This is a genomic window from Alphaproteobacteria bacterium (assembly GCA_040905865.1).
Lineage (GTDB): Bacteria > Pseudomonadota > Alphaproteobacteria > UBA8366.
On the sequence record JBBDQU010000074.1, the window covers coordinates 1 to 225,808 of the forward strand.

The 225,808-nt window shown below is 60.4% G+C and carries 203 protein-coding genes, 2 tRNA genes, 1 rRNA gene, 1 pseudogene and 1 riboswitch; of the genes and pseudogenes, 105 read left to right on the top strand and 102 right to left on the bottom strand.

The annotated features are described in order from the left end of the window. The 3 genes from WD767_16595 to WD767_16605 form a co-directional block, all read right to left on the bottom strand. A partial coding sequence (locus WD767_16595) for a transketolase (GenBank protein MEX2617710.1) occupies positions 1 to 489 on the bottom strand: 489 nt, incomplete at its 3' end. A 279-nt stretch (positions 490 to 768) separates the two neighbouring features. Next, positions 769 to 1,947, bottom strand: coding sequence for an iron-containing alcohol dehydrogenase (locus WD767_16600; GenBank protein MEX2617711.1), 1,179 nt, complete (start codon positions 1,945 to 1,947; stop codon positions 769 to 771). A gap of 200 nt (positions 1,948 to 2,147) precedes the next feature. After that, positions 2,148 to 3,002 (bottom strand): class I SAM-dependent methyltransferase, encoded by an 855-nt coding sequence (locus tag WD767_16605; protein ID MEX2617712.1) that lies wholly within the window; start codon positions 3,000 to 3,002, stop codon positions 2,148 to 2,150. Between the two features lie 410 nt (positions 3,003 to 3,412). Between WD767_16605 and WD767_16610 the strand changes: the two genes are divergently transcribed. Then, positions 3,413 to 4,255, top strand: a complete 843-nt coding sequence (locus WD767_16610) for a class I SAM-dependent methyltransferase (protein MEX2617713.1) — start codon at positions 3,413 to 3,415, stop codon at positions 4,253 to 4,255. Positions 4,256 to 4,357: 102 nt separating this feature from the next. Here WD767_16610 and WD767_16615 read toward each other — a convergent pair whose 3' ends face one another. Then, positions 4,358 to 5,140 carry an SDR family oxidoreductase gene (locus WD767_16615; GenBank protein MEX2617714.1) on the bottom strand — a complete coding sequence of 261 codons (783 nt, stop codon included), beginning with the start codon at positions 5,138 to 5,140 and terminating at the stop codon, positions 4,358 to 4,360. A 142-nt stretch (positions 5,141 to 5,282) separates the two neighbouring features. On the opposite strand from WD767_16615, the gene WD767_16620 reads away from it, so the two are divergent. The 3 genes from WD767_16620 to WD767_16630 all read left to right on the top strand — a co-directional run bounded on the left by WD767_16620 (position 5,283) and on the right by WD767_16630 (position 7,794). Further along, on the top strand, positions 5,283 to 6,155 hold the full coding sequence (locus WD767_16620) for a TauD/TfdA family dioxygenase (protein ID MEX2617715.1): 873 nt from the start codon (positions 5,283 to 5,285) through the stop codon (positions 6,153 to 6,155). Positions 6,156 to 6,161: 6 nt separating this feature from the next. Next, positions 6,162 to 7,055, top strand: coding sequence for a TauD/TfdA family dioxygenase (locus tag WD767_16625; GenBank protein ID MEX2617716.1), 894 nt, complete (start codon positions 6,162 to 6,164; stop codon positions 7,053 to 7,055). 304 nt (positions 7,056 to 7,359) lie between these two features. Then, positions 7,360 to 7,794 carry a CBS domain-containing protein gene (locus tag WD767_16630; protein ID MEX2617717.1) on the top strand — a complete coding sequence of 145 codons (435 nt, stop codon included), beginning with the start codon at positions 7,360 to 7,362 and terminating at the stop codon, positions 7,792 to 7,794. Between the two features lie 67 nt (positions 7,795 to 7,861). On the opposite strand, the gene WD767_16635 is transcribed toward WD767_16630, so the two are convergent. After that, positions 7,862 to 9,388, bottom strand: coding sequence for a DUF2264 domain-containing protein (locus WD767_16635; GenBank protein MEX2617718.1), 1,527 nt, complete (start codon positions 9,386 to 9,388; stop codon positions 7,862 to 7,864). 237 nt (positions 9,389 to 9,625) lie between these two features. Between WD767_16635 and WD767_16640 the strand changes: the two genes are divergently transcribed. From WD767_16640 to WD767_16665, 6 genes are all read left to right on the top strand, one after another. Beyond that, a complete protein-coding gene (locus WD767_16640) occupies positions 9,626 to 11,425 on the top strand; it encodes an ABC transporter ATP-binding protein (GenBank protein MEX2617719.1) in 1,800 nt (599 codons plus the stop codon). Positions 11,426 to 11,456: 31 nt separating this feature from the next. After that, entirely contained in the window at positions 11,457 to 12,713 is a 1,257-nt protein-coding gene (locus WD767_16645) for a glycosyltransferase family 61 protein (protein MEX2617720.1), read from the top strand. Next, positions 12,710 to 14,683 carry a glycosyltransferase family A protein gene (locus WD767_16650; protein ID MEX2617721.1) on the top strand — a complete coding sequence of 658 codons (1,974 nt, stop codon included), beginning with the start codon at positions 12,710 to 12,712 and terminating at the stop codon, positions 14,681 to 14,683. The genes WD767_16645 and WD767_16650 overlap by 4 nt, the downstream gene beginning before the upstream one ends. A 70-nt stretch (positions 14,684 to 14,753) precedes the next feature. Beyond that, a complete protein-coding gene (locus WD767_16655) occupies positions 14,754 to 15,641 on the top strand; it encodes an FkbM family methyltransferase (GenBank protein MEX2617722.1) in 888 nt (295 codons plus the stop codon). Position 15,642: 1 nt separating this feature from the next. Then, positions 15,643 to 16,419 carry a class I SAM-dependent methyltransferase gene (locus WD767_16660; protein MEX2617723.1) on the top strand — a complete coding sequence of 259 codons (777 nt, stop codon included), beginning with the start codon at positions 15,643 to 15,645 and terminating at the stop codon, positions 16,417 to 16,419. Positions 16,420 to 16,937: 518 nt separating this feature from the next. Then, the gene (locus WD767_16665) at positions 16,938 to 18,038 is read left to right on the top strand and encodes a hypothetical protein (protein MEX2617724.1); all 1,101 of its coding nucleotides are present in this window, start codon (positions 16,938 to 16,940) and stop codon (positions 18,036 to 18,038) included. Positions 18,039 to 18,203: 165 nt separating this feature from the next. Here the strand turns inward: WD767_16665 and WD767_16670 are convergent, their stop codons facing one another. Beyond that, the gene (locus WD767_16670) at positions 18,204 to 19,124 is read right to left on the bottom strand and encodes a TauD/TfdA family dioxygenase (GenBank protein MEX2617725.1); all 921 of its coding nucleotides are present in this window, start codon (positions 19,122 to 19,124) and stop codon (positions 18,204 to 18,206) included. Positions 19,125 to 19,215: 91 nt separating this feature from the next. Further along, positions 19,216 to 19,292 (bottom strand) — tRNA-His (locus WD767_16675). Between the two features lie 138 nt (positions 19,293 to 19,430). On the opposite strand from WD767_16675, the gene WD767_16680 reads away from it, so the two are divergent. From WD767_16680 to glnA, 3 genes are all read left to right on the top strand, one after another. Then, positions 19,431 to 20,603 carry a pyridoxal phosphate-dependent aminotransferase gene (locus tag WD767_16680; GenBank protein ID MEX2617726.1) on the top strand — a complete coding sequence of 391 codons (1,173 nt, stop codon included), beginning with the start codon at positions 19,431 to 19,433 and terminating at the stop codon, positions 20,601 to 20,603. 225 nt (positions 20,604 to 20,828) lie between these two features. Beyond that, positions 20,829 to 21,167, top strand: a complete 339-nt coding sequence (locus WD767_16685; GenBank protein ID MEX2617727.1) for a P-II family nitrogen regulator — start codon at positions 20,829 to 20,831, stop codon at positions 21,165 to 21,167. 83 nt (positions 21,168 to 21,250) lie between these two features. After that, on the top strand, positions 21,251 to 22,660 hold the full coding sequence (gene glnA, locus WD767_16690) for a type I glutamate--ammonia ligase (protein ID MEX2617728.1): 1,410 nt from the start codon (positions 21,251 to 21,253) through the stop codon (positions 22,658 to 22,660). 102 nt (positions 22,661 to 22,762) lie between these two features. Here the strand turns inward: glnA and WD767_16695 are convergent, their stop codons facing one another. Next, positions 22,763 to 23,005, bottom strand: a complete 243-nt coding sequence (locus tag WD767_16695; GenBank protein MEX2617729.1) for a hypothetical protein — start codon at positions 23,003 to 23,005, stop codon at positions 22,763 to 22,765. 284 nt (positions 23,006 to 23,289) lie between these two features. Here WD767_16695 and WD767_16700 point away from each other — a divergent pair, with 284 nt between their 5' ends. The 3 genes from WD767_16700 to WD767_16710 all read left to right on the top strand — a co-directional run bounded on the left by WD767_16700 (position 23,290) and on the right by WD767_16710 (position 27,564). Further along, positions 23,290 to 23,694 carry a hypothetical protein gene (locus WD767_16700; protein ID MEX2617730.1) on the top strand — a complete coding sequence of 135 codons (405 nt, stop codon included), beginning with the start codon at positions 23,290 to 23,292 and terminating at the stop codon, positions 23,692 to 23,694. A gap of 112 nt (positions 23,695 to 23,806) precedes the next feature. Next, complete coding sequence (parE, locus tag WD767_16705) at positions 23,807 to 25,798, top strand: DNA topoisomerase IV subunit B (GenBank protein ID MEX2617731.1); 1,992 nt, start codon at positions 23,807 to 23,809, stop codon at positions 25,796 to 25,798. A 314-nt stretch (positions 25,799 to 26,112) separates the two neighbouring features. After that, positions 26,113 to 27,564 carry a DEAD/DEAH box helicase gene (locus WD767_16710; protein ID MEX2617732.1) on the top strand — a complete coding sequence of 484 codons (1,452 nt, stop codon included), beginning with the start codon at positions 26,113 to 26,115 and terminating at the stop codon, positions 27,562 to 27,564. Between the two features lie 72 nt (positions 27,565 to 27,636). Here the strand turns inward: WD767_16710 and WD767_16715 are convergent, their stop codons facing one another. After that, positions 27,637 to 28,845 (bottom strand): CoA transferase, encoded by a 1,209-nt coding sequence (locus tag WD767_16715; GenBank protein ID MEX2617733.1) that lies wholly within the window; start codon positions 28,843 to 28,845, stop codon positions 27,637 to 27,639. Between the two features lie 580 nt (positions 28,846 to 29,425). Here WD767_16715 and dctP (WD767_16720) point away from each other — a divergent pair. From dctP (WD767_16720) to WD767_16730, 3 genes are read left to right on the top strand one after another with little or no spacing between them, the layout of a single operon-like run. Continuing rightward, a complete protein-coding gene (gene dctP, locus WD767_16720) occupies positions 29,426 to 30,460 on the top strand; it encodes a TRAP transporter substrate-binding protein DctP (GenBank protein MEX2617734.1) in 1,035 nt (344 codons plus the stop codon). 36 nt (positions 30,461 to 30,496) lie between these two features. Next, positions 30,497 to 31,102 (top strand): TRAP transporter small permease, encoded by a 606-nt coding sequence (locus WD767_16725; GenBank protein ID MEX2617735.1) that lies wholly within the window; start codon positions 30,497 to 30,499, stop codon positions 31,100 to 31,102. Positions 31,103 to 31,129: 27 nt separating this feature from the next. Continuing rightward, positions 31,130 to 32,428 carry a TRAP transporter large permease gene (locus WD767_16730; protein MEX2617736.1) on the top strand — a complete coding sequence of 433 codons (1,299 nt, stop codon included), beginning with the start codon at positions 31,130 to 31,132 and terminating at the stop codon, positions 32,426 to 32,428. Between the two features lie 90 nt (positions 32,429 to 32,518). On the opposite strand, the gene WD767_16735 is transcribed toward WD767_16730, so the two are convergent. After that, positions 32,519 to 34,204 carry a thiamine pyrophosphate-binding protein gene (locus WD767_16735; protein MEX2617737.1) on the bottom strand — a complete coding sequence of 562 codons (1,686 nt, stop codon included), beginning with the start codon at positions 34,202 to 34,204 and terminating at the stop codon, positions 32,519 to 32,521. A gap of 122 nt (positions 34,205 to 34,326) precedes the next feature. Here WD767_16735 and WD767_16740 point away from each other — a divergent pair, with 122 nt between their 5' ends. Beyond that, positions 34,327 to 35,214 (top strand): NlpC/P60 family protein, encoded by an 888-nt coding sequence (locus WD767_16740; GenBank protein MEX2617738.1) that lies wholly within the window; start codon positions 34,327 to 34,329, stop codon positions 35,212 to 35,214. A gap of 8 nt (positions 35,215 to 35,222) precedes the next feature. On the opposite strand, the gene WD767_16745 is transcribed toward WD767_16740, so the two are convergent. After that, entirely contained in the window at positions 35,223 to 36,413 is a 1,191-nt protein-coding gene (locus WD767_16745; protein ID MEX2617739.1) for an MFS transporter, read from the bottom strand. A 65-nt stretch (positions 36,414 to 36,478) separates the two neighbouring features. Beyond that, positions 36,479 to 36,970, bottom strand: coding sequence for a DinB family protein (locus tag WD767_16750; GenBank protein MEX2617740.1), 492 nt, complete (start codon positions 36,968 to 36,970; stop codon positions 36,479 to 36,481). Positions 36,971 to 37,147: 177 nt separating this feature from the next. Between WD767_16750 and gcvA the strand changes: the two genes are divergently transcribed. Continuing rightward, positions 37,148 to 38,044 carry a transcriptional regulator GcvA gene (gene gcvA / locus WD767_16755; protein MEX2617741.1) on the top strand — a complete coding sequence of 299 codons (897 nt, stop codon included), beginning with the start codon at positions 37,148 to 37,150 and terminating at the stop codon, positions 38,042 to 38,044. A gap of 81 nt (positions 38,045 to 38,125) precedes the next feature. Here the strand turns inward: gcvA and WD767_16760 are convergent, their stop codons facing one another. From WD767_16760 to thiO, 4 genes are all read right to left on the bottom strand, one after another. Then, the gene (locus WD767_16760; GenBank protein MEX2617742.1) at positions 38,126 to 38,920 is read right to left on the bottom strand and encodes a PhzF family phenazine biosynthesis protein; all 795 of its coding nucleotides are present in this window, start codon (positions 38,918 to 38,920) and stop codon (positions 38,126 to 38,128) included. A gap of 24 nt (positions 38,921 to 38,944) precedes the next feature. After that, positions 38,945 to 39,715 carry a thiazole synthase gene (locus WD767_16765; GenBank protein MEX2617743.1) on the bottom strand — a complete coding sequence of 257 codons (771 nt, stop codon included), beginning with the start codon at positions 39,713 to 39,715 and terminating at the stop codon, positions 38,945 to 38,947. A gap of 61 nt (positions 39,716 to 39,776) precedes the next feature. Beyond that, entirely contained in the window at positions 39,777 to 39,986 is a 210-nt protein-coding gene (gene thiS, locus WD767_16770; GenBank protein MEX2617744.1) for a sulfur carrier protein ThiS, read from the bottom strand. Beyond that, the gene (gene thiO, locus WD767_16775; protein MEX2617745.1) at positions 39,983 to 41,158 is read right to left on the bottom strand and encodes a glycine oxidase ThiO; all 1,176 of its coding nucleotides are present in this window, start codon (positions 41,156 to 41,158) and stop codon (positions 39,983 to 39,985) included. The genes thiS and thiO overlap by 4 nt, the downstream gene beginning before the upstream one ends. Further along, a riboswitch (TPP riboswitch) is annotated at positions 41,152 to 41,247 on the bottom strand. It overlaps the preceding gene by 7 nt. A 421-nt stretch (positions 41,248 to 41,668) precedes the next feature. Here thiO and WD767_16780 point away from each other — a divergent pair. The 5 genes from WD767_16780 (at position 41,669) to WD767_16800 (ending at position 49,032) form a co-directional block, all read left to right on the top strand. After that, positions 41,669 to 44,014 (top strand): xanthine dehydrogenase family protein molybdopterin-binding subunit, encoded by a 2,346-nt coding sequence (locus WD767_16780; protein MEX2617746.1) that lies wholly within the window; start codon positions 41,669 to 41,671, stop codon positions 44,012 to 44,014. Positions 44,015 to 44,160: 146 nt separating this feature from the next. Continuing rightward, positions 44,161 to 45,819, top strand: coding sequence for a thiamine pyrophosphate-dependent enzyme (locus WD767_16785; protein MEX2617747.1), 1,659 nt, complete (start codon positions 44,161 to 44,163; stop codon positions 45,817 to 45,819). Positions 45,820 to 45,830: 11 nt separating this feature from the next. Then, a complete protein-coding gene (locus WD767_16790; protein ID MEX2617748.1) occupies positions 45,831 to 46,769 on the top strand; it encodes a fumarylacetoacetate hydrolase family protein in 939 nt (312 codons plus the stop codon). Positions 46,770 to 46,978: 209 nt separating this feature from the next. Continuing rightward, a complete protein-coding gene (locus tag WD767_16795; protein MEX2617749.1) occupies positions 46,979 to 47,698 on the top strand; it encodes a class I SAM-dependent methyltransferase in 720 nt (239 codons plus the stop codon). Between the two features lie 95 nt (positions 47,699 to 47,793). Then, the gene (locus WD767_16800) at positions 47,794 to 49,032 is read left to right on the top strand and encodes an LLM class flavin-dependent oxidoreductase (protein ID MEX2617750.1); all 1,239 of its coding nucleotides are present in this window, start codon (positions 47,794 to 47,796) and stop codon (positions 49,030 to 49,032) included. Between the two features lie 23 nt (positions 49,033 to 49,055). Here the strand turns inward: WD767_16800 and WD767_16805 are convergent, their stop codons facing one another. The 9 genes from WD767_16805 to WD767_16845 form a co-directional block, all read right to left on the bottom strand. Beyond that, on the bottom strand, positions 49,056 to 50,261 hold the full coding sequence (locus WD767_16805) for a CoA transferase (GenBank protein MEX2617751.1): 1,206 nt from the start codon (positions 50,259 to 50,261) through the stop codon (positions 49,056 to 49,058). Position 50,262: 1 nt separating this feature from the next. Beyond that, a complete protein-coding gene (locus WD767_16810) occupies positions 50,263 to 51,579 on the bottom strand; it encodes a putative O-glycosylation ligase, exosortase A system-associated (protein ID MEX2617752.1) in 1,317 nt (438 codons plus the stop codon). A gap of 251 nt (positions 51,580 to 51,830) precedes the next feature. Further along, the gene (locus WD767_16815; GenBank protein ID MEX2617753.1) at positions 51,831 to 53,537 is read right to left on the bottom strand and encodes a response regulator; all 1,707 of its coding nucleotides are present in this window, start codon (positions 53,535 to 53,537) and stop codon (positions 51,831 to 51,833) included. A 5-nt stretch (positions 53,538 to 53,542) separates the two neighbouring features. Beyond that, positions 53,543 to 54,631 (bottom strand): flagellar biosynthesis protein FlhB, encoded by a 1,089-nt coding sequence (gene flhB / locus WD767_16820; GenBank protein MEX2617754.1) that lies wholly within the window; start codon positions 54,629 to 54,631, stop codon positions 53,543 to 53,545. Between the two features lie 4 nt (positions 54,632 to 54,635). Then, positions 54,636 to 55,400 carry a flagellar biosynthetic protein FliR gene (gene fliR, locus WD767_16825; GenBank protein MEX2617755.1) on the bottom strand — a complete coding sequence of 255 codons (765 nt, stop codon included), beginning with the start codon at positions 55,398 to 55,400 and terminating at the stop codon, positions 54,636 to 54,638. A gap of 7 nt (positions 55,401 to 55,407) precedes the next feature. Then, positions 55,408 to 55,674, bottom strand: a complete 267-nt coding sequence (fliQ, locus tag WD767_16830) for a flagellar biosynthesis protein FliQ (protein MEX2617756.1) — start codon at positions 55,672 to 55,674, stop codon at positions 55,408 to 55,410. Between the two features lie 62 nt (positions 55,675 to 55,736). Then, entirely contained in the window at positions 55,737 to 56,048 is a 312-nt protein-coding gene (locus WD767_16835) for a flagellar hook-basal body complex protein FliE (protein ID MEX2617757.1), read from the bottom strand. Between the two features lie 26 nt (positions 56,049 to 56,074). Beyond that, a complete protein-coding gene (gene flgC / locus WD767_16840; protein MEX2617758.1) occupies positions 56,075 to 56,488 on the bottom strand; it encodes a flagellar basal body rod protein FlgC in 414 nt (137 codons plus the stop codon). An 84-nt stretch (positions 56,489 to 56,572) separates the two neighbouring features. Next, complete coding sequence (locus WD767_16845) at positions 56,573 to 56,986, bottom strand: flagellar basal body protein (GenBank protein MEX2617759.1); 414 nt, start codon at positions 56,984 to 56,986, stop codon at positions 56,573 to 56,575. 425 nt (positions 56,987 to 57,411) lie between these two features. Here WD767_16845 and WD767_16850 point away from each other — a divergent pair, with 425 nt between their 5' ends. Genes WD767_16850 through fliP form a run of 4 tightly spaced genes read left to right on the top strand, consistent with a single transcriptional unit; the run spans position 57,412 to position 59,227 of the window. Continuing rightward, entirely contained in the window at positions 57,412 to 57,768 is a 357-nt protein-coding gene (locus tag WD767_16850) for an EscU/YscU/HrcU family type III secretion system export apparatus switch protein (GenBank protein MEX2617760.1), read from the top strand. A gap of 30 nt (positions 57,769 to 57,798) precedes the next feature. After that, complete coding sequence (locus WD767_16855) at positions 57,799 to 58,110, top strand: hypothetical protein (protein MEX2617761.1); 312 nt, start codon at positions 57,799 to 57,801, stop codon at positions 58,108 to 58,110. A gap of 42 nt (positions 58,111 to 58,152) precedes the next feature. After that, complete coding sequence (locus tag WD767_16860; GenBank protein MEX2617762.1) at positions 58,153 to 58,458, top strand: flagellar biosynthetic protein FliO; 306 nt, start codon at positions 58,153 to 58,155, stop codon at positions 58,456 to 58,458. A 58-nt stretch (positions 58,459 to 58,516) separates the two neighbouring features. Then, entirely contained in the window at positions 58,517 to 59,227 is a 711-nt protein-coding gene (gene fliP, locus WD767_16865; GenBank protein MEX2617763.1) for a flagellar type III secretion system pore protein FliP, read from the top strand. 87 nt (positions 59,228 to 59,314) lie between these two features. Here the strand turns inward: fliP and WD767_16870 are convergent, their stop codons facing one another. From WD767_16870 to WD767_16905, 8 genes are all read right to left on the bottom strand, one after another. Beyond that, on the bottom strand, positions 59,315 to 62,872 hold the full coding sequence (locus tag WD767_16870; protein ID MEX2617764.1) for a hypothetical protein: 3,558 nt from the start codon (positions 62,870 to 62,872) through the stop codon (positions 59,315 to 59,317). Next, positions 62,872 to 63,570 carry a flagellar motor protein MotB gene (locus WD767_16875; GenBank protein ID MEX2617765.1) on the bottom strand — a complete coding sequence of 233 codons (699 nt, stop codon included), beginning with the start codon at positions 63,568 to 63,570 and terminating at the stop codon, positions 62,872 to 62,874. The genes WD767_16870 and WD767_16875 overlap by 1 nt, the downstream gene beginning before the upstream one ends. Next, positions 63,567 to 64,253 carry a hypothetical protein gene (locus WD767_16880; GenBank protein ID MEX2617766.1) on the bottom strand — a complete coding sequence of 229 codons (687 nt, stop codon included), beginning with the start codon at positions 64,251 to 64,253 and terminating at the stop codon, positions 63,567 to 63,569. Before WD767_16880 ends, WD767_16875 begins: the two co-directional genes overlap by 4 nt. A gap of 178 nt (positions 64,254 to 64,431) precedes the next feature. Then, positions 64,432 to 64,818, bottom strand: coding sequence for a response regulator (locus WD767_16885; protein MEX2617767.1), 387 nt, complete (start codon positions 64,816 to 64,818; stop codon positions 64,432 to 64,434). Positions 64,819 to 64,997: 179 nt separating this feature from the next. Further along, entirely contained in the window at positions 64,998 to 65,660 is a 663-nt protein-coding gene (locus WD767_16890; protein MEX2617768.1) for a hypothetical protein, read from the bottom strand. Between the two features lie 4 nt (positions 65,661 to 65,664). Continuing rightward, positions 65,665 to 66,114: a DUF6468 domain-containing protein gene (locus WD767_16895; protein MEX2617769.1), complete on the bottom strand. Its 450-nt coding sequence runs from the start codon at positions 66,112 to 66,114 to the stop codon at positions 65,665 to 65,667. Positions 66,115 to 66,134: 20 nt separating this feature from the next. Next, the gene (fliM, locus tag WD767_16900) at positions 66,135 to 67,229 is read right to left on the bottom strand and encodes a flagellar motor switch protein FliM (protein MEX2617770.1); all 1,095 of its coding nucleotides are present in this window, start codon (positions 67,227 to 67,229) and stop codon (positions 66,135 to 66,137) included. 46 nt (positions 67,230 to 67,275) lie between these two features. Then, positions 67,276 to 67,815: a flagellar basal body-associated FliL family protein gene (locus WD767_16905; protein ID MEX2617771.1), complete on the bottom strand. Its 540-nt coding sequence runs from the start codon at positions 67,813 to 67,815 to the stop codon at positions 67,276 to 67,278. A 299-nt stretch (positions 67,816 to 68,114) separates the two neighbouring features. On the opposite strand from WD767_16905, the gene flgF reads away from it, so the two are divergent. From flgF to WD767_16930, 5 genes are all read left to right on the top strand, one after another. Then, positions 68,115 to 68,843: a flagellar basal-body rod protein FlgF gene (flgF, locus tag WD767_16910; GenBank protein MEX2617772.1), complete on the top strand. Its 729-nt coding sequence runs from the start codon at positions 68,115 to 68,117 to the stop codon at positions 68,841 to 68,843. A 12-nt stretch (positions 68,844 to 68,855) separates the two neighbouring features. Continuing rightward, complete coding sequence (gene flgG / locus WD767_16915; protein MEX2617773.1) at positions 68,856 to 69,641, top strand: flagellar basal-body rod protein FlgG; 786 nt, start codon at positions 68,856 to 68,858, stop codon at positions 69,639 to 69,641. A gap of 15 nt (positions 69,642 to 69,656) precedes the next feature. Further along, positions 69,657 to 70,628 (top strand): flagellar basal body P-ring formation chaperone FlgA, encoded by a 972-nt coding sequence (gene flgA, locus WD767_16920; GenBank protein MEX2617774.1) that lies wholly within the window; start codon positions 69,657 to 69,659, stop codon positions 70,626 to 70,628. Beyond that, the gene (flgH, locus tag WD767_16925) at positions 70,625 to 71,386 is read left to right on the top strand and encodes a flagellar basal body L-ring protein FlgH (GenBank protein ID MEX2617775.1); all 762 of its coding nucleotides are present in this window, start codon (positions 70,625 to 70,627) and stop codon (positions 71,384 to 71,386) included. The genes flgA and flgH overlap by 4 nt, the downstream gene beginning before the upstream one ends. A gap of 124 nt (positions 71,387 to 71,510) precedes the next feature. Beyond that, entirely contained in the window at positions 71,511 to 72,290 is a 780-nt protein-coding gene (locus WD767_16930) for an aldolase/citrate lyase family protein (protein ID MEX2617776.1), read from the top strand. Between the two features lie 101 nt (positions 72,291 to 72,391). Here the strand turns inward: WD767_16930 and dksA are convergent, their stop codons facing one another. Continuing rightward, positions 72,392 to 72,808 carry an RNA polymerase-binding protein DksA gene (gene dksA, locus WD767_16935; GenBank protein MEX2617777.1) on the bottom strand — a complete coding sequence of 139 codons (417 nt, stop codon included), beginning with the start codon at positions 72,806 to 72,808 and terminating at the stop codon, positions 72,392 to 72,394. Positions 72,809 to 72,908: 100 nt separating this feature from the next. Continuing rightward, the gene (locus tag WD767_16940) at positions 72,909 to 73,352 is read right to left on the bottom strand and encodes a flagellar assembly protein FliX (GenBank protein MEX2617778.1); all 444 of its coding nucleotides are present in this window, start codon (positions 73,350 to 73,352) and stop codon (positions 72,909 to 72,911) included. 267 nt (positions 73,353 to 73,619) lie between these two features. Between WD767_16940 and WD767_16945 the strand changes: the two genes are divergently transcribed. The 6 genes from WD767_16945 to WD767_16970 all read left to right on the top strand — a co-directional run bounded on the left by WD767_16945 (position 73,620) and on the right by WD767_16970 (position 80,704). Beyond that, complete coding sequence (locus tag WD767_16945) at positions 73,620 to 74,777, top strand: flagellar basal body P-ring protein FlgI (GenBank protein MEX2617779.1); 1,158 nt, start codon at positions 73,620 to 73,622, stop codon at positions 74,775 to 74,777. Further along, a complete protein-coding gene (locus tag WD767_16950; GenBank protein ID MEX2617780.1) occupies positions 74,777 to 75,124 on the top strand; it encodes a rod-binding protein in 348 nt (115 codons plus the stop codon). The genes WD767_16945 and WD767_16950 overlap by 1 nt, the downstream gene beginning before the upstream one ends. Then, complete coding sequence (locus tag WD767_16955; GenBank protein MEX2617781.1) at positions 75,121 to 75,564, top strand: hypothetical protein; 444 nt, start codon at positions 75,121 to 75,123, stop codon at positions 75,562 to 75,564. The genes WD767_16950 and WD767_16955 overlap by 4 nt, the downstream gene beginning before the upstream one ends. Positions 75,565 to 75,591: 27 nt before the next feature. Next, positions 75,592 to 77,718, top strand: a complete 2,127-nt coding sequence (flgK, locus tag WD767_16960; protein ID MEX2617782.1) for a flagellar hook-associated protein FlgK — start codon at positions 75,592 to 75,594, stop codon at positions 77,716 to 77,718. A gap of 11 nt (positions 77,719 to 77,729) precedes the next feature. Further along, positions 77,730 to 78,683 carry a hypothetical protein gene (locus WD767_16965; protein MEX2617783.1) on the top strand — a complete coding sequence of 318 codons (954 nt, stop codon included), beginning with the start codon at positions 77,730 to 77,732 and terminating at the stop codon, positions 78,681 to 78,683. A gap of 95 nt (positions 78,684 to 78,778) precedes the next feature. After that, positions 78,779 to 80,704, top strand: coding sequence for a tetratricopeptide repeat protein (locus WD767_16970; GenBank protein MEX2617784.1), 1,926 nt, complete (start codon positions 78,779 to 78,781; stop codon positions 80,702 to 80,704). Positions 80,705 to 80,726: 22 nt separating this feature from the next. Here the strand turns inward: WD767_16970 and flaF are convergent, their stop codons facing one another. From flaF to WD767_16990, 4 genes are all read right to left on the bottom strand, one after another. Beyond that, on the bottom strand, positions 80,727 to 81,158 hold the full coding sequence (gene flaF / locus WD767_16975; GenBank protein ID MEX2617785.1) for a flagellar biosynthesis regulator FlaF: 432 nt from the start codon (positions 81,156 to 81,158) through the stop codon (positions 80,727 to 80,729). Then, positions 81,139 to 81,603 (bottom strand): flagellar biosynthesis repressor FlbT, encoded by a 465-nt coding sequence (locus WD767_16980; GenBank protein ID MEX2617786.1) that lies wholly within the window; start codon positions 81,601 to 81,603, stop codon positions 81,139 to 81,141. The genes flaF and WD767_16980 overlap by 20 nt, the downstream gene beginning before the upstream one ends. A 216-nt stretch (positions 81,604 to 81,819) precedes the next feature. Beyond that, complete coding sequence (locus WD767_16985; GenBank protein ID MEX2617787.1) at positions 81,820 to 82,647, bottom strand: flagellin; 828 nt, start codon at positions 82,645 to 82,647, stop codon at positions 81,820 to 81,822. A 340-nt stretch (positions 82,648 to 82,987) separates the two neighbouring features. Continuing rightward, on the bottom strand, positions 82,988 to 83,815 hold the full coding sequence (locus tag WD767_16990) for a flagellin (GenBank protein ID MEX2617788.1): 828 nt from the start codon (positions 83,813 to 83,815) through the stop codon (positions 82,988 to 82,990). Between the two features lie 922 nt (positions 83,816 to 84,737). On the opposite strand from WD767_16990, the gene WD767_16995 reads away from it, so the two are divergent. From WD767_16995 to WD767_17065, 15 genes are all read left to right on the top strand, one after another. Continuing rightward, positions 84,738 to 85,172 (top strand): flagellar protein FlaG, encoded by a 435-nt coding sequence (locus tag WD767_16995; protein ID MEX2617789.1) that lies wholly within the window; start codon positions 84,738 to 84,740, stop codon positions 85,170 to 85,172. Between the two features lie 230 nt (positions 85,173 to 85,402). Then, the gene (locus WD767_17000; protein MEX2617790.1) at positions 85,403 to 86,998 is read left to right on the top strand and encodes a flagellar hook-length control protein FliK; all 1,596 of its coding nucleotides are present in this window, start codon (positions 85,403 to 85,405) and stop codon (positions 86,996 to 86,998) included. Positions 86,999 to 87,003: 5 nt separating this feature from the next. Further along, positions 87,004 to 87,696, top strand: a complete 693-nt coding sequence (locus WD767_17005; GenBank protein ID MEX2617791.1) for a flagellar hook assembly protein FlgD — start codon at positions 87,004 to 87,006, stop codon at positions 87,694 to 87,696. Between the two features lie 50 nt (positions 87,697 to 87,746). Next, positions 87,747 to 89,099 (top strand): flagellar hook protein FlgE, encoded by a 1,353-nt coding sequence (locus tag WD767_17010; protein ID MEX2617792.1) that lies wholly within the window; start codon positions 87,747 to 87,749, stop codon positions 89,097 to 89,099. A gap of 205 nt (positions 89,100 to 89,304) precedes the next feature. Beyond that, positions 89,305 to 89,637, top strand: a complete 333-nt coding sequence (locus WD767_17015; protein MEX2617793.1) for a DUF1153 domain-containing protein — start codon at positions 89,305 to 89,307, stop codon at positions 89,635 to 89,637. A gap of 546 nt (positions 89,638 to 90,183) precedes the next feature. Beyond that, positions 90,184 to 91,848, top strand: a complete 1,665-nt coding sequence (gene fliF, locus WD767_17020; GenBank protein MEX2617794.1) for a flagellar basal-body MS-ring/collar protein FliF — start codon at positions 90,184 to 90,186, stop codon at positions 91,846 to 91,848. A 111-nt stretch (positions 91,849 to 91,959) separates the two neighbouring features. Further along, positions 91,960 to 93,051: a FliH/SctL family protein gene (locus tag WD767_17025; GenBank protein ID MEX2617795.1), complete on the top strand. Its 1,092-nt coding sequence runs from the start codon at positions 91,960 to 91,962 to the stop codon at positions 93,049 to 93,051. A 51-nt stretch (positions 93,052 to 93,102) separates the two neighbouring features. Then, on the top strand, positions 93,103 to 93,486 hold the full coding sequence (gene fliN / locus WD767_17030) for a flagellar motor switch protein FliN (protein ID MEX2617796.1): 384 nt from the start codon (positions 93,103 to 93,105) through the stop codon (positions 93,484 to 93,486). A 17-nt stretch (positions 93,487 to 93,503) separates the two neighbouring features. After that, on the top strand, positions 93,504 to 94,340 hold the full coding sequence (locus WD767_17035) for a MotA/TolQ/ExbB proton channel family protein (protein MEX2617797.1): 837 nt from the start codon (positions 93,504 to 93,506) through the stop codon (positions 94,338 to 94,340). A gap of 23 nt (positions 94,341 to 94,363) precedes the next feature. After that, entirely contained in the window at positions 94,364 to 95,731 is a 1,368-nt protein-coding gene (locus WD767_17040; protein MEX2617798.1) for a sigma-54 dependent transcriptional regulator, read from the top strand. Between the two features lie 54 nt (positions 95,732 to 95,785). Continuing rightward, on the top strand, positions 95,786 to 97,900 hold the full coding sequence (gene flhA, locus WD767_17045) for a flagellar biosynthesis protein FlhA (protein MEX2617799.1): 2,115 nt from the start codon (positions 95,786 to 95,788) through the stop codon (positions 97,898 to 97,900). A gap of 2 nt (positions 97,901 to 97,902) precedes the next feature. Then, positions 97,903 to 98,892, top strand: coding sequence for a hypothetical protein (locus WD767_17050; protein ID MEX2617800.1), 990 nt, complete (start codon positions 97,903 to 97,905; stop codon positions 98,890 to 98,892). Next, positions 98,892 to 99,680 (top strand): MinD/ParA family protein, encoded by a 789-nt coding sequence (locus tag WD767_17055; GenBank protein MEX2617801.1) that lies wholly within the window; start codon positions 98,892 to 98,894, stop codon positions 99,678 to 99,680. Before WD767_17050 ends, WD767_17055 begins: the two co-directional genes overlap by 1 nt. A 2-nt stretch (positions 99,681 to 99,682) precedes the next feature. Continuing rightward, positions 99,683 to 101,275 (top strand): hypothetical protein, encoded by a 1,593-nt coding sequence (locus tag WD767_17060; protein ID MEX2617802.1) that lies wholly within the window; start codon positions 99,683 to 99,685, stop codon positions 101,273 to 101,275. Next, entirely contained in the window at positions 101,272 to 101,667 is a 396-nt protein-coding gene (locus tag WD767_17065) for a hypothetical protein (GenBank protein ID MEX2617803.1), read from the top strand. The genes WD767_17060 and WD767_17065 overlap by 4 nt, the downstream gene beginning before the upstream one ends. 6 nt (positions 101,668 to 101,673) lie before the next feature. Here WD767_17065 and WD767_17070 read toward each other — a convergent pair whose 3' ends face one another. Further along, a complete protein-coding gene (locus WD767_17070) occupies positions 101,674 to 102,093 on the bottom strand; it encodes a flagellar FliJ family protein (GenBank protein ID MEX2617804.1) in 420 nt (139 codons plus the stop codon). Then, a complete protein-coding gene (gene fliI, locus WD767_17075; protein MEX2617805.1) occupies positions 102,090 to 103,427 on the bottom strand; it encodes a flagellar protein export ATPase FliI in 1,338 nt (445 codons plus the stop codon). Before fliI ends, WD767_17070 begins: the two co-directional genes overlap by 4 nt. 180 nt (positions 103,428 to 103,607) lie before the next feature. Between fliI and WD767_17080 the strand changes: the two genes are divergently transcribed. After that, on the top strand, positions 103,608 to 104,312 hold the full coding sequence (locus tag WD767_17080; GenBank protein ID MEX2617806.1) for a response regulator transcription factor: 705 nt from the start codon (positions 103,608 to 103,610) through the stop codon (positions 104,310 to 104,312). A 177-nt stretch (positions 104,313 to 104,489) separates the two neighbouring features. Here the strand turns inward: WD767_17080 and WD767_17085 are convergent, their stop codons facing one another. The 4 genes from WD767_17085 to WD767_17100 form a co-directional block, all read right to left on the bottom strand. Further along, positions 104,490 to 105,326, bottom strand: a complete 837-nt coding sequence (locus WD767_17085) for a protein-glutamate O-methyltransferase (GenBank protein ID MEX2617807.1) — start codon at positions 105,324 to 105,326, stop codon at positions 104,490 to 104,492. Between the two features lie 177 nt (positions 105,327 to 105,503). After that, entirely contained in the window at positions 105,504 to 105,869 is a 366-nt protein-coding gene (locus WD767_17090) for a response regulator (protein MEX2617808.1), read from the bottom strand. Further along, positions 105,866 to 107,353 (bottom strand): chemotaxis protein CheA, encoded by a 1,488-nt coding sequence (locus WD767_17095; GenBank protein ID MEX2617809.1) that lies wholly within the window; start codon positions 107,351 to 107,353, stop codon positions 105,866 to 105,868. Before WD767_17095 ends, WD767_17090 begins: the two co-directional genes overlap by 4 nt. Positions 107,354 to 107,520: 167 nt before the next feature. After that, positions 107,521 to 108,162 carry a histidine phosphotransferase family protein gene (locus WD767_17100; protein MEX2617810.1) on the bottom strand — a complete coding sequence of 214 codons (642 nt, stop codon included), beginning with the start codon at positions 108,160 to 108,162 and terminating at the stop codon, positions 107,521 to 107,523. A 306-nt stretch (positions 108,163 to 108,468) separates the two neighbouring features. On the opposite strand from WD767_17100, the gene WD767_17105 reads away from it, so the two are divergent. Then, positions 108,469 to 109,215: a DUF364 domain-containing protein gene (locus tag WD767_17105; GenBank protein MEX2617811.1), complete on the top strand. Its 747-nt coding sequence runs from the start codon at positions 108,469 to 108,471 to the stop codon at positions 109,213 to 109,215. Here WD767_17105 and mobA read toward each other — a convergent pair. The 3 genes from mobA to WD767_17120 are packed head-to-tail and all read right to left on the bottom strand — an operon-like array spanning position 109,189 to position 111,629. Next, entirely contained in the window at positions 109,189 to 109,818 is a 630-nt protein-coding gene (mobA, locus tag WD767_17110) for a molybdenum cofactor guanylyltransferase MobA (GenBank protein MEX2617812.1), read from the bottom strand. The genes WD767_17105 and mobA overlap by 27 nt on opposite strands. Next, a complete protein-coding gene (locus tag WD767_17115) occupies positions 109,815 to 110,729 on the bottom strand; it encodes a diguanylate cyclase (GenBank protein ID MEX2617813.1) in 915 nt (304 codons plus the stop codon). Before WD767_17115 ends, mobA begins: the two co-directional genes overlap by 4 nt. A gap of 18 nt (positions 110,730 to 110,747) precedes the next feature. Then, positions 110,748 to 111,629 (bottom strand): formate dehydrogenase accessory sulfurtransferase FdhD, encoded by an 882-nt coding sequence (locus tag WD767_17120; protein ID MEX2617814.1) that lies wholly within the window; start codon positions 111,627 to 111,629, stop codon positions 110,748 to 110,750. 309 nt (positions 111,630 to 111,938) lie between these two features. Between WD767_17120 and moaA the strand changes: the two genes are divergently transcribed. The 3 genes from moaA to WD767_17135 all read left to right on the top strand — a co-directional run bounded on the left by moaA (position 111,939) and on the right by WD767_17135 (position 113,668). Beyond that, the gene (gene moaA / locus WD767_17125) at positions 111,939 to 112,931 is read left to right on the top strand and encodes a GTP 3',8-cyclase MoaA (GenBank protein ID MEX2617815.1); all 993 of its coding nucleotides are present in this window, start codon (positions 111,939 to 111,941) and stop codon (positions 112,929 to 112,931) included. Positions 112,932 to 113,086: 155 nt separating this feature from the next. Then, positions 113,087 to 113,389 (top strand): hypothetical protein, encoded by a 303-nt coding sequence (locus WD767_17130; GenBank protein MEX2617816.1) that lies wholly within the window; start codon positions 113,087 to 113,089, stop codon positions 113,387 to 113,389. 15 nt (positions 113,390 to 113,404) lie between these two features. Beyond that, the gene (locus tag WD767_17135) at positions 113,405 to 113,668 is read left to right on the top strand and encodes an RNA-binding protein (GenBank protein ID MEX2617817.1); all 264 of its coding nucleotides are present in this window, start codon (positions 113,405 to 113,407) and stop codon (positions 113,666 to 113,668) included. Here WD767_17135 and WD767_17140 read toward each other — a convergent pair. Beyond that, positions 113,619 to 114,872 carry an AAA family ATPase gene (locus WD767_17140; protein ID MEX2617818.1) on the bottom strand — a complete coding sequence of 418 codons (1,254 nt, stop codon included), beginning with the start codon at positions 114,870 to 114,872 and terminating at the stop codon, positions 113,619 to 113,621. The genes WD767_17135 and WD767_17140 overlap by 50 nt on opposite strands. A gap of 125 nt (positions 114,873 to 114,997) precedes the next feature. Here WD767_17140 and WD767_17145 point away from each other — a divergent pair, with 125 nt between their 5' ends. Further along, entirely contained in the window at positions 114,998 to 115,870 is an 873-nt protein-coding gene (locus WD767_17145) for an IS1 family transposase (protein ID MEX2617819.1), read from the top strand. Positions 115,871 to 116,374: 504 nt separating this feature from the next. Further along, positions 116,375 to 116,761, top strand: a complete 387-nt coding sequence (locus WD767_17150) for a hypothetical protein (protein ID MEX2617820.1) — start codon at positions 116,375 to 116,377, stop codon at positions 116,759 to 116,761. Positions 116,762 to 116,872: 111 nt separating this feature from the next. Here WD767_17150 and WD767_17155 read toward each other — a convergent pair whose 3' ends face one another. Beyond that, positions 116,873 to 117,181, bottom strand: a complete 309-nt coding sequence (locus WD767_17155) for a hypothetical protein (protein ID MEX2617821.1) — start codon at positions 117,179 to 117,181, stop codon at positions 116,873 to 116,875. 147 nt (positions 117,182 to 117,328) lie between these two features. Here WD767_17155 and WD767_17160 point away from each other — a divergent pair, with 147 nt between their 5' ends. Then, entirely contained in the window at positions 117,329 to 118,165 is an 837-nt protein-coding gene (locus WD767_17160; GenBank protein MEX2617822.1) for an LLM class F420-dependent oxidoreductase, read from the top strand. A 21-nt stretch (positions 118,166 to 118,186) separates the two neighbouring features. On the opposite strand, the gene WD767_17165 is transcribed toward WD767_17160, so the two are convergent. Beyond that, positions 118,187 to 118,996, bottom strand: coding sequence for an alpha/beta hydrolase (locus WD767_17165; GenBank protein MEX2617823.1), 810 nt, complete (start codon positions 118,994 to 118,996; stop codon positions 118,187 to 118,189). A 237-nt stretch (positions 118,997 to 119,233) separates the two neighbouring features. Here WD767_17165 and WD767_17170 point away from each other — a divergent pair. Then, positions 119,234 to 119,401: pseudogene (locus WD767_17170) on the top strand (Rdx family protein). 151 nt (positions 119,402 to 119,552) lie between these two features. Next, positions 119,553 to 120,854: a class I SAM-dependent methyltransferase gene (locus WD767_17175; GenBank protein MEX2617824.1), complete on the top strand. Its 1,302-nt coding sequence runs from the start codon at positions 119,553 to 119,555 to the stop codon at positions 120,852 to 120,854. A 143-nt stretch (positions 120,855 to 120,997) separates the two neighbouring features. On the opposite strand, the gene WD767_17180 is transcribed toward WD767_17175, so the two are convergent. Beyond that, a complete protein-coding gene (locus WD767_17180; protein ID MEX2617825.1) occupies positions 120,998 to 121,558 on the bottom strand; it encodes a DUF924 family protein in 561 nt (186 codons plus the stop codon). A gap of 111 nt (positions 121,559 to 121,669) precedes the next feature. Here WD767_17180 and WD767_17185 point away from each other — a divergent pair, with 111 nt between their 5' ends. Beyond that, on the top strand, positions 121,670 to 122,161 hold the full coding sequence (locus WD767_17185) for a PAS domain-containing protein (GenBank protein ID MEX2617826.1): 492 nt from the start codon (positions 121,670 to 121,672) through the stop codon (positions 122,159 to 122,161). Between the two features lie 80 nt (positions 122,162 to 122,241). Here the strand turns inward: WD767_17185 and WD767_17190 are convergent, their stop codons facing one another. The 3 genes from WD767_17190 to WD767_17200 all read right to left on the bottom strand — a co-directional run bounded on the left by WD767_17190 (position 122,242) and on the right by WD767_17200 (position 126,545). Continuing rightward, entirely contained in the window at positions 122,242 to 123,846 is a 1,605-nt protein-coding gene (locus WD767_17190) for a GMC family oxidoreductase N-terminal domain-containing protein (GenBank protein ID MEX2617827.1), read from the bottom strand. 74 nt (positions 123,847 to 123,920) lie between these two features. Then, positions 123,921 to 126,089, bottom strand: a complete 2,169-nt coding sequence (locus WD767_17195; GenBank protein ID MEX2617828.1) for a molybdopterin cofactor-binding domain-containing protein — start codon at positions 126,087 to 126,089, stop codon at positions 123,921 to 123,923. Positions 126,090 to 126,092: 3 nt separating this feature from the next. Continuing rightward, a complete protein-coding gene (locus WD767_17200; GenBank protein ID MEX2617829.1) occupies positions 126,093 to 126,545 on the bottom strand; it encodes a (2Fe-2S)-binding protein in 453 nt (150 codons plus the stop codon). A 172-nt stretch (positions 126,546 to 126,717) separates the two neighbouring features. On the opposite strand from WD767_17200, the gene WD767_17205 reads away from it, so the two are divergent. Continuing rightward, entirely contained in the window at positions 126,718 to 128,109 is a 1,392-nt protein-coding gene (locus WD767_17205; protein ID MEX2617830.1) for an MmgE/PrpD family protein, read from the top strand. A 4-nt stretch (positions 128,110 to 128,113) separates the two neighbouring features. Here the strand turns inward: WD767_17205 and WD767_17210 are convergent, their stop codons facing one another. From WD767_17210 to WD767_17235, 6 genes are all read right to left on the bottom strand, one after another. Continuing rightward, entirely contained in the window at positions 128,114 to 129,307 is a 1,194-nt protein-coding gene (locus tag WD767_17210; GenBank protein MEX2617831.1) for an MFS transporter, read from the bottom strand. 76 nt (positions 129,308 to 129,383) lie between these two features. Continuing rightward, positions 129,384 to 130,262: a transglutaminase family protein gene (locus WD767_17215; protein ID MEX2617832.1), complete on the bottom strand. Its 879-nt coding sequence runs from the start codon at positions 130,260 to 130,262 to the stop codon at positions 129,384 to 129,386. Positions 130,263 to 130,325: 63 nt separating this feature from the next. Continuing rightward, positions 130,326 to 131,282 (bottom strand): alpha-E domain-containing protein, encoded by a 957-nt coding sequence (locus WD767_17220; GenBank protein ID MEX2617833.1) that lies wholly within the window; start codon positions 131,280 to 131,282, stop codon positions 130,326 to 130,328. Next, positions 131,275 to 132,720 carry a circularly permuted type 2 ATP-grasp protein gene (locus tag WD767_17225; protein ID MEX2617834.1) on the bottom strand — a complete coding sequence of 482 codons (1,446 nt, stop codon included), beginning with the start codon at positions 132,718 to 132,720 and terminating at the stop codon, positions 131,275 to 131,277. The genes WD767_17220 and WD767_17225 overlap by 8 nt, the downstream gene beginning before the upstream one ends. A gap of 204 nt (positions 132,721 to 132,924) precedes the next feature. Next, a complete protein-coding gene (locus WD767_17230; GenBank protein ID MEX2617835.1) occupies positions 132,925 to 133,917 on the bottom strand; it encodes an NADPH:quinone oxidoreductase family protein in 993 nt (330 codons plus the stop codon). A gap of 9 nt (positions 133,918 to 133,926) precedes the next feature. After that, positions 133,927 to 135,603, bottom strand: coding sequence for a class I adenylate-forming enzyme family protein (locus WD767_17235; protein MEX2617836.1), 1,677 nt, complete (start codon positions 135,601 to 135,603; stop codon positions 133,927 to 133,929). A gap of 178 nt (positions 135,604 to 135,781) precedes the next feature. Here WD767_17235 and WD767_17240 point away from each other — a divergent pair, with 178 nt between their 5' ends. The 7 genes from WD767_17240 (at position 135,782) to WD767_17270 (ending at position 144,807) form a co-directional block, all read left to right on the top strand. Beyond that, positions 135,782 to 137,026 carry an MFS transporter gene (locus WD767_17240; GenBank protein MEX2617837.1) on the top strand — a complete coding sequence of 415 codons (1,245 nt, stop codon included), beginning with the start codon at positions 135,782 to 135,784 and terminating at the stop codon, positions 137,024 to 137,026. A 430-nt stretch (positions 137,027 to 137,456) separates the two neighbouring features. Beyond that, positions 137,457 to 138,746: a PLP-dependent transferase gene (locus tag WD767_17245; protein ID MEX2617838.1), complete on the top strand. Its 1,290-nt coding sequence runs from the start codon at positions 137,457 to 137,459 to the stop codon at positions 138,744 to 138,746. A 76-nt stretch (positions 138,747 to 138,822) separates the two neighbouring features. Beyond that, positions 138,823 to 140,040, top strand: coding sequence for an MFS transporter (locus WD767_17250; GenBank protein MEX2617839.1), 1,218 nt, complete (start codon positions 138,823 to 138,825; stop codon positions 140,038 to 140,040). A gap of 198 nt (positions 140,041 to 140,238) precedes the next feature. Next, positions 140,239 to 141,216, top strand: a complete 978-nt coding sequence (locus WD767_17255) for a tripartite tricarboxylate transporter substrate binding protein (protein MEX2617840.1) — start codon at positions 140,239 to 140,241, stop codon at positions 141,214 to 141,216. Between the two features lie 176 nt (positions 141,217 to 141,392). Next, a complete protein-coding gene (locus tag WD767_17260) occupies positions 141,393 to 141,833 on the top strand; it encodes a tripartite tricarboxylate transporter TctB family protein (GenBank protein MEX2617841.1) in 441 nt (146 codons plus the stop codon). Between the two features lie 21 nt (positions 141,834 to 141,854). Further along, positions 141,855 to 143,342: a tripartite tricarboxylate transporter permease gene (locus WD767_17265; GenBank protein MEX2617842.1), complete on the top strand. Its 1,488-nt coding sequence runs from the start codon at positions 141,855 to 141,857 to the stop codon at positions 143,340 to 143,342. Positions 143,343 to 143,610: 268 nt separating this feature from the next. Then, positions 143,611 to 144,807, top strand: coding sequence for an LbtU family siderophore porin (locus tag WD767_17270; protein ID MEX2617843.1), 1,197 nt, complete (start codon positions 143,611 to 143,613; stop codon positions 144,805 to 144,807). A gap of 1 nt (position 144,808) precedes the next feature. Here the strand turns inward: WD767_17270 and WD767_17275 are convergent, their stop codons facing one another. The 10 genes from WD767_17275 to WD767_17320 form a co-directional block, all read right to left on the bottom strand. Further along, positions 144,809 to 145,489: a hypothetical protein gene (locus WD767_17275; GenBank protein MEX2617844.1), complete on the bottom strand. Its 681-nt coding sequence runs from the start codon at positions 145,487 to 145,489 to the stop codon at positions 144,809 to 144,811. A 49-nt stretch (positions 145,490 to 145,538) separates the two neighbouring features. Continuing rightward, positions 145,539 to 146,222: a hypothetical protein gene (locus WD767_17280; GenBank protein MEX2617845.1), complete on the bottom strand. Its 684-nt coding sequence runs from the start codon at positions 146,220 to 146,222 to the stop codon at positions 145,539 to 145,541. Positions 146,223 to 146,264: 42 nt separating this feature from the next. Beyond that, a complete protein-coding gene (locus WD767_17285) occupies positions 146,265 to 147,428 on the bottom strand; it encodes an alpha-hydroxy acid oxidase (protein ID MEX2617846.1) in 1,164 nt (387 codons plus the stop codon). A gap of 73 nt (positions 147,429 to 147,501) precedes the next feature. Beyond that, positions 147,502 to 148,377, bottom strand: coding sequence for a transglutaminase family protein (locus WD767_17290; GenBank protein MEX2617847.1), 876 nt, complete (start codon positions 148,375 to 148,377; stop codon positions 147,502 to 147,504). Further along, positions 148,374 to 150,956 (bottom strand): circularly permuted type 2 ATP-grasp protein, encoded by a 2,583-nt coding sequence (locus WD767_17295; protein ID MEX2617848.1) that lies wholly within the window; start codon positions 150,954 to 150,956, stop codon positions 148,374 to 148,376. The genes WD767_17290 and WD767_17295 overlap by 4 nt, the downstream gene beginning before the upstream one ends. Before the next feature lie 2 nt (positions 150,957 to 150,958). Next, positions 150,959 to 154,264: a transglutaminase family protein gene (locus WD767_17300; GenBank protein MEX2617849.1), complete on the bottom strand. Its 3,306-nt coding sequence runs from the start codon at positions 154,262 to 154,264 to the stop codon at positions 150,959 to 150,961. A 143-nt stretch (positions 154,265 to 154,407) separates the two neighbouring features. Beyond that, positions 154,408 to 155,586, bottom strand: a complete 1,179-nt coding sequence (locus WD767_17305; GenBank protein ID MEX2617850.1) for an enolase C-terminal domain-like protein — start codon at positions 155,584 to 155,586, stop codon at positions 154,408 to 154,410. 3 nt (positions 155,587 to 155,589) lie between these two features. Further along, positions 155,590 to 156,072 (bottom strand): (2Fe-2S)-binding protein, encoded by a 483-nt coding sequence (locus WD767_17310; GenBank protein MEX2617851.1) that lies wholly within the window; start codon positions 156,070 to 156,072, stop codon positions 155,590 to 155,592. After that, positions 156,062 to 158,362 carry a xanthine dehydrogenase family protein molybdopterin-binding subunit gene (locus tag WD767_17315; GenBank protein ID MEX2617852.1) on the bottom strand — a complete coding sequence of 767 codons (2,301 nt, stop codon included), beginning with the start codon at positions 158,360 to 158,362 and terminating at the stop codon, positions 156,062 to 156,064. The genes WD767_17310 and WD767_17315 overlap by 11 nt, the downstream gene beginning before the upstream one ends. Continuing rightward, positions 158,362 to 159,231, bottom strand: coding sequence for a xanthine dehydrogenase family protein subunit M (locus tag WD767_17320; protein MEX2617853.1), 870 nt, complete (start codon positions 159,229 to 159,231; stop codon positions 158,362 to 158,364). Before WD767_17320 ends, WD767_17315 begins: the two co-directional genes overlap by 1 nt. 154 nt (positions 159,232 to 159,385) lie before the next feature. Here WD767_17320 and arfB point away from each other — a divergent pair, with 154 nt between their 5' ends. The 3 genes from arfB (at position 159,386) to WD767_17335 (ending at position 162,804) form a co-directional block, all read left to right on the top strand. Next, on the top strand, positions 159,386 to 159,808 hold the full coding sequence (gene arfB, locus WD767_17325) for an alternative ribosome rescue aminoacyl-tRNA hydrolase ArfB (protein ID MEX2617854.1): 423 nt from the start codon (positions 159,386 to 159,388) through the stop codon (positions 159,806 to 159,808). A gap of 123 nt (positions 159,809 to 159,931) precedes the next feature. Further along, positions 159,932 to 162,070: a DEAD/DEAH box helicase gene (locus tag WD767_17330; protein ID MEX2617855.1), complete on the top strand. Its 2,139-nt coding sequence runs from the start codon at positions 159,932 to 159,934 to the stop codon at positions 162,068 to 162,070. A gap of 35 nt (positions 162,071 to 162,105) precedes the next feature. Further along, positions 162,106 to 162,804 carry an alpha/beta fold hydrolase gene (locus WD767_17335; protein MEX2617856.1) on the top strand — a complete coding sequence of 233 codons (699 nt, stop codon included), beginning with the start codon at positions 162,106 to 162,108 and terminating at the stop codon, positions 162,802 to 162,804. Positions 162,805 to 162,817: 13 nt separating this feature from the next. Here WD767_17335 and WD767_17340 read toward each other — a convergent pair whose 3' ends face one another. The 4 genes from WD767_17340 to WD767_17355 all read right to left on the bottom strand — a co-directional run bounded on the left by WD767_17340 (position 162,818) and on the right by WD767_17355 (position 164,854). Then, positions 162,818 to 163,228, bottom strand: coding sequence for a DUF350 domain-containing protein (locus tag WD767_17340; GenBank protein MEX2617857.1), 411 nt, complete (start codon positions 163,226 to 163,228; stop codon positions 162,818 to 162,820). A gap of 121 nt (positions 163,229 to 163,349) precedes the next feature. After that, positions 163,350 to 163,425 (bottom strand) — tRNA-Glu (locus WD767_17345). A gap of 65 nt (positions 163,426 to 163,490) precedes the next feature. Then, positions 163,491 to 164,543 carry a beta-eliminating lyase-related protein gene (locus tag WD767_17350; protein ID MEX2617858.1) on the bottom strand — a complete coding sequence of 351 codons (1,053 nt, stop codon included), beginning with the start codon at positions 164,541 to 164,543 and terminating at the stop codon, positions 163,491 to 163,493. After that, positions 164,540 to 164,854 carry a hypothetical protein gene (locus tag WD767_17355; protein ID MEX2617859.1) on the bottom strand — a complete coding sequence of 105 codons (315 nt, stop codon included), beginning with the start codon at positions 164,852 to 164,854 and terminating at the stop codon, positions 164,540 to 164,542. Before WD767_17355 ends, WD767_17350 begins: the two co-directional genes overlap by 4 nt. A gap of 55 nt (positions 164,855 to 164,909) precedes the next feature. Between WD767_17355 and WD767_17360 the strand changes: the two genes are divergently transcribed. Continuing rightward, complete coding sequence (locus tag WD767_17360) at positions 164,910 to 165,893, top strand: RluA family pseudouridine synthase (GenBank protein ID MEX2617860.1); 984 nt, start codon at positions 164,910 to 164,912, stop codon at positions 165,891 to 165,893. Between the two features lie 129 nt (positions 165,894 to 166,022). Continuing rightward, positions 166,023 to 166,925, top strand: coding sequence for an RNA polymerase sigma factor RpoH (gene rpoH / locus WD767_17365; GenBank protein ID MEX2617861.1), 903 nt, complete (start codon positions 166,023 to 166,025; stop codon positions 166,923 to 166,925). A gap of 69 nt (positions 166,926 to 166,994) precedes the next feature. On the opposite strand, the gene WD767_17370 is transcribed toward rpoH, so the two are convergent. The 7 genes from WD767_17370 to WD767_17400 form a co-directional block, all read right to left on the bottom strand. Then, positions 166,995 to 167,549: a hypothetical protein gene (locus WD767_17370; protein MEX2617862.1), complete on the bottom strand. Its 555-nt coding sequence runs from the start codon at positions 167,547 to 167,549 to the stop codon at positions 166,995 to 166,997. Position 167,550: 1 nt separating this feature from the next. Next, complete coding sequence (locus WD767_17375; GenBank protein MEX2617863.1) at positions 167,551 to 169,554, bottom strand: hypothetical protein; 2,004 nt, start codon at positions 169,552 to 169,554, stop codon at positions 167,551 to 167,553. Between the two features lie 176 nt (positions 169,555 to 169,730). Further along, positions 169,731 to 171,023, bottom strand: coding sequence for an adenylosuccinate synthase (locus WD767_17380; protein MEX2617864.1), 1,293 nt, complete (start codon positions 171,021 to 171,023; stop codon positions 169,731 to 169,733). Then, positions 171,020 to 172,186, bottom strand: coding sequence for an ATP phosphoribosyltransferase regulatory subunit (locus WD767_17385; GenBank protein ID MEX2617865.1), 1,167 nt, complete (start codon positions 172,184 to 172,186; stop codon positions 171,020 to 171,022). Before WD767_17385 ends, WD767_17380 begins: the two co-directional genes overlap by 4 nt. Positions 172,187 to 172,293: 107 nt before the next feature. Continuing rightward, a complete protein-coding gene (locus WD767_17390) occupies positions 172,294 to 173,298 on the bottom strand; it encodes a VCBS repeat-containing protein (protein ID MEX2617866.1) in 1,005 nt (334 codons plus the stop codon). Further along, positions 173,288 to 174,865, bottom strand: a complete 1,578-nt coding sequence (gene serA, locus WD767_17395) for a phosphoglycerate dehydrogenase (GenBank protein MEX2617867.1) — start codon at positions 174,863 to 174,865, stop codon at positions 173,288 to 173,290. The genes WD767_17390 and serA overlap by 11 nt, the downstream gene beginning before the upstream one ends. 16 nt (positions 174,866 to 174,881) lie before the next feature. Beyond that, a complete protein-coding gene (locus WD767_17400) occupies positions 174,882 to 176,039 on the bottom strand; it encodes a phosphoserine transaminase (protein ID MEX2617868.1) in 1,158 nt (385 codons plus the stop codon). A 214-nt stretch (positions 176,040 to 176,253) separates the two neighbouring features. On the opposite strand from WD767_17400, the gene WD767_17405 reads away from it, so the two are divergent. Continuing rightward, complete coding sequence (locus WD767_17405; GenBank protein ID MEX2617869.1) at positions 176,254 to 178,035, top strand: SLC13 family permease; 1,782 nt, start codon at positions 176,254 to 176,256, stop codon at positions 178,033 to 178,035. 6 nt (positions 178,036 to 178,041) lie between these two features. Here the strand turns inward: WD767_17405 and WD767_17410 are convergent, their stop codons facing one another. The 3 genes from WD767_17410 to WD767_17420 form a co-directional block, all read right to left on the bottom strand. Beyond that, entirely contained in the window at positions 178,042 to 179,871 is a 1,830-nt protein-coding gene (locus tag WD767_17410; GenBank protein MEX2617870.1) for an SLC13 family permease, read from the bottom strand. A 51-nt stretch (positions 179,872 to 179,922) separates the two neighbouring features. After that, a complete protein-coding gene (locus WD767_17415; protein MEX2617871.1) occupies positions 179,923 to 180,801 on the bottom strand; it encodes a DMT family transporter in 879 nt (292 codons plus the stop codon). A gap of 79 nt (positions 180,802 to 180,880) precedes the next feature. Next, complete coding sequence (locus WD767_17420; protein MEX2617872.1) at positions 180,881 to 181,945, bottom strand: tartrate dehydrogenase; 1,065 nt, start codon at positions 181,943 to 181,945, stop codon at positions 180,881 to 180,883. 157 nt (positions 181,946 to 182,102) lie between these two features. On the opposite strand from WD767_17420, the gene WD767_17425 reads away from it, so the two are divergent. The 4 genes from WD767_17425 to WD767_17440 all read left to right on the top strand — a co-directional run bounded on the left by WD767_17425 (position 182,103) and on the right by WD767_17440 (position 186,622). Continuing rightward, on the top strand, positions 182,103 to 182,333 hold the full coding sequence (locus WD767_17425) for a DUF3126 family protein (GenBank protein MEX2617873.1): 231 nt from the start codon (positions 182,103 to 182,105) through the stop codon (positions 182,331 to 182,333). A 20-nt stretch (positions 182,334 to 182,353) separates the two neighbouring features. Further along, positions 182,354 to 183,301, top strand: a complete 948-nt coding sequence (locus WD767_17430) for an L-threonylcarbamoyladenylate synthase (protein MEX2617874.1) — start codon at positions 182,354 to 182,356, stop codon at positions 183,299 to 183,301. Positions 183,302 to 183,375: 74 nt separating this feature from the next. Then, the gene (locus WD767_17435; protein ID MEX2617875.1) at positions 183,376 to 184,809 is read left to right on the top strand and encodes an FAD-binding oxidoreductase; all 1,434 of its coding nucleotides are present in this window, start codon (positions 183,376 to 183,378) and stop codon (positions 184,807 to 184,809) included. Between the two features lie 28 nt (positions 184,810 to 184,837). Further along, complete coding sequence (locus WD767_17440) at positions 184,838 to 186,622, top strand: acyl-CoA dehydrogenase (GenBank protein ID MEX2617876.1); 1,785 nt, start codon at positions 184,838 to 184,840, stop codon at positions 186,620 to 186,622. Here WD767_17440 and folK read toward each other — a convergent pair. Further along, on the bottom strand, positions 186,613 to 187,110 hold the full coding sequence (folK, locus tag WD767_17445) for a 2-amino-4-hydroxy-6-hydroxymethyldihydropteridine diphosphokinase (GenBank protein ID MEX2617877.1): 498 nt from the start codon (positions 187,108 to 187,110) through the stop codon (positions 186,613 to 186,615). The genes WD767_17440 and folK overlap by 10 nt on opposite strands. Next, on the bottom strand, positions 187,107 to 187,967 hold the full coding sequence (gene folP / locus WD767_17450) for a dihydropteroate synthase (protein ID MEX2617878.1): 861 nt from the start codon (positions 187,965 to 187,967) through the stop codon (positions 187,107 to 187,109). The genes folK and folP overlap by 4 nt, the downstream gene beginning before the upstream one ends. 100 nt (positions 187,968 to 188,067) lie before the next feature. On the opposite strand from folP, the gene folB reads away from it, so the two are divergent. From folB to WD767_17470, 4 genes are all read left to right on the top strand, one after another. Beyond that, positions 188,068 to 188,529: a dihydroneopterin aldolase gene (gene folB, locus WD767_17455; protein ID MEX2617879.1), complete on the top strand. Its 462-nt coding sequence runs from the start codon at positions 188,068 to 188,070 to the stop codon at positions 188,527 to 188,529. A 319-nt stretch (positions 188,530 to 188,848) separates the two neighbouring features. Further along, positions 188,849 to 189,250 (top strand): hypothetical protein, encoded by a 402-nt coding sequence (locus WD767_17460; protein ID MEX2617880.1) that lies wholly within the window; start codon positions 188,849 to 188,851, stop codon positions 189,248 to 189,250. Between the two features lie 6 nt (positions 189,251 to 189,256). After that, positions 189,257 to 190,099: a hypothetical protein gene (locus WD767_17465; GenBank protein ID MEX2617881.1), complete on the top strand. Its 843-nt coding sequence runs from the start codon at positions 189,257 to 189,259 to the stop codon at positions 190,097 to 190,099. Between the two features lie 80 nt (positions 190,100 to 190,179). After that, positions 190,180 to 191,115 carry a dihydrodipicolinate synthase family protein gene (locus WD767_17470; protein MEX2617882.1) on the top strand — a complete coding sequence of 312 codons (936 nt, stop codon included), beginning with the start codon at positions 190,180 to 190,182 and terminating at the stop codon, positions 191,113 to 191,115. A gap of 53 nt (positions 191,116 to 191,168) precedes the next feature. Here the strand turns inward: WD767_17470 and dctP (WD767_17475) are convergent, their stop codons facing one another. After that, the gene (gene dctP, locus WD767_17475; protein ID MEX2617883.1) at positions 191,169 to 192,185 is read right to left on the bottom strand and encodes a TRAP transporter substrate-binding protein DctP; all 1,017 of its coding nucleotides are present in this window, start codon (positions 192,183 to 192,185) and stop codon (positions 191,169 to 191,171) included. A 133-nt stretch (positions 192,186 to 192,318) separates the two neighbouring features. On the opposite strand from dctP (WD767_17475), the gene pcaB reads away from it, so the two are divergent. From pcaB to WD767_17510, 7 genes are read left to right on the top strand one after another with little or no spacing between them, the layout of a single operon-like run. Then, positions 192,319 to 193,668, top strand: coding sequence for a 3-carboxy-cis,cis-muconate cycloisomerase (pcaB, locus tag WD767_17480; GenBank protein MEX2617884.1), 1,350 nt, complete (start codon positions 192,319 to 192,321; stop codon positions 193,666 to 193,668). A 14-nt stretch (positions 193,669 to 193,682) separates the two neighbouring features. Next, on the top strand, positions 193,683 to 194,573 hold the full coding sequence (locus tag WD767_17485; GenBank protein MEX2617885.1) for an NAD(P)-dependent oxidoreductase: 891 nt from the start codon (positions 193,683 to 193,685) through the stop codon (positions 194,571 to 194,573). A gap of 10 nt (positions 194,574 to 194,583) precedes the next feature. Then, the gene (locus WD767_17490) at positions 194,584 to 195,954 is read left to right on the top strand and encodes an aromatic ring-hydroxylating dioxygenase subunit alpha (protein ID MEX2617886.1); all 1,371 of its coding nucleotides are present in this window, start codon (positions 194,584 to 194,586) and stop codon (positions 195,952 to 195,954) included. Beyond that, complete coding sequence (locus WD767_17495; GenBank protein ID MEX2617887.1) at positions 195,944 to 196,486, top strand: 3-phenylpropionate/cinnamic acid dioxygenase subunit beta; 543 nt, start codon at positions 195,944 to 195,946, stop codon at positions 196,484 to 196,486. The genes WD767_17490 and WD767_17495 overlap by 11 nt, the downstream gene beginning before the upstream one ends. 12 nt (positions 196,487 to 196,498) lie before the next feature. Continuing rightward, entirely contained in the window at positions 196,499 to 197,005 is a 507-nt protein-coding gene (locus WD767_17500) for a MaoC family dehydratase (protein MEX2617888.1), read from the top strand. Positions 197,006 to 197,033: 28 nt separating this feature from the next. Continuing rightward, the gene (locus tag WD767_17505) at positions 197,034 to 198,194 is read left to right on the top strand and encodes an acyl-CoA dehydrogenase family protein (protein MEX2617889.1); all 1,161 of its coding nucleotides are present in this window, start codon (positions 197,034 to 197,036) and stop codon (positions 198,192 to 198,194) included. 9 nt (positions 198,195 to 198,203) lie between these two features. Continuing rightward, a complete protein-coding gene (locus WD767_17510) occupies positions 198,204 to 199,400 on the top strand; it encodes a CoA transferase (protein ID MEX2617890.1) in 1,197 nt (398 codons plus the stop codon). Positions 199,401 to 199,412: 12 nt separating this feature from the next. On the opposite strand, the gene WD767_17515 is transcribed toward WD767_17510, so the two are convergent. The 3 genes from WD767_17515 to aepX are packed head-to-tail and all read right to left on the bottom strand — an operon-like array spanning position 199,413 to position 203,016. Next, positions 199,413 to 200,201, bottom strand: a complete 789-nt coding sequence (locus WD767_17515; protein MEX2617891.1) for an alpha/beta fold hydrolase — start codon at positions 200,199 to 200,201, stop codon at positions 199,413 to 199,415. A gap of 14 nt (positions 200,202 to 200,215) precedes the next feature. Continuing rightward, a complete protein-coding gene (gene aepY, locus WD767_17520; protein ID MEX2617892.1) occupies positions 200,216 to 201,358 on the bottom strand; it encodes a phosphonopyruvate decarboxylase in 1,143 nt (380 codons plus the stop codon). Further along, positions 201,355 to 203,016 (bottom strand): phosphoenolpyruvate mutase, encoded by a 1,662-nt coding sequence (aepX, locus tag WD767_17525; GenBank protein MEX2617893.1) that lies wholly within the window; start codon positions 203,014 to 203,016, stop codon positions 201,355 to 201,357. Before aepX ends, aepY begins: the two co-directional genes overlap by 4 nt. A gap of 110 nt (positions 203,017 to 203,126) precedes the next feature. On the opposite strand from aepX, the gene WD767_17530 reads away from it, so the two are divergent. After that, complete coding sequence (locus tag WD767_17530) at positions 203,127 to 204,278, top strand: CoA transferase (GenBank protein ID MEX2617894.1); 1,152 nt, start codon at positions 203,127 to 203,129, stop codon at positions 204,276 to 204,278. Between the two features lie 114 nt (positions 204,279 to 204,392). Here the strand turns inward: WD767_17530 and WD767_17535 are convergent, their stop codons facing one another. From WD767_17535 to WD767_17555, 5 genes are all read right to left on the bottom strand, one after another. Continuing rightward, the gene (locus WD767_17535) at positions 204,393 to 204,785 is read right to left on the bottom strand and encodes a response regulator (GenBank protein MEX2617895.1); all 393 of its coding nucleotides are present in this window, start codon (positions 204,783 to 204,785) and stop codon (positions 204,393 to 204,395) included. Between the two features lie 441 nt (positions 204,786 to 205,226). Beyond that, positions 205,227 to 206,096 carry a CDP-diacylglycerol--serine O-phosphatidyltransferase gene (gene pssA / locus WD767_17540; GenBank protein ID MEX2617896.1) on the bottom strand — a complete coding sequence of 290 codons (870 nt, stop codon included), beginning with the start codon at positions 206,094 to 206,096 and terminating at the stop codon, positions 205,227 to 205,229. Continuing rightward, on the bottom strand, positions 206,096 to 206,791 hold the full coding sequence (locus WD767_17545; GenBank protein ID MEX2617897.1) for a phosphatidylserine decarboxylase: 696 nt from the start codon (positions 206,789 to 206,791) through the stop codon (positions 206,096 to 206,098). Before WD767_17545 ends, pssA begins: the two co-directional genes overlap by 1 nt. Before the next feature lie 505 nt (positions 206,792 to 207,296). Then, positions 207,297 to 208,157, bottom strand: coding sequence for a LysM peptidoglycan-binding domain-containing protein (locus WD767_17550; protein ID MEX2617898.1), 861 nt, complete (start codon positions 208,155 to 208,157; stop codon positions 207,297 to 207,299). A gap of 442 nt (positions 208,158 to 208,599) precedes the next feature. Further along, the gene (locus WD767_17555) at positions 208,600 to 209,436 is read right to left on the bottom strand and encodes a cytochrome c (GenBank protein MEX2617899.1); all 837 of its coding nucleotides are present in this window, start codon (positions 209,434 to 209,436) and stop codon (positions 208,600 to 208,602) included. 313 nt (positions 209,437 to 209,749) lie between these two features. Between WD767_17555 and WD767_17560 the strand changes: the two genes are divergently transcribed. After that, positions 209,750 to 210,334 (top strand): TIGR00730 family Rossman fold protein, encoded by a 585-nt coding sequence (locus tag WD767_17560; protein MEX2617900.1) that lies wholly within the window; start codon positions 209,750 to 209,752, stop codon positions 210,332 to 210,334. 75 nt (positions 210,335 to 210,409) lie between these two features. Here WD767_17560 and WD767_17565 read toward each other — a convergent pair whose 3' ends face one another. Next, on the bottom strand, positions 210,410 to 211,768 hold the full coding sequence (locus tag WD767_17565) for a hypothetical protein (protein MEX2617901.1): 1,359 nt from the start codon (positions 211,766 to 211,768) through the stop codon (positions 210,410 to 210,412). Positions 211,769 to 211,967: 199 nt separating this feature from the next. On the opposite strand from WD767_17565, the gene WD767_17570 reads away from it, so the two are divergent. Beyond that, on the top strand, positions 211,968 to 213,179 hold the full coding sequence (locus tag WD767_17570) for an NADP-dependent isocitrate dehydrogenase (protein MEX2617902.1): 1,212 nt from the start codon (positions 211,968 to 211,970) through the stop codon (positions 213,177 to 213,179). 72 nt (positions 213,180 to 213,251) lie between these two features. Here the strand turns inward: WD767_17570 and WD767_17575 are convergent, their stop codons facing one another. Further along, on the bottom strand, positions 213,252 to 213,575 hold the full coding sequence (locus WD767_17575) for a hypothetical protein (protein MEX2617903.1): 324 nt from the start codon (positions 213,573 to 213,575) through the stop codon (positions 213,252 to 213,254). Continuing rightward, the gene (locus WD767_17580; protein ID MEX2617904.1) at positions 213,572 to 214,750 is read right to left on the bottom strand and encodes a VWA domain-containing protein; all 1,179 of its coding nucleotides are present in this window, start codon (positions 214,748 to 214,750) and stop codon (positions 213,572 to 213,574) included. The genes WD767_17575 and WD767_17580 overlap by 4 nt, the downstream gene beginning before the upstream one ends. Before the next feature lie 159 nt (positions 214,751 to 214,909). Between WD767_17580 and WD767_17585 the strand changes: the two genes are divergently transcribed. Next, positions 214,910 to 215,986 (top strand): DUF2336 domain-containing protein, encoded by a 1,077-nt coding sequence (locus tag WD767_17585; GenBank protein MEX2617905.1) that lies wholly within the window; start codon positions 214,910 to 214,912, stop codon positions 215,984 to 215,986. A gap of 37 nt (positions 215,987 to 216,023) precedes the next feature. On the opposite strand, the gene WD767_17590 is transcribed toward WD767_17585, so the two are convergent. Beyond that, positions 216,024 to 216,878, bottom strand: coding sequence for a MoxR family ATPase (locus WD767_17590; GenBank protein MEX2617906.1), 855 nt, complete (start codon positions 216,876 to 216,878; stop codon positions 216,024 to 216,026). A gap of 62 nt (positions 216,879 to 216,940) precedes the next feature. Further along, entirely contained in the window at positions 216,941 to 219,595 is a 2,655-nt protein-coding gene (gene alaS, locus WD767_17595) for an alanine--tRNA ligase (protein MEX2617907.1), read from the bottom strand. Between the two features lie 207 nt (positions 219,596 to 219,802). Here alaS and WD767_17600 point away from each other — a divergent pair, with 207 nt between their 5' ends. Then, entirely contained in the window at positions 219,803 to 220,351 is a 549-nt protein-coding gene (locus WD767_17600; protein ID MEX2617908.1) for an invasion associated locus B family protein, read from the top strand. Between the two features lie 160 nt (positions 220,352 to 220,511). On the opposite strand, the gene recA is transcribed toward WD767_17600, so the two are convergent. Further along, positions 220,512 to 221,639 (bottom strand): recombinase RecA, encoded by a 1,128-nt coding sequence (gene recA / locus WD767_17605; protein MEX2617909.1) that lies wholly within the window; start codon positions 221,637 to 221,639, stop codon positions 220,512 to 220,514. A 241-nt stretch (positions 221,640 to 221,880) separates the two neighbouring features. On the opposite strand from recA, the gene WD767_17610 reads away from it, so the two are divergent. The 4 genes from WD767_17610 to WD767_17625 form a co-directional block, all read left to right on the top strand. Further along, a complete protein-coding gene (locus WD767_17610) occupies positions 221,881 to 223,908 on the top strand; it encodes a biotin carboxylase N-terminal domain-containing protein (GenBank protein ID MEX2617910.1) in 2,028 nt (675 codons plus the stop codon). An 18-nt stretch (positions 223,909 to 223,926) separates the two neighbouring features. Continuing rightward, complete coding sequence (locus tag WD767_17615) at positions 223,927 to 224,169, top strand: hypothetical protein (protein MEX2617911.1); 243 nt, start codon at positions 223,927 to 223,929, stop codon at positions 224,167 to 224,169. Between the two features lie 30 nt (positions 224,170 to 224,199). Further along, a complete protein-coding gene (locus WD767_17620) occupies positions 224,200 to 224,634 on the top strand; it encodes a DUF1489 domain-containing protein (GenBank protein ID MEX2617912.1) in 435 nt (144 codons plus the stop codon). A gap of 498 nt (positions 224,635 to 225,132) precedes the next feature. Continuing rightward, positions 225,133 to 225,808 (top strand): 16S ribosomal RNA (locus WD767_17625); the annotation flags it as partial.

The window sequence follows — 225,808 nt, forward strand, 5'->3', positions numbered from 1 at the left end:
GAAGACATAGGTATAATGATCGACGGCGTCGTCGCCGAAGCGGACATTCAGCATCCGTTCGGCAAGCGCCATGCCGACGGCGTTGGCGATACCCTGGCCGAGCGGCCCGGTGGTGGTTTCGATGCCCGGGGCATGGCCGTATTCCGGGTGGCCCGCGGTTCGCGCCCCCATCTGCCGGAAATTCTTCAGCTCCTCGATCGTCATGTTCGGATAGCCGGTCAGATACAGCAGCGCATACAGCAGCATCGAACCGTGGCCGTTCGACAGCACGAAACGGTCGCGGTCCGGCCATTCCGGACGGCTCGCGTCGAACTTCAGAAACCGCGAAAACAGCACCGTCGCCACGTCCGCCATCCCCATCGGCATGCCGGGATGGCCCGAATTCGCCTTTTGAACCGCATCCATGGCAAGAAAGCGGATCGCATTGGCCATTTCATCGTGGCTTACCTGCGATAGTGCCGTTGCCGTCCCCGATTGCGCCGCCGTCATTCAAACTCTCCTTACACCGTCTCGCCCGCTCCCGGTTTGGGAAGCTCAGAACGGCCCGCGCGCGGGCAGGCCGCAAAACCGAATGTCTCCCAGGAATAATTCAAGACTTACAATACTTTACAGAAGGTTCTTGATAAAGAACCGGAAAAAGAAACACGGCCTTCCCGAGCCCTCGCACCCTCCCTTTCGGCGAGGCTATTTCTACCCGCAATGACGGGCCCGATCAACGATTCCAAGCCCCGGCGCCCCGGCTTTTTGCAAACCCGGCGGCGGGAAAAATTACCAAGCCATTTCAAGGATTTCGATCAGGTCATCGACCCCCTTGATCGGCCGCGGGTTGGCCTTGACGGTACCGGTATGCAGGCTGTGCTCGGCGATGTCGTGAAAATCCGCCTTATCGATTCCCACGGCGCGCAACCGGTACGGCAAATTGAGCGCCTTGATCAACCCCTCGATCACGTCGCCGGCGGCGTCGCCAGGGCGCCCCATCGCGGCGCTGATCCGGGCCTGGGCATCGACCGTCACGGCGGCGTTGTAGCGCATCACGCTCGGCAGCACGACACACGACGTCTCGCCGTGGGGAATGCCGTAACCGCCGCCCAAGGTATGGCCGAAGCCGTGGCTGGCGCCGAAGTTGACGCCGGTCAGCGAGCGCGAGCTGCGGGCCAGCCAGATCGCCTGCTGGCAGCTGTTGCGGGCCTCGAGATCGTTCGGATCGGCTTTGCTTTTCGGCAGGTTCTCGGCCAGCAGGCGGGCCGCGATCAACGCCATTTCCGTACACATGGGATCGGGCTTTTTCGTACAGATGACCTCGACGGCATGGTCCAAAGCCTTGATGCCGGTCGCGAGCCAAAGGCGCGGCGGCGTCAGCGCAGCGAGCGACGGATCGTACACCACGGCAATGGGCATCAAGAGCGGATGGCCGTAGCCCTCCTTCACGTTGCGCGCGGGATCGGTGCAGCCGATGTTCTGGCCGATATCGCCGCCGGACAACGTGGACGGCACCGCGATCATGCGGGCCTTGGGCGGCGTCTTTTTCGGGCTGTGGCGGCGGCCCTGCTCGTCGACCGTATCGCGCAACGGGTCCATGTCCGCCATCGTCTTGACGCCGTTGGCGAGGCAAAGACCGACCATCTTGGCGGTATCGACCACGGCGCCGCCGCCGACGGCGATGAAAAGATCGCATTCGCCGGCCGCGCGCACGATCTCCAGGGCTTCCATCACGTTGTCGCGTGGCGTGTGGGACTTGCATCGGTCGAAGAGCCCCAAGAAGCGGTTTCCGAGTGCTTTTTTCAGGGACTCGATCTTGTCGGTTTCGCGGTTCAAGGTGCCGCTGCACATCACGAAGACGCTGTTCGCGCCCAAGCGCTCGACCTCCGCCATGACCGCCTCGACGAACGGCGTGGCGAAGTAAATCCGCTCCATTTTGTTGATTTTATAAACTCTCGGCTCGACCATCCGCCGCCTCCCCCTCGTTTAGCGCGTATTGTTTTTAATGCCGCGATACTAGATCGGATCATGATTTATCGAAAGCACCATTCGGTTCCGATAAATCATGATCCGATCGACATCAATAATTTAGAAATTTAGAGCAGATTCACATGGTTGTCGGATCGCCGAGTGCCCCGGTCTCCGGCGACGGCTCGCGCTCGGCGGAATCACCGCATTTTTCTACACAGGAATATGTCCTCGACGGTCTTGAGGCCGCACCGCGCCACCACGTTACGATCGAGCCGGCGTTGCGGCCGCTCGACGCTGACCGAAAATCTCGCGGCGGCGAGCCTGTCCTTGAAATCGCGGCCGTAGACCCGGACATGGTCGGGCTGACCGAAAAGCCGCCGCCTGAGGTTGGGATTCGTGATCGTCGGATCCTCGAATGTGACGTCCCGTTCGATCGGCACCTGAAGCACGGCCCAGCCGCCGGGACGCAATACGCGATGCAATTCCCGGATAGCCTGTTGATCGTCGGGGATGTGTTCCAACACGTGTATGCAACAGAGTCCATCGAACGTCTGCGAACGAAAGGGCATGCCGGTAATGTCGGCCCGCATCATGGCGCTTTGGCGGATATCCATGGAGACGTATGACTCTTGAGCACATTCCTGAAAAACATTCGCCACGGGCGGCTCCGGCGCCACATGTAAGATCCGCTTCGTCTTCCGCAGCAAGTCGTGCCGATTGCGCAAGAATATCGACACGAGGCGGTGGCGTTCGAGGGAGCCGCAAACCGGACAAAGCGCCTCCGGTCGCATCCGTTCGCCGAACGCGCCAAAACCGCGGACATGACTGTCGCAACACGGGCAATATCGCCGTGTCCCCGCATGGGCCGCGCGCGCAGCCCAAACGCGCAGTTTCCAGCGGTACTGTGGAGGGACTATCGATTTAACGATTCGTTTGGTCGTATTTGTTCGTATCAAAACCACACAACTTGTTATGGCGGGTTGTTTGAAATTGCGCGGAGTCGTCGCCTTGCGGCGTTTACGGAAAAACGCGCCGCTGCTCCACACATTCATGGCCGCTAACTGATGGGCCGTGACCTGAACGGCCGCAAATATAAGAGACCGTAACCTAAACGGCCCAAAGCCCGATCTGTTCGTCTATAGGGTATGACGAACGATCGGGTGTATTATTCCTTAGCCCGTCGAAAAAGAAAGCATACTATTATATGCGTCCCGTATGTGAATCCCGGTGCCGAGCCCGGCCGCCGCACATTGAATATCGCCTTAAATATCGCCCTAGATTTCGATCGTGTCGCCGCTGTCCAACGCCACCCGACGTAGGTTGGTTTTAGCGCTCCGGACAATCTCGGGCCGGCGCGGGCTGTGGAACTCCGACGCCAGTGGCCGCGTTGTTTTTAGGGGTGTTTTAGGGTATCCTAAAGGTATTATTAGGGGGGTATGAGGGGTAACCTTAGGAGGCGGACATGCTACCTGAGAGGAACGAACTGGAATGGACCAGTACCCCAACTACCGAAGTGCCGGCGCTGCCGACATGGAAGAACAATGCTCTCTATCGTTTCCTGCGGCGCTCGAAATTTCTTCGGCGCGTGAAGATCCTCGCCAATTCCCACATCCAGGGCGTGAAGCTGCGCCGCGAGGTGGAGCGTGGTTTCCGGCTGGTCCCCGAAAAGGAATTGGAGGATTGCTACAGGGCGGCCTTCCAGCGCCTGCGCGAGGAGGACCCTCACGAGCCGCGTGGCGACTACCTCGAATTCGGCGTGTGCCACGGTGCCTCCATGGCATGCATGCACCGCGTTATCCGGGAGCTTCGCCTATCCGGTATCCGCTTGATTGGTTTCGATTCCTTCGAGGGGCTTCCCCCGGAAGCGGATCAGCCGGGCCAAGGCACGTGGCGTCCGGGTGAATACAGGTCGTCCGTTAGCTTCACGCGTAATTTCCTCACCAAAGCAGGAATCGACTGGACACGCACCGCCCTAGTCAAGGGATGGTTCCGTGACACGCTCACAGCGGAGACGCGAGCCCGATACGGCATTACGAGGGCAAGCGTGATCATGATTGACTGCGACATCTACTCGTCCGCTCGCGAGGCGCTGGAGTTCTGTGAATCCTTGATCCGGGACCGTGCGGTGATCCTGTTCGACGATTGGCATTCGGGCAATCTGGCGGCCCGAGGCATGGGCGAAAAGCGCGCCTTCGATGAGTTCTTGGCCGACCATCCAGACCTGACGGTCACGCCGCTCCCCAGCTACGCCAAGAATGCCGAGGTGTTTCTGGTTCAGCAGGCCCACCTCCGCGAGGCGGCGTAACCGGGAAAGGCATGGCAGGACGTTTTAGCTGGATGTAAACCCAGCCTTGCGCGAACGCCGGGCCCGGGCCGATGCGAATTGAATATCGTCCTAAATAGCGCCCTAAATATCTATCGTGTCGCCGCCGTCGACGAAGAAGGTCTGGCCGGTGATCCAGGAGCCGGCGTCCGATGCCAACAGCACCGCCATGCCGGCGATGTCCTCGGGCTCGCCGATCCGGCGCAACGGGATTTTCGCGAGACGCTTGTTCAAGGCGTCCGGATTTTCCCACAGCACCCTCGAGAAATGGGTTTTGACCAAGCCGGGCGCGATCGCGTTGACGCGGATGTTGTCGGGTCCGTGCTCGACGGCCAGGTTGCGCACCAACTGGCTGAGCGCCGCCTTGGTGAGCGAATACCCGGTCGTGTTGTTGCCCTTCTTCACCGCAACCGACGACATCATGATGATCGCGCCGTCGCGCCGCGCGGTCATCTCGGGCACCACCAGGCGGCAGAGATGCAGATTGGCGCGCACGTTGGCCCGCATGAACAGATCGAATTTATCGTCGGGCATCTCGATCGCCGGGCCGAAATACGGGCTGATGGCGGCGTTGCCGACCAGGATGTCGACGCGCCCCCAGGCTTCGCGGGTTTTCGCGATCAGGGCATCCAGGTCCGCCGACTCGACGATATTGCACGGCACCGCCATCGCATCGCCGCCCCGGGCCTTGACGTCGAGCTCGCGAATTTTTGCCGCCGCCTCCTCGCAGGCATCGGGCTTGCGGCTCGACACCACGACCCGGGCGCCGCGCTCGGCCAAAGCCCGGGCGATGGCGAAACCGATACCGCGGCTCGAACCGGTGATGACGGCGACTTTTTGGCTAAGATCGAACGGATCGGAAGACATTTTTGATAATTCTCGATAGTTGCACGATTTTTAGGGGTCTTTTGCATGCCCGCGGATTTGCGCTAGACTATAGAAAATCAAAACCTTTCCGACTACATACCTTTTAACCCTTAACTCTTTGCCGGGAATCACCGTTCACGCCATGACGGCCACCAAGATCGAAATCATCCCCCTGAGCGAGCCTATCGGCGCCGAAATCCGCGGCCTGGACGTCAAGAAAATGGACGCGGGGTCCTACAGGATCGTGCGCCGGGCCTGGCTCGATTATGGCGGGATCCTGCTGTTTCGCGACCAGGAGATGGACTGCCCCGCACTCCTCGCATTCAGCGAATGGTTCGGCGACATCGACATGCCGCGCAAAACCCGCGTCGACAACGATCCCTGGATTCCCCAATTCCCGCAGTTCATCCTCGTGACCAACCTCAAGGGCGAAAGCGGCCAACCACTCGGCGCGCTCGGCAACGGCGAAGCCTTCTGGCACGCCGACATGACTTACCTGGACGAGGTGCCGCGCGCGAGCATCCTGTATTCCGTCGAAGTGCCGCCGGAAGGCGGCGACACGGGTTTTCTCAATATTTACGAAGCGATCCGAACCATGCCCCCGGCGTTGCGTAAAAAAATCGAGGGCCGCGTGCAACTGCACGATCATGTCCACAACTCGACCGGCGCCCTCACGCCGAATTGGGACGAGCAGCAAGAGCCGCGCGAAACGCCCGGCGCGCGCCATCCGATGATCATCAAGCATCCGGAAACCGGGCGCGAGGCGCTGATGATCGGGCGCCGCCCGTACGCCTACATCCACGGCTACGACTTGGAGGAAAGCGAGCAAATCCTCAACGACGTCTGGGCCCACGCCACGCAGGAGAAATTCACCTGGCATCACGCATGGCGGCCCGGCGACATCGTAATCTGGGATAACTTCTGCGCCATGCACCACCGCAACCCGTTCGACGACGCCAAGCGGCGCGTAATGTTACGCACGCAAATCAAGGGAGAGCGGCCGCGCGCCGCCTGAAACGCCATGGAATCAGCCATCGAGAAATCGGAGATCAAGACCGCCGGCCTTCAAGTCATCCCCACCGGAGCCGCGCTCGGCGCCGAAGTCATCGTCGACGACCTGCGCTCGATCGATGCCGGGGCCTTCAAGCAAATCGAGGCCGCGTGGTTCAAGCATTCGGTTCTGCTGTTTCGCAATCAGACCCTGAGCGACGACGACCTTCAGGACTTCGCCAAACGGTTCGGCGAACTCGAGTTGCCGGCCCGTTCGCGCATCGGCCAGCCGTGGATTCCCGAGTCGCCCTACCTGACCTGCATCTCGAACGTCAAAACCGACACCGGCAAGCCGACCGGCTCCCTCGGCGACGGCGAAGCGGTCTGGCACGCCGATCTGACGTTTCTCGAACAACCGCCGACGGGCTGTTTCCTCTACGGCATCGAAATCCCCGACCATGGCGGCGACACCGGTTTTTGCAGCCTGTACCGGGCGTACGACACGTTGCCGGCGAACCTGAAGAAGAGAATCGAAGGCCGCACGCTCATTCACGATCACACCCGCAACAGCGCCGGCTTTCTCCGCCCGAACCAGCCCGAAAACCTCGACAACCCGGAAGACAACCCGGGCGCGCGCCATCCGATCATTTGCACCCATCCCAAGTCGGGGCGCAAACTGCTGTTCCTCGGCCGCCGTCCGCACGCCTTCATCATCGGCATGTCCCTCGAGGAAAGCGACGAGGTGCTCGATGCCCTGTGGGACCACACGACGCAAAAGCAGAACACCTGGCATCATTCCTGGCGGCGCGGCGATCTCATTCTGTGGGACAATACGTGCGTGCTGCACCGGCGCGATTCGTTCGACCCGAACGCGCGCCGCGTCCTGCACCGGACTCAAATCAAGGGCTCCCGTCCCCGCGCCTAAAGCAGGTTCACATGATTTAGGCACCTCACCTTGCAAAACGGTTCCGCCCGGGCCTGCCTACTAGTAGATAGGCCCGGGGTCGCGTTCCGGCCCAAAAGCCGGCCCTGACGGATTGCTTCGTCTCGCGGTACGGTCTGTGATATCCTTTCGGGAAAGCGCCAAGACTTGGGGGAGGACACGGCCATGCCGAAACGACTCCCATGGTCCCGTTCCTCCTCTAATCGATCGACACGCAACCGGTTGCCCCGTTTGCAACGCAGCACGCCGGTTGTCCCATCAGGGTATTGGTTTGCAGGAGGGACTCATGCGCGTATCGAACATTCTCAGCCTGAAAGGCCGCGACGTCTTCACGGTCGTTCCGGACACGACCGTCGCCAAGGTCGTGAAAACGCTGCAGCAAAAACGGATCGGCGCGATTCTGGTCGTGGACGCCGGCAAGATCGCGGGCATCGTGTCCGAACGCGACGTCACGCGGGGGCTCGCCGACCACGGCGCCGAGGTTCTGGACATGCCGGTTTCCGCTCTGATGACGCGCGCGGTCACGACATGCTCGCCCGACTCCACCATCGATCATATCATGCACATGATGACGGAAAGCCGCGTCCGCCATCTACCGGTGGTCGAGCGCGACCGTCTCGTCGGCTTCATTTCCATCGGCGACGTGGTGAAAAACCGGCTTCAGGAACTCGAGGCCGAGGAAAATCAACTGCGCGAATACGTGACCGGCAGCAGCTATTGAGACGCACCAGGCGATCCGACGGTGAAAACGGGAATATAGTCCCCCGACACCGACGCGGATTTACGCCCTATACACAAAAAGGTTTGTCGGAACAGTAATAGCGTCGTCCGTATTTGGCTTCGTCGTTCCGTGGCCCAAGCCATTTGCCTTCCGCGATCCGGCGCAAGGTCTGACGTCTCCGTACCGGCTCCAATTCGGGAGCATCATCAATCGGATTGTTGAGCACCTCTACGACAATCCGCCGTTTGCTCTTATATCCCCGCACGCGCCACTGGGCGCCGTCGAGCATCAGTTCGTAATCACCCGATTCGACCGGCAACCGCTCCGCCGACTGTCGCCAAAATGAATTCTCCGGCGGTTGGTAGAATGACGCCACGAGCGAACGCAGAGACCAAAGACTGCTGGCGGGTCCGGAATACGGATCGAGGAGACGCGGATCGGCGTCCCAATACCCTTGCGTGATCCCGCCATGACGGAGCGCCCCATGACGGATAAAATAACGCCAAACCGTGTCGAGCGCGCGGCGCGCTTCCCCCGCAGAGACGATATCCGAATGACGTTCGCACCCGAATACGAGCGGCGCCGGTGCCGCCATTCGGTAACAGAGGCTTCGTCCCATAATGGGGATGCCCTCGGGTCCTATCAGGAACTTGTAACCCGATAGGAACTTTCGCAGGCTGTCTCGGATAAATTCAGGATCCCAATCCGGATCGATTTTGTCGATCCAGTCGAGAGCGTAATGAAAGCCCCAGGCGTTATAAAAATCGACCCTGCCGTTCGGCCCGTCCTTGAACCAACCGTCCCCGAGGTGGAACTCTTTGATGCGCTCATAATGAGCTTTAGCGCTTGAAATGCGGCCCGGATAGCCCAACGTGGCCAACACGCGATCGATTAAGACGAAAAAAAGATGCCAGTTATTATCGAGGCCCGGACACGAGTCCACGAGAGCGAGCCACGATACCACCTGATCGCGGCGGTCGGGGGGCAAGGAATTCCAAACGGTATCGCGGAAAAGCCATAAGGCAAGCGCAATGTCGGCAGCTTCGACAATCCGTTGATTACTCTTCCCGGGCATGTCTCCCCAATAGGAACGCGACCTGGGATCGGTTCCGGCAAGAAGGCCGCGCTCGAACTCTTTGGGAAGAGATATGCTTTTGTTACCCGGCAGGGTTAATTGCGGGTCTCGACCGGAGGCGCACCACGCTCCGAATAGCGGCATGATTCGGGAAAAGCCTTCGAGCTCATCCATTTTTCGACCGCTCCAACTCGGCAGGCCCGGATAAGCAGCACCTGCGCCGGAAGTGCAACGGTACGCCGTCCAGCCGAGCGCAAAGTACCGGAAAAGGTCTTGGTATACTTTTGCATCCGGATGATCCATTGCCGAGAAGTTAGCAAGAAGCGCTTCACCATGACGGGAAAAGCGCAATGGCCGCAAAACCGTTGGAGATCGCAGACAAAGCAGCCAGAGAAGCCTGCTCCGATCCAGAACTTGATTTCGCGCATTTTCCGCCAGCACGTGCAGGGCCCTCCGATTTGGCTGCTTAAAGGCTAAAGCATTCTTTTCATGCATGCAATTCGGCGTCAGATGATTCAATCTTGACACAACCTGATCACACGAAAGCCTTCAAGGCTTCGTTACGATTCAAAAATTAAATGAACAGGCAAAATAAAAGGAGGTCAGCGAGAAAAATAATATGGCATACACCGAAAACCGGTTTAGCCATCTGCAAGAGTCTCTTCTTGTTCGACGCTTGCCGAAAATTCCAAATGCTTCTCTTCCATTGTTCCTAAAAACACGTATCAAGCCGTTATCCAAGAAACGGTCCGGCTGATGCTCGTCTCACTCAAGAAACTCGTCGCTCTTCTAACACGGCACAACCGGCGCACGATCGTGATCTTGTTCGGTTTGATGATCGCGGGCTCGTTGCTTGAGGTGGTTGGCATTGCGGCTATCCCCATCTTCGTGAGCACGATTGTCGACCCTTCGGCGCTAAATAAGTTTCCGGCTTTGCAAGAATTCCTCGCCACATACCAAATGACCGACAAACGAGAATTGGTTTTATGGGGCGCTCTCATTCTGATCGTCGTGTTCGGTATTAAGAACGGCTTTCTTGTTTTCAGTTTCTACTGGCAGATGGTGTTCGTTAAAAATCGACGCATCGAACTTTCACGATCCCTCACCCACGCTTATATGGGAGCGCCGTATACATTCCATCTCACGCACAACACTTCCGAAATCATGAGCAATATCGACCGTGAGGTCACGTTGATCGCCAATCAGGTAATCACGCCGATTCTCGAGATTGCCACACGTTTTCTGATGCTTCTTGGGATTTTAGTTTTCCTGTTCGCGGTTGAACCCTTAATCACTCTTTTTTGGCTGCTGGCTTTCAGTTTGATCGGTGTGCTCGGCATTGTCGCCCTAAGTACAAAGTTGAAGCTTTTCGGCCTCGAGGAACAGCAGAACCGGCGGCGGTTCGTCAAAGCACTCTATCAAGGGTTCGGAATTATCAAGGAGGCACGAATCCTGAATCGCGAATCGTTTTTTTCCAAACAAATCGTGGAAACCGTAAGCCGGATGGCGAAGACGTTGGCGTTCAAGCAATTTGCGACAAAGGCGGTTCCCCCGGTCACCGAATTCGCCGCATTGACCAGTTTGCTGTGTCTCGTGGTGGGTCTGATTCTTCTCGGCCGATCGACCGAGTCGATTCTCATCACGTTATCGCTGTTTATCGTCGGCCTGATCAGAATGCGCGAAACCATCAGCGCCGCCATGGCTCACTTTGCCACATTGCGCTACTCGATCGTCTCGATCGATCCCGTCTACAACGACCTCAAATATTTGGAGTCACGCAGCAAAACCTCGCATTTAGAGTCGGCGGCCACTCCCCAGCCGTATCACATGCATCAACAGATCGAATTGCGCGACGTTTCCTATCGTTATGACGGCGCACCGCACGACGCTCTCAAGGATATTAATCTCGTTATCCCGGCAGGTTCCGCGGTCGGTTTTGTGGGCAGCACCGGAGCCGGCAAGTCGACTATCGTGGACACGATCCTGGGATTGCTCGATCCGGTAAAAGGGGGCGTGTTCGTCGATGGGAGAGACATCCGCGAGCGTGGGATCGATTCGTGGCAGGCGACGATAGGCTATGTGCCCCAGTCCATCTATCTCCTCGACGATACGATCCGTCGTAATATTGCGCTCGGCATTTCCGATGACGAAATAGACGAACGTGCGGTGTGGAATGCGCTAAAAGCGGCACAGCTCGAGAATTTCGTGAATCATCACCCCGCGGGCTTGGATTCCGTAGTCGGCGAACAAGGTGTCAGATTATCGGGCGGAGAACGCCAACGCATCGGGATTGCGCGCGCCCTCTATCACGATCCGGACGTGCTCATCCTCGATGAAGCGACCTCTTCACTCGACGCGGCCACGGAACGCAGCATCGCCGCCTCGGTCGAGGAACTCAAGGGGCGCCGTACCATCATCATGATCGCGCACCGTCTTTCGACGGTGAGAAAGTGCGACATGTTGTACTTCCTTAAGGACGGCAAAATCGAGGCACACGGAGATTACGACGAACTCCAAGTTCGTCATCCAGATTTCAAAGTCATGGCAACGATATAAATCACGTTGAGTTTGCGAATTGAGGCTAGTAATGGCGAACATAACAGATTCCATCGACCGTCACGAACTCTCCGATACCTTCGCATACAAGACCCTGAGAAAGATCGGCGGCCGCATACGCCGCGGCCTGATGCACCTGCCGCCCCGACTGATGGCCGCCGGCCTCCCGCCATCCTGGGTCGGATACCGGTGGATGGCCGAGGAAAAGGTCGCCGCTTACTTTGCGCGCCACCGCAGGACCCTTGCGCCGGCCGAGTCCTACGAAACGATCCACCCGCGTGCCGTCGCCGCGAATCCTCTGCCGCTCAATGTCTTCGACCGGGAAACACTTCCGAAGGAACGAGGCTGGTGGGGATATTCGTTCTACGACGTTCCCGAACGGGTCAGCGATGAGACCTTCATCGCAACGGTAGCCGATTGCCGTATTTACTTCGCTTTCGATTCGAGAAAACAGTTTTATCCTTGCATCGTAACGAAAGACGACCGGGCGCTTTATCTAAGGGAAATCGCCTTCAAGCCGCACCACTTTCCCGTCGTCAGGGAGGCACGCCAACCCATTCGTATCCAACAAGCGACATGGATTCTCGAGCGCGTGTACCATAATCATTCGCATTGGCTGACGGCCCATCTCCCCAAACTGAACTTGCTTAAATCACGCCAGGCTCTCGAAAACGTGCTGCTGCCGCCGAGCCTCGGTGGCGCCATGGACGCGTCGCTGCGGCTGCTCGGCCTCGACCCCGCCGATTTTCAAACGTTCGATCCGACCCGCCCGATCGAAGTAAAAGAACTAACGGTCGTCGGCACGGACCGTTTCCGCCCGGAATTGCTGCGCCCGGTACGCGATACGCTTGCTATCGCGGGGACACGGCCGCCGGAGCGGCGCATCTTCATCAGCCGGGCCCGCTCTCACGGGCGGCAACTCGTCAACGAAGACGAAATTTGGCCGATTTTGCGGAATGCCGGCTTCGAACGTGTGTTCATGGAAGAACTCTCCTTCGAGGAACAGGTCCGTTTAATGGGAGAAACCGCTGTCCTCCTTGCCCCCCATGGCGCGGGCATGACCAATATGATGTTCTGTCCGGCGGGCGCGCAGGTTGTCGAAATCGCGGATCTCGGTTTTCCAAACCCGAACTTTTACGCCCTTGCCTCCGCCATGGGACACGGTTACCGGATCGTGCCGGCCCAGGCCTTGGGGGAGGTCCACCCGTTGCATAAGGACCTCGCGGTCAATCCATCGGCCGTTCGCGAGGCGATCGGACAAATCGAAGCAGCAAAGGCGGCGGAATGAGAGTTTCGGTCGTCATTCCCTGTCGCAACGGCGCGGACTTGATCGCTTCAACACTCGACTCGCTTTTTAACCAGACCCTCCTCCCATCCGAAACGATCCTGGTGGACAACGGTTCTACAGACGAGAGCGTGGCTATTGCCGAGACTTACGGCAAGCGCGTTTCCATTCTCTCCGAGCCTAGACCCGGCGCTTCGGTCACGCGGAATACGGGAGCGGCAGTCGCCACGGGCGATGCGATCATGTTCCTGGATGCCGACGATCTGCTCGGCCCGACGGCGCTTGAAAGCTTGGTTGCCGCTTTGGCCGACAATACCGGCAAGGTGGCCTGCTGTCCTTGGTATCGTTTCGAGCCGCACGGCAACTGTTGGTTCAGCGCGCCGCCGTCCTGCGCACCGCGCTGGCCCTGGCAAGACGACCTCGCCGCCTGGCTCACCGGCTGGTATCACCCGCCCTGCTCCGTGCTGTGGTCCCGCGAGGCCTACGAAAGAACCGACGGTTGGAGCGAGGACGTAAAAGTCAATACCGACGGCGACATCATGATGCGCGGCTTCATTCTCGGGAACCGGCTCGTGCGGACCCGCGCGGGTGCTGCGTACTACCGCCGGTTGCCGGCAGGGCAAGTCTCTCTCAGCGCAACGCGCAATACCGAGAAGGGTCTCGCGTCCCGTCTCCTGGTCCTGAAACGTGTCGGGGAAATGCTCGAAACCAGGAGCCGTCTTAACCGTTACCGCACTCCGCTCGGCATGGCGTTCGACGCCCTGGCTGCGGATAGTTCTGCTTACCCCGAGCTACAGCAAAAATGCCTAGCCGAGGCGAAACGGTGTTGTGGTCCACCCTCGTTGCGGCAGATGCGGCGTGTGCCCGCCGATGTGGCTTCGAAACTACGTTGGCGGGCCATTAGAGCACATGACTCCCTAGAACCCGAAATCGCACCGATTATGCCGGCCCGTGCCGAAGCACCGGCGGCGGACACCGTTTTCTCCACCGAACATACCGGCCCAAAACCGAAAGTCACCGTCATCATTCCAACCTTCGACCGGGCTCACATTTTGCCACGCGCCATCGATAGCGTTCTCGAGCAAAGCTTCGGGGATTTTGAGCTACTGGTAATCGACGACGCCTCACACGACGAGACGAAGGATGTCGTCGCCCAATATTCAGATCCGCGCCTGCAATACATAAAGCTCGAAAAAAATGGCGGTGTCGCGGCAGCCCGGAATTCGGGAATTCGTCGCGCACGCGGTGACTATATCGCCTTTCTCGACTCGGATGATGAATGGTTGTCCGAAAAACTGGCCCTGCAAGTCGGACTTCTCGATCGGCTGCCGAAGTCCACGGGACTCGTTTATTCCGCCATCGAAATTCTCGGCAGAGAAAGCGGCGTGGAGATTCTTGTTCCGGAAACACATGGCTACCCGCATCGCGCCCATCTATCCGGAACATTCATCGGCGCTGGGGGGTCCAACATCATGATACGCAAGGATGTAACCCGAATGATCGGTTTCTTCGACGAATCCTTGCCTGCTATTGAAGATTTCGACTTTTGTCTTCGAGTCGGGCGTTTCTTCCGGATCGAGTTCATAGACCAGCCGCTCGTACGCTATCACGACACCGTGCAGGAAAGCGACTGTCAAGCCGGCGATCAGCGGCGATCACGCAATTTTATGCGGAACTTTCAGGCTCGCCATGAGTTATTTAGAAGGAATCGTCATGAAATGCACGATTTGGGAGTCGAGCATTTATTCAGGCTTGAAACAGCGAAACGGCATTTAAATTGGCCTGAAGGAAACCATGCGATCGCCCGGCGAATGCTTCTACAGGGAATCCTGCGACAACCCGGCGAGCCCTCTCTCTATCCCTGGCTCGGCAAGTCTCTTTTGCCGGCGCGGCTTAGACCGTATGCCGGTGCCTTCGTGCGGCAGTTCCGCAATGCGTTCACGCCGGGCCCGCAGTTGAGCAAGAAATCATAAGCCGCAGCGCGCCGACGACCGGCACGATACTTAGCGGATGAAAAACTTAAATCGGTAACGGAGATATACCATGCACGACCTAACGCTCTCAATGCGAGCCGTGATGACGGCGCGCCGGATGGGTAAAAAATTTGCGAAGCGGATCGGCGGATATGTCGATTACGACTTACACCTTTATGAAGCAATCGAGAGCCTCCGCCAATGGTCCTCAAAGGATATCATTTTCGATGTAGGCGCCAATGACGGGCGGACGGTTTCCCGTCTTATGAACCACCTGCCATCACCGAAAATTTACGCTTTCGAGCCCGTGACCGAGACATACCGGTTGCTGGTTAAGGAAACATCGAAACTATCCAACGTCATCCCGATGAATCTCGCTCTGGGGACCGAGGTCGGCAAACAAATAATGTATCTAAACGATCAAAGCGTGCTCAGTTCCCTCTATCCTGAATGGTCGGATTACGACAAAACCGAAGAGATCGACATAACGACTGTCGATTCAATGGTAGATAAACTCGGCATTGACTCGATAGCCCTTCTGAAAATCGATGCGGAAGGACATGACTTCGATGTCGTGAAAGGCGCCGAGAACTCCATCCGTTCCGGAAGCATCAATATGATCCAGGTTGAAGCCGGTTTCGATGCACCGGGGTGGCGCAAAATGCCGTCCCTCTGGGACTTTCGAGACTACCTAGATTCCTTCGGCTATTACCTGCACGGAGTCTACAACCAATGCAAAGCGCCAATTTCGGCAGTCGATAACGACGGATTCGCCGACGCCGATAAACTAAATAAGAACATTCTTGTGTTTTGCGACGCTCTTTTTGTGCGACATGGAAATCCAAATAAATCGCTAAATCAATTATTAGGACTGTTGCCCGGACGAGAAAACACGCGTCAACAGCTACATAAACACGACGCAAATAAATTATCCGAGAAAGAAATAGAAGGAGGATGAGATGAATTTCGAAAAAATTCACGATCTTATCGGCCACATTCCCTTCATCACCGAGCAAAATGCACGTTACATTTACGAGCTCATCATTGAAAAGAAGATTCAGGACGTTCTTGAATTGGGGATCGGCCACGGGGCCGCCATCTGCTATATCGCAGCCGCCCTTGACGAATTGAAACGAGGCACGGTAACCGGCGTAGATTTGCTCGAGGCCGCGGATATGTTCATGCCTTCGGCTGAAGAACTCGTGCAGCAATTTGGCCTAGAACGTTATGTAGAAATTTACCGCATGGAGTCCGGCTACAACTGGTTCCTGCATGACAAGATCGCAAGTCAAACGAAGGATAATGCCTGCGAAGAGTGCTACGATCTATGCATCATCGACGGGCCGAAGAACTGGACGATCGATGGCGCGGCCTTTTTCATGGTGGACAAGCTTTTGCGCAAGGATGGCCGCCTTATCTTCGATGATTATGATTGGACTTACTCTCAAGCACATGAAACCCGTGACGCCACGGACGGCATAACGCACCGCGGGCTCTCGACAGAGGAGCTTACGACACCCCACATCAAGGAAGTCGTCGACCTTCTCGTTCTCCAACACCCGAACTACGGCAAGCTCACGATGTTGAACGGCACCGAATGGGTCATCGCTGAAAAGGTTGCCGCCCAAAGGAAAGTGGTGGAGTTGACCCGCTCCCTTACGTTGAAGGAATGTGTGCATCGACTCGTGATGCTTCTAAAAGAAACATCGTACCCGAAAGCTGTTCGCAAACCTTAGAATTCCTACCGCTTGCCTCGGCATTTCTCGCACCGACCGGCGAGATCGGCTTTATTTCCATCGGCGACGTGGTGAAAAACCGGCTTCAGGATCAAGGCCGAGGAAAATCAACTGCGCGAATACGTGACCGGCAGCAGCTATTAAAACCGTACACCGGTTCTTTCCGCGCAGACGATGGCTCCGGAGATTATCCTCGGATGCCGATAATCGCGGCCGGGCCATTCAGGGCCGTTCCCGTCGGCATGGTCCCGGATGATCGTCTCGCTCACAAAAACAAAACCGTTTTTCACACCCTCGGGAAGATAAAGAGCGGGCGTCCGACGGACGCTGACCGCTTCTCGTGTTTCGTTCTAAAAATTTTTCAACGGGGCGCGATACGGGAAATAAAACGGCTGGCATTGAAATACAGGCGGCCATAATTTATACATGATAATTCATAAAACGAATGACAACCGTCAAACACATAACAAACAAGGGGTGCTTCAATGTTCTTACCTAAACGGGAGGCAAACACGGCCGTGCGTTGCCTGAAATCGATTGGCGTCGTTGCGATGATCGCTTTTGCCGCAAGCGCGTTCCTCAATTCTTCTTCCGCTTTTGCGGTCGATTTTTCGGGAAAGAAAATCACCGCCCTCGTGCCGTTTAAGGAAGGCGGCGGCATGGATAACTTCACGCGCCTCTTCGCACCGTACTTTTCAAAATACCTTCCCGGCCAACCGACGATCCTCGTGCGCAACATGCCGGGCGGCGGCAGCATTCGCGCGAACAATTGGTTCCAGAGCAACGCCAAGCCCGACGGGTCGATCTATCTGGGCGTCGCGATCTCAAATCAGACGAATTTCGTGATGGGCGGCGACAAGGTCAAATACGATATGCGGCAATGGGAATATATCCTGAACTCACCGCAGGGATGGGTGGTGCTCGCGCGTCCGGAAACCGGGGTCAAAGGTAAGAACATCCACGACGATATTACCGCGCTTCGGAACATCCAAGTCATCGAGGGCACCAAAACGCCGGCCTCGAGCGGCTTGACCGATTTTCTCGCTTTCGAACTGCTCGGCATTAAGAACGTAAAACCGGTGTTCGGCCTGTCGACGGGCGGACGGCGCAAGGCGACCTTGCGCGGCGAGCTCAACGTCAATCACGAAACCGGCCTGGTCTATCAAAAACGCATTACGAAATACGTGAAAGCGGGCAAGCTCGTCCCCCTGATGACTCTGGGCTTCACCGATAAAAGCGGCAATATCGTGCGCGATCCGAGCTACCCCGATATACCGACCATCGTCGACGCCTATAAGGCCGTGAACGGCGGCAAGATGCCCTCGGGAATTCTGTGGGAGGCTTACAAGAACCTCTACACCATGGCGGCCATGGCGACGAACGGCTTCGCCCTGCCCCCGAAGACGCCGAAAGCGATCCTCGACGTTTACGTCGGGGCGGCGAAGAAGATCATGACGGACAAGGATTTCCTGAAAACGGCGGGCAAGACGTTCGGCAACTACCCGGTCTACTTCGGCGAAGACGCCAGGAAAAACTACATGGCCGCGATCGACATCTCGCCCGAGGTCAAGACGTTCCTGAAGGACTTCATTTCCAAGAAATACGGCACGAACATCTAGCAGGCTACTGAAAAACGCCTTGGGTGCCTTGCCTCGCCCTTCGAGACGCTCGCCCTCAGGGTGAGGCAGGCATTGAAACGATTGACCTCATGCTGAGGAGCGCAGCGTCTCGAAGCACGAGGTCAATCATGAAATCTCGTTTTTTAGCAGCCTGTTAGAGCAGAGTCACCGGCCGCGCGGGTGCGCTTCCGCGCGCGATCCCTTCGGATCGTAGAACGGCTTGGTGCCTGCCGTTTGCAGCCGGTGCATGATGCGCCGCGCGTTCGGATCGAACGGATCGCGGTGATGCATGGCGCAGCGGTTGTCCCAGATGACGATGTCGCCGACCCGCCACGCGTGATGCCAGCTGAACCGTTCGTGCTCGGTGTGCTCGAACAGGCGGTCCAACAACTCTTCGGACTCCGCCACCGAATAGCCGTTGATGTAGCCGAGCGGCCGGCGCCCCAGATAGAGCGCATTGTATTTCGTCTCGGGATGGGTGCGGATGATCGGATGGATCGGCCCCGGCGAACACGAAACATCCGTCACCGGCGGTGCATCCGACCGGATTTCCCCGGCGCTGGTACGGGTGTCGTCGCACTTGATGGTGCGGCCCTCGATCTTTTCCCGAAGCGCGCCCGGCAACTCGCCCAGCGCCGCGTACATGTTCAGGAACCCGGTATTGCCGCCCCAGGTATCGGGAATTTCCATCGCCATCAGGATGCTCGCGTCGTAGGGAATGGGCGAGAACGAGGCGTCCGTGTGCCAGATGCATTCACCGTCGCCCAGCACGCCGATCTTCTTGCCGTTCGCGTCCTTGACGTTGGAAACCACGCGAACCTCGGGACATTCCCGATGATCGGCTCCCTCGCGAATTCGTTCTTTGTAATAGGCCGTGGTGGCGCCGATCTGCGGCGTGCCGAAAATCTTGCCAAACTCAACGAACTCGGGATTGGTGAGGTGCTGGCCCCGGAACAACAGCACGATGTTATCGAGCCAGGCCTGGCGAACGGCCTTGCGGTCGTCCTCGTCCAGCAGGCGGACGTCGTCGCACTTGATCTCGGCCCCGAGGGCCCCCTCGATCGGGATAATTTCGAATTTGGTCATCGTTTTGGTCATCGTGAAGCCCGTTATTGTTGGTTGTTGAGCCGATTATAGAACCGGCCCCGGGCAAGATTCAATCGCAGCGCAAGGAAAATGGGGTGGCTGATGGGAATTGAACCCACGACCCCTAGATCCACAATCTAGTGCTCTAACCAACTGAGCTACAGCCACCACGAATGGGGCCTGATTTAGTCCCCTGCCCCCGGCGCGTCAAGCGCCGAGCGCGCCTCGTTTGCACGCGGATACTGGACAAACCGGCGCCGGTCGCGCATGAGTCTGCCCGGTATTTAATCAGCAGGGAAGATCGCCATGTTGCAGATGGCCGAAAGCATGAGCCGCCTCGGTACCGAATCCGCCTTCGAGGTCCTGGCCCGCGCCGCAAAACTGGAAGCCCAGGGCAAAAGCATCATCAATCTGGGCATCGGCCAGCCGGATTTCAAAACGCCGGACCACATTGTCGAGGCCGCCATCAAGGCGTTGCGCGACGGGCATCACGGCTATACGCCCGCCAACGGCATCCTGCCGCTGCGCGAAGCGGTCGCCGCCGATTTCGAGAAACGCAACGGCGTCGCGGTGAACCCGGACAATGTCGTCGTCGTGCCCGGCGGCAAGGTGACCATGTTTTTCAGCATCCTGATGTTCGGCGGGGCCGGGGTCGATATCCTGTACCCGGACCCCGGATTCCCGATCTACCGTTCGGTCATCGAATATTCCGGCGCGCGCGCCATTCCCATTCCGCTGCGCGAGGAAAACGAATTTTCGTTCAGCGCCGACGAACTGCTGTCGCTGATCACGCCGCGCACGAAGATGATCATCCTGAACAGCCCCGCCAATCCGACCGGCGGCGTGCTGGACACGGGCGAACTGGACAAGCTGGTTGCGGGGCTGGAAGCCCATCCGGACATCGTGATCCTGTCCGATGAAATCTACAGCCAGATGCTTTATGACGGCCGGCGGCATGTCAGCCTGATGACGTATGAATCGATCCGCGACCGGGTTATCCTGCTGGACGGCTGGTCGAAAACCTATGCCATGACCGGCTGGCGGCTGGGTTACGCCGTCTGGCCGACGGAGCTGGCAGAATCCGCCACGCGACTGGCGATCAACTGCCATTCCTGCGTCAACGCGCCCACCCAGTTCGCCGGGCTGGCGGCGCTGACCGGGCCGCAGGATGCCGTGCATGACATGGTAAAGGCATTCGACGAACGCCGGAAGATCATTGTCGAGGAACTGAACAACATTCCCGGATTCCATTGCGTGAATCCCGGCGGCGCCTTTTACGCCTTCCCGAATATCGGCGGCACGGGCCTCACGGCGCGCCAGGCGCAGGACGGGTTGCTGACCGAAACCGGCGTCGCCACGGTGGCCGGCACCAGCTTCGGCGAATACGGCGAAGGCTTCCTGAGATTTTCATACGCCAACAGCGTCGAAAATATCCGCGAGGCCCTGCAGCGTATCCGGGTCTGGCTCCAGGCGCGATAGAACGCCTAAAAATTAGGCTCCATAAAGATGAAAAAATAGGCTAATAATGTAGTCAGTCGGCAAAAAATTCGCAGCATGCGCTCCCGATCCCATGTAAACCGATGCAGAACCAAATTTTGGCGCGGTATCGGTCGGGTTGGCACAGGCTGTGCTTTATTAGGCGCGACATCATGCAGCGGGGGGATAGTCGCTGCCGGGAAATTCATTGAAGGAAACGATACGGAAATGAAGAAGATCGAAGCGATCATCAAGCCGTTCAAGCTCGACGAGGTGAAGGAAGCCCTCCAGGAGGTCGGTATCCAGGGTATCACGGTGACCGAGGCCAAGGGCTTTGGTCGGCAAAAGGGGCATACGGAACTGTATCGCGGCGCCGAATATGTCGTCGATTTCCTGCCGAAGGTGAAAATCGAGGTCGTCATCGACGACGCCCTGGCCGAGCGCGCCGTGGAAGCCATCCAGACGGCCGCCAAAACCGGCCGGATCGGCGACGGCAAGATTTTTGTTTCCACCGTAGAGGAAGCAATCCGCATTCGTACCGGCGAACGCGGCACGGACGCCGTCTGAGTCCGCCGCCACCCGGCAGTCAACGATAAAAAAACCCGTCAAGACCCGCAATTTCTGGAACCAAGGGAATAGGAAAGTCAATAATGTCCGATATTAAGAATGCCTTGAAAATGATCGAGGAAAACGACGTCGCTTTTGTGGACCTCCGTTTCACGGACCCGCGCGGCAAGTGGCAGCATCTTGGCATGTGCGCCCATGAAATGACCGAGGAAGCCTTCACCGATGGCGTCATGTTCGACGGTTCCTCCATCGCCGGCTGGCGCGCGATCAACGAGTCCGACATGACGCTGATCCCCGACGCATCCACCGCGGTCATGGATCCGTTCGCGGCGCAGCCGATGCTGATCGTTTATTGCGACATTTTCGAACCGCTCTCCGGCCAGCCCTATGACCGCGACCCGCGTTCCACCGCCCGCCGCGGCGAAGCCTACCTGAAATCCACCGGCATCGGCGACACCATCTATTTCGGCCCGGAAGCCGAATTCTTCATATTCGATGACGTGCGCTACAGCACGCAGCAGCACAGCATGTCCTACGCCATCGATTCCGAAGAAGGCCCCTACAATACGGGGAAAGTTTACGACGAAGGCAATACGGGCCATCGCCCGCGGGCCAAGGGCGGCTATTTCCCGGTACCGCCGGTCGACTCCGCGAACGACCTGCGCGCCGAGATGGTCACCGTGATGGCCGAGATGGGCCTGAAGATGGAAAAGCACCATCACGAAGTGGCGCCGTCGCAGCACGAACTGGGCCTGCGGTTCAACACGATGACGCGCGCTGCGGACGAAATCCAGATCTACAAATATGTCACCCACATGGTCGCGCATTCCTATGGCAAGACCGCAACCTTCATGCCCAAGCCGATCGTCGGCGACAACGGGTCCGGCATGCATTGCCACCAGTCGATCTGGAAGGACGGCAAGAACACGTTCGCCGGGTCGCAGTATGCCGACCTGTCGGAAACCTGTCTGCACTATATCGGCGGCATCATGAAACATGCCCGTGCGATCAACGCCTTCACCAACCCGACGACGAACAGCTACAAGCGCCTCGTCCCGCATTTCGAAGCGCCGGTCCTGCTGGCCTATTCCGCCCGTAACCGCTCCGCGTCCTGCCGTATCCCCTATGTCGCGAGCCCGAACGGCAAGCGCGTCGAGGTTCGGTTCCCGGATCCGTCCGCCAACCCGTATCTCGGCTTCACCGCGATGCTGATGGCCGGCCTCGACGGCATCCAGAACAAGATCAACCCGGGCGATCCGATGGACAAGGATCTGTATGACCTGCCGCCCGAAGAACTGGCCGATATCCCCACCGTCTGCCACTCGCTGCAGATGGCGCTGGAAGCCCTGAGTGCGGATCGCGAATTCCTGAAAAAGGGCGACGTGTTCACGGACGACCAGATCGACTCCTATATCGCCCTGAAGATGGAAGACGTTCAGCGTCTGGACATGACCCCGCATCCGGTCGAATTCGACATGTACTACTCCGTCTGATCGCGGACCGGATACCGTTTCGTAAAATCGGGAACACCCCCGACGGCATCGTCCGTCGGGGGTTTTTTCACGCCGTTCCATCCCGTTCGGTGCAGGGCCGCGTCAGGGTAGCGGCACCAGCATCTCCGCCCCGCCGTAACCATGCACCAGGTCGTGCGCCCGCACGGTCACCCGGTCGACCCCGGCCGGAACGGACACCCCTGGCGGCGACCGGGTAAACGGCTGCTCGTCCTCATGCGGATGCAGCAGGACACGGGTGCCCGGCACCGTGCCGTCCGGCGCCGCCACATCCCACTTGTCCGCATAATGCTTCCGGCGTTCACCGGCAACAGCGCGATCAGGCAACGGCCAGGTTCATGTAACGCGCCAGTCTCCCAAAGTCGCTTTCCACGATTTTACCGCCTCGCAGTCTCGGGAAGAGTTTCTCTTTCTACATCCAGGATAAGTAAATTAATCTCGTAGTATTAATATTTACAGATTAAACATGTGTAATAAATTTCCATTACCGGAGTTTAATTACACTTATGCTCTGTATATTTTTCCTATCTTTAAATAAAAATTTTTCTACGTTTTGTTTTGCTTCATGTATAATTTTTTAATATTATGTTTCTGAAATCAGGAACCATGTAATGCACAAACAAGCCACCGATCTGAAACATGTCATGGAAGACCTGATCGCGACGGAAATCCGCCGTCTCGTCGCGCAGGCCGATGTCTATGTTTTCGCGCTCTACGATCCGCGCGACCCGGACGGGGGTCCCGTCGATTTCCGCTGCTATCAGCGCGAGGAAGGCTCGCGCTCAATCAAGGTCGACGTCCAGTTCGATTTCGACGGCATCGGCGCCTGGTATATCTGCCGGCGGCATGGCGATACCTTCACGGTCCGGCATATCATGGCGCATATCCGCAACGGCCATTTCCGCGGCGGTTCGGTCACCAGTTTCGAAGGATACTGGGAGGAATTCCCGCAATTCGTGACCGAGGACCGCTGGGTCAAGACCTTTTGCCGCAAGGAACTCGCCAATAATCCATGATCCGCGCGGCGGCTTCACGGACTCCGGCGACCATCTACCATATATTGGCCTCATCGGCCGTTCAGCTACCCTATGAGCTTGCCTCCACAGGTTCAGAATCTATAATGGCAACATGGCAGACCTGTTCCAGAATACGGCAAGCAGCCGCAACACATCCTATTCGGCCAAGGATATCGAAGTCCTCGAAGGGCTGGAGCCGGTGCGCCGGCGGCCCGGCATGTATATCGGCGGCACGGATGAATCGGCGCTGCATCACCTCGCCGCCGAAGTCCTCGACAATGCGATGGACGAAGCCGTTGCCGGGCATGCCAGCCGCATCGACGTGACCCTGCTGGACGACGGTTCGCTTGCCGTCACCGATAACGGGCGCGGCATCCCGATCGACCCGCATCCGAAGTTCAGGGACAAATCGGCGCTGGAAGTCATCATGACCACGCTGCATTCCGGCGGCAAGTTTTCCGGCGACGCCTATCAGACGTCGGGCGGGTTGCACGGTGTCGGGATATCGGTGGTCAACGCCCTGTCGGACCGGCTCGATGTGGAAGTCGCGCGCGACCGCAAACTCTATGTCCAGTCCTTTTCACGGGGCGCGCCGACCGGCAGGCTGCGCGACGAAGGCGCCGTCCAGAACCGCCGCGGCACGACCGTCACCTTCCATCCGGACCCCGAAATATTCGGCGAAGCCGCGGGCTTCCGGGCCAGCCGGCTGTACCGCATGGCGCGGTCGAAAGCCTATCTGTTCCGCGGCGTTGAGATCCGCTGGACCTGCGATCCGAAACATTTGCGCGGCGACGACAAGACACCACCGACGGACATACTGCACTTTCCAGGCGGATTGTCTGATTTCCTGACCTCCACCGTCGCCGCGCGGCCGACCATGACCCCCACCGCCTTCACCGGCCGGGTCGCCGCCGATGACGAGGGCGGCAAGGTTGAATGGGCGATCTGCTGGCCGATGGACCAGGACGGCTTCGTTTCCTCGTATTGCAACACGGTTCCCACCCCGCAGGGCGGCAGCCACGAGGCGGGCTTCCGCACGGCGCTGGCCCGCAGCCTTCGCGCCTATGGTGAAATGACCGGCAACAAGAAGGCCGCGCGCATTACCGCCGAGGACATTATCGGCGGCGCCTGCGCCATGCTGTCGGTCTTCGTCCGGAATCCGCAATTCCAGGGCCAGACCAAGGAGAAGCTGTCCTCGCCGGAGGCCGCCCGGCTGGTCGAGGGCGCGGTCAAGGATCATTTCGACCTGTGGCTGGCGAACGATCCGGGCGCCGCAACCGACCTGCTGGAACACGTGCTGGAGCGCGCCGAGGACCGCCAAAGCCGCCGCGCCGCGAAGGACCTTGGCCGCAAATCCGCCACACGCAAATTGCGGCTGCCCGGCAAACTGACCGACTGCACCCGCAGCACGTCGGAAGGCACGGAAATCTTTCTGGTCGAAGGCGATTCCGCCGGCGGCTCGGCCAAACAGGCGCGAATCCGCGAAACCCAGGCGATCCTGCCGCTGCGAGGCAAGATCCTGAATGTCGCCAGCGCGACCGCCGACAAGCTGGCGGGCAATCAGGAACTGCGCGACCTGCTGCAGGCGCTGGGCTGCGGGTCACGGGGCGATTTCGACGTGGAGAAGCTGCGCTATGAGCGCGTGATCATCATGACCGACGCCGATGTCGACGGCGCCCATATCGCCGCCCTGCTGATGACTTTTTTCTACCGCGAACTGCCGGGATTGATCGAGAGCGGCCACCTGTTCCTCGCCCTGCCGCCGCTCTACCGTCTGACACAGGGAGCGACATCGCTCTATGCCCGCGACGACGCACACAAGGACGAGCTGATGGAATCCGGTTTCTCCGGCCGGGGCAAGATCGAGGTCAGCCGTTTCAAGGGGCTGGGCGAAATGCCGCCGGCGCAATTGCGCGAAACGACCATGGACCCGACGAAGCGCACCCTGCTGCAGGTCCAGGTACCGCGCAAACTGGACCCGGAACAGGCTGTCGCCGCCCGCGACACGGCAAAATTCGTCGAAGCCCTGATGGGCCGCAAACCGGAAAGCCGCTTCAACTATATCCAGCAGAATGCGCCTTTCGTGACGGATCTGGACGTTTGACGGTATTGCGTGCGAATGCCGCGGATCAGCCCCGCAGGGTATCGACAACCGTCACATCGGCGATGTCATTGAGATAGCGAATTTGGTGAGACCACAAAATTTCGTTGCATAAAAGTTCCGGGACCAGCAAAAGTGGTAATTGTGACGCCAAATCGGCATATCCCTTTAAATTTCGGCCTTTCGCACCATATTGAACGGAACGAAGCGGCGAATCGAGCGCATTTATGTTGACATGGAGGGGTAACCTCCTACGATCCCCCGCACATTAGACGATCCGGATGGATCGCCCATAACCATTACCAAATAAAGACTGTATGAAATTTTCCGACCTTGGACTTAGTGACGATATCCTGCGTGCGGTTGCGGATGCCGGATATGATACGCCGACGCCGATTCAGGCTCAGGCGATTCCTTATGTGCTGATGAACCGGGACCTGCTGGGCTGCGCCCAGACCGGCACCGGCAAGACGGCCTCCTTTACCCTTCCCATGATCGAGATACTGGCGGAGGGACGCGCCCGGGCGCGGATGCCGCGCTCGCTGATCCTGGAACCCACCCGCGAACTGGCGGCGCAGGTCGCCGAGCAGTTCGTGACCTATGGCAAGTATCACAAGCTGACGATGGCATTGCTGATCGGGGGCGTTTCCTTCGACGAACAGAACAAGGCGCTCGACCGGGGCGTCGATGTCCTTATCGCGACACCGGGCCGCCTGCTGGACCATGCAGAACGCGGCAAGATCCTGTTGCGCGACGTCAAGACCCTGGTGATCGACGAAGCCGACCGCATGCTCGACATGGGCTTCATGCCGGATGTGGAAAAAATCGTCGGGCTGCTGCCCAAGATCCGCCAGACACTGTTCTTCTCGGCAACGATGCCGAATGAAATCCGGCGGCTGTCGTCCAAGTTCCTGATGAATCCGAAGGAAGTATCCGTCGACCCGCCGGCCAGCGCGGCCCAGACCGTGCAACAGTCCGTCATCCGATGCCAGACGAAGGACAAACGCGATGTCCTGCGCAGCCTCATCAAATCCGAAGGCGCGGAAAGCGCCATCATTTTCTGCAATCGCAAACGTGACATCGGCGTGTTGCAGCGCTCGCTGCAGCGCCATGGGCTGAATGCCGGCGCCCTGCATGGCGATATGGACCAGTTCAGCCGCACGAAAACGCTGGCGCAGTTCAAAGGCGGCGAAATCACGTTTCTTGTATGTTCGGATGTCGCCGCCCGGGGACTCGACATTCCCTCCATGGGGCATGTCTTCAATTTCGATGTACCGACCCATGCGGAAGACTACATACACCGGATCGGCCGCACGGGGCGCGCCGGCCGGTCCGGCCGCGCCATCACGCTCGCGACGCGCGAAGACAACCGCTATCTCGATTCAATTCACAAGATGCTCGGCAAACCGATTCCGGTAATGGAACTCGGCAGCCGGGTCGCCGCGGAAACGACGGTCGATACGGCGGACGGGGAAGAAGAACTCCCGGAAATCGAAGAATCCGCAGAAGCCGTGGACACCACGGAAGCTGCGGAAGCAAGCGTCGAGACAAAACACGACGCGGAACTGCCGCCCGTCGGACAGCGCGGCCGTTCGCCGCGCAGACGGTCGCAGCCGCAGCGTAGCGCCCGTGACAGCAAGCCTGCGCAACGTACTCGGCATGGCCATGGCGGATCGGGCGATTACGGTGACGCAATGCCCGACGACAACCAGCCTTTCGGCAAGGGCGAACACGTTCCGGCGTTCCTGTTGCGCGAGCCGCCCCGCTAGATCAGATCAGATTCACGTGATTGCTGGGATCGATGCGTTGCCGCACCGATCCCGCCCGGACGCGGCGCCGCGTTACTTGCGGCGCTTTTCCACCAGAATCCCGTTTTCCGCCAGAGCGGCGATCTCGTCTTCGCTGTACCCGAATTCCGTCAGCACCTCGCGCCCATGTTCGCTGAACTTCGGCGGCGTTGACCGGATCGATCCCGGCGTCCGCGAGAACTTGATGGGAATGCCGGTATTCCGGTACCAGTCCAGCTTGGCGTCCATGCCGCGATGCTGGGTGTGCGGATGGTTCAGCATCTGCTCGGTGTTCAACACCGGCCCCGCGGGAACGCCGGCAGCCATCAGCGTGTTGCAGACATCTTCACCGTCCCAATCGGCAAAAATGCCTTCCAGGGTCTGCCGGAACGCTTCCTTGTTATTGATCCGGTCGGCATTGTTGGCGAAACGCGGATCGGTGGCGAGTTCCGGATGACCCAGCGCCTCGGCGAATTTCGCGAAGGCCCGGTTGTTGCCGCAGCCAACGAAGATATCGACCGTTTTGGTCGAGAACTTGTCATAGGGGCTGAGGTTCGGATGCGCGTTCCCCGTCGACCGGGGCACCTTGCCGGACAGCACATAATTGATGACATAGGGATGCATGAGCGCAACCGCGCTGTCATACAGGGTCATATCGATATACTGGCCCTTGCCGGACGACTCGCGTTCCAGCAGCGCCATCAGGATGCCGATTGCCGCATACAGCCCGGTGCCCATATCGACCATCGGGATACCGACACGGGTCGGCCCCGCCTCACTGCCTCCATTGACGCTGAACCAGCCGGCCATCGCCTGGATAATGGCGTCATACCCCGGCGCACCGCCCATCGGCCCTTCGCCGCCATATCCGCTGACCCGCAGGTGTACGAGGCGCGGAAAGCGCTTGCTCAGATAGTCGTGATAGCCGATCCCCCATTTTTCCAGCGAGCCCGGCTTGTAATTTTCGACGAGGACGTCCGCCCCTTCGAGCAGACGCATCAGCACGTCGCGGCCTTCCTGCTTCGACAGATCCAGGCCGATCGACCGCTTGTTGCGGTTCAGCCCGATGAAATACGAGGCGTCCTCATCATGGAACGGCGGCCCCCAATCGCGAACCTCGTCGCCCTGCGGCGGCTCCACCTTGATGACTTCCGCGCCATGATCGCCCAGGATCTGGGTACAATAGGGGCCGCCAAGGACGCGCGTCAGATCGACAATCCGTTTCCCGGCAAGAGCGCCGGCCGCAATTTTTGTGTCACTCATGAAATTCACTCTTTCCGTTTCCCGCAGGGCACAGCGATATCGCCACCGCAGCGAAGTCGCGGTTTCCTGTCAGGGCGCCAGGCGGGTCGTTACAGATTTACGGCGAAGAAATTCTCCGTTGTTCCTTGTAACAGGGTCGCCGCCACTCCGTCACCAATATCCTCAACGCTTCGGTTCGCCAACGGATAACATCATACCAGCCGTTTACCATTCTGAACGTTTCCCGCCGTGTTTGCCTGCGGACTCGCGCCGGTCATGGCCTCGCAAAACCATGCCCAGTGGTGTTGATTCGTTTATCTCTTCCTTTCAGGGGTAATCTCGGCATAGCATCTCAGCGACAGCACGCGATGGTAGTTTGGTGCGCATCTTATGATAAGCATCGATGCTTCGTTTCACCCCTTTAGCCTTATAAAATCCTGCTGTTAGCCATCGTTGATTGCCCGTTTTTCCGCTTCCCGAGTCCGTATGGTGTTGCCGTTGCGTCGCTTTGACGGCGACAAAAACGCATGATACAAGAATTCTGAAAGCTGCCGCACAAGAGCAGTGAATGAACGATCTAACAAACAGGGAGTGTCAGAATATGGAAATTTTCCGTAAGAATACTGTTGCGTCCATCGCTGCCATAGGGATGGTCGCCGCCGGGATAGGCGCGGCATCCGAAGTATCCGCCCAGACGATCTGGAACCATAATGTGTTCGGCGGCAAGCGTGCATTGACCGTAGGCCTTGAAGTCATGAAGGAGGAACTCGAAAAAGCCGGCGGCGGCGATTTCGAACTCAAGCTTCATTACGCCAGCGCACTTGGCCCGCCAAAGCAAATTCCCGAGAACATCAAGATCGGCGCCGTTGAATCCGGAATGAACTGCGCCGGGTACTATCCCAACAAATTTCCGCTGTTGACTGTCATGGAGCTCCCGTTCCTCGCGCCAGCGGATACTCGCCAGAGCGCCCTCGTCCAGAAAGAGATAATGGAGCACCCGCTGATCGTCGCAGAGCTCAAGGATCGCTGGAACGCGAAGTATTTCTCGCCGAACTTCCTGCCCCCGTACGAATTCATGGGAAACAAGCGGATCGAAACGACCGCCGACATGAAGGGCGTAAAGATGCGTATCTCCGGGCTGAACGCAACGGCGCTAGAGGTATTCGGGGCCGTGCCGACCATGGTGACCGCGCCGGAAGGCTATACCGCCCTTGACCGTGGCACGATCGACAGCTTCGGTTTCCCGTATACATATGCATTCGGGGCATACAAGCTCTACGAAGTGTCAAAATACACGACTGAAGGCCTCGCCTTGAGCGGCTTCATGTGTTTCAACTCAGTTAACCTGGACACTTGGAACGCAACCCCGGAAAAAGTCCGAAACGCCTTGCCGGCAGCGCATGACCTCGCCACCGAAGGAATGATCCAGGCCTATGCGGAAGCGGACAAAAAGTGGCGGCCGGTCTTTAGCGAGAGGCTTGAAATCGTGGCCATCGACCCGAAAGTCCGGGCGGAACTGGCCAAGGGCGCAAATAAAATCTGGGAACAGTGGGTTGCCGACCAGGAAGCGGAGGGTCGTCCGGGCCGAGAAATGCTCGATTTCGCAAAGGCTACCGTCGCCAAACACTCGAAATAATCCACACGACGACACTCAAAAGAAAGCAACCAGACAGTGCAGGAACTGCTGTACGTGCTGGGCGCGGACTTGGTTATCGCGATCATCGTTACGATCGCGGCAGCCAAGTCCGGTTTCGTCCTGGCGAAAATAGAGCGCGGCCTCACAATCGGCTCTACGCTTCTCATCCTTGTCACAATGGCGTTTGTCAGCCTGGAAGTGTTCATGCGCTATATCATGAACGCGCCTATTCCAGGTCACCTTGAGCTGTCATCGCTCTTTGTGCCGGTCATGGTCTTCGGCGCTATTTCCTACGCCCAGTCGCAGGATGCCCATGTGGGCATGTCGCTTATTATCGACAACCTGCCGCCAAGGGTGAAGAACAATGTCGAAATCGTCACCCTGCTGCTGACAGTCTTTACCTGCTCCGTTCTCAGTTACTTCAGTTTCAAGTTCGCCTATGGCGAATGGGAAATTGACAACGTGACCGAAACGCCGCCGTATTTCCTGACCTGGCCGTCGGCAGTGTCGATCCCCATCGGCTATGGCCTGGTTGCCATCCGTTGCTACCTGCAGGCGCTGCATCGAATTGCGCCCGATTACTATGAAGAGAAAGACATTGTCCACGATGTCGATCTTCTGGCGGAAAGCGCCGCTGAATAACCGGCAACTCAGTTACAGGTAGACATCATGGATCCGATCACCCTAGGGATAATCTCGCTTCTCGGCCTGACCGTCCTGCTTTTTTCCGGAATGCGCATTGCATTCGCAACCGCCCTTTGCGGCTTTATCGGCCTGTGGGCCCTGCGCGGGTATGCGCCCGCCGCCGGCCTGGCCTCGATGACCCCCTTCGGGCATCTGGAAAGCTACACCTTCCTGGTCCTGCCCCTGTTCATCATGATGGGCTTTTTCGCCTATTTTGCCGGCATCACCAAGGACCTCTACTTCACGGCGCGGCAGTGGTTCGGGCACCTGCCCGGCGGTCTTGCCATCGCCACGATCTTCGGTTCCGCCGGCTTTGCCGCCGCCTGCGGCGCGTCGACGGCCTCTGCCGCCGTCATGGGCAAGATCGCCCTGCCTGAGCTCAGGAAATACGGTTATGACGACCGGGTTTCGACGGGCTGCGTCGCCGCCGGCGGCACCATGGCGACCATGATACCCCCTTCGGTACTGATGGTCGTTTACGGCTTCATCGCGGAAGAATCAATTGGCGCGCTGCTGCTCGCGGGTATCCTGCCCGGTCTGATGGAAGCTGTCAGCTACAGCCTGATGATCTGGATCCGTTTCAAGATCAACCCGTCGCTCGGCAAGTCGATTCCCAAGGCGAGCATGCAGGCTCGGGTGCACTCCATCGGCGGCGTCGGCGGGATGATGATCCTCGTCGTGCTGGTCATGGGCAGTATCTATACCGGCATTGCGACGCCGACCGAATCCGCCGCTGTCGGCGCGCTGGGCGCCCTGCTGCTGGCCTGGAAACGGCTCACCGTGGCCACCTTCAAGAGCGTGATGCTGGAAACGGCGAAGACCACGGGCATGATTTTCGCCATTGTCGCCGGTATCCTGATCTTCGTGCATTTCCTCGGCTTCACGGGCATGCCCGGCGCAATCGCCGAAAATATCATGGCGCTCGACGCGCCGCCGATGGTGATCCTGATCTGCATCCTGCTTCTCTACCTGTTCCTCGGCATGTTCCTGGACGGTATTGGCATGCTGCTGCTGACGGTGCCGCTGGTCCTGCCGACGATCAAGGAACTCGGCATCGATCCTATCGTGTTCGGCGTGCTGGCCGTTCGCATGGTCGAGATCGGCCTGATCACCCCGCCGGTCGGGTTGAACGTCTATGTCCTGAAGGGCGTCGCCAAGGATGTCAGCATGGGCGACATGTTCCGGGGCTGCGGCTGGTTCGTTTTCGTCGACCTTATCAACGTCGCGATCCTGCTGGCCTTCCCGTCGATCATCCTGCTCATTCCCAGCACGATGATCAAATAGCGAAGCCGTCCGCAAAGCACAAAAAAACCCGGCAGCCATTCCGGTTGCCGGGTTTTTTTCGTGCCTGTTGCACAGATTGTTCGAAACGGGCTAGCGCTTGGCGGAAAGCCCCGCCTGCCGGACCTGGTCCAGTGTCGCGCTAGTTGAAATAACCTGCTGGTCGAGCTTGATTTCGATCAGCGAAATCCGGCCCGCCTTCAATGCGCCGTCAAAGGCCGGTGCGAAGTCCTCGGTCTTTTCCACCAGTGCGCCATAGGCGCCGAAGCTTTCGGCCCATTTGACAAAATCCGGATTGGTCAGCGCCGTCGCGACGATCCGTTCCGGATAGTTGCGTTCCTGATGCGCCCGGATCGTGCCGTACATGCTGTTGTTGACGACGATGATGATCGGGTCGATGCCGTACTGGGCCGCGGTCGCGAATTCCTGCGCCGCCATCATGAATCCGCCATCGCCGGCAAAACCGATGACCGGATGGTCCGGGCTGACCAGACGGGCGCCAATCGCGGAGGGCACGCCATAGCCCATCGATCCGCTGGTCGGCGCGACCTGGGTGCGGAACCGGGAATATTTCCAGAAACGCTGCGCCCAGCCGGAAAAATTGCCGGCGTCGGACGTAATCACCGCATCGGGCGCTTTGGCGGCGATCTCCTGCATGATGGCCCACATATCGACATTGCCCGGATGGGACAGGCTGGGTTTCAGGTTTTCCAGATAGGCCTGACGCCCGCTGTCGCCCCAGTCGCTCCAGTTCGGGGCGGCCACCGGCGTGGATTTGCGCGCCGCCGCGGCGAATTTGTCGACACCGGCCGCAATTGCCAGGTCCGCCTGATATACCCGGCCGATTTCATCCGGATCGGGATAGACATGGACGATCTTCTGCGTCGGGCGGGGCACCTTGACGATGGAATAGCCCTTGGTCGTCATTTCCCCAAGGCGCGCGCCGACCACGAGCAGCAGGTCGGCATCCGCCACCTGCTTCGACAGCGCATTACTGACGCTGGTGCCGAGTTCGCCGACATAGTTGGGATGATTGTTGTCGAACAGGTCCTGACAGCGGAACGAGGCCGCGGTCGGCAGGTTGTTGGCTTCGGCATAGGCGACAATATCGTCGCAGGCCTTCTGGTTCCAGCCGCCGCCGCCGACAATCATCAGCGGCTTCCGGGCCTGGGACAGCATGTCCTGCAGCGCCGCCATCTCGTCGGGGTCGACGCCGGGCCGGACCGTCTTGAAAGGATCCGCATCGGCAACGTCCGTCATGTCGCGCAACATGTCTTCCGGCAGCGCCAGCGCCACCGGACCCGGGCGACCCGACATGGCGTGATAGAACGCCTTGCTGAGCATTTCCGGAATGCGGTCGGCGCTTTCGATCTGTCCCGCCCATTTGCACAACGCGCCATAGAACTTCCGGTAGTCGAGTTCCTGGAAGGCTTCGCGGTATTCCTGATCGCGCGCCACCTGGCCGATCAGGATGACCATCGGGGTCGAATCCTGCATGGCCGTATGAACACCGGCGCTGGCGTGACAGGCGCCCGGACCGCGCGTGACCATAAGGATGCCGGGTTTGCCGGTCATCTTGGCATAGGCCTCCGCCATGTTCGCCGCGCCGCCTTCATGGCGGCAGGTGATGAACCTGATCTCGTTCGATGCATCGTGCATCGCGTCGATCACCGCGAGATAGCTCTCGCCGGGAACGCAGAAGGCCGTATCGACCCCGTGAATCTGCAACTGGTCGACCAAAACCTGTCCGCCGCTCCGCAGGCCTGCGCCTGTGCTCATGTTTACGCTCCTTCATGTCCCAGAATATCGGGCACGGGCCCGCCCTCCCGGAGGGACCCTGCCGCATGCTTGATTGAGAAACCCATATCACGGATGCCGCGATCGGGGAAAGTCATGATGCGTTGACAGCCGCCGGAAAGCGGCCTATTCCGCCAGCCATGGCCGATCCCGATCCCCGCATTCACCCGGTTCGACCCGACCTCGCGGCAGAGCATCTGCGCGATATGGTTGCGGCCCCGCGCTATGTCACGGGGACGGTACGAACCGTCGAGGCGGGTCGCGTCGCCCTGCGCCACTCGCCGGATGATTCCGCCGCCCTGGACACCGAATTGCTCCTTGGCGAAACCGTAACGGTTTATGACGACGACGGCGGATGGTCCTGGCTGCAAAATGAAACCGACGGATATGTCGGCTATGCCCGGTCCGATACGCTTGGCCCGCCGCTCGGCCCGCCAACGCACCGGGTCGCCGTGCTGCGCAGCTTCCTGTTTCCGGAACCGGACCTGAAAACGCCGCCCGGCAAACTGGCGAGCCTCCATGCCGCCCTCCGCGTTACCGGGCAGGAAGGATCCTACAGCCGGCTGAGTGACGGCAACTGGATCTATACCGCCCATCTGGCCGGCGCGGACAGGTTTGAATCTGATCACGCGGCCGTCGCGCTCCGGTTCCTCGGTACGCCCTATCTGTGGGGCGGCCGCAGCAGCATCGGCCTCGACTGTTCCGCGCTGGTGCAGCTTGTCCTGGCGCGCTGCGGCATATCGGCACCTCGCGATACCGACATGCAGTCAGCCGCCATCGGGACCGCCGTCGATTATTCCGGCGACGATGCTGTGCTGCGGCGCGGCGACCTTGTGTTCTGGCGCGGCCATGTCGGCATCTGGATCGACCGGGAAACTTTCGTTCATGCCAACGCGACCGACATGATGGTCGCCACCGGCCCGCTAGCGGACATCGCCGCACGCATCGAAGCCGCTGGCGCCGGCCCGGTCACCGCCGTCCGCCGTCCCTGACCCGAACGCTACTCAAACAGCCTTCCGCCCGGCCAGCGCCGCATCAGCAGGAACGCGGCAAGCCCGCCGGCGAAGGACAGCACTGTCATGGCGTGGAACGCACCGCCGCCATAATTGTCGAACAGTCCGCCCAGGAACGGGGCGATGATGGCCGATGCGATGCTCAGGGCGACGGCGCCATGCAGGCTTTGCGCGGTCGCGGACAGGCGGCCGGGAATCGCTTCGGCAATGAAGGCCATCGCCGCCAGATGCGCCGCGCCGAAGGTCACCCCGTGCAATGTCTGCGTCACGATCAGGACCGGCAGGGTCGTGGCATAGGCCAGCAGCGGCCAGCGGATCATTCCCGCGATGGCGGCCACGATGAACAGCCAGCCCGGCCGCAGGCGCGCCGTCACCCGCGCCCCCACGGCGAACAGCGCCACCTCTGCAATGACCCCCACGGCCCACAGGACGCCGATCATCGTGTCGCCGATCCCCGCGTTGCGCCAGTGCAGTGTCCCGAAGATGTAGACGACCAGGTGGCTGCTCTGCAGCAGGGCGCTTGCCAGCATCAGCAAGGCGAAGGTCGGATGGACGAACAGCCGCCAGATCGCCGACAGGCGCAGCGGCGCCGCGTCGACCCGCGAATCCGGCAGCAGCAGGCAAACCGCGAATACGCCGACGAAACTGGCCAGCAATATCCAGAAGATGACCGATTCCGGATAAAGCTCCAGCGCCTTGCCGCCGGCCAGCGACGCCAGGATAAAGCTGATCGAACCCCAGAGCCGCACCCGGCCATACTGAATCGGGCGCCTGCTCGTATTGACGATGGCCAGGCTGTCGCCCAGCGGCATGATCGTGCCCCAGGCCACGCCGACCAGGATCGCCACGAGGAAATACTGCCAGAATTCGGTACAGACGGCGTAAATCAGGAACCCGGCCGCCGTGATCCCGCTCAGCACCAGCAGCGGCCGCCGCCGGTCGCCGCGGCGGTCGGCGATCTGCGCGATCAGCGGGCTGGACAGGACCCGCGCAAAGCGGCCGACCGAGAACAGCAGGCCGATCTCGACCGGCCCCAGCCCCCGGCTCGCGAGCCAGACCGGCCAATAGGGCAGGTACAGCCCGGCATTGATGAAGACGAACACATAATACAGCGACAGCCGTATCGCGACCGACCGGTCCGACAGGTTGGCGTCATGCTGGTCGCTGGAAATTGCCATGCGCTGCGCAATAAGCGCGAACGCCCGGCGGCGCAACCGGTTTTCGCATCGCCGCGAAACCGGTGTTACCGGCCGCGAAAGAAGTACAGCATGTCCAGCGCCGGCGGGGCGACGTCGGTCTGGCTCAACATGTCATGGGCCTGGCCGCGGTGATGGGTCTGATGGTTGAAGAAATGCGCCAGCAGCGCCGCAAGCGCCATGCGCTGCGGGTCGCCGCTGGTGGTCTTGAACTGCACATCGCCGGCCATCGCTTCCTCGGTACTGTCGGCCATATAGGCGATGATATCCGCATCCATCCTTTCGCGCGCGGCGCGCAGCGCGGCCCGTTCGGCATACATTTCGGAGTCGAGCGCAATCGACGGCGAGGTGCCGTGCAGCCGCGACGTCCAGATCGTATCGCCGACCATCATGTGATTCAGCACGCCGTGGATCGACCCGAAGAATGCCTGCCGGGGCGCGAAATAGGCCTCATCCGCCAGCGTATCGACGGCATCGTACAGCCGGGTATTGGCCCATTTGTTATATGCCGCGAACTGCCTGAAATGCGTCAGCATCATTCTGTCGTTCCTCTCCATCGCCCCCCGCCAGAACCGGATTTAACCCTGTCCCGGTCCGGTTGAAAATCGATAAATTTTCCCCTTAAATTGAATTTTTCTCAATTATTATTGATTCATAAAAAATTGTAAGTTACTTTTATTAAATAATTTTTATGTTTTAAAGCTGAATATTTTTTAATGATGAATTCCGCACGCCTGCCGCCACTGAACGCGTTGCGCGCCTTCGAGGCAACGGCGCGCCTGATGACTTTGGCAGCGGCGGCCGAAGAACTCAACGTCACCCCCTCCGCGATCAGCCACCAGATACGCTCCCTGGAGGATGCGCTGGGCGTTCCGCTGTTCCACCGGGTCAACCGGCGCCTGACCCTGACCCGGGAAGGCCGGCTTCTGCTGCCGGGCCTGTCGGATGCCTTCCGCCGGATGGTGTCGGCCATGTCCGCGCTGGAGTCGAACAAGCGCCAGGGCGTGCTGACGGTGAGCACACTCGAGACCCTGGCCATGCACTGGTTCATGCCACGGCTGCCGTCCTTTCAGGACACCCATCCCGAAATCGAAGTCCGTATTTCGACGACGATCCGCGTGGTCGATTTCGAGCATGACGACATCGATCTGGCCATCCGGCACGGGCGCGGCGCCTGGCCGGGCCTGTCGTCCGACTTCCTGTTTTCGCTGGAGACCATTCCGGTCTGCAGCCCCACCCTGGCAACCGCCAAAGCGCCGCTCGACAATCCGGCGGACCTGTCGCGGCATATCCTGCTGCATACCGATGCCAGCCCGGATGAATGGCCGGACTGGCTGGCCAGCGCGGGGCAGCCCGGACTGACGCCGTTACGCAGCCTGATCTTCGAAAAGACAAACTTTGCCCTTGCGGCGGCCATGAAGGGAATCGGCGTCGCCATCGCGGACCGGCATATCGTGGCCGAAGACATCGATACCGGCCGGCTGATCGCCCCCTTCGCGCATGCTCTCAACCGCGATACCGGATATTATCTGGTGTATCCGTCGAACCGCGCCGAACATCCCAAAATCAGAGTTTTCCGGGACTGGCTGTTGTCCGTCGCACAGGACCATTGAGGGCTCTATTTTCATTAAGGTCGATCAGATTCACGTGATTGTTGGATCGCCATCAGCGATTCCAGCAAACCACGATCTGATCTATAAGCGGATCACGCCTTCCAGGAACGGCGTTACCTGCCCTGTCAGGATAATCCGGTCGCCGGCGACCGTGCATCCGACCGCGCCGCCCCGCGGCGACAGTTGCCGCGCATCGAGCACGGGACGCGCCAGCCGTTCCGACCAGTAGGGCGCCAGCACGCAATGCGCCCGGCCGGTGACGGGGTCTTCGTTCACCCCCTTCGCCGGCGCGAAATAGCGCGAGACGAAATCGCAGTCGCGCCCCGGCGCCGTCACGATCAGTCCGGGCCGATCCAGCGCGCCAATGGCGGCAAAGTCGGGTTTCAACCCCCGGATTTCATCTTCGGACTCGAAGATCGCGACATAATCCGTATCGCCCCGCCGGCACCCCATGGGAACCGCCCCCAGCGCCCGGGCCAGCGCGTCCGGTACCGTATGCTGCCGGGTTCGCAGGGCCGGAAAATCCATCGACAGCCGCTCACCGGACCGGATCACGGTCAGCGGCCCGCTTTTCGTCCGGAATGTCACTGTATCGCCGAAATGCGTCGTCTTGTGGAAAACGACCCAGGCGGTCGCCATGGTCGCATGGCCGCACAGCGGCACCTCGACCCGTGGCGTAAACCAGCGCAATTCATGCGCCGCATCAGTCGCAACGCAGAACGCGGTTTCCGACAGGTTGTTTTCCGCCGCAATCGCCTGCATCACCCCGTCATCCAGCCACGACTGCAGCAGGCATACCGCCGCGGGATTACCGCTGAACGGGTGCTCCGGCCCCAGGGTAAAGGCATCGAGCTGATAGACAGCGTACTCGGCCACGGGTTATCCCGCCGCGGACCGGCTTCAGCCGCCGACCATTCCGGCCTTCGGGCTGGACGCCTCCGCATAGAGCTTGCGGGGGATCCGGCCCGCCTGCCAGGCCAGTCGCCCGGCCTTCACGCCGTAATTCATTGCTGTCGCCATCGCGACCGGATCGCGCGCCTTGGCGATGGCCGTATTCAGCAGAATGGCGTCACAGCCGAGTTCCAGCGCGATGGCCGCATCGGATGCCGTGCCGATCCCCGCATCGACGATAACGGGGACGGAGACCTGATCGCGGATGATCTCGATGTTATACGGGTTGCGCAGCCCCATGCCCGATCCGATCGGCGCGCCCAGCGGCATAACGGCGGCGCAGCCGATATCCGCCAGCTTGCGGCAGGTGATCGGGTCGTCGCTGCAATAGGGCAGGACGATGAACCCGTCCTTCACCAGTTCGTCGGCGGCGGCCAGCAGGTGCTCGACATCGGGATACAGGGTTTCCTCATCGCCGATCACTTCCAGCTTGATCCAGTTCGATTCCACCGCCTCGCGAGCCAGTTGCGCGGTCAGCACCGCGTCTCTCGCCGTATAGCAGCCGGCGGTGTTCGGCAGGATGTGGTATTTGTCGCCGATCATGTCGATGACGCTTTCGCCACCGCCGGTGACATTGATCCGGCGGATCGCCACGGTGACGATTTCCGCGCCGGATGCTTCGATGGCGTCCATCATGACCTGGTTATTGGGATATCCCGACGACCCGATCAGCAACCGGGAGCCGAAGGTCTTGTCCGCAATGGTGAATGTGTCGCTCATGATTTCAATCCGATAGTCCGTATTCTGTTCGATTTTGCCCGATTTTTGATTCCGGTCGCCATCAGCCGCCGGATACCGGTTTGACGATTTCGACATCGTCGCCGGCCGATACGCACTTCTCCGCCCAGTTCCGCCGCGGCACAACCGATCCGTTCAGCGCCACGGCCACAAAGCGGGCGTTTTCATCGACGCCTTCCTCGCGCAGGATTTCGACAATTGTCGAGGCGGCGACGGTTCGCGCCGCGCCATTTATCCTGATATCTAGGCTCATACCTGTCCCCTTGCCACCTGCCGCGATTCGGACAGGTGGAACCTGTCGATCCCGAACGGCTGTATTGCCGTCCGGATATGCCCATCCAGCACAAAGCGGCTGACCGCGTCAATTGTCACGGGCGCCAGCAACACGCCGTTCCGGTGATGCCCGGTCGCGACGACAAGCCCGTCCACGGGGGTTGGCCCCAGAATCGGCGCATCGTCCCGACTGGTCGGGCGGAAGCCCACCCACATCTCCTTCACCGGCAATTCCTCGATCTGCGGCAGGATTTCCCAGGCCGCCTCCAGCAGCCGGAATATGCCGCCCGCCGTCAGGTCGCGGTCGAATCCCTTGTCTTCCACCGTCGCCCCCAGGATCAGCGTGCCGTCGCGGCGCGGGACGATATAGATGCCCGGGCCCCAGAGGACATGGTCGATGACCGGCGCGCGCGGATCCATGCGCAGCGATATCACCTGCCCCTTCAGCGGCCGGACCGGCGGCCGCGCCAGCGGCGGCAAGCCGTCGATATCGTAGGACCAGGCCCCCGCCGCCAGCAGCACGACATCGGCTTCGTGCAGGCGGCCGTCGACGACGACGCCGCGCACCCGGTTGCCCGTGACATCGACCGCATCGACCGTCGCATGTTCGTGCAACGCCCCGCCGGCCGCCAGAAACGCGGCGCGCAATGCGGTGACCAGTTGGCGGTTATCGACCTGATGGTCCTTCTGGCTGAACACGGCGCCGCTGACGCCCGGCGCCAGGTGCGGTTCCATGCGCCGCGCCTGTCCGCCGGTCAGCCAGCTTATCTCCAGTCCAAGGCCGCGCTGGAATTCATAGGTATTCCGCAATTCCGCCACGTCGTCGCGATGCGCCGCGACGACCAGCGTTCCCTCGTCCCGGTAACCGACATCAACGCCGGATACCGCCGCCAGTTCTTCGGCAAAGGCCGGCCAGGCGGCCTGGCTTTCCAGATTGAGAGCGAGCAGCGCCTCCTCGCCGGGTTCGGTTTCCACATGCGCGGCCAGCATGCCGGCGGCGGCCCAGCTTGCTTCCCGACCCGCCTCGCCCCGTTCGAAGATATCGACCCGGCAACCGGCCACCGCCAGCCGCCAGCCGATGCCCAGACCGCAAATGCCGCCGCCAATGACGGCGACGCTTGGCCGGATAGAACTAATGGATTTTTCGCTCATTCGAAACAGCTCCCTACGCTGGCATTATCCAGGTCAGGTTTGTTGGGTATGATCTCAGCCGGAAACATCCGGCACCCCAGCTATCGGCAATAGTAAATCAAGTCCACGAATTTGAAAAGTGGCTCGCGGCTATCGTCCCCGACCGCCCCCGCCGGTCGTGGAGCCTGGCTCCCACCGTCTGGCCATTCTCCAAGGTCACGACATCGCCCTGCTGTAATGCCCTATTCCGTGGATATGGCCTCGCCTACCGAAATCTGCAACCCCACCGCAGAAACTGACCGTAATGTGCAAAATATCCGTAAAATAGAGTTCGTTTTTGCACATCAGGTTTGATTGGAACCTGTCGCGGTTCCAATCAAACCTGATGTGCTATATCTTTAGCAAGATAGATCAGATTCACATGGTTGTCGGATCGCCAGAGGCGCGAATCGTGCAAAGTATGATCGGATCTGACGCCTTGGACCCACCGGTGTATTGTTCAGGCAGATAAACACGTTCGAAGGATTATCCGTGCCCGATAGCCGTCCAGAATCGTCCGACCAGGGTTCCGACCAGGGTATCGGCGCATCTGTCAAACGCGTTGAGGACGCGGCGCTACTGACGGGGCATGGCCGCTTCATCGACGATATCAACCTGCCCGGCCAGGCCCACGCCCATTTCGTCCGCTCCCCCTATCCGCACGCCCGGATCCAGGATATCGACGTAGCGGATGCCGTGGCGGCGCCGGGCGTGATCGCGGTCTTTACCGGCGCGGACATGAAAGCTGACGGTGTCGGGGACATTCGCGCCGCGGCGCCCGTCCGCAACCGTGACGGGTCGGCGCTCGATTTCCCGCCGCGGCACTGTTTCGCTATCGATACCGCACGCTATATCGGCGATGCCGTTGCGGTCGTTATCGCCGAAACCGCCATGCAGGCCGCTGATGCGGCCGAATTACTGGCGATAGATTACGATGGCCTGCCGTCGGTCACCGGAACGATGGCCGCGGCCCAACCGGATTCACCGGTCATCTGGCCGCAATTCGGCTCGAATATCGCGCTGGACTGGGAGCGCGGCGACAAGGCCGCGACCGATTCCGCCTTCGCCCGCGCGGCGCATATCGCCCGGGTCGATCTCGTCAACAACCGGATCATGCTGGCGGCCATGGAAGTTCGCGGCGCCATCGCCGAATTCGACCCCGCCACCAGCCGCTATACGATCCATACGCCGACACAGGGCAGCAATCCGGTCCGCAACGCCATTGCCCGCAGCCTTGGCGTGCCGCTGAACGATGTCCGGCTGATCACGCCGGATGTCGGCGGCGGCTTCGGTATCAAGAACGATATCTATCCCGAGCAGATCGTCATCCCCTGGGCGGCGAAGAAGCTGGGCCGACCCGTCAAATGGTACCCGGACCGCAGCGATTCCTTCCTGACCGACTATCACTGCCGCGACCACGTCACCCATGGCGAACTGGCGCTCGACGCCGATGGCGTTTTCCTGGCCATCCGCTGCAGCACGACCTCCAACATGGGAGCCTATATCACCGGCAATGCGCCGGTCATTCCGACCGCGGGCGGCACGCGGATGCTGGCCAATGTCTACCGGATCCCGACGATTTACGCGGAAACACGATGCGTTGTGACCAATACGACGCCTGTCGCCTCCTTCCGGGGCGCCGGGAAGCCCGAATACTGCTACCTGGTGGAGCGGCTGGTGGACAAGGCGGCGCGCGGCATGGATATCGACCCGGCGGAACTGCGCCGGCGCAATCTGATCGCCGAGCAAGAACTGCCCTGGGAGACCCCGACGGGGCTCGTCTATGACAGCGGCAACTTCGCGGAAAGCCTGAACCAGGCGCTGTCGCTGGCCGATCAGCCCGGCTTTGCCGCCCGCAAGGCGGCGGCCCGCGACAGGGGCAAACTGCTGGGCTTCGGCTATGCGACCTATACGGAACCCGATGGCTTCATGGATAACCGGGTCAGCCTGCAATTCGATCCCTCCGGCATGCTGACCATGACGACGACCGGGCAGACCAACGGACAGGGGCATGTCACCACGTTCAGCCAGATCGTGGCCAGCCGCCTCGGCCTGCCGCTGGACGGTATCCGCGTATTGCAGGGCGATACGGACCGGATCGGTCCCGGATCGGGCACGGGCGGGTCGCGCACCACCACGGTTACCGGCGGCGCCATCGTTGAAAGCGCGGAGGTCATCATCGGCAAGGCCAGACGCATCGCCGCGCAACTGCTGGAAGCCAGCACCGACGACCTGGAATTCGAGTCGGGCCGATTCACCATCGCCGGCACCGACCGCACGATCAGCCTGACCGAAATAGCCAAAGCCTCGTTCAACCGGGACAGCGTGCCTCCCGGCGACGGGCTGGGCCTGGAAGCCAGCGCCCATTATGTCGCCCGCGCCTACAGCTACCCCAGCGGCTGCCACGTCGCCGAGGTCGAAATCGACCGCGACACCGGACACGTGGCGGTAACGCGCTACGCGATGGTCAGCGATTTCGGCACCATCGTGAACCCGATGCTGCTGGAAGGACAGATGCATGGCGGCGTCATCAACGGGTTGGGCCAGGCGCTGTATGAAGAGAGCGCCTACGACCCCGAAAGCGGACAGCTGATCACCGGCTCGTTCATGGATTACTGCATTCCGCGCGCGCGGGAGATCCCATCCTTCGCATGGGGGCTTAATCCGACTGTCTGCAAGACCAATCCGCTGGGCGTGAAAGGCTGCGGCGAATCCGGCCCCACCGCCGGCATGCCCGCCATCGTCAACGCCATCGTCGACGCGCTGGCGGAATTCGGCGTCACGGAAATCGACATGCCGGTCACGCCGGAAAAAATCTGGCGGGCGATGCGCGGCTGACCGGCGCCGGGGCGCGACCTTCCCTTTCGCGGCCGAACCGGCCAGAATACCATCCGGCGTATCCGGACGGCTGGTGGCGATCGGCCGCCGCGATGGATACGTTGCGCGCCAAACCATCGTCACCCTGCAAACGAGGAAGTCCTTTCATGTCCCAATCAGCCGCCCATGTCCTGGCCGCATCGCTCGATGCCCATGGTGTCGACACCGCCTATTGCGTCCCCGGCGAAAGCTATCTGCCGCTGACCGACGCCCTGATCGACTTCCCCAATATCAAGCTGGTTGTCTGCCGGCATGAAGGCGGCGCGGGATACATGGCGGTCGCCCATGCGCGGCTGCGCAACGAACCCGGCGTCTGCGTCATCAGCCGGGGGCCCGGCGCCATGAATGCGGCCATCGCCCTGCATGTCGCCTATCACGATGCGGAGCCGGTCGTGTTCCTGATCGGCCAGGCGGACCGCCCGGAGCTGGGCCGCATGACGGGCCAGGAAATGAATTACGCCAAGACATTTTCGGATACGGCGAAGCTGGTGATCGAAGTCATCGACGAGAACACGATCAGCGAATCCGTCGCGCGCGCCTTCCACATCGCGCAAGCCGGCACGCCCGGTCCTGTCGTGGTCGTCCTGCCGGAAGACGTGCTGTACGGCCAGTCGGAAGAGCCCGTCTTTGGTCCACGGCCGAAAGCCGTCACCGCCCCGACCCCGGACGACGCCGCCCGCGCGCTGGACATGCTGCGCAAGGCCAGGCGCCCGCTGGTCATCGCCGGTGCGCGGCTGCATGGCGCCGCCGCGCTGGGCGACCTGACGGCCTTTGCCGAAGCCTTCGACCTTCCCGTCGCCGCGCCGCAACGGCGTTTCCATGTTTTCGACAGCCGCCATCCGAACTGCGCCGGACGGTTGCCGAACCGCGCCCCGGCCGAACTGGTCAGCCTGATGAAAACATCGGACCTGATCCTGGTCCTCGGCGAACGGCTGGCGCCTTCGATGACGCAGAACTACACGCTGCCGCTCGCCCCGAAACCCGAACAGCCGCTGATCCATGTCTACCCCGACCCCGAAGAAGTCGGCCGGGTTTATGAAACGACGCTGGGCCTGGGCTGCGACCCGCATGAATTCATCAAGGCCATGCTGGCCGCCGGCGCCGGGGACCTGCCGCCCGCCCGGAAGGAATGGGTGAAGGAGCTGAACGGGTTGCACCGGAAAATCATGACCTGGGAACCGAAATCGGCCAATGACGGCGTCGTTTTCGGCCATGTCACCGAAGCCCTCAACAAACATCTCGCCAAAGATGCCGTCATCACGACCGATGCCGGCAATTTCTCCAGCTGGCCGGCCCGCTATCTGCACATGGGGCAGGAAAACATGTTCCTCGGCGCCACGGTTGGCGCGATGGGCCCCGGCGTCCCCTCCGGCGTTGCCGCCGGCATATCGACACCGGGCCGGCAGATCGTGGTGTTCGTGGGCGATGGCGGCGTCATGATGACGGGGAACGAACTGGCGACCGCCGTGCAATACGGCGTGCCGATCAAGATTTTCCTCGCCAACAACAATTCCTTCGGCACGATCCGGATGCATCAGGCGCGGCATTTCCCGGGCCGCGTTGCCTCTACCGCGCTGCAGAACCCGGATTTCGTCGCCTGGGCCGAATCCTTCGGCGCGAAGGGTTTCCGTATCGAAACCGAAGCGGAGGTCGCGCAGGTTGTCGCCGAAGCCATGGCGCATGACGGCCCCGCCGTCATCGAAACGCTGATCAGCCTGAACCATATCTCGCCTGCAACCACGATCGACAAGATCGAATCGCAGTAGGAGGCACGGTCATGAAGCTATTGTATTTCAACGATTTCAGGCTTGGCGTCCTGAAGGGCGACCGGGTCGTCGATGTGACGGATCAGGTCCGGGACATCCCGCATACGGGGCCGCATGACCTGATCAGCGGACTGATCGAACGATTCGACGATTATCGCGCAAAGCTTGAAGGCGCCGCCGCGACAGGCGAGGGTATCGCGGTCGACAGCGTCCGCATCCGCCCGCCCCTGCCCCGCCCGGGCAATATCGACTGCATGGCCGTCAATTACATGGAAGACGGCACGCGCAGCGAACCGGCGGCGATCAACGGCTTTCACAAGGCGTCCAGCGCCGTTATCGGCCATGGCGACACAATGGTGCTGCCGGACGAGCCGGCCACCATCTTCGAGGGCGAGGCGGAACTGGCGCTGGTCATCGGCAGGAAGGCAAGCCACGTATCGCAGGCCGAGGCCATGGATTACGTCTTTGGCTATGTCAATTTCATCGACGGCTCGGCACGCGAAATCCCGCCGCCGGGCAACAGCTTCTTTCAGGTGAAATCGCGCGATACCTTCGCCCCGATCGGCCCTTATCTGGTCACCGCCGACGAAATCGCCGACCCGCAGAAACTGGCGGTGCAGCTCTGGGTCAACGGCAGGCGGATGCAGCATTTCAATACCGACGACATGGCGCACAAAATCCCGCGCGTCATCGAATGGCTTTCCGGCATCCATGCGCTGCAACCGGGTGACCTGGTCGCCACCGGCACGAACCACCGGGGACTGAGCGCCTTCCAGGACGGCGATGTCGTCGAACTCGAGGTCGCGGGCCTGGGCCGGCTGCGCATCAACGTGCAGGACGACCTGAAACGCACCTGGTCGCGGGACACACGGCTGGAACACGCCGAAAAGGGCCTGCCAGGCCGCGCGACACCGCAGCTTACCGGCAAATACGCACCGGGCGGCGGATGAACTGGACAGCGGCGAAAAGCTGTGGCTATCCTGAAAGGCCTCGGAATCCGGGAGGAAGCAGATAATGAAATTCGGCATCTTTACGAATACCAGATTCACGGTCCTGACGCGCAGCCGGATATTTAGCCTTCAAGGTTAACTGGAATGAAACATTTTTCTCATTCGATACTATTTCGTCCAGTCGTTAAACTTTTTCTCCCGGCACTCCCATGAAAAATAATAAAAAAGTTGACGACTTAAGAAACAGGTATTTCCCGGCTGATACACACCCGTTCAGAAAATTGGAGGTCACCCTTCAACAGTACATCGAGCCTTCTTTTACTGTTCTTGAAGTTGGCTGCGGACGCAAAGCCCCACTTCTACATAAATTCAGGCAAAAAGCATCCAGGATAATCGGGATAGATGTAGTCGATTTTACTGAAACAGATAACGATTTAGAACTGTATCAGAATGATATAACAGATATGAAAGATGTTTCAACCAGCTCCGTTGATATCTGTTTTTCACGTAGTGTGATGGAGCATGTTCTCGATACCGATAAAGCATTCTCCGAAATCAACCGGATTTTGAAACCAGGTGGCCGATACATTTTCTTGACTCCAAATTTTTATGATTACGCATCGATTGTCGCGGCAATTGTTCCTAATTTTTTGCACCCGAAAATCGTCAGAATGACCGAAGGGCGCGCCGAAGAAAATACATTCCCGACGCATTTTAACTGCAACACACGACGGAAAATTGAACGTCTTTCTGTAAAGAATGGGTTCGAAATCGATAAATTTGAATATCTTGGACAATATCCGAATTATTTCAATTTCAACGCCACCCTATTCAAGCTTGGCTGTTTGTATGCAAAATTTCTGGAAAGACATCCATCTCTTCATCTGCTACAGGGGTGGATTTTTTGTGTTATCCGGAAGAATAATTGATACCGCCAACTTGATTTACATGGAGGCCCCGTTAAAGCAGAGTCGATAAAGATCCCCGCATTCGTGTTTTTACCAGTATCGGGAGTTAATCGCGCATGAAATTCGGCATCTTTTACGAACACCAGCTTCCCCGCCCCTGGAACGAGCGTTCCGAGTACCAGTTGTTACAGGATTCCCTGACGCAGATCGAACTCGCGGACCGGCTTGGCTACGATTATGCATGGGAGGTGGAACATCACTTCCTGGAGGAATACTCGCATTCCTCCGCGCCGGAAGTCTTTCTGGGCGCGGCCAGCCAGCGGACCAAGAATATCCGGCTCGGCCATGGCGTCATCCAGACGACGACGAACCAGCCGCATCGCGTCGCCGAAAAAATTGCGACACTGGACCTGTTATCTGGCGGACGGGTCGATCTGGGCATGGGCGAAGGCGCCGGACCGGCCGAACTGCATCCGTTCGGGGTTCAGGTCCGCAGCAAGCGCGATCGCTGGGAGGAATCGATCAAGGCGATCATTCCCATGTTTACGAAGGACAGTTGGGAATTCCACGGCGAATACCACGACTTCCCGGCTCGCAACGTCGTGCCCAAACCCTATCAGAAACCGCATCCGCCGTTATGGGTCGCCTGCTCCAATATCCAGACCATCGGTAGCGCGGGGGAATGGGGCATGGGCGCGCTGGGCTTTACCTTCGTTTCGCCGAAAGCGGCCGAGGCCTGGGTCAACAAATACTATAACAACCTGCTGCATCATCCGAACCGGCTGGCCGATTACCCGGCGAACCCGAATATCGCAATGGTCGCGGGATTCATGTGCGCCGAAACCGACGCGGAAGCCTACGCCAAGGCATCGGGCTGGACGTTTTTCATCTTCGCCCTGTCCTATTACGGCCGCAAGGGCGTCGATGCGCCCGGTGAGGGCAATCTGTGGGAGGAATTCCAGGACTGGCGCCATAGCGAGAAGGCGCAGGACGCCTTCAAGGGGGCGCTGATCGGGTCGCCGGCGACCATACGGGAAAAACTGCACCAGTACCAGGAATCGCATGTCGACCAGGTGATCCTGCTGAATCAGGCAGGCAAGACCTCGCACCGGGATATCTGCGACAGCCTGACAATGTTCGCCCGGGAGGTCATGCCGGAATTCCACGCCATGGAGCCCGCGCACGCCGAGTGGAAGGAAGGCGTGCTGTCGGGCCGGATTGTGCTGGAGGATATGGAAACCCGGCCATATGATATTTTCAGCCATCAGAATGCCGATATCGTGCGGCTGACGCCCGAACAGCTCAAGGCGCAGATGGCGGCGAAGGAAGCGGCGAAGAAACAAGCCTCCGACTGACGGCGGACGGTTCCGCGACGAATTCAGATCACGCCGTCTGCCGCAAGCGCGTCCAGGTCAGCGGCTGTCAGGCCAAGCAACGCGCCGTATACTTCCGCGTTATGCGCCCCCAGCGCCGGCCCCAGCGTATCGACCGATCCGGGCGTTCCGGTCAGGTTCGGCACGACATTCGGCACCGCGAGATCGCCGATCCGGTCGTCGGCGACACGCACGATATTATGCCGCGCGGCGTATTGCGGATTGTCGAAAATCTCGTCGATCGATGCGACAATCCCGCAGGGCACCTCCGCGCCTTCGCACAATGCCACGACTTCGGCCTGATCGTGATTCATCGTCCAGTCCGTGACCATACCGTCGACCCCGGCACGGTCGGCTTCACGTTGCCGGATGGTGCCGTATCGTCCGTCCCCGGCCACTTCCGGATATCCCATCAGTTTCGCCAGCCGGCCGTAAATCTTGTCGTTGGTGCAGGCAATGGCGACCCAGCGATTGTCCTTCGTCGGGTAATGGCTGTGGGGGCAGACATTGACCGTCGGCGCCCCCATGCGCTGGCGGATGAAATTGAACTTGTCATAGGCCGGCGCCAGTTCATCCAGGATCCGGAAAATCGGTTCATACAGGCCGATATCGACCTGCTGCCCGATACCGGTTGCGTCCGCGGAGCGCATCGCCATGACAACCCCCAGCGCGCCGTACAGCCCCGCCATATAATCCGCCAGCGTCGCCGACCCCGGCGTTGCCGGCGGCCGGTCGGGGTCCCCGGCGAGGAAGGAAATGCCGCCGAAGGCGTTGCCGATCCGGCCAAAACCCGGCTTGTTCGCATAGGGTCCGGTCTGCCCGTAGCCGGATACCCGCAACATCACCAGTTTCGGGTTCAGCGCATGAATGACATCCCAGCCGAGGTTCCATTTTTCCAGGGTGCCGGGCCGGAAATTCTCGCACAACACGTCCGCCTTGCCGATGAGATCCTTGAGCATTTCCTGCCCCCTTGGATCCTTCAGATTCAGCGTCACGGATTTCTTGTTCCGCGCCTCGCTCAGCCACACCAGCGTGTCGCCGGTATCGCTGACCGTGCCGAGCCGGCGGCAGGGATCGCCGACGCCGGGCATCTCCACCTTGATCACCTCGGCGCCGAATTCAGCCATGATTGTGGCGCAATACGGCGCCGCGATATAGGTCGCGATATCGAGGACCCGCACACCAGCTAACGGTTTCGATGCGACAGGCATCTCAGATGTTCCTCTTGCTGAATACATACTGACCGCTCATCATTGGCAATGTCTCTGGCGTCGTAACGCGATTTTGCTCATTGGCCACAATGGTTCGAAGACGGGCAAGGACCACGATCAGGGCCAATGTGACATCGTAATAGGCCATGCTGAGCGCGGCCCCGGCGACGAGGTATCCGGCCATACTGACCTGGATCATTTTTGATAGGTCTACGGCCCATTCCATGCCTGGAATTTTATTTCCCCCCCGTATGACCGCGACAGAATTAAGCCATCCGGAAAAGAATATCATCAGGAAAACCGCTAACCCGACGAACCCCATATCCCCCAGCACCTGGAAATAGATGCTGTGTGCGGCGCGCAGGACAGATGGATCGTCGGCGGGTTTGTATTTCGCATAGACTGACGGATCCTGGGTTGCACTGAATCCGCCGCCGAGAATTGGATTTGCGACAGCCAGGTTAAACGACGTTTCCCATGATGCCAGACGGCTCTGAAATGAACTATCGTGTTCCGCCGCTGTTTCAATCGTATCCATGCGGTCCCACCATTTCTGGGGCATGAGATGGAATGCCGGGACGGCCAGAACAGCGATGATCACCGCAGAAGCCAGCTTATGCTTGCTTTTCCACCAGAACACGGCTCCCATCGCCGCCAAACCAAGGAACCCGCCCCGTGAATACGTCACAAGAACCGTAATAACCCCAAGCCCCATTGATGCAAGCAAAGCAAGCCTTACGAACTTGTTCTCCGAATACATCCGGATATAATTCATCAGTGGGATCACGATTACGATGGCGAGTGCCAGATGATTATTATCGCCGATATGCGTGCCTGGCGGGCCGGTAAAGCGACTATTGCCGCCTGAGAGAATTCCGACAAGCCCGCCATAGACGGCGAAATAGCCGACCGAAATGACAATGACCAACATAAACGCATGGAGCCGCAAACGATTGTGGACTAGCGCCATAATCATGTACAGAAGAACGAATGTTTTGAGATTACGAACCAACAAATCCTGGGCCAGATACGGGGCCATTGCCGGAATCGTTGAAAGAACCCATAAAATAGCGAATAGGAAAAGCAGAACGATACTGGTGTTCGATGGAATTGATTTTGGCTCACGCGAAAACATGAAGCCGAGAAGTGTTGCCAATGAAACGATCAGATTCAAGCGCAAGTCTGTCGCCAGACCCCAGGTCAGTTGGTGCGGCGACATAAATGAAAGCCAGCTCCACACCAGAACGCCGGCAAAGGGATGAATCCACGAAACCGGGATAAGGCCCATTAGCGTAACAAGAAGCAGGTGACTTCTCATATGTCCGGTCTTCTAAAAGATTACATCAAGTCGATTTTAAGATTTATTCCCCGGATTCTCTTTTATTATCCTTCATCGCAAAGATTCCTGTCGATTTTTCTCCATTTTTTATCGCCTTTTCGTTCTTGATTACCCAATAAACCAGAAGAATAATCGCAAAAACTGCCGCGGCATAAACTAAACTACCCATGTTATTCCTGCCTTTCACGGATCAATGACTGCATCGTCGCCGCGTGGTGACCGATCCAATACTACCGGGACTCCATCGCATCTTTAACCTTTCCCGCAAGCTGTTGCAAACTGAAAGGTTTCGGCAGAAATGTAACATTTTCAATAGCTTCCACTTCCCGGAGGATCGATTCTTCCGTGTAGCCGGAAATACAGATTACCGGAATATTGCCGTGCGTCCGGCGGGCCTCCCGGATAACCTCCGCACCGCCCACCCTGGGCATGACCATGTCCGTGATAAGCAGGTCGAATTTCTCGCTATCCATGAGTTCGAGCGCCGCTTCGCCGTTGCGCGCCTCGATGACCTTGTACCCCTTGCTGCGCAGCGCCCGCGCGCCGAACAACCTGACCGGGTCCTCGTCCTCGACAAGGAACACGGTGCCGCCTCCGGTCACATCCTTCGGCGCATCCAGGCGCTCCGATTCCGCCGCGTTCTCGCGCTCCTGAACATCGTAGCGTTTCAGGAGGACGGTAAAGGTCGTCCCCTGCCCTTCGCCGCCGCTTTCGACGAGAATATATCCGCCGGTCTGCTTGACGATCCCGTAAACGGTCGACAGCCCCAGTCCCGTCCCGGCACCGACTTCCTTTGTGGTAAAAAAGGGATCAAAGATCCGTTCCAGATTTTCCGGCTTGATTCCCGTTCCCGTATCGCGGACCGAAATCGCCACATAATCACCTGGCGCAACCTCCTCGCCATGCGCCCGAATCGGCGATCTTACGGTCACATGATCCGTAGCAATCGTCATCTCGCCGCCGGTCTCCGCCATGGCGTCCCTTGCGTTGACGGCAAGGTTGATCACGACCTGGTCAAGCTGCCCCTGATCCACCTTCACCAGCCCCAGATCCCGTCCATGGGTCATTGTCATCTGCACCCGTTCCCCCAGCAGGCGCTGCAGCAAATTTGTCAGTTCCGCCAGCACATCCGCGACGCTCAGAAATTGGGGCTCCAGCGTCTGCTGACGCGAAAACGCCAGCAACTGGCGCACCAGCCGCGCCGCCCGGTTGGCGTTCTGTTTGATCTGCATGATGTCCGCAAACGACTGGTCGCCGGCCCGGTGGCGTTGCAGCAGCAGGTCGCAGAAACCGATCATCGCCGTCAAAAGATTATTGAAATCATGCGCAATGCCGCCAGCCAGTTGCCCCACCGCCTGCATCTTCTGGGATTGCGCGATCTGCTGTTCCAGCATGCTCAGCCGCGTCGTATCGATCAAGGTCAGAATGACCGACCCGTCATCGACCAGCTGCGCCGCATACACGGAAACCACATAATCGCTGTCATTCGCCAGGGAGACAACCAGCGACGATTCGCTGTCGTTGCCTGCCGCTATTTCCGTCAGGCGCTGGCGCAATACCTCATGATGTTCTTCGGCCACGAATTCTTCGAAGGCGCGCCCGTCGGGCGCGTCATCGCCAAAGAGTCGCCGTAACGCAAGGTTTGACGCCGCGATCCGGTGCGCGCTGTCGATCTGCGCCATTGCCACGGGAGATTGGTTGAACAGTTCCTTGTATCGGTTATCTATATGCCGCGCCGCCGAGCCCGGACCATCCTGCGTTCCCGCTCTCACGACCAGGAGATACCAGCCGGCGGGAAACGCCACTGCCAGTGCGATAACCAGCCAACTAAGCCAGAGAATCCCGCCAAGATACAGCGCGGCGACAAGACCGCCTGCGCCGGAAGCCAGCAACACGGTCACAATGACAGTGTTCTGTCGCTGCAGTGGTACGGACATGCCGGTCACGCAGCCGGCCGGGAGCGGGACGCACGACCGCGAAGGCCCCACACAAAGCTGATCACTTCGGCCACCGCCTTGTAATGTTCGGTCGGGATTTCCTGGTCTAGATCCACTGTCCGGAACAACGCCTGAGCGAGCGGCCGGTTCTCGACAATGGGAACATCGTTCTCTTCTGCGACTTCCCTGATTTTCTGCGCGATAAAATCCTGCCCCTTTGCAACCACCACAGGCGCCTCCGTTTCGTCCTGCTTGTAACGCAGCGCCACGGCAAAATGCGTCGGGTTGGTCACAACGACATCCGCCTCCGGTACGGCCTGCATCATGCGATGCCGCGCCCGGTCCATCCGTATCTGGCGCAGCCGTCCCTTGACATGGGGATCGCCTTCGGACTGTTTCATTTCGTCTTTTACTTCCTGGCGGGTCATGCGCAGCCTCTTCCTGTGTTGCGCCCGCTGGAAAATAAGATCGATGCCGGCAATTACCGCGAGGACGGCGAGCACGTAAATCATCAGTTCGATAACGAGTTCGTACAGGATCGCCAGGATCACGGACAGTTCCATGGTCGGCGTCGTGTCCAGGCTGCGGAATTCCGGCGCCAGAAGCATCACCGCAACCGTCGCCACGATCGAAATCTTGATCAGGCCCTTGACGAATTCGACCATTTGCCGAACCGAGAAAAGCCGCTTCGCGCCTGCGATCGGGGAAATTTTTTCGACCTTCGGTTCCATCGCCTTGGGCGAGAACACCAGGCCGTTCTGGACAATGCCGGTCGCAATCGCCGCGACCACCATGAAGACCGCCGGCAGCAGCAGCGCCCCGCCGACAGCCAGAACAGCGCGCATCAGCAAGCCGACGAGATTATCGAATTCGAGGCTGAATTCATGCGGCCGCTCAACGAAGACCTGTGAGATCGAACGGATATCCGACATAAGCGCCGGCGCGAAAAAGACGATAATGATCGTGCCCGCGAACAGCATGAGCCATGTATTGACTTCCATGCTGCGCGCCACATTCCCCCGCTTACGTGCTTCATCCAGCTTTTTGGGGGTCGGCTCTTCGGTTTTTTGTGCCTCGTCTGTCTGGTCTGACATGTCTCTAGCGTGGCGCTATAAAGCCCGATATACCCGTTTCGAAATACTCCAGAAACCACAACATTATAGAAGAAACCGTTACCATGAACACCGCCAATCCCAGGATTATCTGCAAGGGCAGGCCGACAAAGAAAACCTGGAACTGGGGCATCAGCCGGGCCAGCAGGCCAAGCGAGATGTAAAACAGGGTGGAAACCAGGATGAACGGCGCCGACAGCTGAACGCCGACCCGGAAACTGCCCGACACGAGACGACTGATCGATTCCGCAAAATCCTCAAACGGCGGAACGTTGCCGGGTGCGAAGAGCGTGTAGCTGTCCGCCATGGCGACAAACATGAGGTGGTGGGCATTCGTTACGAAAATCAACAGCGTGCCCAGCAGCGACAAAAACACCGCCGTCAACGCGCCCTGGTCCTGGAGCATCGGGTTGAACAGCACCGCGTTGGCAAAACCGACCAGAAAGGCGATAACTGTCCCCGCCGTAATCAGGGCAGCCACAAGGACCCGCGCCACTGTTCCGATAAAGACCCCTATCAACCCCTCGCCCAGCAGCAGCAGAGCGAGCGCCATCAGCTTGTCCGGCGGTTCGGGCAGCAGCGGGGCAACGACCGGATAGATAATTACCGTGATCAGTATGGCGGCGACCAGCCGTATCCTGACCGGCACATAGGCCTCGCCCAGACCGGGCATCAGCATGATCGTCGCGCCGAGTCGCGTAAACACCAGAAGATAGGAAAAGACTTCAAGTGTGAGCAGGCGCTCCAGCACTGCGGTGCTACCCGAGCCCGGCGATACGGTCCGCAACGCCCTGCATGAACACCTGCATTGTATCGAGGATGAATGGCAGGAAGACCAGAAGCGAAAGAAACACCACAATGATCTTGGGCACGAACGTAAGGGTCATTTCCTGGATCTGGGTGAGCGCCTGAAACAACGCGATTATCAACCCGACCACGAGCGCGATCAGCATGATCGGCATGCCGACTTTCAGTATGGTCCAGATCGCCTCGCTGGCAAAATCAAGTGCCTGGACCTCGGTCATGTTCCCGCTCTTTGGTTACCGCATAACGTCAAGGCGTACCCGATCCATCAGGATGGCCGCCTTTATATCGGCATCCGCAGAATTTCCTGATAAGCGGAAATCATCCGGTCACGGACCGCGACCACCGTCTGCAGCGTGATTTCGGCATTCGCGATCGCGGTGACGACTTCGGTCAACTCCGCCTTTCCCTGAACCGCGCCCGCTGTCATCTGTTCGCCGAGCTTCCCGGCCTCGATCGCTTCTTCCGATACCTGTTTGACCATGTCCGCAAACTGGCCTGCTGGCGGCGCCTCGCGCGCTTCCATGCCGGCGGACTTGCCGAGTTGCGCCGCCCTGTTCAGCGCGTCAGCCGCTCTGGAAAACTCGATCGCCATTGTCTTCTCGTCTCCCTGTTTCCGCGCTACCGAAGCATATCGATTGTCCGCATCATCATCGATCGGGACGATTCAATCAGGTTCAGATTCGCCTCATAACTCCGCTGCGCCTCGCGCATATCGGACATTTCCACCAGCGAGTTCACATTCGGCTTCTGGTAATAACCGTCCGGATCGGCGGCCGGATGGTTCGGATCGAACGCCTTGTCAAACTCACTCTTGTCGCCAACCACCTTGTGCACTTTCACAATATCGGCTTTCAGGGCCCGATCAAAAACATTTTTGAATGTAATTATCTGGCGGCGATACGGGTCGCCGCCTGCCCTGTCAGCGGTGGAGTTCGCATTGGCGACGTTTTCCGCGATTACCTTGACCCGGGCGCCCTGAACCCGAAGCCCCGTCGCCGATATCATGATGCTGGTCTGAAGATCAGATGCCACGTTTTTCTCTCCCGGAATTATAAATCGGGCGCCGATTCCTCACGGCGCCTTGAATATTGCGGAAATACCTCTTTACGCAACGCCTTACCCGCCTGCCTGCCTGCCCAGCGCAATGCGAAACATGCCCAGTTGTTTACGATACAGATTCGTCATAAGCTGGTGCTCTGCAGCGGTATCGGCCACCTTGATCATCTGCTCTTCCAGAATCACCGCATTTCCGGTGGGCGATGTTTCATAATTATTCTTGCTTTTCTGTTCATTCCCGAACGCCGTCTTTTGGATGGTTCCCTGCCTATGCGCCTCGCTGGTCGTCGCGAGTTGCAGCCGGAACGACTCTTTTCTGACCGATTTCGTGTAATCCAGTGCCTTCAGGTCGTGCGGCACGTAGCCGGGCGTATCCGCATTGGCGACATTCTGCGCCAGAACCCGTTGCCGATGTTCCAGCCATAGCATTTTGGCGGCCATCATTTTGAAAACCGGTATTTTCTGAATATCCATCGGCAACCTCTGGAACGCGCAATTTTCATGTTCGTCCCGTAATTGGAATGCAGGTTTCATGCCATAAGAACGGCGTCAGCGTCACCCAACGCACCCGTCATTGGCGGTGGCGCGCCGCCATCCGGACCCTGACCACGATCAGCCTTGAAGGCGAATCGGCAATATAGCGGCGGCAGAAGGACAGAATTTGGACAGGCCGGAAACCGTAATGTCTGTCCTCCCTTTCCGACCACCAAAGGCGTCATGATTTTTATTGTTATAAAACAAGTTATTATCGGTATTTACTGACATTTTTCTTTATGGAACGGATGCTTTGCTTCAATACAGCCATCTATGCCTTGTCCCATGCCGGAAATTCTGTAGTTTCATGAGTGCGGTCCCGCAGGTTCGGGGCTCACGCAGCGCGATATGATCGAACGGACAACATGAAACCGCCCGCGGATGCACAATCAGCAGGGTCAAAGTTTGCCGGTCGAGGTGATGGCGAACCGGCAAAAGATACCGTTGCGGTTGCCCTGCAAACGGCCGCGGGAAACCCGCAGGCAATTCCCCGGGTCGTCGCAACCGGTCGCGGCGAATTTGCCGAGGTCATCCTCGACATCGCATTTCGCAATGGCGTCAAAGTGCGCAAGGATACCAACCTTGCGGAAATTCTCGCGGCAGTCGATCTTGACAGTGAAATTCCCGTGGAAGCCTTTATCGCGGTGGCCGAGATTTTACGATACGTTTACGCAGCAGACACGCCAGACGAAACGAATACGAACCGGCCGGAAATCCCCTAGTCCCGAAATCAATATTCAGGAAATTTCGTTATGACTTCCAAGGATGAAATCGTCACCAAGATTCAAGAAATCGCGAGCGAACTCGCCCATGCGCGCGAAGCGCTACTGAAAGGACAGGTCGTTCCCATCGATAATATCAATGCACGAATAGACGACCAGTGCGCCGCAATCCTGGAAATAGACCCGGACGACGCCATCGCAATCAAGCCGGAACTGGACGAATTATTGCTGAATCTTCAGACCTTCTCGCAGGAAATCAGTTACGTTCAGGACAAGGTGGCTGAAATACTGGCCGGAAAGGGAAACCAGAAGAAGGATGGCGATTCTTCGGAATCGAAGTAACCCTGCGCGCGAATACTGTCTGACACGTCCTGAGAATATTCCATGGAGCTAAGCGGATATATCAAATTCATGGTGGCGCTGGCATTCGTGCTCGGGCTGATACTGCTGCTTTCATACGCTATCCGGCGGTTCGGCATTGGCGGACTTCCGGTCATCGCGCGTCCCCGGGACGGCGCCCGTCGGCTCGCCATTGTCGAAGTGACCGCGATTGATGCGAAACGACGGCTGGTGCTGGTGCGGCGCGACAATACGGAGCACCTGATCCTACTCGGCGCCAATTCGGAACTGCTGATCGAAAACAGTATTCCCGAACGCCCATCGCAGGCCGGCCCTCGTGCTGAATCGTAAAGTGCTGAATCGTATAACCGCATCCGGTCCGCCGCGATGGTGCGTCACGGCAGCCTTTCTGGCATGGTCGCTCTTCCTGACCACCGGTGACGTCACTGCGCAAAGCCTGAGCCTGGACCTGGGCGACGGCGGCTCGTCAACGGGACGTATCCTCCAGATCGTCGTCCTGATGGCGGTTCTGACGCTGGCGCCATCCATCCTCATCATGGTGACGTCTTTCGTGCGCATCGTCGTGGTGCTGTCGTTCCTGCGGACCGCCCTGGGCGCCCAGCAGACTCCACCGAACGCGGTTCTGGTCAGCCTGGCCCTGTTCATGACCTTTTTCATCATGCAGCCCACTCTGGAAACCGCATATCAAAACGGAATCGCACCGCTTATCGCGGAAGAGATCACCGAACAGGAAGCACTGGAACGGACAACGCCGCCATTCCATACCTTCATGATGCAGCAGGTCCGGGAAAAGGACCTGGAACTGTTCATGGACATCGCCCGTGCGGCGCCGGTCGCCACCGCCGAGGAAACGCCATTGCGGGTTCTCATCCCCGCGTTCATGATATCCGAATTGCGGCGCGCGTTCGAAATCGGGTTTCTGCTCTTTGTGCCCTTTCTGATTATCGATCTGGTCGTCGCGTCCGTCCTCATGTCGATGGGTATGATGATGCTGCCGCCTGTCATCATTTCCCTGCCGTTCAAGTTGATTTTCTTCGTTCTCGTGGACGGGTGGTATCTCGTGGCGGGCAGTCTGGCGCGCAGTTTCACGCCCCTATAGCTCATCTGGTGAACAGGCGACCCTGCTGCCAAACACGATCTGACCTGACCCCGCCGCGCGCTGGTCCCAGGCCACGAGGCACATTCGTCAGCCGCTCACCGGCGGCGCGGCAGCCGGGCGGGTGGCCTGCGGCGTTGCCGCGGGCGCCGCGGTGTCGGGGGCAGCAGGGCCAGGCGCTGGTGGCGCCGTATTGGACTTCAGAAGGCGTCTCTTGTTGTCTTCCAGGTATTCCGCCAGGAATGCGTCAAACATGTCCGTTTCCGCTATGCGGCCCGTTACGTTCTCGATATCCAACGGCTCGTCCGCGCCCGACGGGCTCGCGATGAACTGGAACGCGTTTGCCAACGGGCTTGCCTCCATGGCCGAACCGTATAATTCCCGTAACACGGACAGGCCGCTTTCATCCCTGCTCAATCGCAACGCAACGGCCCAGTTCAAAACAACCTGCGCATCGGCCCTGTCATAGGTCGTGCCTTCCGCAGGCGGCTCGCCGGCGAAACGCTGCAGGGCCTTCGCCGCCTCCGGCCAGTTTTCCGATTTCCACTGGATATCCGCCCGCAGCAGATCCGCATTGCGCGACACGTCTCCCGCCAGCAACTCTACCGCTTCCTGTACGCGCCCGGTTTCGAAATAGGCCCGTGCCTGAATCCGGCGACGGTCATCATCCAGTTCTTCGGGGAGACGGGAATATGCCGTCGTCCGCAATGCCTCGATCGCCGCCTTCGGATCCCGGTCGAGCAGCCGGATAAGCGCCAGCTTGGCCCCAACGACCGCGCGTTCCTCACCCTGCAGGCGGAACTTGACCTGATGCTCCAGCAAATCCGCCGCGCGCTTCAGAAGATCGACATCGACCAGGCGCTCCGCCAGTTTCTGAATCATGACATTGCCATCCGGGCCCGCCGGCGTCAGTTCCCGGAATTCGTCATACAGCGCCAGCGCAGTCAGCGGCGGCAGCGTATCCGCCTTTCCTTCAAGGTACAGTTCCTTGAAGGTATCGGTCATGATCTGGGCAATCCGCTTGGTATCGGGATGATCGGGAAAATAGGTCGCGATGACCCGGTATATCCCGAGCCCGTTACGATAATCGTCCTTGTCGAGATACAGCCCGCCCAGACGCCGCAGAACATCCAGTTCGAATTCGTCGCCGCGCCACCGGTACCGAAGATCTTCCAGTCGCGAAATCGCTTCGTCAATCGGCATCGTCTCCTGCAACAGCCCCAGATTGACCAGCGACAGCGCGGCCCGCGCGGCGTTCCATGCATCGCCGCTCTTCTGCAATTCGGTCCACAACTCCATCGCCCGGTTCAGGTCCCGATTGACGAACGCGACCCGGCCCTGCAGGTATTGCATTGTGGCCCGCTGGCCGCGCGTCATGTGGTCGGTCTTCTTGCTGATTTCATTCAGCCAGCGACTCGCGGCGCCCGGATCCCGGGCGTTCAGGGCGGCATCGACGACAATCAGCGCCAGCCGGGATTTCATGGGTTCCGGATAGCCGTGCAGGACGGCTTCGCCGTTCTGAAACAGCAACGATGCCTGCTTGTCATTTCCGACGGCGGCGGCAACAAGGCCGCGCCAGAGCTGGATTTCCTCGTATTTATCAAGCCGGGGGTCGTTCAGGTTCCGGGCCGCTTCATCAACGTCGCCGTGCAGGATGGCGATTGCGCCCTTGAGGGCCTTGAACTCCGGCTGGACCGCGGCGCGTTCGTCGACCGATTCCGCGACCTCCAGAACGCCCTTCGCCTCCGGCGCGAGGGTCCGGGCAAAATAGAACTGCGCCAGTTTCATCCGGCCTGTATTACGGCGTTCGCGCGGCAGTTGCGTTATCTCGTCCTGCAGTTTCTGGCGGAGATTGTAATAATTTTCCGCGTCGCCCTGCATCCATTCCGATATATTGAAGATTCGCCGTGCCCGCTCCCCTGCAGCGTTTCCGGCTTCCTGGCCGCCGTCGGGCGATACACCGGATACATGCAATCCGCCCGCAAGGGACAGGATCAGGCCGTCATCGGCCCTGGCAAGCTCCAGATCGTCGCTCAGCGGCACAACGGCGACGCCTTGTGTCGATGCAAGAATCTGGAATTGCGGGTAGGCCCGCTGTCCCGCAATGCCCTGGCTCGACGCCTGGACAGTCGCGACCATGATCATGTCGCCGACTTCGGGGTCGGGAATCTGATAGATATTGCCGGCTTCTATCGCGGGAAAAAACAGTTCCGGCCCATTGTTACCGCCGGTTCGAACCTCGATAGGGATCTGTATTTCGGGACGGATACGACCTTCCCGGAATTCGATGACCCAGTTCGTACCGTCGCGTCGCGCAAAGGGGCTCAGATTTTCGTTCGCAACCATGCGCAGGACACTGGCGTTGCCGACGGGGAGTTGCTCCAGACGGGAGATCAATCCGCGGCCGGCGGCGCGCAAGGGCGCCAGGTCGAGGGGCGCCCGGCTGTCGAACACAATCCAGACATGGCCCGCCCGCGCGAAGACCGCCGCCCCGACCGGCTCCGGCCATTCAAATACCATGCTGACCGATGCGGCAACGGACGCCCCGATCGGCGCGTCGGATTTGGCGGCGGCGAACGCGTCCTGCACCAACTGCCTTGCTTCGGCTTCGTGCTGCTGCGGCGCCTCCGACGCGGCGACCGCAGGCGTTTCTGCGGCAACGCCGCCGGAAGCCTGCGCCTGCTCCTGAAGCGACTGGTCAGGCGAAGCGGCTTCATGTGGCGCGGCAGCCGCCGTTGCCGTTCCGGATTCACGTCCGGCCGCATGTTCCTTCTCCTGGCTATCCGGCAACAGCCGCCGTGGCCCGACAGCCGCCGTCGGTGCGGGCTGAACCGGTTCGGCTGCCGGTGCTTTCTCCGGCGCGGCGGGCGCATCCGGCGCGGCAGGCACCGGTGCGGGAACAGCCGACGCCTGCGCACGGCGCACGGGTGCCGCCGCCGCAGCGGGCGCCGCAGGCGACGGCTTTTCCGCCGGTTCGGCCAGAATATCGACGACGACCTTTGTGCCGGACCGGAAATGGCGCAGCCGGGAATTGCCGGGAACGTCCAGGGAGAAAGCGACGCCATTTCCCGCATCCTGCGCCGCAGGGTTTACGATACCGGGCGGCAGGTCCCGCCGGATCGCGTCAAGATCGAGCCGTGCCGGGCGGTTGAAACGAACGAGCAGATTGGGGCCACTAAGTTCGGCGCTATAGGTGACGGCGCTGTTCCAGTCGAAAACGAGCCGCGTATAGTTCGGATGCTCGCCGATACGGATGCCCAGCGGCGGTACCGTGCGGCTCTGCCCATCCGGATTGCGCAGGAGATCAACGACAACCGAGTTCCCGTTCTTGAACGTGCGCAGACTGAAATCGCCCGTCAGCGCGAACCGGGCCACCCGCCCGTCCGCGGAAACCGCGACATTGCCGATATAGTCCTGCAGGTATTCCCGAACCTCGTCGAAGCGACCGCTGATCGGCTGGTCGAAGCGGACAGCCAGTTGGCGGTCGGCAATTGCGGCGGAATAGTTCACCGGTGCGGGCCAGTCGAAAACAATTCGGCCGTATTCCGCATGCGCCCAACCGCGAACAGGTACATCCGCCGCCTGGCCTGTTCGTGTCAGAGCCAGCAGCGTCAGAAAAACCAGAACAAATATGCGTGTCGTCGCCACTAATTTTCCGTCACGCCGTGAACGATAAAATCAACCCGCCTGGACAGCGCCTCGCGCTGTTCGGCGCCAATCCGCGGATCCATTCGCTCAAACCGGGAGTCGCCCAGGCCGAGAACGATTATATTACGCTCGTAGCCCGTATCGTGCAGAATTTGCGCAACCGTTTCCGCGCGGCGCAGGGAGAGCCGCTGGTTTTCCTCGAAATCCTCGCCTTCGTCGGCTGAACGGCCCGCGTGGCCGCGAATCTCCAGTTGATTGACGATATTCGAAAAAACGCCGCCCAGTTGCACGATTGACGCCTTCGCCTCCGCCGACGGCTCGTCATCTCCCGGGGCAAACATCGTACCCGATGCAACGGAAAGGGAAACACGATTGTCCTGGAGACGTACCACCGTATCGCGCAGTGTCTCGTGCCCGCCGAGCTGTTCACGCAGGATACCGGAGAGGTATTCGGTCGAAAGCGCCGGCTGCAACTGGGTGATCGGAATCGATACGTCCGATTGGGGGTTCGGCGCCATGCCGGATTGGGAAAACCGAAGGCTTTGCGACAGCGTCCCGACGACCGCGTCCCAGTCTTCCGACGGTATCCGAGCCGTCGCATACAGCATCACAAAAAACGTCAGCAACAACGCTATGACGTCGCCGAACGTCACCAGCCATATCGGCGCCTTGGCATGTTCCGGTTCGAATTCGTTCATGGGGAAGTCCCCTGGGTCGCATATTCTCCAAAATCGACATACGCCTTGCTTTCGTCCCGGACATGGAAGCGCATGCGAATCTGCCGCGCTTCGCCCCATTGCGTTCCCACGGTCACCGTGTCGGGCGGCGCCCCGTTCGCAATCAGTTCGCGCGCGATTGCCGCGGCGCGCACAACCTGCACGGACTCGCCGCTCCTTCGCAGCCCCTTCTCGACGCCGAACACGAATTCCAGTTCATTGACAAAGCCGTCCGACTTGAACGCCAGCGCCCTGGCCGTGTTGACGAAGAGCGTCACCCTGTCAGCCCGAAGACCGGCGCCGGGTCCGACGAAAAATTCGTTTGTCGGCATGTTGACCTCCATCGTTCGCCCCTGCGACAGACGTGTCACCTTCAGCAACGGTATGGAGGCGACCCAGAGCCGTTCGAATTCATCGACGAGGTCTTCCGGTTCCGGAACCGGCGCCAGCGCGGAGATAAACACCTCCTTCGACGGCGTTTCCTGCTCCGGCGCCTGAAAGGTCAGGATCAGGGAATTGATGACCGCGCGGGTCCGGATCTCCTCGCGGGTCGCCAGGGCATTGAGAAGAATAAAGAAGGCAAGCAGCAACAGAAACAGGCCCAGAAACAAGATAGGGCCGGTGTCTTGTACCGGCCCTGGCTTGCTGGGTTCGAAAGCGTCCATAATAAATATCTGGCTTTAAATCATCAAATCAAAACGCGCCAATATACTATCTATGTCATCCTGACTATTTCCGCCACCCTCTATTTGCGGGCCATTCAGCAGGCTGGCTCAACCCTTCCCGCGGCAGCCTTGTTCTGTGCCGATAGTTCCGCCAGATCAGATCATGAACGGATCCTGCTCAGAAGTGGCCGATGACGCTGGCTAATTTAGTCTTGAGCGTCGCCGCGTTGAACGGCTTGACGATGTAAGTGTTCACGCCGGCCTGCTTTGCGGCAATAACGTTTTCCGTATTGCTCTCCGCCGTGATCATGACAAAGGGAGTCGATTTCAGAACTTCGTCGGCGCGCACCTCCTTCAGCAGCTGGAGACCGGTCATCGGTTCCATGTTCCAGTCTGAAATCACAAGGCCGAAATTCGCGCCGCGCATCTTTGTCAACGCTTCGCCGCCATCCGTTGCTTCGTCGACATTCAAGAAGCCCAACTGCTTCAGCAAATTCCGGATAATCCGCAACATCGTCTTGTAATCGTCGACGATGAGAACGGGCATGTTCTTGTCAACGGCCATGCATGCCTCCTTGTATAGGGCAATCAGCACGGCAATCCCGCACCTCAAATTTGGGGTCAATTCAAACCCGATTGCGTTAATTCGGGGTTAAAATTGAAAAATTTTGCTGTCTGGAGAAATCTTTGCCAAACCGGCGCGACAACCTACCCGTGCCATATCTTCAACAAGACAGGTCAGGTTCAATTGGGGACAGCCGGTACGAGCCGGTGCTCCGCCAGTTGTTGCGTCAGCTTGCGGGCGCGTTCGGCGTCCATGGCCGCGATGATCGGCGCCACCTTACGGGCGCTCATCGACTTCATGACATCCAGCAATACAACCATGTCGAGTTCATTGAATATTGTCGCCGCGTCCTTCGGCTTCATGTTGGAGTAGATGCCGACCAGGCGGTTCAACCGTTCCAATTCCTCTTTTTCCTTGATATCGAGCAGGCCTTTTATTTCGATGCGGATCTTCTTGAATTCTTCCTGCTTTTCGACAATCCGCTGTTCCGCCGCCTTCAGGAGCACGCTGCGCTGATCGAGTTCCCGTTCGCGCCTGTCGAGCAGTTCCCGCCGTTCCGCCAGTTCCTGCAACAGGCGTATTTCGGAATGGCTCATTTTTGAAACGTCCTGGATTTCCTGCGGCGCTTCGCTGTCCCCGCCGACGGCTTCCGCCTGCGCCTTTTCCGTTTCATCAGACGCCGTTTGCATTTCCGCAACCGCCGGCTTTTCCTGGGCCGCAACGGAACCGACTTCAATGGCGCGACTGTCATCGCTGACAGCCGACCAGATATTGCCGAGCTTTACCGTCAGCATCAGTGTGGCCACGAAAATCGTTACGGGCACCAGCCGGATACCGAACATAATACTACCTCATCCCCTGCAGGGCCCGCAGAAGTTCGGCTTTCGACTTGCCGCGCTCATCCTGCGACTCATCGGCCTTTGGCGGCTGTTGCGTGCGGGACTGCGACGCAGTCGTCGCGCCGGTCGCGGGCGATACGCCCCGGGCGGCGGCAATCGCGCCTTCCAGACGAGTGGCCAGTTCATCGGCCCGGTCCGTCATGAATGACAGGTCGTCGCGCAGTTCCTGGGCCTTGGTCACATTTGCCTGCAACGCCGTCGCGGTTTCCGTCGCGCTGCTCTTCAATCGCAGCACGCTCGCCTCGGCCCGGTTGGTTGACTCCGTGAACGCGGCAATCAGCGCTTCAAGTTCCGCCTTGCCCGCCTTCAACGTCTTCAGGTTGGCGTTCAGACGAATGACATAGAAAATCACCGCCGCCATCAGCACAGCGCCCAACACGTCGACAATAAGACCCATTTGACCGAGAAAAATAACCGTTACTCCATCAAGCGCTCATTGACCCGCACCGCGACATGGCCGCTTTTTCGCCCCATCGACGCCTTGAACAGCGGAACCGCGCCGCATCGTAGCACAACTTCGCTGTCAGGTTTCGCCTGTAATTGAATCTGTGTTCCGACTTTCCAGTGCATGACTTCGTTGAGCGGCAGGTAAATTTCGTCCAGCACGGCCTCGACCAGCACATCGGTGAACCACAATTCCGTCGCCAGGTGATTTTCCCAGATCGAATCACGGCCGAATTTTTCGCCCATGAACATCTGCAGCAGCAATTCGCGCACCGGCTCCAGCGTCGCATAGGGCAGCATCAGTTCCAGTCGCCCGCCGCGATCTTCCATGTCGATCCGCAACCGGGCCAGAATTGCGGCATTCGCCGGCCGCGCGATCGTGGCGAAGCGCGGGTTGGTTTCGAGGCGGTCGAACCGGAAAGTGACCGAACTCAACGGGTCAAAGGCGGCCGACAGATCCGCCAGGACAACATTGACCATGCGCTCGACCAGACCGCGTTCGATGGTCGTATACGGCCGCCCTTCGATGCGCATCGCCGCCGTTCCTCGGCGGCCGCCGAGCAGGACGTCGACAATCGAGTAGATCAGCGAACTGTCGACGGTGATGAGACCGAAATTATCCCATTCCTCCGCCTTGAAAACCGAAAGCATCGCCGGCAGGGGAATGGAATTCAGGTAATCGCCGAAACGGATCGACGTGATATTGTCGAGGCTGACCTCGACGTTGTCGGACGTAAAATTGCGCAGTGACGTCGTCATCATGCGCACAAGCCGGTCGTATACCACTTCCAGCATCGGCAGGCGCTCATACGACACCATGCCGCTGTCGATGATCGCTTCAATACCCGACCGCTCGCCGCCGCCATCGCCGCCTTCCTGGAAGCCGAGCAGACTGTCGATTTCGTCCTGGTTCAGAACGCGAGCGGATGCCCCGTCATCGGCGTCATCGGCCATCGCGGCCCATTCATCCGCCACGGCGGAATTGTCGCCGTCTTCCCCTTCTTCAGCCATTGCCGCGCCTTCCGCGGCTACGGCGTCGTCATCGACTTCTTCTTCATCGTCAGCCATTGTCATGCGTCCTGATGGTCAAATGCGTACGACTGGGAATGTGCAATTACTGTACCAGAATTTCGCGAAACAGCACGTCCTTTACTTTTGCGGGATGCGTCGCCGTGTTGACCCGCGCCAGCAACTCCTCCTTTACCCGATAGACCCCCTGCGATCCCTGAAGTTCCTCAACCCGCAATTCGCGCAGGAAAACCTGAAAGTTATCGATGATGCGCGGCATGACCGCGGCGACCCTGACTTCGTCTTCCGGGCCGGCGAGTTCCAGGCTGATCCGCATCTTCAGAAAGCTCTGTTTTCGGCCCTTGCCGGCAAGGGTCACCAGCATTTCGTCCAGGTCGACATAATGGCTGGGCATTTCAGCAGCGGCTTCTTCCGCCGGCGGATTTTCTCCGGCTGCCTGTTCCACACCAAGGACAGAATCCAGCATGCCGCTGAAATACACGCCGGCGCCGCCGCCAACGAGCAGCAATAACGGCAGCACAATAAACAATATGAGTTTCTTGCCGCCAAGACCCGACTTGCCGGATCCTTCTTCGCCATCGGCTATTTCGTCGCCAGAGCCGTCATCTGCTTCTTCGTTGCTCATAATTTCCCGATTTTCAGTTGGCGGTTATTTTGCCAATACATCGTACATACTTTGCACTTCGACCATATATTAATGAAAACAGAATAATATTCGAATCTTAAAATTCAACGAACAAATCCGGAAGCGGGCGCCGCATCACGGCAAGAAGTGCCGGGCAAAGCCTTCCGGGAAACGCCCGGAGCGGCATGGCCGACCATGGCTCCAGACCAGCATCTATATGTTTCTGCACATTTTTCGGGATGGCACACCCTGTGCATTCCTGACGGGCAGACCACAGGCAACGAAGAAACGGTGTCCGAATGGAAAACGCAGGTTATATCGCACTCTCCCGGCAATTGGCATTGCGGCGCGAAATGAGCCTCGTCGCGCATAACATCGCCAACATGAATACACCCGCATTCAAAGCGGAAAAAATGATCTTTCGCGAACACATCACGGAACCCGCCAGGGGCGAGGCGCTCTCGTTCGTGCAGGATATCGGCACGGCGCGGGATCTGTCGGCCGGCCCGGTATCGACAACCGGCAACGACCTCGACCTGGCAATATCCGGACAGGCCTATTTCTCGATCGAGACGGCGGAAGGCGTCCGTTACACCCGGCACGGCCGGTTCCAGCTGGATGGGCAGGGCCGAATTGTAGACGGGCTGGGCGATCTCGTGCTGTCCAGTGCCGGCGCCCCGATTATCGTGCCGCCGGATGCCGGAAGCCTGACCATTTCGGATGACGGAACCGTCAGCAGTAACGCCGCCACGATCGGTCGTATCGGCCTGTACGAGTTTGAAAAGGAATCAGAACTGAAACGCGAAGGCAACGGCCTGTTCAGCGCCGAGGGGCAGCAACCCCAGGATGCCGTCAAAAGCCGGATAGTACAGGGGGCGCTGGAACAGTCCAACGTGCAGGCCATCATCGAAATGACGCGCATGATCGACATTCACCGATCCTATGAATCAACCGCGAAGCTCATCAAAGACGAACATGACCAATTCATGCGGTCGGTCGGAAAACTGACGAGCCTGCGGCAGAATTAAAGGTATAACATTATGAGATCATTAAGTATTGGCGCAACGGGCATGCTCGCGCAGCAGCTCAACGTTGAGGTCATTTCCCACAATATCGCCAATATGAACACGACCGCCTACACGAGGCGGCGGGCGGAATTCCAGGATCTCCTGTATCAGAACCTGCGGCGCGTCGGTTCGGAATCCTCCGACACCGGCACCATCGTTCCCGCCGGGGTCCAGATCGGACTCGGGGTCAAGACCGCGGCGGTCTACCGGATTACCGAACAGGGCAATCTCACGCTGACAGAGAACACTTTCGATCTGGCCATCAACGGCAACGGTTACTTTCAGGTGCAATTGCCGAACGGCGACATCGCGTACTCCCGCGCCGGTTCCTTCCAGTTGAGCGCCAATGGCGAACTGGTCACCGCGGACGGCTTTATTGTCGAACCCGCCATCACGATCCCGACCGATGCCGTCGACGTTTCCGTTAACGCCAGCGGACAGGTCCTGGCGCAACAGGACGGTCAGGTCGCGCCGGCCAATGTCGGGCAGCTGGACCTCGCGATTTTCTCCAACGAGGCGGGCCTGCTGGCGATCGGCGACAATCTGTTTCTCGAGACGCCCGCATCCGGGACGCCGACGACCGGAACGCCGGGGTCGACAGGCATCGGTACGATTCAGCAGGGCTTTCTGGAAACCTCGAATGTCAACGTTGTCGAGGAAATCTCCAACCTGATTACCGCCCAGCGCGCCTATGAAATGAATTCCAAGGTCATCGAGACATCGGATCAGATGATGGCCGTTCTCAGCAATCTGCGTTAACGCGGGAGGAACAGCATGAAGGCAATACATATATTCGTGTCGCTGACAGCTGTTGTTGTTTTTCTGGCAGCCAGCGTCCAGGCGGCGCCCCGTACCTACCTTCGCTCCCATGTGGTGGTCGACAGCGATACCGTCAAACTCGGCGACGTGTTCGACGGTGCGGGCGAACTGGCCGAAAGAGTCATCGCCAATGCCCCCCGCGCCGGCCAGACCCTTATCCTGGAAGCGGACTGGCTGTACCGGGTCGCCCGCGCCTACAGGATATCCTGGCGGCCATCCAGCCGGCTGGACAAGGCAATCGTGGAACGGCGCAGTCAGGTCATCGAACCCGACCAGATCCACACGACGGTCACCGAAGCCCTGCGCCGGAAACACGACGACCTGGGCGAAATCGAAGTCGAACTGGACAACCGGACGATGCGGCTGTTTTTGCCGTTCAGCATGCCTGCCCGCGTCGAGGTCCAGTCTATCTCTTACGATTCCCACAACAAGCGCTTCTCGGCCCGGATCATCGCCCCGGATGACCGTCCGGGCGCAGTGCGGACCTCAATTACCGGCTACGCCTACCCGGTCGTCGATATACCGATCCTGTCGCGTCGCATGAACCGCGACGAGATCATTCACGACCGGGATATCGAATGGAAAACCGTCCGGGTCGCGAATATCGACACGCAAACCATAACCGACGTTGAATCGCTCGTGGGCCTCAGCCCGCGCCGGCCGATCACGGCCGACCGCGCCGTCAGGGAAAGCGAGGTGCAGGCTCCTGTCCTTGTTGTCCGCGGCAAACCGGTCACCATTGCGCTCACGACGCCGACGATGCAACTGACCGCCATGGGAAAGGCGCTTCAGAATGGCGCGAGCGGCGATGTTGTCCGGGTTCAGAATATCAATAGCGGAAAGATTATCAGCGCCGTCGTCGTCGGGGACAAGCGCGTCGAAGTCACAACCGTTCACAGCACCTCAGCGCGGCAGGATCTGAAATGACCCCGTCAATCAAAACCGGCACGATCCGGCTCACCTGTCTCGTCGTCACTGTCATGACATTGTCGGGATGCAATGCCCTCTCCCGGCTTGCCGCAGTCGGTGAGGAGCCGAAAATATCAAGTATCCAGAACCCGACGCAGACGCAGGGCTACAGGCCGATCACCATGCCCATGCCGGCCCCCGTCCTGGCGCACCACAATCCGAACTCGCTCTGGCGCACGGGATCGCGGGCGTTCTTCAAGGATCTCCGCGCCAGCCAGGTCGGCGATATCGTGACCGTGGTGATCGCGGTCGACGATCAGGCGGATCTCGAAAACGAAACGGAACGGTCCCGAGCCGCGGCGGAAGACGCCGGCGCCGGCGCGTTGCTGGGCTATCAGGCCGCGTTGAACCGGCTGCTGCCACAGGCCGTCGATCCGGCCAACCTGCTGAACATCAACAGCAACACAACGAATAATGGCAACGGATCCATCGCACGCGAGGAAGAGATTACACTACGGGTCGCGGCGGTCGTCAGCCAGGTACTGCCCAATGGCAACCTTGTGCTGCATGGCAGGCAGGAAATCCGCGTCAATTACGAAGTGCGTGAAATCCAGGTTACCGGCGTGATCCGGCCACAGGACATCACCAATCAAAACCAGATTCCGCATGAACAGATTGCCGAACTTCGCGTATCCTATGGCGGCCGTGGACAGTTGTCCGACCTCCAGCAGCCGCGCTACGGCAACCAGTTGATCGACATTATCTTCCCGTTCTGAAGCACACCATGACCGTCACGCATTCCGGGCGGTGCGAATTGCGCTGCGCGGGACAGTATCGGTATGCTGACGGCCGATCGGCGTTTCTGCCGACATGGCAACCGTTACAGGGAAGACAGGACCAATGCACATCAATCCGATGCGGGCCGGCGTCGAACGCGGCGAAGTACAGATCGGCACCTGGGTCAATATGATCCGCAACCCGGCAATTCTGCCGCTGCTGAAAGCGGCCGGCCTCGACTTCGCACGAATCGACATGGAACATGCCACGCCGTCGATTGAAACCATTGCCAACATGGCGCTCATGGCGCGCGCCATTGACTTTCCAATCGCCGTCCGACCGCCGAAAGCCAATCGCGAGTGGATTACCCGTCTGCTCGACGCCGGTGTATGGAACCTGCACTGCCCGCAGGTGGACACCGCGGAACAGGCGGCCGAGATCGTCGCGGCATCACGCTACACACCAATGGGTTCACGGGGCATGGCGGGGAACACCGCGGCCACGGAGTACGAAATCGGGGTTCCGGTCATGGACCGTCTCGCCTTCGCCAACAAGCAGGTCTTTGTCACCGTCATGCTCGAATCCGACGGCGCATTTGACCATCTCGACGATATCGCCTCCATGGACGGGATCGACGCATTGACGCTGGGGCCGACCGATCTGGCGCAGGATCTCGGCGTTTTCGGGACACCGGATATGGGTCGGATTCTGGATGAAAAGCGCGACCTTGTTCTGGCAGCGGCCCGGAAATACGGCAAGACATGCGCCATGCTGTGCAGCAGCGCGGAACAGGCCCGGCAGTGGAAGGAAGCCGGCGCGCTGTTGCTGGCCTACAAAAGCGAAGTAGAGGTGCTTCAGATCGGCTTCAGCCAGGCCATGGCGGAGATCAAGGGAAAAGCCTGACGCCCTTTTTGGCCGCGCGTAAAACGATACAGGCCAGCATGGCGGCTGGCCTGTATTTTTCATGCCGGATCGTATGACGCATCCGATTGTTGCAGCGTCGCTCAATCGTCGCGATGTGTCCGCTCCATCCGTTCATGCATTTCCTGCGCTTCGATGGTCAGGGTCGCGATGGGTCGTGCTTCGAGCCGACGCAGGGAAATGGGATTCTGGGTTTCCTCGCAATAACCGTATGTCCCGTCTTCAATACGCCGTAGCGCAGAATCGATCTTGTTGATCAGTTTTCTTTGACGATCTCTTGTCCGCAATTCCAGGGAGCGGTCCGTTTCAAGCGTTGCCCTGTCTGCGAGGTCCGGTTCAGCGAGGTTTTCTTCCTTGAGGCTGTTTCTGGTTTCGCCCGTATCCTTCAAAAGCTGCCTGCGCCACTGCAAGAGTTTCTGGCGAAAATACTCGTGCTGCGCAGGATTCATAAACTCTTCGTCTTCCGACGGTCGATAATCAGGCGGAAGCGTTGGGTGCATGCGTCGCTCCACTATTAAGTTCACAAAACCGGCGCGCACTATATATTCGCGCGCGACGATCCTGCAAGCCCCGGAAATAACGCTGTCTTTTTTTCCGATCCTACAGCCGGGCCGCGTTGCGGCGCGGTTCGTATTTCGCCATTTCAACGCGGACACGCAGTTCGACGTCGTCCAGGAGGCTGTTCAGGTAGGGATCCGTGGCGTCCTTGCGTCGTCGCGCGACCATTTGCGCCAGATTGGTCAGCCGGTCCATGGGAATTGCCCCCATGAGCAGGTCCAGCCGTATCTGCTCCAACTGGTCCAGCGCATCGTTGCCCCATTGGCGGGCGCGGGCGTTGGCCGGGCCTTCAGTGGAATCCGGCACGCCCTGGATCGCCACCAGGGCGCCGACGCTTTGTGTCGGGGCGGCAGACCCAACGGCACCGGGCGAATCCGCCTGCGGCGATAGATGGTCGGTAAAACCGCTTCCTTTTACAGACTGGCCAGCCTTGCTTTTCGATCCGCGCGCGGACGACCGTACAGATCCTGTTGAATCGATTTTCATACGCTTAGCCTAGCTTTTTTCGGGTCAGAACGGAAATATATTCCAAACGGGCCCGGCAACGCCCGCCGAAGCACAAATGGCGATGCGGATGGAAAACTTTGCCGGTCATACCGGCACCGCTTGCCGGGACCGCGTTTCGAATGGCCGCAGCCCCTCCTGAAACTAATTTTTCTCATTGTATTTCAATGCTTTGACTTTATCCCCGTCATGGCATGACTTTCGCTACGGACTCAGGGAATTTCAGGAAATACGTGACCGGCGATGGCAATGACATACAGACCCGAGATGGCGCAGCGACCCGCCCCTTTTTCACGGCGGCGTCGGCTGATTCCGGCAATCCTCACGTTGCTGGCCTTGTTCATTCATGCTCCGGCTGTGGGACAGTCGCGGATCAAGGACATCGTCTATTTCGAAGGCGTGCGCTCCAACCAGCTTGTCGGGTACGGGCTGGTGGTCGGGCTGAACGGCACGGGCGACAGCCTGGGCAGCGCCATCTTCACCCGCGAAAGCCTGATCGGCATGCTGGAGCGGCTTGGCGTCAACGCCCGCGACGATGCTCTTACAACCGATAACGTCGCTGCCGTCATGGTTACCGCCACCCTGCCGCCGTTCACCCATCAGGGCTCGAATATCGACGTTACGGTTTCCGCCCTTGGCGACGCGGACAATCTGCTGGGCGGCACCCTGCTGGTTACGCCGCTGGTCGGCGCCGATGGCGAAATCTACGCCGTCGCGCAGGGAACGATTGCCGTTGGCGGCTTCGCCGCAGGCGGCGCCGCAGAAGTCGTGGTCAAGGGCGTACCGACAAGCGGCAGGATCGCCAACGGCGCCATTATCGAGCGCGAAATTCCCTTTCAACTGGCAAACAGGACACAGATCAAGCTTGCCCTGCGCAACCCGGATTTCACGACCGCCCGCCGCATTGCAAGGGCAATCAACGCTTTCGTGGGTTTGCCAACGGCCCAGGCCAGCGACCCGGCGACGGTCGTTATGAAAACGCCTGACAGCTACAAAGGCGAAATCATCGAACTGATTACGGATATCGAGCAGCTTCGGGTGGAGACGGACCAGATTGCGAAAGTGGTCATCGACGAACAGTCCGGCACGATCGTGATGGGCGAAAACGTCCGTATCAATCCGGTTGCCATTGCCCAGGGCGCGCTGACGATCCGGGTCACGGAAACACCCCAGGTGTCGCAACCGCTGCCGTTTTCGAATACGGGCACCACGGAAGTGGTCCCGCGCACGGAAATCACTATCGATGAGGGCGAAGACCGCAAGCTGACCGTCCTGAACACCGGCGTCAGTCTGCAGGAACTCGTCAACAGCCTGAACGCCCTGGGCATCGGCCCCCGTGACATGATCACGATCCTGCAGGCCATCAAGGCTGCGGGCGCCCTCAACGCCGACATCCAGGTGCTTTGATGGATCCCGCAGCGGCACTCGACCTGAGCCGGCAGACCGCGCATTCCGCGCAGGCGCCGACGATCAGGGGGACCTCGAACCCTGACAAGGCCCGGGAGGCGGCGGAATCCTTCGAGGCATTCTTCATCGGTCAGTATATCGAGCACATGTTCGCCGGCATCCGCACAGACGGCATGTTTAACGGCGGGCAGGGCGAAAAGGTATTCCGCTCCCTGCTGATGCAGGAATACGGCACCGCGATTGCAAAATCCGGCGGCATCGGCATTGCCGACACGGTGCAGAAAGCAATCCTCCAGATGCAGGAAAAAGCGCAATCAGGGACGCAACGACAGGAGCCGTCGCAATGAACCCCAATATTCGTGCCCATGAACTTATCAACGTATCGGAATCGCTCATTCATGTGATGACGCGGGAAATCGAGCTATTGAAATCCGGCAGGGTTCCGGAAATCGCCCCGTTACAGGAACAGAAAGAATCCCTGTCCGGGATTTACGCGGCGCACATAAAGCAGGCCGCCGCCGAGCCGGGCACATTTGCGGACATCGAGCCCGATACCCGCGCCGAACTTGAGCAGGTTGCCGTGAAATTCCAGAAGGTGGCCATGGAAAATGCAAATGCCGTCCGCGCCGCACTGGATATGAACGCGAAACTCGTGCAGGTCATCGCCGATGCGGTCATCAAGACCGGCCCGGCGGCAACCGGCTACACGAAAACCGGCTCCGCCCCCGGCGGCTATTCCAAGAACGGAATTCCCCCGCGCCCGGCGTCGCTGAACCGGAGTCTCTAGGCACCCCGAAAACCGGATACCTCTGCCATGTCGATTACCCTCGCCCTTCAGACAGCCCTCACCGGCATCCAGTCGAGCCAGTTGGCCCTGCAGGTCAATGCCAACAATATCGCCAACGCCAATACGGAGGGATTCAGCCGCAAACAGGTTGAACTGTCGCCGCGGCGGCTCGACGGGCTGGGCGCCGGCGTCGATACCGTCGACATTACCCGCACGGTAAACCAGTTCCTGATCAACCAGGTTCGCGACCAGGGCGGCAAACTGGCGGCGATCAGCGCCCGGGAACAGTTCCTGACACAAATTCAGGGTTTCCTGGGCACGCCGGACAGCAACGATACCTTTGCCTCCGGCCTGACCAGAATGAGCAACAATTTCGAGTCGCTTGCGCTCGCGCCGGAATCGGACGCCGCGCGCTTTACCGCCGTCAATGAGGCCCGCAGGCTGATGTCGCAGTTTACGCAGCTGGCGACAGGAATACAGACCCTGCGCGCCGAAGCCGACCAGTCAATTACAGCGGCGGTCAATACCGTCAACCAGCAGCTTGAATTCGTGGATAACCTCAATGCGAAAATCGCACAGGCGGTCGCGACCAGCGAGCCGGATGGCGAATTGCGCGACCAGCGCGACGTGGCCATCGGCAAGATTGCCGAATTACTGGATATCCGGACCTTCGAAGGCGGCAACGGCAAGGTCAGTATCTTTACCGGCGGCGGGCGGACGATCCTGAGCGAAGGCACACTGTTCACACTGACCCATACGTCCGCGGCCCAGACAGATGCCGGCACCGCCTTTGTGCAGCCTGGCGACGCCAATTACCCCGGCGGCATCGACGGTATTTATGTGGGCGCGCCCGACCGCGTCACCGGCGCCAATGACATCACGACGCAGATTACCCAGGGTGAGATCAAGGGCCTGATCGATATTCGCGACAATATCCTGCCGAACCTGCAGAAAGAGCTGGACCGGCTGACCTCGGTACTGGCGGCGCAGATCAACTCGATCCACAACCAGGGCACAGCGTTTCCGCCGCCCGCGACACTTACGGGCACGCATACAATGGCGGCGACGGATGCCTTTTCCGGAACCGGCACGGTCCGTATCGCGGTTCTGGATCAGGCGACGGGCGACATCGTGGAATTTACGGATATCAATCTTGCGGGGCTTGGCGCAACCGCGACTGTCGGCGACGTCGTCAACGCGATTAACGCCGGGCTGACCGGGACACCCGCCTCCATCAACGCCAGCGGCCAGTTCGTCATTCAGGCGCAGGCAGCCAATCAGGGAATATCCATCGGCGCGAGCACCGGCGAAGTAACGGTCGCCGGATCCCTGACCCGTAATTTTTCGCACTTTTTCGGCCTCAATGACTTCCTGACGACCGGCGCCAACGGTACGGATTACGATTCCTATGCAACGGCCCGGCAGGCCAGCAGTACGGCGGCCCTCGGATTGGCCGGAACGCTGACATTCCGCTTCGACGGAACGGCCGGAACGGCTGTCAACTATGCCGCCGGCGAGTCACTCGAAGACATTGCCGCAACGATTAACGGCACCGCGGCACTGACCGCCGCCGGCATAACGGCAACCGTCACGGACGATTCCGGCGAGCGGCGGCTGACGATCACCGATGCAGGCGGCGATAATTTCATCATCGGCGATTCAGGCACATTGCTGACAACGCTCAACGTGATCCCGGACGATACCGGCACGGCCGCCGCGATTGCGGTAAACAGCGCCGTCGCCAGCAATCCCGACCTGTTGTCGCGGGGCCAGCTCGACCTGACCGCCGCCGTCGGCGACACGGGCACCTCCGTCGGCGACGGCGCGATTGCCAACGCACTGGCCGGCCTGTTCGGCACAGGAATCAATTTTCCCGGGTCCGGCGGAATCAGCACCGGTACGACCACCATAATCAGTTTCGCGGCCAAGATCGTGGATCTGCAATCCTCGCTCGCGTCGGATGCACGTTCCGACCAGCAGTTCAACGAAGTCTTTCTGGAAACCCTGATCTTCCGGCAAACCAATGACGCCGGCGTCAACGTCGACGAAGAACTCGCCGAACTCGTCATTCTCCAGAACGCCTTCAGCGCATCGGCGCGGGTTCTCACCGCGGCGTCGGAAATGCTCGATGCCCTGATCGCTTCGGTCCGTTAGGAGGCGGCGCCATGTCCCGAATCGCAACCATCGCCCAGAACCGGTTTTCGGTATTCACAACCCTGAACACGCAGGAACGCCTGTTTGACGCCCAGACCCAGGTGGGCAGCGGGCTGAAATCGCAGGATTTCGCCGGGCTCGGCCGGGAGGCCGGACGGCTCATCAGCGTGAAGAACGAGTTTTCGCGGGTCGAGCAGTTCCGCTCCAACATCGAGGCAACCGATCGGCGGCTCGAGCTGATGCGTTTCAGCCTGGAAGGTGTGGAGCGCATAGCCCATGACTTCCGGACGACCCTGGCGAGCGCCCGGAATGGCGAAACCGCGAATGTCATCGGCCTGCCCGCCCTGGCGCAGGGCCTGCTGGACCAGATCGTCGATCTGCTGAATGTGAAGGATGAAAGCCGGTTCCTGTTCTCCGGCGGCAATATTCAGAACAAACCCGTCGACCTGAACAACGGGACCTATACACCGCCAGCCGTGCCACCCTTTCCCGCCGCCGCCGATACCGACTGGTATGGCGGCGACAACGTCACCCAGCAGGCGCGCATCGACGAGGATTTTGTCGTCGATTACGGCGTGAAGGCGAATAATCCCGCCATCGAGCGGGTCATTCGCGCCTTTGACGCCATCTCCGAAATCACATTTTCGTCGCCACCCAGCGCTGCGGAAGTCGCCGTTATTTCGGACGCCATCGAGCTGCTGACCGTGGCGATCGACACCCCGCCGGTCGGTGAAGCCACGCTGAACCAGTTGTTCGCCGGCGTGGAACTGAACCGCGTCCTGCTGCGGGATGTCGACAAGAAGCACGAAAACTTCGCCGCGTTCGCGGAACGGACGATCATCGATATCGAACAGGTCGATACAGCGGAAGCCATTACGCGGCTGAATATCGAGCAGGTCACGCTGGAAGCCTCATTCGCCACGATTTCGCGCGTGCAGAACCTGTCACTGGTCAATTTCCTGTAGCCCGCCGGTATCTGCGCCATTGACAGCGCACCGTTCAGTCCGTCGAATCGCCGCCATGCCGGAACCTGAACACATGCCCCGGAAGGGAATCATCGGTGGCCACGGAGCCTGAGCACGGCGACGGCGAGCCGGTTGTGGGCACGCCGGGCGAATTGCTGCGGCTTGCCGCCCGCCACGTGAACGATGGCCGCTTTCCCGCCGCCGCAGCCATTTGCGAAGCCGTCATCGCCAACGATCCCGAAAACGCCACGGCATTCCACATACTGGGGCATGTCCGGGCCCGGGCCCGGAATGACGACGCCGCCATCGGTTATTTCATGCGTGCGGTAACCCTGGCGCCGACCAATGTCGCCTTCAGCCGCAGCTTCGCCGAAGCCCTGGAAAAATCCGGCCGAAATGCGCAGGCGGTCCACGCCTGGGAACAGTATATCACCCTGGCGCCCGAGGACGCCCTGGCGCGCTATGCCTTCGGCGTCGCCCTGTATCGCGCCGGGCGGTATCGGGACGCCGCCGAACAGTTCCAATACGCCCTGAGCTGCGAACCGGCCCGCAAGGACTGGGCGGAATGCCATAACGCCCTGTCGGCGACCCTGCGCGAATGCCGCCGGTTCGGTGACGCCGTCCGCCATGCGCGCCGAGCCGTCGCCATTTCGCCAAAGCTGGCGTCGGCGCATAACAACCTCGGACTGGCCCTGCTGGACAGCAACGACGAGCCGGGCGCGCTGGCGGCCCTCGAAACCGCGGTGCGGCTCAGACCCGACGACCCCGAAACGATCAACAATCTGGGCGTTGTACTGGCGGGAACCGGCCGGTTTCCCGCAGCGGAAACGCAGTTCCGGCGCGCCCTCGCACTGCGCCCTGGCTGGGCCGACGCGCATCTGAACCTGGCCAATGCATTGCGGCAGGCGGAGCAGCCAGAATCCGCCATGAAACACTACAACGCCGCGCTGGCTTCCGCGCCGGATGATTTTCGTGTCCACGGCAGCATGGCGCTTGCCTGGCAAAACCTGGACCAGCCGGAAAACGCCCTCGCGTCCTACCAACGGGCGCTGGCGCTGGCGCCGGAAAACCTGGAACTACTGAAAGGCCTCGGAATCGTGCAGTTATGGCGCGGCGATTTCCGGAACGGCTGGCGTAATTACGAGCAGCGCCTGCAATGCCGCGATTTTCCCCGCCGCGATTTAGCGTCACGACAATGGACCGGTGAACCGCTGGATGGCGGCGCATTGCTGGTGCATGCGGAACAGGGATTCGGCGATACGCTGCAGTTCTGCCGGTATCTGCCCCTGCTCTCCGACCGCTCGGGCGCCGGCAGTATCGTGTTCGAATGCCAGCGCCCGCTGGTCGATCTGATGCGGTCTCTTGACGGGCGCCACACACTCGTCGCCCGCGGCGATCCGTTGCCGCATGTCGATTCGCATGTGGCGCTGATGAGCCTGCCCCTGCATTTCAATACGGATCAGGATACAATCCCCGCCAAAATCCCCTATCTCGCAGCAACGCCTGAAAAGATCGCCCAATGGCGCAGCCGCCTGAGGGATCCGGCCAGACCGAATATCGGCCTGGTTTGGTTCGGCAATCCGTTGCGGCAGGATGATAATATGCGGTCCTGCCCGCTGGAGGCGTTAACCCCGGTTCTGAAACGCCGTGATTTGAACCTTTACAGCCTGCAAATGGATGCCGTACACGGCGACACCGTGCGGCTCGAACAGCATGGGGTAACGGACTGGTCCCGGCATATTGCCGGTTTTTTGGATACGGCCGCCGCCCTTTGCGCCCTGGACCTCGTCATTACGGTGGATACAGCGACCGCGCATCTGGCCGGCGCCCTTGGAAAACCTGTCTGGGTGTTGCTCGGGAAAGCCGCCGACTGGCGATACCTGCGGAACCGCGGCGACAGTCCGTGGTATCCAAGCATGACGCTGTACCGGCAACACCGGCGCGGCGACTGGGAGGAACTTGCCAGCCGCGTCAGCGACCGCCTGCCGGGCGACAGCCCATCGCGAAGCAATTCGCGTTGAATCAGAACCGCGCAAGAATGCGTCAGGCGACGATGTTTTCCGTACCCGACGACGAGCCCGCCGGGGGAACAGCGGCCTGACCCGCTTCCTGGTTTGTCATCAGGCCACTGGCGATATTGCGGTTGATGTCGATCAGCACGCCCAGCTTCCGCGTATCCGGCTCGGCCAGCGCGCCGACCGTATGTTTGTCGATGAAGATGCTGAGGCTCATGATATTCGCCTTGATCTCCGAGGGCAGCGGGTTTTCATCGGAGGCGATATCCGACTGGATGATCGTCCACAAACGCCAGTTCAGCCGCAGGGACGACCGGTACTCTTCATTTTTTTCGCCATCGACCGGCACTTCGGCAAGTCGGCGCGCCGCTTCCAGAAGGGCTCGGGATTCAGTCTGGCGGGCATTCGCGCCAAGCTTTTGAGAAGACTTGTACGCCTGGCTACTCTGCAACTGTGACATTTTTCAGCACCTCGCCTTCATATTTCATAAGCTTGCGGCACTTTTTCAAAGCACCGTAGAGATCGCCCCGAATGACCCCTTCGCCAATTTCCAGAATGATCGGGGTGGCGCTTGGCACGGCTTCCACGAAATCTCGCGTGAAATTGTTAAATTTTTCTTGATAGAGCGAGGTATTGGACGGGAACATGTAAATCATCTGGACTGCGAAATAGACCCGCTTGGCGGGCGAATCCGCCTGTTCTTCCGTCATGATATCGCGTTCCCGCAATACGCTGGCCTTGTTTTCCAGGACCAATTCGGTCTTCTGGCCGCCATTCACAATCACGGCCTGATTGATCACAATTTTTTCGCCGGGTCGAAGCGCTAGTTTGAGCGGCATTATCGTAGTCTCGCCTGTCTCTAGTTCATTTCCTGTCGCGGCACATTTTACCGCAATTTCGGTCATCTTCAATTCTTGCAGGCGGCGCCGGCAAGCCGACATTTTTTACCTGATCGAACGCCACAAGGATCGAAAATCGATACACACGCAAGTAACGTGCCATCGATGACGGCTTCAGAAAAAAGGGCGACGAAAAATCGCCGCCCTCTATGTCAGTTTTCTGACCGAAATTCGTGAATAATCTGAACAGACTGAGGCGATCCAGATTAAAGACGAACTGCTTTAGCCGAACAGGGCCAGGATCGATCGCTCACTCTGACTCGCCAGAGACAGTGAGTTGATGCCGAGCTGCTGGCGTGTCTGCAGGGCCAGCAGGTTCGCGCTTTCAAGGTTCAGGTCCGCCTGTGTCAGCTTGCCGGCGCCGCCTTCGAGCGTATTCGCCAGATCGGTGGTGAAGGTCAGCCGCGTCTGAAGCACCGAAGCATTCGAACCCAGCGTGGACGCGGACGTACGAAGTGTTGTCAAGGCGTTGTTGATCGCCGTAATCGCGAGATCGATATCGGAATTCGCGACGAAATCGTTGGCGCCTGCCGCAATATTGAGACCGGTGGCAGCCGTCGTCGAATCGATACCCGCGATTGTCAGGGCGCTGCTGCCGTCTTCGTTGAAGTTGACGGTCAGGTTATCCGGTGTCGCCTGCAACAGGTTCGTACCGGCAAAGCTGGCATCGGTCGTAATACTGTCGACCTGATCCAGCAACGCATTGAACTGCACACTTAATGAAGACCGTTCATTGGTGTCACTCGTTGCCTTCGCCGTGATCGCCAGACCCTTGGCCTGTTCAATCAGATCGGTGATTGCCTCGATACCGTTGATCGCTGCTTCGAGCGAGCTGATGCTCTGATCGATGTCCGACTTCAGATTGTTCAGATCATCGGCGCGGTTCGTCAGACTTGCCGATGCAAAGAACGCGGATGCATCGTCAAGTGCCGAACTAACGCGCAAGCCGGTCGCCAGCTTGCCCTGGGTTGTATCGATAAGGGATTGGGTCCGTTGCAGCGTCAACAGGTTAGAGCGCACCGCACTGGATAGGGTAATATTATCAGCCATGTCATTTCCTTCTTCTAGGATTATTTCGATTGCATTCTACAATCAGTTATGTGGCTGCACTGTCCATCGGAGCACCACAGCCACGCCGAACGCACGCAATTACCGTGCCATATAATACGGTCCCGCCAATCCGGCGCTAACGCAGGTTTAGTGTTACAATGATGACATTAAGAAACGGTTTATGCGGGCAAAAACCGCCAAAACGGCCCGGCAATAATTGCCGGGTCCGGGCAATATCTGCCCGGTTGGCCTGGCATCAGGATCAGGCCACGCCTTGCTTTTGCTGTATTCCGTGTCGAAATTCGCCGCTATCGAAGCGACTGATTTCGACACGGTCCTATTAGCCGAAGAGGTTCAGAATCGCTCGCTCGCTCTGCGCCGCCAACGACAGGGAATTCAGCCCAAGCTGCTGGCGGGTCTGCAAGGAGAGCAGATTGGCGCTTTCTTCGTTCAGATCCGCCAGCGTCAGTTTTCCTGCGCCTTCCTCCAGCGTATTGACGAGGTCTTCGGTGAAGTTCAGGCGGGTTTGCAGCACCGTATTGTTCGATCCGAGGACCGCGGCGGAAGTCCGCAAGGTTGTCAGCGCGCTCCGCGTCGCCGTCAGCGCCAGATCAATATCCGAATCGGCGACAAAGTCGTTGGACGCCGCGGCAACGTTCAGACCGGTCGCCGCCGTGGAGGTATCGATACCGGCCACCGTCAACTGGCTGGTGCTGTCTTCGTTGAAATCGACGACCATGTTGTCCGGCGTCCCCTGAATCAGGTTCTGGCCCTGGTAACTGGAGTCGTTGGCCAGATCGTCGATATTCTGCAGCAGTGAATTAAACTGCGCCGCCAGGGAAGAGCGTTCGTTCGTATCGGAAGTCGACTTGGCGGTAATCGCGATACCCTGCGCCTGCTCGACGAGGCTCGTAATCGCCTCGATACCGTTGATCGCGGCCTGAATCGTACTGATCGACTGGTCGATATTGTCTTTCAGACCGTTCAGATCGTCGGCCCGGAAGGTCAGGGCGCGCGCAGCGAAGAAGGCGGCGGCATCGTCAAGCGCCGATGCGACCTTCAGGCCAGACGCCAGCCTGCCCTGGGTCCGGTCAGCAAGATCGTTGGTCCGGTTCAATGTCAGCAGATTGCTTCGGATTGCCGCCGAAAGCTGAATTTTCTCTGCCATGTTCGTTCTCCTGTTCTGGGCCTCCGCGGCCTGGCACACCCTTTTCCCTCTGAACACAAGTGATCATCAGGGCCGAGAGCGACGCGGCGAATACTCTCCAGAACCGAATGGCAATGGTTGTGCCAACCTGAAAATTCCACTAGCACATTGTTTTAACTAATATTTATTTCTCTCGAAAAACCCGGTTCCGGCGCGATCGCCGCGAATTGCCGGGTAAGTCTTGCCCCGATCCGGCAGTTCTTACCGGTTCGGTTTCATTTGAAAACCACGGTACGGCATCCCGTGATACCTGGAGCCGCCTGTTCCGCAGACCATGCGGAGCGGACCCGGGGGGCGACTGGGCCAGATGGTCGTAACAATAGCCGGGCTGCAAATCGCACGGACTCAAATCTGTTTTGAAAATTAACCGTTTAACCAATTCACGGCGGCAATTTCTGCCGTTTCGGCGCAGGCAACCCGGCAAAATTTGCCCGCCCCTTGGCGGAAGCCGGAACAAAGTGCCGAGTCGGTTCATCGCCGGCGCGCAACCGGCCCCGATAAAAACGGTCCCATTCGGATGCCCGGATAAAAGGCGGCCTTCCGCCCCGGAAGCCGTCGCTCCCGTTAACATTTTCTTTAATATTCAATGAAGTAAATTGAGCATTTAATGCAATAGTACCACTCGAGGACGACAGAAAAAGCCCTGAAATGACCCCCAGCGCTCATGATTATGGACGATTCATTCTGCATTTTCGCAAAATGGCACGCCAATTGCACCGTATCTTTATGGCGATCACCAGCCGTTAACGTTAAACGCTCGCTAAAAGCCGGGAATAAAGTCAGGTACAGTATAATCCCGAAAATCGGGACATGCTGATTGAAGTGCAAAACGCACCTGTTACCCGTCGTTGAATTGACAGAATGCCAATCGCGGGAGGGAAAAATGGAGTTCGGCTCACTCGGTTTCGGGACTCAGTCTCAAACCGCGATCAATCAGAGTATCACGACGGCGCCGCCGCAGAGCGCGACGCTTGCATTGAATCCCGAATATGTCGTCACATCGGCCGCCGCTTCCGGCAAGCCTGAAAATGAACTGCGCCGCGACAATTCGAACCAGCGCAGGGGAGACGCACCGTCGGCCAGTGACGAGAAACGGGCGCCGGAAGAACTGCAATTGAGTAGCCGTCGCACTACCCTCAATTTCGATAGCGAGCAGAACCGGGTTTTCCTGGAAGTCATCGACAGGGAGACGGAGAAAGTTATCGAACGTTTGCCGTCCGACACGATGGTCGCCCTCATCAGGGAAGCCATACAACCGCTCGAGTCCAGCAGCCCCGATAATGCGGACAAAACCGGACGGACCGATACGTCGGTCTAGCCGTTACTCCGGTACCACATTTTCCATTATTCCCGCACTGCGCAGTTTTGCACCATCACGGCAATTTATGCCGTTCCGCGGTGGAACTATTTTTCCTGAATTGCCGAAGCGCGCGCTTCGTGCGCCGTGCCAAATCCCTAACATCATATAATTTCAACAAGTTGCGATAGCCGAAATGCTTGGCCCGCTGATTGCTGTGTTTGTGCCGCACACATTAGCAAGGAACGACCATGCAGGTATCTTCCGTAGAAACGGCGCCGGGCGCAGGTATTGGCAAGGAAGCCGCCAAGCCGTCTCAAGCCGCATCCGATGCCTTTGCTATCCTGTTGCAGAACGCCCTGACGCAAAACCCCACTATCTCGAAACTCAGGAGCCCTGGGGAAAGCGCGCTGGCGGATCATTTGTCGGCGGATCGCCCGACGGGCGCGGACAGGCCGTTACGCGATGAGGGCGGCGCTTACGTTTCAGATACGCTGACAGCCCAGGCAGACACTTACGTTTCAGATACTCCGGCAGCCCAGGCAGACAAGGACATTGCGACCGACGCAGCCGGAGCGCAGCAACAGTCGGCGCCTGATCACGATAAGGCTGCCGAAGGTGAAGCGGATAATCCCGCGGCGCTGACAAATGCGACCGAAGCCCGGATATCGTCAGGCCGGACGCAAGCCGATTCAGCCACGGCCGCACAACAGAACAAGTCCGCATCGCCGGTCGGGGCCGCATACAAACCGCTTGTGACCGAAGGAAACCCGGCCGCTGGCGCCACACAGGACGCGAAAATCCCGGTCAATAGCGCCTTGCGACCCGAAGGCGATACCGGCGCGACCGCCAGCCGGGCGACGGCGCAGGTGATCGACGGGGGTCGCTCTTTCGTTTCCCGACCGGCGAATACCCTGTCCGCCGCCGCGACACTTTCCGCCCAGACGGGCGCCCCGGAAAAACACGCCCAGGCCCCGGCTGCGCAGGCCGGTGTCGCGGACGCCGCCAAAGATGCACAAAAGCCATCGTCGCTGGCGAATGGCGAAACCGGCCGATATTCCGGAACCCCGCGCCAGGCGGAAGCCGGCGGCAATCTGCTGCTGAATGCCGGCCGCGCGAAACCTGCATCCGCCAATGCCGGCCGCACCGGCCAGCAGACGTCGCAATACGCCCAAACGACCCCGAATGGCGCCGCAGGCAACCCCGCGGCCCAGCAGCAGGCCGCGGCGCCGGTGCAGCCCGCTCCGCCGCAGCCGCTTCCGCCCACAGCAAATAGCCGGCCGACGCCCGTCATGGATCGGGCCGGTTCCCTCCCCGTCACAGAATCCACTCCAACGGTCGGCGCCGGCCAGGCGGGGACCCCGGCATCAGCCTCAACTGCGCGGGTAGCCGCGCCCGTCCCGGCACGACCCGCCTCGCCGCCATCCGACCTGAAAGAGCAGATTTCCGTTCAGGTTCAGAAAGCGGTCGAGCAGGGAATCGATAGGATCCGTATACAGCTGAAACCGGCGGATCTGGGCCGTCTTGAAATTCAGCTTGACGTCGCGCAGGACGGCAAGGTCGCCATAGTCGTCAACGCGGACCGGCCGGAAACCCTGGAAATGCTCCGGCGCGACGCCCGGGGATTGCAGCAAGCCCTGCTGGATGCAGGCCTCCAGACGGATTCCGGCGGCCTTAGCTTCAATCTCGGCGGCGGCAACGCTTCATTCGGCGAGCAACTCGCAGACGGAGCCCGACCGGATGGCAGCAATGGCGCCAGTACCGACAAGAACGATGAGAGCGGTGCAGCCACTGATACCAACCCCCATCGGCGTTCCAGCAACAGCCAGATAGACGTGGAGGTTTAGGCAAAATGGAAGTCAATGCATCAACTGCGGCATCCCAGGCCCAGGCCGGCAGCACGACAAAGTCCCTCTCCGGCCTCGCCGACAATTTCGACAATTTTTTGACCATTCTGACGACGCAATTGCAGCATCAGGACCCCCTGTCCCCCCTGGACTCCAACGAATTCACCAGCCAGCTGGTGCAGTTCACCGGCGTCGAACAGCAGGTTCTGCAGAACAAGAACCTGGAGCAACTGATCGCCCTGCAGGGTACCAACCAGCAACTGGGCGCTGTTTCCTTCCTCGGCAAGGTGGTCGAGGCGGTCGGCAACACCAACATGCTGACCGATGGCGAGGCCACATTCTCCTATATCCTGCCACAGGCTGCGAAGACAGCGGTCATACAGGTATTCAACAATTCCGGCGACCTCGTATTCCAGGAACCCGTCGACAAGGACGCCGGGCTGCACGATTACGAGTGGGATGGCAGCACAACGAATGGCGGGACCGCGCCAGAAGGAATCTACAGGTTTGCGGTTACGGCCCTGGATGACGCCGAAGAACCGATTGCTGTCGTGCACCGCGTGCTCGGCCTCGTGACCGGCGTGTCGATCGAAAACGGAGAAACCGTCCTTGGCATCGGCGATGTCGGCGTACCGCTGGATTCCGTAACGGGGATCCAGACCGCGCCGGACAAGTCGAACACAGAAGAACAGAGCTAATAATCGATCCGCGGCGCCAGTCGCACGCGGGTCAAGAAGGAGGTTGATCTATGAGTATCTTCGGTGCGTTGCGATCAGGCGTCAGCGGATTATTCTCGCAAAGTCAGGCGCTGGCGATGGTCGCGGACAATATCGCGAACATGAACACGACAGGCTACAAGGGCGTTTCGCCAAGGTTTTCCACGCTGGTCACGACGCAGGCTTCGGCCAACAGCTTTACCCCCGGCGGCGTCCGGATCAACACCCTGTCGTCGATCGATCAGCAGGGCCTGCTGGAATCCTCCGCATCGGCAACGGATCTCGCCATTTCCGGCGACGGGTTCTTCGTCGTTTCGGACAATGCGACCGCCGGCCAGGGCAACATTGCCTTTACCCGCGCCGGGTCTTTCCGACCCGACTCCAACGGCAATCTCGCAAATACGGCGGGGCAGTTCCTGACCGGCTGGCCGATCGTCGATGGTGTCGTACAGCAGACCAGCATTCTGAGCGCCTTGACGACCGTCAATGTATCCAATCTGGCGTCGTCTCCAATTCCGACGTCGGAGGTCGAACTCGGGGCAAACCTACCGGCCAGCGCGGCAACCGGGGATACTTTCGATCTCTCCGTAGAGGCGCTGGACAAACAGGGCGGCAGCCATACGCTGGTTCTCACCTATACGAAGACCGCAACCACAGACCAGTGGGACGTGACCGCCACCGTAACGGGCTCTTCTTTCGTCGATATCGATTCCAATGACGACGGCACCGCCGGCGACAATGCGCTGATTGCCGGCGCGACCAGCACCCGGCTCGGCACAGTCACCTTCAGCGCCGATGGCACGCTGGCGTCGGTCACGGCCAATACAGCGGCCGGCGACATTGCAACCATCAGCGCCTCAAACCAGTTCGTATTCGACCTGGACCATGACAACACGCTGGCGACCGGTACGGCCGACGACCGTGTCCAGGTTGTGCTGGATCTCGGCACGGTCGGGGCGACAGACGGCATGACCCAGTTCTCCGGAACGTTCATCCCCAACTTCATCAACCAGAACGGACGCCAGTTCAGTTCCATCACCGGCGTGAACGTGTCGGAGGACGGGACGGTGACCGCATTGTTTGAAAATGGCGAAACGCGGGACATCTTCCAGGTCCCCGTCGCCGCGTTCCCCAACCCGAACGGGCTGACGGCGCTGACCGGCAATATCTTCAGTTCGTCGGCTGAAGCCGGAACCCCCGTCGCCCTTGCCGCCGGGACCGGCGGCGCGGGTTCAATCGTTGCCAATGCCCTGGAGGCGTCAACGGTCGATCTGGCGGACGAATTCACGCGGATGATCGTCACGCAGCGCGCCTTCTCGGCCAATACCAAAATCATTACGACAGCCGATGAAATGCTCGAAGAACTGACACGGGTCATCCGCTAACGCGCAGCTTCCCCGATAATACTCCTTACCTGCGGCCCGGCATCCCTGCCGGGCCGCTTTTATTGCTGCGGCCAGTATGTTCGCCAACACGAATCCCGTCGCCGCTTTTACCCTTTGTTTAAGATATTCGCGTCTAATCCCTTTTACGGCACGCAACCGAACTGCATCGCCCGGGTCACGCCGGCATTCGGAGTTGCCGGGAAATATGGGTACGAAGGATAAAACGGTGAACGATTCCGCCACCGCACGTTTTGAAAAGGCAAGCAGTCCATCGGTCATCGGACCCGATGGCAAGGTGATGACCTTCGCCGACCTGCCGCCGGCGAACACGAAGCGTTGGGTCGTTCGCCGCAAGGCTATCGTCGTATTCGCCGTTCGCGCCGGTCTGCTGACGCTCGAGGAAGCCTGTGAACGCTACAGCCTTTCGGTGGAAGAATTCATTTCGTGGCAAAGGCTTATTGAAAGTCACGGCATGCGCGGACTGCGTACCACACGCCTGCAGCAATACAGGAAATCGCGCCTGCGCCGCAGAATATAGGCCGCCGAAGCGCCTGTATTGGCGCGCGATCGGTACCGCCGCCAGAAGGGCAGCATTTTCTTTCTGAAAAACTGCCTGTTTCAATTGTTTCAATGCGGGCATCATCCCCGTCCATTTGGCGCGAACGTAGTTGCCTGCTGAAAGCATAAAAATATTTACGAACTTTAACTTTATTTAAATAAAATTTTAAGTACATTGTTTATAAATTGGAGCATCAAAAAAATGTCTTTCGATCCGGAGGATACAATGCACCTTGCGCAACCGGCAGCAGTTACCTGCCTTGGCCCGGACGAATCTGCCGACTGCTGTATTGAATCAGTAAAACCTGAAACTGAGCAGCCCCATTGCATTATTTCTGCTTTCAAGTTCTTAGTATCCGTCCGGTTTCATCATTCGGGTATTAGCCGAAACACTATTTTAATGATTGGACTGGGCAAAAATTGCCGCCTTTTGACTTCACCTTTACTGAAACGTCGTGTAGATTCGGTTCCCGGGTTCCCTTCGGCGCCCCGGTAAATCGAGTCGTAGCCTGCGAGGAACACTGCCGTGGATGCATTTCTTCAGATAATACGCAATATCGGCACATTGCGGTTGGGCATGATGGCAAGTGTCGCCATAGGACTTGTTGCGTTTTTCGTATTTCTTACAACACGCCTCACGACACCGAATATGTCGCTTTTGTATGGCGACCTTAGTCCTTCGGATTCAGGCCAGATAGTTGCGATCCTGCAGAACCAGAATATTCCAGTGGAGGCCCGGAACAAGGGCGCAGAAATCTACGTCCCCCTGACACGTGTCGGTCAGGCCCGACTGCTCGTCGCCGAAGAAGGCCTGCCCGGCAGCGGGACACTGGGCTACTCTGAAATTTTCGACAAGGATAACGCGCTTGGCTCGTCTAGTTTTGACAATGAAATCAAGAAATTACGGGCTCTGGAGGGCGAAATTGCCCGTACGATAGCGTCGCTGGACATGGTCAAGGGCGCCAAGGTTCTGCTTGTCATGCCGCGCCGGGAACTGTTCACACGCGAACGGCAGGTCCCCAGCGCCTCCATTGCGTTGCGGATGCGCGGATCCACTCGGTTGGATCGCGGCCAGGTCCTCGCCATTCAGCACCTGGTCGCCGCCGCCGTGCCCGGCCTGCAGCCCGCGCGGATATCCATCGTCGACGATCGTGGCACGCTGCTGGCGCGGCTGGGCGACGCGGATAATCCGCAACTCGGCAGCATGACGCCGGATGAACAGCGGATTGCATACGAAAACCGCATGGCCGCCCGTCTGACCGAACTGCTGGAACGGTCGCTTGGTTTCGGTAAGGTCCGTGTTTCCGTAACCGCCGAACTCGATCTGGAACGCATCGAAACAAACGAGGAAATCTACGACCCCGAAGGCCAGGTTGTCCGGTCGACCCAGACGATTGAAGATTCCAGCCAGAGCCAGGATGCCGGACCCGATGCCGTTACCGTCGGCCAGAACCTGCCGGATGCGCAGCAGCTTGGCGGCGAAGCCGGCAGCACGGACCAGTCAAACCGCATTGAAGAAGCAACCAATTTCGAAATTTCAAAGACCGTAAAGCGGGGCGTTCGCGAAGCCGGATCCGTCACACGCGTTGCCGCCGCCGTGCTGGTCGACGGCACATTGACCACGGGCCCGAACGGCGAACAGGCCTATACGCCGCGCACACCGGAGGAAATGGAGCAGATCGAGAAGCTGGTCCGCAGCACGATCGGATTCGACGCCAATCGCGGCGATGCGGTTGAAGTCGTGAACATGCGGTTCAGTGAACCGGCGGTCAGCGACGCCGATATCGGGCCGCAGGACATTTTCGGGTTCCGGCATAGCGAACTGATCGGGCTCGTCGAAAAGCTTGTCCTTCTGGTGGTTGGCTTCCTCGTCATCCTGCTGGTCGTCCGTCCCGTGATCAGCAAATTCTTCGAGGCTTCCGCTGCGGCGACGGAGGCCATTGTCCACACGGCGGAACAGCAGATGCTTACCGATCAGTCCGGCAATACGCCGGCGCTGGCCGGCCCGGGAGGATCCATGGCCATGGCCGGCGCCGGCGCGGTGCCAGAAGAGGAGGATCCCATGATAAATCTGAGCAATATCGACGGCCGCGTGAAAGCGTCGTCATTGCGCAAGATCGGTGAAGTCATCGATAAACACCCGGAAGAGGCCGTTTCGATCATGCGATCCTGGATGTATCAGGATGCCTGAAATCCTGCATGCCCATAGTATTGCCGTGTCCGGGTATCGCGGCGACAGGGGTCGAAACTTGTGTATGGCGCGTTACGGGACGTCCGGCAAATGAAACCGGCTTTGGAAACAATGAAATATCCTCGCTATCTGTTCGATGTCGATTTCGACGCCATCCCGAAAAAGCCGGCGAGGCCAAGCGAGGCGGAGTTGCAGGCGAAGGCGGCCCCGACATTTTCCGAAGAAGACCTGAAGCGGGAATGCAGCAAAGCCCGCGAAGAAGGCCGCCAGGAGGGACTCGCGCAATCCAACGCCGGTTTCGAACACCGGATAGCGGAAACCCTGACAAGCATCGACGCCAGGTTTTCCACGCTGGACGCGGCACAACGGAAAACCAATGAACGGATTGCGCAGTCGGCGATCAGCCTCGCGGCCGCGATTGCCGGCAGGATCGCGCCGGAATATGCCCGGGAAAACGGACTGGCGGAGATCGAGGCATTCGTCACGCAATGCATGTCAAATCTGTTCGGCGATATCGAAATCGCAATCCGGGTTCCTGACGCCCTGGCGGAGGCACTTGGCGAACGGTTACCGCCGGTGGCGAAACGGCACGGGCTGGATAATGGCATCAGGATTATCGCCGACCCCGATATGCCCCCTGCCGATTGCCAGGTAGACTGGACCGATGGCGGCGCCGAACGTAATGGCGCCAGGCTGCTGGCCAGCATCGACGCCATCGTCGAAAAGTTCCTCGAACACTCCCGCGAACTGGGCGCTGACGCCACCGATGAACTGCAACCAGCAGATTCCGCCGAAACGCCGGCGTCGTCGTCTGTGGCCGCGGAAGAGACGCCCGCAGCGGCGGCACAGGCTACGCCGAGGATCAGCGCAACATCCGCCGCCGTTTCGCCTGAACCCCCGTTACCGGCCGAATCCACTGAGCGTCCGGCCGGCGACGATCGGACCTCACCTGACCAGGTGGCCACAGCGCCCGAAACAGAGGTCGCCCCCGCAGCGGCGCCGGCAGAGCCGGTCGGTGAAACGCCCGAGACCGTGCACCATGAGACGGCATCCGATATTCGGGCGCAGGAACCGGCAACAGCCGCCGGCCATGACGCGCCGCCGGCCCTGCCGGGCGCCGTCGGCCACGCACCGACATCAGCGACCGCCGAGGGCCCGGCACTTCCCGGGGCCATCGCACCGGGCGCGCCCGCCAGGAAATAACCGCGGCAAGCGCCCGCAACAAAGGATACGGATATGGCAGAAAATACAGATATGGCAGAAAATACAGATACGGCAGGCGAAGAAGACGCGGCACCGGAACTGAAAGACCTGGATACTGATCCGGCGGAACCGCAGGACAGTGGTGTCGATCCGCACATTGCCGGCCTGGACACGCCGACCGGCGCCCGCGACCTGGAAGCGGTTTATCAGATTCCGGTCCAGGTTTCCGCCGTGCTCGGAAAGTCCACGATGCAGGTCAGCAACCTGTTAAAAATGGGTCGCGGCGCGGTGGTGGAACTCGACCGCAAGGTCGGCGAAGCGATCGATATTTATGTCAACAACCGCCTCGTCGCGCGCGGCGAAGTCGTCGTTGTCGAAGACAAGCTTGGTGTTACCATGACGGAAATCATCAAGACCGACCGACCGGGCAGCTAGTGGACAGAGTCTGACAGATGGCAACGGATACCAACACAGGCGGCGCCCCGATACGACCGATATCACCGCCAGCGGCCCGGAACGCGGTAGACATTGCCACGATCGTCGGCATACCCGGCGCCTTTGCACTTATCTTTGCGGCTATTTACCTTGGGGGGACCCCCGGCGCGTTCATTAATCTGCCGTCTATATTCATCGTCCTCGGCGGGACGTTCGGCGTTACGACCGCGTGCTACTCGCTGGCGGATATGGTCAACTCCGTGCGTATCGTCGCACAAACGGTTTTTCACCGGTCGCGCGATTCTTCGGCGGCCGCGGTACATGTCCTGCAACTCGCCCAGATTGCCCGGTATAGGGGCGTACTGGCGCTACAGCCCCATGTCGATCAGACCGTATCGGAACGCATGCTGCACCGTGGCCTGACAATGGTCATGGACGGCACGCCGGGCGACGAAATCGAACGGATCATGCAACAGGAATTGCAGGCCATTGCGCAGCGCCACACGCGCAGCGCCAGCGTATTGCGCAAGGCGGCGGATATTTCACCCGCGATGGGATTAATCGGCACCCTGGTCGGGTTGATCCAGATGCTGGGCAACCTGGAAGACCCGAGCACGATCGGGCCATCCATGGCCGTTGCCCTGCTAACCACTTTTTATGGCGCGATTCTCGCCAACATGGTTTTCATGCCGCTGGCTTCGAAGCTGGAACGCAATTCCAGCGAAGAAACCCTCATCAACCATCTTTACGTCATGGCCTCCGCCTCCATCGGGCGGCAGGAAAACCCCCGGCGGCTGGAAATGCTTCTGAACACTATCCTGCCGCCCGGTAACCGGGTCGAATATTTCAACTAGGCCATACAGGAACGAGATCGACAATGAGACTACTGATCGTTGGAAGCCTTGAAGGACACATCAGCACGGCCGGGAAAATTGCCATTTCCCGAGGCGCCAAGGTCGCGCATGTCCATTCGATCGACGAAGCCCTGAACGCGCTGAGATCGGGACAGGGTGCGGAACTGCTGATGGTGGACGTCAAACTGAATGTAGGCGACCTTGTGTCGAGACTTCTGCAGGAACGGATCAACGTTCCGGTCGTATCCTGCGGCATCGGCACCGATGCGGACGCCGCTGTCGAGGCGATCCGCCAGGGCGCCAGGGAATACATCCCCCTGCCCCCGGATCCGGAACTTATCGCCGCGGTGCTTGAAGCGGTAGCCGCGGAAAGCAATACCATCATTCACCGGGACCCGGCGATGAAGGCCGTCATCAGCCTCGCCGACCAGATCGCGCCGTCGGAAGCATCGGTGCTGATCACCGGGGAGTCGGGTACGGGCAAGGAACTGATGGCGCGCCACGTTCACATGAAAAGCAAACGCGCAACGAAAAGTTTTGTCGCCGTCAATTGTGCGGCCATTCCGGAAAACCTGCTGGAATCGGAGTTGTTCGGCCATGAAAAAGGGTCGTTTACCGGCGCCATCGCGCGCCGGGTCGGAAAGTTCGAGGAGGCGGATGGCGGGACGCTCCTGCTCGACGAAATCAGCGAATTGCATCCGCGCCTGCAGGCCAAGCTGCTACGGGCAGTGCAGGAACGCGAAATAGACCGTGTCGGCGGCGTCAAGGCGATCAAGGTCGATGTCCGCCTGCTGGCCACTTCCAACCGGAACCTGGAACAGTCGGTCCGGGACGGTGATTTTCGCGAGGACCTCTTTTTCCGTCTGAACGTGGTGAACCTGCGGGTGCCGTCGTTGCGCGACCGGCCGCAGGATATCGAACTGCTGGCGAATTATTTCGCCGACAAGTATTCCGAGGCGAACGGAGTCGCCCGCAAGGAAATCGGTGCGGATGCCCTGCATCAACTGCAAATGCATCAATGGCCGGGGAACGTCCGGGAACTGGAGAACACCATGCACCGCTCGGTTCTGCTGTCCCAGGGGCCGGAACTTGCCATCGATGCGGTAATGCTGAGCCTTGCCGGATCCACCATGCAGACGCCGCCTGCCGCATCGGAAACGCCGCCCGCCGCGCCGCCGCAACAGACGGATATGGGCAGCTTCGTTGGCCGGACGGTTGCGGAAGTGGAACGCGACCTCATTATCGACACGTTGCAGCATTGTCTTGGCAACCGGACCCATGCCGCCAACATCCTCGGCATTTCGATCCGCACCCTGCGCAACAAGCTGAAACTCTACACCGAAGACGGCAGGGCGGTTCCAGTGCCCGGCGAAACCGAAGCGCATTTCTAGAATATTCTGTGCACGGCTGCATTTTGACGTGTGCGTGACGGGAGCTGATAGTAAATGACCGACGCGTCGCCTGGAATTGGGGGTAAGGGCGGCCCACCCGACATCGGGGACATCCTTTCCCGTATCGGCAAGCACGGCGATGTCGCGCTGGCGCTGGGCATCGTCGCGATTCTGGTCGTTTTGCTGTTGCCGATGCCGACATGGATGCTCGACTTTTCCCTGGCGGTATCGATCACCTTCTCCGTCCTGATCCTGATGACCGTACTGTTCATCAAGGAGCCGCTGGAGATCAATTCGTTTCCGACGATCCTGCTGATCGCGACCATGCTGCGCCTGGCGCTGAACCTGGCGTCCACACGCCTGATCCTATCCGAAGGACATACGGGCCCCGCGGCCGCCGGCAAGGTTATTGAGGCCTTCGGCAATTTTGTCGTCGCCGGCAATTACGTGATCGGCATCATCGTGTTCGGAATCCTGGTGCTCGTCAATTTCGTCGTCATTACCAAAGGTGCCGGCCGGATCGCCGAAGTGGCCGCCCGTTTCAGCCTGGACGCCATGCCCGGCAAGCAGATGGCCATCGACTCCGACCTGTCCTCGGGCCTGATAAACGAAGATGACGCGCGCGCGCGCCGCAGCATGCTGGAAGCGGAAAATTCCTTTTTCGGCGCCATGGACGGTGCGTCAAAATTCGTGCGTGGCGATGCGATCGCCGGCCTGCTGATCACCTTCATCAATATTATCGGCGGCATCATCATCGGCACGGTGCAGCGCGACCTGTCGATATCACAGGCGGCCGAATTCTACACGCTGCTGACTGTCGGCGACGGGCTTGTCAGCCAGATTCCGGCGCTCATCGTATCCATCGGCGCCGGCATGCTCGTCACCAAGGCCGGCGTGAAAGGCACGACGGACAAGGCCATTTTCGGCCAACTCGGGGGGTATCCGAACGCACTCTGGCTGTCCGCATTCCTGATGGGTGTCATGGCCCTGCTGCCGGGAATTCCCGCCATTCCGTTCATTCTGCTCGCCGCCCTGGCCGCAGGCGCCGCATACATGCTGACGCGTCAGGCAGAACAGATCCTCGAGAAGGCGGCAACAGACGCGGCCACAGCCGCCAAAGCCGTTCCCGCGAAGGAGGAACCCATCACGACGGCATTGGCCATCGACCTTATCCGCCTGGAACTGGGGTATGGCCTGCTGTCGATGATCAATTCGCAGAAAGAACAGCGCCTGACCGACCAGATCAAGGCGCTGCGGCGGCAGCTCGCCTCCGAAATGGGATTTGTCATGCCGGCCGTCCGGATTCAGGACAATCTGCAACTGGCATCCAATACCTACATTATCCGGATAAAGGAAATCGAGGCGGGTACCGGCGAATTGCGCCCGAATATGTTGCTCGTCATGGACCCGCGTGGCGCGCAAATCAGCCTGCCGGGGGAAGCAACCCAGGAGCCGACGTTCGGCCTGCCCGCGATGTGGGTCAATGAGCCCAGCCGGGAAGAAGCGATGTTCCGGGGTTATACAGTGGTCGATGCGCCAACTGTTATTACAACCCATCTAACCGAAATTATCCGCGACAATATGTCGGAGCTGCTGTCCTATGTGGAAACGCAGAAGCTGCTCGACGAAATGGACGAGGCTCACCAGAAGCTGATAGGCGACCTGGTGCCCAACCATATTTCCATCGGCGGTATCCAGCGGGTTCTGCAAAACCTGCTGGGGGAACGGATTTCAATCCGCGACCTGTCGACGATCCTGGAGGGCGTGTCGGAAGCCTGCGGCTATACCCGCAACATCACCCAGATAACCGAACATGTCCGGTCGCGGCTGGCGCGCCAGCTTTCGGACGCCAATACGAACAACCAGGGCCATGTCCCCCTCATCACGCTGGCGCCGGAATGGGAGCAGGCATTCGCCGAGTCGATCATTGGCGAGGGCGAGGAGAAGCAACTCGCCATGTCGCCAACCGACCTTCAGAAATTCATCGGTGCGGTGCGGACGACGTTCGAGCGGCATGCCATGCAGGGCGATGTCCCGGTCCTGCTGGTCAGCCCGGGAATCCGACCCTATGTCCGCTCGGTCATCGAACGGTTCCGGCCCATGACCGTCGTCATGTCGCAGAATGAAATCCATGCGAAAGCCCGCATCAAGACCGTGGGCCAGATCTAGATATGCGCCTCAAAACCTACCATGCACCGACGATGGCCGAAGCCATGCAACTGGTTCGCGTCCAGCTTGGCCCGGACGCCATTATCGTGGCAACGCACGAGGATGAGGCGACGCACAGCGTGCGGGTAACGGCGGCGATCGAACGGGATGATCCCGAATTCGAGTCGGACGGCAGCGCCGGCGCGCCAGACCTCGCGGATGAATTGAGCGGCGTTCTCGACAATCACGGAACACCCTTGGCCCTGTCCGATCAGATCGTCAGCACCGCAATCCATCTGGGAATACCGGACCCGACACTGGCGCTTGCGGGCGCGCTGGATGAGATTTACAGTTTTGCGCCCCTCCCGGCGAAACGGTCCGGGACGCCGCTGATGTTCATTGGGCCACCCGGCTCCGGGAAAACCGTTTCGATTGCAAAGCTTGCTGTCCGCGCCCGGCTCGCGGGCACGACCGTGAGCCTGATCACCACGGACACGGTAAGGGCCGGCGCCATCGAGCAAATCGCGATTTACGCCCGTCGACTGGGTCTGGACGTGCAGAACGCTTCGACACCGCGCGAGTTCGCCGAAGCACTCGACCGGGTAAGTGCGAACACGCAGATTCTGGTCGATACTATGGGGGTCAATCCGCACAACGCCGAGGATATCGACCGGCTCGCCGGCTTTCGCGACGTTGCGCCCCTTGAAGCGGTGCTGGTATTGACCGCCGGGCGCGATGCCCTTGAAGCGGCGGAACTGTCCGTTTCCTTTCATCCGGCCGCGCCGTCACGCCTGGTCGTCACCGGGCTGGACATGGTCCGGCGACTCGGCAGCATGCTTTCCGCCGCCGAGGCATCGTCAATTCCGTTTTCGGATGTCAGCATTGCCCCGGACATCGCCTCAAGCCTGTGCTCGCTGAATCCGGTTTCCCTCTCCCGCCTGCTGCTGGCCAAGAACCGGCACGACTCCGCGGCCCGCGTCAATGACATTTTCCAAGCGACTGGATCAAGATAATGGCTGTTAACCCTGTACCGCAGAACACTCCCAAGCCGGCCGCGAAGCGGAAGATCATTGCCGTCGCCTCCGGGAAAGGCGGTGTCGGCAAAACCTGGTTCTCGATCTCGCTCAGCCACGCCCTGAGCCAGAGCGGCGTCCGGACCCTGTTGTTCGATGGTGATCTGGGTCTGGCGAATGTCGATATTCAGCTCGGGCTGATGCCGCAGAAGGACATTGCGGCGGTTATCGCCGGCAAGACAACGCTGGCGCAGGTCGTCACCACGTTCACGGATGGCACATTCGACATTCTTGCCGGCAGGTCCGGAGCCGGAAACTTGGCATCGCTGCCGCTACAGCGGCTGACCGCCCTACGCGACGCCCTGGTCGGCATGGCGGACGGGTACGACCGGATTATCCTTGACCTCAGCGCGGGCGTGGATCGCACGGTGCAGACACTGGCGTCGGCGGCGGGAATCATTCTTGTCGTCACCACGGATGAACCAACCGCCCTGACAGACGCCTATGCATTCATCAAGCTGTACGCCGCGGAGCATCCCGGTGCCGACCTGCGGATCATCGTCAACTTGGCGGAAACCCGGAACAGCGGACAGGATACCTACGAAACGCTGCTGAAGGCCTGCCGGAACTTTCTCGACATAGAGCCGCCGCTCGCCGGAATCATCCGCCGGGACAACAAGGTTCGCGACAGTATCCGCCACCAGACAGCGCTGCTGACCCGCTATCCATCCTGCGACGCCGCGCAGGATATCGAAGCCATTGCGGGGCGCCTGCAGCGGATCACATAGACATGGCCATCCCACCGGCAAACAGCGCGACGACACCGCAGCCTGTCCCCGCCCCGGGAAATACCGGCACCATTCTGCAACTGCCCCCGTCACTCGCCAACACGCAGGTGGGCGATATTCTGCAAGGGACAGTCGCCGCGCGCCTCCCCAATTCGGCCGTTACGATCGAAACCCCGGCCGGACCGCTGATCCTGCGCACCGGCCTGCCCCTGCCCCCGGATACGGCGGTCCTCATTCGAATCGTATCGGGCGGCAACCTGCCCGCGGTTATGGTGACGGTCGCCACCCAGCCGTCAACGGGCGCCCGGGCGCCCGCCCCGTCAGGCGGCGCCGGCGCCGTCCCGCAATCCAATGCGGCAGCGGACAACGTGATTACGGCATTGGTGACACGGACGCTTTCAACCAATCAGGCGGACACGACGGCCCCGGCGTTCCGCGTCGCGGGCGCGCCGCTTGCGGGCAACGGGCCAGGCGCATCCGCGTTCCTGCCTGCCGGCACGAAGCTGCCGGTCCGCATTGTCCGCGTCGTACCACCGTCGGGAACCATCCCGGGATCCGCCGCCGCCGCCAATCTTGCGGCGGCGGCGGCACCATCGGCGGGGCGTACCGTACCTGGCGCGGCGGCGTCCGCCGCGCGCGGGAATATTTCCGGCGCGGTGCAGCAGGCGCCGGCTCACGGGACCGGCGCAACAACGGCTTCGGCTGGCGCAGTGCAGCAGGCATCGGCTCACGGGGCCGGCGCAACGACGGCTTCGGCTGCGGCATCTACTGCTGCATTCTCCGCCAAGATAATGGGTACGAATGTCGTCGGCCAACCGGTCGTTCGCACGGGAAACCTTGAACTGACGCTAACCGCCGGCAGGCCTCTGCCAACCGGCGGCACGCTGTTCCTTGAACGCGCCGGCGTGCCGCTCCTGCCGGCCCTTACGTCTACGGAACCGCAAACACTCGCGGTTGCGCAGCGATGGGAGGCGCTGTTGCAGGCGCTGAACAACAACAGTTCGCCCACGCTGCGCGCCGCGATACAGCACCTCATACCGCAACCGAACGTGCAACTTGCCGGAACGCTCCTGTATTTCATGGCGGCGCTACGCGGCGGCGATCCGCGCAACTGGCTTGGCGGAGATGTCGCCCGGCAACTGAACGCCGACGGGCTTCTTGGCCGCATCGGCGAAGAGTTCGGTCTGATGCAACGTTTGGCCACCGAGCCCGCCGGCCAGGATTGGCGGCTGTTCCTGATTCCCCTCCTGTCCGATGGACAATTGCAGCAATTGCGTCTGTTCGTCAGGGGCCGGCCCGATAACGGCGGCGATAAAAGCGAGCAGGCGGGCGTACGTTTCGTGATAGAAGCATCGTTCAGCCGCCTTGGGCCGTTTCAATTCGACGGTCTTGTCCAGGCCACGAACATGAATCTCGTAATCCGCACCGAACAATCCCTCACCGAACAGATACGCAAGGATATCATGAATATATACGGAACCTCGCTTCAGGCGCTTGGTTTTACCGGCCGCATCGAATTCCGCGCAGAACAGTTTTTCGAGGTTCAACCGCTGGCGGAATCGGGACTGGCCGGCCGGTCGGAAGTTGTAACGTGACCGGCGATCCCGGCGCTTTGCGCGAGAACCGGCTTGCGCTGCTTGCGGTGGAAGGCAACCCTTCAGCCCATCTGGATTACCTGAGCCGCCTGGATGGCGCCGCCGCGGGCGACCGCACCCATGTCACCCTTTATTATGTCCCCGACAAGCTTGTTCTGCCGCCGGCAGCCTTCAATAACTACCTTGCCGCGCTCGGCGAATATTCGGGCAAATTGCTGGAGCAACTTGCGGCGACGATTCTGGAGGACTTCAACAACGAGGTGGTTCCCCGCTGGCTGTCCATTCGGCTGGAACGGCAAATGCCGGGAATGTCCGCGCATCGGACCCTGTTCGAAGATCAGCAGCCCAAATGGAATAATCCGGCACTGCTGGCGCGGCTTGAGCGATTCTGACGCACCCTATTTCGTCTTGTTTCGCGTGTAGGCATTCAGGCCAAGTTCATCAAGCGCCATTCTCTCGCGGCGATTTACCTCGGCGTGTTCGGCATCGTCGCGCGCGGCCTTGGTGATTTCGAACTTCTTCAATCCTTCGAACGTCCGGGCGACGTCGTCGCGGGCCGCATCCACCTGCTTGCCAACCTCGCCGAGCGTTCTGTGCAGTTCGGCGCGGCGCGATATCGCCCGGCGCGCATATCCGCCATAGGTATAGCTGCCTTCGTCGGAATGCCGCGCGGCGTTCTGTTCCGTAGCGATTTCGTCCTTCAGCGCTGCAATATCACGCTCGATCCGCGCCTGTACCTCCTCGATCTGCCGCAAGGCGCGGCGCTTCTGATCGAGTTCATAGACCCGGATCTTGATCAGCGCGTCTATCCCTTTCACGAGCCGCCCGCCGCGAATATTTCCGCCAGGCGGGCATAGCCTTCCTCAAGGTCGGAATGTTCCGTCTGCACCTGGCCGAGAAACGCCTCTATCGCCGGGAACAGGTCAATCGCCCGGTCGATCTGGGGATCGCTGCCGCGCCGGTAAGCGCCGATACGGATCAGTTCCGCCATATCCTCATAAGTGGCGAGCAGCGCGCGCGCCTGATTGACCAGATCGTTCTGTTCGTCGGTATTGCAGTCCGGCATCGCCCGGGACACGCTTTTCAGAATATTGACGGCCGGAAAACGGTTGCGATGGGCGATGGCGCGGTCAAGCATGATATGCCCGTCCAGAATGCCCCGCACCGCATCCGATACCGGTTCATTTTCATCGTCGCCCTCGACAAGAACCGAAAACAGACCGGTGATCGTTCCCTCACCGGCGCCCGGACCGGCGCGTTCCAGCAGTTTCGGCAATTCCGCAAATACAGTCGGCGTGTATCCCTTGCTGGCCGGCGGCTCCCCTGCCGACAGGCCGATTTCCCGCTGCGCCATGGCAAATCGCGTGACGCTGTCCATAAGGCACAGGACATCCTTGCCCTGATCCCGGAAATATTCGGCAACAGCCATGGTGACATAGGCCGACTGTCGGCGCAGCAGGGCCGACTGATCCGACGTCGCGACCACAACAACGCTGCGCGCCAGCCCCTCCGGTCCCAGATCGTCCTCCAGAAACTCCTTCAGTTCCCGGCCGCGTTCGCCAATCAGCCCGAAGACGACAACATCGGCCGTGGTGAACCGCGCCAGCATTGACAGCAAAATGGACTTCCCCACACCCGACCCCGAGAAAATCCCCATTCGCTGCCCGCGGCAGCAGGTCAGAAAGGTATTGATCGAGCGGATACCGAGGTCGAGTTTCCCGCCGATGCGGCGGCGGGAATGTGCGGGCGGCGGATTCCCCTTGATTTCATAGGCCTTGTCGCCATGCGGCAACGGCCCCCCGCCATCGGTCGGATTCCCGAATCCGTCGATCACACGACCCAGCCAGGCCGCGCTCGGATAAATCAGCGGCTCCGTATTCGCCAGGACAACCCGGCACCCCAGCCCCACGCCATCGAGGGACCCGAACGGCATTGCCAGCGCATGGCCCGACCGGAACCCCACGACCTCGCATGGCAGGAGCTTGTCACCGCGCGCAACGATATCGCAACGGTCGCCGATGGAAAGGTTGCCCTGCACGCCGGCGACTTCCACGAGCATTCCCTGGATACCCGAAACGCTTCCAAAAACCGCACCGGCGGACAAACGCTCGATGTCGCCCTGCAGGTGGTCCAGTCGTTCGTAGAGACTCATTGGCCGTTATCCATAGCCCTTATGGCAGACGTAACTGGTAAATAAAGTCAAGCATGTTTAATTTTTTACCAAATTGGTTAACATTTTGGGGCAATCAATAAATTGTTAACCTTTATCGTAATAAATATTAACATCGCATAGTAAGGACGTTGACCGATATTTTTTTAGGGGAGTTTAGAAATGCGTATTCTTTTAGTCGAAGATGACAAACCGACAGCAGAAAGCATCGAAATGATGCTCCAGTCCGAAAGTTTCGTCGTCGATACGACCGAACTCGGCGAGGACGGGCTCGAAATCGGTAAAATATATGACTACGATATCATTATTCTTGACCTTATGCTTCCCGATATCGACGGCTACGAAGTCCTGCGGCGGTTGCGCGATGCGCGCGTGGAAACACCGATCCTTATCCTTTCCGGTTTGGGCGAACTGGAAAACAAGGTCAAGGGACTTGGCTCCGGCGCCGACGATTACCTGACCAAACCTTTCCACAAGAGCGAGCTTATCGCGCGGGTCAACGCCATTATCCGGCGTTCGAAAGGCCACGCACAGTCGATCATCGAAACCGGTCTCCTGCGGGTCAACCTGGACGCGCGAACCGTCGAAGTGGACGGCAAGCCGCTGCACCTGACCGGCAAGGAATACGGTATCCTGGAACTCCTGTCCCTGCGCAAGGGCATGACCCTGACCAAGGAAATGTTTCTGAATCATCTGTACGGCGGCATGGATGAGCCGGAGCTGAAGATCATCGACGTCTTCGTCTGCAAATTGCGCAAGAAGCTCTCCACCGCAACGAATGGCGAAAACTATATCGAAACCGTCTGGGGCCGCGGCTATGTCCTGCGCGACCCGATGGAGGTTGCCCTTCGCGCGCCGGCCGCCTAACAAGCGCCTTTCCCTGTAGCGCACAAAACCCGCCGCACGTCGTGCCGGCGGGTTTTCTGTTTCTCGGCAACGGGGTCCGGGCGCGGACTTGCCAAGCGCTGCATCACGAGAGCAGCGCGGCATAATTTCGAAGGATTAGCGGCCGGTATACCGCGTATCATGCAGGAAGGATCCACCTCAGGCGGACATGCGCATCCCGGCGCCCCGTGTCAGCTGATACATGCCGCGCTGGTCCGAAACCGGCCGGAAGATTTCCGTCAGCCCCAGAACCGTTTCCGCACCGCCCAGATAGAGTACCCCGTCATCCGGCATGATCGAGCCGATGCCGTCGAGGACCCTGGCTTTCGTATCGCGGTCAAAATAGATCAGGACATTGCGGCAGAAGACTATATCGAATTCCCCCAGTGCCGCCGGGTTCGACAGCAGGTTGAACGGGCTGAACCTGACCATGGAAATCAGCTCGCTGCTGATTTTCCATTTATCGCCATCCTGATTGAAATATTTCACCAGTAACGTAATCGGCAGTCCCCGCTGCACCTCGAACTGGCTGAACATCCCGCTTTTTGCCTTGTCCAGCATCACGGTCGAGAGATCCGTCGCGACGATTTCAAAATTCCACCCGGAATATAAGGCGCCCGCTTCCTTTATCGTCATCGCGATCGAATAGGGTTCCTGACCGCTGGAACAGGCAGCGCACCATATCCTGATTTTCCTGCTGCTTGCCCGAGATTTGGTCAGTTTAGGGAAGACAATGTCGCGAAGTTGCTGAAAGGGCTTGGTATCGCGGAAAAACAGTGACTCATTGGTTGTCATCGCTTCGACGATATCCTTCACGATCCCGTCGTCGCGCTTTGCGCGCACAACGGCGACGAGTTCGTCGAGGCTCTTCATGCCGGCCTTTCGGGTAAGGGGCATCAGCCGGCTTTCCAGCAGGTACGCCTTCTCCTCGCTGAGCACGAGACCGGACCGATCCCGGATCAGGTTCGCCACAAATTGAAAATCTGTCAGTGTCATAGCGCTTTCCGCTTCAGGAAACTGGAAACCTGTCCGTCCATTCCGCCCAGGGGCAGAATGACGCTGCACAGGCTGTCGGTCGCGCAACCGCCCCCGGTTTACGCCGGACGACCAACACACGCCGCCGGTCATATCCGTGGCCAGGTAGCGGCATGGTTTGCGCGATGACGCCCCGCATTACAAAAGGCCCACCTGGACGAACTTGCTCTGAATAATTTCGCTGTCGAACGGCTTCATGATGTATTCGCTGGCGCCGGACACGAGGGCTTCGCGTATATGGTCGATAGCGTTTTCCGTTGTACAGAACACGACCGGCACATCGCAGCCGCCGGGAACGGCCTGAAGCGCGGCGAGGAATTCCATCCCGTTCATCACCGGCATGTTCCAGTCCAGCAGAACACCATCAGGCAGCTTGACCTTACACCGCTCCAGCGCGACCTGCCCGTCCTCGGCCTCCTCGACATCGAATTTGAGTTCCTCCAGTATTTTTCGGGCGACCATGCGGATCACCCGCGAGTCATCGACAACAAGGCACGATTTCATGGTGTTACTCCGGATTTACCTGCGTGTGATCCTATCTTCTGCCCTGCCGTTGGCCTGCATCGACTGCCCGTCACTGCAGTGACTGCGTGTGGTGCAGCGTCTGGATTACGGGCGCCGTATGCGCGGAAGCCGCTTCTTGCCAGGGTGCATAGCGGATTCGGCGCTATCGACACTGGTGGCACCGAACGCTCGCCCGCATTTTCGGCATTCAGTGCGGAAACGACCGCGAGGGTCAGCGGAACCTTGATGCTGAACGTGGTCCCGACACCTTCGGTCGACCGCACTTCGACGGCGCCGCCCGTCTTTTCGATATTCGTCTTGACCACATCCATACCGACGCCGCGCCCCGAGACAAAAGTAACGGCGGCGGCAGTGGAAAGACCGGCGTTGAAGACGAATTGCTGGATCTGCTGCGTCGAAAGGCTCCTCATGTCGCTTTCCGACACAAGGCCGGTTTCAAGCACCTTTTCGCGAATACGCGCCGTATTCAGCCCCTTGCCATCGTCGCTGATTTCAATGCGGATATGTCCGCCTTCGTGACAGGCGTTCAGCGTGATGGTGCCTGTTTCCGGCTTTCCGCTCGCAAGGCGATCCTTCGGCATCTCGATCCCGTGATCGGCGGCGTTTCGAACCATATGGGTCAGCGGATCCTTGATCAGTTCGAGCATCTGACTGTCGAGTTCCGTATCGGCCCCGATCATCTGAAGATCGATCTTTTTGTCGAGTTCGATGGAAAGATCGCGGACAATACGCGGCATTTTCGACCAGGCACTTCCAATCGGCAGCATCCCGATCTTCATGACCGCTTCCTGCAATTCCGTAGTCACATGACTCAGGCGCTGCAACGGCGCGCTGAATTCGCTTTCCGTCTCGTTCCGAAGCATCTGCATCAGCTGATTGCGGGTCAGAACGAGTTCCGAAATCATCGTCATCAGACTTTCAAGCAGCGCGACATTGACGCGAGTAGTCCGGCTTGTAACCGATCCCGTCTTTTGGCCGTGTGGCGGCTCCCTCTCCCCCACACGGCCCGATACCTCCAATTCCGCCACGATAGACGGCGAATTTTCCTTGGCAGGTGCAGGCCTGTCTTCAGCCGCTTCAACCACTGTACCGTCCGCGAATGCGTTCAGACGTGAGATCGGATCGCTGTCCTCGCCTTCCGGTTCCTCTTCGTTCGCCTCAAGTTCATGAAGCAACAATTTGATCCGATCGATTCCTTCCAGAATCAGCGACACCGCGACCGGCGTGACGTCAATCTCGCCGTCGCGAATTTTACCGAGAACATTTTCGACGGCATGCGCGACCGATTCCAGTCGCGGCAGCCCCAGAAATCGACAGGTACCCTTGATCGTGTGAACGAGCCTGAAAATATTATCCAGTAATGACGAATCGTTTGGATTCTGCTCCAGTTTCACGAGTTCCTCTTCAAGAATACCCATGTTTTCGGCGGTCTCGGTCAGAAATTCTTTGAGCAGATGATTCATCGCTATGTCTTCATCCTGCGTTACGGCACTCCTGTTCGGGAGCAGGCGAAATGTGCCGCGAAGCTCCATGAGAATTACACGGAATTTCACATGGATAGATTAAGAAGCGGTAAATGGTTACCGGCGCGCAAACCGCGCAAAAGCGCGGTTTTACTGTGACATAATTGTTACCGCGCGAGCAGAACAGAAAGCGTGGTCTGCCCTGCAACGCTATCGTCGATCACCACACGGGTCGACAGCCGGTCCGCCAACCGGGTCAGGAAATAGGCGTGAACGCTTCGCGGGGTCAACCCGTCGACACTTGCGCCGGCTTCGAGCGCAGCGTGGCACTCGTCTGGAACGCGCGCGCCTTCCCCCTCCGCGATAACGGAGACCCCTACATGGCCCGCGTGATCTTCAAAGCCAATGCGGATCGTCCCGCCCCGAGGCAGTATCTCCGTTGCAAACGGCAACAGGTTCAGCACCAGTTTTCCCCAGCCCTCCGACCATTCCGAAATGCCGGCGCCTTCCGGCCAATCCAGACGGCACCGACTGTACGACAGGTATCCTGCCGCCAGTTCCCTGACCTCCGCATCGGAGACAATGGACGCCGTGCCGGCCCGGCCGTAAGCCATGCGGTAAAATTTAAGTCTTTCCGCCACGAGGGAGGCGCTGCTGGCAATCAGCGGCATGGCGTCCGGCAGCATGGACTCGTCAAATTCCTGTATCATTTCAATACCATTGTTGATCGCGCCGACCGGGCTCGCCAGTTCATGGCATAACCGGGCGCACAACAATTCGGTAATCCTGATATCAAGAAGCTCTGGCACTATCGCTCACATCTTCGCAACAAAAGCGGTCTCGCCGAAAGATCATATCGGCCAGGGTCGAACCTAACCCATTCGCCTGATTGTCCCAAACCTTTGTTACCGGATACAGCCGTTTTGGCGCTAAACCATGCCATCCACGGAGACACATGTCCTAAATCCGGGGTCGTTGCCATCGGCCGGACAGATTGCCGCGCCGTAACATGTGCGCTTGCAATATCAGGTTTATTGCGCTTCCCTTTTCGGAAGCGAACAGGGGCAATTTCTCACTTGTCAACCGCGACTTCCTGAAAAGCAACCGGTGACGTCATGAACGATCAAGTACTGATGAACCGGGCGGGACTGAAACACTCCCTGTACCGGGATCTTGCTGCTGACGTAACCGGCCGGGCGCAACGGGTTATCGTCGGGCTGAACTGGACCCTTGTCGAGGGCCCGGACGGCGCCGGACTGTCCCACACGCCGGCGCGCGGTACCGGGGGCTGTTTCTCGCTGCCCGATCCCGGTGGTTACCGCGGGCGGGATCTCGCGTCGCTCGCCGCGATGGTCGATTCCGACAATGTCTTCGAAACGGCTATTGCCATCGCCGCGGCAAATGCCTTCCACAATCGATACGACCTGACCGGCAGCCGAAAAAACGGCCTCGATCTGATACCAAACGGCGGATCCGACACCGTCATCGTCGGTCGCTTCCCGGGTATCGACCAGCGCATTCCCGAAGCCAGGGTCATTGAACGAGAACCCGGCCCGAACGATTATCCGGAATCCGCCGCCGAAATCCTGTTGCCGGAATGCCGGCACCTGATCGTCACGGCATCGACAATGCTGGATGGCGCCCTGCCCCGGTTGCTGTCGCTTGCGCCACAGGCCTATACAATCCTGTTGGGCCCTGGCACTCCGATGGCCGCGACGCTGTTCGAGCATGGGATCGATGCATTATCCGGCCTGATCGTCGACGATATCGACGCGTTGTCGCAGGCGGTGATCGAAGGCGGCGCCGTCCGCGCCATGAAACGACATTCGCACAATCTATCCCTTTTCAAGCCCGGTCCGTAACCCGGGCAGGAAAGCCGCCGCCTGTTCTAGGTCTTCGGGACGGTTGGTATTGAAGAAGGGATCAAGCGCCCCGACGGGAAAATCGACGACGGCCAGACGGTACCTGCCGGTCCAGCGATCCACCTTGCGGATTTCCTCCGTCACCATTGCCTCACGCAGGGCATCGCGCAGCCGGACGGGCCAAAGCCCCGCCACCGGATGCGTTCTTCCCGCCGATGCCGCACAGGCCATGTCCGCGCCTTCGCGCTCCGTCGCCGCAACCATGCTGCTGACAAGGTCATTCGGCATAAATGGCGCATCTGTCGGAAAACTCGCCAGCCAGTCGCATCCCGGATGATGCGCCGCCGCCCACTCCATACCCGTCAGGACACCCGCCAGCGGGCCGGCATTGCCACTGACGACATCCGGCAGGACCGGCAGGCCGTAGGCGGAAAACCGGGACGGATCGCCATTCGCGTTCAGGGCCAGCGGACCAACCTGCGGCGCGACGCACCGGATAATCCGCGCGAGGATCGTTTCACCACCCAGCGGTCGCAGGCATTTGTCGCCGCCGCCCATGCGACGCGACAGCCCGCCCGCTAAAAGTACGCCGGCAACGCTCATTCCTTCGGTCCGTTCCGCCACATCTGCACCCGGTTGCGCCCGCCGCTCTTGGCCGCATACAACGCTTCGTCCGCAAATTCTATGGTCTGCTTCAGGGTGATCGACTCATCGGCGAGGCACAGACCGAAAGACGCGGTCAGCGGCAACGCCGTGCCATCCGGCAGCAGGATCGGCTGGTCCGCCAGGGACAGGCGCAGGCGCTCGACAATTTCGATGGCGCGCTCATCGCCGGCGCTGGGCAGGCAGATCAGAAACTCCTCGCCGCCATACCGGAAAATTTCGTCATACGGTCGCAGCTTCGACAGAAAGCGTCCCGCGACCATGCGCAACACGTGGTCGCCGGCGGGATGGCCGTGGGTGTCGTTCACCAGTTTGAAATGGTCGATGTCCGCCAGAACGATGCAGCACGGCGTGCCCGCGCGCAGCGCCCGCTCACGCTCGCGTTCCAGGACCTGCATCATGACCTGCCGGTTCTGCAATCCGGTCAGCGGATCCAGTTCCGAAACGGCCATGCGGAACGCTTCACGAATGCGCCGGGCCTGCAGGTTGAAGCGCTGAATCTTCTCCGTAAACGCATCATATTCGGCTGTCGGAATCGCCGTGCCCAACGCAGCCTTCTGGGCCAGGAAACGGCCGAACTCATGCATTGCCTCATAGGATTGGGCGAGCGAACGAAACGCCGACTGGTCCAGCAGCCCGCGGTCCCGATTCAGGTCCATCCAGCTCCCGAATCGGGTCAGAAACTGCGAGTATTCCGATACGACGATCTGATCGGCCGCCTCGTTACAGATGACTGAACGATGCCACTTCTGCAGCCATTCGGCGGTTTCGTCGATAGCCGAATCAATACTGCTCAGAACGCCGCTCGTATCAATGGGTTCGCCTCCGGATCGATGTTCCCACCCTGCCATTGCCCCCGCCCCCGGCCGTCATGCGGCCGTCTCGTCCATGCTCGCCTTGCGACGGGCCTTTCGTGATTCCTCCGGCACCGTTGCCGGGTCGGTGTCATAGACGATGCGTTCGTCGCCGGACAATGCGATGAATCGATGACCGCGCGCGCGACCGATGAGGGTCAGCCCCGCCTGCCGCGCCAGTTCCACGCCCCACACCGTGAACCCCGACCGGGAGACCAGGATAGGAATGCCCATCTGCACCGTCTTGATGACCATCTCCGAGGTCAGCCGCCCCGTCGTATAGAATATCTTGTCGCCCGGCGAAATACCATGCATCGCCATATAGCCCGCGATCTTGTCGATGGCGTTATGCCGCCCGACGTCCTCCATATACAGCAGCGGCCTGTCTTCTTCCGCGAGCACACAGCCATGGATCGCCCCGGCTTCGAGATACAGGCTGGGCGTGGTGTTCACCGTCCTCGTCAGGGCATAGAGCCATGATGTTTTCAGCACCGCGGCACCCGGCAGGCGGACATCCTCGAATTTTTCCATCAGGTCGCCGAAGGCCGTGCCCTGGGCGCAGCCGGAGGTCAGCGTCTTCTTGCGCAGCTTGTCCTCAAAATCGGTTTCCCGGTCGGTCCGGACCACGACGACATCGATATCGTCGTCGTAATCGACGCCGAGGATATTGTCCTCCGGGCGCAGCATATTCTGATTGATCAGGTAGCCGACCGCCAGATACTCAGGATAATCGCCGATGGTCATCATGGTCACGATTTCGCGCGAGTTCAAAAACAGCGTCAGCGGCCGTTCCACAACGACGGAGATTTCCATCGCATCGCCATTCTGATCGACACCGGAAATCCGTTGCGTCAGCCGCGTATCCGTCGGGTCCGGCTTGAGAAGGAAATCGTTCATGTCCTGAATATGGCCCGCTCCCGGTTCCGCGACAAGCACAAGACCCTGTTCCCGGTCCAACGGAGCCCGCAACCACGCCACATGGGCGCACCGTCCAGAAGCCCCACTCATCCGCCCGACATTTCCATATTCGCCGCCTGCGACCGCCCGGCGCCATTTAATTGAAATTCAACGCCTTGAACACCGGGCGGGGCGGAACTACCTTTTCATCAGGCGGCAAGCACATATTGCCAGATATGCCGCGTCACCCTAATTTCGAACAAATGAAAATCCGGATGCCAAAACCGGAGCAACCAAGGACACCAGATCATGATTGACCCCTTTGGTCGTCATATTTCCTATTTACGCGTATCGGTAACGGACCGGTGCGACTTCCGGTGCGTCTACTGCATGTCGGAAGACATGACCTTTCTGCCGAAGGCGGAAATTCTGTCGTTGGAGGAACTGGAGCGGCTTTGCAGCACCTTCGTGAAGCTTGGCGTGCGGAAACTGCGCATGACCGGTGGCGAACCGCTGGTCCGGCGCAACATCATGTGGCTGTTCCGTCAACTGGGACGACATCTGGAATCCGGTGCGTTGGACGAACTCACACTGACGACGAATGGCAGCCAGCTTGCGAAATATGCCCGGGAACTGGCGGAAATCGGCGTCCGCCGCGTCAATGTTTCGCTGGATACGCTAGACCCGGAGAAGTTCCAGAAGATCACCCGCTGGGGCCGCTTTGAACAGGTAATGGAAGGCATTGCCGCCGCCAAGGATGCCGGGCTCGGCGTCAAGATCAACGCCGTTGCGCTGAAGGGCGTCAACGACAACGAACTGCATGACATGGTGCGCTGGTGCGGCGCCGGCGGCTATGATCTGACCTTCATCGAGGTCATGCCGATGGGCGATATCGGCGGTGAAATGCGGTTCGACCAGTACCTGCCGCTTTCGGCGGTGCGGGCGGAACTGCAGAAACAGTGGACGCTGAACGAATCGAATTTCGATTCCGGCGGACCGGCTCGCTATGTCGAGGTTGCCGAAACCGGCCGAAAAATCGGCTTTATCACGCCGTTGACTCACAATTTCTGCGAATCCTGCAATCGGGTCCGGCTGACCTGTACCGGAACCCTGTACATGTGTCTGGGACAGGAAGACGCCGCCGATCTGCGCGCGCCCTTGCGGGCGAGCGATGACGACGATCTGCTGATTGCCGCCATCAACGAGGCTATCGGCCGCAAGCCGAAAGGCCATGACTTCATCATCGACCGCCGCAATACAGGCCCGGCCGTAGGCCGCCATATGAGTGTCACTGGCGGTTAAAACCTATTCAGGCATGCAGATTGCGCTGGCGATCGACGACGATCCTGTCGTCAGGTCCACCCGCACGGTGACGTGTTCGCCAATTATCTGGGTAGTGTCTCAGTTTGAAATTTAGCGGTATTGACACTCTGGTCTGGATGGCGTCGCATGGCGCTATGGCAGAACGCGACCCATACGTCAGCATTAAAGCCGTCGTCACCATTGAAGGGCCGGCGGAGGAAATCCTTGCGCGTGTTCGAAATCTCAAGACGGGCGAGCGCGCGGTATCGATTGAGGCGACGTTGCCACGACGAGGCGGGCGCGGCATCGATTTCCATACCCTACCAATCATCAAGAACGGCGAGACACAAACCGCCATCGAGCAATTGGAACGGTTGCACCGTCAGACTATCGTGGACGAAGACACAGACCGCCGTCTTGAGAATCTCATTATTGAATTTGGACGATTCACCGAATAGGACCATATAAGGGGCATGCCAAAAGGACCAAAGGGCCAGAAGCGCCCCGCCGATGTCATCGGCAACGCCGTCCGCGTCATGCAGATCGCCACGGGCGAAGCCGAGGAAGAATTCGACGAGAACGGCAAGAACAAGGCCGCCCAGGAATTAGGTCGCAAGGGCGGCAAGGCGCGTGCCGAAAAGCTGACGAAGGAACAGCGGACCGAGATCGCAAAAAAGGCAGCTAAGGCTAGGTGGAGAAAAGGTCAGCCTGTTCAGGGAAAGAAAGAGCCCGTTTAGCATCCTCTCCGATAATATTTTCCGTCATCGCTTTCATCAAAACATACGGCTGCATAGCTGGCTGGCGGAATCTGAACCGATACGCTCGAGGCTCCCCAAGCCGTTGGAGTATCTCTTTTCGTTTTGGATCGATGAAGGCTTTCAGATGATTCTGAAAGTTGGCGATTTCAATCGGACGGCCAAGGATGTCAGAAAGAGGCTCTTTAACTGCAACCGGCGTAAAATACCCGCTTTCATCCGGCCTAGCCAAAGCGCACGCCGTGAGCACTTGTTTTAATAAATTGCCAGGCTGATTGCTGCGCGTTGCTGACTCGTATGCGTCTTTAAAACTTTGGTCAGATGCTTTTATTAAGTCGTCTATAGCGGTATCAACATCGGCTTCTTCAATCCTGAGACGTTTACCGGTAGTTATTGCGCTTAAACATGCGTGCTTCCCAAGCCCATGGACGTAAGCAGGCAAGCCTTTAGCTAAATTTATGATTTTCCATTTTGCGTCTCCTTTTATCGTGAAATCTAACTGCTTTAAGCGCGGGTCCAGAACTTCTACTAATTCTTCCTTATTCATGCGCGGCATCAATATTTCTTCTGTACAACGCTGTATCGATTCATGGTGCTCTATCAGAGCGCCAACGCTATCCGCGACGCCAACAACAATTATTGTCACATTGGTTCCAGAATCTGAGAGAGCCTTTATCACATTCGCTATCATGACTGGCGCTTCATCGTCGCGGATTTCATTAAATTCATCGATAACGATAACGGGGATGTCGCTTTCTAAGAATTGGCCGCACTCGGAAACAAAATCATCAGGCGTAATGGTGTCTGGGTACAAGTCGGCAACATCATATTCTTGGTCACCATCTCCAACATCGCCTCGAAACTTTATTCGCTTGAATATTTTTTTTGCCAGCGTGTGGAAATTATCGGTGGGGAATGCTTGGACCCGGTAATACTGGATTCGATCTGTTTTCGCCGGGATAACGTATGGAATTATTCTCGCTAATGATGTTTTCCCCACACCCCTTTCCCCGTACAAAATTACGTGCCTGCCCCTTTCCGCGATTGCGTCGATAATACGAAGCATCTGCCCTGACCGCCCAGCAAACAGCTCAGCGACGGTAACAGGTGTCGATGGGGTAAATAGCTCGTTTATTTCAAACCGTTTAGCCAAAATATCGTCAAGCGTGGTCAGCCGTTTCGCCATTGCAGAGGCTTCCGTAGTTAAACCCAATGCGTAATGGTAACATTTATGGCCTTACTGATACAAGTAGGCACCGTACTTATATCTTTTGCCTTGACCCTAAGCATAAAAGTTCACATAATAGGGGCATGAACAAATTGCCCCTCGCAAAGCGCGTCCAAATCCTCAACATGCTGGTTGAGGGTTCCTCCATGCGGTCCATCAGCCGGGTTGTCGATGTTTCGATAAACACGGTCAGCAAGGCGCTTGTTGACGCGGGCGCGACCTGTTCCGCCCTTCACGATGTCCATGTCCGCGACGTGAAGGCCAAGCGCGTGCAGTGCGATGAAATCTGGTCGTTCACCTACGCGAAGCAGAAGAACGTCGCGACGGCGAAAGCCGCGCCGGAACAGGCTGGCGATACTTGGACCTGGACGGCGCTGGATGCCGATAGCAAGCTGATCGTTGCCTATCTCGTTGGCGGGCGCGATGCAGAATACGCAAACGCCTTCATGGATGACGTTGCGTCCCGGCTCGCCAGCCGCGTCCAGATGACGACAGACGGGCACAAGGCGTATCTGGAGGCCATTGAGGGCGCATTCGGTGCCGACATTGATTACGCGCAGTTAATCAAGATGTACGGCAATGCGCCGGAGTCCTTTAAAGGCCGCTACAGCCCCGCCGATTGCACCGGCATTCGCAAACGGGCCGTCGAAGGCAATCCCGAAGAAAAGCACGTCAGCACGTCATATGTAGAGCGTCAGAACCTGACGATGCGTATGAGCATGCGCCGGTTCACGCGACTGACGAACGCGTTCTCGAAAAAATTTGAGAACCATATGCACATGGTTGCGTTGTATACGGTGTGGTACAATTTCATCCGCATCCACAAGACGCTGAAAGTCACCCCTGCCATGCAGGCTGGCATCACGGATCACCTTTGGTCGTGGGAAGACGTGATTTCGGAAATGGACGCAGGGGCTCCGAAGCCGGGTCCACGAGGCCCGTATAAAAAACGATGACCGTTTCCTGTATATGAAATATTAAGGAAACCGGTGGTAATTTGGGGTCGCCTGCCCCATTTACGTAAGGTATACAGGCGTGTTATTGTCCGACCGAACATCTTTTGGTTGTCCGCTTCATGGCAATCTGGTGGGCGGGGGCAATAGGGGATGGCAGACGTTACAAAGGAGGTAGCGCCTGGATGGCTCGAAATTATAAAGGCTGCGGCCAGAGAATCGTCCAAGCAGGAGCCGTTTTTAACGCTGATAGCGGTTCTGGCCACTGTGACGCTACTCACAGTAGGGCCATATTGGCTACGGTTACATTACAAATATTTAGCCGTACGGTCTGAGCATCAACAGCGCTTTGGGGCAATTCGCAGAGGCGTAGGGTCCGAATAAATGGAATATATCTTAACCTTCATACTCGTTTCGTTGGCGCTATTGGTTTGCTACCTAGCGTATCGCGCTCATCGTAAAATTACGATGATGGAGGACGCTTGGGTGCATAGGGAGTGTATCGCTATGCATGCCTTTAAAATTGAGAGCAATCCAGCCGCATCTCCTGAAGCGAAAAATTTTATTAAGGAATTAGCGGATCACGCCTTCGATGACGTGACAATGCGCCGCATTCTTCACGGCTCAAGAAAGTCGCGATCAAAGAGCAATGCGAGCCCTCGGAAAGTGCTTGAGACCGCGTTCCCAGATGATGAGGTGGAGCCCTTGTATGAAGCTGCGCGCGCATTCGCCTACCTCTGCTTTCTGACGCATCCGGAGATAGCGGCAGACCTTAAGCGCAAAAAGCGGCCCAAAGAGCTTAAAGCAATGAGAAACAGCCAAGCACACACCGTGATCGACCGTTTCCGTGGCGATGACCATGGGTTTGGCGGGGGCGCGGTTGCGGCGGCTTAAAGGCCTCGGGCACTCAAGTTCATTTTCAGGCATCACGTGATGCCACCTAAACCAGTGAAGTTAATTTCAAAAGCATGCCGCCTCGAACCCGCGCCGCATGCCTAGCATTTTTTAAATTTCAAACTGAGACACTACCATTATCTGCCACAGCTTCGATGCCTTGTGCGGGCAGGCGTATTTCGCGATCAGCGATTGAACCTTCAGGCTCCGGGCGTTTATGGCATCGACGTGGTCCTGATGGCCAATCAGCACCTCCATCCGGATCAGGTGCGCGTCGGATACATAAATCCTGCTGAATTCGCCCATTTCCGCGAAGGGGCGGAACAGATACCGTTCCTGCAGCCATCGGACTCCATCCTCCGCACGGCGCGGGTCATCGCCGCATGCCGTCACGGTCAAAATCGTTGATATCGCTGTCATGAAACGGGCAATTGGTGTCATTCGCCGACCGTTATTATCCAATACGCCCCACGCTAGTGTCGCGGCCAAAAATTAATATAATGTTTAATGGAGCAAACCGTTAACCGCGCCGGCTTGGCTGCAAATTGTCAGAACGAGGGAAAATCCATGAAAATCGGCGCAATTATCTTTGCCACGGAATACACGATCCCGATTGACGAACTGGCCCGCGAGCTGGAACAGCGCGGCTTCGACTCGCTCGTTCTGCCGGAGCACACCCATATCCCGACCAGCCGCATATCGCCCTGGCCGGGCGGCGCCGAACTGCCGCGGGAATACTCAAATACCTATGATCCGTTCATCGCCCTGTCCTTCGCCGCAGCGGCGACCAGCACGCTGAAACTGGCGACCGGCATCTGCCTTGTGGCGCAGCGCGACCCGATCGTCACGGCGAAGTCCGTCGCAAGCCTGGATGTCCTGTCCGGCGGCCGCGTCATCTTCGGTATCGGCGGCGGCTGGAACGTGGAGGAAATGAACCACCACGGCGTTGAATACAAAACCCGCTTCAAGCAGTTGCGCGAGCATGTCCTGGCGATGAAAGCCCTGTGGACGGAAGACGAAGCCTCCTTTTCAGGCAATTTCGTCAATTTCGGACCCACCTGGTGCTGGCCGAAGCCGGCCCAGAAACCGCATCCGCCCGTCATCATCGGCGGCGAAACGGATTACACGATCAACCGGGTTATCGAATTCGGCGACGGCTGGCTGCCGCGCGCGAGCGCGAAATTCGACCCGGCCGAAGGCATGACCCGGCTGCGTCAGGCCGCTGACAAGGCCGGCCGTGACATGTCCACCCTGTCGGTCACCGTCTTCCGGGCGCCGCCCGACGCACAGGTCCTCGAATCCTATGCGCAGGCGGGGATCGAACGGTCGCTGCTGATGCTGCCGACGGCCGACCGGGATACGGTGCTCAGGCTACTCGACGAGTACACGCCCCTCGCCGGATAATCCAGGTTACGCCGCGGCAGATTACGAACCGGTAATCCGCTGCGCGAGAAACTGATCGATACGGGCATTCACCGCTTCCGGCGCCTCGATCATGTTGAAATGTCCGGGCCCCACCAGGTTCAGCGTGTCGCTGACCGCGACGGATGCTTCGACAAGCTGCTGCAACGCCAGCTTCTCATCCTTGCCGACCGGGCGGCGACCGCCATCGGCGCCACGGTCCGTACTCTGGACGATCAGTACCGGTACCTTTACCTCGGCCATCGCCTGTTCCATGCGTCGCTTGTCGTAATCGACCATGTTTTTGGACAGGGGCACGGCGGTCGATTCCGGCATTGCCGCGACCTGGGCCAGCTTTTCCGCCGCCCAGTCCGGCGGGGCGCCGAAGAACATTCCCGCGAACATGTCGGTTACCAGCCTTTCGAAGCCTTTCGCGGCCAGCGCCCTGTCATAAGCCGCGTATTGTTCTTCCCTCGTCCCCACCGTACGGCTGCCATCGACCAGCACGATGCCCGCGACCCGGTCGGGCGCCCGTGTACAGGCCTCCGTAACGACACGGCACCCCATGGAATGCCCCACAAGGATGGCGCCTTTCAGGTCTTCCTGCGCCAGCAGGTCGGCGACATCCTGGCCAAGCTGGTCGATTGTCAGCGGTTTCTCGCCCAGCGGGGACCGCCCCATGCCCCGCAGGTCTAGCGCAATCGTTTCGTGGGATTTTGAGAAATGCGAAACCTGGAAACGCCAGTCTTCCAGCCGGCAGAGATACCCGTGGACAAAGACGATTGGCGGCGCGCCTTTCCCCTGACGCACAAAATTCAGTCTGATATCCGGCATCCGTTCCTCCCGCTGCGCGATTTTCGGTTGCACTGCTGTACAGCAGATGGTTTCGTACGTGCAACCGAATAGCGAATGACGGGCGCACGGACCATCGCCGGAACGAAGCGGCGAGAATTTCATGTGATGCGACAGAGGCGAGCGTTCGCGACACAATGCCGGAACCGGGACAACAGGAGCCAGCTCATGAAGGTCACAATCGAATACTGCGCCGTTTGAAACTACGAACCCAGGGCCCTCCGTGCGAGGGAATTGATTCTGTCGGTGCGCGACGCCGAAATCGCACTGGTTCCCGGTCGAAGCGGCATATTCGACATCAGAATTGACGGTGAACCGGTCTATTCCAAAAAACTGACCGGCCGTTTTCCAACCGACGACGAAATCAAGTCGATATTCTCACTATAGCGGGACATGGATTTTCATTATTTTGTAGAGCCCGCAGGTTCATGCGGCACCGGAACCGATTTCGTATGAACCTGATGCGCTCTATAACCCGATGATGCCGGAATCACCCGAAAACACTGCTCATCCTGAAGGCGCCGCGAAGATCGTGGCCGTGCAGGATAGCATTTCCGGCGACGGCGATGTTTTGGCGCTTCAGCGGCAATACGAAGCATTCCCCTATCCGCCGCGCGATGTCGCGGCCGAAGCCGGCGGTCTGTCAACAGGGTCGCCCAGCCATATCCTGGAAATCGATCACTATGTCTTCGCCGGCCGGCGCGACTGGTCGCGACCGTTCCGGGCGCTGGTTGCCGGCGGCGGCACCGGCGACGCCGCCATCATGCTGGGGCAGCAATGCGCCGATATCGGTTGCCCGGCGGATATCACCTATCTTGACCTTTCCGCATCAAGCATGGCGATTGCCGAAAGGCGCGCGCGCGAGCGCGGGCTCACCAATATCGCCTTCCGGCAGGGCAGCCTGCTGGATATCGCAACCCATCGCTGGCCGCCATTCGATTACATCGACTGCTGCGGCGTCCTGCATCACCTGTCCCGGCCGGAGGACGGGCTGCGCGCCCTGGCGTCGGTCCTGCATCCCGAAGGCGGTATCGGCATCATGCTCTACGGTCGCTACGGGCGGACCGGTGTCTACGATATCCAGGAAATCATGCGCGGAATCCTCCGGCCCGGCGAGGACCAGGCGCTGCAAATTCCAGCCTTGCGGGCCTTGCTGGCGCAATTGCCGGGCAGCAACAGGCTGGTCCGAAACCCGGTCATCCGCCATGACGGCGATCAGCCCGACGCGGAACTTGTCGATATCTTCCTGCACCGTCAGGATCGCGCCTATACCGTGCCGGAGATCGCGGCTTTATGTGATTCGGCCGGAATGCGCATCGAATCCTTCGTACCGTCCGGCCGCTACGATCCATCGACCTTCATCGCCGACGAATCCCTGCGCCAGCGTTTTGCCGCCCTGTCATCGACGGAAAAAGCCGCCGCCGCCGAACTGATCGGCGGCAATATCGCCAAGCATGTCTTCTACGCCCTCCCGGCGGCCGCGCCGGCGCGGCGAAGCACCCTGTCCGCCACGGCCATTCCGGTGCTGAAACACCGTACCGGCGCCGCGCTGGCGGCAAAAATAACGCCGGAATCGGCCTTCCAGGCCCGGTTCAACGACCTGACCGTACTCGCCGCCGCACCGCCGCTGACGGCCGAAATCCTGCGCCGTATCGACAATTCCGCCAGTCTGGAGGATATCTATTTCGACCTGACCCTGGGTCGTCCCGGCATCGACTGGCACGGTTTCATATCGCAATTTCAGGTATTGTACGGCGCCCTGCACGGCCTGCTGAATGCCATGTTCCTGCGCCACGACCCACAAGGTTCGCCCGCAGTCAGTCGTAAACCGAAGCCATAGCCGAAAAAGGCGATTGGCGGCGACATCTTGTCCTGAAATTATGAATCGCCATCACCTTCAATCATGCAGCGCGCGATTTTTAGTTGCATATATGCCCCGTTATTATGCTTTATGCGACACTGGATTCGAGCCTTTGCAGCCTGTCAGAAGGACGAACCCGGTTCCTGGAGAAACGCCAACTCCGCCGCTGTCGAGTCCCGGCCCAGCACAGCGTTCCGATGGGGAAACCGGCCAAATCTTTCAATGATCTCCTGATGCCGTTGCGCAAAGTCCAGCGCATCCCCGCCTATCGTCGAGAACAGCGCGACGGATTCCGCCTGGACTTTCGGATCTTCACAATGTTCAAGAGGCAGATACAGGAATTGACGTTCAACCACATGCAATTGCCGGTCAAAGCCGCGGCCAATCGCCCGCCGCGCATGATCCAAAGCCCTGTCATCACAGGCAAAAGCCTTCGGGTCATCCCGAAACAGATTTCGCGAAAACTGATCCAGCACGATAACAAGCGCAAGGCTGCCCTTTGGGTTTGACGCCATGGCATCGCATGCGCCCGTTGCGGCCTGCTCGTGTAGCGGCGCGAAGTTCTCGCGGATCGCCCTGTCGAAAGCATCGTTCTTTTCAAACCAGACCACACGGTTTTCACGCGGCGGCGGGCCGAACCAGAAATCGAGAACCCGTGCGGCTTCCCTTTTCAGATTCGACACCTCTATTGATTGCAATTTTTTATTATTCTCCCTTAAGTAGATATCATAAACAGTTTATTAGTCACTCTGCAGTACGGTTCTTAAAATCGCGATTCAGAACAGGTACTGTCGATGAATATCTTTCGTGAAAGCATACCGCATCCCAAACTCCTCCAGCTATACGACTACTGGGATGCAATTCGCGATGACCGGGTCATGCCAGGACGGCGGGATATGGACCCCCTGGATATCCCCCGCCTGCTGCCTAATATAGCGCTGTTCGATGTGGAGCATACCCCGCTACGGTTCCGGATCCGGCTCTATGGAACCGCCCTCACCAGTAATACCGGCAGCGATGTCACCGGCCGTTACCTCGACGAGCCCGGCGTTTCACCAATATCCCTCCAGACAAACCTGTCGAACAAGAAAGTTACACTGACAAAGACGCCCCACATACTCGAAGGTCTATATCCGCCGGGTACTGGCAGCAACAGCGGCAGCCATTTTTATCGCCTTTGCCTGCCCCTGTCCGATGACGGTCGGCAGGTCAGCATGCTACTGGTCGGCTGTTTTCGGGAAAAACATGCTATTGCCGAAAAGCAACGGCGCGCCGCCGTCGCCTGATACGGACATAAATCTGCTCCCTGCCGGTCGCGTGATTCGGCCCGGCAGCCTTCGGAACGAACGGCGCCGGCGGCCGCTCCTTAACCTGCGCGGTTGTCGTCGATAATCATGGCGGAAGCCTTCTCACCGATCATTATTGTCGGCGCATTGGTGTTGCCCGTCGTCACCGTCGGCATGACCGATGCGTCGACGACACGCAGGCCCGCGATCCCGCGCACCCGCAGCCGAGAATCCACCACCGCCATCGGATCCTCACCCATCTTGCAGGTGCCGACCGGGTGATAGATCGTGTTGCCGTTCCTGTGGGTGTAATCCTTTACGGTATCGAAGGAATCCACCTCGGGTCCCGGCGCAAGCTCACCTTTGCTGATCTCGGCAATGGCCGGCGCAGACAGGATTTTTCGGGTCTGGCGGATACCCGACTGGATGACCAGGACATCGCTGTCGGCTGACAGGTAATTGGGGCGGATCGCCGGTCGCTCCATGGGGTCGCCGCTTTTCGCCAGGATCGTCCCGCGGCTGTCCGGGCGTACCGGACAGACGGCGACGGTGATGCCGGGTTCCTTGTCAAATGTCTTGATTTCGGCGGCGCTGTAGCTCGCCGGGGTGAACAGCAATTGCAGGTCAGGGCTGCTTAGGCCCTCCCGACTGCGGCAGAACACCATGGCGCTGGTCACGCCAAAGGTCAGCGCTCCGTTGGCGAACAGCGCATATTTCACCGCCTCCCCCATCACCCGCAGCCCGCGCGAGAGCTGGTTGATCGACATCAGATCGTGCCGGACCCGGTGCGAAATCCGCGTCACGAAATGGTCGGACAGGTTCCTGCCGACGCCGGGCAGGTCATGCCGGACCGCAACGCCGATGGATTGCAGGTGGTCCGCCGGGCCGATGCCCGAAATCTGCAGCAGGTGCGGCGAATTGATCGCACCGCCCGACACCACAACCTCGCGTGTCACCCGCACTTCCTCTTCCGGGCCGTTGCCGCGACGGAATTTAACGCCGACGCATTTCCTGCCGTCGAACAACAGCCCCGTCGCCATTGCCCCGGTCACGACGTCCAGGTTCGGCCGGGACCGCGCTTCCTTGAGGAAGGTCTGCGCCGTGGAGGCGCGGAAGCGTACATCCCGGGTCATCTGCGAATAGCCGACGCCTTCCTGCTGCCTGCCGTTATAGTCGGGTGTGAACGGATAGCCGGCCTGCTTTGCCGCTTCGACGAAGTAATGGGTCAGCGGCAGGATGGTGCGGTAATCCTCGACCTTCAGCACCCCGCCCTTGCCGCGAATGTCCGGATCGCCGCCATTGCGGTAGTCCTCGGATTTTTTGAAATAGGGCAGCACATCGTCATAGGACCAGCCGCGGCACCCCATCTGCGACCAGCCGTCATAATCGGCGGGATTGCCGCGCACATACAGCATGCCGTTGATGGAACTGGAGCCGCCCAGCGTCTTCCCGCGCGGCCAGGCGATGTTACGGCCGCCGGTGGAGGCATCGGCCTCGGTCTCGTAGTTCCAGTTCAGCACCGGATGCTGCAGCAGGGTGCGGATGCCCGCCGGGATATGGATCATCGGGTGACGGTCCGGCGGCCCGGCTTCCAGCAGCACGACCTTCGCGCCGTCGGCGCTCAACCGGTTCGCCAGAACGCAACCGGCCGAGCCGGCCCCCACAACCACATAATCCGCCTGCATCGCGACTTCCCCCGCTGATCAATTCGGGGAAGCTTAGCGCGTCATCTCCAATCTGTCCCGCCCCGGAACGGAAATCACGCCTTCAGCGCCGCCAGCACACGTTCCGGGGTAAACGGCATGTGATACAGGCGCTTGCCGGTCAGCGCATGAAACGCATTGGCCACGGCCCCGCCGACGAACGGATTGCCGATCTCTCCCAGCCCGGTGGGCCTGGTATCCCTTTCCAGGAAATCCACATGGATTTCTTCGGGCGCCTCGGACATGCGCAACACTTCGTAATCGTGGAAATTCGACTGTTCCACCGCGCCGTCCCGGATCGTCGCCCGTTCCTTCAGCACACTGGACAGGCCGTAGATCACGCCGCTTTCGACATTGGCCCGCGCCATGTCCGGCTGCACCACGATGCCGCCATCGACCGCGACCCAGACCTTGTGCACCCGGATTTTACCGGAATGGCGGTCGAGCGATATCTCCACCACGCCCGCCCCCAACGATCCGGACCGTTCCGATACCGACAGGCCCAGCGCGCGCCCTTCCGGGCGTTTCTCGCCCCAGCGCGACATCGCCTCAACCCGGTCGAAGACGTCTTTCGCCCTCGGTGTCAGCGCCAGGCGCTCGCGGCGGAACGCCAGCGGGTCCTGTCCTTCCGCCGCCGCCATTTCGTCGACCATGCTTTCGATGGCGAACATATTGAACGGATGCGCCACCGCCCGCCAGTGCTTCAACCGGATACCATGCGAGGCGCCGCGCAGTTCAAGGTCGAGATTGGGGATGCCGTAATAGCGCTCGATCTTTATGCCGGAGGTGATCAGCCCGCCGCCATCGCCGATGACGCATTGCCGCCATGCCGAGACCCTGCCGTCGGTGTCGAGCGCCGTTTCGACACATTGCAGCGTCTGTGGGCGGAACATGCCGTAGGCGATATCCTCCTCGCGTGTCCAGATCATCTTCACCGGCTTACCGGTGGCGCGGGACACCAGCGCCGCCTCAATGGTGTAGTCTGGCGCCGAGCGCCGCCCGAAGGCGCCCCCCATATACTGCTGGTGGTGGATGACCTGGTCGAAACCGAGCCCCAGCGCCGATGCGATGGCTGCCCGCGACGAACCCGGCGCCTGAGTCCCTTCCCAGATTTCCACCGTGTTCGCCGCCGCGTCGTAGCGGGCGACGGCATTCAGCGGCTCCATCTGCGCGTGGTAGCCGTAATCGCTGCGGTATTCCGCGCGGAACACCTTTGCCGCTCCCGCAAAAGCCGCAGGGGCATCGCCGGTACGGTTGACCGGCGATCCCTGCGCCGGGTCCTTGGCCATATCGGCATAGGTCTCGAACAGCGCGGTTTCGGAATCGTAGCCACGCGCGGCCGAGTCATCGCCCCACTCGACATTGAGGGCATCACGGGCGGCGATCACATGCTCGAATGTATCCGCAACGACCGCGACGCCGCGATCCAGCTTCACGATATCCGACACCCCGTTCATCGCGCGGATTTCCGCTTCGTTCCAGCGCAACGGCGTCGCCAGTTGAACCGGCGAATGGACCGTACTGGCATAGACCATGCCCGGCACCTGCACATCGATGGAATACTGCGCGGTACCGTCCACCTTGGCCGGGATATCCGCGCGGGGTACCGGATGCCCGATGAGTCGGAAAGCGGTTTTCGGTTTCAGGTCGTCCATTGTAACCGCCGGCATGCGTGCCGGGATACTGGCCAGGGACGCGATCTCGCCATAGCCGAGCAGCCGCCCCGAAGCCGCATGAACGACCGTATTCGGTTCGGTTGTCAGTGAACCGGCATCGACTCCCCAATGTGTTGCCGCCGCGTTCAGCAGCACCTTGCGCACCTGCGCCCCCGCCAGGCGCATCTGGTCGAAATACATCATGACGGCGCGGCTGCCATAAATTCCCATACTCTTGCGGCCCGTGCCATAGCCGTAGATCCGGGGGTCGGCCGGCGCCATTTCGAGTGTCACGGTCGACCAGTCGACGTCCATTTCCTCGGCCAGCGCGACAGGTACGCCCGTCATCGAACCCTGCCCCATTTCCGCCGCCGGGGTCACGATGGTGATGCGGCCGTCGGCGGCGATTCGCACCCAGGCACCAATGGCCTGCCCGGCTGTACTGCCTTGCGCTTCCGGCAGCAGCACGAAGCCGTTCGCGCCCATCACGACGGCAAAGGAGAAACCCGCCGTACCGCCCAGGAATCCGCGCCGCGAAATGCCGGCATGCTTGCGTTCGATCGTATCCATGGCCTAACCCTCCCGCGCCGCGCGCTGGATGGCGGCGATAATCCGCGTATAGGTGCCGCAACGGCATATATTGCCGTTCATATGCGTGACGATTTCGTCCCGTGTGGGGTTGCCGTTGGCGGCCAGCAACTCGGCCGCCTTCATGATCTGGCCCGACTGGCAATAGCCGCATTGCGGCACCTGCTCGGCGACCCATGCCTTCTGTAGCGGGTGTTCCGACCGGGGCGAGAGACCCTCGATTGTGGTTACCGACGCCCCTTCGACATCGGACAGCACTGTCAGGCACGACCGAACCGCCCGGCCGTCCACATGCACCGTGCAGGCCCCGCAAAGGCCGGCGCCGCAGCCGAACTTCGTACCCGTCAATTTAAGGTGTTCCCGCACTGCCCAGAGCAGCGGAGTTTCGGGTTCGGCGTCTACCGACACCCGTACACCGTTCACGCTGAATGCTGTCATGGTTTCCGAATCCTCCTTGCCCGTCGTCAGGATTATAGGTTTTGCAGGGAATTATAGTGTTCCGCACCGGTATGATTCTCAACCTTCATGTAACCGCCCGCCGCTCACGATATTGCGAGATACGCAGTGTCTGTTTACGCTTGCGCCAAACAGCCATACCGGGGGGACAAACATGGCATCGATGAGCAGAACGCTGGCCGCGTGGGTTGCCGGACTAACCTATGACGACCTTTCGGCAGATGTCGTCGACCGCGCCCGGGGCGTCACCCTGCAGGCGCTGACCTCGGCGCTGGTCGGCGAACAGTTCCCGGATTCACGGGATGCGCTCGCGATGATGCGCGAAGAAGAGGAAGGCGGCGGCGGGGCCTGTACGACGCTTGGCAGCGGGGTGAAGCTGACCCGGGCCGGGGCGGCGCTGGTCAATGCGGAAACCATCTTTGCCGGCGGCAAGTGGGACACATTCCGCATGCTGACCCATCCGGGCTGCGCGATCATCCCCGCGGCGCTGGTCGCGGCCGAAATCGCCGATGCCACCGGCAAGGACTTCATCACCGGCGTGGCGGCGGGATACGAGGTGATGGAACGCATGGCGGCCGACTTCATTCCGACCATCATGTCGCGCGGGTTCCATTCCGGTCCGGTCTTCGGCATCTTCGGCGCGGCGGTCGCACTGGCGAAAATCACCGGCCTGAATGCGGACCAGACCCATGCCGCCATCGCGCAATGCGTGAACCTGGCCAGCGGCAATCTGGAAGGCGCGCGCAGCGGCGGCAAGGCGCTGCGCGAAGGCGGCGCGGTCCGCAATGCGATGCTTGCCGTCGCGATGGCGCGGCACGGCGCCGCCGGCGGGGAAACGGCGCTGGAGGGCAAGGCCGGATTCTACCATGCCTATATCGGCAATAACCGCGGCGACTTGCGTTACAGCTTCACCGCCGACAACCGCGCCGACATGGACAGGATCACCGCCAATCTGGGCAAGGACTGGATGTTTCTGGAGACCCTGTACCGCATCTATTCGACCGCCGGATACAATATCGCCCATGTCGACGTGACCGCCGCGCTCTGCGCCGAGCACGGCATCAAGTACGACGACGTGGAACGCATCCACACCGTGGTGAACTGGCTCGAAACCGAATATCCCAGCCCGGCCTTCCCGTCGCGCAGCGGGCTGCCGGCCATCGACAACCCCCACTACTACGCCGCCTATGCGGTGGTGACCGGCGGGTTTCCGCTGGACAAGTTCGTGCAGCGCAAGACCGGCGAGGCGGATCCTGCAGCGGTGCTGGAACTCATGCAGCGGGTGACGATCACACCGTCGCATCGCCACCCGCTGTTTGCGCCGTCGGTGACGATTCACCTGAAGGACGGCCGCAGCGTGACCAAAGATGGGACAGGGCGCGAGTTCATCTTCGATTTCGAGGGCTTGGTCGCCCGCATCGGCGGCATCGCGCCCAGCCTGCCGATCCCGGCAACGCAATACGAGGCGCTGACGCAGGCCTGCCGAACGCTGGAAACGCTGGACCGGGCCGACAGCCTGATTCCCCTGACGCTCATTTCGAAATAGGGCGTCAGACGGCGACCGGTGTTCCTCCGCGCCGCCGGAACGCCAGCCAGAGGGCCGCCAGGAAAGAAATGAACAGCAGCGGCATCGCGCCGATATTGACCCACTCCCAACCGAAATAATGCATCAGCCAGCCGGAGGATAGTGAACCGCCGGCCACGACCGTGAAGATGATGAAATTGTTCGCCGCCTGGGTCTTGGCCCGCTCCGACGGGGTATAGACCTCCGTCAGCAGGTTGGTGCCGGCGGTAAAGGCGTAATTCCAGCCCAGCCCCAGCAGCGCCATGGCGAGCCAGAAATCGAACACTTCGGTACCGGACAGAGCGACAACGACACTGCCCGTCTGGATCGCAATGCCGATACAGATCATCGTCACCGCGCCGAACCTGTTGATCAGCGATCCTGTGAAGAATCCCGGCGCGTACATGAAGAAAATATGCCATTCGATGACCAGCGCCGTATCCGCGAATATATGCTCCGCGTGCAACATCGCCAGCGGTGTCGATGTCATCAGCAGGTTCATCACCGCCTGCGCCACCACGGCGCACAGCGTTGCGACGATAAACACCGGCTGGCGCATGATCTCCCGGATCGGGCGGCCCGGCGCCTTCGCCTCCTCCGGCGACAGTTTGGGGATGTCGACCGCCATGACGACAATTCCGCTCAGCACCGTGACACCGACCATGAACATATAGGAGGCAAAAAACTCGATGCCGTCGACCATGTACTGGCCGAGTTTGGCCATTTCAGGTCCGACAAAGGCCGCAACCAGCCCACCGGTCAGGACGAGCGATATGGCCTTGCTTTTGAACGCCGGCGCGGCGACGTCCGCCGCGGCGAAGCGATACAGATGGGCGAAGCCGGAAAAAAAGCCGAACAGCAGCGCCCCGGCGCAAAAGGTCAGGAAATCCTGGATATACAATCCGTACAGACAGGCCAGCCCGCCCAGCACGCCGATCAGCGACCCTGCCGCGAACCCCGGTCCGCGCCCGATCCGCCGCATCAGCATCGCCGCCGGAATGGTCGCAGCGGCCGTACCGACAATGGCCAGCGTGATCGGTACCGTGGAAAGCGCCTTGTTGTCGGCAATTTCATAAGCGATCAGGGGGCTGGTGGCGACCAGCAGCGAGCGGCCCGAATTGTACAGCATCTGGCAGGTTGCCAGAACGGCGACATTTCGCCAGTCGCGGTGTTGGCTCATGTTTTTCCGCCTCTTCCGCAGGCTGGTTACCGGAGCGAGCCGCACGGCGACTGCCGCACGACAGAAACGATACTCTTTACTGCCCCGCCGTGACGCGGACGTCCACTTCCATGTTCAGGAAATCGGTCTGGGTACCGTCAAACGTGCCCTGCACCGGGACAGCCTGGCCCGGTTCGCGGACGACAGCTACCGGGATAAGATTGGCCCCACCGATGATGCCGTTTGTGGGGTCAAATTCCTGCCAACCCGCACCGGGCAGATAGACCTGCATCCAGGCATGGGTCGCCCCCGCGCCGACCATGGCATTCCCTGCGCCATCCAGCGAAGGGTCGTACAGATAACCGCTGACGAAACGGGCGGCGAGCCCGACGGAACGCACCGCCTCCATCATGAACAGCGCGAAATCGCGACAGCTGCCGCTGCCGAGTTCAAGCGTTTGCGCCGGAGTCCGCGTGCCCGGATCGTCACGCGCTTCGTACTGGAAGGTATCCTTGATGCCTTCGGTGACGCCTATCAGAAACTCCTGGGTATCGGTCAGGCCGGTCGGCTTGAGGAACCTGCTGGTCCACTCGGTGATCCCGTGTTCCTGTTCGGGATACTGCCGTTCAATCGTGCGGCCCAGATCGGGAATTTCCGACGCCGGATAGCTGAACGGCAGGGTCTGCGCAAAGGGCTCGATCTTGAAATCGATATTGGCGGCCGGATAGCGCTCAATCACGATCACGCTTTTAAAGGACAGCATGTCGCTTGGCGAACCGGGGCGAACCACGGTCACGGAATTGCTGAATACATCGTGATACCACCTGACCTCGCCCGGTGGTGAAATGGTCAGGCTGGCATCGATCAGGCGCAGGTCATGGCTGTCCCGCGGACGGAACATAAGCCGGTGATCGCCGAACGCGACCCGGCGCGCGTAATGATATGTTGTCCTGTGATCGACGGTCAGCCTCTGCATCAGGATTTTTCCTGGGCATACGGTGGGTAGCGAGAACTCTTTAACAGCGGAATGTTAAAGATATTACCCGAAATATGCATCGTCGATCGCGCTGGTGAGAATGCCCACCTTCAACTGCAACATGTCCAGATAGTCATGCAGGCCAGCGGCGTCCATTCCCGCTACGGTACCGCTATCGAGAAGCGCCCGGGCGTCGGCAAGGGCGGCGCGAATTTCCACATTCCGCCGCAAGCGATGGGTCTTCGATAAATCGCCGACCAGCGACTCCACCATGCCCAGTGAAAATGCAACCGACCGCGAAAACCGGTTGTCGAACAGCAGGAACGAAACGACATCTTCCGCCGTCATCCCCGCCGGATGAACCTGCCGGAAGGCGTGGAATCCGGCGAGCGACCGCAGCAGGGTATTGACCTCAATCAGATCGAGCTGCCGCGCCGCATCGGCTTCGCCATCCCCGACATCGGCGCGGATCAGCATATGGCGGCGCATATCGACCAGCCGGGTCGTCTGGTCCGCGCGCTCCAGATACTTGCCTATATGGTAGAACGTCCAGCCCTGGTTGCGGAAAAAGGTGCCTTCCGTAATTCCGGTGTGCGTCTGGCAGCCTTCCTTGATTTCGCGGCACAACTCCGAAAGGTTTCGCAGGTCGGCGGCCTTGACGTTGCGGATCCGGCTGTAGAACGTATTGATCTGGCGCCACATTTCCGTACTGATCAGGTGGCGCAGCGACCGGGCGTTTTCCCGGGCAAAATGCAGGCATGAAACGATCGAGTTCGGATTCCTGCGGTCGGTGATGTAAAAGGCAATGACGGCGCTCTCGTTCGCCTCCTCATGCCGCTCGAGATACGCCTCCTCATCGTGATGCAGCCGCAGGATGCGGCTCCAGTCGTTGTCGCCGGCGCGCCCGCGATTATAGGTTTCGTTGACGTCCAGGATACGCGCAAGGTTTTCGATCCGCTCCATATACCGGGCGAGCCAGAAAATGTTTTCCGCAAACCGTGTGAGAAGACTGCTATCCAAGGACCCAGGTATCCTTCGTTCCGCCGCCCTGTGACGAGTTAACGACCAGCGAGCCGCGTTTCATCGCAACCCGCGTCAATCCGCCGGGCAATACCCAGGTGGAGTCGCCGGTCACCGCGAACGGGCGCAGGTCAACATGGCGCGGCTCCACCGCGTTCCGGATCAGCGTCGGCGTGACGGACAGATTGATCATGGGCTGGCTGATATAGTTATCCGGCTTCTTCCGCAAAACGGCGCGCAGTTCGCGAAGCTCCTTTTTGGTGGCGCGCGGTCCGATAACAACGCCATATCCGCCGGATTCGCCAACCGGCTTGGTCACCAGTTCCTCCAGACGGTCGAGCGTGTAGGCGAGACCTTCGTCTTCCCGGCAGATATTCGTCTGCACGTTCTGAAGAATCGGATCTTCGTCCAGGTAATAGCGGATGATGCGCGGCATATAGGCGTAGATGGCCTTGTCGTCGGCAACCCCGGTTCCCACCGCATTGGCGATATTGACATTGCCCTTGCGGTAAGCGCGCATCAGGCCCGGTACGCCCAGAACGCTTTCCGGGTTGAAGACCTCCGGGTCAAGAAAGGCATCGTCAATCCGCCGGTAAATGACATGTACGGGAACAAGTCCGCCGGTCGTCTTCATGAAGACGCGGTCCTTTTCAACCACAAGGTCCTGCCCTTCGACCAGCGGCACGCCCATTTCCCGCGCCAGAAATACATGCTCGAAATACGCTGAATTAAACGTACCCGGCGACAACAGGACAATACACGGGTCATTCGGTGCATGTATCGGCGCGACCGCCGCCAGGGCGCCGGCCAGCTGGCTGCCATAGCCGTCCACCGGACGCAGATCGATGCCGTCGGTAAGATCGGCGAAGGCGCGCAGCATAAGGTGGCGGTTCTCGATGACATAGGAAACGCCCGACGGCGTCCGGGCGTTATCTTCCAGCACACGGAATTCGCCCGTTTCGTCGCGCACGATATCGGTACCGCAGATATGGACGTATACCCCGCCGGGAACGTCCAGCCCGACCATTTCCTTGCGATAATTCGCATTGCCGAGGACAAGATCCGCCGGCACGACCTTGTCATTCAGGATTTTTCGGTCGTTATAGATATCGCGCAGGAAAAGGTTCAAAGCCGCAACGCGCTGCTGTACGCCGGTCTCAATGATTTTCCAGTCTTTTGGCGAAATGACCCTGGGGATGACGTCGAAGGGTAGTATCCGGTCAATCACGTCCCGGTCGGAATAGACCGTAAATGTTATTCCCAGATCGTACAGTTCCTCGATCGCATCGCGGGACCTCCGCCGCAGCGACGGGATATTCAATTGCGAAAGGCGCTCACGCACCAGAGCGGTATGTTCCGGAGGCTTTCCGTCGCGACCGAAAAGTTCGCAGAAAAACCCACCCGCATCGTAATTGGCTAATGCGTTGTCCTGACTCATGACATCTTTGCGCGGTCTCGCCGCTTGCGGTTCATCATATTCACCATTGTATCCGGTTTGACACGGCACGACACCAGCAATCATTCAAAATCGGGTGCCTTCGGCCAGCCGGAGCAATATTGCTGTCGTCAATTAATTTCTGTCTGCTTGGAGGCCTGTTAATTGAATGGGTTCGAATCTCACGCTACGCCGGCCGAGGCCCGATCAACGATTCGGCTGCAGTACAAGCCGCTTCCCTGCCGTCCTGTCGCGCATCCGCGTCAGGGCATCCCGATACCGGTCGAGCGGAAAGGTTTCCGACGCCGCCGGAATCAGATTTCCGGATTCGTAAAGGCTGAAAAGTTCGGCAAAACAAACCGCCATTTGGTCCGGATCCCGTTTGCGATAATCGCTGACCTGTAATCCGCTGACCTCAATATTTTTCAATAAAAGATAATTGGCCCGGATTTCGGGAATGCGCCCCGCGGCGAACCCGACCACAACCAGGCGACCCCGCCAGGCCAGGGCGCGGATTGCCGCATCGAAGATATCGCCACCCAGCGGATCGATGACGATATCGACGCCGTTGCCGTCATTGGCCGCATGGACCTGCGCGCGAAGATCATCGCGCAGGTTTTTTCGCGACAGGTCGATAGCCGCATCCGCACCGGCCCGCAGGACATCGTCCATCCGGTCCGGCGACGATGCGCCGGCCAGCACACGCGCGCCCCAGGCGTTCGCGAGTTGCAGCGCGGCGTTGCCGACGGCGCCAGTGGCGCCAAGGACCAGAACACTCTCCCCGGGCCGGATCCTCGCGCGGTCCCGCAGGGCAAACCAGGCGGTATCGAATGCCAGCGCCATTGACGCCGCATCCGTGAACGACAGGGTATCGGGCAAATGCAGACACTGGTCCTGGGGAACCGCCACCAGTTCCGCATAACCGCCATGTTCCGCCATGGTCTGGACCCGGTCGCCCGGTCGGAACGCCGTCACGGCGCTGCCGACTGCCTCGATGACGCCGCAAGGCAATTTGCCCGGCGCAAAGGGCCTGTCCGGGAGAAACTGGTATTTCCCTTCCATCACCAGCAGGTCGACAAAATTGACGGCGACGGCGTGGATGCGCACCAGTACCTCGTCTGGTCCGGGCGCCGGGTCGGGCAATGTCCCCAGCGGCACATCGCCGGCATCGCCAAATTCATGAATTACGACGGCGCGCATGGCCGGCTCCTATCCCTCGATCGGACGCCGCCAGCGTATCGGAGCGGGCGATAACGCGCCCGATGCAATCCGCTCCACCAGCGTCCGTTTCAATATCTTGCCGCTCGCGGTCAACGGGATGTCGTCGAGCAGCAGCCAGTATTCGGGCATGTCATATCGCGACAGGCCCGAAGCGTCCAGATGCCGCAGCAGGTCATCCGCCGTTACCGTCGCGTTGTCATACAGCATGACCGCAAGGCAGACTTTTTCACCCAACCGTCCGTCGGCCACGGGAACAGCGGCGGCGCGGCGCACCGCGGCATGACCCATCGCCAGGTTTTCCAGCTTGCCCGGATAGATGTTGCGCCCGCCACGGATGATCAGTTCCTTCTTGCGGCCGGTCACGCGGACATAACCGTTGTCGTCCATCCATCCCAGGTCCCCGGTCATGAACCATCCCGAGCTGTTGAAGCAGCATTCCGTCGCGGCCTGGTCATTGAAATAACCGACCATCAGGCTGGCGCCACGGCCGCCGATCTGACCGACTTCCCCCGGCGCCGCTTCGCGTTCCGGATCGTTCCGCCGCCAGATCTTCAGTTCATATCCGGGGGCCGCGCGCCCCGAACTACCCGTTACCAGCGCCGGATCGTCATCGGGTAGCGTGTAATTATGCGAGCCCGCCTCGGTCATGCCGTATCCGCTCTGCGGGCGGACACCGTATGCCAGTAACCGGTCGACGACATCGCCGGATGCCGCCGCGCCCGAAATCCGGAATCCTTTCAGATACGGCAGGCTCGGGTCTTTCCGGGCCCGCAATTCCGAAAGCAGATCGACCGCATGGGTCGGCACTCCGACCAGGAAACTGGCCCGGGTTTCCAGCAGGCGATCCAGCAGACTGGCCTGACGGGGCAGGTCATGCACCACAAGCTCGGCCCCCGTCAGCAGGGCGTTTACCAGCGCCCCCAGCCCGAGATTGTGGCTGAGCGGGCTCATCGTATAGAGGACCGAATCCGCGTCGAGCCCCCAGTCCGCGGTAAAAACACGGCAGTTCGCCAGTATCGTATTATCGCTGTGCATCACCCCCTTGGGCGCATCCGTCGTACCGGAAGTGAATGCGAGATAGACGACACCGTCCGGTTCGGAAACCCGTGCCGGATCCGCCACCCGGCCCGGCGCGGCATCCAGCATCCCGGCAAACGGCGCTGCCGGAGCCGGTTCATCAGCCAGCGGCGGCAGGATATAGGCATGGCACAGCGATTCAATGTCATCCGGCACCCAGGCCGCATGCGCGGACACCGAATCCACGCCGTAGCCTTCCTGATAAATCAATGCGCTCGCGCGCATCCGGCGCAACAGGTTTCCAACATCCGCGACAGTATGGTCCCGGTGCAGGGACGGACACAGTACATAACCGTTGCGCGAACAGGCCAGCAGGGCGATGGCGACTTCAACCCGACCCGGCAACCACACCGCCACGCGCTGCCCGTGACACACGCCGCGCCGGTGAAGATCGGCCGCCAGTTCATCCGCCACCGCAACGAGATTCCGGTAGGTCATGCGCCGGTACCGGTCGCGGAATGCGGGCGCATCCGGGGTCCGCGCAGCATGTGCGCACGCCAGGTCGTAAATTGTATCGCCCCGCCAGAAACCGGCGTCATAGAATTCTCGCACCCGTTCCGGGTCGAGCAATGTCAGGATGGTGTTCATCAATCTTTCACAAACGTCGGGCATTCATGTACCGGTAACCGACTATCGCGGGCCGCGGGCCGAAGCTCAACCGTTTTGACCGGAAAGAGCACCTTCACAGGTTTATATGGAACCTGTTGCGGTTCCAATTAAACCTGATGTGCTCTAAGTCTGGGTCGGTACTGAAGAGGTCAGTGTAATGAATCTTGCCCCCATTGCCGCGCTGTTGCTCAGCGTTTTTATCCTTCTTGTCGGAAACGGGCTCCAGGGTACTGTTCTACCAATCCGGGCCGATATTGATGGATTCTCCGCGTTCGAAATTGGCGGCATCGGCGCTGCGTATTATCTCGGCTTCACGGTCGGATGTATCGCGGGACCTTACGCGATCAAGCGGGTCGGCCATATTCGCGCCTTTGCGGCGCTCGCCGCCATCGCCGCCGCCTCGACGATGCTGCACGCCCTCATCGTTTCACCTGTCCCCTGGTATGTCTTCCGGTGCCTGACCGGCGTTTGTTTCGCCGGCCTGTACATGATTATCGAAAGCTGGCTGAACGAACACAGCAGCAACGAAAACCGGGGCCTCGTGCTGTCAATTTACCAGGTCGTGAACCTGACGGCGATCACCGGCGGTCAGTTCCTGCTGAATGCCGCCAAACCCGCAGGGTTCGAACTCTTTGCAATTGTTACCGTGCTGATCGCCATAGGGCTGGTTCCCGTCGCGCTGACCACCGCGACCGCTCCGCGGCCGATCCAGCAGACCCGACTGCGGATTCGCTGGCTGTACAGCATTTCGCCTGTCGCCGTTCTGGGATGTATCGCGGTCGGCATGGCGAATGGCGCATTCTGGGGGCTCGCCCCCGTTTACGCGCGGCTGAACGGCCTTCCGGTTTCGGAAATCGCCTTTTTCATGGCCGTAACCATCATCGGCGGCGCGATATTGCAGTTTCCGCTGGGGCGACTGTCGGATCACTATGACCGGCGTTACGTCCTGATTGCCGCCTGCCTGCTGTGCGCCCTGGCCGGGCTGGGGCTGGCGACGCTCAGTGGTTATTCGCACATCCTGATGCTCGCCCTGGCGTTTCTGTTCGGTGGCTTCGCCTTCCCCATCTATGCGCTGAGCATCGCCCACGCCAACGACCTGGTCGAACCGGGCGACCGGGTCGATGTCAGTAGCGGGTTGCTGCTGATTTTCGGCCTCGGCGCCGTGGTCGGACCGGTCATCGCATCGGCGATCATGGAAACGACCTCTTATCATGCGCTGTTCTATTTCACCGCGGCGGTTCACATTCTGACGGCAGGATTTGCCTATTACCGGACGACCCGCAGCGATGCCCCGATAGCGGAGGAACGCGACAATTTCGTCCTGGTGAACGTTTCCTCGCCGGCCGTTTTCGCCATCGATCCACGGACGCCGGAACCGCCGCCCGCGGATACGGATACGTAAATCAAAAAAGTGCGCCCGGAGGGAGCGCCATTAACGCCGGCGCTCCCTCCGTTCAAATTCAGGACGAACATGCGTCGCGGATTGCCGTCGTCGAATTCCTCTGCCGCCTCGTCGATATAGTTCATGGTGAAGGCGGAGATAAAGTCGCGCCGGCATCCCGGAGCCAACCGCGTCGGCATTGCCGGCAAAATGACCACCATTTGGATTCTGCACCAGCGGGACCGTGGTACAGCTTGCACGATAAGGTTTCTCCCCTCATTTCAATCAGATAACGGGTAACCGGCAATTCCCAGCGGCCCGGCTACCCGACAGACCGGGGAAACTGTACTTCCGGTATGGTTTTCGGGACAGGCAAGATGCCATGACAGCGTATTGCCATTACCGGTCCCAGGACGGATAGTGTTCGAAAGCGAAAGGCACGGGGGAAATCATGACCGATAGCAAGCATCCGGAAACAATCGTGCTGCATGCGGGGTACCGCAGCGACCCGGCAACAGGCGCCGTTGCTGTGCCAATCTATCAGACGACCTCGTTCCAGTTTCAGGATACAGGACATGCAAGTCGCCTGTTTGCCCTGCAGGAACTGGGCAACATCTACACACGAATCATGAACCCAACACAGGACGCGCTGGAACAACGCATCGTCGCGCTGGAAGGCGGCGTCGCCGCCCTTGCGGTTGCGTCGGGCCAGGCGGCCTCGGCCCTGGCGGTGCAAAACCTGGCCTGGGCCGGTGACAATATCGTCAGCTCCACCGACCTGTATGGCGGGACCTGGAACCTGTTCGCCAATACGCTGAAACAGCAGGGTATCGAAGTACGCTTCGTCGATCCTGCCGATCCGGAAAATTTCCGCCGCGCGACCGATGACCGGACCCGCGCCTATTACGCGGAAACCCTGCCGAACCCAAAGCTGAAGGTGTTCCCGATCAGGGAAGTCGCCGATATCGGCCGGCCGCTGGGCATTCCGCTGATCATGGACAACACCGCCGCGCCGGTCATCTGCCGGCCTTTCGACCATGGCGCCGCGATCAACGTTTATTCGCTGACCAAATACATCGGCGGACACGGCACCTCCATCGGCGGCATCATCGTCGACAGCGGCGCCTTCGACTGGGAAGCGGTGCCGGAACGTCAGCCGGCGCTGAACACGCCGGATAACAGCTATCACGGTGCGGTCTGGACCGAGGCGGTCAAGCCGCTGGGCCCGATTGCCTATATCATCCGGGCGCGCGTCGCCCTGCTGCGCGATCTAGGCCCCGCCATCAGCCCGCAGAATGCCTTCCACTTCATTCAGGGACTGGAAACCCTGCCGCTTCGCATGCGCGAACACTGCCGCAATGCAGTGGCGGTCGCGGAATATCTCGGCAAGCATGCCAGGGTCACGAAAGTCATCCATCCGGGCAACCAGACCGGTGAAGACAGACGGCGCGCCGATACCTACCTCAAAGGCGGGCTGGGCGGGCTGGTCGGTTTCGAACTGGCCGGCGGCAAGGAAGCCGGGCAGGCCTTCATCGAGGCGTTGAAGATGTTCTATCATGTCGCCAATATCGGCGACGCGCGAAGCCTCGCAATCCATCCCGCATCGACGACGCATTCCCAGCTTACAGCCGATGAACAGATCGCCACCGGCGTTACCGATGGCTATGTCCGCCTGTCGATCGGTATCGAGCATATCGATGACATCCTGGCCGATCTGGATCAGGCGCTCGCGACTGTCTGACCCGGACCGGACGGACAAGATGCAAATCGGCACAGCTTCCGCTGTTCAGCCGCGTCATATTTGACGCGGTTGTAGCATGCTTGCCGCGTTCAGGGTCCGCAGTTACCGGTTTCAGTGGCCCGCCGACCTGGCAGCCTCCTGGGCGTTTGAAATGGAGACGCTGATCCTCGGCTGGTTCATCCTGGTCGAAACGGGATCAGTGAAGCTGCTCGCGGTCATGGCCGCACTGGCCTATCTGGGTACTCTTATCGCGCCGCTGTTCGGCGTGATCGGCGACCGCTACGGGCACAAGAACGTCTACTGCGCTGTACGCGCTTCCTATGCGGTGCTCGCCGGTACGATGATGGCCTTCGGCCTTTCCGGTAACCTCACCCCCACGGTGGTCTTCGTCATCGTCACGCTGATGGGGATCATCCGGCCCTCCGATATCTCGCTGCGCAACGTGCTGATCGGCAACACCATCCCGCCAGCCAATTTTGGCGGTGCGCTGGGCCTGTCGCGCGCGACGCAGGATTCGGCACGGATCATCGGCGCACTGGTTGGCGCCGGACTGTTTACCGCGCTGGGCATCGGTTACACCTATGTCGTCATTACCGGCTTTTATGCTGCCAGCCTGTGCTTCACCTTCGGCATCTCGCGGCAGCTCGAGCCCGGCGCCGAGCCGGTCGCTCCGGTGGCGCAGGGGACGCCCGTATCGCCATGGCGGGACCTGAAAGACGGGCTTGCCTATGTCTGGCGCACGCCAGGCGTGCTGGCGATCATGTGGCTCGCCTTTTTCATCAATTTCACCGCCGTGCCGCTGACCTCCAACATGCTGCCCTATGTGGCCAAGGAACTGTTCCACCTGGACGCAACAGGGCTGGGACTCCTGGTCGCGTGCTACGCGGGCGGCGCGCTGACCGGATCGCTGTTGATGTCGTGGATCGGCCCGCTGCGCCGACCGGGCCGGTTCTGCGTGCAGAGCGCCATCGTCTGGTACGGAGTGCTGCTCCTGTTCGGCCAGACCGACGGTTCCATCGCCGGAAGCGTGATGCTGTACGCCGTCGGCATGGGTCACAGCATCTTCATGATTTCTCTCGCCGTGACCCTCCTCAACGGGCTCGATTCCCGTTTCCGTGGCCGCGCGATGGGCGTGCGGACGCTGGCGGTATACGGGCTGCCCCTGGGACTGACGCTGGCGGGGTGGCTGATCGACGCATACGGCTATCACGCAACCCTGGCGCTGTATTGCGGCAGCGGCGTGACCGTTACCATACTGACCGCCATCAAGTTCCGTCACGTGCTGTGGCGCTAGGAATCCGCCGCGCCGGCTCCCTTGTCATGGTTGTTTCATGTCGTGAGGATGTGTCCATAAGCAGTGTATCACCCCGGGATTGACATCGATGAGCGTTTAGGGCGTCATTCGATCCTGTTATCCGGGAAGGCATGGAGGCCAAGCCTGCCGGGTTCCGCTTGTGCCGAACAGCACTTTCCATTCAACCGGGAGAGACGAATGACGAACAAATCAATACGCCCGCTTGGTAAACTTGCCCTGGCCGCAGTTGCCCTGTCGGTTGTTACGCTTGCGCCGGCGCAAGCCGCCTGGCCGGAAAAACCGATCACCATCATCGTCCCCTTCGGGGCCGGTGGCGTGACCGACATCACCGCCCGCACCTTCCAAAAAGCCGCAGCCGACAACAACCTGTTGCCGCAGCCGATGGCCGTCCTGAACATCACCGGCGGGACCGGCGGCTCGGTCGGTTCAAACCGCGCGAAGTCATCGGCTCCGGATGGGCACACCTTCCTGCTGCTCCACCTTGCGCTGATGTCGGCGGAAGCGTCCGGCCAATCCCAGGTCAGTTACCGCGACTTCGAGGCGGTTGCCGGCACGACAAATTCCTGCATGGCGTCCATCGTCCCGCAGGAAGCGAAGTGGCAGACTTTCAAGGAACTGATGGACGAGGCGAAGGCAAAGCCGAACACCATTCCCTTCGCGACCAATCTCGGCTCCGTGTTCCACATGACGACGCTGATCATGGAAAATTCCGACCCGGGCGCAAAGTTCCGCCTCGTGCAGGTTGGCGGCGAGGCGAATGCGATCTCGTCGCTGAAAGGCGGGCACACGGCAGCCGGGTTGCTGAGCGTGGGGTCCTACCTGCGCTACAAAGAAGAAGGCTTCCGGCTTCTCGCCGTACTGGCCCCGGAACGCCAGCCGGGCGTCATGGACCATCCGACGGCGAAGGAACAAGGCTACGACGCGTCGCTCTGCATCGAGCATTGGTGGTTCGCGCCCAAGGGAACGCCAAAGGAAGCCATGGACGGCATGGCGGCGATGCTGAAGAAGGCAATGGAAACGGATTACATCAAGAAGGCGCTTTTTGAGGACCGCGGCATGGCCCTGACCTATGACACCGGGCCGGGCTTCGCCAAGAAACTTGATGCAACCTATGAATGGATCGCACCGCTGGCGAAAAGCGTGGCGAAGAAGTAAATCCACCCAGGGCGACGGGCGCGGCTGGCATATGCCGCGCCCGTTTCGGCTTGTAATGTTTCTTAAGGTACAATCTTGCACCGATGGTCCGGCGCCCAATCGCGCGGCAGGACCGGGGGACGAACCGGACCGGCGTTCGCCGACTACTGGAATTACCTTCACAGCGATCAGGAACCATGCGCGACCGTATCCTTGGCTTACTGCTTTTATTTGTCTGCGGTGCTGTCTACTGGGCCACCGGAGACCTGCCCCCACCAAGCTACGAACCGCTTGGCCCGGCGGCCTTTCCGCGCATTCTGGCCATCGCGATCGCCGTACTGGCGGTACCGCTGATCATCAAGCCCGAGCGCTACAACCGTAATCTGGAGGACGACGGGGTCACACCGACGCCCTGGATGGCAGTCTGGCTGGTGCTGGCGGCAGTCGCCTTTGCCGCAGCGCTGCATACCCGAATCGTACCGTTCTATATTATCGCTACGGTGTTCCTCGTGGTCTCCATGGCGATCCTGACGCGGTTCGACAGGCGCGGCTGGCTGCCGACACTCTTAGCCAGCCCGTTCATTGGGTTCGGACTCCATTATATTTTCACCAACGTCTTCATCATCGACCTGCCGTAAACGGCGGACGGGACAACGATCATGGATATTCTTTCCGCCATCGGCGCACTGTTCGGATTGACTCCCCTGTTCTTTATCGCCCTGGGTACGCTCCTCGGCATCGTCGTGGGCGCGATTCCCGGGCTGACCGGAACGATGCTCATCGCCTTGAGCCTGCCGCTGACCTTCAGCATGACGCCGGCCAACGCGCTGGCACTGCTGGTCGCCATGTATGTGGGCGCGATATCCGGCGGACTGATCTCCGCCACCTTGCTGCGCATGCCGGGCACTCCGGCCTCGGTCATGACAACGCTGGACGGCTATCCCATGGCGCGCAGCGGTCAGCCGGCGCGCGCGCTCGGCTTTGGCATCAGCGCGTCGTTCTTTGGCGGCTGCGTCTCGTGGCTGTTCCTCGTCGGGCTGTCGCGCCCCCTCGCCGACCTCGCCACGAAATTCGGCCCGTTCGAAATCTTTGCTCTGGTCATGATGGCCATCGTCCTCATCGCTTCGGTCAGCGAAGGCTCCCTGCTGAAGGGGTTGATTTCCGGCTTCCTGGGCATGCTGGTCGCTATTCCGGGCGTCGACCCGGCCGGGGGATCGATGCGCCTTACCTTCGGATTCCAGGAATTGACCGGTGGATTGGGGCTGCTACCGGTGCTTATCGGCGTGTTCGCCGTGGGGCAGATCATTTCGGATGTCTGTGAAGTCGACCGCAAGGGCGAACTGATCAGGGTCCGCGGCAAGGGCATATTTCTCGGCGTAAGGGACTGGACCCGCAACATGGGTAACCTGATCCGTTCCAGCCTGATCGGCACCTGGATCGGCATCCTGCCGGGAGTCGGCGCCAACATCGCCTCGATCATCGCCTATACCACCACCAAGAACCTGTCGAAGACGCCGGAACGGTTCGGCAAGGGGGCGGAAGAAGGCATCATCGCCTCCGAGGCCGCCAATAACGCCAGCGTCAACGGCGCGCTGATCCCCCTGATCGCGATGGGTATTCCGGGCAGCGTCATCGACGCCATCCTGCTCGGCGCCATGACGATCCATGCGGTGACGCCCGGCGCCCTGCTCTTCGTCAACAGCCCGGACCTCGTCGTCGCCATCATGGGTTCCGCCTTTATCGCCAACGTCTTGATGTTCTTCATGATGGTGTTCGGCGCCATCTACTTCGCGAGGCTGACCCTTGTGCCGCGGTCGCGAATCCTGCCCGTCATTCTGCTGTTCTGCCTGCTGGGATCCTATGCGACATCGAATTCGATCTTTGACGTCTGGGTAATGCTGGCGTTCGGCGTTATTGGTTTCGCCATGGAGCGCTGCAAAGTGCCGCTCGGCCCGTTCGTCATCGGACTCGTCCTCGCGCCGATCGCCGAGTCGGGGCTGCGTTCCGGCCTGATGATCACCGCCGGCGATATCGTGCCGCTGTTCACACGACCCATTTCGGGCGTGTTCATGGCAATTTGCGTCGGTATGGTGATCTGGCAGGGCTACGGCGAATTCAAGCGCCGAGGGAAGTACGCAGCGGACTGACCACCGGCGGGACGATCATCGCGCCTGATGCGCCATAGTGGCCGTTCGCGCGGCCCGCCGCGTGTAATTACGTCGACTGAACAGCCCACCAAATTCCGAATTGACACCGAGGATAGTCACAACATAATGTTATGTTATAATATTATGTTTATTCGGCACGACGACGGCAAAGCAGGCGTTGCGGCATGGGAAGCGACGCCCGGCGCCGGGAGCCGGCAACACCAGAATATCCCGCGACCGCCCCAACAGTAAAAAAGGAAACAATAAAATGAAGCTATCGATACTCAGCTCTACCGTCGCCATGGCGATTGTTACGGCTGCGACTCACCCGGCAATTGCGGCGGACGGCGTACCCGGCAACGCACAGCTTCTGCAGCTTATCCAGCAGCAGCAGAAAGCTATTGAGGAGCTGAAATCAGCGCTGTCAACGGCGCAGAAAACGTCGGAAGAGGCAGCGATGAAGGCCGACGAAGCTGTCACGGTAAAGGATGCCGAAAGCGAGGAGGCGTGGTGGAAGCGCGTGAAGATTGGCGGCGTGATCGAAGCCGAAGCGACGAGTACGAGCAGCTTCGGCAATAACGATTCGAGCGACCTGACTCTGGCCAAGGTCGAATTATATTTCGACGCAAACCCGGTCAAATACGTTAACACCCATGTCCAGCTTCTGTTCGAGGACGGCAGCAACAACATCACGCTCGACGAAGCCTTCGTCACCCTGGGCGATACCGGGGAATTCCCCGCCTACCTGCAGGTCGGACAATTCGCCGTGCCTTTCGGTAACTTCGATACTGACATGAGCACCGACCCGGTCACCAAGGACATGGCGGAAACCAAGGAAGCGGCGGCGTTGGTCGGTGCGGAATGGGGCGGGTTCTCGCTAGGCGGCTATGTCTATAACGGTGACAGCCAGCGTTCCGGTAACGGCGACCATATCAACCAGGGCGGCCTCTTTGCCGGTTACACCGGCGAAACAGGAAGCGTCAAATACGATTTCGGGGCCGAATATATTTCCAATCTGGCCGATTCCGACGGACTTACCGATACGTTGGGCGCGACAGCGACGACACTGAATAACTACATTCCCGGCGCATCGGTGCACGGCAGCCTGGGCTTCGGACCGGCCACCCTGCGCGGCGCATATATCGCGGCGCTTGAAGACTTCGACGCCGCGGAAATTCCGTTCGCCGCCAACGGCGCGCGGCCCGGTGCATGGCATATCGAAAGCGCCTATACGATTACACTGCTCGGCAAGGAGACGACCTTCGCCGCGACCGCACAGGGGACGGAAGAAGCGCTGGCGCTCGGACTGCCCGAATACCGGTACGGTGGCGCGATCACGGTCGGCATTGTCGAGCATGTCGCCGTAACCGCCGAGTACCTGCATGACGAGGACTACGAAATCAGCAATGGCGGAACCGGCGAGGACGCCCACACCGCGACACTGAAACTCGCCGTGGATTTTTAGATCAGATATCCGACAGGAACGCCTTCTCGCCAAAATTCATGAGTTGGTGGCGGGAGATGACCGGGGACACCGCACCATGGGCAACGATATTTTCCACAGATAGTGGGCCGTTCTCCAGTTCCTCCAGCGCCGCCATCCCCGTCGCTTCGATGAAGACGGTGAGGCCCGAGGTCCGGTCCTGCCCGCGTGTCTTTTCGTCCAGTACCTTCCTGCGAGTCGCTTCCATATCCGCCTTCCAGATCTGCAGGCCGATAATTCCCGGCCGCTTCAGCAGAGCCGGGAACTGATCCTGCCCCAACCAGCGCACCAATGCGTCCTCGCATCCGTTTGCGGGTTCCATGCGGATGGTCATGGCGGCCGCGCCATAGCCCCAGCCGATGCGGCGGATGACATTGTAAGCCGTGCGGTTCGTATTGCGGAAATGCGGCTGAATGCGCCGGGACCAGGCTGACGTGTTGTCGGTACTGTGAAAATAGCCGGGGCTCTGCATGACGGCGGCATTGTCGGTAATAAAATAGGTGAAGAACATCTGTTGCCCGGACACGGTGCAATAATGTCGCGCGCCATGGAAGCCATCGACGACCAGCCGCTCGAACATATGTTCCTCTTCGTACCACCGGTCGTATTCCGCTGCCGCCTCCGGCGTGATGTCCGACCACACCGCGAGTATCCCCCTGATCATGTCATATCCCTTCCTGAAAGCGGCGAAAGCCGCCGGCAACCAACAGCGCCTAAATCACCGCCATGGGCTCCTTCTCGCCATAATTCATGAGCTGGTGGCGGGAAATGATGATGTCTTCGGCACCGTGAGCAGCGAGGCTGTCCGCTGACAGCGGTCCCGATTCCAGACTCTCCAGCGCCGCCATCCCCGTCGCCTCAACGAACACGGTGAAAGGCGCGGTTTCATCCTCCTTGCCCCGCAGGCTGGCGTCCTGCACCTTGAGGACGGTGGAATCCAGGTCGCGCTCCCATATCTGCAAGCCTATAATCCCCGGCTTCCTCAGCAGCTCGGGAAACAACTCCTGACCCAGCCAGCGCATCAGTTCGCCCGCGCGTCCTTCGGCGGCGCCCATGCGGATGGTCATCGAAACGGCGCCAAAGCCCCAGCCGATGCGGCGGACGACATTGAAGGCCGTGCGGTTGGTGTTGCGGAAATGGGGTAGTATGCGCTTCGTCCAGTCCGAGGAATTGTTGGCGCTTTCGAAATAGGCGGGGCTTTTCATCACCCTGGAATCGTCCGTGACGAAATAGGTGAAGAACATCTGCGATCCGGACACGGTCCGGTAGTGTCGAGCCCGGTGGAACCCGTCGACCACCAGCCGCTCGAACATGTGCTCTTCCTCGTACCACCTGTCGTAATCCGCCGCCGCATCCGGCGTGATATCGGACCAGACGGCGAGTATCCCCTTGGTCATGCTTCCCCTCGTTATGGATTGTTATCGGTGACGGGCGCCGCCCTAGTTCCGGTTGGTCGGGCCGAAAATCGTGGGATCCAGTTCCTGGACATTGCGGCACCCGACATACCCCATCGACCGCTCGAACTCCTCTCCGAGAATTCCGAGCGCCTTTGTTGCCCCCGCCATGCCGGCGGCGGCGGTGCCATAAAGTGTCGCGCGGCCGACCATGACCGCATCGGCGCCCAGCGCCACCGCCTTCACGATGTCGCTGCCGCGGCGGATGCCGCTGTCGAGGATGATCGTCGTGCGCTCGCCGACGGCGGCAACGATTTCCGGCAGGACATCGATGGTCGGCACGGAGCCATCCAGCGCCCGTCCGCCGTGGTTGGAAACGACAATGGCGTCCGCGCCGTGATCCACCGCCTGCCGCGCCTGGTCGGCGCTGAGAATACTCTTGACGATCAGCTTGCCCGGCCAGAAATCGCGCATCCTGGCAATATCCTTCCAGGTCATCGCCTCATGGCGTTTGGGTGTGCGACCGTTCCTGCTGGCGATCACGGGCTTGTACTGGGCGGGATAATTGGCGTGGTTTGGCATGCCGCCATTCATGAAATAGCGGAACATCACGGAGGTCAGCCAGCGCGGATGCATCATCAGGTCCGTCATCAGGGTCGGGTTGATTTTCAGCGGTACGCTGAACCCGTTGCGGTGATTGTATTCACGGGCCCGTCCCAGGGCGCTGTCGATTGTCACGACCAGCGCCTCGAAATTCAGGTCCCGGGCGCGCCCGACCATTTCATAGGATAGTTCCTCCTCTTCCCACATGTACAGCTGATACCAGGGACGGCCGCCGGCTTGCGCCGCGATGGATTCCAGCGGCGTCAGCGAACTCATGGCCAGGGTAAAGGGAATGCCCGCGGCGGCGGCCGCCTGGGCCAGCGCCAATTCCCCTTCATACCAGCAAAGGCCGGCGATACCGGTCGGCGCGATGATGATCGGCAGGTCGATGCGCTTGCCGAAAATTTCGGTGCCCATGTCCCGTTCGCTGAGATCCACCATGAACCGGGTGCGCAGCGTCAACCGGTTGAAGGCCGCGCGGTTCTCCGACAGCGATACCTCGTCCTCGGTACCCCGGTCGATGTATTCGAACACGGCTTTCGGCAAACGGCGGCGCGCCGCCTCGCGTAAATCGGCAATATTATAAAATTTTTCCAACTGAGCCACCGGCACGCCCCTCGCAACACTGATCAGGTGCATATCAGCTTACAGCGGCCAGTCATGCGCGAAAAGTCCCTGCTCAGTCGACCCTTGGCTCGACGGAGACGGAAACCTCGATCTCGTGATTTCCGCCGCCGATCACCAGCCCGTTGATGGGACTGACATCCGCATAGTCGCGACCCCAGGCGACTGTTATATGTTCGCCGGACGGAATCTGATTGTTGGTCGGGTCCAGGTCCGTCCAGCCGTCACCCGGCACCCAGACCGACAGCCAGGCATGCGACGCATCGGCCCCGACCAGCTTTTCCTTGCCTTCCGGCGGATGGGTAAGAATGTAACCGCTGACATAACGGGCCGGCAGCCCCATCGACCGCAGGCAGGATATCTGCAGATGCGCGAAATCCTGACAGACGCCGCGGCGATCCTTCAGGATGGTGTCGACCGGCGTGGAAATATCCGTGACGCCGCCCTCATAGTGGAACTCGTGAAAAATTCGACCCATCAGATCGACAGCCGCTTCCAGAACAGGCCGGCCCGGCGGAAAGGAGGCCAGCGCATATTCCCGCGCGGCGCCGTCCGAGATCGTCTGCGGGGAATCGAAGACGAACTGGCAGATATCGATCATATCGCCGCTGGACGACTGCTGAAACTGCGTTGCATGCTCCCAGGGCGGCGAAAGACCCGGATGCCCGGGCGGCGGCTGATGCACTTCGACCTGACTGCGGGAGACAATCGACAGGACATCATGTGTCCCCTCAATGGTGATGTAGGTCGTGGGGTTGCCGAAATAGTCCGTTGCGTTTTCGATGACGGCGGGAGAAGGGTCAACAAACAGTGCGTGGCGATGGCAGACCTGCCAGGGATTTGGGCGCGGCGCCAGGTGCAGCAGGTGATGGGAGATCGATACGCTTTGCGTATACTCGAACGTGGTTCGGTGGGTGACCTCGTAAATCACGGCTGGCGCCTGCTGCTTCCGCTACGGATCGGCAGAACATGGGTAAAGTAGGCACGGGAAATATCGTCGGACAGCATCACGGCCATTTCCTGCTGTCGCCGCAGGAATCGGTCGAGCTTGACACGCCGCCCCCTGCTGTCGCGGCTATCCGCCAGTTCATACACCATGGCCAGTTTCAGACTGCTGCGCATTTCCTCGACCAGATATTCCTGGTTCGTCAGCGTGGCCATCCGCACGTCACGCGGCAGGGCGGCAATGTGTTCGTTCAACACGTTGGCCTGAAAAATCAGTGACCGCGGATTGGTTTCATCGCACATCAGCAGGTCGAGTACCGGCGCGAATTGCGCCGTCGTCAGATACCGTGTCCGATAGGTCATCGTACTGTCGCCCAGTTCCAGCAACAGGTCGAGCCCGCCATCGCTTTCCGGATTGCCGGCCCCGGCAAGTTCCCGGATCAAAATGGCCGTATGTCCGCTGCGTTCGATGCGTCGTCCGACATCCAGCAGTCGCCAGCCAACGCTGCGGGTCATGTTTTCCATCTGCATCCCGTTGAACGCCGTCAGCAGCCGCAGCAGTTCGTTCAGGAACGCATGCGCGTTGTCGATGCCAATCGGCGCCATACCCGCATAGCGCGCCGCCAGACGATGCGGCATATCGAGAATCTGCCAAGCATCCTCGCTCAGCCTGTCCCGCACCAGCGATGCCGTCCGCATCAGGTTTCCGAGAAGGCTCAGGAGCCCGTTATTGACGTTCCGGTCGAACAGCAGATTGCCGATCTCCCGCTCGAATGCCGAAAGACCGGCTGATTCCGCACGGCGCGCCGATCGCTTCGGCAGATATCCCAACCCTGTAAGAATACCGATCAGCCGGCGGAGGATTACCGGGTCATCGGTTGCCCCCACTTCACCCAGCATACGGCGGATCAGGCTGCGCATCAGCCGGACCGTGCTTTCCGTCCGTTCCGCATACCGGCCCAGCCACAACAGGTTATCGGCGACCCGGCTGGGGATATTCTCGCCGCTGCGGCGCAGCACCGACCCGCCTTCCAGCACGGGCAGGCGGCTGAACGTACTGACCGGACCGTCCGACAGAACCCACGTGTCCTTACTGGCATCCCCCTGCTGCATGGAGACAGCGTGGGTGTAGGGCTCATCGGATATCCGGGTCAGCCCACCCGGCATCACCCGGTATCCGCCGCCATCCGCACAGATGAACACCCGCAACATCATGGGGCTGGGACGCAGCCCGCCATCGCGCCATGCCGGTGTCGTCGACAGGGGCAAAACTTCCTGTCCGATAAAGTCGCGCTCGCGCGATACGAGACGCTCGACAATTGCCCGCCGGTCGGGGTCCGACAATTGCTGCGGCAAAACGGAATGCATGCGATCGGTCAGGATGGTGCGGTTGGAGAATGTCGGCCGGAGAACGAGGTTGTCCAGGTTGTTCAGAACAAAGTCGCGTTCCTTTTCCTGTCCGCACCACCAGGTCGCCACCGACGGCAAAATCAGATCGTCGCCAAGCAAATGACGGCACAGGCCGGGCAGAAAGCCCATCAGCGCTTCGCATTCAACAATGCCACTGCCCAGGGAATTGGCGACGACGACATTCCCTGCGCGAACCGCGGCGACAAGGCCCGCCACGCCGAGCAGTGATTCCGTCCGCAGTTCCAGTGGATCGCAGAAATCGCCATCGACCCGCCGGTAGATCAGGTCTACCTGCCGCAACCCGCTCAGCGTTTTCAGATAAACCCGGCTGTCGCGGACGGTCAGATCCGCCCCTTCGACCAGCGGATAACCCAGATACCGGGCCAGATAGGCGTGTTCAAAAAAAGTTTCGTTGGATGGCCCCGGCGTCATGAGGACGATCAGCGGGTTTTCCCGCCCGGTCTGCGCAACAAGATTGTCACTGAACGCCTGAAAAAACGCCGCCAGTCGCTGGACCGGCGCATTCCGGAACACGGTGGGCAGCGAACGCCGCATGACCAGGCGGTTTTCCAGGGCATAGCCGGCGCCGGAAGGCGCCTGGGTCCGATCGCTGACGACCCACCAAGTATTATTGGCCGCGCGGGCAAGGTCAACCGCCATGAACTGCAGATGCACGTTTCCCGGCGGAACAACACCGTGCAGCGGCCGCAGAAAATTGGGATTTTCAAAAATTATCGCCGGCGGAATACGGCCTTCCCGCAGCAGGGTCTGCGGGCCATACAGATCGGCGACAATGGCGTTCAGCAGAGTCGCCCGCTGGGTCAGCCCGGCTTCCAGTTGCCGCCATTCCGCAGCATCAATGATAAAGGGAACCGGGTCCATCCGCCAGGGACGGGCGCCGCCGTTTTCCTCATCATAAACATTGTAGGTCGTTCCGTTTTCGCGGATCAGCCGCTGCGCCGTTTCCCAGGCGCCTTCCAGTTCAACCCGCCGGGTCGCATCCAGTTCATCCAGAACCGCGCGCCAATGCGGCCGGACGTTCCCGTTGGCGTCGACCATCTCGTCATACGCACCTTCAACGGGCCAGTATCCGTTCGCGAGTCCGGGGCCGCGACTGTCCTTTTCGGCGTCGCTCGTCTGATGGGGAATGCTCATATTCAATGCGCGCGCCGCAGGTCCAGGGTCATCGGAAATTCTGAATTGGGTATCGGACGCGGCGCGGTGCCGCTGCCGGGCGTATGCCCGAAATTGAAATAACGGGACAGGCGCCGGCTTTCCGCCTCGTAGGAATTGACCGGGAAATGCTCGAAGTTTCGGCCGCCGGGATGCGCCACATGATAGGTGCAACCTGCCACGACACGATTTGTCCATGTATCGAACAGGTCGAAAACAAGGGGCGCATCCACACCGATCGTCGGGTGCAGCGCCGATTCCGGTTGCCAGGCCCGGAACCGCACCCCGGCGATGTATTCGCCGTTCGTGCCGGTGGATGACAGCGGCACCTGGTATCCGTTGCAGCCGAGCAGATAGCGGCCATCCGTCATGCCGCGGAGTCGAAGCTGAATCCGCTCCACGGACGAATCGACATAACGCACCGTACCGCCGACAGCCCCTTCCTCGCCCATCACATGCCAGGGCTCCAGCGCCTGGCGGATTTCAATTTCGACGTCACGGTACTGGGTTGCACCATAGCGCGGAAACCGGAATTCGAAATGCGGAGCGAACCAGTCCAGTTCGAACGGAAAACCCGCATCACGCATTTCATCGACCACACCGGCGATATCCGCCCAGACCGCATGCGGCAGCATGAACCGGTCATGCAGCGACGTTCCCCAGCGGACCAGCGGCGCGATATAGGGTGTCTTCCAGAACCGCGCAATCAACCCGCGCAACAGCAATTGCTGCGTCAGGCTCATCCGCGCATGCGGCGGCATCTCGAAGGCGCGGAATTCAACCAGGCCCAGTCGCCCGGTCGGGCCATCCGGCGAATACAGCTTGTCGATACAGATTTCGGTCCGGTGCGTATTGCCGGACACATCGATCAGCAGATTGCGCAGCAGGCGGTCGATCAGCCAGGGCGGGCTTTCCTCACCCGGATCGGGGACCTGGCTGAAGGCGATTTCCATTTCATACAGCCCGTCATGGCGCGCCTCGTCGATGCGCGGCGCCTGGCTGGTCGGACCGATGAACATACCGGAAAACAGATAGCTGAGGCCCGGATGATGCTGCCAGTAGGTAATCAGGCTGCGCAGCAGGTCGGGGCGGCGCAGGAAAGGGCTGTCCGCCGGGGTCGCTCCGCCCGCAACGACATGATTTCCGCCGCCGGTACCGGTGTGCCGTCCATCCAGCATGAATTTCTCGGTGCCGAGCCGCGTCAGCCGCGCTTCCTCGTAAAGTGTGGTCGTGATATCGACCATTTCGCTCCAGTTATGCGCCGGCTGGATATTGACCTCCAGCACGCCGGGATCGGGAGTCACCTTGATGACGTTGAGGCGCGGGTCGTTCGGCGGCGCATAGCCTTCGACATGGATTTCCATTGACGATTCCGCCGCGGTTTCCTCCACCGCCAGCAAAAGCTCCAGATAATCCGCCAGCGTCTCTGTCGGCGGCATAAAGACGCAAAGCCGGCCATCGCGTGGCTCTACGGTCAACGCCGCGCGCGCGACCCCCTTGTCGCCGCCGCCGGTCGACTGGCCGGCCTGAACCTGCCGTCCCGCCACGGGCTGATCCTGTCCGGCGATATACGGCTGGCGCCGTTCGTCGGGATCGGGCAGCTCTGTAAGCTCCGCAAAAGGATCCGCCGGAACGATATAGGGATAATCGACCTCGGGAATATGCGGCAGGGACCCTAGCGGTAACCGGTATCCGACCGGGGAATCGCCCGGAATCAGGTGCAAATGTTTGCTTCGGGTTGTCCAGGGCTCGCTGACCCAGCGTCTTTCGCTGGCTTTCGCGTTCCAGCGCTGCACCGGGAGAACGAAGCCGGTCGGCGTCTGCAATCCCCGTTCGAAGGTTTTGGCCAGGCGCTCCCGCTCCATCGGATCGTCCAGCTTGGAATCCGCCGGGTCGACATTTTCCGGGAGATGCCGTTCCTTCTCCAGAAAATGCCAGGGGTTTTCATAGGCCGCCGTCGCCGCATCCGGGTTGATGTCCAGGCGCTGCGCCACGCTGCGCGCAAAAGCGCCGGCCTCCTCGATATCCGGCGCAACGTTCTCGTCTTCATCCGCGATCAGTTCCGGATGGCGCCACATCGGCTTGCCATCGACCCGCCAGTACAGCGCAAAGGCCCATCGCGGCAACTGTTCGCCGGGATACCACTTTCCCTGCCCGTAATGCAGAAGTCCGTCCGGCGCGTATTTCGCCTGCAAACGGCGGATCAGATCGTCCGCCAGCGGGCGCTTGGTCGGACCCACGGCCGCAGTATTCCATTCCGCGGCATCGGGATGATCGATGGATACGAAGGTCGGTTCGCCGCCCATTGTAAGTCGAACGTCGCCGGCTTCGAGGCTGGCATCGATCTGCCGGCCCAGAGCGTCAATTGCCTGCCAGGTTTCCTCGGTATAGGGCTTGGTGACGCGCGGCGTTTCGAGAACCCGCGTAATCTTCATGTCGAAGGAAAAGTCGACTTCCGCTTCCCCGACGACGCCGGAAATCGGCGCCGCGCTCTGCGGCCGCGGTGTCGCCGCCAGCGGAACATGCCCTTCGCCCGCGAACAATCCGGAGGTCGGATCGAGACCGACCCAACCCGCGCCGGGCAGATAGACCTCCGCCCAGGCGTGCAGGTCGGTAAAGTCTTCCTCCGCACCGGACGGCCCATCAAGGGATTTCACATCGGGTTTCAACTGGAACAGGTAGCCCGACACGAACCGCGCGGCGAGACCCAGATGCCGCAATATCTGAACCAGAAGCCAGCCGGTATCGCGGCACGACCCCTTGCCCCGCTCCAGCGTTTCCTCACAGGTCTGCACGCCGGGTTCCATGCGGATCAGATACGTGATTTCCGTTTGCAGCCGCTGGTTCAGCGCAACAAGGAAATTGACCGTCTGTTCCGGTTCCTTCGGCACCGATTCCAGCCATGCGGACAGCAGCGGCCCGGCGGATTCCGTCTCCAGATAGGATTCGAGTTCCCGCTTCAGATCCGCATCGTACCGAAAGGGAAATTCCTCCGCATCCGGCTCCAGGAAAAAGTCGAACGGGTTCTGGACAGACATATCGGCGACGAGGTCCGTCTGCACGATGAAACGATCAACCGGGTCGGGGAAGACGATTCGCGCCTGATAATTGCCGTAGGGGTCCTGCTGCCAGTTGATGAAATGCCCTTCGGGCTCGATTTTCAACGCGTAGCTGATAATCGGCGTGCGGGCATGCGGCGCGGGGCGCAGGCGTATAATCTGCGGGCCGACTTCTACCTTCCGGTCGTATACGTAGCTCGTTTTATGGTGCAATGCGACATGAATACTCATACGCCATCAGGTCCTAATCATCGTTGTTGCGGCCATAATCGACTGCAACAGGCACGCAACATATTCGCCCGGAGTCTGGCCTCGTCAATAGGTATTGTAGTTCAAATCGCCGTCTGCGTCACGTGCAAGCCGGTGCCGCACGCCTAGCGGACGATCCGCGTTTCGACCGCCGCCTTCGCAATTGCAACCCAATCATAGGTCACGCCGAGGCCTGGCGCATCGGGGACACCGACACAGCCGTCATCGCCGACACAATCCAGTTGGTCGGAATATCCGCCTTCATAGAACGGCAGGGACCAGGCGTTCGGGCAATCCGGATGCACCAGATTGACCTCATAGTAATTGGAATTGCGGCACGCCGCCATCAGCTGCCGCATCGCCGGGCCGCAGGAATGGATTTCGCAATCCATGCCCAGCCCCTCCGCCGCGGCCGCAACCTTGTGGCAGCCGGTAATGCCGCCGTCGTAATCGGGGTCGGCACGGGCGAAATCGGTCGCGCCGGCGACCATCATGTCGGTGGTTGTCTCCAGATTCCGGACGTGTTCGGTAATCAGGATCGGCGTATTGATATATTCCTTCAACACCTGATGCCCGCGGACGGAAACGCCGCCATCCGAATAGGGGTCTTCCAGCCAGTAAAGCCCGCATTCGTCGCAGACCTTGCCGAGCTGGATGGCGTCCGCCAGCGTCTTCATATGGCCCGAACCGTCATACATGATCACCATGCGGTCGCCGACCCGCTTGGCCACTTCCCGGATCATCGCCGATTCCTGCGCGAGATCGCCATGCCAGCCATGCATCTTGTAGGCGCGATAGCCCAGTTCGTGGCACTGCTCGGCGAAATCCGCATAGGCCCCCGGGCTGGAAAGGCCCTTGGGCAGGTTGTCGCCATGAATGGTGCTGGCATAGGCTGGCAGGCGCGTCCGGTACCCGCCCAGCAGTTCACCGACCGACGCGTCGTAATGTTTCCCGGCAAGGTCCCACAGGGCGATATCCAGCGCGCCGATTCCAACCTCGCCGATATGCTTGGTCAGTTGGCGCATCGACCGGTAATGCTTTTCCCGCTGCAGGGCGGGCTGGCCGATCAGCCGATGCGCCAGGGCCTCGCAGGCGGTCATGATTACCTTCGCGCGCCCGCGGCCCGGCACATATTCACCGACAACGCCCGTATCGGTGTGGATGCGAAGCCCGAAGCGAAGCTGCGGCTTCGCCGTGCCCGGCGTGTAGGATATTCCGAAGCCGGCAGCGTCCGCCGACATGTCGGGGATGGTGACTTCAAAGGCGGTGAATTCGATCCGTTCGATGATGGGTGTACCGGTCATTTGTTATTTTGCCTTCCGCTTCTGTCCGGCCAGCCGGACCGCCTTGATGATTTCGGGATAGGTGCCGCAACGGCACAGGTTTCCGGACAGGTAATGCATTATCTCATCGTCGTTCGGCGCCGGATTTTCATCGAGCAACTGCTTCGTCATGAGGATAAACCCCGGCGTACAATAGCCGCACTGCGAAGCGCCACATTCGATGAACGCCTCCTGTTCCGGGCTCAGGCTGTCGCCGTCGCTCAACCCTTCGATCGTGCCCACCTCAGCGCCATCGACGAAGGCGGCCAGCGACAGGCAGCCCGTCACCGCCGTACCGTCGATCAGCACCGTGCAGCAGCCGCACAGGCCCTGCCCGCAGCTTTCCCGCGACCCGAACAGACCGAAACTTTCCTGCAGCACCTCGGTCAGGTTCTGGTGCACGCCGATATCGGCCACGACCGGCCGTCCATTGAGGGTAAAGCGGATCGTTCTGCGTTCAGCGGTCATCGCAGTCATCCTCCAGCGGCCGACCCTGCTTTTCCCGCAACGCGCGGAAAACCGCCTCGGCGGTAATCGGCATCTGCGTTATCCGCACACCCACCGCATCCTCGATGGCGTTGGCGATGGCGGGCGAGACACCGAACGTGCCTGATTCTCCCGCCCCCTTCGCGCCGAACGGGCCGTTATGCTGCTCTGCCTCAATAAAGCCGTTTTCCATCGTTTCCGGCATATCAAAGAAACCGGGGATCTTGTAATCCGCCAGCGACGGATTGGTAAGCTGGCCGTTTTCGATGATCATGTTTTCGGTCATCGTGAAACCGAGCTGCATGACGGCCGCGCCGGAAATCTGCGTCTCCACGACCACCGGATTGATCGGCTTGCCGATGTCGCAGACATTGACCAGCCGCAGGATGCGGATCTGCCCGGTTTCCGTATCCACCTCGACCTCGGCGCCGGTCGCGCCGATCATCCAGAACGGCGTCGCGTTGGAGGACTGCCCGGTATCGTAATTGGGCGGCGAAAAATCGGGAATATAATTGGCCGTGCCGACGATATTCCCCGCCCGCATCCCGAATTTCCGGATGAACAGTTCCGGCAGCGGCGTATTGGCCCCTTCCGGCACGCCGACTTCCCGGGCCAGCGCCTTCAGCTTGTCTCGCGCATCCGACGTCGCCAGCCGCACGGCATGCCCCATATGGAAGGTCGAACGGGACCCCAGGGTGGACATGTCATAGGGCGTCACATCCGTATCGGGATTGACGATCCGGATCAGTTCTATCGGAATATTCAGCACTTCCGACGCGATCTGCGCCATCGCCGTATCCGAGCCCTGCCCCATATCGACGGTGCTGCAATAGACAATGCAGCTGCCATCGGCGTTAACGTTGACGATGGCGCTGGATGTTGTCGGTGAAATTGACGCCTTGAACCCCAGTGCGACTCCCCGGCCCCGCAGTTTCGTACCGCTGCCCTTGTCGAATGGCCGGTTCCAGCCCATTCGCAAAGCCGTTTCATCCAGCACCGCCTCGAACTCGCCGTCCTCGACGATGGTACCGACTGCCTGCGGCCGACCATTGCGCAGGATGTTCCGCTTGCGGAAGTCCACCGGGTCGATGCCGAGTTCGCGCGCGATGATATCCGTGTGGCTTTCATAGGCCCAGACGAGCTGCGGAATGCCGAATCCGCGCAACGCCCCGGCGGGCGGCCGGTTGGTGTAGAGCGCGTAGGAATCGATCGCCACGTTGTCGATGTCGTAGGGACCCGCCGCCGTGAATCCCGATTTCTGCGTCACCCGCGGGCCGATATCGGCATAGGCGCCCCCATTCCACCAGACCTCGCATTTACGGCCGGTTACCTTGCCGTCCCTGCTGACGGCGCTGCGGATACGGAATGTACAGGGGTGCTTGGTGATGGTGTAGAACTGTTCCTCCATGGTCTGCGCCACCCGCACCGGGCGGTGCGCGATCAGCGACAGCGCCAGCGCCAGCGCCTCAACCTTCACATAGACCTTCGCGCCGAATCCGCCGCCCAGATGCGCGGTCTTCACCCGCACATTGCTTTCCGGCCAGCCGAGCAGCCGGGCCAGTTCGAAACGCACGAAGGACGGGCTCTGCGTCGAGGAGTAGACCGTCGCCCGGTCATTTCGCACATCCGCCAGCGCCACCATCGGCTCGAAGGGCGTATGCATCGTCTGCTGGGTGCTGAATGTATGGTCGAAGACATGGTCCGCCTCTTCGAAGGCTTTGTCCGCATCGCCGTGGCGCAGGTGATACTCCAGCGCCAGATTGGTATCCCGCTTGCCCGCGAGATGCTTCAGGTCGGCGAAGGTGCCGGCCGGCTTCAGTTCGTCATGGACGATGATGTCGGAGGTCATCGCCGCGACTTCGTCATAGATGCCCGGCAATTCCTCATATTCGACGACGATCCGCTGCGCCGCCGATTCGGCGATATGCGGATCCGTGGCCAGCACCACCGCGACCGGTTCACCGAAATGGCGCACCTTGCCCAGCGCCAGGATCGGCTGGTCATGGAAGGCGGGGCCGTAATAGGGCTCTGGCAGCACCGATTTCACATCCTCGCCGGTGATGACGCGATGCACGCCGGGCGTCGCCGCCGCTTCGCTGGTATCGATGGACAGGATGCGCCCGTGCGAGATCGGGCTGCGATGCACCTTGGCGTGCAGCATCGACGGCAGGCGCAGATTATAAATGTATTCGGCCTGCCCCGTTACCTTGGCCCGCGCCTCGATCCGGGGATAGGAATGGCCGACCGTCGTCGTCGTTGTTCCGCCGGCCATCAGCCTGCCCTCCCCGTTTCGACGCCTGCCGCAAGCGCCTGACGGATCGCCCGCTGCATGAAGACGCGGATGAGTTCACGCTTGTAGGCGGCCGAACCGCGCGCATCGGTATGCACTTCGGCTTCGGATGCCGCCGCATCGCCGGCCGCCGCGAGAACCGTGTCATCAGGAACGCAGCCGTTCAGGACCGCTTCCACCGATTTCAACCGCCGCGGGGTATCGGTCGCGGCGCCGATGGCCACACGCGTGCTCCCGTCGCTTTCCAGCGAAACGGCGATCCCCAGCGCCGGCCAGTCATCCGCGGAGCGGGTGGTGTGCTTCAGATAGGCGGACCGGCGGCCCGCCAGGGCGGGAACAATGACCTCGGCGATCAGGTCATCCGGGTTGAGCACGGTTTCCAGATAGCCGCGAAACATATCCTCGACCTCGATCACCCTTTCGCCGCCAGGGCTGACGATCACAATTTTCGCGCCGAGCGCGATCAGCACCGGCGGCAGGTCCAGGTGCGGATCGCCATGCGCCAGATGGCCGCCCAGCGTCGCCACATTGCGCACCCGCACATTCGACAGCCGCCGCAACGCGCGGGCGATGACCGGCGCGATTTTCGCCACTTCCGTCGACTTTTCGATTTTCCGCAATGGCGTCATCGCGCCGATCCGCAAATCGCCGCCACCCGTTATGCCGATTTCGGAATAGCGCGACTCGATTCCGCGCAGGCTGATCAGCCGGTCCGGCTGGAAAATGCCGGTTTTCATCATCAGCATCACGGCCGTTCCGCCCGCGATCGGCCGGATCTGCGTATCCGACGCATCGAGCATCCCGACGGCTTCCTTCAGCGTTGCCGGCTCCGACAGTCCGAATGGATTCATGACGCGCCCGCTCCCTGCGCGCGCATATGATTATTCCGCATCGATGAACGCTCCCCCTGCCTTCCGGTAGCCGCCGATCACGTATCATGTTCCTATGAATTCGCGGGTCCTGCAACCGCGCCGGAATTTTCGATGCTGTGCTACACTGCATGTCATGATTCAGGTTACCGATTCCATCAGCATCGACGAAAGCGAGATTGAGGAAAGCTTCGTCCGGTCTCCCGGCGCCGGCGGGCAGAAGGTCAACAAGACCGCCAGCGCCGTACAGTTGCGGTTCGACGCGCGCAAATGCCGGGCCCTGTCCAACGCGCAATTCCTGCGCCTGCAGCCGCTTGCGGGCCGCCGCATGACGCGGAACGGCGTCATTGTCATCGTCGCCAACCGGTTCCGCACCCAGGAACAGAACCGCCGCGATGCGCTGGACCGGCTGGTTGCCCTGATCCGCGAGGCGGCAACGCCGCCGAAGTACCGGCGGCCCACCAAACCGACCAAAGGGTCGAAACTGCGGCGCCTTGACAGCAAACGTCGCCAGGCCGATATCAAGAAGAACCGCGGCAAGGCGCGTGGCTTCGACTGATTCACGCTGTGTTTACCCTCTGTACAACAGGGTCAACTCCACGTAGAAAACCGGCAAAGCGCCATGTTTTGCCGATTTTGATGACCGGCGCCGCGCACCCGTCCCGCAACCGGAAGAAAACACATGACTATACCCGAAGGTGTCGTTCCGGCACTGCGCGAAGCATTGCAGAAACGCGAATACACCGAACTGACCCCGGTGCAGGAAGCGGTCCTGGCCCCCGAACTGACCGATGCCGACCTGCTGGTTTCCGCCCAGACCGGATCCGGCAAGACCGTCGCGTTCGGCCTGTCGCTGGCGCCGACCCTGCTGAGCGGCGCGGAGCGCTTCCCCCGGGCCGATGCGCCGCTCGCGCTGGTCGTCGCCCCGACGCGGGAGCTGGCGCTGCAGGTCAAGCGCGAACTGGAATGGCTCTACCAGGAAACCGGCGCGGCCATCGCATCCTGTGTCGGCGGCATGGATATGCGCACCGAACGCAACAACCTGAATCGCGGCGCCCATATCGTGGTCGGTACGCCGGGGCGGTTGCGCGACCATATCGAGCGCGGTTCACTGAATACAAAGTCGTTCCGGGCCATCGTACTGGACGAGGCCGACGAAATGCTCGATCTGGGCTTTCGCGACGATCTGGAATACATCCTCGATTCCGCGCCTGCCGAGCGGCGCACCCTGATGTTTTCCGCCACCGTGCCGCGCGCCATCGCGACCCTGGCCAAGCGCTACCAGCGCGACGCCGTGCGCGTCTCCACCAAAGCGGAGCGCGAACAGCATGTGGATATCGAATACCGCGCCCTTGCCGTTGCCCCCAATGACCGCGAAAACGCCATCATCAACCTGCTGCGCTATTACGAAGCGCAGAGCGCGCTCGTCTTCTGCGCCACCCGCGCCACCGTCAACCACATGGCCAGTCGCTTCACCAACCGGGGCTTCTCAGTCGTCTCGCTGTCCGGCGAATTGAGCCAGAACGAGCGCAGCCACGCACTTCAGGCCATGCGCGACGGCCGGGCCCGGGTCTGTATCGCCACCGACGTGGCCGCGCGCGGAATCGACCTGCCGAACCTGGAACTGGTGATCCACGCCGATATTCCCCGGAACAGCGAGACCCTGCTGCATCGCAGCGGGCGGACGGGCCGCGCCGGGCGCAAGGGCGTCTGCGCGATCATCGTGCCCTATAATACGCGGTCGCGCGCGGAGCGACTCTTGCGGGGCGCCGGGGTAAAGGCCGACTGGGGCAAGCCGCCATCGGTCGACGATATCATGAAACGCGATGACGAGCGCATCCTCGCCGATCCGGCGCTGAACGAACCCGTCCGGGAAGACGAGCAGGCTTTCATTGCGACGCTGCTGGCGCAGCACAGCCCGGAACAGGTCGCGGCCGCCTTCACCCGGCTGTACCGGGCCAACCGCTCCGCGCCGGAAGAACTGCTGGATTCCGCACCGATGCCACAGCAGTCGCGGGAGCGGCCGCACGGCCGGGATCGAGATCAGGGCCGGAGCCGGGAACGCAGCGCCCCCGCCAGCGCCGGATTCAGCGACGGCGTCTGGTTCTCGCTGTCGGTCGGCAGGAAACATACCGCCGAAGCGCGCTGGCTGCTACCGATGCTGTGCCGCGCCGGACATGTCACCAAGGACGAAATCGGGGCGATCCGGGTGCAGTACGAGGAAACCTACGTGGAACTGGCGCCCGATTGCATCGACCGCTTCCTCCAGGCGGTCGGCCCCGGCGGCAAGGTGGAGCGAACCGTTTCCGTAACCCGCCTGCCCGGCAAGCCCGACCTGAACAGTCCGGACGGGCCGCCCGCCGGGCGCGGCGACACGCGCCGGGACACGCGTCGCGAAGCGGTTCCTGACCGGCGGCCCGCCGCGCGGCCGGACCGGCATACGAACCGGACACCGGCGCCAGAGGCAACCCTCGCGCCGCGCAGCACCGCGCCAGCCATTCCCGAACCGCGGCCAGCCGCGCCCGTCGAAGGCCCGCACACCGCGCCAACGGCGGAAAAACCCTATACGCCGCGCAAGCCCCGGAACGATGCCGCACCAGCGGCAGACAAACCCGGCACGCCCCGGAAACCCCGGGACAAGGCGTCGCCGGCAGCGACGAAACCCGCCACGGGGCGGAAGCCCTGGGACAAGGGGCCGGCTAAAAACAGGGGCAAGAAATACCACAAGCCGGTAAAGCCCCGCACCGTCACCTTCAACAAGGGCGTCGCACAGGACCAGGAAGCGGCCAGACCCGGCTGCGGCCCGATGAAACGGAAATAACCGGGCGGAACATCGGGAGGGAACCGGCGGCGGGCATGGCAACGTCATCGCGCATGAATCAGCAGCCGGCAACAGCGAGCGACAGGGTTGTCCTGCTGCACGGGATCGGCCATTCGCGGCATAATATGTATTTCACCGCGCGGGCGCTGCGGCGGGAAGGCTTCACCGTGACCGCCATCTCCTACCCGTCCCTGCGCCACAATATCGCCGCGCTTGCCGGTTTTCTGGAACAGCGGCTGGGTGACCTGGAAATCTGGAAGCAGCCCGGTCGGGTGCATTTCGTCACGCATTCGATGGGCGGCCTTCTGCTGCGCCACTACCTCGACACCCGAAGGGATCGGATTCCGGCAGGCAGGCTGGGCCGTGTCGTCATGTTGGGTCCGCCCCATGGCGGCAGCGAATTCGCCGATTTCCTGCGGAACTTCCCGCCCTATAAATGGATTTACGGCCCGGCGGGCCAGGAACTGACCACCGCGGCGCGGGCGCTGGACGGAACGGAGCCGTATTACGAGCTTGGCATCGTCGCCGGCACAAGCGGCTGGCCCTGTGTCATCGCCAACCGGCTGATCCCCGCCCCGCATGACGGCCGTGTCGCGGTGGCGCGCACAAGGCTGCCGGGCATGAAAGACCATATCACCCTGCCCGCCACGCATACGCTGATGGCCTGGCAACCCGCCGTTCACCGGCAGATCGTCCATTTCCTGCAAGAGGGCGTGTTTCTGCGCGGCCGATAGAGTGGCGTACCGGTCAGGTGGTCATGGCGGCGGCGTTCAGCAGGCCGCCGGCAAGCGACGTCGCGCCGAGCCACAGGCCGCTGGCGCTGTCTCCTTTTTCGATCCGCTCGGAAATACCGGGAATGGGCAGGCGGACGACGAAAAAGATTACCACCTGAATGACCAGGGCGATCACGCCCCAAAGGACGCAATCCACCAGCGCGACCGAATGGGCCATCGCGCTGGCCAGCGGCAGGCAGAAGCCGACAAGGCTCCCGCCAAAGGCCAGCGCCGCCGCCTGGTTGCCATCGCGAATCAATGCGATTTCGGAATGCGGCGTCACCCACGTGTAGATGAAGACATATACCAGGGTCATGACCGCCCCGGTTGCGAAATAGGCCAGAAACCACGGCAACCCTGCCAGCGATGCGCCAATGACTTCCATACGACCCCGCCCCCTGCTCTATATTTCCGCATGCTACGGGATGCTATCACACCCGGCCATCGACCAGAAGCTGCAAAAAAGTTGCAAGGTTGCAAAGCGCTCGGCTAAGCCATTGAAAAAATGGCGTCCCCAAGGGGATTCGAACCCCTGTTACCGCCGTGAGAGGGCAGCGTCCTAGGCCACTAGACGATGGGGACATGGCCGGACGCCCCTTCTAGCAACGGCCACGCAAAGCCGCAACTGTTTTGGCGCGACGACCCGGCTAGCCCGCGCCCGCATGGCGGCGCGCGCTGGCGATGAAGGCGTCGACGGCGTCCACCGGGGTATCGAAGGCGGTGACGAGGCGCACGCATTCGGGCCCGCCGGCGGGCCAGGGATAAAACGCGAAGCCATCCGCCGCGAGGCCCTCGCGGATTTCAACCGGCAGGCTGATGAAGAGTTCGTTCGCTTCCACCGGATGGACGAAGCGGGCCGCCGCGATACCGCGCAACCCTGCCGCCAGGCGCGCGGCCATCGCGTTGGCATGGCGCGCATTGGCCAGCCACAGGCCGCCTTCCAGATAGGCGTCGAACTGCGCCGAAACGAAGCGCATTTTCGACACCAGATGCCCCGCGCGCTTGCGGCGGAACCGGAACCCCGCGGCATCGTCGCGGCGGAAGAACAGCACGGCCTCGGCGGCGAGGGCGCCATTCTTGGTCGCGCCGAAGGACAGCACATCCACCCCGGCGCGCCAGCTGACCGCCGCCGGGGCGCAGCCCAGCGTCGCCAGCGCGTTGGCGAAGCGGGCGCCGTCCACATGCAGGCCCAGCCCGTGCCTGCGGCAGACTTCCGCAATCGCGGCGGTTTCGTCCGGGCGGTAAACGGTGCCGGCCTCGCTCGCCTGGGTCAGGCTGACCGCCGCCGGCTGCGCATGGTGTTCGACGCCGGCCCAGCCCTGGTCCAGCGCAATCTCCAGTGCACCGGGATCCAGCTTGCCATCCGGCCCGCCCACGGTCACCAGCTTCGCGCCGCCGGTGAAAAACTCCGGGCCGTTGCATTCGTCCACATTGACGTGACTGTCCGGATGGCAATAGATCGCGCCGTAAGGCGGGCAGAGCGCCGCCAGCGCGAGCGAATTCGCCGCCGTGCCCGTGGCGACAAAGCAGACCGTCAGATCGGTGTCGAAGATTTCCGCCAGCCGCTTTTCAACCTTCCGCGACAGCGGGTCCGCGCCGTAGGGCATCATCGCCCCCGCCCGGCCGGCCCTGCTCAGCGCGTCCAGGATTTCCGGGGACGCGCCGGCGGTATTGTCGCTGCAGAAGTTCCAGCCGGTCACGGTGCGGGGACCAGCCGCACCGTTCCCAGGGCGGCGCCGCCGGCCAGGTCGAAGACCCGGATCTCCTCGCCGCCTCCGGCCAGTTGCACCCGGACGACGATCCGGCCCTCCGCGACCTCGACACCGGCAATCGATGCGCCGGCCGGCAGGTATGATTCCGTGACGCCGAAGCCCTGGCCCGCGATTGGCGGATACCCGGAAACCGCATCCTCCGCCGGATCGGGCCTGGTCATCAGGCCGTAGACGAGAAAACCCATGGCAATAAAAATCAGGATCGCCATGAAAACGACAAGGGCTTGCAGCAGGCGCATGCTATGAGTTCCGCTTCATTGCTGGAAACAGGATAAACGGGCGGGTCACTGGACGATGACGCAAGAATCGCTGTCCCATACGGTTTCCGAAAACGACGCCGGCGACCGGCTCGACCGGCTGCTGGCCCGCGCCTTTCCGGCGTTGTCACGAACAAGGCTGAAAGTCCTGATCGAATCCGGCGCGGTACGGTCCGGCGCGCGGACGATAACGGAGGCCTCCTACCGGGTCAAACCGGGCGAAACGCTGATAACAACCGTACCCGAAATCACGCCGACACATATCGCCGCACAGGCCATATCCCTCGATATCCGCTACGAGGATGACGACCTGCTGATCGTTGACAAGCCGGCCGGAATGGTCGTCCATCCCGCCCCCGGCAACCCGGACCGCACGCTGGTCAATGCGCTGCTAGCGCATTGCGGCGACAGCCTGTCCGGCATTGGCGGCATCCGGCGGCCGGGGATTGTGCACCGGATCGACAAGGACACCAGCGGCCTTCTGGTTGTTGCCAAAAACGACGCGGCGCATGCCGGATTGGCGGCACAGTTCGAGGCGCATTCGATCGACCGCGAGTATATCGCCGTCGTCTGGGGCAGACCGGCATCGCCAACCGGAACGGTCGAGGGCAATATCGGCCGAAACCCGGGGAACCGCAAGAAAATGGCGGTTGTGCGCCCCGGCAACGGCAAGCCCGCGATTACCCGTTATACGGTGGACAGATGGCTGGGGCTGAACGCCTGCGTGCTGCGCTGCCGGCTTGAAACCGGACGCACCCACCAAATCCGGGTCCATTGCGCCCATATCGGCCATTCCGTGATCGGCGATCCGCTATATGGCGGCCGCAATCCCGGCCGGCGATCGCGCCTGTCACCGGAACACGCCACCATCGTCCGCCGTTTCGACCGGCAGGCATTACACGCACACGTGATCGGCTTCGATCACCCCCTCAGCGGCCGAAAAATCCGCGTGGTTTCCGAATTACCGCCGGATATCATAGGGTTAATAGAAACCCTGAACGACAAAAGCGCTCCACAATAATACATAAAGTTTGTGGAAAACCCTTGAAGCCGGACAAGAAAGAGATAAATATGCATCTATATCTTGCTTCATGCCTCCCGACCTCATCGCAGGCACTCGCATGGAGCGACTACACAGGAGTACAGTTATATGGCCACCCTCCCTACCCTGGCGATTAGCCCCGAAGGGAACCTGCAGCGCTACCTCGAAAGCATCCGGGCGTTCCCGATGTTGACGCAGGACGAGGAGTACATGCTGGCAAAGTCCTATCAGGACCATGACGATGTCGAAGCGGCGCACAAGATGGTGACCAGTCACTTACGGCTCGTTGCGAAGATTGCAATGGGTTACCGCGGCTATGGCCTGCCCATGAACGAGCTCATTTCTGAAGGCAATATCGGACTGATGCAGGCGGTGAAGCGGTTCGACCCCGAACGCGGCTTTCGGCTGGCGACCTATGCGATGTGGTGGATCCGGGCATCAATCCAGGAATACATCCTGCATTCCTGGTCGCTGGTGAAGATCGGCACCACGGCGTCCCAGAAGAAGCTCTTTTTCAACCTGCGCAAGCTGAAAGGCCGGTTGCAGGCCATCAACGACGGCGACATGACGCCGGAAGTCGTGAAGAAGATTTCCGAGGAACTGAACGTTCCCGAGATCGATGTCGTATCGATGAATCAGCGCATGGCAGGCGGCGATCATTCGCTGAACGCACCCCTGCGGGCCGATAGCGACGGCGAATGGATGGACTGGCTGGAAGACGATACCGACAATCAGGAAACCGTTGTCGCCGAAACGCAGGAAATGGACAAGCGCCGCGATCTGCTTCAGAACGCGCTGGAAACCCTGAACGATCGGGAACGCTTCATCCTCAATGAACGGCGCCTCAAGGACGAGCCATCGACCCTTGAGGAACTGAGCCAAGTTTATAATATCAGCCGCGAACGCGTCCGCCAGATCGAAGTCCGCGCTTTCGAAAAACTGCAGAAAGCAATCCGCAATGCGGCGGTCGAGCAGCAACTCGCGATGGGCAGTCTCGCCGGGGCCAAGTAAAGGGCGCCAATGAATTTGGCGGCGATCAGTCAGGATTGATGCGCCGCACCTTTTACCGCGTGCATTGGTCTACTCTGCCTTGGCCGGTGGCGGAGGTTTTTCGGCGTCATCCTGCTTTTCGGCCTCTGTATCGTCTTCCAGTTCCATCCCCATATCGCCATACCGGACATTTCGTCCCCAGGTCTCCACCAGTTCTTTCTGCCGCGCCTTGTACCGCGTTTCCTTCATCTCGAAGGAAACGGTCAGGTAGGATGCGACGACGGGCGGCGTCAGGTAGAGGATAATCCAGCCAACCGCCGCCGCCGAATACATCACTAGCAGCGAAAACGGGTTCGATATGATTTCGATCAGCCGGCTGAAATCCCAGAACCCGCTGTTTTTCCAAAGATCCAGCGTATACATCAGACAGCCCGCAAAATTGAGATAGCCAACCGTCCGCGACGTGTATTTCAGAGGATGCCGGTCCAGCAGCAACAGGGCGACGATGGTCGGCGCCATGCCAACCATCAACAGAATCACCGTCGACGGCGCCAGCACGAATATCGCGGGCGCGATGACCCAGGCGAGCGCCGCGCCCTTCGCTTTTGCGCCGCCGGCGACGCCATTCCCGGGTTTCCTAGCCATCCTATGACGCCATTATAAATGTAAACAGGACAATGACCAGCAGCGAAACCGTCGTCAGCACCCCGGATATGACCGACGACACCTGGCCGCCAAGTTCACGGGCGATCGCCATCCGGTTGCGTTTGTCTGAATCCAGTTGCTCCAATCGTCTGGCGATGTCGCGGTATTCATGTGAGGCCCTTTCGAACCGGCGGTTATCGTCATCCAGAACCTGACTGTTGTCCGCGATCGCCAGCAGTTCCGACAGGCGTCCGGTCGCGCCCGCTTCCCGCATCGCACCGGAAATCCGTTCCCGCGTTTCGCGATTGTGGTAGCGCTTTATCGTCGGCGCCAGCATTTTAACGGCGAGTTGCCCCAGATTGGTATAGGGCTTGATCCGCGTATCGCGCTCCTGGATCTGGGACAGCAGACGGATACTGGCGAGTATCGGCAGGTTGGGGTCCGCCTGGTTGTCCAGGTCGCGCATTTCGGAGCCCCGCAGGCCGCTGAAATGCGTTGCGATATACGCCGCAAGATGCCTGTCGATGAGATAACGCACATCGTCCTGGTTGGCGGCCAGCCAATCGAGTGCCGGCAGGACGCTATTGATATCAAGGATATAGTATGCATCGACAAGGGGTGACTGACAGGCCAATCTCGGGTTGAGATCGTAAATGACCCGTTCGATACCCTCGCCGGAAGCCGTCCGCGCCATGACTTCGCGCGCCCGCTTCAGGTCGCGATACAGTGTCAACAGATCAATCCGTGGCCTCGGCTGGTTGTCTTCCCAGAATTCGATAAGTTCATATTGCAGAATCGCGGCGAAGGCGTTCCGGGTTTCGCCGCTCTCGCTGTAAAGCGCCATCATGTTGGGAATACCGTCGATAATGGCGCTGAAATCGCGATACCGGATCGGCGCGGCCGGATCCAGTGCGATACAGCAGCGGCCGATCAGGTTATCGTCCGTCGCCATTGCTTCGGGAACATCTTTCGCCTCATTGAACGCGTTCACAACCGTGTCGTCACCCAGGGCGCGGCGAAGCCAGGTGTCCACCGACCCGTCACGGATAATATTGATCGATTTATTCCAGTTGCTGACCATGGTGTGGGCCAGTTCACGGCAGGTAAAATGTTCCTTGTTCATAAATGAATACGAACGGGCGGCGCGGCTCTGCATCGATTGCTGAACCGGGCTGCCCCGGTGTCCGTTCGACCACATGCCGACATCGTCAACCGTCCAGCGTTCGTCCGGGTCGTCCGTCAGCAATCCGCGCAGGGCCTCCATCATCGTCAGGGAAATCCGCGACGACTGGGTCAGCGCGCCATAGGACCCCATGCTGAGCTTGGCGTTCAGGATTTCCTGATCCGACATGCCCCTGCAGGGACTGTGACCGATCATCAGCGCCAGGATCGTAACGCCCAGTTCGTACATGTCGTCGGCGGAACCGCCCATTCCCCGGCCCGCCGGATTGGCCATGCAGGCTTCGATGGGTTCATAGACGAAGGACTGCGCCATCGCCGGCGGCGATGAGATGCAGTCGCCAAGAATGAGCCTGCTTCCCCTGGCGCCGCCGAAATACAGGTTGTTGGGGCGGATAGCCCGGTGGGTAATGTCGAATTCGCGAAATTCGCGCAAAACCTGATTGGCCGGCTCGGCGAAGAACTTGATGATCTCCTCTTCGCGCATCGGCTCGAAATCATCATCCAGCGACGCTGCGACGCGCCCTCCCGCGGGCGGTTCGTAAATGAGAACCGGGCAACGCCGGCCTTCCGGCGGCCAGTCCACCACGCCCCAGTCCAGCAACGCCATCAGATAGGGGATTTCGACCTTGCTCAACGAATTGATCATGTCCAGCCGGACCGGTAGCTTCGGATCGCAGACCAGCGCCATCAACTCACGGCTCGCATCGCGAAGATGCCGTACCTTGAACGCCATGGCAGGCGGATTGTCATATGTGCTTAGCGGTTCATCGACGGCGATTTCATATCGGTCCCGCAGACTGACCCGCTTCGGATTTTTCGCCATACCAGCAATTCCCAGCCATTACCGCCGCGTTGATGCGGCCACGCGGTTGGCAGGAAATATATACATCAAATGGTTAACGGAAGCCTTCGGGCCTGCGAAACTCGTTCGCGGCAACCGCGGGAAGAACTTTCATCCCTGTAAGGAAATAACGTGAATTCAATAGCCTTGCACCCGATTCAGGACGCAAAGGGATCCCGTACCATGATTGTATCGTCGCGTTCAGGACTGGTCGATAACAGCGTCACGGGAGCCTCGATAAGCTCTTCGATTCGCCGGATATACTTTATCGCCGTTGCGGGCAGGTCGGCCCAGGAACGGGCGCCTTCGGTGCTGTCCGCCCAGCCCTCCATCAATTCATAGACCGGTTCAGCCACAGCCTGCTTCGCCATGGAAGACGGCAGGTGGTCGAAAACCTTCCCGTCTATCCGGTAGCCGGTACAGATTCCAATTTCCTTGAGCCCGTCCAGCACATCCAGCTTGGTCAGCGCGATACCATCGATTCCACCGACCTTGATGGCCTGCCGCACCAGGACCGCATCAAACCAGCCGCAGCGTCGGCGCCGGCCCGTTACGGTCCCGAATTCATGCCCCCGCTCGCCCAGCAGGTTCCCGATTTCGTTCTTGAGTTCGGTCGGGAACGGCCCCGCGCCGACCCTGGTCGTATAGGCCTTGGTAATTCCAAGAACATATCCCAGTCCGCGTGGCGTGAACCCCGCGCCGGCGGCGGCCTGCCCCGCTACCGTATTGGAGGAGGTAACATAGGGAAACGTGCCGTGGTCGATGTCCAGCATGATGCCCTGGGCGCCCTCAAACAGGATGCGCTGACCGGCCTTGTTCGCCGCGTCAAGCACGCGCCACGCCGTCCCGACATAGGGCAGGATTTTCGGCGCGATCGCCAGCAACTCGCCCAGCAGGTCATCCGCATCGATTTCCGGTTCGCCGAAGCCCCGCAAAATCGCATTGTGGTGAAACAGCAGATGACGCAGCTTTTCCGCCAACACGTCACTGTCGGCCAGATCGCAGACACGGATCGCGCGCCGACCGACCTTGTCCTCGTAGGCTGGTCCGATACCGCGGCCGGTCGTTCCGATCTGCGCATTGCCGCGGGCCGCTTCACGCGCATGATCCAGATTGCGATGCAACGGCAGGATCAGCGCAGCATTCTCCGCGACCATCAGCTTTTCGGGGCCAATCGCCACTCCGGCGACACGGATCCTGTCGATCTCATCCAGCAGCGCCCATGGATCGACCACAACGCCATTGCCGATGATCGACAGCTTGCCATCCCGGACAACGCCGGAGGGCAGCAGGCTAAGCTTGTAGGTCTTGCCGTCGATAACCAGCGTATGACCGGCATTATGGCCGCCCTGGAATCGCACGACCACATCGGCGCGCTCCGAAAGCCAGTCGACGATCTTGCCTTTACCCTCGTCGCCCCACTGCGATCCCACGACCACGACATTCGTCATTTCCCGTCCAATCCTTCGTCTGATTCGAGGACGACTACGCGGCCGTCAATGAAAATTTCCGTGCAACCCAGTCGCCGGGCTTCCCGTTCCGGTTCCACAACCGGCGCCAGGCCGGCAACCGCGACCCGCCCGTTTCCGCGCAGCGACGCCGCATCCCCGGGCGAGGTCCCGAAAGGCAGAAATACGCGGCCCGCCGCTTCGGGCGCGGCGACAGCGCGCAGAACGCTGTCGAGAAACAGGGTAAAGCCGGTCGCCGGCTCGCTAGCCGCACCTGCCCGGTAACGACCGCCGCTACCGATTTCCCCGCGAACGCCGCGCGCAAACAGCGTAAAGCTCAATCCCGTATGATATTCGAAGCCCCGGTGCTCAACAGGATCGACTGTCAGCATGACATCCGGCATCGCCTTCGATACCAGTTCGATTACGGCGCCAAGCCGGTCCCGCTCGATGATTGCGACGGGCAGCAGGTCCAGGGCATCCAGCGCCGCCATCGCCTCGACAGCCGGTCCGGACGCATTCAGCAGCGCGGCAAACAGGACGGATGCCGGCCCGCCAACGGCTTCGACTTCCGCGATATCCTTGCGGTCGAGCGCTGCCCGAAGCCGCTGCGCCACGGCCGGCGCAAGGTTCAGGGCACCGCACAGGGATGGCACCAGGGTCGGCAGGTTGATATCGACGGAAACGTCACGGACCCCCACGCCCTGCAGGGCCGCCGCGGCCAGGCTGATGGTTTCCGCATCCGCGGTCGGCTCCGCCGATCCGATGAGTTCCGCACCCGCCTGCAGGAATTCCCGTTCGGGACGAAGCTGGCTGCCCCGCACCCGCAGCACCTGGCCGGAATACGCCAGTCGCAGCGGCCGCGGCGCACGCGCCAGGCGGGTCGTCGCGATGCGGGCGACCTGTTGCGTCATATCGGCACGGACCCCCATCATGCGCTGGCTGACGGGATCCATCAGGCGAAACGTGGCATTCGCGATACGCTGCGCCGCGCCGGCCAGCAGCGTGTCCTCAAATTCGACCAATGGCGGCGAAACGCGCATATATCCATAACGCGTGAAGGCCTCGACAAGGCGGTTTGCGATATCGGCCTCATGCGCTGCATCCGGCGGTAGTCCGTCCCGCAATCCGTCGGGCAGCAAGGCGTCCCTGCCTGCTTCGATCATGGCGTCCGATGTCCGAAATTCATTCCTGTCTGGCGGGTGCCTACCTAGCGGTTTTGGCACCCCGGGGCAAGCGATGACTGGTGCAATTTTACCGAAGTCGACCGGCGCTATCGCCTGATGACGGTGACCGCGCCGTTGGCGAGACCGTATACGATTTCCGGTGTGCCGTTGCGATCGATATCTGCCATGACGATCGAGGTTGCGATCGGGCTGTCATGGGCAATCGACTGCACTTCGCGCGCCGAGCCGCCGGCAAAGGAAATGGCTACCAGCCTGCGGCGGTCGAGCGACGGAATGATGATGTCAGCAAGGCCATCGGCATCGACATCCGCCACGGCATGCATGGCCAGAACCGTAGAGCCGATAAAATGATTGGCATATCCGTGTATCGACGCGACCGGCTCCAGAATACGCCCTATTCGCCGGAACAGGGTCAGCGTTCCGGACAGGTGCGGCGTCACAACCGATGCGATTTCGGTTTTTCCATCGCCATCGAAATCAGCCGCGCCGACAGGATTCTGCCAGCGATGCGACTGCCCGATGGGCCGGGACTCCGCCACCGGCTGTATGGCGCCCCCGACAACACCGAAAAGCGCCAGCGCCGCGCCGGCGTGAGGATATGATCGGACCACAAGTATCGTTTCCACGCCATCGACATTGACGATCCGTGGCTCAAGGTCCTCGAAAACGGATTCGTCGGGGAGCCGGTATGTCGCCTCGCGCCCGTTCGCAAACGCAACCTGCAATGCGGTCGCTTCGATTGGGTCGCCCAGGACGCCATGGCGGTAACGGTTTGTCGGGCCGGTCAGCCAGGTTCCGGCCACCGCGCCGTGCCCCGACGCGACACGGCCCTGCGGAATGATGTTGGCGGGGACTGTCTCATTCGATGTTTTCAGCGGCGACACCAGAAACAGCCCGCGTGGCAGGGATAATCTGAAACGCCGGTCGCCGGTGTGCAGGATGACGCGGTCCTTTCCAGACGACAGCGTGATATCCCTCAGGTCGTCAATATGCGTCGCCGTTTCCGCCTTCCAGCCCGTCTCCTGCGCCGCTGCCGTGGCGGCAATCGCGGCAAACAGCAGGATCGCCGGAATTGCGGATTTAGAATGCAAGCTGCTTGACCTGGAAGATATTCGGCAGCCTGGACACCGCATCCACGACCGCCGCGTCAAGCGGCTGGTCGATCTGCAACAGCGCTATGGCGTCATTACCCTGGCTGGCGCGGCCCAGATGGAATGTCGCGATGTTCACCCCGGCATCGCCTAGTGTCCTGCCCAGATTGCCGATGACGCCGGGCGTGTCCTTGTTGGTGATATACAGCATATATGGCGACATCTCGGCCTCGATATCGATGCCTTTGATGTTGACGATCCGCGCCCGCGAACCGCTGAACAGGGTGCCGGTGACGCTGCGCTCCTGCCGTTCGGTCGTTACGGTGATGCGAATCATCGTCTCGTAATCGCCGTGCTGCTCGTCCTTCGATTCCGTGACGCGGATATTGCGTTCGCGGGCAATCGACGGGGCGCTGACCATGTTGACGGCATCCAGCATGGGCCGTAGCAGGCCCGTCAGCGCCGCCGCCATCAGGGGGCGGGTATTGAGCGTCGCCACATGGCCCCGAAATTCAATTGTTACCGCCGAAATTCCCGTTTCAGTGAGTTGCCCCGCGAAGCTGCCGAGATGTTCCGCGAGCGCCATATAGGGGCGCAGCCGCGGCGCTTCATCGGCGGTCACCGACGGCATGTTGATGGCGTTGGTCACGGCGCCCGTCAGCAGGTAGTCGGACATCTGCTCCGCCACCTGGATGGCGACGTTTTCCTGCGCCTCGGTTGTTGCCGCGCCGAGATGGGGCGTGCAGACCACATTATCGCGGCCGAACAGGATGTTTTCCCTCGCCGGTTCCTTGACGAACACGTCGAATCCGGCGCCGGCGACATGGCCGGAATCAAGCGCCGCCGCAAGGTCTTCCTCGACCACCAGCCCGCCGCGGGCGCAGTTGATGATGTAGACGCCCTTCTTTGTTTTGGCGAGCGCCCCGGCGTCGATGATGCCGCGGGTGCTGTCGGTCAGCGGCGCGTGCAGGGTGATGAAGTCCGACCGGGCAAGCAGGTCGTCCAGTTCGAGTTTTTCGATGGACAGGTCGGCCGCGCGTTCCGGCGTCAGGTAGGGATCATAGGCGACGACCCGCATATGCAGCCCGCGCGCCCGGTCCGCGACAATGGAGCCGATATTGCCGCAGCCGATCAGCCCCAGCGTCTTGCCCGTCAATTCGGCGCCCATGAAGCGGGATTTCTCCCACTTGCCCGCCTGGGTCGAGGCATTTGCCGCGGTAATCTGGCGTGCCAGGGCAAACATCATGCCGATTGCGTGCTCGGCTGTCGTCGTCGCGTTGCCGAAGGGCGTGTTCATGACGACGACGCCTTTCTGCGTCGCCTGCGGCACATCGATATTGTCGACGCCAATTCCTGCCCTGCCGACAACTTTCAGCTTCGCCGCGGCATCAAGAACAGCCGCCGTTACTTTCGTGGCTGACCGGACGGCAAGTCCGTCAAATTCACCGATACATGCGATCAATTCGTCCGGCGACATGCCGACCTTAACGTCGACGTCGATCCCGTTCTTCTTGAATACCGCCTCGGCGTTGGCGCTAAGCTCATCCGCAATCAAAACTCTGGTCATTTTACGCGTCTTCCTTTCAGACTGTCGTGGCAGCCTCGAGAAATTCTTCATAGGCCCAATCGAGCCACGGCGTCAGCGCCGCCATATCGGCGCTTTCCACAGTCGCGCCGCCCCAGATCCGCAGCCCCGGAGGCGCATCCCGGTATGCACCGATATCGTAGGCCACACCGACTTCATCAAGGCGCTGCGCGATGCGCTTTGGCGCCCCTGCCAGGGCATTCGCATCGAGCGGCACGTTTTCCGACAATGCAAGACAGATGGACGTGCAGGATCGTGTGACCGGTTCCCTGGCCAGGAATTCGATCCAGTCACGTGACGCAACCCACTTGTCGATCACATCGAAATTTGCATTGCATCGCGCGATCAGGGCATCAAGGCCGCCAATGGATTCAGCCCATTTCAATGTATCGATACAATCCTCCACCGCCAGCATCGACGGCGTATTGATCGTCAACCCCTTGAAGGGACCCTCTTCCAGCTTGCCGCCCTTGGTCAGGCGGAAGATTTTTGGCAGGGGACGGGGCGGCACAAAGGATTCGAGCCGTTCGACCGCGCGTGGCGACAGCACCAGCATGCCATGCGCCGCTTCGCCACCAAGCACCTTCTGCCAGGACCACGTCGCGATATCGATCTTTTCCCACGGAATTTCCATCGCGAATACCGCCGATGTTGCGTCACAGAAAGTCAGGCCCTTGCGGTCGGCGGGGATCCAGTCGCCATTCGGCACACGCACGCCGCTGGTCGTTCCGTTCCACGTAAAAACCACGTCGCGGTCGAAATCAACCTGGCCGAGGTCGGGCAACAGCCCGTATTCGGCCTTGAGGGCGCGGACATCCTGCAGCTTCAACTGGTTCGACACATCGTTGACCCAGCCGGCGCCAAATGATTCCCAGGCCAGCATATCGACGCCGCGCGCGCCCAGCATCGTCCACATGGCCATTTCCATGGCGCCCGTGTCGGAAGCCGGCACAATTGCCAGCCGATAATCGTTCGGCAGACGCAACAGCGCACGATGGCGGTCGATGACCTCCGCCAGCCGCGCCTTGCCTTCCGTCGAGCGATGCGACCGGCCCAGAAATGCACCGGCCAGCGCCGCCGGCGTCCAGCCCGGGCGCTTGGCGCAGGGTCCTGAAGAAAAATTCGGGTTCCCTGGTCGTGTGTGCGGCATCGACATTGTCGTTTCCTTTCGCGAAAACAGCGACATGAAATTTCCAGATTTGCGGTAAGCCGAAGCGGCTGCGAGATTAGGGGTCACGTTCCAGACGGTCAACAGCCGGGATGTTGCGGCGCAATATTCTGCGGACGCCATCCTGTTTCAACCTTTATGTGCGTTCTGCGACATTCCGTCATAGGTTAGGGCCAGTCGTATTGAACAGGGTGCCAATCCCGTGACAACCGAACAAATATACATTCTGGTCGTATTAACCGTAACGATGGGACTCTTCGTCTGGGGCCGCTGGCGATATGACATAGTGGCCCTGATGGCGCTGCTGGCGGTCGTGATCGGCGGCCTTGTCCCGGCTTCGGACGCCTTTGCCGGGTTCGGCCATTCCGCCGTCATTACAGTCGCCGCCGTTCTGGCAATCTCCCGGGCCATCCAGAATTCCGGACTGGTCGCCTGGCTGGCGCGCGGCCTGGACCGCAGCGGCAAGGATCCGACCATGCAAACCGGGGCTGTCGTAACCCTCGTCGCGGCGCTGTCGGGCTTCATGAATAATGTCGGTGCGCTGGCGCTGCTGTTGCCGGTTGTGATCCGGACGGCACGGAATGCCGACCGGTCGCCGGCCACGTTGCTGATGCCGCTGTCATTCGGCTCGCTGCTGGGCGGACTGATCACGCTGATCGGCACGCCGCCGAATATCATCATCGCAACCTTTCGCGCGCAATCCGCCGGTGCGCCATTCGGCATGTTCGACTTTGCCCCCGTGGGGATCATCATTGCCATTGTCGGCACCGTTTTCATCGCCGTGATCGGCTGGCGGCTGATTCCCGCGCGGGAAACCGGCGGCGGCGAAGGCGAAATGTTCCAGATTGCCGACTACATCACCGAAGTGGTGGTAACCGAGGAATCGAAAGTCGAAGGGGCGACAATCGCAGAATTGCTTGAACCGGCCGGACAGGGGGAAATCATTGTTGTCGCCCTTCAACGGGGTGGCCGGCGCCGGCCGCGACCCAGCCGATACGAACGATTGCAGGCCGATGACCATCTGATGCTCGAAGGCAGTGCGGAGGCAATCGAAACCGTCATTCACGAAGCCAGGCTGAAACTGGAAGGCACGGCAACCCTCAAGCCCGAAGAACTCGAAACCGAGGACATTTCCCTGATCGAGGCGGTGGTGACACCGACATCTCAACTCCCCGGACGGACCGTGGCGCAATCGATGCTGGACCGGCGATACGGGGTCAACCTTCTGGCGCTTGCCCGACAGGGACGTCCCGTGCGGGAAAACCTGCGTCGCGTGCAGCTTCAGGCCGGCGATGTCCTGTTGCTGCAGGGCAACTCGGACGCCATGCGGGAATCCCTGCACGCCATGGGGTGCCTGCCCCTGGCGGAACGGGACCTCGGGCTGCATCGGACACCCAGCCCCCTGCCCCTCATCATTTTCGCCGCCGCTATCGCACTCGGCGTCTTCGGACTGCTGTCCATCCCGGTCGCTTTCACCGCCGCGGTCGTGGCCCTGATCCTGACGCGCTGTCTGACTCTGCGCGACCTGTACGCCAGCGTTGACTGGCCTGTCATTGTCCTGCTGGCGGCCATGGTGCCGGTGGGCATGGCGGTCGAATCATCCGGTGCTACCGATCTGATCGTCGGCGGCATCGCCGGCCTGTCGGATATCCTGCCACCGTGGTCGATCGTCCTGATCGTCCTGGTTACGGCGATGGTCCTATCGGACATAGTGAACAACGCTGCGACGGCAGTATTGATGGCGCCCCTGGCAATTGGCATCGCGAACCATATGCAGGTCAGCGCCGACCCCCTGCTGATGGCCGTCGCCATCGGTAGTTCCTGTGCCTTCCTGACGCCCATCGGACACCAATCCAACGTTCTGGTCATGGGACCGGCGGGATACCGGTTTGGCGATTACTGGAGAATGGGCCTGCCGCTGGAGATACTGATCGTCGTCGTCGCCGTACCCGCAATCCTCTGGGTCTGGCCGCTACAGGGATAACCAGGCTTACAGCCCATAGAACCAGGGCGCGAACAGGCTGAATACGACCCACAGCAGCCCGACCAGGGGCAGGCCGGCCTTCGCGAAATCGATGAACCGGTATCCCGCCGGCCCCATCACCAGCAGGTTGGTCTGATACCCGACCGGCGACGCGAAGGAACAGTTCGCGGCGAAGACGACGGCGACGGCGAATGGCTCGACCGGCGCGCCGACCGCCTTGGCGACCCCGACGGCTATAGGCGTGAACAGGACCGCCGTCGCCTTGGTGCTGAGAACGTTGGATAGCAAGGCCACCAGCAGGAAGAAGGCGGAAAGGACGATAGGGATCGACGAATTCCCGACAACCGCCAGCATCGCTTCCGCCATGAAATCGGCGCCGCCGGTTTCCTGCATGGCCGCCCCGAGCGCCAGCGCCGATGCGATCAGCATCACAAGCTGCCGGTCCAGCGCCCGCATTGCGTCGCGAACCTGCAACACGCCTGTCGCGACCATGGCGACGGCGCCCGTCAGCGCCGCGACGGAAATCGGAACCAATCCGGTCGCCGCGGAAGCCACAACGGCAAGAAAGATCAGGCCGGCCCGCACTGCGTGATGAACCGCCGGAATTTCCTCCGCCGACCATTCCAGCAGCACCGCATCGTGATCCCCGCGCAACTTGCGGATATCGCGCAGTTGGCCCTGAACAAGAAGCGTATCGCCTGCTTCCATACGAATTTCGGTCAGTCGCTGCCGCAACAGACGGCCCCGCCGCTGTATCCCGACGACAATGCAGTGATGGCGGTAACGGAAACCGAATTCTTCGAGTGTGCGGCCGGTCATGGCGGACCCGGGCGGCACCATGACATCGGCGACGACCTGCCCGCCGATCAGCCAGCGTTCCGGCGATTCGACCTGGTCATCGAGGCGCGGATGCATTGCCGCCGGATCGGCTTTCATGGCGTCGACCAGCGCGTCCCGCGTCGCCGCTACGACAATGACATCCTTATCCTGCAACCGGACATCCATATACGGGGACTCGAATGCGTGCTCACCCCGCTGAACCGTCAGGACCCTCATATCCGGCAGGTTTTCCAGTTTGCCGGAAGTGAATTCCGCTCCGACCAGGTGAGATTTCGGCGTAATCGTGATCTGCGCAATGAACTGTCGGTTATCCTGCGCCAGACCTTCGGCAATATCCTCGTTTTCCGGCAGCAGTCGGGGCGCGACGAACAGGAGATACAGCAACCCGGCGGCAGCGAGGACAATGCCCGGAATGGAAAAATCGAAAAACCCGAACGGGGCTTCGCCCAGTTGGACCAGGGCACTTGATACCAGAAGGTTTGTGGACGACCCGATCAGCGTCGTCATACCGCCCAGCATGGCCGCGAAGCTGAGCGGCATCAGCAGGTGGCTGGGACGCCTGCCCAGACGCTTGGCAATGGCCTGCATGATCGGAATGAAAATAACGACTACGGGGATATTGTTCATCACTGCGCTGACGGCCATAACCGTCGTCAGCGCCATCGTCACGGTCAGCCAGGGGCTGCCACGCCCCGCCGCCAGGACCGTGGCAGCCCCCTTGTCCAGTGCCCCGGTGCGCTCCAGCGCGTCGCCGATGACGAGCAGCCCCAGCACGGCAAACAGGGCCGGGTTTGCGAAACCGGACAACAGGCGCACCGCATCCAGCCGGTTGGCGCCGTCATCCCCCGGGACCGGCAGCAGATGGAACATGATCAATAAGGCGCAAAGGACGCCGAGTGACGTCACCTCCAGCGGCAGCTTTTCCGTCGCGTAAAGAACCAGCGACCCCGCGATCAACGCGAATACCGCCAGCATCTGAATTGTCGCGATTTCCATTATCTTCCCGCCAATGACAACCCACGGAACAGCATTTTATATGTACGCTTATTAATTGGTTCGATTTTTGCCATCGCCCTCATAGGCGATGGCTGGCCGTTTCTTCAGCTTGCTTTCGCGATAGGCAATATAGGTTGCGCTGACGAAAATCATACCGCCGCCCAGGAGCGTCATCGCGTCGGGATGTTCCGCAAACAGGAAGAATCCGAACGCCGTCGCCCAGATCAGCTTGAAAAAATCAATCGGCATGACGACGGCGGTCTCAGCCAGCCGCAATGCCTGGGTGACGCTGAGCTGCGTCACCGTGCCAAAGGCCGCGATCAGCAGCAGCCACAGGTAATGATGAGGTTCCGGCCACAACCAGACCGTGGTCGCGGGCACGAACGACAACACCGTCATGACCAGCGCAAGATAGAATGTGATCGTATGACTGGACTCGGTGCGCCCCAGTATGCGCGTCACGATGATCGCGGCGCCCCAGGCAAGGGCTGAAAACAGCGTCAGCACCGATCCCAGATCGAGTTCGACGATTCCGGGCCGCAGAATCACCAGCGTCCCGGCGAACCCGACGACAATGGCGGCCCAACGCCGGATTCGCACAACCTCGCCCAGGAAGAATATCGCCAGGATCGTGGCGAAGAGCGGCGCGGTAAAGGACAGCGCCGTTACCTGCGCCAGCGGCGAGATGCTAAGGGCGGTGAAGAAGGCCAGCATCGAACTGGTGGTCAGCGCCCCCCGCAACAGGTGCAGCCAGGGATGGCTCGTGCGCAGCGGCGCGATGCCGAGACGAAGCAGCGGGACGGCAAGGAAGACCAGGGCGAACGAGTTCCGGAAGAAGGCCAGTTCGAACGGCTCCAGTGCGGCGCTCATATGCCGGACCGTCGCATGCATACAGACGCCGGTGACTGTTCCCACGAACATGAACATCATCCCGCGCAGACCGGCGGGCAAACTGGCAAACAGCGTGCGCGTGGCGTTTACCAAAGGCAGCTCCGCGCAGGCCGGATCGTCAACCGATAGCCGCTACGATGGCGTCGCCCAGTTCGGATGTCGTCGCCTTGCCGCCCATATCCCGCGTCTTGGGGGCACCGGGATCGGACAGCACCGCTTCGATGGCGTTGTATATCGCCGCCCCGGCCTTTGGCGCGCCGACATGCTCCAGCAAGAGCGCGGCCGACCAGATCTGGCCGATCGGATTGGCGATACCCTTGCCGGCAATGTCGGGCGCGGAGCCGTGCACGGGTTCGAACATGGACGGAAACTCGCGCGCCGGGTTAATATTGGCGGAGGGCGCGACGGCAATTGTTCCGGTAACGCCCGGTCCCAGATCCGACAGAATATCCCCGAACAGATTGCTGCCGACGACGACGTCGAACCAGTCCGGATGCTGTACGAAATGGGCGCACAGGATGTCGATATGGTACTGGTCCGTCTTCACTTCCGGATAATCGGAGGAGAGCAGCTTGAACCGTTCATCCCAGTACGGCATCGTGTGCATGATGCCGTTGGACTTGGTCGCCGAAGTCAGGTGCTTTTTCTTGCGGCTCGCCGCCAGATCGAAGGCGTAGCGCATGATCCGGTCAACGCCCTGGCGGGTAAAGATGTTTTCCTGAAGCACGAATTCCTGCGGCGTGCCTTCATACATGCGGCCGCCTATTTCCGAATATTCGCCTTCGTTATTTTCACGGACAACGAAAAAATCGATATCGCCGGGTTTGTAACCATGCACCGGCGGCGTAATGCCGGGCAGCAGGCGGACCGGCCGTAAGTTCACATATTGCTGGAATTCCCGCCGGATCGGTATCAGCAGGCCCCAAAGCGAAATATGATCGGGAACACCCGGAAAGCCCACCGCACCCAGGAAAATGGCGTCATGATCGCGAAGCTGGTCCAGGCCGTCTTCAGGCATCATCCGACCGGTTTTGGCATAGGTCTCGCAACTCCAGTCATAATGGTCGAACGCCAGTTCGAAGCCGCATTTCCGGCTCGCGGCTTCCAGCGCCTTGATGCCTTCAGGCACCGTTTCGTTCCCGATACCGTCTCCTGGAATCACAGCGATCCTGAATCGTGCCATGTCAGACCTCCCGATTTAAAAAACTGGCGGACACTAACCACTAGTCCGGAAAGAAGAAAGCCCCAACTTACGCCATTTAAATACACCTGGCTTCTTTACAGCCCGGCCGAAAACGCTATGGTCCCATCGTCTCCAAATGCAAGCCAAGGAAGCTGTCGTGAAACGATCAGAACTCCTCAGTGTCGAAAAATACCTGCGCCGCAAGTTCCGCAACAATGCCATCACGCTGAAGGAACAGAAAGACGGTTCGTGCGAAGTCCTGATCGACGATGAATTTATCGGCGTCCTCTTCCGCGACGAAGAGGATGGCGAGCTCTCCTATGCCTTTAACATGGCGATCCTCGATATCGACCTCGAAGACGGGACGGATATCCCGGTTCCCAACTAGGACGCTTCCACAGCCCGATCATGGCGCGTGTCCTCCCCCTTACGCCTGAGAACATCGCGGAAGCCGCCAGGGCACTGAAGGCCGGTGAACTGGTGGCGTTTCCGTCAGAAACCGTTTACGGGCTGGGCGCCGACGCGACCAACGACCGGGCGGTGGCGGCGATATTTGCCGCCAAGGGCCGGCCCCGGTTCAATCCCCTGATCGTCCATGTTCCGGATGCCGAAGCGGCCCGCCACATCGCGGCTTTGCCACCGGTTGCGGAGCGTCTGGCCGCCCGTTTCTGGCCCGGCGCATTGAGCCTGGTTGCGCCCCGGCGAGCCGCTTCCGGCCTGTCGCTTCTGGTCAGTGCGGGCCTTGATACCGTCGCAATCCGTGTACCCGCACATGAAGGCGCGCGGTCCCTGTTGCGCGTGGCGGGTATACCCGTCGCCGCACCCAGCGCCAATGTCTCCGGCCGGATCAGTTCGACGACAGCGCAGCATGTCGTGGCGGAACTCGGCGACCATGTCGCCATTATCCTGGACGGCGGTCCCTGCGCGATTGGCCTGGAATCGACCGTGCTCGACACCACCGGTACGCCCCCGGCCCTGCTACGCGGCGGCGGCGTCACGGCCGAAGACGTCGAGTCGTTTCTGGGCCTCACCCTGATGCTCGCCGGCAGCGAAGACAATGCGCCGAAATCACCCGGCATGCTGACAAGTCATTATGCGCCTGCCCGACACCTGCGAATGAACGCGGTGACCGCGGCCTCCGGCGAGGCGCTGCTGGGTTTTGGCCCGGCGCCGGAAGCCGTGAAAAACCTCAGCGTCACCGGAGACCTGACCGAAGCGGCCGCGAACCTGTTCGCCAGCCTGCGCCTGCTCGATACGCCGCCCTGGACCGGTATCGCGGTCATGAAAATTCCGGAAACCGGCCTGGGCCGGGCCATCAATGACCGGCTGCGGCGGGCCGCCGCGCCACGCGGCTGATCCGGACCCTGTTTGCCGCTTCTTGCGGCGAACGTGGCGATGCAATACATCCCGCTTTGCAGGAAGGAACCAGCATGTCCCCTGAGGACACATTATCGCTACGCGCGGCCGCACTGGCCCGGATCAGGCAGATCGTCGGTCCGAACGGGTGGCATGACACGCCAGCCGATATAGCGCCTTATCTCGCCGAGCAACGCGGCATGTTCCATGGCGACTGCAAGCTTGTGGTGCGCCCGGCCAGCACCAACGACGTCGCCGCCGTGGTGTCGGCCTGCGCCGAAACAGGTATTGCCATCGTGCCGCAGGGCGGCAATACCGGCCTGGTCGGCGGCGGCATCCCGATGGCCGCGGACGCCGCGATCATTCTCAGCCTTGGCCGCATGAACCGGATCCGTGAAATCGATCCCCTGAACGCGACGATTACCGTGGAAGCCGGCTGTATTCTGGCCAATATTCAGGCGGCGGCCGCGGCCGAGGACCGGCTGTTCCCCTTGAGCCTCAGCGCCGAAGGCAGTTGCCAGATCGGCGGCAACCTTTCCACCAATGCCGGCGGCGTCAATGTGCTGCGCTACGGCAACGCCCGCGATCTTGTGCTGGGCCTCGAAGTTGTCCTGCCCGACGGCCGGGTCTGGAACGGATTGAAACGGCTGCGCAAGGACAATACGGGCTACGACCTGAAACAGCTGTATATCGGCGGCGAGGGAACGCTTGGCGTCATCACGGCGGCGGTCTGCAAGCTGTTTCCACGCCCGAAGGATGTACAGACTGCCTTTGTCGGCCTGCGCAGCCTTGATGCGTCGCTCGACCTGCTGGCGCGGGCCCGGTCCGCCAGCGGCGACCGCGTGACCAGTTTCGAACTGATCTGCCACCGGTCCTTTGCCGCGGCTGTGGCGCACATCCCCGGGATTCGCGACCCGCTGACCCGGAAGTTCGACGATTACGCCCTGTTCGAACTGTCCGGCGCCAATGCGAATGGCGACATGGCCGATGCCATGGAAACCCTGCTGTCGGAAGCACTGGCGGCTGGTGAAATCGATGACGCCACCGTTGCACAGTCGGATGGCCAGCGCGCGGATTTCTGGCGCATCCGCGACGCGGTCGTCGAATCGCAGAAATTTCTGGGCGGCAGCATCAAGCACGACATCTCGATCGGCGTCAGCCGCGTGCCGGCGTTCATCCGCCGCACCAATGCGGCGGTGCTGGCCCTGTTACCGGGCGCCCGCCCGGTGCCTTTCGGGCATTGCGGCGACGGCAACATCCATTACAACATCTCGCAACCGCTGGACATGGACCTGGACACGTTCCTGTCGCACCGGGAGGCGATCACGCGGAATGTCTATGACATCGTCGTCGATATGGGCGGATCGTTCAGCGCCGAACACGGCGTAGGGCAGCTCAAGCTGCGTGAAATGGCCCGCTACAAACAGCCGCTGGAACTCGACCTGATGCGCCGGGTAAAATCGGCGCTCGACCCGGACGCGATCATGAATCCGGGCAAGATGCTGTAGATCGTGATTCTCGGACAACGGAATATTCATGAGCACCTACAACGCACCAATCCGGGACATGAAGTTCCTGTTTCACGACCTCGGGCTATTGAAGGCGGTACAGGAACTGCCGGGCTGCGAGGATGCCAGCGCCGATCTGGTGGATGCGATACTCGAAGAATCCGGCAAACTGGCCGGCGGCATCCTGGCGCCGCTGAATACGGTCGGCGATACGGAAGGCGCGGTGCTGGAAAACGGTATGGTGCGCACGGCGAAGGGTTTTACCGAAGCCTATCGGGCCTTTATCGACGGCGGCTGGAACAGCCTGCCCTTCGATCCCAAGAATGGCGGCCAGGGGCTGCCCTGGCTTGTCGGCATGGCTGCCGAGGAAATGTGGTTTTCCGCAAACAGCGCCTGGGCGCTGTGTCCGCTGCTGACCTGGGGCGCGGTGGACCTTCTCGAAGCCCATGCGAGCCCGGAACAGAAGGCAAGGTATCTCGACAAGATGACATCCGGCGAATGGACCGGAACGATGAACCTTACCGAACCGCAGGCCGGATCGGATGTCGGCGCGCTACGCTGCCAGGCGACGCCCGAAGGCGACCACTACCGTATTCGGGGTCAGAAAATCTTCATCAGCTGGGGCGAACACGATATGACGGACAACATAGTCCATCTGGTGCTGGCCCGCACCCCTGACGCGCCTGCGGGGACAAAGGGAATCTCGCTCTTTATCGTGCCAAAGTTTCTGGTCAACGATGACCGATCGCTTGGAGCGCGGAACGATCTGCGCGTCATGTCGCTGGAACACAAGCTCGGCATCCGGGCATCGCCAACCTGCGTCATGTCCTATGGCGAAAATGAAGGCGCTATCGGCTATCTGGTCGGCACGGAAAATCGCGGGCTGAACTGTATGTTCACGATGATGAACAATGCCCGCATTAATGTCGGCCTGTCCGGGCTGGCCATTGCTGAACGGGCCTATCAGCAGGCAGCGGCCTACGCCCGCGACCGGGTGCAGGGCCGTGCCCCGGACGGCGCCCCGCAATCGATTATCCGGTATCCCGACGTCCGGCGCATGTTACTGACAATGAAAGCCAGCACTGAGGCGATGCGCGCGGTCACCTTGGACACGGTGACATACCTGGACCGGTCCCGGCGGGCCCGGACGCCCGAAGATCGCGCCAGGGCGCAAACCCGGCTGGAGCTGATGACCCCGATCGTGAAAGCGTGGTGTACGGACCTTGGTGTGGAGGTTGCGTCGCTTGGCATACAGGTGCATGGCGGCATGGGCTATATCGAAGAGATCGGGGCCGTGCAGCATCTGCGTGACGCCCGCATTGCGCCGATATACGAAGGCACCAATGGCATCCAGGCCATCGACCTGCTGACCCGCAAGGTGTTGCGCGACGGCGGCGATGCCGTGAAAACCTATATCGGCGAAATCGATACGCTGCTGGCATTGCTGGACGCGCAGCCGGACCCCGCCTTCAAGGCAATCTGCAGCCAGCTCGCCAGGGCGGTGCAGGCGCTTTGCACGACAACGGACTGGCTGCTGGAACAGGGCAGTGAGGGTTCCGACCGGGCGCTGGCCGGGGCGACGCCTTATCTGCGGCTGTTCGGCACCGTCGCCGGCGGCGCGATGATGGCCCGCAGCGCGCTTGCAGCGCAGGCGGCGCTGGAAAGCGGCGCGGGGGATACAGCCTTTCTCAAGGCGAAACTCGTGACGGCCAGATTCCACGCGGAAAATATCCTGCCGCAGGCCGAGGCGCTGGTCGACCCGATCTGCGACGGACATGCCGCGATCCTCGCCCTGCCCGAGGATCAGTTCTGATCGCTGGGGGCGAACAGACGAACGTCCTTATCGGGCGGCAGCGCTGCCAGCATGTCCGAAACGCTTTGCCCCGTGGCGGGATGCCGGAACTTGGCCGCGATATCGTTCAACGGCTGCAAAACGAAGCGACGCTCCGCGATGCGGGGATGCGGCACCGTAAGTTCCGGTAGGTCAATCGCCTCGTCACCGTAGAACAGAATATCAAGGTCAATCGCCCGTGGCCCGAAACGCTGGCCCGGTATCCGCCCAAGCGCCTTTTCGATGGACTGCGTCGCCGCCAGCAACGCCAGCGGCGCAAGGCCGGTCCTCGCCAGGACGGCCATGTTCAGAAACGCGGGCTGGTCGGTCACGTATTTCGGCGCGGTTTCATAAACCCGCGAGCGTTTCTCGATGGTTGCAATTGCCGACAGCCGCTCCACGGCCGCGTCGATCTGCGCCGCCCGGTCGCCCAGATTGCTGCCCAGCGCGATATAAACCGGAACGGTCATGTCAACGGCGCCCGCAGCATTGCGTCAGTCATCCGGGCAACCTGCGCCATTTCAGCCACGTCATGCACCCGCACGATATCCGCACCGCGAATGATGGCCAGCGCCACAGTAGCGGCGGTGCCGAACTGTCGGGCGTTTACCGGCGCATCCAGCACCTTCCCGATGAACGATTTCCGGCTCGCGCCAAGCAGCAGCGGATAGCCAAGCGCCCTGAATTGATCCAGATGGTTTATCAGCGCCAGATTCTGATTGACCGTTTTGCCGAACCCAAGTCCCGGGTCGAGGATAATCCGGTCCGGCTCAATACCGGCATCGCGGGCCTGCTGCGCCAGTGCGGCGAGTTCGCCGCCGACCTCTCCCAGCAGGTCGCCGTAATCTGGCGGAATATACCGTCCGCCGAGCCGGGCATCGATTTCGGCATGCCCCGGCCTGCTGCGGTTATGCATCAGGATCACGGTCGCTCCGCGCGCCGCCGCCAGAGTCGCCATATCCGGGTCCGCCCGCAAGCTCCAGACATCGTTGATAATATCCGCGCCGGCATCGAGCGCTGCTTCCGCCACCTTCGCCCGGTAAGTATCGATGGAGACGACCATATCAGGCAGGGCATCGCGAACCGCGGCGATGACCGGCAGGACGCGCGCCGCCTCGGCTGCGGCGCCGATCGCCTCTGCCCCCGGACGCGTACTTTCACCTCCGATATCGACGATATCCGCGCCGGACGCGGCAAATGCCCTGGCTTGCGCAACCGCCGCCGCCGTCGACGCCACGCCATCGCCGGAAAAAGAATCGGGCGTGACGTTCAAAATGCCCATCACATGGGTTCTTGCCCCCCAGGTAAACCGTTCCTCAAGCCGCATGCGGCAATTCTCCATCAAGGCAGGTGGGCGGCGGCGGTTGCCGACCGCTATGTCCGGCACCATAATATGTCAAATCACCTAGCCTTGGAGGATATCCCCTTTGACGACCGCAGGCACGCCCCTTGCCCCGGCGAAAACAGTCGATGCCACAGCGGCGCAATCGGCCCCCCCAACCTATAGGATTTTTGTCCGTGATCTCGTGATTCCCTGGGAAATCGGTATCTATGACCATGAACATGATGCACTGCAACGGGTTCGCATCAATATCGATCTGATCGTGCTTGAAGCCGACAAATTCGACGCGGACCGTTACCGGCAGGTGGTCTGTTACGCGGAGGTGGTCAAGAGGGTTCAACAGTTGGCTCGTGAAGGGCGTATCAATCTGGTCGAAACCCTGGCGAGCCGCGTTGCGGACCTCTGCCTGTCGGATAACCGGGTCGAACGGGTTACGGTACGCGCGGAGAAGCTGGACGCCATCGCGGAAGTGTCCAGCGTCGGCATTGAAATCGAGCGCAGCCGAGCCGGGCCGAGGGAAGGTCCCGTCCGGATCGTGCGGGACTAGTTCAGATCGTGTTTGAATGGAACCGCAACCGGTTCGATTCAAACCTGATGTGCTATGGAGTGCACTACGACCGTAGCCGACCGAATCGCCGCACATGAGACTATCGATCAGACTCGTCGTTTTGTGTTAGCATCGGAAAATGCGTCGAATTATATTAGCTACCCTGGCGTTATTTCTGACCGGCTGCGCCGGTGAACCCAGAGTCCATGCGGTCATACAGGATCGCGCCTACAGCCCGTCGGAATTCCGATACGCATCCCAATACAAGATACTGCCGACCGTTATTTCCGGAAACCCCTTTCCTGCACCGGACCGGCTGGTGCACAATAACATTCTGGTCGCCATGCAGCCCGAGAACTGGTGGTTCAGCGAGGCGTTTACACCCCGCACCCGATTTACAGAGGTTCCGGCCGACGGGGATATATCGTCATATCGCGTCAATGTGTCGCTAAACCCGTCCGACAGCATGGATCCGGCCAGTTACTGCCTGCCACCGGCCGAAACGCCTCCGAAAGAAACCTCGACACGCAGCGTGACCGCGCGAATGGCCTTCTGCCGCGACACTCTGCTTCTGTCGACCAGCCACGGCGCCGTTAAAAATATCGACGGTTCGACTCACCCCCGCTTCCGGGAAATGATAACGCGCATGACCATGGCCCTGTTCCCGCAACGAGAGCACGACAATGACTGCGGTCCGCTGAAACGCCGGCCTTCCTGCTGAAATTCCATGGACGTCAATCGCGGCATTTACTGGATACAGGGCCAGAGCGACGGTGAATGGCGAAACCTTCAACGCTGCGCCGACCACACCGACGCCATATCCAAACTGGCGCCGCTGACCGGTGACCGGCGCTACCGCGAACTGCGGCTTGTTCTGGCGCAGGCGCAGCGGGGAAGGATCGAATACAAGACGCTGGTGAAGGTTCGCGACGGCGAAATCATTTCCGGTTCCTCGCTGCTGGAAACGCTCCTGCCGACGGAGCCGTTAGCGGTTTCGGCCACGGCGCCGGTGGAACGCAACCAGCGCTGGCGGATAGCCGCCCTCTCCGTGTTGCTGGTTGCCGCCATCGCCTCAGGAGTCGCCATCGCGCAAAAATATCCGCAACTGGCGCTCGCCCTATACACATCGTTCGACCGGGAAACGGAACCCACGGCCTGGACCATCGTTCCCAAGAAAGAAACCGCCGCTACCGGCACCTTTGAGGAGCGCCTCTTCGATGCCGTCGATGCCAACGACAGTACGGCAATCCGGCGATTGATGGCAACGCGCCCGGGGGATCTGCGCCTCGATGAATTGTTCCTTTACGTCGATGACGGCTGGGGAACAGGACCTCGCCAGATCGCCGATTATGCCCTGCTCGGCAGTAATTTCGCCGCAGCCGACGCATTGCTTGCAACGGGCGCCACGCCCAGCGAATGGCTGTTGACGCTTGTAAAGCGCCGCGGCGATGAGGAACGCCTGAAGCCCGCCATCGGCCTGCTGAACGAATTCGGCCTTGCCCGTCCCCTATCATTCAATTCGGCGATCAGCGAAACCGCCCGGGAATTCGAGGGCGACGTCCCAAACTAGGTTTGTACCGCAATGCTACAGGGACTATGCTGCGGTCAATTTCAGATACAGATTCAGATACAGATATTGAGGGAAGCATCATGGCGAATACTGAACGTTTTTCCGGCGTCATCGCGCCGGCGCTCACCCCGTTCAAGGCTGACCTTTCGCCGGATACGGAGCGCTTCGTAAAGCATTGCAACTGGCTGCTGGAACAGGGCTGTGCCGGACTGGCGGTTTTTGGCACGACCAGCGAAGCGAACTCACAGTCGGGCGCGGAACGCATGGCGCTGCTTGAAGCGCTCGTCAAATCAGGTATCGACCCGAAGGTGTTGATGCCCGGAACCGGCGCGACGTCGATCACCGAAGCCGTCGAACTGACCAGGCATGCGGTCGATCTCGGCTGCGGCGGTGTCCTGATGCTGCCGCCCTATTACTACAAGAATGTCGATGATGACGGGATTTTCCGCTTCTTCGACGAAGTGATACAGCGCATCGCCGATGACCGGTTGCAGGCCTATCTGTACCATATTCCGCCGCAGACCGTGTTCGGCTTCTCCCTGGATCTGATCGGACGCCTGATCGATGCCTATCCCGGGACAGTGGTGGGCCTGAAGGACAGTTCCGGCGACTGGGACAACATGGCGGCGATCCTGAAGAATTTTCCCGGATTCAATATGTTCCCCGGCGCCGAAAATCACATGCTGGCGGGCCTTCGCAACGGCGCCGCCGGCTGCATTACCGCCACGGCAAACGCCAACCCGGCGAAGCTGCGCGAACTGTATGACAAGTGGCAGACGCCGGAAGCCGACGAACTGCAGGCGACGATCACGGCGCTGCGCAAGACCATTCAGAGCTTCCCCATGGTCCCGGCGCTGAAAGAGATCATCGCCCATTTCACCGGTGACAGCGGCTGGAAGGTCAATCGCCCGCCGTTCACGCAGATGGGCGCGGAAGAGGTCCGGAAACTCTTCGTGGAACTGGAAAAGCACAATTTCACGCTGGAACAGCCGAAACTGGCCATGGCCGGCAACTGAACCCGGCGCGGTAGACGCATTAACAATAAGGGCGCGGGCCGGCTGCGCGGGGTTCAATCGCCGCGTTGCCGGTCTATCGCATCCAGCGCCGCCTGCACCCGCGCGACGAAGCCCTTGTCCATTTCCAGCGCCGTCACCAGCGCGGGCTGTTCCCGCAGCAGATTCAGGCGCATCGCCTTTCGGTCGTCCTTCGACGGCGTGGCGAAGGCGATGCCTTTATGCGATACGACGTCGCGGGCAGCGGACTGTTCCCGGGCGGCGAAGCCGCGCATGTCGTCCACCGCCGCATCCCAGCTTTCCGTCAGCAGTGCGCGCTCCGCGTCGGAGAATGCGTCCCAGCGACGGCGGTTCATGATCGGCGTATACTGATAGAAGACCTGATCATCGATAAACGCGTATTTCACACCGGCGTCCCACAGCGCTTCGTCACGCACGAAGGAATGGGTTGTCAGGAGCCCGCCGATCAAACCGTCCTGCATCGCGCCTTTCAGATTGGCCAGCGGCACCCGCCGCGGCGTCGCACCAAGCACCAGATAACGGGCCAGATCGTCGCTGCCACCCGGCACGCGGATATTCAACCCGTCCAGATCCGCGTAGGATTCCGCCTTCCGGGCAGAGAGGTATATCTGACCCAGCCCCAGGTTGATGCGGCGCCCGAGAACCCTGACGTTGATTGCCTGTTCCAGCGCGCCATCCAGTTCCCGGCCCAGCGGACCGTCGAATACCGCCATGGCGTCGTCGCCGCTGCGGCCGTAAAAGGCCGGCAGGGCCGAAACACGGAAATCGGGTACAATTCGCGCCACATGCCACCAGCCGGGCACCGCCATATCGAAAACGCCTTCGGCAACCGCGTTGATGACATGGGCGCCATCGAATCGGGTTTCGTCATGGCGCAGCCTGACCACGAGCCGGTTGCCGGATTCCGCCGCGACCTTCGCGGCCCAGCGTTCAAGCGCCTGATTGCGGATATGTTCCTTCGCGGTGGGCAGCGCCACCTCGATAACCGTTTGCGCCGCCACGGATTGTAGGCAGGCGAAAACCAGCGCCGCTGCGAAAAATACGTATTTCATTACAGGGGTTTGCCAGTTTTTCCGCGACAGGAAAAGTGCAATTGTTCCGCAAGACACTAGGTTTTCCCGCGCAAACTTGTCAATCTGTGTGCCGCCGTTGAAATATACCTCAACAAAAAGGAAAGAAAACCGAATGGCTTCGACCGCTTTCGATTCCGAAATATTCCAGAACCTGTTCGGCACCGAAGCAATGCGGCGGGTTTTTTCCGACGAAGCGCTGCTGCAGAAATACCTGGATGTCGAAGCGGCGCTGGCCAGGGTGCAGGCGCGACTGGGGATCATCCCGCAGAACGCCGCCGACGAAATCATCGCCAAGGCGAAATACGAAAACCTGGACATGGACCGCTATCGCGAGCGCGTGGACCAGGTGTTTTACCCGATCCTGCCGCTGGTCGAAGGCCTTGTCGCCGCCTGTGACGACGGGTTGGGCGAATACTGCCATTGGGGTACGACGACCCAGGATATCATGGACAGCGCCTATTCGATGCAGGTGCGCGAGGCGCTGGAAATCATCGATGCCGATCTTGCCGCGATCGCCGGATTGCTGGCGAAACTGGCCCGGGAACACCGCGACACGGTGATGGCGGGACGCAGCCATCTGCAGCAGGCCCTGCCGGTAACCTTCGGCTACAAGGTGGCCGGATGGCTGTCCGGGATCGAGCGAAACCGCCAGCGCCTGGCGGAACTGCGTCCCCGCGCAACCATGGCGCAGTTCAGCGGCGCGGCGGGAACCCTCGCATCGCTTGGCAAGGACGGCTTCGCGATACAGGAAGGCGTCGCGGACGAACTGGGGCTGGAACGACCGGAGATCGCCTGGCACACCATGCGCGACACCGTGGCGGAGGTGATTACCTTCCTCGGCATCCTCACCGGCACGCTCGGCAAGATCGGCACCGATGTGCTGATGCTGATGCAGACCGAGGTCGGCGAGGTCTTCGAACCCTTTACACCCGGCCGCGGCGCCAGCAGCACGATGCCGCAGAAGCGCAATCCCATTTCCTGCGAGTTGATGACTGTCGCCGCGCGGGGCGTCCGGCAGTATGTCGCGATGGTCCTGGACGGCATGCTGCAGGACCATGAGCGCGCCTCCGGCGGCTGGCATGTGGAATGGATATCTATCCCGCAGGCTTTCATCCTGACCGCCGGATCGCTGCGTCAGGCGCGCGACATGCTGGACGGGCTGATCGTCGACAAGGACCGGATGCTGCGCAACCTGGAACTGACCAACGGGCTGATCGTATCCGAAGCCGTGATGATGGGCCTGGCGCCGCATATCGGGCGGCAGGTGGCCCATGACCTGGTCTACGACGCCTGCCGGGACGCGGTAACGTCGAACCGACAGCTATACGACGTGCTTGTGGAAATGCCTGTAATAACGGAAAAACTGTCCCGAAAAGATATCGCCGCGCTGTGCGATCCGGCAAACTATACGGGCCTGGCTGGCGAGATGGTCGACCGGCTGCTGGCCAGAACGGGACATTGAGAGGAGAAACCGCCATGAAACTGGGGTTCGTCGGAACCGGCGCGATGGGAGCGCCGATGTCGCTGCGGCTGATCGAACAGGGTCACGAACTCGTCGCCTATGACATCAATGCCGCCTCGATGCAGCCGATCCTGGATGCAGGCGCGACAGCAGCGCAATCCCCGAAGGACGTGGCGGACAAGGCGGAAATCGTATTCGTCAGCGTACCGAACAACAATGCGGTTCGCGCGGCCGTCCTGGGCGATGACGGCGTCATCGCCGGCAGCAGGGTCCGGCTCTATGTCAGCCTGTGCACCACCGGTTCGCCGCTTGCGAAGGAAATCGCGACAGCGCTGGCGGCGAAATCGATTGTGACCGTGGAATCGCCGATCAGCGGCGGCCCGCCGGGCGCCGTGGCCGGCACGCTTTCGGTCATGGCATCCGGCCCTGAAGACGCCTTCCGGGAAGTGGAGCCGATGCTGCGCGCATGGGGCAAGATCACCTATGCGGGGTCGGCACCCGGTGCGGCCCAGGTGCTGAAACTGGCCAACAACATCCTGTCGGCGACGGCGCTGGCCGCCACCGCCGAGGCCATCGTCATGGGGGTCAAGGGCGGCCTCGACCCCGCGGTCATGCTGCAGGCAATCAACGCCGGCAGTGGCCGCAACAGCGCCACCATGGACAAGTTTCCACGCGATGTCCTGACCCGCAATTTTCAATATGGCGCGGCAATGGATATCCTGATGAAGGATACGGATCTGGCGCTGGCGGAGGGCGAGGCGCTTGGCGTGGACATGAAGGTCTGCGACCAGGTCCGGAACATGTTCCGGGCGGCCATCGATGCGGGCATGGGAAAGCAGGATATCACCTGCATCGTGCACCGCATCGAACAGCAGGCCGGTGTCGAAATTCCGAAGGTGCGTTAGGCATACGGCAATGGATACGGTTTCCGAACAGGACTTGCGGCGCCTGGTCGATGCTGACAACGGGACAGTCAGCCGGGAAATATTTATCGACCGGGCGATTTTCGACCGGGAAATGGCGCGCATATTTTCCCGTGCATGGCTGTTCGTGGGGCATGAGGGCCTGATCCCCAAGCCGGACGATTTCTTTGCCTCACGGATGGGCCGGGACCCGGTAATCCTGACCCGCAACAGACAGGGCGAAATCCTCGTCTTTCTGAACAGTTGCACCCATCGCGGCATGAAGCTGTGCCGATACGATCAGGGCAATGCCCGCGCCTTTACCTGCCCCTATCACGGCTGGAGTTTTTCCACCAACCGCGACATCGTCGATGAACCGGGCGAACTGGTCGGCGTCCCGCATTTCGAGGCCGGCTACGGCGACCGGCTGGACCGCAGGCGCTGGGGGCTGGTGCGCTGCCCGAATGTCACCGTCTACAAGGGCACGATCTGGGCCAACTGGGATGCCGGCGCGCCCCCGTTCCTCGACTGGCTGGGCGATATGCGCCGTTACCTGGATTTCGCGCTGGACCACCGCGACGGTCGCCCCGGCGGGTCGGAGGTCATCGGCGGGGTACAGAAGTGGCGCGTGAAAACCAACTGGAAATTCGTCGCGGAGAACTTTGCCGGCGACATGTATCACGACATCAGTCACCGCTCGGTCGATGCCGTGGGGATCGGCCCCGGCGGCAAGGGGCGGCGCGACGCGCAACGGCCCCGTCTCGCCATCGGGTTCAGCGCGTTGGGACACGGTGTGCTGGGCGAACTGCCGCATACGGTGGAGCCCGAATACGCACCGACCTTCGCCAGCGACCCGGAGGTCGAAGCCTATTACCGCCGGATCTACGACGACCGGGTCCGAAACCTCGGTAACCAGCCACGAGTCACGAATTCGGTCGGCACGATCTTCCCCAATATGTCGTTTCATAGCCGGCAGCCGCGCACCATCCTGATCACCCATCCGATCAGCCCGACGGAGGTGGAACTCTGGCGGCTGTACCTGGTGGACGCGGACGCGCCGCAACCGGTCAAGGATGCCGCGCGCCACTACTACCTGCGCTATTCCGGCCCCGGCGGCATGACCGAGGCCGACGATATGGAAAACTGGACCTACGCGACCGACTCCAGCGCCGGCGCCATCGCGCGGCGGCACGATTTCAACTACCAGCTGGCGCTCGGCCACGCCAAACCGGCGCCGGGGCTTCGCGGCGCGGTTCAGAGCGGAACCTATTCGGAAGAAAACCAGCGGATATTCTATCGCCGCTGGACGCAGTTCATGACCGGCGGCGACTGGTCCGAACTGATGCCGCAGACCACATCCGTTGAGGCGGATAATGCGGACTGATCGGCGGACAGCGCTGGAACGGCTGTTCCTGCAACGGGAAATCGAAGAATTCCTCAGCGTTGAAGCCGAACTGCTGGACGCCCGCCGCTTCGAGGACTGGCTGGTGCTGCTGGCCCCCGATATCCGCTACTGGATGCCGATGATGCGGAATGTGCATTCCGCGCGCGGGACAGACGAGTCCACGCGGGAACAGGCCGACGCCAACTGGATGGACGAAGGGATTGAAACCCTGACCCAGCGCATCCGGCAGCTTGCCACCGGCATTCACTGGGCGGAGGAGCCGGTATCGCGGACCACCCATATGGTCAGCAACGTCCGGTTGCTGGATATTCGGGACGGCACGCCTTGCGAAGTAGACACGTCCTGCCGCTTTCTGGTCTACCGGAACCGGCAGCAGGACGAAGCCGACACCTTCATCGGCAAGCGGCTGGATACGCTGCGCCAGACGGAGGATGGATGGCGGCTCGCGCGACGCGAAATCCGGCTCGACCAGAATGTGCTGCTGGCGAAGAATCTGACGACATTTTTCTAGAAAGAGTATTCGATGGTTTATGAAAGCAAGGAAGTGGCCCCGCAGCGCTATCGCGAGGAAATCGGCCGTTATTATGAGGATTTCACCGTCGGCGATGTCTACGAACACCGCCCGGGCCGTACCATCACGGAAACGGATAACAGCTGGTTCACGCTGCTGACGATGAATACCCATCCGCTGCATTTCGATGCGGAATACGCCGCGAAGAGCGAGTTCGGCAAGCCGCTGGTCAACAGCGCCCTGACACTCGCCATCGTGGCCGGGATGAGCGTCAGCGACACCAGCCAGAAGGCCATCGCCAATCTGGGCTGGAACGATATCAAGCTGACCGCCCCGGTGTTCAACGGTGACACGATCTATGCCGAAAGCGAAGTGCTGGAGAAACGCGAATCCTCCTCCCGCCCGACCCAGGGCATCGTCACGATCAGGACAATCGGCAAGAAGGCCGACGGTACGGTCTTCATGTCCTATGTCCGGACCATGCTGATCCCGAAACGCGGCCACGGCATCGACAACTGACAACCCCAGAAGAAACGGAGCGTCCGTCATGCCGGATCCGGCAAGCAGCAGCGAAGAAGAACGGCTGATCCTCGACAGCGTCGGGCAGTTCCTCGAACGCGACGTCAAACCCTATGCCATGCATCTGGAGCATGAGGATATCTGGCCCGAGGAAATCGTCGGCAAGATGGCCGAACTCGGCCTGTTCGGCTCGATCATCCGCGAGGAATATGGCGGGCTCGGCCTGTCCTGCAGCACCTATGCGAAGATCGTCGAGGCGGTCAGCCGGGAATGGATGTCGTTGTCGGGCATCTTCAATTCGCACCTCATCATGGCGTCCTGCGTGCAGCGCAACGGGACCGAGGAACAAAAACGCAAATGGCTGCCGAAATTCGCATCCGGTGAAATCCGCGGCGGGCTCGCGCTGACCGAGCCCAATTGCGGCACCGACCTGCAGGCGATCCGCACCCGCGCCGACCGCGACGGCAACGGTTACCGCATCAACGGCACCAAGACCTGGATTTCCAACGGCATCCACGGCCATTGCTTTGCGGTCATGGTAAAAACCGATCTGAACGCGGAGCCGCGCCACAAGGGCGTCAGCGTCTTCCTGGTCGAAAAGGGCGAAGGGTTCAGACCGTCCCGAAAGCTGGAGAAACTCGGCTACAAGGGGATCGATTCCGCCGAACTGCTGTTCGAGAACTGCCACGTTCCGGCGGAGAACCTGATCGGCGGCGTCGAAGGCCAGGGCTTCCGGCATATCATGGGCGGGCTGGAACTGGGCCGGATCAACGTCGCCGCGCGCGGCGTCGGCGTTTCGCAGGCCGCACTGGACGAATCCGTGAAATATTCCCAGCAGCGCGAAACCTTCGGCAAGCCCATCGCCGAACACCAGGCCATCCAGCTCATGCTCGCGGATATGGTGACCCGGACCGAGGCCGCGCGGCTGCTGGTCTACCGGGCCGCCGACGCCTTCGACCGCGGCGAACGCTGCGACATGGAGGCCGGCATGGCCAAGCTGTTCGCCACCGAAGCCGCCGTCACCAATTCGATGGATGCGCTGCGGGTCCATGGCGGCTACGGCTATTCCAAGGAATTTCCCGTCGAACGCTATTACCGGGATGCCCCGCTGCTGACCATCGGCGAAGGCACCAACGAGTTGCAGCGTATCATCATCGCGCGTCAGCTCATCGCCCGTAACCCCATTTAGGAGACCGCAATGCTACCGCTGTCAGGCGTGCGTGTGCTCGCCGTCGAACAATATGGCGCGGGCCCCTGGGGCACGCAGTACATGGCCGATCTCGGCGCCGAGGTCATCAAGATAGAGAACCCGAAGGATGGCGGCGACATGAGCCGCAGCGTCGGGCCGTTCTTTATCGATGACGGCGAAAGCAGCTCCGGCAGCCTGTTCTTCCAGAGCATCAACCGCAACAAGCGCAGCCTGACGCTCGATCTCGGCAGCCCGGAAGGACAGGCCGTGCTGCACGACTTCGTGCCGACCGCCGATGTCGTGGCCTGCAACCTGCGCGGCGACGTTCCGGAAAAACTGGGCCTTACATACGAAACGCTGGGCAGGATCAATCCTCGGATCGTCTGCGCCTTTCTGACCGCCTATGGCCGCGAAGGACCGCGCCAGAAATGGCCCGGTTACGATTACCTGATGCAGGCCGAAGCCGGCTATTTCTCGCTCACCGGCGAACCTGAAGGCAACCCGACGCGCATGGGCCTGTCCATCGTCGACCTGATGACCGGGCTTGGCATGGCCTATACGGCCGTTTCCGCCGTCCTGGCCGCGCGGATGACCGGCGTGGGACGGAATGTCGACGTGAACCTGTTCGATCTGGCGATGACCAACCTGTCCTATCCCGGCACATGGTACCTGAACACCGGCCACAACCAGGGCCGCGAACCGCGATCCGGGCACCCGGCCTTGACGCCCTGCGCCCAGTACAGGACCAGGGACGGCTGGGTCTTCCTGATGTGCAACAAGGAAAAATTCTGGCCGGCGCTGTGCAACGCCATCGGCCGACCCGAATGGGCGAGCGATCCACGTTACCTGACCTTCAAGGACCGGCTGGCGCGGCGGCCGGAAATCCAGGACATGCTGGACGAGCAGCTTTCGACGAAGACAACCGCGGAATGGCTTGAAATCTTCGCCGGGACGGTCCCCGCGGCGCCGATCCTCGACGTGGCGCAGGCGCTGGACAATCCCTATGTCACCGGGAACGGCAAGATACAGACATTGCAGCATCAGAACGGCAGCGCGTTCCGGATGCTGGACGCGCCGTTTCATACGGGCGAGCCGACGCCGAACCGGCCCGGTCCCGAACTGGGGCAGGATACGGACGATCTGCTGGAAGAACTGGGCTACGACGCGGCCCGGATCGCAAAATTGAAGGACGCCAAAATCGTCTGAACTGCGTCGCGCTTACAGCGTGGCCAGAAAGGCCCGCACCTCGGCATTCACCGCGTCGGGAAATTCCCAGAACGGGAAGCCGCCGCCTTCTGCGACGGTTACACGGCGGCAGTCGGACAGCAGAGCCGAAATCTCGTCAGCGGACTGCAGGAAATCGGGCAGGTCGTACTCGCCATTCATGATCAGCACCGGCTTCCGGAATTGCCGCAGGTCATCGTCCGGTGGCGTAATCGGGCCGATAAGGCCCGTATCAAGCCAGGGTGCGCCTTCGAATTCGTCAATGATTGCGCGCTGCTCGGCGGCGCGGCATTCCACGGGCCGATCCCGCATGACAGCAAACCAGCCGGACTCGTTCCACCAGAGTTTTCTCGCGGCCGGCATGCCTTCTTGCCGGGCGGTATCGGCGACCCGCGCCAGAATCTGCGCCACGCCTGGCATTGGCCGCCCCGGAAAGACCGGTCCTTCCAGAATGAGGGCGGTAAACCGCTCGGATTCGCGGCAGGCCAGCAGCAGTCCCGCCGCCGCGCCGAGATGCGTGCCCCAAAACGCCGCATGAAGGATACCCGCTTCGTCCATCGCACCGGCGATGCTCGCCGCATATGCCTCGACCCCGAAAGGGCCCGGCACGGCGGAAGACAGCCCGTGGCCGGGCAGGTCGATCAGCAACAGCCGGTGCGTCTTGCGGAACTCCGGAAGCTGGGCCGAGAACGCGCGCCGGTTCTGCGAGATTCCGTGCACCATGACCAGCCACGGCGAACCCGGACCTGTATCATCGATGAGTTCATACAGCGCGGCCGGCATTGAGCTTTCCTGTCTCAATCGGCGGTGGCGAGAAATTCCTTGAAGCGACGCGCCACCGCATCGGGCGAAACAGTCGGGCGGCCGAGCTTTTCCAGGCTGCCTGGCTGGATCCGGATATGCACCATATGCGGGCCATCGCTGGCATAGGCCGCCTTGAGCGCCTTCTCGAAGCCATCCAGATCGTCCGCAGAGGCAGCGCTGGCGTAGCCGCAGGCCAGCGCGATCCTGGCGAAATCCACGCCGCCGGACACGGTCGCCTGGCCGCCTGTGGAATCATGTACGCCGTTGTCGACCAGCACGTGGATCAGGTTATTCGGCCCCTGCGCGCCGATGGTCGCCATATTGCCCATCTTCATCAGCGCGGCGCCATCGCCATCGATCACGACAATCGGCCGGTCGACATTGACCGCGATCCCCAGCCCCATCGCGCTGGCGCTGCCCATGGAACCGACCTGATAGATATGCTGCCTGCGGTCATCGATGGTGAACAGCTCGCGGCCGCTCTTGCCGGTGGTACAGACGATCCCCGCATTGTCCGGCGTCACCTTCAGCAATCGCTCCAGCGTGTTGTAGCGGGTCGGGCGACCGCCGCCTGTCGTGAAGTCGCTGAGATTGCCGCCGGGAGTCGCCAGGGCCGGCGTTTCCTCCAGCCCCTCGGACGCCACAGATCCGTTCGCCATGATGAACGCATAGGGCAGTTCCGCCGAATCCATATGCGCGAAGGCGCGCTCCAGCGCCGGTGCGATATCCGCTTCCTCGCTGGGGAAGGGTTCGTTCGGTACGCCGATATCGTTCAGCAGGACATCGGTGATCTGCCCCATCAGCACATGCTGCGGCTCGTCCTTCAGCCCCGGCTGGCCGCGCCAGGTGACGATCATCAGCGTCGGAATTCTGAACGGATGGTTCAGCGAGGTTAGCGGGTTGATGGCGTTGCCGAGCCCCGAATTCTGGCAGATCAGCACGGTCTTGCGGCCCGCCAGCCAGGCGCCGGCGGCAATCGCGGTCGCCTCGCCCTCGCTTGCCGCCGGGACATAGCGGATATCCTTGCGGGTGATGACCCGGTTGATCACCGGCGTCAGGAACGAGCACGGCACGCCCGTGTAGAAGTCGTACCCGGCGGCCAGCGCCCGGTCCAGAAACGCATCGGCCCTGATCATACGATATTCCTCGCCCGGGCGAGGTCCAGCGCGTCGTCAATATCGAGCCACTGGCCGGTGATATACTGCACCCGGACATTGTGACCCGCCGCAACCAGCCGGTTCAGCAGGACCGGTACGTCGCCCTTTTCCAGGCTGCCATCGGATTCCATGGCTTCCAGCTCCGCGGCGACCGCCCTCGCGCCCGCTTCGCTCAGTTTCAGCAGGCCGACCCATTCGCCGGTCGCGGATTCGGTGCTGGCATCGCGCCCGGCCTCCACCAGGCTGACCGGCGCGTCGTCCAGATAGTCGGTGGAAAACGCCCGGTCGCCGACCACGAGGTCGCGGACGAGGCCCGCTTCGGACTGCTCGCGATCCCGCCACAGCGCGTCGGCAACGATGACGATATCGCCTTCCGCCTTGAGCAGCGCATCGAGCATGTAGTCGCGAAACAGGATATCGCCGTAGGAGACCAGCGTCGGCTGGTTCAGCGCCTTGCGGGCGCAGTTCAGCGAATAGAGTTCGCCCGTTACTTCGTAGCGGTCATTGTCGACGGTCGCCACCGAGACCAGGTCGATCGCTTCCTTCCGGTAGCCGCGCACGATCGTGACATCGCGGATACCGGCGCCGTTCAGCATCGCCAGTTGGCGGCGCAGCACGGGCTGGCCGCGTACATCGACCATGCATTTCGGCCGGTCGTCGGTCAGGCTGCCCAGCCGCTTGCCGCGCGACGCCGCCAGCACGACCGCGCCGTAACCCGCGCCCCGCTTTGGCAGATATCGGGATTCCGCCGCCGCCAGTTCGTCATTCCCGGTGATCTTGAAGACCTCGCCCACGGTCGGGATGGTATCCTCCACATCGGCCAGGGTTTCGGTGCGGAAAATCGTTTCGCTGATATTCCGCATCGCCTGCATCGCCGCGCGCATATTGTGGTTCGCCCAGATCACCAGCGAAATATCATGGTCTCGGAACTGCCGGGTCGGCGTCGCGTAATACATGGTCGGCACGATCACCACCGGACAGCGGTTACCCCATTCCCTGCAGAAGGCGAAAATTTCATCCGGCTCCGCGATCTTGGAATGAATCAGCACGGCATCGGCGCCAGCGGCATGATAGGCCTCGCCGCGGCGCAGCGCCTCATCCACCCCCCAGCCGGCGATCAGCGCCTCGATCCGGGCGATGACGCAGAAATCATCGTCGAGCTGGCTGTCCTTGCCCGCCTTGATCTTGCCGCAGAATTCGTCGATATCGGCCAGCGGCTGCGCCCGACCGATAAAGCTGTTGGTCTTGGGAAACAGCTTGTCCTCGATACAGACGGCGGCGATGCCGCGCTGGGACAGCTTGGTCACCAGCCGGCGCATGTTGTTGAAATTGCCGTATCCCGTATCGCCATCGACCAGGATGGGGATCGATGTCGCGTCGGACATGAACTCCAGCACTTCCAGGACCTGGGTCCAGGATGCCTCATTGTTGTCGCGCACGCCCAGCGCCGCCGAAATACTGAGCCCCGAGGCCCAGACACCCTTGAACCCGACCTCTTCCACGATACGTGCCGACAGGCCGTTATGCGCCTCCATGATAAAGGCCATCTCCGGATCGGTGAGGAGCTGGCGGAAACGGCCGGTTTTGGATTGCGGCGTCTGTACGGACGGAACAATTCGAACAGTATTTGCAGTCATGGTCCTAAATCTGCTTTCCTAGGCTGCCGGAAAAGCATCTGATCGGAAGATCTCCCCCGGCGGTGTTACAAACTTATGACAATAGATACGCGATACCGGAGAAAATAAAAATGGCACTTTCACATCTCAAGGTTCTGGACCTCACCTCAAACCTTTCCGGACCGTATTGCGCCATGATTCTGGCGGACCAGGGCGCCGATGTGATCAAGATAGAGCGCCCCGAAGTCGGCGACGACATGCGGCTGACGCCCCCCTTCATTGGTGGCGAAAGCGCCCCCTTCATGCTGGCGAACAGGAACAAGCGCAGCGTCATTATCGACCTGAAAACCGCAGCGGGGCTGGCGGATTTCAAGCGCCTGGCAGAAGATGCGGATGTTCTGATCGAAAACTTCAAACCCGGCACGGCGGAACGGATCGGCATCGGTTACGAGACAATGCATGCCCTGAATCCGCGCCTGATCTATTGCTCGATTTCCGGCTTCGGGCAGACCGGCCCCTATGCGAAGCGCGGTGGCTTCGACCTGATCAGCCAGGCGATGACCGGCCTTGCGGCGATATGCGGTGACGAGGACGGCCCGCCGCACCGGCTGCCGATTCCCATTACCGACCTGTGCGGCGGCATGAATGGCGCAATCGGCGTACTGACCGCCCTGGTCGCGCGGGAAAAAACCGGAGCGGGGCAGCAGGTCGATATCTCCCTGTTCGAAGCGGGAATTTCGCTTGGCTTCTACGAGGCGGCGTCCTATTTCGCCACGGGGCAGGCGCCGGAGAAACTGGGCCAGCGTCATCGCGGCAGTGCCCCCTACCAGATATTCCCGACCGCCGACGGCCATATCGCTATCGGCGCCGCGGCGCAGCGCTTCTGGAGCCTGACATGCGAGGTGCTGGGATGTGCGGAACTGATCGATGACCCGCGTTTTGTCACCAAGGCGGACCGGGTGGCGAACAACAAGGCACTGGTTGCCATCCTTGAAGACAGGCTCGTCACGAAGACGACGATGGAATGGTTCCGGTTGCTTGACGCCAGGGGCATCCCCGCCGGCCCTGTCATGAACCATGCGGAACTCTTCGCCGACCCGCAGACGGAAGCGCGCGACATGATCGTCACCGTGGATCACCCGGCAGCGGGCGCGACCCGGATATTGGGCACGCCCATCAAACTGTCGAAGACCCCGGGCGGCATAAAGCGGCCGGCCCCCAGGCATGGCGAACATACGGACGAGATCCTTGGCAATGCGCCGTCAACCGTGGCAGCGGAGTAGATCAGATCGTGTTTTCTTGGAATCGCCTATGGCGATCCAACAATCCCGTGAATTTGATCTATTTTGTTGAAAATAGAGCACATCAGGACTGAATAGAACCTGTTGTGGTTCTATTCAGTCCTGATGTGCTCTAACAGGCTTCACACCGACCAGCGCGTCGCGCAATTCGGCAATCCTGTATGGCTTCTCCAGGAATCCGATTTCCAGGCCCTTGGCAATACCCAGCGTCTCCGCCATTTTTGCATAGCGCTTGTTGTATCCGGAGGCGACAAGAATGCGGGCGCTGCATTCCCTGTCCACCAGCCAGGCAACGAGTTCGATTCCATCGATATCCGGCATCACGATATCGAGGACAATCGCCGTCGGATTGAAATCGTCGAATACCGCCATGAATTCCTCGCCATGCGTCGTTACCTTCACGTCATACCCGAGGCCTACCGCTGTACGGCGAACTATTTCGCCAAGTGCCGGCTGATCGTCGACAATAAGCAATCGCTTGTCGGACATGTGCGCACCCCTCACACAGCGTCATTTATGTTCAGGCATGACTTTCATCCAGAGCGGGCATCGAAAGCCAGCTTGTAACCCTGAGAGAAAGTATACTCTTTTTCGCGGCACATTGCGATAGGCGCATGAACAAGACACGCCAATTCGATACGCGAATTCAATCAAATAGATTGGTTCCGGAAAGGGTCCGATCCCTGCGCAACTTCCGGCGCATCATGACGCCCGAATAGCGAACTCGGGCCTATCGTCTTTTGTTTCTCGCGGTGCTTGAGCCATAGGCCAGGGCTACAAAAAATATCAGCACCGCGCCGCAAACCAGCGACAGGTATATTACTTCGCCGTCCGTCATCGCATCGCCTCCCTCGTTAGACGGATAACATGCAATGGAAGCCTCGTTAACGCTTTGATCTATATCAAAACCTTGCCACGGCAAGGTTCAGATCAGAGCGGCCGAATATTGGTCCCGGAGTCGTCGCTGTCCTTCTGGTCATCTTCCACCTGGAATTCACCGTCATCGCCCGGATTCTCCGGCACCGTGGCATGCAGGATTTCGGCTTCCCGCTTCAAGCGCGTATAGGAGCGAACTGAATACGGAAACGTTCCAAGATATACCACGGCAACACCCGTCAAAACGATCCAGGGAAATGCGGCAAGCCCCGCCAGGGTCAGGCCGACGGCGACGAGAAACGGCAGGACGTAACGCTGGGGCACCTTGATCCGCTTGAACGAATATGACGGCATCCGGCTGACCATCAGCGCCGCCATGATCGCCACCCAGGTTCCGGTAACGAGCGGATGCATCGTCCAATCCGCATTGAAACCGAGCGCGATCACGAGCGGCAACAGCGACATCAACGCACCCGCGGGCGCCGGGACTCCGGTGAAATAATTGAAGGCGTAGGGCGGCATCTTGTCGTGCATGCTGTTGAACCGGGCAAGCCGCAATGCGCAACAGACGATATAGAACAGGATGATGGCCCAACCGACGCCGCCCGCGTCCTGCAGGGTCCAGAAATAGAGGATAATGGCAGGTGAGACACCGAAACTGACGATATCGGAAAGTGAATCGAGTTCCGCGCCGAATTCGCTGGATGCCCTCAATATCCGGGCCATTCTGCCATCAAGCGCATCGAGAATCGCCGCGACGATGATCGCCGTCACCGCGTAGTCCCAACGGCCCTCAATGGCAAACCGGATACCGGTCAGACCGCAGCATGCGGCGGAAACCGTAATGATGTTCGGAATCAGCTTGCCGACGGACAGTCCCCTGAGCCGGCGTCGCTGGGCATGGTGATTACGCGAACGCAGCATCAGCGCATCTCCCCTTCCCGCCTCGTTTCACCGGCCGCCAAATCGGCCAGTACTGTTTCGCCGGCCACGCAGGTCTGTCCGACGCACACCAGTGGCGCGACGCCTTCCGGCAGATAGACGTCCAACCGGCTGCCAAACCGGATCATGCCAAACCGTTCCCCGGTCCGGACCTGCTGGTCAATGGACAGATTACAGAGAATCCGCCGCGCGACGAGGCCGGCAATCTGAACAAATGCAATGGTCTGTCCATCCAGCGTTACCATCCGGACAGCCTGCCGTTCATTGTCCACACTCGCCTTGTCCAGCGACGCATTCAGGAACTTGCCTGGCCGGTAGGACAGTTTGTCAATGACCCCGTCAATGGGAATTCGGTTAACATGTACATTGAAGACGTTCATGAAGACACTGACACGGGTCAGCGGCGTTTCGCCCATATCCAGTTCTTCCGGCGGTGACACGCGTTCTATCATCTGAACGAGTCCGTCGGCCGCACTGACCACCAGCCCTGGCCGGACGGGCGTCATCCGGTCCGGATCGCGAAAGAAATACACGCACCACACGGTGAGCAGAATGCCCGGGACAAAGAGCGGGGCCCATATCCAGCCAAGCACCAGTGCAATAGCCGCAAATATCGCAATAAAAGGCCAGCCTTCGCGATGAATTGGTACCAGAACCGGCTTCAATACTTCATACATACAAATCTCGCCGCCATTTCAGTGGCCGGCCCGCAATCCACCATTAGCGTGGCGGGACCCGGTAACAATTGTTTATAGCACACCAGGTTTGAATGAAACCGCCACAGGTTTCATTCAAACCTGGTGTGCTATGTCTTCAACAAGACAGATCAGATCCACATGGCCGTTGGATCGCCAACGGCGATGCCAACCAACCATGATCTGATCTAGCGTTCCTGCCCATATAATGCCAGTAACGCCCGATTACAAAGGTTCGCGACCGCCATGATTCCCGTTCACCGCGGAAAACGTACAGAGGCGTGTCGACATGATGTAGATGCTCGATGCAACCGGTTCCGGCACCCAACCGTGCGACCGTTTTCCCCGAAGCGGCGAAGGGAACTGATCACCGGCACCGGACAAAGTCGCCCGTGACGGCACAGTCGTTCATCGCCGGCATCGCAACCGTGCGCGCGAATACCGGTCCTGACTCGACCTCATACACATAACGCAACAGTCGGCAGGATCAATTCGGGTCCGGTAGTGAAAACAATTGTCCGGGATAGATCAGGTCCGGATCAACGATCTTTGAGCGGTTGGCGTCGTAAATTTCCGTGTACCGGACGCCGGCGCCCAGCGTACGCCGCGCAATGCGCCACAAGCTGTTGCCCGGTTGCACCACGACTATTCCATTTGCCGCATCGGCGGTAGTATGCGGCTCTGCGCGCGAGAACGGCATTTCGACGCGCGCAACAACCTTGTTGTCGGAAAGGCCGTCAACCCGAAGCGTATGGACCCCGACGCCGATATTTCCTTCCGGTTTGACCTGCCAGTTTCCATCGGGAGAAACCAGTACAGCCTGCGCGGCGGGATTGTTGTTGACATACACCTGGACGCTGGTTCCGGGCGTCGCCTTGCCCCCTATACTGACATTGCCCTTGTCGTCGTAATCGATCACGTCGATGGATAATGCCTTGTCGCCCAGGCCTTGCGCTTCGGACGGTTTCTGTAAAATGCGACTGGGCGCGTTGCCCTCCCGGGCCACCAGCACGGCGAGAACGCCTTCGGATTTCTTCTCGGTGCCGTCCTGCGGCATCGACGCGGATACCGGCGCCTTCGCCAGATTCCGGTCCGGCACCATCAGGACGACTACGGATTCCGAGCGCGATTCCGTTCCGTCCTTGCCGATCAGCGAAAGGCCGATTTCACGCTGTCCCGGCGGCAAGGGTTCACCCGGCAGATATACCCATTCGCCCCGGCTGTCCGCTATCGCGGTACCCGTCCGCTTGTCGCCGTCGTAAATACCAACCTCCGCCCCTACCGGTGCACGCCCCGCGATCAGGGCGTCACCTTCCGGGTTGACCCGAACGACATCGAATACCGGCATGGAAACGCCGGCGGGACTGTCAGGCTTTTCCCGCCGAGGCTGGGCCGCGCTGGCATTCCGTGATTTCCCGTCGGCCGTCGGCGTTTCCGCCGCGGGCGTCTTCTCCGGATGAGCCCGGTCAGTCCCGAAAGCCGCAACGGGCGGGGGTACGGGAACCGGTATTCCGGTGCCGCGTGCGTTACGGCTTGCCCGGGAATCCTCAGCGGAACCTTCCACAGCCAGTTTCGATTCGAGGAAATGGTCCTCGGTCTGCCAGTAGGTCAATACGATAGCGCCGGCTGCGACCAAGCATCCCAGAATACCGATATAAAGATATCGTTTCACAGCACCTCAAATATTTTATCAGCAGGCGTTTTCATGCCGCTCGTTTTGCAAAACACGCTACACCGAGTCCATCCATAACAGCCAGCGCAATAAAACGACCCCTGGTCACCGGGCGTTGTCAGAGGCTCCCGGATGCCGGTAAGGATTTCAAAAATATCGCCACCGCCTCGCGGTCCTCCGGCGTCATCTTGCTGGTACTGTTTTCGATCACTTCCACCATGGCGCCGCCGGCGAAATCGCCATCGGGCAGGATACCCATCTCCAGGTACGACTTGATATCGCCCGTGCTCCACGCACCGATGCCATTCTCCGGATCCGGCGTGATGTCCGGAATCCGCTTGCCGTCCGGTCCGTTCGGATTTCCCGCCAGTTCCCGTTCGTTATCCGACCCGCCGAGGAAGTTTCGCGGGGTATGACACTCACCGCAATGCGAAACGGCGCGAACCAGATATGCCCCTCTGTTCCACTGCGCCGAACGGGTGGTATCGACCGGCTTTTCGCCCGCCTCAAAGTAAAGCCATCGCCACGGCCAGACAAGCGCCCGGATATTGAACGGAAAATTCAGGTCATGGCCGGGGGCGGCCTCGGCCACGACCGGTACGGTTTTCAGAAACGCCCAGAGATCGCGCAAATCCGCCTCCGCCATGCCGGTGTATGAAGGATAGGGGAAAGCGGGAAAATAGATTATCCCGTCCGGTCCTTTCCCTTCGAGCATGGCGCGGGAAAAATCCTCGTAAGACCATCCGCCGATGCCGTATTGCGGGTCCGGCGTGATATTCGGCGGATAGAAGGCGCCGAACGGCGTATCGAGCCGCCGGCCACCCGACAGCAATTCTCCCTTGGGTTCGACGCTGGTATGGCAACCGGCGCATCCGGCAACATGGAAAAGATACTCCCCACGCGTCTCGGCAGGCGAAACCGCCCCGTGCCCGTGTCGTGGCAGCGCGAAAATCACGAACACTGCCAACGCAATGCATGACCGGGGAGCCAATGGATATTTACGCAAGATACCGGGCATTCACGAATATCCCTTCCATTTTACGTTTTCATCTTATCTGTTTCTTTGGAAAAATGCCATCCTTGCCGTCCTTTACTCTCAAGGACCTGTCTTCAACGCCTGTTCGATCAGTCAATCGCGTCAGCCCGGAAACTTACGCTTTAACAATACTTCATATTCAGGATGCAAGTTAATCTTGCACAGGGCCGGCAAGTCGCCTAATCGGTCCTGGTCCAGGTTGCGGACATGCGACAGGAAAGCGGGGTAATTAATGACCGGCGTCAAGACGCTCTGTGTTTACTGCGGATCATCCAGCAGCACACGGGAAAGCCACCGGGCCGCCGCGCGAGACTTGGGCACAAGCATCGGCTCAGCCGGAATCCGGCTCGTCTTTGGCGGTGGGCGGGTCGGTCTGATGGGGCTCGTCGCCGACGCCGCGCTGCAAGCCGGCGGCGACGTGACAGGCGTCATTCCCCGATTCCTGAAAGCGCGGGAAGTGGAGCACAAGGGCTGCACCGAACTGATCGTGACCGAGAACATGCATGACCGGAAACTGCGGATGGCCGCCCTCGCCGACGCCATCGTCGTCCTGCCCGGCGGCCTTGGGACGCTGGACGAGGCGTTCGAAATCCTGACCTGGAAACAGCTCGGACTGCACGACATGCCCGTCGTCTTCGCCAATATCGAGGGATTCTGGACGGATCTTCTCCGCCTCATCGAAAACCAGATCGCGGAACGTTACGTGCGCGAAACAGAACGCTCGCTATTCAGCGTCGCGGCCACGACCGGCGAGATCCTGCCGCTGCTGGATTCCCTGCCCGCTGCTACGATTTCGTTCGAAGAAAAATGGATTTAGCAATGGGCGGTACCGCTGCAGCCTGAAAAGGGCCGGCATAGAACTGCCGGCCCTCCGTTCCACCTTGGCAGAACCTCAGGCCTTCCACGGCTTAATCGTTGCCTTGAGCTTCTTGTACCCGTCGAGGAATCCCGGGCGCTCGCTCCCGTAGACCGAATCGAACTTCGCCAGCGCGTCATCCAGCCATTTGCGCAACTCCTCATTGCCCGGGTTGGCATCCAGATAGGCGTCGCGGATCAGCACGAAATGAATGCGCGGATCATAGGGCTGCTTGGTTCCGCCCATCGATTCATCGCCATCCAGCAGGCGCAGCAGCATCGCATCGGCGGAGCCCAGCGTCTGTTCATGGATCGGCGGCCCGGACATACGGTGCATGACCGACGTCATGTCGCGGCCATTGCCGGTCGTGTAACCCATCTCGTTCCAGAGTTCCTGCGTATTGACGTCCTTGCCGAGATGCTTTGCAACCATACCGCTGAACGCACGCATCGGGTCGGACACGTCGGCCAGCAGGTCGGTCAGGCGGTCACCGTCAAGGTCGGTCGCGAGGACGATGCAATCGCGCTTCTCGATCAGGTCCCACAGCATCAGGCCGAAATTCGTGTCAGCGATATGCTGTTCGATCTGACCGCCCCAGTTCTCCATGCCCTTCTTGAAGTCCTTTGGCAGCAGGGCGATGATGCGGTCCACGGCCTCCTTGTGCTCGACATAGCCGTCGACGGCGTATTTGCGGCCGACCTTGAACTTCGTGCCCTGCAGCAGCCAGGAATGCAGGCCGGCATTGATACCGTCCTCCATGGCCTGGGTCGGCTTCATGGCGACACGGCCAAGCTTGCCGCTCTTGTGCACCATTTCCAGGAACAGGCGGTTGGCATAGGCCATCTGCACGCCCGGCGTATTCATCTCGGAATGCACGATGCCGGTCTTCGGATCGACATTGAACTTTGCCCGGTCCTGGGAATACGGCAGGCAGGGCATGCAGCGGACAACCGTAATCCGGCCGTAGGGGCGGACGTTGCAGAAGACGCCGGCCTGGGTGCGCAGCGGCGCATTCGCCGACTTGCCCATGACAACAACCTTGCCGCCCTTGCCGTCATTGACATAGGCATCGCCCGCCGTCGACCATTTGATCGACGTGCAAGGCATATTGCCAAACCAGCCGAGCGACGCCAGCTTCGTATCGTGGCGGTACTGCGACCACATCGGCACGGCGTAGAACGGCAGGCCCAGGATATCGATCGCGGCAATCGTGCCCAGCAGCGCATAGGCATCGGTCAGGGAATGCGCAACCGGCTTCACGGAGCCGTCATGGTTTCCGCCCTTCCAGACCACAGCATCGGGGTAGCCCTCCGGCTTGACATCCGCCGGCTCGAAAAGCCCCTCAAGCAGACCGAACAGGTCGCCGCCGTCAGCCTCGGTCCGAGCAATTTTCATCAAATCTAGCATATTGGTTTGTTCCCGTTGATTTATGGGGTTGTGAAAGCCGCGTATCCGTCGGGCGGAACTGGCAGCCACATTACCCTGCGCTTTCCCTGCGGGCAATAATAGGCCGGAGACATTGTTTTAATTTAATCTGAACCGTTCATCTGCTAGACCCCATTACGGGTTGGACGACGTTTCGCAGGAGAATTCGATGAATAAAATCAAGGTTACAAATCCGGTTGTCGAACTCGATGGCGATGAGATGACCCGGATCATGTGGGCCTTCATCAAGGAAAAGCTGATACTGCCCTATCTCGATATCGACCTGATCTATTTCGACCTGGGCATGGAAAACCGGGATGCGACGAATGACCAGGTGACTGTCGATTCCGCCAACGCCATCAAACAGCATGGCGTCGGCGTGAAATGCGCGACGATCACACCGGACGAAGGGCGCGTGCAGGAATTCAACCTCAAACAGATGTGGCGGTCGCCGAACGGGACGATCCGGAACATCCTGGGCGGTACGATTTTTCGCATGCCCATCATCTGTCAGAACGTCCCGCGGCTGGTGCCCGGATGGACCCACCCGATTGCTATCGGCCGCCACGCCTATGGCGACCAGTACCGGGCAACGGATTTTCTGGTTCCCGGCAGGGGAAAACTGACGCTGCGCTTCGAACCCGAAGACGGTGGCGAGACAATCGAGCGCGAGGTATTCCGGTTCGAGGAACCCGGCATCGCCATGGCCATGTACAATCTGGATGAATCCATCGCCGGTTTTGCCCGGTCGTGCTTCAATTACGGATTGAGCCTCGGCTGGCCGGTTTTCCTGTCGACCAAGAACACGATCCTCAAGGTCTATGACGGCCGGTTCATGGATATTTTCCAGGAAATTTTTGACAATGAATTCAAGGAACAGTTCGACGCCAAGGGGATCATCTACCAGCACCGGCTGATCGATGACATGGTCGCTTCATCCCTGAAGTGGTCGGGCGAATATGTCTGGGCCTGCAAGAATTATGACGGCGACGTGCAATCCGACACGGTCGCCCAGGGCTTTGGCAGCCTGGGCCTGATGACATCGGTTCTGCTGACTCCCGACGGCAGGACAGTTGAATCCGAAGCGGCACACGGAACGGTTACGCGCCATTTCCGGCAGCACCAGCAGGGCGACGAAACCTCGACAAACCCGATCGCGTCAATATTCGCCTGGACCCGCGCACTATCCTATCGCGGCAAATTCGACGATACGCCGGAGGTAACGAAATTCGCCGAAACCCTGGAGAAGGTATGTATCGATACCGTCGAATCAGGGTTCATGACCAAGGATCTCGCGATCCTGATCGGCGAGGACCAGCGCTGGTTGACGACCCGCGGCTTCCTGGACAGGATTGACCGGAATCTGCAGGCCGCCCTATAGCACATCAGGTTTCAATAGAACCGCAACAGGTTTCCTTTAAACCTGTGAAGGTAGGCGGGGTTCCGGAAAGGATTACTGTCCGTATCCGAGACGTGCCGGCGCGCAGATGAAGCTGACCCGAGATTTTTTCAGTAGCGGGCATTCGTTCAGGACCCGGTCCACCCGCCAGGCCGTTATCTGTGCCGTATTTTCCGGGCAGATGGCGAGGGCAACCGCCTCTATTTCGGCGCGGCTGTGGTCGCCGGAATCGTAACACACAGAGACGATGTCGGTACGGTGGCCCGGGACGCTCACCGGGATTTCTGTCCTGGACGGCGGGTGGGCGGTACAGGCGGTCACAAATGCCAGAATGGCCACGGCGCCCAGCAGGCGTTGCCGGGAGGTCGCCTTCGTCAATGGGTCAGTTCCCGCATCGCCGAATCCAGCCCTTCCAGCGTCAGGGGATACATGCGGTCCTCCATGATCTGCGACAGGATCTCGATCGACGGCGTATAGCTCCAGTTGCGCATCGGCTGCGGATTCAGCCACACCGCATGTTTGTAGGTATCCAGCACCCGCTGCATCCATACGGCGCCGGCCTCTTCGTTCCAGTGTTCGACGCTGCCGCCGGGATAGGTGATTTCGTAGGGACTCATGGTCGCGTCGCCCACGAATATCACCTTGTAGTCCGACGGATAGGTCCGCAACACTTCTTGCAGGTCGATGCGCTCGCTATGGCGGCGGCGGTTGTCCTTCCAGACCGTTTCATACATGCAGTTATGGAAGTAGAAGTATTCGAGGTGCTTGAATTCGGATCGCGACGCGGAAAACAGTTCCTCGCAGATTTTCACATGATCGTCCATCGACCCGCCTATATCGAAGAACAGCAGCACCTTGATGGTATTGCGGCGCTCGGAAATCATCTTGATGTCCAGATAGCCGCCATTGCGCGCCGTGGCGCTGATGGTGCCGTCAAGGTCGAATTCACTCGGCTGTCCGTCGCGGGCGAAACGGCGCAAGCGCCGTAGCGCCAGCTTGATATTCCGCGTTCCCAATTCCGCCGTATCGTCGAGATTGCGGAATTCGCGCCTGTCCCAGACCTTGGCCGCGCGACGGTGCCGCGATTCATCCTGGCCGATGCGCACTCCTTCAGGATTATAGCCATAGGCGCCGAAGGGCGAGGTGCCCGCGGTGCCGATCCATTTGCTGCCGCCCTGATGGCGTTTTTCCTGTTCCGCCAGACGCTGCCGCAACGTCTCCATCAGCTTTTCCCAGCCGCCCAGCGACTCGATAAGGGCCTTTTCCTCCTCCGACAGGTGTTTCTCGGTCAGCTTGCGGAGCCATTCTTCGGGAATTTCTGCCTGCATATCCCCTTCCGGCGGCTCAAGTCCCTTGAAGACGTGGCCAAAAACACGGTCGAAACGGTCAAGATGGCGTTCGTCCTTCACCAGGGTGGCGCGGCTCAGGTAATAAAAATCGTCAATGCTGTATGCCGCCACCCCCTTTTGCATCGCTTCCATAAGGATGAGGTATTCCTTTAGCGATACGGGCAGTCCGGCGCCGCGCAGTTCCTGAAAAAGATTTATAAACATGGTCATGCATCCTCTGGAGATGCGAAGCATACCGACTATGGGGAGGCGGGAAAAGCCCCCTGGAAGCCATCAGAATACGCCCACAATCCCTTCTAATCGCGTTGTATTCCCGGTATGTGGTATACTCGGCCGTACATAGTGTTCGGCAGGGGTTCCGGGATGGAAACAGATGGCAGGCGGGAACTGGAACGGATCGTGACATCCGGCCAGATTTCCGACAAGGACAGGCTAGCCGAGACATTGACGGCCCTGTGCCTTGCGCCCGGCCGGCGGCCGGATCCGCGCGAAATGTCCCTGTTTTTCGATATTGTCCGGGGAATTATCCGGGACATCGAAATTCATGTCCGGCAGAACCTGGCGGACGGCCTGGCGAAACGGGCCGATGCGCCGCATGATCTGATCGTCATGCTGGCGAACGACGTCTTCGATGTCGCCGAACCCGTACTCTTGCGAAGTCCGATACTGGACGACGCCGACCTGATCGCGTTGATCCACCAGCGGACCACAAGGTTCCGCCTCGCCATTTCGAGACGCGAGACGCTGACCGAAAACGTGAGCGAGGCCTTTGTCGATACGAGAGATACCAAAGCCCTGAAATCACTGCTTCAGAACAAGGGGGCCCTGTTCAACGACGAGTCGCTGTCGCGGCTTGTCGATGAATCCCTGGTTACCGAAGAATATCAGGAACTGCTGCTATCGCGCCGGGACCTTCCCGCGTCGCTGGCTTACCGCATGTATGAATGGGTCAGCGACGCCCTGCAGCAGCAGATTTCAACGATGTTTCCGGTCTCGGACATGGAAATCGAGGAAGCCGTGTCACAGGCGCTGAAACGCGCCATATCGTCGAACGCCCGGCCGGCGTCGGAAGCGGAGAAGCCGCAGGAGTGGACCGGACGCCCATCGCCGGAGTCCCTGCGGCGCGCACTCGAACTACAGGACATCCTGAAGTTCGAGGACATGTTCCAGGAGTTGACAGGGCTTGACTCCGCGACGACGACCCGTACCCTTTACGACATGGGTCCGGAGGGACTGGCCGTCGCCTGCCGGGCGGCGGGGCTGGACGCCGATACGTTTTCCGAAATCCTGTGCCACGTACAGGGTACCCGCCCCTTCGGGATTTTCCGGCAATCGCCTGCTTTTTCGCGCGGCATGAACCTTTTCAAGCGAACCGACCGCAGCAATGCCCGAAAAATCGTCGAAGGCTGGGGCGGCGCTCCCAATTCCGGCGGGTACTGACGCAGGCCGCGAGCAGCCCGCCGCAAACCGGTCCCCGTCAGTCGCCGCCGCGCTGTTCGCGCCGGGACATGAACGCCAGCCGTTCAAACAACTGCACATCCTGTTCGTTTTTCAGCAGGGCGCCGTACAGCGGCGGGATCAGTTTGCTGGGATCCTTGCTGCGCAGGACTTCGGCGGGAATATCCTCCGTCATCAGCAGTTTGATCCAGTCGAGCAACTCGGAAGTCGACGGCCGCTTTTTCAGCCCTGGAACCTCCCGGACGTCATAGAACAGGTTAAGCGCCTCACGAACCAGTTCGCCCTGAATATCGGGATAATGCACGTTCACGATCCGGAGCATCGTGTCCCGGTCTGGGAATGAAATATAGTGGAAGAAGCAGCGCCGCAGGAACGCGTCCGGCAGTTCCTTTTCATTGTTCGATGTGATGATCACGATCGGTCGGTTGACCGCGCGCACCGTTTCACGGGTTTCGTAAACGAAGAACTCCATGCGATCGAGTTCCAGCAGCAGGTCGTTCGGGAACTCGATATCCGCCTTGTCGATTTCGTCGATCAGCAGGACCGGCTTGGTATCGTTCGTGAACGCTTCCCACAGCTTGCCGCGCATGATGTAGTTGGCGATATCGTGCACGCTGTCATTGCCCAGTTGACTGTCGCGCAGGCGCCGCACGGCATCATATTCGTACAACCCCTGCTGCGCCGTAGTCGTCGACTTGACGTGCCATTCGATCAGCGGCATTTCCAGCGCGCGCGCGACCTCCTGCGCCAGGACCGTCTTGCCGGTTCCCGGCTCTCCCTTGATCAGGAGCGGCCTTTCCAGCACCGCGGCGGCATTCACGGCGACGCGCAGGTCTTCTGTGGCGATATAACTGTCGGTGCTATCGAAACGCATGCTCTGGCCCTGTGCTGTCCGTGAAAAACTGTGGCAAAGACTATGCGGCGACATAGCCGCGATCAACCCTGGCCGGCAAGCGCGGCCTCTATCGCGGCAATGGCCTCGGCCGCGGACGCGCCGTTCGGCCCGCCCGCCTGCGCCATATCGGGACGGCCGCCGCCGCCCTTGCCGCCCAGCGCGACCGACCCGACCCGCACCAGATCGACCGCATTCAGCCGGTCTGTCAGATCATCCGTGACAGCGACAACAATAGACGCCTTGCCGTCAGCGACCGCAACAAGCACAACAACGCCGCTGCCGATCTGCGATTTCAGGGAATCCGCCAGCGGCTTCAATTCCCTGGCCGGCACATCCGCGAGCACGCGGGCGGCGAAGGCAATCCCGTCAATTTTTTTAACTTCGGACGATTTTTCCGCGCCCGCGCCCCCGCCCATTGCCAGCTTGCGCCGCAAATCCGAAAGCTCCCGTTCCAGGCGACGGCGTTCTTCCAGCAGGGCGCCGATCCGTTCCGCAAGATCGCCCGGCGATGATTTCAGGATCGCCGCGGCTTCGCGAAGCCGCGCGGTCTGTTCCTTCGCGTACTGGACCGCCGCCGCGCCCGTCATGGCCTCGATCCGCCGCACGCCCGCCGCCACAGCGGATTCGTTGGTGATGACGAAATATCCGATGTCGCCCGTGCGGCTGACATGAGTGCCGCCGCATAGTTCGACCGAAAAAATGTCGCGGGCATCGCCGCCCATGGAGACCACGCGAACTTCTTCACCGTATTTCTCGCCAAACAGCGCCAGGGCGCCTGCCTTGACCGCGTCATCCGGGGTCATCAGCCGCGTCGTTACCTCGCTGTTCGCGACAATGCGTGCATTTACTGCGGCTTCGACCGCCGTCAGTTCGTCTTCCGACACCGGTTTCGGGTGGCTGAAATCGAATCGCAGATAGCCGGGACCGACAAGCGAGCCCTTCTGGGTCACATGGTCCCCAAGCTGGCGGCGCAGCGCCTCATGCAGGAGATGCGTCACCGAATGGTTGGCGCGTAGCCTGGAACGCCGGCCGCCCTCGACATGCATTTCGACCACGTCGCCGACACGAAGCGTCCCCTTGCGTACCGTCCCCAGGTGGACAATGACGTCATCGACCTTCTTTTGCGTGTCCCGCACGACAAACTCGTCGCCGTCGCCCGTATACATGGATCCGGTGTCACCCGCCTGTCCGCCCGATTCCCCGTAAAAGGGAGTCTGGTTGACGAGCACCGCCGCTTCGTCGCCTTCATTGGCGGCGTCAGCGTTCTTGCCATCGACGATGATGGCGGCGACCACTCCTTCGGCCTGCTCCGTCGCATAGCCGAGGAATTCCGTGGCGCCCAGTTTTTCGCGAAGATCGAACCAGACCGCTTCCGTCGCGGCCTCACCCGATCCGCTCCAGTTCTTGCGGGCTTCTTCCCGCTGGCGGGCCATGGCGGCATTGAAGCCGGCCAGATCGACCTGCCTGCCCTGGCCGCGCAGGATGTCCTGCGTCAGGTCGAGCGGAAACCCGTACGTATCGTACAGTCGGAACGCGACATCGCCCTGCAGCGTGGCGCCATCGCCCAATTTCGCGGTTTCCTCCTCAAGCAGCCGAATGCCGCGCGCCAGTGTCCGGTTGAACCGGCTTTCCTCGAGGCGGAGCGTTTCGGTGATCAGCGCCTCGGCGCGCACCAGTTCGGGATAGGCCTGCCCCATCATTTTGACCAGGGTCGGCACCAGCCGCCACATCAGCGGTTCCTGGCTGCCCAGCAGGTGAACATGGCGCATGGCGCGGCGCATGATCCGCCGCAGCACATAGCCGCGCCCCTCATTCGACGGCAGCACGCCATCGGCGATCAGAAAACATGTCGACCGCAGGTGATCGGCAATCACGCGGTGCGATACGGCGCTCTTGCCATCCGGATCGGAACTTGTCAGATGCGCGGACGCTTCGATGATGGACCGGAACAGATCGATCGCGTAGCTGTCATTGGTGCCCTGCAGGGTTGCGGTGATCCGCTCCAGCCCCATGCCGGTATCCACCGACGGACGCGGCAGAACGAGGCGCGTGTCGGCGGAAACCTGCTCAAACTGCATGAAGACCAGGTTCCAGATTTCGATGAACCTGTCCCCGTCCTCGTCCGGACTTCCGGGCGGTCCGCCGGGAATATGCGGACCGTGGTCGTAGAAAATTTCCGAACAGGGCCCGCAGGGACCGGTATCGCCCATCGCCCAGAAATTGTCCGACGTCCCGATGCGGACGATCTTGCTTTCCGGCAGTCCGGCAACCTTGCGCCACAGGCCGAACGCCTCTTCGTCATCGGCGTAAACCGTGACAAGCAGTTTTTCGACCGGGAGACCGAATTCCCGCGTGACCAGGTTCCAGGCCAGTTCAATGGCCCGTTCCTTGAAATAGTCGCCGAACGAAAAATTGCCGAGCATTTCGAAAAACGTATTGTGCCGGACCGTGTATCCGACGTTTTCGAGATCGTTGTGCTTTCCGCCGGCGCGCACGCATTTCTGGGATGTCGTGGCGCGGTCATAGGACCGCTGTTCCGCGCCGGTGAACACGTTCTTGAACTGCACCATGCCCGCATTGGTGAACATGAGAGTCGGATCGTTGCGCGGCACCAGCGGCGATGACGCAACGACTTCGTGATCATGGCGTTTAAAATAGTCCAGAAACGCGGTCCGGATTTCGTTGGCGCCCTGCATGACTTGCACCCTTGTTTTTTTTACGCTTCCACGCGCGGATAGAAACGGATTCGATCCGCCTTGCCAATGCTCCCGAACCCCGCGAAACGGCGTTTTAGCCCGGAGGTCTTATCCTGTCCAGCGAACAACGGCGCACCGGGGAGTAGCCTGGCGCCGGGTCCGATATTGGATATGGAAGTCATCCGCGCGCTTCGCGTAAACTCCCGCATGCCGGATCGGCCCGGAGTTGTTCCCAACACGCACAGTATCGAGACCATGTCCTTCAATTTCACAATTGTTTCCCTGACCGCCGCGCTCCTCTGCCTTTTCCTTGCATCCCCGGTACAGGCACAGAATCCGCACGGGCAGATCTTCGACGCCTGGCGCGTCCAGTGCAATTCCCCGACGGGGGCACCGGCCGTCTGCCAGATGTTTCAGAATATCGTCGTGAAGGACAGCGGCGAACCGGTCCTGCGGTTTTTCGTCGGTTATCAGGGAGAAGGTGAAACGCCAATCGGCGTCCTTGTCGTGCCCCTCGGCGTCCACCTGCCCTCCGGCATTACCCTGAAGATCGACGACGGGCAGGCCTATGAACTGACAATCGAGGTCTGCCTGCCGAACGGTTGCCGGGCCCGCTTTGGATTTGACCGGAATTTCCTTGACCTGTTCAAGCAGGGCAGCAACGGCACTGTTTCCTTTGTCGGCGGAAACCGACAGCCGTTCAATGTCCCGATCTCGCTAATAGGCTTTACCGCCGCGCTGAAGGCCATTCGCTGATCCAGGCCATCGCCGGTTTCCGGCCGCGCCGGAGGAACATTCTTACCCGGCGACACACAATGGCCAATCAACTCAGCCCCCTGGCAGTTGAAATGGCCGGCCTGCCGTGGAATGCGACGAAGCCGGCCATTCACCATTCCCTTATCGGGCCCGAAACCCGTTACACGCCGTCCGTCGCCGCATCGTCAGGACCCGGATTACCGGGCCCGGTATCGTCGGGAGAGGCGTCATCGTCACCGGAAGAACCGTCCAGCATGGTTTCGGCGATCAGGCCGGCATTTTCGCGAATCTTTGATTCAATCCTGGCGGCGACATCGGGGTTTTCGCACAGGAACCGCTTGGCGTTCTCGCGCCCCTGCCCGATCCGCTGGCTGTCATAGGAAAACCACGATCCGGATTTTTCGACGATCCCCGCATTGACGCCAAGATCCAGCAATTCGCCGGTCTTCGAAATACCCTCGCCATACATGATATCGAATTCGACGACCTTGAATGGCGGCGCGACCTTGTTTTTCACGACCTTGACCCGGGTCTGGTTGCCGACCACGTCATCCCGGTCCTTGATGGCGCCGATCCGGCGGATATCCAAACGGACACTTGCGTAGAACTTCAGGGCGTTGCCGCCGCTCGTCGTTTCCGGATTGCCGAACATGACACCGATCTTCAGCCGTATCTGGTTGATAAAGATCACCATGCAGCGCGAACGCGAAATGGACGATGTCAGCTTGCGCAGCGCCTGGCTCATCAGTCGCGCCTGCAGCCCGACATGGGTATCCCCCATCTCACCCTCAAGTTCGGCCCGCGGCACCAGGGCGGCCACGGAATCGACGACCAGCACATCAATTGCACCGGAACGCACCAGTGTATCGGTGATTTCCAGCGCCTGTTCACCGGTATCCGGCTGTGAAATCAGCAATTCGTCCAGATTGACGCCGAGCTTGCGTGCATACCCCGGATCGAGCGCATGTTCCGCATCCACAAATGCGCAGGTGCCGCCCAGTTTCTGGGCTTCCGCGACGACATGAAGCGCCAGCGTCGTCTTGCCCGAGCTTTCCGGCCCGTAAATTTCGATCACGCGGCCGCGCGGAAACCCGCCGATGCCTAGCGCGATATCAAGCCCCAGCGACCCGCTCGAAACCGAATCGATTTCGACCGCCTGACCATGCTGGCCAAGCTTCATTATGGATCCCTTGCCGAAGGACCTTTCAATCTGTGCGAGAGCGGCGTCCAGCGCCTTGGTCTTGTCCATGCTGTCCTTTTGTACGAGCTGTAATGCGGAATTCGACATGATTTTCTCCCATATCCCACGGCATCGAAGGGTTGTAAACAGACGGCCAGTGTACACTATTTGTTCTCACACGCAAGTTCTTTTTTTGTTCTCTGCGAACTTATGCTTTTAATCCGGAACGACAATCATGGTTTCGTCCGATGAATATCGCGTCCGCTATGATAAAAAAGGAGGGGCCACGCGATGGTTACGCGTCATTGCGGCTAGCCGGGGCCGGTCGCATGCTCTAACAATACCGGCCATGTTCGAGACATTGCTCATTGCCAATCGCGGCGAAATAGCCTGCCGCATTATCGCGACGGCGCGGCGCCTGGGGCTGCGCACGATTGCGGTCTATTCGGACGCGGATGCCGAATCGCGACACGTCGCCCTGGCCGATTCCGCGCTCCATATCGGACCGTCGCCGGCTCGGGAAAGCTATCTGGATATCGACCGGCTGGTCGCGGCCGTTCGCCGCAGCGGCGCCGACGCCGTGCATCCGGGATACGGCTTCCTGTCCGAGAACGCGGCGTTCGCGGAAGCCGTCGCCGGGGCCGGAGCCGTATTCGTCGGCCCGCCGCCCGCGGCAATCCGGGCGATGGGGTCGAAGGTCAACGCCAAGCGCATCATGGCGGAAGCCGGGGTGCCGCTGGTGCCCGGCTATCATGAGGACGATCAGGACCCGGCGATTCTGGCGGAGGCCGCCGCTACGATCGGCTATCCGGTACTCATCAAGGCTTCGGCCGGCGGCGGCGGGCGCGGCATGCGGCGGGTCGACGCGGCGGCGGACTTCATCAAGGCGCTTGAAGGCGCACAGCGCGAGGCAAAATCCGGTTTCGGCGACGATACGGTGCTGATCGAAAAATACGTCACCCGGCCCCGCCATATCGAGATGCAGGTATTCGCCGACCGCCATGGCAACGCGGTGCACCTTTTCGAACGCGATTGCTCCATCCAGCGGCGGCACCAGAAGGTCGTCGAGGAGGCCCCGGCGCCCGGCGTCATCCCGACGATGCGCGCCGCCATGGGCGATGCCGCCATCGCCGCGGCCAGGGCCATCGGCTATGAAGGCGCGGGTACGGTGGAGTTTATCGTCGATACCGGCCCGGAGGGGCAGCCGGGCGATTTCTATTTCATGGAAATGAATACGCGGCTGCAGGTCGAGCATCCGGTCACCGAAATGATCACCGGACTCGATCTGGTCGAGTGGCAGCTCATCGTCGCCGCCGGCGGGCCCCTGCCGCGGAACCAGGACGACATCGCCGCGAACGGCCATGCGGTCGAAGTGCGGCTCTACGCGGAAAATCCCGAGAAGAATTTCATGCCGCAGACCGGGCGGCTGGCGCATCTGCGGTTTCCCGCCCCCTCGCCGCATATCCGGATCGATACCGGCATTCGCGAAGGCGATTCCGTATCCATGTTCTATGACCCGATGATCGCCAAGATCATCGCCTGGGACCATGATCGGGACGGCGCCCTGCGCCGCCTGCGGAGCGCGCTGCGGACAACCGAGATTGCCGGGCTGACCACCAACCTGCCCTTTCTGGCGGCGATCGCGGCGCACCCGGCCTTCGGCGCGGCGGCGCTGGAAACCGGATTCATCGACATCCACGCGGCCGACATCATTCCCGAATCGCCGCCGGCAAGCCGGGAGGTTCTTGCGCTGGCGGCCCTGTCAGAATTGCTGGACATCGCGGCGCGGACGGCGGACCGCGCCGCGCATTCCCCCGATCCGCATTCGCCCTGGCATGCGCGCGACGGGTGGCGGCTCTGCGGCGCCGCAGAAACCGTATTCCATTTTACCGACGGTACCGTCCGTAACGGGCCGGTCATGACAATCCGGGCCATACCGGAAGCCGGGGGCCACCGGCTGACCATGGACGGCTGCGACATGCTGGTGCGAGGCGCCCTGGACAATGACGGCGCGATGCTTGCGGAAATCGGCGGCGCGCGAATGACCGCGACCGTGCGCCGCGACGGAGACTCGATGCAGATCGTCATGCCGGGACACAGCCACCGGCTGTTGCGGGTCGATCCCGCCGCCATCGCCGCGCGGCAGGCGCCCGCCGCGGGCGGACGGCTGACCGCCCCGATGCCGGGCCGTATCGTCGCCATCCACACCGCCGCCGGCGACAGAGTCCGGGCCGGCCAGGCGCTGGTCGTGCTTGAGGCCATGAAAATGGAACATATCGTCGTCGCAACCGCGGATGGCGTCGTGGCGCAGTTGCGCTGCGCAGCCGGCGACCAGGTCGCGGACGGCGACGAATTGCTGACGCTGGAAGGGCCGTAGGCGGGGACGGGAAAATTCATGCCCTGCGATAATGAAACCGACGATGACGACGGACCGGCATTTGATTTCGATCCGGCCATGCCGGCCCGGGCGGAACACGCCATCGACGCCCATGGCGACGGATTCCGTGACGCGGTCAAACGGCGTATCACGGATATGATCCGGTTGAGCGACTCCCTGGCTGTCCCTGCCGAAGCGGGAGAGGAAAACGGCGCCATTCTGGCGGCGCTTCAAGAGCTTGCCCGCCGGCACATGGCCTAGCGGCGTGGCTCTTACACCGCACGCCATAACATGACCGTTCATCTGATCAAGCTCAGCGTCGGCGTGGAGAGCGTGGAGCACCTGTCCGCGCTCCAGCAACGCAGGCTCCAGGATGCGCGGCGTTCCGGGCTGGGCGACCGGTTGTGGCATCAGACGCGCCATATGCCGCGCCGGGCCGCGGAACTTCTGGACGGCGGCTCCATCTACTGGGTTATCAAGGGCGCCATCCGGGCCCGGCAGCGCGTATGCGAGCTGGAAGCCGTGACCGACGAGGAAGGCACCCGCCGCTGCCGGCTGATCCTCATACCCGGGCTTACGGAAACCGTCGCCTGGCCGCGGCGCCCGTTCCAGGGCTGGCGATATTTGGAACCGGCCGATGCACCGCCGGATATCGGTGACGCCGGCGCCGATGGGGAAATGCCGCCGGAAATGGCGGCCGAACTACGGGCGCTCGGCCTGATATAGCGGGCTTTTCGCGGCTCGATTCGGCGCCATTGAAAAAAACTTCATTTTGTTCGCTGCGAAGGCTGGACAAGCATCGGCGCCTCGCTTATATCCCATGCCGCTGCCGCCTTCAGCGGCCCGGGATACCGGGTCGACGGCAAGGCGGCGGCGGTTCTGTAGTGACATTCATGTTGCGCAGAAACAATTAATTCGTTATAGTGAAAAGTTGCACCCCTCCCCTTGGGAAGGTGGTGCATTCGACGCGGACTGATATTGCGTTGCTGTTCTAGTTTATTGTGAATCGGAAATGGAAGGGATGCGCGGGCGGCGGTTTGGCTGTTTGTTTGGCCGGGCTGGAGTATAACTCGTGCTGGCGCATTCTGATGATAAGAGCTTCTGGTTTGTGGCTGGCTTCGGCTGGTTTGGACCGGGAGTGTCTGCGTAAGATTGTGCCTGGACGAGGCTCCGTCAAAGCTTTGGGATGGTTTCTGATTTATCGGGATCTGTTTCATGGCGAATGAACTTGAGAGTTTGATCCTGGCTCAGAACGAACGCTGGCGGCAGGCTTAACACATGCAAGTCGAACGGGAAGGTTCTTTCGGGAACCGGCGAGTGGCGCACGGGTGAGTAACGCGTGGGGATCTGCCTCGAAGTGGGGAATAACCGCTGGAAACGGCGGCTAATACCGCATACGCCCGGTCTTTAGGGATCGGGGAAAGCTTTATGCGCTTCGAGATGAACCCGCGTCGGATTAGCTTGTTGGTGAGGTAAGAGCTCACCAAGGCGACGATCCGTAGCTGGTCTGAGAGGATGATCAGCCACACTGGGACTGAGACACGGCCCAGACTCCTACGGGAGGCAGCAGTGGGGAATATTGGACAATGGGCGCAAGCCTGATCCAGCCATGCCGCGTGAGTGAAGAAGGCCTTAGGGTTGTAAAGCTCTTTCACGGGCGACGATGATGACGGTAGCCCGAGAAGAAGCCCCGGCTAACTCCGTGCCAGCAGCCGCGGTAATACGGAGGGGGCAAGCGTTGTTCGGAATTACTGGGCGTAAAGGGCGCGCAGGCGGTTTCGTCAGTCAGATGTGAAAGCCCCGGGCTTAACCCGGGAACAGCATTTGATACTGCGGAACTAGAGTTCGGGAGAGGGTAGTGGAATTCCCAGTGTAGAGGTGAAATTCGTAGATATTGGGA

Excerpts from the sequence above, each read along its gene's own strand:
- WD767_16600 (MEX2617711.1), bottom strand. The coding sequence starts at position 1,947 with ATGGTCGAGCCGAGAGTTTATAAAATCAACAAAATGGAGCGGATTTAC.
- WD767_16605 (MEX2617712.1), bottom strand. The coding sequence starts at position 3,002 with ATGAATGTGTGGAGCAGCGGCGCGTTTTTCCGTAAACGCCGCAAGGCG.
- WD767_16610 (MEX2617713.1), top strand. The coding sequence starts at position 3,413 with ATGCTACCTGAGAGGAACGAACTGGAATGGACCAGTACCCCAACTACC.
- WD767_16615 (MEX2617714.1), bottom strand. The coding sequence starts at position 5,140 with ATGTCTTCCGATCCGTTCGATCTTAGCCAAAAAGTCGCCGTCATCACC.
- WD767_16620 (MEX2617715.1), top strand. The coding sequence starts at position 5,283 with ATGACGGCCACCAAGATCGAAATCATCCCCCTGAGCGAGCCTATCGGC.
- WD767_16625 (MEX2617716.1), top strand. The coding sequence starts at position 6,162 with ATGGAATCAGCCATCGAGAAATCGGAGATCAAGACCGCCGGCCTTCAA.
- WD767_16630 (MEX2617717.1), top strand. The coding sequence starts at position 7,360 with ATGCGCGTATCGAACATTCTCAGCCTGAAAGGCCGCGACGTCTTCACG.
- WD767_16640 (MEX2617719.1), top strand. The coding sequence starts at position 9,626 with ATGCTCGTCTCACTCAAGAAACTCGTCGCTCTTCTAACACGGCACAAC.
- WD767_16645 (MEX2617720.1), top strand. The coding sequence starts at position 11,457 with ATGGCGAACATAACAGATTCCATCGACCGTCACGAACTCTCCGATACC.
- WD767_16650 (MEX2617721.1), top strand. The coding sequence starts at position 12,710 with ATGAGAGTTTCGGTCGTCATTCCCTGTCGCAACGGCGCGGACTTGATC.
- WD767_16655 (MEX2617722.1), top strand. The coding sequence starts at position 14,754 with ATGCACGACCTAACGCTCTCAATGCGAGCCGTGATGACGGCGCGCCGG.
- WD767_16660 (MEX2617723.1), top strand. The coding sequence starts at position 15,643 with ATGAATTTCGAAAAAATTCACGATCTTATCGGCCACATTCCCTTCATC.
- WD767_16670 (MEX2617725.1), bottom strand. The coding sequence starts at position 19,124 with ATGACCAAATTCGAAATTATCCCGATCGAGGGGGCCCTCGGGGCCGAG.
- WD767_16680 (MEX2617726.1), top strand. The coding sequence starts at position 19,431 with ATGTTGCAGATGGCCGAAAGCATGAGCCGCCTCGGTACCGAATCCGCC.
- WD767_16685 (MEX2617727.1), top strand. The coding sequence starts at position 20,829 with ATGAAGAAGATCGAAGCGATCATCAAGCCGTTCAAGCTCGACGAGGTG.
- glnA (MEX2617728.1), top strand. The coding sequence starts at position 21,251 with ATGTCCGATATTAAGAATGCCTTGAAAATGATCGAGGAAAACGACGTC.
- WD767_16700 (MEX2617730.1), top strand. The coding sequence starts at position 23,290 with ATGCACAAACAAGCCACCGATCTGAAACATGTCATGGAAGACCTGATC.
- parE (MEX2617731.1), top strand. The coding sequence starts at position 23,807 with ATGGCAGACCTGTTCCAGAATACGGCAAGCAGCCGCAACACATCCTAT.
- WD767_16710 (MEX2617732.1), top strand. The coding sequence starts at position 26,113 with ATGAAATTTTCCGACCTTGGACTTAGTGACGATATCCTGCGTGCGGTT.
- WD767_16715 (MEX2617733.1), bottom strand. The coding sequence starts at position 28,845 with ATGAGTGACACAAAAATTGCGGCCGGCGCTCTTGCCGGGAAACGGATT.
- dctP (MEX2617734.1), top strand. The coding sequence starts at position 29,426 with ATGGAAATTTTCCGTAAGAATACTGTTGCGTCCATCGCTGCCATAGGG.
- WD767_16730 (MEX2617736.1), top strand. The coding sequence starts at position 31,130 with ATGGATCCGATCACCCTAGGGATAATCTCGCTTCTCGGCCTGACCGTC.
- WD767_16735 (MEX2617737.1), bottom strand. The coding sequence starts at position 34,204 with ATGAGCACAGGCGCAGGCCTGCGGAGCGGCGGACAGGTTTTGGTCGAC.
- WD767_16745 (MEX2617739.1), bottom strand. The coding sequence starts at position 36,413 with ATGGCAATTTCCAGCGACCAGCATGACGCCAACCTGTCGGACCGGTCG.
- WD767_16750 (MEX2617740.1), bottom strand. The coding sequence starts at position 36,970 with ATGATGCTGACGCATTTCAGGCAGTTCGCGGCATATAACAAATGGGCC.
- gcvA (MEX2617741.1), top strand. The coding sequence starts at position 37,148 with ATGATGAATTCCGCACGCCTGCCGCCACTGAACGCGTTGCGCGCCTTC.
- WD767_16765 (MEX2617743.1), bottom strand. The coding sequence starts at position 39,715 with ATGAGCGACACATTCACCATTGCGGACAAGACCTTCGGCTCCCGGTTG.
- thiS (MEX2617744.1), bottom strand. The coding sequence starts at position 39,986 with ATGAGCCTAGATATCAGGATAAATGGCGCGGCGCGAACCGTCGCCGCC.
- thiO (MEX2617745.1), bottom strand. The coding sequence starts at position 41,158 with ATGAGCGAAAAATCCATTAGTTCTATCCGGCCAAGCGTCGCCGTCATT.
- WD767_16785 (MEX2617747.1), top strand. The coding sequence starts at position 44,161 with ATGTCCCAATCAGCCGCCCATGTCCTGGCCGCATCGCTCGATGCCCAT.
- WD767_16790 (MEX2617748.1), top strand. The coding sequence starts at position 45,831 with ATGAAGCTATTGTATTTCAACGATTTCAGGCTTGGCGTCCTGAAGGGC.
- WD767_16795 (MEX2617749.1), top strand. The coding sequence starts at position 46,979 with ATGAAAAATAATAAAAAAGTTGACGACTTAAGAAACAGGTATTTCCCG.
- WD767_16800 (MEX2617750.1), top strand. The coding sequence starts at position 47,794 with ATGAAATTCGGCATCTTTTACGAACACCAGCTTCCCCGCCCCTGGAAC.
- WD767_16805 (MEX2617751.1), bottom strand. The coding sequence starts at position 50,261 with ATGCCTGTCGCATCGAAACCGTTAGCTGGTGTGCGGGTCCTCGATATC.
- WD767_16810 (MEX2617752.1), bottom strand. The coding sequence starts at position 51,579 with ATGAGAAGTCACCTGCTTCTTGTTACGCTAATGGGCCTTATCCCGGTT.
- WD767_16815 (MEX2617753.1), bottom strand. The coding sequence starts at position 53,537 with ATGTCCGTACCACTGCAGCGACAGAACACTGTCATTGTGACCGTGTTG.
- flhB (MEX2617754.1), bottom strand. The coding sequence starts at position 54,631 with ATGTCAGACCAGACAGACGAGGCACAAAAAACCGAAGAGCCGACCCCC.
- fliQ (MEX2617756.1), bottom strand. The coding sequence starts at position 55,674 with ATGACCGAGGTCCAGGCACTTGATTTTGCCAGCGAGGCGATCTGGACC.
- WD767_16835 (MEX2617757.1), bottom strand. The coding sequence starts at position 56,048 with ATGGCGATCGAGTTTTCCAGAGCGGCTGACGCGCTGAACAGGGCGGCG.
- WD767_16845 (MEX2617759.1), bottom strand. The coding sequence starts at position 56,986 with ATGGATATTCAGAAAATACCGGTTTTCAAAATGATGGCCGCCAAAATG.
- WD767_16850 (MEX2617760.1), top strand. The coding sequence starts at position 57,412 with ATGAAACCGCCCGCGGATGCACAATCAGCAGGGTCAAAGTTTGCCGGT.
- WD767_16855 (MEX2617761.1), top strand. The coding sequence starts at position 57,799 with ATGACTTCCAAGGATGAAATCGTCACCAAGATTCAAGAAATCGCGAGC.
- WD767_16860 (MEX2617762.1), top strand. The coding sequence starts at position 58,153 with ATGGAGCTAAGCGGATATATCAAATTCATGGTGGCGCTGGCATTCGTG.
- WD767_16875 (MEX2617765.1), bottom strand. The coding sequence starts at position 63,570 with ATGAACGAATTCGAACCGGAACATGCCAAGGCGCCGATATGGCTGGTG.
- WD767_16880 (MEX2617766.1), bottom strand. The coding sequence starts at position 64,253 with ATGGACGCTTTCGAACCCAGCAAGCCAGGGCCGGTACAAGACACCGGC.
- WD767_16885 (MEX2617767.1), bottom strand. The coding sequence starts at position 64,818 with ATGGCCGTTGACAAGAACATGCCCGTTCTCATCGTCGACGATTACAAG.
- WD767_16890 (MEX2617768.1), bottom strand. The coding sequence starts at position 65,660 with ATGTTCGGTATCCGGCTGGTGCCCGTAACGATTTTCGTGGCCACACTG.
- WD767_16895 (MEX2617769.1), bottom strand. The coding sequence starts at position 66,114 with ATGGGTCTTATTGTCGACGTGTTGGGCGCTGTGCTGATGGCGGCGGTG.
- fliM (MEX2617770.1), bottom strand. The coding sequence starts at position 67,229 with ATGGCTGACGATGAAGAAGAAGTCGATGACGACGCCGTAGCCGCGGAA.
- WD767_16905 (MEX2617771.1), bottom strand. The coding sequence starts at position 67,815 with ATGAGCAACGAAGAAGCAGATGACGGCTCTGGCGACGAAATAGCCGAT.
- flgF (MEX2617772.1), top strand. The coding sequence starts at position 68,115 with ATGGAAAACGCAGGTTATATCGCACTCTCCCGGCAATTGGCATTGCGG.
- flgG (MEX2617773.1), top strand. The coding sequence starts at position 68,856 with ATGAGATCATTAAGTATTGGCGCAACGGGCATGCTCGCGCAGCAGCTC.
- flgA (MEX2617774.1), top strand. The coding sequence starts at position 69,657 with ATGAAGGCAATACATATATTCGTGTCGCTGACAGCTGTTGTTGTTTTT.
- flgH (MEX2617775.1), top strand. The coding sequence starts at position 70,625 with ATGACCCCGTCAATCAAAACCGGCACGATCCGGCTCACCTGTCTCGTC.
- WD767_16930 (MEX2617776.1), top strand. The coding sequence starts at position 71,511 with ATGCACATCAATCCGATGCGGGCCGGCGTCGAACGCGGCGAAGTACAG.
- dksA (MEX2617777.1), bottom strand. The coding sequence starts at position 72,808 with ATGCACCCAACGCTTCCGCCTGATTATCGACCGTCGGAAGACGAAGAG.
- WD767_16940 (MEX2617778.1), bottom strand. The coding sequence starts at position 73,352 with ATGAAAATCGATTCAACAGGATCTGTACGGTCGTCCGCGCGCGGATCG.
- WD767_16945 (MEX2617779.1), top strand. The coding sequence starts at position 73,620 with ATGACATACAGACCCGAGATGGCGCAGCGACCCGCCCCTTTTTCACGG.
- WD767_16950 (MEX2617780.1), top strand. The coding sequence starts at position 74,777 with ATGGATCCCGCAGCGGCACTCGACCTGAGCCGGCAGACCGCGCATTCC.
- WD767_16955 (MEX2617781.1), top strand. The coding sequence starts at position 75,121 with ATGAACCCCAATATTCGTGCCCATGAACTTATCAACGTATCGGAATCG.
- flgK (MEX2617782.1), top strand. The coding sequence starts at position 75,592 with ATGTCGATTACCCTCGCCCTTCAGACAGCCCTCACCGGCATCCAGTCG.
- WD767_16965 (MEX2617783.1), top strand. The coding sequence starts at position 77,730 with ATGTCCCGAATCGCAACCATCGCCCAGAACCGGTTTTCGGTATTCACA.
- flaF (MEX2617785.1), bottom strand. The coding sequence starts at position 81,158 with ATGTCACAGTTGCAGAGTAGCCAGGCGTACAAGTCTTCTCAAAAGCTT.
- WD767_16980 (MEX2617786.1), bottom strand. The coding sequence starts at position 81,603 with ATGACCGAAATTGCGGTAAAATGTGCCGCGACAGGAAATGAACTAGAG.
- WD767_16985 (MEX2617787.1), bottom strand. The coding sequence starts at position 82,647 with ATGGCTGATAATATTACCCTATCCAGTGCGGTGCGCTCTAACCTGTTG.
- WD767_16990 (MEX2617788.1), bottom strand. The coding sequence starts at position 83,815 with ATGGCAGAGAAAATTCAGCTTTCGGCGGCAATCCGAAGCAATCTGCTG.
- WD767_16995 (MEX2617789.1), top strand. The coding sequence starts at position 84,738 with ATGGAGTTCGGCTCACTCGGTTTCGGGACTCAGTCTCAAACCGCGATC.
- WD767_17000 (MEX2617790.1), top strand. The coding sequence starts at position 85,403 with ATGCAGGTATCTTCCGTAGAAACGGCGCCGGGCGCAGGTATTGGCAAG.
- WD767_17005 (MEX2617791.1), top strand. The coding sequence starts at position 87,004 with ATGGAAGTCAATGCATCAACTGCGGCATCCCAGGCCCAGGCCGGCAGC.
- WD767_17010 (MEX2617792.1), top strand. The coding sequence starts at position 87,747 with ATGAGTATCTTCGGTGCGTTGCGATCAGGCGTCAGCGGATTATTCTCG.
- WD767_17015 (MEX2617793.1), top strand. The coding sequence starts at position 89,305 with ATGGGTACGAAGGATAAAACGGTGAACGATTCCGCCACCGCACGTTTT.
- WD767_17025 (MEX2617795.1), top strand. The coding sequence starts at position 91,960 with ATGAAATATCCTCGCTATCTGTTCGATGTCGATTTCGACGCCATCCCG.
- fliN (MEX2617796.1), top strand. The coding sequence starts at position 93,103 with ATGGCAGAAAATACAGATACGGCAGGCGAAGAAGACGCGGCACCGGAA.
- WD767_17035 (MEX2617797.1), top strand. The coding sequence starts at position 93,504 with ATGGCAACGGATACCAACACAGGCGGCGCCCCGATACGACCGATATCA.
- WD767_17040 (MEX2617798.1), top strand. The coding sequence starts at position 94,364 with ATGAGACTACTGATCGTTGGAAGCCTTGAAGGACACATCAGCACGGCC.
- flhA (MEX2617799.1), top strand. The coding sequence starts at position 95,786 with ATGACCGACGCGTCGCCTGGAATTGGGGGTAAGGGCGGCCCACCCGAC.
- WD767_17050 (MEX2617800.1), top strand. The coding sequence starts at position 97,903 with ATGCGCCTCAAAACCTACCATGCACCGACGATGGCCGAAGCCATGCAA.
- WD767_17055 (MEX2617801.1), top strand. The coding sequence starts at position 98,892 with ATGGCTGTTAACCCTGTACCGCAGAACACTCCCAAGCCGGCCGCGAAG.
- WD767_17060 (MEX2617802.1), top strand. The coding sequence starts at position 99,683 with ATGGCCATCCCACCGGCAAACAGCGCGACGACACCGCAGCCTGTCCCC.
- fliI (MEX2617805.1), bottom strand. The coding sequence starts at position 103,427 with ATGAGTCTCTACGAACGACTGGACCACCTGCAGGGCGACATCGAGCGT.
- WD767_17080 (MEX2617806.1), top strand. The coding sequence starts at position 103,608 with ATGCGTATTCTTTTAGTCGAAGATGACAAACCGACAGCAGAAAGCATC.
- WD767_17085 (MEX2617807.1), bottom strand. The coding sequence starts at position 105,326 with ATGACACTGACAGATTTTCAATTTGTGGCGAACCTGATCCGGGATCGG.
- WD767_17090 (MEX2617808.1), bottom strand. The coding sequence starts at position 105,869 with ATGAAATCGTGCCTTGTTGTCGATGACTCGCGGGTGATCCGCATGGTC.
- WD767_17095 (MEX2617809.1), bottom strand. The coding sequence starts at position 107,353 with ATGAATCATCTGCTCAAAGAATTTCTGACCGAGACCGCCGAAAACATG.
- WD767_17105 (MEX2617811.1), top strand. The coding sequence starts at position 108,469 with ATGAACGATCAAGTACTGATGAACCGGGCGGGACTGAAACACTCCCTG.
- mobA (MEX2617812.1), bottom strand. The coding sequence starts at position 109,818 with ATGAGCGTTGCCGGCGTACTTTTAGCGGGCGGGCTGTCGCGTCGCATG.
- WD767_17115 (MEX2617813.1), bottom strand. The coding sequence starts at position 110,729 with ATGGCAGGGTGGGAACATCGATCCGGAGGCGAACCCATTGATACGAGC.
- WD767_17120 (MEX2617814.1), bottom strand. The coding sequence starts at position 111,629 with ATGAACGATTTCCTTCTCAAGCCGGACCCGACGGATACGCGGCTGACG.
- moaA (MEX2617815.1), top strand. The coding sequence starts at position 111,939 with ATGATTGACCCCTTTGGTCGTCATATTTCCTATTTACGCGTATCGGTA.
- WD767_17130 (MEX2617816.1), top strand. The coding sequence starts at position 113,087 with ATGGCAGAACGCGACCCATACGTCAGCATTAAAGCCGTCGTCACCATT.
- WD767_17135 (MEX2617817.1), top strand. The coding sequence starts at position 113,405 with ATGCCAAAAGGACCAAAGGGCCAGAAGCGCCCCGCCGATGTCATCGGC.
- WD767_17140 (MEX2617818.1), bottom strand. The coding sequence starts at position 114,872 with ATGGCGAAACGGCTGACCACGCTTGACGATATTTTGGCTAAACGGTTT.
- WD767_17145 (MEX2617819.1), top strand. The coding sequence starts at position 114,998 with ATGAACAAATTGCCCCTCGCAAAGCGCGTCCAAATCCTCAACATGCTG.
- WD767_17150 (MEX2617820.1), top strand. The coding sequence starts at position 116,375 with ATGCATGCCTTTAAAATTGAGAGCAATCCAGCCGCATCTCCTGAAGCG.
- WD767_17155 (MEX2617821.1), bottom strand. The coding sequence starts at position 117,181 with ATGACAGCGATATCAACGATTTTGACCGTGACGGCATGCGGCGATGAC.
- WD767_17160 (MEX2617822.1), top strand. The coding sequence starts at position 117,329 with ATGAAAATCGGCGCAATTATCTTTGCCACGGAATACACGATCCCGATT.
- WD767_17165 (MEX2617823.1), bottom strand. The coding sequence starts at position 118,996 with ATGCCGGATATCAGACTGAATTTTGTGCGTCAGGGGAAAGGCGCGCCG.
- WD767_17185 (MEX2617826.1), top strand. The coding sequence starts at position 121,670 with ATGAATATCTTTCGTGAAAGCATACCGCATCCCAAACTCCTCCAGCTA.
- WD767_17190 (MEX2617827.1), bottom strand. The coding sequence starts at position 123,846 with ATGCAGGCGGATTATGTGGTTGTGGGGGCCGGCTCGGCCGGTTGCGTT.
- WD767_17195 (MEX2617828.1), bottom strand. The coding sequence starts at position 126,089 with ATGGATACGATCGAACGCAAGCATGCCGGCATTTCGCGGCGCGGATTC.
- WD767_17200 (MEX2617829.1), bottom strand. The coding sequence starts at position 126,545 with ATGACAGCATTCAGCGTGAACGGTGTACGGGTGTCGGTAGACGCCGAA.
- WD767_17205 (MEX2617830.1), top strand. The coding sequence starts at position 126,718 with ATGGCATCGATGAGCAGAACGCTGGCCGCGTGGGTTGCCGGACTAACC.
- WD767_17210 (MEX2617831.1), bottom strand. The coding sequence starts at position 129,307 with ATGAGCCAACACCGCGACTGGCGAAATGTCGCCGTTCTGGCAACCTGC.
- WD767_17215 (MEX2617832.1), bottom strand. The coding sequence starts at position 130,262 with ATGCAGAGGCTGACCGTCGATCACAGGACAACATATCATTACGCGCGC.
- WD767_17225 (MEX2617834.1), bottom strand. The coding sequence starts at position 132,720 with ATGAGTCAGGACAACGCATTAGCCAATTACGATGCGGGTGGGTTTTTC.
- WD767_17230 (MEX2617835.1), bottom strand. The coding sequence starts at position 133,917 with ATGCGCGCCGTCGTAATTCATGAATTTGGCGATGCCGGCGATGTGCCG.
- WD767_17235 (MEX2617836.1), bottom strand. The coding sequence starts at position 135,603 with ATGAACACCATCCTGACATTGCTCGACCCGGAACGGGTGCGAGAATTC.
- WD767_17240 (MEX2617837.1), top strand. The coding sequence starts at position 135,782 with ATGAATCTTGCCCCCATTGCCGCGCTGTTGCTCAGCGTTTTTATCCTT.
- WD767_17245 (MEX2617838.1), top strand. The coding sequence starts at position 137,457 with ATGACCGATAGCAAGCATCCGGAAACAATCGTGCTGCATGCGGGGTAC.
- WD767_17250 (MEX2617839.1), top strand. The coding sequence starts at position 138,823 with ATGCTTGCCGCGTTCAGGGTCCGCAGTTACCGGTTTCAGTGGCCCGCC.
- WD767_17255 (MEX2617840.1), top strand. The coding sequence starts at position 140,239 with ATGACGAACAAATCAATACGCCCGCTTGGTAAACTTGCCCTGGCCGCA.
- WD767_17260 (MEX2617841.1), top strand. The coding sequence starts at position 141,393 with ATGCGCGACCGTATCCTTGGCTTACTGCTTTTATTTGTCTGCGGTGCT.
- WD767_17265 (MEX2617842.1), top strand. The coding sequence starts at position 141,855 with ATGGATATTCTTTCCGCCATCGGCGCACTGTTCGGATTGACTCCCCTG.
- WD767_17270 (MEX2617843.1), top strand. The coding sequence starts at position 143,611 with ATGAAGCTATCGATACTCAGCTCTACCGTCGCCATGGCGATTGTTACG.
- WD767_17275 (MEX2617844.1), bottom strand. The coding sequence starts at position 145,489 with ATGATCAGGGGGATACTCGCGGTGTGGTCGGACATCACGCCGGAGGCG.
- WD767_17280 (MEX2617845.1), bottom strand. The coding sequence starts at position 146,222 with ATGACCAAGGGGATACTCGCCGTCTGGTCCGATATCACGCCGGATGCG.
- WD767_17295 (MEX2617848.1), bottom strand. The coding sequence starts at position 150,956 with ATGAGCATTCCCCATCAGACGAGCGACGCCGAAAAGGACAGTCGCGGC.
- WD767_17300 (MEX2617849.1), bottom strand. The coding sequence starts at position 154,264 with ATGAGTATTCATGTCGCATTGCACCATAAAACGAGCTACGTATACGAC.
- WD767_17305 (MEX2617850.1), bottom strand. The coding sequence starts at position 155,586 with ATGACCGGTACACCCATCATCGAACGGATCGAATTCACCGCCTTTGAA.
- WD767_17310 (MEX2617851.1), bottom strand. The coding sequence starts at position 156,072 with ATGACCGCTGAACGCAGAACGATCCGCTTTACCCTCAATGGACGGCCG.
- WD767_17315 (MEX2617852.1), bottom strand. The coding sequence starts at position 158,362 with ATGGCCGGCGGAACAACGACGACGACGGTCGGCCATTCCTATCCCCGG.
- WD767_17320 (MEX2617853.1), bottom strand. The coding sequence starts at position 159,231 with ATGAATCCATTCGGACTGTCGGAGCCGGCAACGCTGAAGGAAGCCGTC.
- arfB (MEX2617854.1), top strand. The coding sequence starts at position 159,386 with ATGATTCAGGTTACCGATTCCATCAGCATCGACGAAAGCGAGATTGAG.
- WD767_17330 (MEX2617855.1), top strand. The coding sequence starts at position 159,932 with ATGACTATACCCGAAGGTGTCGTTCCGGCACTGCGCGAAGCATTGCAG.
- WD767_17335 (MEX2617856.1), top strand. The coding sequence starts at position 162,106 with ATGGCAACGTCATCGCGCATGAATCAGCAGCCGGCAACAGCGAGCGAC.
- WD767_17340 (MEX2617857.1), bottom strand. The coding sequence starts at position 163,228 with ATGGAAGTCATTGGCGCATCGCTGGCAGGGTTGCCGTGGTTTCTGGCC.
- WD767_17355 (MEX2617859.1), bottom strand. The coding sequence starts at position 164,854 with ATGCGCCTGCTGCAAGCCCTTGTCGTTTTCATGGCGATCCTGATTTTT.
- WD767_17360 (MEX2617860.1), top strand. The coding sequence starts at position 164,910 with ATGACGCAAGAATCGCTGTCCCATACGGTTTCCGAAAACGACGCCGGC.
- rpoH (MEX2617861.1), top strand. The coding sequence starts at position 166,023 with ATGGCCACCCTCCCTACCCTGGCGATTAGCCCCGAAGGGAACCTGCAG.
- WD767_17370 (MEX2617862.1), bottom strand. The coding sequence starts at position 167,549 with ATGGCTAGGAAACCCGGGAATGGCGTCGCCGGCGGCGCAAAAGCGAAG.
- WD767_17375 (MEX2617863.1), bottom strand. The coding sequence starts at position 169,554 with ATGGCGAAAAATCCGAAGCGGGTCAGTCTGCGGGACCGATATGAAATC.
- WD767_17380 (MEX2617864.1), bottom strand. The coding sequence starts at position 171,023 with ATGACGAATGTCGTGGTCGTGGGATCGCAGTGGGGCGACGAGGGTAAA.
- WD767_17385 (MEX2617865.1), bottom strand. The coding sequence starts at position 172,186 with ATGATCGAAGCAGGCAGGGACGCCTTGCTGCCCGACGGATTGCGGGAC.
- serA (MEX2617867.1), bottom strand. The coding sequence starts at position 174,865 with ATGACCAGAGTTTTGATTGCGGATGAGCTTAGCGCCAACGCCGAGGCG.
- WD767_17400 (MEX2617868.1), bottom strand. The coding sequence starts at position 176,039 with ATGTCGATGCCGCACACACGACCAGGGAACCCGAATTTTTCTTCAGGA.
- WD767_17410 (MEX2617870.1), bottom strand. The coding sequence starts at position 179,871 with ATGGAAATCGCGACAATTCAGATGCTGGCGGTATTCGCGTTGATCGCG.
- WD767_17415 (MEX2617871.1), bottom strand. The coding sequence starts at position 180,801 with ATGATGTTCATGTTCGTGGGAACAGTCACCGGCGTCTGTATGCATGCG.
- WD767_17420 (MEX2617872.1), bottom strand. The coding sequence starts at position 181,945 with ATGGCACGATTCAGGATCGCTGTGATTCCAGGAGACGGTATCGGGAAC.
- WD767_17430 (MEX2617874.1), top strand. The coding sequence starts at position 182,354 with ATGGCGCGTGTCCTCCCCCTTACGCCTGAGAACATCGCGGAAGCCGCC.
- WD767_17435 (MEX2617875.1), top strand. The coding sequence starts at position 183,376 with ATGTCCCCTGAGGACACATTATCGCTACGCGCGGCCGCACTGGCCCGG.
- WD767_17440 (MEX2617876.1), top strand. The coding sequence starts at position 184,838 with ATGAGCACCTACAACGCACCAATCCGGGACATGAAGTTCCTGTTTCAC.
- folK (MEX2617877.1), bottom strand. The coding sequence starts at position 187,110 with ATGACCGTTCCGGTTTATATCGCGCTGGGCAGCAATCTGGGCGACCGG.
- folP (MEX2617878.1), bottom strand. The coding sequence starts at position 187,967 with ATGCGGCTTGAGGAACGGTTTACCTGGGGGGCAAGAACCCATGTGATG.
- WD767_17465 (MEX2617881.1), top strand. The coding sequence starts at position 189,257 with ATGGACGTCAATCGCGGCATTTACTGGATACAGGGCCAGAGCGACGGT.
- WD767_17470 (MEX2617882.1), top strand. The coding sequence starts at position 190,180 with ATGGCGAATACTGAACGTTTTTCCGGCGTCATCGCGCCGGCGCTCACC.
- dctP (MEX2617883.1), bottom strand. The coding sequence starts at position 192,185 with ATGAAATACGTATTTTTCGCAGCGGCGCTGGTTTTCGCCTGCCTACAA.
- pcaB (MEX2617884.1), top strand. The coding sequence starts at position 192,319 with ATGGCTTCGACCGCTTTCGATTCCGAAATATTCCAGAACCTGTTCGGC.
- WD767_17485 (MEX2617885.1), top strand. The coding sequence starts at position 193,683 with ATGAAACTGGGGTTCGTCGGAACCGGCGCGATGGGAGCGCCGATGTCG.
- WD767_17490 (MEX2617886.1), top strand. The coding sequence starts at position 194,584 with ATGGATACGGTTTCCGAACAGGACTTGCGGCGCCTGGTCGATGCTGAC.
- WD767_17495 (MEX2617887.1), top strand. The coding sequence starts at position 195,944 with ATGCGGACTGATCGGCGGACAGCGCTGGAACGGCTGTTCCTGCAACGG.
- WD767_17500 (MEX2617888.1), top strand. The coding sequence starts at position 196,499 with ATGGTTTATGAAAGCAAGGAAGTGGCCCCGCAGCGCTATCGCGAGGAA.
- WD767_17505 (MEX2617889.1), top strand. The coding sequence starts at position 197,034 with ATGCCGGATCCGGCAAGCAGCAGCGAAGAAGAACGGCTGATCCTCGAC.
- WD767_17510 (MEX2617890.1), top strand. The coding sequence starts at position 198,204 with ATGCTACCGCTGTCAGGCGTGCGTGTGCTCGCCGTCGAACAATATGGC.
- WD767_17515 (MEX2617891.1), bottom strand. The coding sequence starts at position 200,201 with ATGCCGGCCGCGCTGTATGAACTCATCGATGATACAGGTCCGGGTTCG.
- aepY (MEX2617892.1), bottom strand. The coding sequence starts at position 201,358 with ATGATCAGGGCCGATGCGTTTCTGGACCGGGCGCTGGCCGCCGGGTAC.
- aepX (MEX2617893.1), bottom strand. The coding sequence starts at position 203,016 with ATGACTGCAAATACTGTTCGAATTGTTCCGTCCGTACAGACGCCGCAA.
- WD767_17530 (MEX2617894.1), top strand. The coding sequence starts at position 203,127 with ATGGCACTTTCACATCTCAAGGTTCTGGACCTCACCTCAAACCTTTCC.
- WD767_17535 (MEX2617895.1), bottom strand. The coding sequence starts at position 204,785 with ATGTCCGACAAGCGATTGCTTATTGTCGACGATCAGCCGGCACTTGGC.
- pssA (MEX2617896.1), bottom strand. The coding sequence starts at position 206,096 with ATGCTGCGTTCGCGTAATCACCATGCCCAGCGACGCCGGCTCAGGGGA.
- WD767_17545 (MEX2617897.1), bottom strand. The coding sequence starts at position 206,791 with ATGTATGAAGTATTGAAGCCGGTTCTGGTACCAATTCATCGCGAAGGC.
- WD767_17550 (MEX2617898.1), bottom strand. The coding sequence starts at position 208,157 with ATGCCGGTATTCGATGTCGTTCGGGTCAACCCGGAAGGTGACGCCCTG.
- WD767_17560 (MEX2617900.1), top strand. The coding sequence starts at position 209,750 with ATGACCGGCGTCAAGACGCTCTGTGTTTACTGCGGATCATCCAGCAGC.
- WD767_17565 (MEX2617901.1), bottom strand. The coding sequence starts at position 211,768 with ATGAAAATTGCTCGGACCGAGGCTGACGGCGGCGACCTGTTCGGTCTG.
- WD767_17570 (MEX2617902.1), top strand. The coding sequence starts at position 211,968 with ATGAATAAAATCAAGGTTACAAATCCGGTTGTCGAACTCGATGGCGAT.
- WD767_17580 (MEX2617904.1), bottom strand. The coding sequence starts at position 214,750 with ATGTTTATAAATCTTTTTCAGGAACTGCGCGGCGCCGGACTGCCCGTA.
- WD767_17585 (MEX2617905.1), top strand. The coding sequence starts at position 214,910 with ATGGAAACAGATGGCAGGCGGGAACTGGAACGGATCGTGACATCCGGC.
- WD767_17590 (MEX2617906.1), bottom strand. The coding sequence starts at position 216,878 with ATGCGTTTCGATAGCACCGACAGTTATATCGCCACAGAAGACCTGCGC.
- alaS (MEX2617907.1), bottom strand. The coding sequence starts at position 219,595 with ATGCAGGGCGCCAACGAAATCCGGACCGCGTTTCTGGACTATTTTAAA.
- WD767_17600 (MEX2617908.1), top strand. The coding sequence starts at position 219,803 with ATGCCGGATCGGCCCGGAGTTGTTCCCAACACGCACAGTATCGAGACC.
- recA (MEX2617909.1), bottom strand. The coding sequence starts at position 221,639 with ATGTCGAATTCCGCATTACAGCTCGTACAAAAGGACAGCATGGACAAG.
- WD767_17610 (MEX2617910.1), top strand. The coding sequence starts at position 221,881 with ATGTTCGAGACATTGCTCATTGCCAATCGCGGCGAAATAGCCTGCCGC.
- WD767_17615 (MEX2617911.1), top strand. The coding sequence starts at position 223,927 with ATGCCCTGCGATAATGAAACCGACGATGACGACGGACCGGCATTTGAT.
- WD767_17620 (MEX2617912.1), top strand. The coding sequence starts at position 224,200 with ATGACCGTTCATCTGATCAAGCTCAGCGTCGGCGTGGAGAGCGTGGAG.